A 230,686-nucleotide genomic window follows, 5' to 3' on the forward strand; every position below is an offset into this window, starting at 1 on the left:
TTCCGGCATATGTTGTGTTAAAAGTTCCATTACCCTACCAAAAGAAGATCGAGTAGCTTCGTTTGGCATTAGCTCACATATTTGTTTCTTCAGGTCAGCTAAAACACCAGCGATATTGTCTGGTAGATGTTTATCTAACCGTCTTTGAAGTTCTACATGATATCCTGTTACCCCAGCTCCACTTTTTGTCATCCCAGTGCTTGACACTGGGATCCATTCTTTTTCTTCTTTCCTGGTCACGCGCTGGAATGACATCGTGTAATTTTGTTTTGCTCTCTCAACAGTTTTCATCCAGGCGTTTTTCACATCTTCTGGTACATGAAATGGTTCATAATTCCAGTTTAATTTCTCTCTCATCTGTTTGATGTCTTCCTCCGAAAAAGCACCACTGTGAACAGAGGATGTGCCAGCACGGCTTGAAAATTTTCCGATAATAGTTTTGCAGCAGATCATTGTAGGTTTATCAGACTTTTTTGCTTGCTCTATTGCAAGGGATATGGCATCAAAATCATGGCCATCAATTTTGTCAACATTCCATCCATACGCTAAGAAGCGTTTCTCTACATCATCAGAGCAGGAAAGGCAAGTAGCGCCATCTATAGAAATATCATTATCATCAAAAAGAGCTATAAGCTTATTCAATTTAAGATGCCCAGCAAGTGATGCTGCTTCATGGCTTATTCCTTCCATAAGACAGCCATCCCCTAGCATCACGTAAGTGTAGTGATTGATTCTGAATTGCTTTTTAAGGATTGATTCAGCAAGTGCCATGCCAACAGCAGCGGCAAATCCCTGCCCTAAAGGGCCTGTCGTTGCCTCTACCCCGGAAGTCAAGCCGAATTCTGGATGACCTGGGGTCTTGGATCCCATTTGCCTGAAGTTTTTTAGCTCATCTATGCTAATATAACCTGTCAAATATAATATTGAGTATAGTAACATTGACCCATGACCGTTTGATAAAACAAAGCGATCTCTATTGAACCATTTAGAATCATCAGGATTATGATTCAGATATTTAGCAAACAAAACAGTTGCAACATCTGCCATGCCAAGTGGCATACCTGGGTGTCCAGAGTTTGCTTTTTGTACTGCATCAATTGATAAAAAACGGATGGCGTTTGCCATAGATTTTAAATGTGAATGATTCATGTGTTAATAGAAAAACTTAAAAATGAAGTATAAAAGATTATATCAGCAAAAACAAGTTGACACTGAGTGCTAAAATCCTTAATAATCTAGAGTTGAATCGTGAGAGTTTTTATATGACAACTGTTATCACTAGAAAGTATAGGATTAGCCGTAGACTTGGTGTAAATTTATGGGGTAGAGCTAAAGACCCAGTAAACAAAAGGAAATACCCTCCAGGTCAACATGGTATTCTTGGATTCAAGAAGTTATCCGACTTTGGTAAGCAGTTTGCTGCACATAAGAAATTTAAGTTTTACTACGCGATTTCAAGTAAGCAGCTCAGACGTACATTTTTAGATGCTTATAACAGAAAGGGTTATACGGCTGATAATTTTATCGGTATCTTAGAATCGAGATTAAGTTCTGTTTTATACCACTCTGGTCTTGTTCCAACAATTTACTCAGCAAAGCAGCTCATATCTCACAAGCACGTTACAGTTAATGATAAGGTGGTTAACATATCGAGTTATCGAGTGAAGCCAGGTGATATAATAAAAATAAGAGAAAGGGCAGCAAAAATCCCTGTAGTAGTAGAGGCTGAACAAAAACAAGAGCGCAAGGCTCCGGATTATTTAGAAGCAGATAGTAAAGAGCATTCAGTGAAGTATTTGAGGTCACCTCAATATTCTGAGGTTCCTTATTCAGCAGACATGGAAGTCAATTTAGTAGTAGAGTTTTACTCTAGATAGATAAAAAAAGCCCGTGTGGCGGAATCGGTAGACGCAGCGGACTTAAAATCCGTGGGTTTTGCGACCTTGGGAGTTCAAGTCTCCCCATGGGCACCAATTTAACTTAGCAGATAAATACAAAAAAGTATGAAATGGCTTGATATAGAAGATATTGTGGAAGCTCTGGAGGAAAAATTTCCAAATGAGAATATAATTAGTATCAGATTCACTGAGCTTAAAAAAAAGGTCTTGAGTTTAGAGGAATTTGATGATGATGAAAAACGCTGTAACGAAAAAATACTCGAAGCTATTCAAGCAGCTTGGATTGAGGAAAGATTAACCGCATAGCAATAAACCATACGCAAACGTGATTTCTATTACAATTTGCATATTGATTATGCTATTTTTTGGATCTAGCCTGGCAAGTTAATAATAATTTAACTAATTACAATTAAAACAGCTATAAGGTTAATTATGAGGCAAAGATGACAGCACAAAATTTGGTAAATGGAACGATCTTGGCAAGTGCTACGTTGAGATAAGTTTTGCATAAAAATACTGCTTTTACGGTGTGAGGCCAGAGGGTAGAGCCTTTGTAAAGCAGTTAGAAGGTTGTCATCTAAGTAGCGTGACCAGAGCTAGATTCCGCGAACACGCCGCGGAATGACGACTATGCAATATGCGTTGCGGAGTGACGATTATGGTCATACCGTCACGGTATCTCACAAACATGTAGCAGTAATGACAAAATCTCAAGTTATATGTATACTTTTATATTATCTACCTACTAAAAAAACAGAAAAATGCTCAAACGTAGCGGTCCAAAAAAATTAAAGTCTATAATAGAAAACTATGCATTAAAATGCATGAAAAATAAAATTAGCAAAAATGAAATACGTCTTATTTTAAACTGGCGAAATATAGTAGGGAAAGAAATAGCAGAGTGTACAAAACCGAAAAAGATCTCATATGCACAGAATATAAATTCGGGTGTGTTGCATCTGGTAGTAACAAATGGCAGCAAAGCATTGGAAATTCAGCATATGATTTCTCTTATAATAGAAAAAATTACGATATTTTTTGGCTACAAAGCAGTATATGGTATAAAAATTAAGCAAGAGAGTATTGACTATTTGACTATATAAGGTAATCTAAGTACATAGAATAATTTGGTATATTGAAGTGAGTAGAGTTTGTGAATTAACAAATAGAAAAAAATCTTTTGGTAATAAGGTATCACATTCGAATCGTAAAACAAAGCGTACCTTTCTTTTAAATTTACATAAGATTACGTTGACAAGTGATATATTGAATAAAAAGTTTAGATTTCGTGTGGCAACAAGAACTTTGAGAACTATAGATTACAAAGGTGATTTAGATGCTTTTTTGCTCAACACAAGAACGATTAAACTAAGTGAGAAAGCGCAGAAGATAAAAAGAAGGTTGAAAAAAGTTTTAGTAAAGCAAGAGGTAGAGTTAGCCGTTTCAGATGCATAACAAACCTCAATGGCTCAGAGCAAAAGCTCCGACCGGTGAAGTATTCAATGAGACCTTAAACATCGTTAAACTGCATAACTTGCATACAGTGTGCGAAGAGGCTGCATGTCCAAATATTGGCGAATGTTGGAATAAGCGTCACGCTACTGTAATGATTCTCGGTTCTGTTTGCACTCGTGCTTGTGCATTTTGCAACGTTGCAACTGGCATTCCTGATAAACTAGACCCTCATGAACCAGAAAATTTAGCAAAAGCGATAAAAAAGTTAAACTTAAAACATGTTGTCATTACTTCTGTTGATCGTGATGATTTACCAGATGGTGGCGCAAATCAGTTTATACAGTGCATAGAAGAAATTAGAAAGATAACTTCAGAAACAACAATAGAGATTTTAACTCCTGATTTTTTAAATAAGAAAGAAGCATTTGAAGCAATTGCTGTTGCATCACCTGATGTCTATAACCACAATATTGAAACAGTGCCGAGATTGTATGCAAAAATAAGACCACGAGCTCGCTATTTTCATTCACTATATTTACTGAAGATGGTAAAGCAGATTAATCCCAAAGTTTTCACAAAGTCAGGGCTTATGGTCGGTCTTGGAGAGACAAAAGAGGAAATATTTCAGGTTATGGACGATTTGCGCAGTGCTGAGGTTGATTTTATTACAATTGGTCAATATCTACAACCAACTCCAAAACATGCAAAACTTGATAGGTATGTTACCCCAGAAGAGTTTGAGCATTATAAATATATCGCTTACTCCAAAGGGTTCCTAGTGGTTGCATCAAGCCCACTAACTCGGTCATCATACCACGCTGAAGAAGATTTTAACAGGCTCAAGGCTTGTCGTTGACATTTGCGTTAATTCAAATTAATTTTTACTAATTATAAAGGAGTTTTTACGTAATGTCTACTATAAAAATCAAGAAGAAATCGCAATTAGTTAAAGAGGTATTCGATTCCGTGGCAAGTCGCTACGACACCATGAATGATATAATGAGCCTCGGAATGCACAGATTATGGAAAGATAGGATGGTAAATAGTGTGCATTTTACAAAAAACTCTAAGGTTTTAGATGTTGCTGGAGGAACTGGAGATATAGCAATAAGAATAGTAAGAAAAGAGCCAAGTGCTAAGGTTACAGTATGCGATATAAATCAAAACATGCTAAGCAGAGGACGTGATAAAGCTATAAATTCAAACCAAATTAATTTTGATTGGGTATGTGCGAATGCAGAAAGTTTACCATTTGAAGACTCCGAATTTGATTATTGCACAATAGCTTTTGGCATTCGAAACGTTTCTGACCGCAAGAAGGCTTTAAATGAGGCGCACAGGGTATTAAAACCACATGGAAAATTTATCTGCTTAGAATTTGCCCCTATGCACTATCAAAATGAGATATTTACCAAACTTTATGACTTATATTCATTTAAAGTAATTCCTAAAATTGGCAGCATAGTTGCTAAAGACAAGAGTTCTTATGAATATTTAGTGAAGAGCATCAGAGAATTTCCAACTCAGGCTGATTTTAAAATAGAAATTGAAGAGGTAGGCTTTAAGAATGTTGAGTTTCATAATATGAGCTATGGAATAGTGGCATTACACATTGGAACAAAATGAATATTAAACTCTGGTATAGAACGCTGGATTATTATCTCATCCTTCCAGTGTTTTTTTTGCTCACTATAAGCTTCATTCTTGTTTATTCAGCAAGCCCTGTAATTGCGCAGCGTCTTTTTCTACCACAGGATTATTTTATACGGCGCCATACAATTTATATAGTCCTGTCACTAATTACCTTGGTGACATTTTCTTTTCTCAACACAAGAACTATACTTAACCTCTCATTCGCAGGTTTCGCTTTATTTACTATTCTAGTAGCAACTGCGATAATACTTGGTATAGAGGTAAAAGGTGCGAAACGATGGTTACATATTGTCAAAATTTCAGTTCAACCATCTGAGTTCGTAAGGCCATTTTTTTCTGTTGTTATAGCTAGTATCTTGGCCAGCGAAATGAAGTTTAAAATACACATATCAATCATAATATTTCTGTTAGTTTTTGTGTTGTTACTTTTGCAACCTGATTTCAGTATGTCTATGCTTTTAACATATTCTTTTATTGGTCAAATGTTTATTGCATGTATACCACTTTTATACTTTCTATGCATAATAGGAATGGCCACAACTGGAACTACAATAGCTTACTTATGCCTCCCACATATAAAGCAAAGGATTTACAATTTTGTCTTTTTTACGCAGCGCGATAACTTTCAAGTCACAAAATCATTAGAAGCATTCAAAAGAGGTCAATTAACTGGGGTTGGACCTGGTGAAGGTAGCGTAAAAGCCTCTCTTCCTGATTGCCATACAGATTTTGTGTTTTCTGTTTTAGCAGAAGAATTTGGTTTGATTACGTGCTTAGCCACATTGATGTTATTTGGCATCATTTCCGCCCGCTTGCTTTACGTTGCATATAGGGAAAATGAATTATTTAATCTGTTAGTGATTCTCGGTATCTCAATGCAATTCATCACACAATTCATAATAAACATAGGGGTAACATTGAGTGTTTTTCCAACCACCGGCATAACCCTGCCGTTACTTAGCTATGGTGGTTCTTCTCTTTTATCTTCGAGCATTGCACTTGGCATAATGCTGTCTTTTAGTAGAAATCAAGCTATTGCATTAAAGTTTCGTGAGCGTGTTATGCTTGGAAGGTATATGGACTAAACTTGTACCGCTCACAACTATTATTGGTATCCCTCCAAAATGGGTATCTGTTCAGATGAGTGGCAAGAGATATTATGAAATCTGAAAGAGTTATGTGGAAATTTTTCAGAAAATATTCCACTGACATGCTGAACAACAAATACATCACTATGTCGTTTATCGCAAAAACTTATATTTTTCGTAACCATTCACACTTAATTCTGCAATTCTTTGATCTCACTCATAGAAAGACCAGTAGTTTGAGCTATAATATTAAAAGAAACACCTGCTTTAAGTAGATTCTTTGCGACTTCAATTTCCCTCTCTTTTCTACCTTCCTCTTTAGCAAGATCAAGTCTATATTCAAGAATGGCTTCTTCTTTGCGCAGATCCATTATTCTTTCTTCATAAGCTACTAGATCTTTTTCATTCCAGTGAAACTTATCTAATTCATCATATGCTAGCTTTATTATTGGTGATTTTTCCGCAATTTTTCTGAGATCTTCGTCCGTTGTTTCATCTGCATATTTGAAAAAAAATAGCCAACGGTCTACTACACTTTCTAGTTGTTCTTCTCTACTCTTAGGAAATTTTGGCAGCTCTATGAAGATAAATTGAAAATCTTTTAAGTCATGCTCATTGGTTTTTTCATCTCTTATGGTATGGCTAGATATATAGTCAAGCTTATCAGGGAATAAGGTACAATTTGAAATCGCGATAAAGAAAATCTTCTTTAAATCAACGTATTTACCAGATTTATCAGCTTGTCTTGAGTAAGCCTTAGCAGCATAAAGTTGTGCGCGTTTTTCAAAGCCTTTATCACGAGTGAGCTGGTTAGGTAAGGAAGTAGTATTGCTACTACTCCCTCCCTTAGAAACGCAGCATGCAGGTTTCCCCACACTACGCTTGAGCCCCTTATCTAAGTCCTTCTTTTCTCGAACCGGCTTGTCCTTCATGATTCCTCAGAAAACATCATTCTTAATGGTGACACCAACAGTAGAGAACCTTCTCTTGAGAAAGAGCTTGCTAACATTTTTGTTTGTTTCACTCTTTCATCAAAATACTTTTTCCATTTTAAGTCAAGTGGATTTGCATCCGCCCTGATTTTAACATGTCGTCTGATAGGTATATCAATCAACCTAAGCAGTCTTAAATACCTTATCTCTTTCGGTTTGTTCTTGCATATGGGTGCAGCAAAGACCCATTGGCGTTGTTTCATTACCTTGAAGTAACGATTCTTTATCCAACGTAATCCTTTACGAGGATGTCTTTTCTTTGCCCATTTCCATAGAGCACACATAATTTCATGGTCTATTTTGTTAAAAGCTCTTTTCGCACACACATGGCTGTAGTAATTTCCCCATCCCCTTAATAGGGAATTGAGCAACTTGATTAGTACGGCCTGAGTGTTCGCTATGTTTGCCTTTATCAATGTACGTGCTTTATTAAGAAGTTTCTTAATACTTTCTTTTGAAGGTTTTATAATTAACTTCTTATTATACCTGCGTACATTACAACCAAGAAAGTCAAACCCTGTTGTAATAGATGTAATTTTTGTTTTCTCTTCGGAAAGGATAAGACCTCTCTCCTGAAGAAAGGACGATACTAGAGGTTTTACTTCATTTTCCAGTACTTCACGTGTGATTCCTGAAATGATAAAGTCATCTGCGTACCTGATTACATTTACTCCACTTCTGATTTTGCTTCTTCTTTTACTGCCAAGTTTACCAAATTGACTTTCCAATGATTTTTCAAGTCCATTTAGGGCTAGATTTGCTAGTATTGGAGAGATGATACTACCTTGTGGGGTACCTGCAGTTGTGGAATACAGAGTTTTTGATTCTAGGAAGCCAGCTTTTAACCAGCTATGAAGAATTTTCTTCTCCATAGGAATATGCTTCATGAGCCATTCATGGTTAATGTTATCAAAACACCCTTTAATATCACCTTCGAGTATCCATTGTAGTTGGTTACGGCTTGCCAGTAACAAGTGACAAGCCACAGTAGCGTCTGCGCAGGATCTTTTTGGTCTAAAACCATAAGAGTGACGATCACTGATCGTTTCAGCTATCGGTTCCAAAGCAAACAAGTATAATGCTTGCATGGCTCTATTTTTTATCGTAGGGATTCCAAGAGGTCTTCTTTTGCCATTAGACTTACTGATGTATATCCGTTTTAGCGGAGAAGGTTTGTATCCTCTTTGTTTTAATAGCTTTATTCCTTGAAATTTTGTGTTGCAAGTTGACCATATTTGACGATCTACACCTGCTGTGTTTTTTCCTTGGTTTTCAGTTACTCTCTTAACCGCCAAAGCTTTGCCGCTAAAAGAGCGTGTGAGAAGGTGTTGTAAAGTTTTCACCTTACCCCATCTGCCTTGTTGGACAGCCTTAACAATACGCCTCTGTAGCCTCATAACAACTTTTTGGCATTTCTTCCAGGGTAACTGGTTCCATGCTTCGGAGTTATTGGTAGGTGCACTTACAGTTGTACTTGTAATCATCTGCTTTCCTACCTTAAGTGGTTAACAAAGTTTCTTGTCATGAGGGACCAAATGGAAGTCTGCTCGTTTTCACGCGAATTAATGTTACAAATTCTATCCATTTCGTTACAAAATGGCATTCGCTTTCTCCATTATCCTTTACCTGCACATCCATCAGCATTCCTTGCGGGTTGCCTGCCATATAGGCGAAAATACAGGCTTATCCTGTTCCTTTTGTCATACAATAGTGGGTTAGGTGGCTTCTCTATACCGGTGGAATTATTATTTGCGTACATCCAGAAATGAAAAATGTAACTCATCCACATTACCTTTTGGTCGGAGCTTATCAGCATCTTTAGCTCTTTAATCGTTACGATACTTATGAAGCTTCACTTACGTTCACCATACCACTAAGCCTAGCCCTCCAACCACATGATGCTTGTAGTTTATGCTTTCTCTCACGATTGAGCATCTTCTTTATCAAGAGGAGGTTCATTGTCCGCGTCGCTCGGCACCAACTGGTTACCCAATTCGCACTGATGCGTAGACTCAGATGGCAAAACATCTGGTTCAATAAGCTTTAGAATCCTTTCAGTTTCTTTCTGAATGAATTCCTCTCCTTTTAAACAATATGACCGAAGGCTTTCAGGTCGCACCATCTCAATTATATACCTGTTCCCACTAGAATCCCTGCAAAGAACATCAACAATGCTTTGTTTATCAGAAGCAATTTCAGGGTCCATAATGGTGCTTAAGAATTCTACTTCTTGTATAGTGTTGACTTCAGTACATCCTAAAATATCGTTTAAAAAATGGATAAGAATATTCTTATTTTTTTCAGTGCCAAAGATTTTCTTAAATGTTAAATCTAACTTTGGATCGAGAAATTTAGAAAGAGCCATAGTAAAAATACTGAGAAAAGATTAATAATTATACACTATTATTAACAACTATTCAACCATATTTTTAAGTATAGCTATACCGCCGCGGCGCTAACACGTAGCGGGATGACGAGGTTATCGTCATACCACCGCAAACCGTCATACCGCCGCGGCGCTAACAAGAGATCCCGCTAACACGTAGCGGGATGACGATTGTCGTTTAGCCATAAATACTTAAGAAATTTACCAAACGAAAAAAAAGGCAAAAGAAGCCCCGTGGTTGGCTAATTACTTACATTATACTTTCAAGTATGGCGTTTTTTTATTCTAAATGCTTAATAATCGCGATTCAGTTGCTTTTAAACCGCAACTAATCTAAATTAGAAACATTAAGAAATTTACTAAACAGAAAAAAAGGCAAAAGAAACCCTAGGGTAGCTAGTTATTCACTATCCATTTTTTAAGTTGGCGTTTTTTTATGTTTTAAACGCTTTATAAGCGCGTTTCAGCTTATGTAGGTAGAAGTTTGATAAAGACATAAGGTGCACATAGTGCAAAAAATTAAACATGAGACGCCAGATACGTGAGTTTTTTTGTCATTTAATCTGTACAGAGAAGATAAATAAATAGCTTCAATTTTATGATAAGAGGGCTGGCGGAGTTTGTCAAGCAAGTTTTTTGTTTCTGCGAGCTACTACCCTTTCTTGGTGGACTAAAATCACAACAGCTGCAGAACCTAAATTGCTTCATACTACACCTTTCCCCTTTCCCCTGAAACTAAAATCTATATACTTAACTTTAGAAACTTTAAAATAAGATGCGATCTAATATTAGGCAGTTATTTTACTATATAAAGCCTAATCTATCTTATTTCATCATAGCTTTTATTGCAGTTTTATTTTCAGCCTTAACGATCCTCCTCTTTGGCAGAGGCTTAAGCAATATAATTGATTCTGGCACAGAGCACGATTTTACTACCAAACTATTAGTTGCAATACTTATAGTTTTAGCCATTTCTCTCACTGCATTTACTCGGTTATATTTCATTGGCATTGGCAGCGAGAAAGTTATCGCAAGAATCAGATATGACTTATATAGCAGTATCACTAACTTGCAACCAAGTTTCTTTGAGAACACAGGCGTACAAGATGTTATCTCAGCGTTAGTTACTGATACATCTGTGTTGCAATCAATAATAAACAGCAGCTTACTAACCATATTACGAAATTTTGTGATTCTGATTGGCAGTGTTGCTATGTTATTATATACAAATATACAACTAACTGCGTATGCAGCCGCAATAATACCTATACTACTCATTATCATGACCTCACTTGGAAAAAAAGTGCGTAGCTATGCACGCTTTGCTCAGGATAAATTAAGTGAGCTTGCGTCATTTAGTGAGGAAAATTTTAGATCTATAGTGACTATCAAATCGTTTGTACTCGAGGAAAACGAAAAAATCCGTTTTAAGGAACATTTAAACTCAGTATCAAAATCATACGTAAAATTAGTACTCTTGCGTGCTATTTTAGTAACTCTAGTTATCACGTGTGTGATAGGTTCACTAGTTGTTTTGCTCTTTTTTGGTATTAAAGAAGTCTTAAGCAATAATATAACTATTGGAGAACTCTCCTCATTTGTGTTTTATTCAGCGCTTGCGGCAGGAGCTATAAATAATTTGAGCGATAATATCAGTGATTTACAACGAGGTCTTGGAATAGTAGAGCGTTTATTTGAATTTAAAAATATGAAAAGCTCTATAGTAGATGCCGATGATCCTATAAAAATTTATAGTGTTCAAAAAGGAATTTCGTTTAATGGTGTAACATTTTTTTATGAATCTCAGCTTGATAAGCCAGCGTTAAACAATGTATCGTTTTCTATAGAGGCAGGTCAAGCAGTATCAATTGTTGGACCATCTGGCAGTGGTAAAAGCACCATTTTAAAGCTTCTGCTCCGTTTTCATGATCCAAACAAAGGTAGCATTACTATCGATGGGCACAATATTAAGTCAATTGCGCTAAATGACCTCAGATCGTTGTTTGGCTTAGTGCCACAAGATCACATGATATTCTCTTGCTCAATAATGGAAAATATACTATATGGCAAACCAGGTGCCGAATATGAGGAAGTGAAGCAAGCAGCCATCAGCGCTTATGCGATGGAATTTATTGATAAGTTGCCTGATAAATTTGATACATTTGTAGGAAAAAGAGGATTAAAACTTTCTGAAGGACAAAAACAGCGTATTATAATAGCAAGAGCCATACTCAAAAACCCTCAGGTTTTAATACTGGATGAAGCAACCTCTGCCCTTGATTACAAAAGTGAGAACCTCGTGCAAAAAGCCTTGAGCAAGTTAATGCAAAACAGAACAACAATCGTAATTACACACAGGCTATCAACCGCACTCAAGACTGACAAGATTATAGTAATTAATCATGGGAAAGTAGAAGAAGTAGGAACTCATGACTCTCTAATAAGTAAAGACGGGCTGTATGCAAAACTGGCGAAGATACAGTGGAATTGAAAGAAAATTTAAATCATACCGTTAGTTGATATGCTAGATTTATAATTAAAATTATTAAATTTTTAATTTTATTATTTTATAATGGTTCCATAGTTATCCGGAAATTTCGTGATCTGTAGTTTCTTTCATTCACGTTATATTCATAGCTTGTTCTATCTTAATGTAATTCCAATTTTGACTGTATAGGAGGTCTCTATGTTAAAACATAACTATAGTGATAAAATCAATAATCGCTATTCATATACTAACAAATTTTCTTATAGTGATGAGGGTGTAGACGAGACGATCAAGGATAAAATCACAACTGAAGATCAGGTGGTAACTGAAGATCAGGTAGTAACTGATGATGTTGAAGAGCCTGATGCTGGTAATGATGGTTACAGTGAAGGTATGGCTTTCTCTTACCATGGTTACGGCAACGACTTAATATAAACTCTGATCCAGGAAGATAAAATAGTTAAGATAAACCTTCAACTAGCCCCACTTATTCACTATACTGCTATAGATTTTATAGCAATATAGTGAATGAACATTTTTAAGCAGATTTCCTCTCTAATCTTTAGTAAATTGAATGAGTTGAAACAAAGGGGTGTTATAAGCACAAGTGCAGCAAACTTTATCATAGAGCCTCCAAGCAATAGAGTCCATGGAGACATTTACACAAACGTTGCTATGGTGCTCGCAAAGCATGAAAAGAAGAATCCCATTGAAATTGCAGAGGTTTTAGCCAAAGAATTTGAACTTTTTGATGAAGTTGCAAAAGTGGAAATAGCGGGCCCTGGTTTCATCAACATACACTTAAAAATAAAAGTATGGCATGGGATTTTAAAACAAATAAATGAGCTAAAAACAGAGTTTGGCACCCTAGATATAGGGAACAATCAGGCCATCAATGTTGAATTTGTATCTGCAAATCCAACTGGTCCACTGCATATTGGTCATGCAAGAGGGGCAGTATTTGGTGACGTTCTGGCAAATTTATTGAAAAAAGTTGGTTATAAAGTTACTAAGGAATACTATATTAACGATGCTGGAGCGCAGATAGATACACTAATAAAGTCAGTATATCTGCGGTACAAAGAAGCTCTGGGAGAAAAAATCAGTATAGAAAAAGGTTTATACCCAGGTGAATATTTAAAACCGATAGGGGAGGAGCTGGCTAAAAAATATGGCAAGGAGCTTCTAAAAAAGCAAGATAATCAAATAATTAGGGAATATACTTTAAGTTTTATCTTAGAACTCATAAAGGAAGACATGAACTTGCTTGGAGTAAATCATGATGTTTTTACTTCAGAGTATGAGCTACAAAAAAGTGGCAAAATTGAAGAGAGTATAAAGATATTGTCTGACAAGGGTCTAGTGTATGAAGGGTACCTGGAGAAACCAAAAGGCAAAGAAAGCGAAAATTGGACTTCCAGAAAAGAGATGCTATTTCGCTCTACAAAATTTGGTGATGACGTTGACCGTGCATTGAAGAAAGAGGACGGCAGTTGGACTTATTTTGCCTCGGATATTGCTTACCATTTTGATAAGATATCACGTGGTTTTAACAATATGATCGTAGAGCTTGGTAGTGACCACGGCGGTTATGTCAAAAGACTCAAAGCAGTCGTCTCTGCGCTCAGTGATGATCAAGCAAAAATAGAGGTAAAACTGCATAATATTGTGAATTTTTTCGAGAACGGCAAACCTGTTAAGATGTCCAAAAGATCAGGAAACTTCCTCACAGCAAGAGATGTAGTGGAAGAAGTTGGCAGGGACATAACTCGTTTTATAATGCTAACACGCAAGAATGATATGGTCTTGGACTTTGATTTTGCTAAAGTTAAAGAACAGTCAAAAGACAACCCTATTTTTTACGTGCAATATGCGCATGCTCGTGCTCATTCGTTAATGCGTAATGCTCCAAAAGAGCTCCCAACAGCAGATCCTTCACTTTTAAGGACAGGTGGAGAGCTCTTCCTCATAAAAACCTTAGCAAAGTGGCCAGATGTGGTAGAAATTGCAGCAAGGCTTTGTGAGCCACACAGAATTACTTTCTACTTACTTGAAGTTGCAGAAGCGTTTCACGTTTTATGGGGGTATGGCAAGAGTGATTTAAACATGCGTTTCATACTGGAAGACAACTTAAACCTCACCGCTGCAAGAATGTTTCTCGTGCAGGCCTTAGCACACGTCATCGCTTCTGGACTTTCTATCTTTAATATAGAGCCGTTAGAAGAAATGAGTTGATTTTTTTTTGTTACAATATGTAATGATCAAAATATTATTCAAAGTAGGGTAAAGTTATGACAATCAGTTTTAGGGAGTATTCAACTGTATTCACTGAAGTTGCGGAACAGACAGATTTAAATGGAAATAACATAATTGAAAGAATAAAAGGGCATTAGCATAGATCCCGCTAACAAGCAGCGGGATGACGGTTGTCAGGGTGTCAGGCTAGTACCTTCTCTTGTCATCCCAGTGCCCAGACACTGGGATCCAGAAAAGTTTGCTTGTGAACAAGCAAACTAGCATGGAAAGTGGTTACAACATTTTCGATGAGATTATATGGAAAACTGTATTCCAGTGTCAAGCACTGGAATACATCACAGGGGCACTGGAATGACACCCTTTACGGGCTCTTAAATTGCAACTATAAATGTTTAAGAAATTTACCAAATGAAAAAAAAGGCAAAAGAAGCCCCATGGTGGTTGGCTATTTACTATGTACTAAAATATCGGCGTTTTTTTTATTCTAAAACGCTTGATTAAGAGCGATTTAGCTGCTTTTAACTTGCAACTAACCTACACCGCAAGTGTTTAAGAAATTTACTAAGCAGGAAAAAAGGCAAAGAAACCCCGTAGTAGCTAGCATTCAAATTCTCCCTTGTCAATTTGACGTTTTTTGCTGTCTTAAACGCTTTGTAAGCGCGTTTCGGCTTATATAGGTAAAAACCCAGAAATTTTTAAAGACATGCGATGCACGTAGTGCGAAAAATTAAACATGAGACGCCAAATACCCTAAGTTTTTTGTCATTAACCTGCACAGATTGCGAAGATAAATAAATAGCTTCAGTTTCATGATAAGGGGGTTGGCGAAGGGTGTCAAGTAATTCCGTTCCTTATGGGTAAAAAAAGAGAAACTCTAAGTTGCAGCCGCACAATGTTTCTCTTTTCTGCTGTTGATGATTATTTCGCCTATTGTAACTGCCGCTAGAATAAAGCAATAATATACCTGTGTTAATAAAGAAATAGGTGATACAGAGGCGATGCTACCTGCTAGCAATAGTTGGGAACCATAAGGTAAGATACCTTTTGTAGCACAAGCAAAAACATCTAATAAGTATGCGCTGCGATGTGGCGCAATACTGTGTTTTTGTGCAAGCCTTTTTGCAATGCCACCACTTAGTAAAATAGCAATGGTATTATTGGCAACTAAGGTAGTAAACATAGACGCAATTCCTGCTATCACAAATTCAGCTTTAGTTTTTGTGATATTGCTTTCATCGATGAGTTTATGCAACGCTTTTTGACCTTGCTTGTACATTATATGGCTCAATCCACCGATAAATAGAGCAAATATCACTATTTCGTTTACTTTTTTGAAACCGTCATACACGTCATGAGGAAATTGAATGATAGCATAGTCAAAAAAAGTTATTCCTAGCACACCAGCAATAATTATGTTTATAGTTATTGTTACTAAAGTGGCGACTTCAAACAGCCCCATGATTATTAAAGAAATGTAAGGAATAATTTTTATTATAGAATAATAATCTAAATTTGATATAGAAATAATTTTTGTACTATTTGAGGCAACTGCTAGGTAGATGAGTGTTATAATGCTGGCAATAAGTGCAACTTTAGAGTTCATTTTAAGTTTATCTTTTGCTGAAGCTTCCTGTGAAGAAACAGATGCAATGGTGGTATCAGATATCATCGAAAGGTTATCGCCAAACACGGCACCACCTACTACAGTTGCAGTTCCTATTTCGAGACCAAAAGCTCCACTTTTTGCCAGATTAACAGCTATAGGTACCATCAGCGCAACAACTCCCATAGATGTGCCAATTGCAGTTGAAATAAAAGCAGAAGCCAAAAATACTCCAGGCAGCAGTAATCTTGCTGGAAGGAAATTAAGAATTAAATTAGCAACAGTGTCTGCGCTACCGATTGATTGAGTCACCGCAGAAAATGCTCCAGAAAATAAAAAAATTAAACACATAGTAAGGGTGTTTTTGTCACCCATGCCCTTGATAACAGTATCGATGTTATGCTGAGTTTTATTTGTACCACGTGAGACAGCAAAAAATAGTGCTGGTAACAAGCATATTACTGGTGAAACCTGATGAAGTGGATTATCAGTTCCAATAAAAGAAAAATAAGCACCACTTCCAAGGTACAAGATTAAAAAAATAATCAAAGGGACAAAAGCTGTCATTTTACTGTACCTCAAACTTATAACTATAACTAATTAAGTGGTTTTAAGCAAGTTTGGTTTTCACTAGTTCTACAGGAAGTCAATAGCAGAGTTTTAAACTTCATATTTAATCTACTAAATAAATAGCACATGTAGCTTATTGCTTGACAATAGGATCTAATTGTTGTCTAGATTCCAGCATCACGCGCACAACTGTACGAACATTTGTTTGCGAAGAAATGTTATAGCTGGTTTTGCCTCAAACACAAAGATGTCATCCGAGTAGCTGACTACTTGGATCCAGAAAATTTTGCTGCGAGTAAGCAAATTTGTTTGGTGAGCATAGAAAGTGGAATGTGTAAGCGCAGCCTCAACAGGTTGTCATCCAAGTAGCTGACTACTTGGATCCAGCTGAGTTGGTGAGTATAAAAGTATAGCTAACGCGAGCTCTACGTCATACCGCCGCAGAATAATTAACCGTCATACCGCGATTCATTCGCAGTATCCCTTCGCGGTATCCCTTAGCCGCTAACAAGCAGCGGGATGACGAGCTTATCGTCATGCCACCGCGAACCGTCATACCGCGATTCATTCGCGGTATCTCATCCGCTAACAAGAGATCCCGCTAACAAGCAGCGGGATGACGGTTGTCGTTTAGCTATAAATATTTAAGAAATTTACTAAACAGAAAAAAAGGCAAAAGAAGCCCCGTAGTTGGCTAATTACTTACATTATACTTTCAAGTATGGCGTTTTTTTATTCTAAACGCTTAATAACCGCGACTCAGCTGCTTTTAAATGCAACTAACCTTAGCTATAAATGTTTAAGAAATTTACTAAACAGAAAAAAAGGCAAAAGAAACCCTAGGGTAGCTAGTTATTCACTATCCATTTTTTAAGTTGGCGTTTTTTTATGTTTTAAACGCTTTATAAGCGCGTTTCAGCTTATGTAGGTAGAAGTTTGATAAAGACATAAGGTGCACATAGTGCAAAAAATTAAACATGAGACGCCAGATACGTGAGTTTTTTTGTCATTTAATCTGTACAGAGAAGATAAATAAATAGCTTCAGTGTTTATGATAAGGGGGCTGGCGGAGTTTGTCAAGCAAGTTTTTTATTTCTAGCGGTTGTTGCCAAAAACTATACAAGAAGTCTATTGAAATTACGTATATCAATCGTTGTAAAATCACACAATTGCTCTGTAGAGCTATGCCCTGTAATAATTACTATACCATTTTGCTCAGAGCGTATTGAGATTAGGTTCAGCACTAATTCACACGTTGCACTATCAAGATTACAAAATGGTTCATCTATCAGCCAAACGTTTGCATTAGAAATCAAGAGGCGAGCAAGCGCAACTCTCCTTTTCCAGCCTGCAGAAAGTTCGCCATATCTAATATTAAGTACAGGTTGCAACTGCAAGCAACAAATAGCTGCCACAATCAATTCTCTAGTATTTCGTATTCCTGCCCAGAATTCTACGTTTTGAGCAACAGTTAAGCTATCTTTACAGGCATTCTTATGGCCTATATAGACCATAGAAGGTATATAGGATTTTGGATCATCATATATATCTTTTCCGCAGTGCCTTATATTGCCTGATACCGGCGGTAAAAGTCCAGATAAACTTCTAATTAAGCTGGTTTTACCACTACCATTTGGACCAGTGATTAGAATCTTTGATTTTAGCTCAGCTTTAAAACTGAGATTCTTAAATAGTACCTTATTATTACGAGCGCAGGATAAATTTTCACATTCAAGCATGGATTATCTGCCCTTCCCCTTATGTTTACCTTGAGTTGAAGCCTGAGCCTTAACAAACAGCTCCCAAAATCCTTTCTGTCCGCCTTCTCTATGTATCAATTGTGCAAAACGCTGCATTAAACCATTACCCATCATAACCATCTTTGTCCATTTACCTACCGGTTTTGCTATGTCAACTATTTCTGGATCTTCTTTATAAACTTGCACATCTTTTTGTTTCTCGCGTAGCGTTTCTTGTTGTTTCATCAACTCTTTTTGCTTATTTTTTTGATATAATTCATTGAATTTTCTGTCTTCTTCCCACTCTTCTTTAAAAACTTTTCTAGGAAATATGATTTTTCTAATGCGATTTTTGTATATTTTTCTCAAAAAGAGAAATACTGCAGCTACAGCAAGTAATGTTACGCTATATAATATGATCTGTGTAAGTGGCATTTCCTGTATCTAATTCATTAAAAATACCCTTACTATTATACCATAATTATAGAAATTGTGCAATTTTTTTTGCGGGTAAAGACAGTATAAAAGTAATACTGCTCTATTTCGTAAACTGGACAAATATCTGACGAATGGGCTTGTATGTAGTAAGGTTTATTTCTATACTTTTTAAAGAATTTAGAAGTGAAACAAATATGAACTGCTACAAGACTCACACGTGCAATGAATTAAGGAAGAATGATGTAGGAAAGGAAGTTACCCTCTCTGGATGGTTATACCGTAAGCGCGATCACGGTAACCTAATCTTTGTTGATTTAAGAGACTTCTATGGAATCACTCAACTAGTATTTAATAATGACAAAGACTTTTTTGATGAGATATCAAATTTAAAATTGGAGAGTGTAATTACTGTTACAGGAATAGTTGAAGCTAGAACTGAAGATACGGTAAACAGCTCTATTTCTACCGGAGAAATCGAGGTGATAGTCAACAATTTGCGCGTTGAGTCGGAAGTTGAGTTCCACTTTGATGAAGAAATAGCAAAAGAAGAAAGAAGTATATTGGCAAGCATTACCGGCGAGCAAGAATACCCAGAAAACATGAGATTTAAATATCGATTTCTTGACTTAAGACGTGAAAAAGTCCGCAACAATATTATTTTGCGCTCACAAATTATTGCAGAGCTCCGCAAGCTCATGATAGAGCGAGGATTTTTAGAGATTCAAACTCCAATACTCACTGCTTCCTCTCCTGAAGGAGCACGCGACTACCTAGTGCCAAGCAGGCTAAATCCTGGCAAGTTCTATGCATTGCCACAAGCTCCGCAGATTTTCAAACAGTTGCTCATGGTCTCAGGGTTTGATAAATATTTCCAAATTGCACCGTGTTTTCGTGATGAAGATGCAAGGGCTGACCGCTCTCCTGGGGAATTTTACCAGCTAGACCTTGAAATGTCTTTTGTGACTCAAGAGGACATATTTGACGTTATTGAATCTGCTTTATATAAAGTGTTCGCCAAATTTTCTCGCAAGTCTGTCGATAAAGATTTTCCACGCATTACATACAAAGAGGCAATGCTTAAGTATGGTTCTGACAAGCCAGATTTGCGTAATCCACTATTAATCAGCGATGTTACAGAAATTTTTCGTGATTCAGGGTTCAATATTTTCAAAAGCAATATTGAGCGTGGTATGGTAGTGAGAGCCATCCCTGCACCTAAAACAGCAGAGGAACCACGCAGCTTCTTTGATAAAAAGATAGAACATGCGCAAAAAGAATTCGGTGCTAAGGGTCTCGGATATATAACGTTTGATAAAGATGGAACTGCGAAAGGCCCAATTGCTAAATTTCTTGATGAAAATAGGCTAAACCACATAAGAGAAGCAACAAACATAGAGCCAGGAGATAGTGTATTTTTTGCTTCTGACAAAGAGAATGAGGCGGCAAACATTGCAGGAAAAGTACGCACTCTTTTAGGGTCAGAACTCAGTCTTATAGATGATAATATCTTCAAGTTTTGTTGGATCATTGATTTTCCATATTTTGTATATGACGATAAAAGTAAAAAAATCGATTTCTTTCATAACCCATTCTCCATGCCACACGGTGGTCTGAAAGATTTAGAGGACAAAAATCCACTGGATATCCTTGCTTACCAATATGATCTTGTTTGCAATGGAATAGAACTGTCAAGTGGGGCGATTCGTAATAACAAACTGGATATCATGTATAAAGCTTTTGCCATTGCAGGTTATAGCCGGGGAGAAGTTGATACAAGATTCGGTGCACTTGTACGTGCATTCAGATTTGGTGTTCCTCCTCATGGTGGAATAGCACCAGGAGTTGATAGAATAGTTATGCTGCTTGCTGATGAGCCAAATATTCGTGAAGTAATCTGTTTTCCTATGAACCAGCAAGGTGAAGATGTTCTAATGGGTGCTCCTTCCAAGGTGGAGGATAAGCATTTACGTGAATTATCCTTGAAGGTTATTAGACTTCTTTCAAAATTCATGTAGGGAGCTCAAAATTGTGAATTGCAGCAATCAAATTAAACCTTAAACCAAAACGTTTTCGTCGGTTTCTATACCTGTCCGAGATGATTTTAAACCTTTTCAATAAGCCAATTACGTTTTCAACAATTGCCCTTTGGCTCATAAGTGCTCTGTTCTCTTTTTTTTGTTCTTTGCTTAACGGATTCTTTTTCGTTTTCATGTGCGGTAATACAACATTTTTGTGTATCTTCTGCATTCCCCTGTAGCCGGCATCAGCTAAGATTTTAGTTTGCGGCAATACTGCTACCTTTGATTCTCTAAACATCCGAAAATCGTGTTTTCTACCATTCGAGAAAGATGTGCATATGACTTTTTTACTCTTCCTCTCTGTTACTATTTGTGTTTTTATAGTATGCCTTTTTTTCTTTCCAGAGTAGAAGGGCTTTTGCTTTTTTTTGGTCTCTCTACTGGCGTTTCAGTTCCATCTATTACTAAAACTTCATATTCTACATCACTCTTTAATAGCTCTTTTTTTCCTGGTAATGCAAAATCTGGATGTTTTATTAATATGTCTTCTACCCATCTTATTATTTTAAAACTGTTACTTTCACTCATGCCATAGCTTTGCCCAATATGAAAATATGTACGATATTCTCTTATATATTCCAGTGCCATAAGTAGCCTTTCTTCTATGCAAAGTTTACTTTTTCTTCCACTTCTAGCTTTTTTTCTTTTATCCTCCACTTCTAGAATTTCTACCATTTGCTCAAATGTTGCTTTTTTTACCCCTGTTAAACGTCGAAACTTTTCTCCTTCTAACTTTTCTATTTCCTTATATTTCATGCTTTCAAATACTTCATCTTACACTCCCTCTAACAATTTTGAAAGAAGTCTATTGAATGAAAAATTTTATAGCAAGGAGCACCGGTTAATGATATATTAGGTTATGTTAAATTGAAAGACCATGAATAATATCCAAAAAGCAATACTATCGGGCATGATCTGTAACATGATTGTGTGGTATGAACTCACTCTTTTTGGAGTATTAACAGATACAATCATCAACGTTTTTTTCCCATCAGAAGATCATTATTTGAGTACACTCAAATTCCTTGGTGTTTTTGCAATTGGTTTTGCGTTTAGACCAATTGGTGCAGTAATTTTTGGTTATATGGGAGATAAGTATGGCAGAAGAAAGACTTTACTTACTTCAGTAATATTAATTTCAATATCATCCACAATTATGGGAATTATACCTGGGTATAAAGAAATAGGGTTGCTTTCACCTGTATTGCTTGTGTTTTGTAGAATAGTGCAAGGAATAACTGCAGGAGGTGAAACAAGCATTAATACAGCATTTACGATAGAGCATTCAAAAGATAAAAAAAATCTAGGTTTCTTAGGAAGTATGAAGCCCTTTAGCGGAGCCCTTGGAACGCTCTTATGCATAACAATGATATTTATCTGCAAAAGAGTTACAGGTGAGAACTATGAAATATGGGGATGGAAGTTGCTTTTTTATTTTTGCTTTTTTTTGGGGACAATAGGTTTTTTAACTAGGTACATATTAAAAGAAAGCTTAGCATATAAAACTAATAAGTACGCTAATAATTTAGCACATTCACCATTGTTAGAACTAGTAAGAAACTATAAAAGACCGCTTATTATTTCAATCAATCTGGGAATTGCTCAGAATGCAATTGTCTACGCAGCAATAATGTTTTATAATATATCAATAAAAGAGCTAGTTATTTTATCTATTAGTGTTAAAGATTTAATGAGGATAGTAATACAGGTTGTATTTGCAGCATCTGCGGTACTTTTTGCAATTTTATCTGATAAAGTTGGAAGAAAACGCGTAATGATTCCTGTACTGATTATGCTATCTCTGATTGGTACATGTGTATTACCATTATTATCTTCCGTTAACCACTATGTCGTAATAATAACTTACTTATTGATTACTATACCAGTAGGTGCATCTTTTGGAATATATGGTTCTGTTATTTGTGAACTGTTTCCAACAAAAGTAAGATGCACTGGCGTAAGCTTAGCAAATAATATATCTGCAGGAATTTTTGGTGGCCTTTCTCCATACATATGCATGTGGCTTATAGAAAAAACCGAAACAAAACTTGCAGCAGGCATTTATCTTACTGCCTGCGCATTAATTAGCCTAATATCTGTGCTTCAAATTAAAGCCAAAGACAGAAAAGTTGATTGGTGAAATCGTTTCAGTCGAAAAATAGCGCTTCAATGGATTTTTCGATGTGTTTAGTGATAGGAGCGGTGATAGTGATTTCTTTATTGTTTGGCAGTTTTAAAGATAAAGAATGCGAATGAAGGTGAATTTTATTTGCTATCCCATCAATAAAAGCTTTTTTACCACCATATTTACCGTCACCAAGAATAGGGCAATTTATATGAGCTAAATGTGCACGTAACTGATGGGTTCTGCCGGTAATTGGTTGTAATTTTAAATAAGCAACATTGTGTTTGGATTTTGCTATAATTGAAAAATGCGTAGTGGCATTCTGAGGTGAATTTTCATCAACGACCACTTTTTCTTGACCTGAAACATATTTTTTCACCAATGGATAGTCTATTGTTCCACTATCCTTGCTCGGTATGCCAGAAGTTAATGCTAAATAAGTTTTTTTTACTCTTCGTCCTTTAAATTCTTCCATAAGGTATCTGGCAACATTAGCGTTGCGTGCGAATATTATCACTCCACTCGTATCTCTATCTAGCCTATGGACAATTTTAAATGTTTCTCCCTCTCTTATTTGGTCAAGCAAATCACTCATGCTAATCTTTACTTTTACGCCACCTTGAACGATGACCCCTGCGGGTTTGTTTATAGCTAGTATATATTCGTCTTCATATAATATGTTCTCTCTTAGTAGATTCACTAACTTTTCATTATATTTGCGATCAGAATTAGCGTTTTCAATATAATGCAAGTGCTTCAGCGTTATAGTTTGCCCAGAATTTACTCTATCACTGGACTTTGCTTTGCAATCATCAACTTTGATTAATCCTTTCCTTAAAGATTTTTCAATTACAGATTGCTTTAGATCAGGAAAGATTCTTCTGATGTACCTATCCAGCCTAACGTTATCGTCTTCTATTAATATGGTTTTTATACTTTGTAGCATTCCATTATTTATAATGAATATCTAGTGAAATGTCAATTATTGGTGTCATTCCAGTGTCAAGCACTGGAATGACACCGAAGGGGCTACTGCCGTCATAAAGGAACCAGTGTCAGCTACTCGGATGACAGGAGAAGGAGACTACTGAGATGACAGCTAGCCTGACAACCGTCATCCCGCTGCTTGTTAGCGGGATCTAGAGATACCGCGAATGAATCGCGGTATGACGGTTCGCGGCGGCATGACGTAGAGCTTGCGTTAGCTATACTTTTATACTCACCAACTCAGCTGGATCCAAGTAGTCAGAGCACTGGGATGACAAAAAAAGGAGGGCACTTGGATGACGGGAGAAGGAGCTATTTGGATGACATCGTTTACTATACAATGTTTGTACAGTTCTGGATAAAAAAATTAGCTAACAAATTTATAAACATCAGTATACAGCTCATCAACGCTTGGTTCTTTACTATTTTTGGCAAAATCTTCCGACTTTTTTACTAAATCACGTATTTCCTTATCAATTACTTTGCACTCTTCTTCTGAAGCCATTTTATTATCTGTCATGTATTTCTTTAAAGTGCTTATAGGGTCATGATTTTGCTTCATATCTTCAACTTCTTCTTTTAAGCGATAAGTAGCAGGATCTGACATTGAGTGACCGCGATATCGATATGTCTTCATTTCAAGCAGGATAGGCCCTTTTCCGCTGCGTGTGTGTTCCGCTGCTTCGCTTGTAGCCTCATAAACAGAGAAAAAATCCATTCCATCAACTTGTTTTCCAGGAATACCAAAACTTTCTCCTCTTTTATATAACTCTGTTACTAAAGTTGACCTTTGCACGGAGGTTCCCATTGCGTATTCATTATTTTCTATGATGTAAACCACAGGCAACTCCCACAAAGATGCCATATTAAACGATTCATATACTTGTCCTTGATTTGCAGCACCGTCGCCAAAATATGTAAATACCACATTATCTTTTTTCTTATATTTATTAGCAAATGCTATTCCTGTGCCAATTGGAACTTGTGCTCCCACTATTCCATGCCCGCCGAAGAATTTTTTTTCAACGTCAAATACGTGCATCGAACCACCTTTACCTTTCGAGCATCCTGTTTCTTTGCCGGTAAGCTCTGCCATTACAACATTTGGATCAGAATCACATGCGAGCATTAAGCCATGGTCTCTATAACTTGTGATAAAAGCGTCACCTAATTTTGATGCAGCTTGAGTTCCAACTGCAACTGCTTCTTGTCCTATTGATAGGTGACAGAACCCGCCTATTAATCCCATCCCATATAATTGTCCTGCTTTTTCCTCAAATCTGCGTATGAGTAGCATTTTCCTGTAGAATCCAATTATCTGTTCTTTAGTGAAATTTTCTGCTTTCATATCGATTTCTTTTTCATTAAACTAACACAATACCAGGAATTTTAAATTTTTGCTAATGAACTATTACCACTGGCTTGAGGCTTTTCACGTTATCTCTGTTATCATGTGGATGGCAGGTATGCTTTATTTACCCAGGCTTTATGTCTACCATGCAACTGTAAAACCGGGATCGGAAAATGATAGCTTGCTTCAAACAATGGAAAAGAGGCTACTTAGATATATCATAAACCCTGCAATGCTTTTCTCACTTGGTCTTGGAATTACACTAATGGTTATTAGGGAAGCATATCGTGAAGGATGGTTTCATGTAAAAGCATTTGCAATACTTTTGATGTTAATTATTCATATGCTACTTGCAAAATATAGGAAAAATTTTGCAATGGGTTCGAATAAGAAGTCACATATTTATTTTCGCGTTTTAAATGAAGCAGTTACAGTATTGATAATAGTTATAGTTATTATGGTTGTTGTAAAACCTTTTTGACTGACCTTACCCAAAAAAAGCAGAAAGCTCGTATCTGTTCAGATGCATGGCTAATGTACAATACTGAAATAAAAATTCCAGTGCTCCCTTTCTTGTCATCCCAGTGCTTGACACTGGGATCCAGCTTTCTTTACAAATTCACCAAAAGTGCTTCATTCTATAACGCAAAACCCATACTTACCAAACTCAATGCATTACTTGCAATTAAGTTTCCTGGATGCCAGTGTCAAGCTACTCGGATGACACCGTTCTTTTTCCTGGATCCCAGTGTTAGCTACTTGCATGACACCATTCTTTTTCCTGGATCCCAGTGGGCTTTGTTGCATCGCTAGCTATGATGGATAAAGATAAAAAAGGTAGAGAATATCAGTAGCTTATTATTCTGGTATTTATAACAAGAACGGTCAGTGAATACCTAAATTTGAGTAAAAGAAATTTCACTACCACTCACTAATCCGGCTAAAATTCAAGAATTTCAATGCTTTAGCTATTTTCAATAGAATTAAATTTATTAATATAAATAATAAATTACTATTCTTAAATTTGATCAGATTGATTGCAAAAAAACAAGATTTTCAATAGGTTGCTTATAATCCTAACTATAGTTAGCCTTTCATAAGTAGCGATGCAACAAAGCCATCCCAGTGTCAAGCACTGGGATGACAAGAAGAGGGCACTGCCCTCTTGGATGGAAGCCAGTGTTAGCTACTTTCATGACACCCTGACAACCGTCATCCCGCTACTTGTTAGCGGGATCTAGAGATACCGTGATGGTATGACGTAGGGGTTGCCGAGAACTTGTCATCCCAGTGCTTGACACTGGGATCCAGTTTTTCGTATAATTTTGTCAAAATCTATTGTGCTAGCAAGTTCACTAGCGTCACGCGCTGGTCTGTTAGACATTTACGTGTAGGGTGAAGAAATTTTGAAAAAGACATACCAAATATGAAAGGCCTATATATTAAAACTTACGGCTGTCAGATGAACGTTTATGACTCCGTTTTAATGGAAAATGTAATTAAACCTTTGGGGTTCAACGTTGTTAGTGATGCAGGGAAAGCCGATTTAGTGATACTGAATACTTGTCACATTAGAGAGAAGGCAGCAGAAAAACTTTACTCAGAGCTTGGGAAGATTCATTCGTTACGAAAAGAAATGACTATAGTGGTGGCTGGGTGTGTAGCGCAAGCAGAGGGAGAAGAAGTGTTCAGAAGGGCTCCTTTTGTTGATATTGTTGTTGGTCCGCAGAGTATCGCTACCTTACCGGAGCTGATAGTCAAAGCAAGCAGAAGTAAAGGTCATGTAATAAACACTGATTTTCCTGAAGTTGCAAAGTTTGATAAATTGCCAGATGAATGCTATGGCAATAGCCAGGGGTCTTCTGCGTTTCTTGCCATACAAGAGGGTTGTGATAAATTTTGTACGTTTTGTGTAGTGCCCTATACTCGTGGAGCTGAGTATTCACGGCCAGTGAATGAAATATTTCGTGAAGCATTGAAATTAGTTGCAAATGGGGCAAATGAGATCAATTTGCTTGGTCAGAACGTCAATGCTTACCATGGGGAGTGCGAAGGGGAAGTGTGGGATTTAGGAAAATTAATTAGTCATATTGCTAAAATTGAAAAGCTAGAGAGGATTCGTTATACAACTTCTCATCCAAGAGATATGCATGAATCTCTCTACTTGGCACATGCGGAAGAGCCAAAGCTCATGCCGTTTGTTCACCTGCCTGTGCAGTCTGGTTCGAATAAAATATTGCACGCGATGAACAGGAAACACACTGCAGAGGAGTATTTGGAAATAATAGACAGATTTCGCAAATTGAAACCTGAAATCGAATTTTCTTCTGATTTTATTGTTGGTTTTCCTGGAGAAACCGAAAAAGATTTTGAAGAAACTATGAAATTAGTAGAAAAAGTTAGATATGCTCAGGCTTATAGTTTTAAATACAGCCCAAGACCAGGCACACCGGGAGCGGAAAGAAAAGATCAAGTACCAGAAGAGGTTAAAACAGAGCGCCTTCTTCGTTTACAGAAATTAATTAGTAAGCAACAACTTGAGTTTAACCAGAGTATGGTAGGTAAAACTATACCTGTTCTATTTAGCGATAAAAAAGGTAAACACCAAAACCAAATTATTGGTAAAAGCCCATATATGCAATCAGTGTCCATTGATGATTCTGAAGATAAATACAGGGACAAAATAGTAAATGTGAAAGTGTTGGAAGCTCGGCAGAGTAGTTTGCTGGGGTGTGCATTTCACTGATTTTAAGCAGCGTTAAATATAAATCTTAAGCAAAGAGTATTGAAAAAATGCAATCATAATCTTTTTCAAAAGTTACAAAGTTTAATTGCTACCTCTGCTGAACGGGTACCTTAAACCTACAAATTTGAGCTTACCTATATCAATTTTTTGTACAAGATGAGTTAGAGGTTGTCCGGAAACTAGTAAATTCAAGCATATTCCCTCTTTAACATAACCCTACTCATAGCTAGGTATATGAAATTCTCAGTGGATGTTGTGAGTAAATCATACTCCTTCGATAGCCTTCTATTCCTATTAACCCAAGCAAAAGTCCTTTCTACAACCCATCTTCTTGGCTGTACTTTAAACCCTTGTTCTCTTGTTGGTAGTAGCTCAGGTGGCGTATCTTTGTGCACCCAAAATCTACATGGAGGCCTTTTAACAATTTCAATATCTATGTCATATTCTTCCTTTATGTGATTCTTTAAATTTCTTCCTTGGTATCCCATGTCAGCCCACATTTTTTTAACTTTAGTATATTTTGTTCTCATATTGTTTAATGCTATTTTAATACCATCTCTATCATTTTCGTTAGCAGCGCCTACGTAACAACCTAGTATAAAACCCTGAGTGTCTGTAATTATATGCCTTTTTCTACCCTTTACTTTTTTACTTCCATCATAGCCTTTGATCCCCCCTTTTCTGTAGTCTTTACAGATTGACTATCTACTATACAGGCACTCGGCTGCTCATTCCTTCCTATTTTTCTTCTACTATATTTTGTAATTTCATAATTCATTTTCTCAAAAATTCCCTGCTTCTTCCATTGCCTGAACTGCTCATACACAGTCTTCCATAGCGGAAAATCATTTGGTAAATACCGCCATTGACACCCTGTACGCAATACATAGAAAATTGCTTCTAATATTTCTCTTTTGCTATACTTTGGCGGCCTTCCTCCTTTCTTGTATGATACTCTGAAGTGTTTTTCTATTCTTGCCCATTCCCTTTCGCTTAGATCTGTTGGATACTTTTTTCTCATCTTTACCCCGTACTAAAATTTCAGATATTATAGCCTTTTACTAGTTTCCGGACAACCTCTTAGAGGTTGTCCGGAAACTAGTAAATTCAAGCATATTCCCTCTTTAACATAACCCTACTCATAGCTAGGTATATGAAATTCTCAGTGGATGTTGTGAGTAAATCATACTCCTTCGATAGCCTTCTATTCCTATTAACCCAAGCAAAAGTCCTTTCTACAACCCATCTTCTTGGCTGTACTTTAAACCCTTGTTCTCTTGTTGGTAGTAGCTCAGGTGGCGTATCTTTGTGCACCCAAAATCTACATGGAGGCCTTTTAACAATTTCAATATCTATGTCATATTCTTCCTTTATGTGATTCTTTAAATTTCTTCCTTGGTATCCCATGTCAGCCCACATTTTTTTAACTTTAGTATATTTTGTTCTCATATTGTTTAATGCTATTTTAATACCATCTCTATCATTTTCGTTAGCAGCGCCTACGTAACAACCTAGTATAAAACCCTGAGTGTCTGTAATTATATGCCTTTTTCTACCCTTTACTTTTTTACTTCCATCATAGCCTTTGATCCCCCCTTTTCTGTAGTCTTTACAGATTGACTATCTACTATACAGGCACTCGGCTGCTCATTCCTTCCTATTTTTCTTCTACTATATTTTGTAATTTCATAATTCATTTTCTCAAAAATTCCCTGCTTCTTCCATTGCCTGAACTGCTCATACACAGTCTTCCATAGCGGAAAATCATTTGGTAAATACCGCCATTGACACCCTGTACGCAATACATAGAAAATTGCTTCTAATATTTCTCTTTTGCTATACTTTGGCGGCCTTCCTCCTTTCTTGTATGATACTCTGAAGTGTTTTTCTATTCTTGCCCATTCCCTTTCGCTTAGATCTGTTGGATACTTTTTTCTCATCTTTACCCCGTACTAAAATTTCAGATATTATAGCCTTTTACTTGTTTCCGGACAACCTCTTATAGTACTTCCCAAAGTAAATGATAAAGGTATAATAAGCTATTTGAGTTATAATGGCGTATAGTGTGGATTTAAGGGAAAGGGCAGTATCGATGATAGAAAAAGGGAAGTCAAAGGTTGAGGTGGCAGAGCTTTTGGAGATAGGAATAGCAACTCTGTACCGCTGGTTAAGAAAGAAAGCCGCTGGTGAAAGCCTAAGGCCATCGAAAAACGGCAGCTTTATTCGAAAAATAGACCCAAAAATACTCGAAGAATATGTTAAAAAGAATCCAGATCATACGCTGGCAGAGATGAAACAAAATCTTGGATTTGGAATAAATTCAATTTGGTATAGGCTGAAACAGCTAAGAATTACTTTAAAAAAAAGTTACACTATATCAAGAGCGCAATCAAGAAGATAGGCAGCGATTTACCGATAAAATCTCAAAAATAGACCATTCCAGCATCTTATATATAGATGAAGCAGGAGTTGATAATAGGTTATACCGAGAGTATGGACGTGCTCCAATAGGAAAGAAAATTTATGCAGATATTCCAGGAAGAAAACGAGAGAGAATCAGTATAATAGGCGGGTGGATTGGAAAGAGATTTATTGCACCAATGACTTTCAAAGGTGGGTGTGACAAAGAGGTATTCAATACATGGTTAGAGAAGATGTTATTACCTAAATTGCCACATGGTACTACAATAGTTATGGACAATGCCACATTCCATAAAACTCCCAAAACAAAGGAGTTAATAGATAATGCTAGATGCCGTTTGCTCTATCTACCAACATATTCACCAGATTTGAACCCTATAGAGCATTGTTGGAATACCATCAAAAGCCGCCTCAGACCTTTAATGCATAAATATACAGACTTACAACTTTTGGTTGGTAATACCATAATGGAAATTTATCATTCATTTTAGAAAATACTATAGTAACAACTTTATGTATAAAATTGAAGAAGAATAAAAATACAATAACGAGCATTAAATTAAATATTCCCACCTTTAAAAAACCCTCTTTATATATTTCTAAAGATTCTAAATAATTTATTTTACCATTTACTGAAGGAACTGACATAAATTTTGATATTGCAACTCCGGCTAGGTTAGAAAACGCTAATGACAGCATTACTATACCCATCACTACTCCTCTAAGGTTTTTGGGGGCTAGTGTAGTTGCTTGTTCTTGGACTAATGGAGCAATGTTTGGTAGAAGTCATAGTTTTAAATCCTCCTGATTAAGTTTTATCGCTATGACTCCCCCACCAGAACCGTGCTTGCAGCTTTCCCGCACACGGCTCCACAATGTAGTATTCACAGCATTTCCTATTTTGTATATAATGAGTAGCATATTCTTGGTTTTGGTAATGGATTAACTTGTAGATAGTGTATAAATTGCTTTGAATTCATACTCTTCTTCTGACTACGTCGGTTTATCCATTTATACGCTAGCTTGATTACCCGCCAGAAGAATTTATTCAACCACCGGTAATTTCCGCTAACTCCGAAGTAGTTATAGTGTCCTGTTAGTTTTGCTTTAAGTATTGACCACCAATCTTTAAGGTGAACTTTATTTCGGATCTTTTTCACCCATTCTTTGATTTCTTTAAGTTTTCTAGATAGATTTTCTTTCGAGGTTTTATGACCTACCATTACTCTACCTTTACGACTCCTTGTACCATAATGGGTGAATCCTAGAAAGTTGAAACTTTCCGTTTTTCGTTTCTCCCTTATTCCTTGTTGCCACTCCTTTTTGCCAAACTTTACTATTCTTGTTTTGTCTTCAGATATTTCCAGTCCAAATTTTCCTAGCCTTTGTTTCAGTGACTCTAAGAGTTCTCTAGCATCTTTTTCTCTTTCGCAGCAAATCAGGTGATCATCTGCATACCTAACTAGCTCCATATAACCTTTAGATCTTAGCTTGAATTTCTTTTCAAACCACAAATCCAGCACATAATGCAAGTATATATTAGCTAGTATAGGACTTACTATTCCCTCCTGAGGTGTGCCTAGTTCAGTTGCTTCATAATGTCCTGCTTCGACTACTCCTGCCTTAAGAAATCGTTTTACTAACCACAGTATGTTTGGGTCTGTTATCCGTTCTCTCAAGCATCTCATTAGCCATTTGTGCTGGACATTATCAAAGAATTTCTTGATATCAACTTCTACTACATAGTTAGTTGGTCTGTACATAACTGCTTTATTTAGTGCATTTACCGCTTGATGACAGCTTCTACCAGGACGAAAACCATATGAGTTATCCAGAAAGTTAGCTTCATAAATATTTTCTAATATCTTCTTCAGCATTATCTGGACTAACTTATCTTCTGTAGACGGTACTCCAAGCCCGCGTTTCTCTTTGCTTCCAGCTTTTGGTATATATACTCTTTTCACTGGTTGCGGTTGATATCGCTTTCTTTTCATACTATCCACCAGAGTGTTGAGCTTCTCTTCAAGATTTTCTCCATAAGCTTCTACTGTCACCTGGTCTATACCGCATGCTTTGTTATGCTTTAGCTCTTTATAACATTCAGCAAGATTCTCTGCGTTTATCAGATGAATTAACGATGTAAATTTCAATCGTTTATCTTGCCTGGCTCTTACTGCTATCTGATTTAGTTTTCTTTGCACGTTATTCCAACCTCCGTTGTATTGGCATAGCAATTCCTAAACCAGTCACTATATTGCTGACCGCTTCCCCTTGTATGTGGCTTTCCCACACTCTGAGTACTATCAATCAGTCCGACTTCCTTTATATCTTCCGTCAGTACTCGCCTTTGTTGACTTGTTCCAACGTACCTTAATAGGAATACAAAGGATCTCCCAAGTTTACGTAAACTCCATCTCAACACGTGATACGGCCTCAGATCCCGATAGAGTGAGTGATAACTTGCCCTATTGTTACCCTTCTTGCTGTCTTCCACTATATGCAACGTGTCGACCTCTATGACATCGAGAATTTCGGGACTCAATACCTTCACTTTCGTTGTACCCTGTGTTGTCCATTCCACTAGCTTTACTACGCTCGTTACCTTACGCAGCATAGTGGTTTGTTCCAGCCTGCTGGCTAGGCTTTGCCTGGGTTGGATTTTCACCAACTGGACTTTACGCACTTTGCTTGGCGCACACATAATTCTCCCAGTTCCATAAAGGAGATAGCAATTATTAAATATAAGTATTCTACTTTACCTTCAATGTTAGAGTTTAAACATCCTATGTACAGTGTGAAAAAACACATAGCCATTGTCAGAAGGCCAAGGGTAAACATGGAAGTTGCATATTTTTGCTTAAACTTCATGTATGTTCCAAAAAGAAAGCCAAATATTATAATTGACAAAGGATTTATGGCTTGAGAAACTGAAGCTGGGATTGTTATACCTAATACATTGTTAATAACGTTTCTTTCGGTGAATAAGTTAACCAAAGAGCCAAGCTGCATTTCTAAAGCAAAAAAACACAAGAAAAATACCACAAGAATAGATAATGCCACTAATTTTCGTCTTTGTTCTGCTGATAATTTAGATATTATATAAATAAATATGCCCAGAGCTGTTATTCCAATAAATATGAGCATATTAGTAAAAAATTCACTATGTATAAGCATTTTAGCAATTATTGATGATGACAGAAAGCTTCCTATCAATACTATACCAAAAATTTTAATCCCTAATATGCGCTTATTCATAAGCTCTGGATAAGGAGAAAGGCCGCTATCTCCTAAAAGATTCTGAAATTTGAGAAAAAAGATTAGCCCTATAGACATCCCAATACCAGCTAAACCAAAGCCGTAGTGCCAGCCAAACAAGTGGGCTACATAACCACATGAAATAGAAGCCAATATTGCTCCAATATTCACACCTACGTAAAATAAAGTAAAGCCTCTGCTACGTTCAGGATCGTCTTTGCCATAGCATGAACTAAGTAAGTTAGTTACGTTCCCTTTAAACATACCAGTACCTATGGCTATTAGAGATAAACCTAAATATAATAAACCTGGTTCAAACTTAACCAATGACATGCAAGCATGACCTGCTATCATCACTATCCCTCCAAGCAACACCATGTTGCGGAATCCCATCAACTTATCAGCTAAAAAACCTCCAAGTATTGGTATAGCATAACCTGTTGCAGCAAATAATGAGTAAATAGTAAAGGCCCTCTCATCAGTGAAACCTAAGTGAGAAGTCAAAAATAGGACCAAAAGTGCCCTCATTCCATAGTAAGAGAAACGTTCCCACATTTCAACAAAGCACAACATTTTTAAAAATTGTGGAAACTTATCTGTCTTCTGATCCATAAAATACCCCTAAAGCTTGGGTTAATGTTAAGTAAAACAATAAAAACTGCAAGTAAAACTTAAAAAAAGGTATTGGAAGCTCGGCAGAATAGTTTGTTGGGGTGTGAGCTACGGAAATATTTTTGAATTTGTAATTTTTCAGAAAGCCCTATATTCTTTAGTTTTACATAGCGAACATGAAGTCAAAGCATTATCCTGATACAGTAAGTAGTCCTGATTTTTTATCGTTAGAAAAGGAAATCATAAAATTTTGGCAGGAAAACAAAGTTTTTGAGCGGTCAGTTGAAGAACGTTCCAAGGATAATTGTTTTGTCTTTTACGATGGGCCTCCGTTTGCAAATGGACTTCCGCATTATGGACATTTACTCACTGGTTTCATCAAAGACGCATTTGCAAGATATCAAACTATGCTTCAAAAAAGGGTTGAACGTAGATTTGGCTGGGATTGCCATGGATTGCCGGCTGAGATGGGTGCAGAAAAAGAACTTGGAATATCTGGTAGAACTGAGATAGAGAAGTTTGGTATAGATAAATTTAACGATCATTGCCGTACTTCTGTGATGAAATTTTCATCAGAGTGGGAGAAGTATGTAAATAGGCAAGCAAGGTGGGTAGACTTTCACAATGACTATAAGACTATGGATAAATCATTCATGGAGTCGGTCATGTGGGCATTCAAGCAGCTTTATGATAAGGGTCTGGTGTATGAATCAGTGCGCGTTGTACCATATAGCTGGGCATGCGAAACTCCATTATCTAATTTCGAAACAAGGCTTGATAACGCGTATAGAGAAAAAGTTAGCAAAGCTGTAACTGTTGCATTTGAGCTTTTAGAAAACCCACAGCAATTTAAAAGTGTTAAACGAAAGTGTAAATTACTTGCTTGGACTACAACTCCTTGGACGTTGCCGAGCAACTTGGCTTTAGCAATAGGAAAAGATATTAAGTATTGTGCAGTGTCAGTCCACCCTTTGATGTCATTCCAGCGCGTGACGCTGGAATCTATTTCTGGATCCCAGTGTCTGGGCACTGGGATGACAGGGAGTAGTGAAGGAAGTTCAATGGATGGTGAAATATACATTTTTGCTGAAAGCTACTTAGAGAAATTTATCAGCCACTCTGAACAAAACAATATTCCATATGAAAACTGCAATATAAAACTTAAAGCGAATGATCTTGCAGGTCTTTCTTACAAACCACTGTTTGACTATTTTAAAGACACAAAAAATGCATTTCGCGTTTTTATTGCTGATTATGTGACGGAAGAAGACGGTACTGGCGTTGTGCATACTGCTCCTGGATTTGGTGAGGAAGATTTTTACCTTTGCCAAAGCCATGATATTCCAGTTATTTGTCCAATTGATAACAGTGGAAAATTTACTGCTGAAATTTCAGATTTGGCAGGGGTTCATGTTTTTGATACCAATGATACAGTAATAAAAAAATTAAAAGAGCAAGGGAATTGGTTTAAAACTGAACAATATATTCACAATTATCCACACTGCTGGAGAACTGACACTCCTTTGATCTATCGCACTATGCCTTCTTGGTATGTTGCTGTTACAAAATTCAAAAGCAGAATGGTAGAGCTAAATAAGAGAGTTAATTGGATACCAAACCACATTAGAGATGGTCAATTTGGAAAATGGCTTGAAGGGGCACACGACTGGTCAATTTCACGCAATCGATTCTGGGGTACACCAATCCCTGTATGGAAATCAGACGATGCGAGATATCCAAGAGTAGATGTATATGGTTCAATAGAAGAACTGGAGAGAGATTTTAATGTTAAAATAGACGACTTGCACAGACCATTTATCGATACTTTAACAAGACCAAATCCTGATGACCCAATAGGAAAATCAGTTATGCGCCGTGTACCTGACGTGTTTGACTGCTGGTTTGAATCTGGCTCGATGCCATTTGCGCAAATCCACTATCCGTTTGAAAATAAGGAGTGGTTTGAATCTGCGGATTTTATTACCGAGTACATAGCACAAACCAGGGGGTGGTTTTATACGCTCTTTGTATTGTCTACTGCTTTGTTTGATAGGGAACCATTTAAGAACTGCATATGCCACGGTGTTGTTTTGGATGTAAAAGGGCAAAAATTGTCCAAACGTTTGAATAACTATGCAGATCCAATGGAGGTTTTTGATAGATACGGTTCTGATGCACTGCGTTTTCTTATGCTTTCTGGATCTATTGTTTGTGGTGGTAATTTGCTACTCGATAAAGAAGGAAACTCAATACGAGATGTTCTGAAAAACGTAATAAAACCTATTTGGAATAGCTATCACTTTTTTACCATGTATGCAAATGCAGATGGGATTAAAGCTGAAGTTTGTAAGGATTATCAAAGCACTATTGATCGTTACATGATTTCCAAGTGTTTTGAAGCTGTAGAAGGTATCCAAGCTTCTATGAACAACTATAACTCCCAAGAGGCTTGCAAAATTTTAATGAACTTTTTTGAAGTGCTAAATAATTGGTATATTCGTCGCAGTCGCGAGCGTTTTTGGAAAAGTGATTTGGATCAGGATAAAACTGATGCTTATAATGTTCTATATACGGTTTTTTATTACATACTAAGAGCTGCAGCTCCTTTGTTGCCACTTATAACAGAGAATATATGGCAAGGGCTTAAGTATGAAGAAACATCTGTTCATTTGGCTAATTTTCCACAATTAGAGAAGTTTGATAGTCAACTCATTGCCAAAATGGATCTAGTGAGAGAGATATGTAACTCTGCACTCTCTATTAGAAACACTTTTAACATACGTATCAGACAGCCGCTTGGCAGTATGATCATTTATCATCAGTCTTCCTGTAGTTTTCTTGAAGGTGAACCGCTTTCTGTCATCCCAGAGTTCTCTCCTGTTATCCCAGAGTTCTCTCCTGTCATCCGAGTAGCTGACACTGGGATCCAGAAAGAAAAAAGTGCTGGAATGACACCAAGCATGAATGAATATCAAGAGATGATAAAAGATGAGGTAAATGTAAAAAAACTGGAGTTAGTAAACAGACTTGAAGATATTGCATCACTAGAGTTAAAGCTAAGTTTTCCCCTGCTTGGAAAGAGAATACCAGATAAAATTAAGAAACTAGTTCAATATGTCAAAGAGGGAAAATGGAAGCAAGTTGAAAATGAGCAAGTTTTTTTAGGTAATGAGTCAGAAAATTACATCATAGAAAAAGGCGAATATGAACTATTGTTAAAAGCAAATAGTGGATATTCTGCTGTGTTTGATAACAACAAAGGAGTTGTCATTCTAAATACTGAACTAAATGATGAATTAATTCTAGAAGGGTTAGCGAGAGATGTCGTGAGGCTCATTCAAGAAACCAGAAAACAAGCTGATTTTCATATATCAGATAGAATCAGAGTAATAATCAAAACAGAAGATGAGAAAATTAAGGAAGCAATAAATACGTGGATTGAATATATAAAAGAGCAGACCCTTACCTTATCTTTGGACATTAATACAGAAATTGGAACTAACTTTTATTTTAAGGAGTACCAAAATTTGATAGTTGGTATTAGGTTAAATTATTAGTAGTTGAAAGTTGTCATTGTTTATGCTATACTTAGGTTACTTGAGGTAAGGTTATGGTATGTATGCTGTTGTAGATTGTAAGAAAGTTGTTGACTTAAATAACAATAGTGATGATTTAGGTAAAGTAGAATCTATTTCCAATGTTACTTTGGAAGAGGAAGAGTCTTTTGATGCTATGGAAGCTGTTTCTAATGTAGAAGAAGGGAATGATTTAGGTCTTGCTACTTCAGAAGAGGAAGAAGAATTTTTTGATGCTGTGGAAGAACAAGAGCCGTTAGCTAATTTTAACGTTCCACTCAGTATATTTCATTATAAAGATTATAACTCTGATTTTTTTACTTCCTGGTATAATATATCAAGCGAAATATTTAAGGAAATAAATAGAACTTGCCCAGAAAAGAAAATATTAAATTTAGCTCTGTCAGTTTTAATGCTTCCTTATATTGCTTTTACTGCACTGGGATTAGTCGTATGCAGTAGATTTCAAGCAAACAGCAAGACACAAGACAGTGTAGGGGAAGATAAGACAAAAAAGAGTGAAACTGGCGTGCCAAAAAGATTGGCATATGGTGTTCTTGCTGCAATAGCAATTTTTGTTAATATGGCTGTACTTGTAGCCTTAGTTGTTCCTGCAACAATTGCTTTGGCTACTTTTTATCTTTTAAATAGAGATTTATCTCACTCTTTAGTTACTGCTCTTAAAATAAGTATGGGGCGGTATTCTAATAAGCATCAAAATATTGAGGTGTCTTTTCATGAAAAGGAAGTTACTGGACCAAATATTGCGTGGGATATGGAAATAGAATTTCCACCGCAATTTAAACGATTGCTTAGAGATTTGTATGAAAATGAAAATAACAAGTGGTTTGATGTGACGCGGGATTCAGAGCATAGCATCGTACTGAAATTGTCAACTAACATCAATTTAAAAAATGGTCTTAAGCCCTTACGCAATGAAATCAAGGATGTGCTTGCAACTTCTATTCAGGAATTTGCGAAGACTATGGAAGAACTGATAAAGCTAGAAAAGAAAGAGATTACATATGATAAATTGAAGGAATTATTGAACGAATTCAAGTCGAAAGTGGTAGATAGTATAGGTCCTAATTTGACAAGTCACTTAATACAAAGTGCTTATCAAGTTGCCTTTATACAAGCAATTAAGTTTCAGCGAGATAGACGGGGAGAAGATTTTTCGCTGGAAGATGAGATAAAAAATTCTTTAGTGAGACAGGAATTAGAGAGCCAAGGTAAGGAATTACCAAGTAGAAAAGAGATTATAATAGAAGATTTGAAAAACGCAGGAATGGAAGTAGAAGACTCAAAAGATGATGAATTTTCTGTACATGAGGCGGAATGGAAAAAGCTTATAAAGGAAGGCGAAATAGTTAAAAGGACAGTAATTGATATTTATAAAAATAAGCATCTCCAAGCAACAGAGAAAGCCTTAGGTAATGCGAAAGAAGAAATTGAACGTTTAAGAGGAATAGGTCAAACAAGGTGTAACAATATATATAAGAAATTAAAAGAAATACATGAAAACAGTAGCTTAACAAATGACACCTTAAAAAGGGGGTTAGAAGACCTTTTTAAATTCGAATATGATGATCAAGAGATTGAGCGCAGGCTGATAAAATCAGTAATGAAAAAAGTTCAAGGTAAGTTAAGTCAATCAGATATACCGGATAAGGAGAAGCAAAGCCTAAGGAAGCAGCTTGAAGATTTAGAAAAAAAAGTAAAGGTTCCATCGGATAAGGAAGCTTCAGCTAAAATAAATGACTTTATAGAAAAGATGTATTTAGAAATAAAAAAATATAAAGTGCAAAGGTTACTTCGAGAACAAAAAAAGGGTGTTTTACGTTTATGCAAGAAATTAAGAAAATATGGTGAATCAGGTCTAGCAGAAATAATTGAAGCTTTTCGCGTGCAAGATGAAGGACATTTAGAAAAATCTACATTAGAACAAACACTCAAAGATCAAAATAAGCGTTTACAAGCTGAACAAAATAACAGGGAAAAAGGGCATCCGGGTACAAGATCAATAGAAGTGCTCTTAAAAAGGAATGAAGAAATTCTGAAAGCATTAAAACAGTTAGAATTAGGCAAAAAAGAATTATTGATAAATGAAGAAACAAAAAATGATTATAAAGAAGAACTAACGTCTCGTGAAAAAATAAAATTTGCAGTAATAGAAGATGATTTACTGAAGGTATTCAAGCTTGAAACTTTTGATGAAAAAGAAATCAAGAAGTTATTAGAAAGAGCAGAACTGGAGTACTGTTTAGCAGAAAAAAGCATCAAATATCCTGTAATTAAAACAAAAGATAATATCAAACATTTTAGTCAAAATTTATTGTCTCCTTTGATAGACAATTTGACAAAAAATATAATAAATAATATACCAGGAAATAGTGAAGGTTGTATACAGAAAGTTAAGAACTGGAGTAAAGTTATGTTTGGTGCAATAAAGATTGGAGCATCAAATGCTTATAAAGAGACTACAGAGAGAAAAGCGTTAAATGTGGCACATAATACTTATAAAGAAGGAGAGACATTTCTTCAATGTTTTCAGTCAAATTATGAAGGTATTGGAGCCTTTTTAGGTAATTTATTTTCTGATGATGGGGTAACATTTAAAAATGATGTGTGGCCTAAAATAGAAGAGCATTTGCATGGAATGTGGGATAGATTTTTCAAGGATATTGAATTCAATATTGGAAATAAATTGGATGAAGTAAGTGTGACACAGCAACGGCAGGAAACTATGATTGTGACTCAACGATAAGTTCTCAAAGTTCCTCCGGTATTTTCACATACTAAATTAACTATAGCACTTGATTCTTTTTGGATCTCTTTTTCAGTTAAAGTGTGGATTGGAGAGCAAAAAGTAACTGACAACGCTATAGACATCTTATTCGGTTCTATATTATTTCCATGGTATACATCGAATATCAAAACTTCTGTGATGAGCTCTGAGCTTTTTTTTATCACATTGATTATGTTACCTACTTCCACATCCTTATTTACTATAAATGCAAAATCACGTTTTACACTTTGGTATTTATAATCGATAAATTTCTTTCTACTTACAGGTAAATTTTCAATATTTTCTAGTATTACCTCAAAACCTACAACTTTTTGCTTGATATCAAAAAGATCTAATATATTAGGATGCAACTCTCCAAAATAACCTGCTACTTTATTCTTAAAAGAGAGAGTGCCTGACTTTCCTGGGTGGTAATGTTCTTTTTCTGCTTTCTCTATCGTTAAATTATCACAATTAACGTTAAAAAACTCCAAAGCTGCTATGCAATCAGCCTTTGCGTCAAAAACATCTACTTTCCTATCAGTATTATAATGGTTTCGCGGTAAATTATTTCCTGACCTAATTCCACTTAAAACATACTTAGACTGAGCTTCACCATCGTAAATCGGCCCGATTTCGAAGATTGCAAGATCAGATATTCCATGGGCAATATTATCAGCAGTAACTTGCAATAAATTTGGCATAATACTTGGTCTCATTATATTAAAGCTATTGTTAAACGGATTATCGATGATAAATAACTTATTCGAGTAACCAAATTTTTCAGCTGTTGATTCACTCATAAACGACCAGGTTAGCACTTCATGAAACCCTCTGTTTGTCATCAAAATACGCAAATTGTCGTATGTACTATCTACTTCTTCAACATTATTTGGTAGTGGTTCTTCTTTTATTTTGTCATAGCCGTATATCCTTGTTACTTCTTCGATTAGGTCAGCCGGTATTGTCACGTCCGGTCTCCAGCTTGGTACTTGTACATTCCAATTGCCTTCGGTTTTTTTATCAATACTAAACCCTAGTTTCGTTAAGATATCAAGCACCTCATCAGGCGATACAGACACACTTCCAAACTTGTTCACATCCTGATAATCAAAGCTCACCTTGGTGTCAGCACTATCTAAACTGCCAGCAGACACTACGCTTGAGGTTTCTCCACCACATAAGTCCAGAATCATTTTAGCTGCAAGGTTGAGTCCATCAAAAGTAAATTCAGGATCAACTGAACGTGCAAATCTGTAACTAGCGTCTGTGGAGATGCCGAGCTGCCTTGAAGATTTAGTAATAGAGATGGGATCGAACCAAGCAGACTCTAAAAAGATATCAGTAGTTTCAAGAGTACATTCACTGCACTTACCACCTATAATTCCAGCAATTCCATGAATATTTTTATCACCTGCAATAACGCTTATGTCTTTGTTTAATAAGTATTCTTTACCGTTCAAACCAGCAAATTTTTCTCCGTCGTTTGCTTTGCGTACTGTGAGCTCTCCTTCTATTTTTTTTGCATCATACGCGTGCATTGGGCGGCTGAAAGATATCATAATATAGTTCGTGATATCAACTATTGCAGAAATGGAGCGCATTCCTATCGATTCCAGCCTATCTTTTAACCATTTTGGGCTTTCTTGATTTTTTACATTGGCGATGTATATTCCACTAATAAAACTTTCCCCGTCAGTAACTTCAACATCGATTGGTGAATTTATGGAGCTGGTAAGTTGTGGAATGCTTAAAGTCTTTAATGTCCCAATTCCAGTTGCAGCAAGGTCGCGAGCTATTCCATAAATGCCTAAGCAATCTCCACGGTTTGGAGTAACATTTATATCAATTACAGGGTCACAATTGAAAAATTTATCCCCTACTTTATAATCATCGGAAAGCTCGATTATTCCTTCACTTTCCTCTTGAACCAGCGCAAGTTCAGAAGCAGAGCAGAGCATCCCTTCACTTAGCATTCCTCGTATTTTTGTGGACTTAATTGTGAGATCACTTTCTGGCAACGTGCTACCAAGAGATGCAAGTACAGTTTTCATACCTTCTCTAACATTGTTTGCTCCACAGACTATTTGTAGAATTTTACTTCCATCATTTACTTTACATAATTTTAATTTATCAGCATTTGGATGAGGTACGACTTCTAATACCTCTGCAACAATAAACCCAGTCAATCTGGAATTATCGATCACATCTTCTACTTCTAACCCTATGTGAGTTAATTTATCGGTAATTTCTTCTAAACTAGCATTGGTTTCTAAGTGTTCTAATAACCAAGATAATGTGAATTTCATGGACCTAAAAAGAAGTGAAAAAGTTATTGTAATATAAAATGTAGTGCTTTTAAAGCTTGTTGTAGTGGAATACTTCTACATCATTGTTTATGATGTAGAAGCTTTTGTAACTTTATATCTTCTTGCGAAGAGAAAGAATTTTTTCTATATCACCTTTTAAATCTATCTCCAGAAAGAATTTAAGACTTTCATAATCCCAGGCATCCTCATCAATGTTACCATCAAAAAAGAAGTGTATTATTGCATTGTTGAGTCCTATGTAATAATCGCGAGTATCTTCGTCAAGGAAACAATCTACTGATTCGATGTATCCGTTACCAAATTCCTGCTCCAAATTTAAAGGATGATTAGTGTTAATAAAATCTATTTCGTTCATTATATACCTCACTAAAAATTAAATTATAATCAAAATAAGATATTAAGTCAAGATATTGAATAATTTAACAAGATTAGTAAATTTTAAAATACAGAGCTGACTGTAATTAACATTCTAATTACATATTTTGTTAATATGTTAATGTTATAATAATACAGAGCCTTATCTTAATTCTTGACTTTGTCCTATAAAATTCATACTTTATTTACTGTTTATAATTCAGATTAAAATGGCATTAAATCCGCTGGAACAGTTTAAAGTATATACGGTAATAGAGTTACCTAGGTTATTTGGGTATGACGTAAGCTTTACCAATTCATCTCTTTTCACGATGATTTCGGTGATATTGGTGATACTCTTTTTGCTTTTTGGAATAAAGAAGGGGGCAGTAATACCAGGATATTTGCAAGCTGCAGTTGAGTATGTATATGATTTTGTTATTTCAATAATAGAAAATAACACTGGAAGCAAAGGCTTGCAGCACATTCCATTGATATTTACAGTGTTTATTTTCATTTTATCGTGTAATTTAGTTGGTGTTCTTCCTTATAGTTTCACGGTCACAAGTCATGTGATAGTCACCTTCGCTTTATCGATGGTGGTTTTTATTTATATAACGATTGTTGGATTTAAAGAAAGGGGAGTAGAATTTTTACGCATATTGCTACCAAAAGGAACTCCTTCGTGGCTTGCACCTATAATAATTATTATTAAGTTGTTTGCTTATTTAGTAAGGCCGGTTAGCCTATCAATAAGGCTTGCAGCAAATATGATTGCTGGTCATACAATCATCAAAGTGATAGCAGGGTTTATTGTAAATATGAACATATTTTTCACTCCTGCGCCGTTTTTGTTCATAATTGCATTGATAGGATTTGAAGTATTTGTTGCAATTTTACAAGCTTATATATTTACTATATTAACATGTGTATATTTGTCAGATGCAGTAAAGTAATTGACTTCCTTGTAGAATATTTTACAATTATATTATAAAGAAATAATTAAAGGTAATATATGGATTTAGTAGCTTTAAAATTTATAGCAATTGGTTTAGCTGTGTTTGGAATGCTCGGTGCTGGTTTAGGTATAGCTAATATCTTCTCTGCTATGTTAAATGGGATTGCGAGAAACCCTGAATCAGAAGGTAAAATGAAAAGTTATGTTTATATTGGTGCTGCCATGGTTGAAATCATGGGATTGCTTGCGTTTGTACTTGCAATGTTATTAATATTTGCTGCTTAACAGATGCCACAGCTTGATGTTTCAACCTTCTTTTCTCAAGTTTTTTGGTTTTTAATTTTTTTCTCTTCACTTTTTTTCGTAGTAAGTTGTTTATTTTTGCCAAAGTTAGATGAAATAATAAGCACTAGAAGTAAAGAAGTATTGGATTCTTTTAATAGTTCTGTTCATCTTTTAAGACTCACGGAAGATCAGGTTGCCAAGTATAATGCCGCTTTAAACCAAGCTAGAATACAGGCAAAAAAAATCATAGATGATGCACTTGCTCAGGTAGAAGAAATGAGAGCTAATGTTAAGAATATATTAGAAGAGGAAGATAAAAAAAAGAGCAAGCTTATTGAAAAAAAAGTGGCAGAATTTAAATCTGAATATACTGATCAGTTAAAACAAATGGCTACTAGTATTGCTTTAATTTATTATACTAAATTGACTAATTCTGAAATTGAAGAGGAATTTATTGCTGACTTGGTGTCCAAAGAATTTTAGGGGTTTTTATGTCTACATCACTGATTATCGGTCTTGCCTTCTTGGTAAGTTTTGTCCTTTCGTATAAATTGCTAAAGAAAGTGATAAAAAATGCGCTTAACAATAAGCGTAACAAAAGCAAATTTTCAAGTGAAGAAACTGAAAAATTCAGGAAAGATATGTTGGAGTATTACAAAAAATCTTCTAAAAAATACAAAGAATTAGATGCAGAAGTTAATAAAATGATGAATGAAGCACTTGATAAAGCTAATAGTATCATTAAGCACAATAGACAGCAGCTAGATCAGACATTAGATGACAATGCCCATTCTAACTTGAAGAAAGTCACTGACCAAGTTGAAAAAGCTCTTGGAGATTTACAGGCTAACACAGCGAATGTAGCTGCTGATGCTGTAAAAAAAATAATGCATGAACGTAAAGATGATAAGCGTAGTAGCGAGGTCATATCTTCATTTTCACGTGACTTAAATAAAAAATTGCATTAGGTTCAATGCAACAATTGCCTATACTTCAAGCTGATAATGTAGAAAAAATTAAGTTTGATTCTAGTTTGTGCAAAGAGCCAGAGAAACTTTTTTACTATAAATTTAATATAATTCCTTGGCAAAAATTAAATAATACTACTTTTTTTATGGTTGAAGACACAAGCCGAGATATCAACCGTTGGGTCGAAGCTCATTACGGTATTGACTATGTATTAATAAAAGTGGATAGCGAACAGATTTTAAATCTTCTTAACTCGCACTTTGGTATTTCAGAATTTGCAAGCAACTACTTATATTACAAGAATTCTAATTTTTCAGCTAAAAGCATTAAACTAAGCTCAATATTTTTTGCTTCTTTCTTTATTGTAACTTCAATTTTAACACTAACAGAGAAATATACATATTTTGCTTTGATGTTGATATTTATAATCGGATGTTCTAGTTATTTATTCAAGTTTATAGCTACAATTTTTAACTTATGTGAAACCTCCAACCAAAAAGTGGATTATAGTAAGCTGAATGAAGAAGATTTTCCTATATATACTATTTTATTGCCTGCTTTTAAAGAAAGTGCAGTGATAGAGCAATTGGTTGAAAGCATTGAAAGTTTGGATTATCCAAAATCAAAATTAGATGTGAAGCTTCAGGTAGAAAGTGATGACCAAGAAACGCTAGCAGCTATAGAAAAGTACACTTTACCGCAGTATTTTGAAGTAATAAAAGTGCCTTATTCTTTGCCTAGAACAAAAGCCAAGTCATGCAATTATGCTATGAGCTTTGCTAGAGGAAAGTATGCAGTAATATATGATGCGGACGATAAACCAGACCCATTGCAGTTAAAAAAAGCACTGATTGAATTTAATAAGGGCGACGATAAGTTAGCCTGTGTACAGGCGAAATTAAATTACTATAATTGTGATTGTAATTTTCTCACAAAATCCTTTTCTCTGGAGTATATGAACTGGTTTCAATACTTATTGCCTGGATTCCAAAAAATGAACATGCCAATGCCTTTGGGTGGTAGCAGTAATCATTTTTCAGTAAAAATTCTAAGAAAAATGTTTTTCTGGGATGCTTATAGTGTTACCGAAGATGCTGACCTCGGTTTGAGACTTGCGCAAATGGGATATAAAACCAGGATGATTGACTCAGAAACATTGGAAGAGTCACCAATTGCTGTATTTGCTTGGATTAAGCAAAGAGCGCGCTGGATCAAAGGCTATATGCAAACTTATATTGTTCATTTAAAAAATATAAAGTCTCTTTATAAACACACTGGATTTAAGGGAATTTTGCTATTGAATCTTTTTGTTGGCTCTGCAGCTTTTATATTTTTTACTACTCCATTTTTACTGCTTTCATTGATATTAACTAAAGTTTTAAATGGATTATTTTTGTACTACTTTGTAGTGGTATACGTTACTAACCTGATTCTTTTGGTAATAGCTGTCAAACAGCAAAAGATGCCTTTTTATTTTTATATAGTATCGATATTTTTTCCGGTCTATAGTCTGCTACATAGTGTTGCAGCTTTTCTTGCCTTATGGGAATTTATTCTTTACCCTGAGCGATGGAACAAAACTCAGCATGGTTTATGGAAGCAAAACCTGTAGCTATTTGGCTTTTTCTCTGCTCGGTCATGGTAATTCTCATGGTAGGGATTGGTGGATTTACCAGACTTTCAAAAGCAGGATTGTCAATCACGGAGTGGAAACCAATTACTGGAACATTACCACCACTGAGTGAACAAGACTGGCTACAAGAAAAATTAAAATACGAAGCTACACCTGAATATAAAGCACTTAACTATGGTATTAGTATGGAGGAGTTTCGCGCTATATACTTAATAGAATATGTACACAGATTGGTTGCAAGACTAACAGGTTTAGTTTTTGTCCTGCCATTTATATATTTCATATTAAGAAGAAAAATATCTAAAAAGGTAGTAATAAAGCTATGTGTGGCATTATTATTTGGAGCTTTACAAGCTTTTGCTGGTTGGTATATGGTTAAAAGTGGTTTAGTAACTGAACCTCATGTTAGCCACTATAGGCTTGCACTTCACTTATTATTAGCATTAATTATCTTTGCATTATTGTCATATCAATTTTTTGATTACCAAATATGGATCCCAGTGTTACGTACACAACTATACGAACATTGCAGTATAAGAGTAATTTTCACCAAGAAAGATGTCATCCCAGTGCCCAGACACTGGGATCCAGAAAACTTAACTTTAAATAAGTGGCTGCATAGTAAAAGCTGGATTCCAGTGTCAGCTACTTTCATGACACCATTTGCTGTGCAATTTATTTTCAAAAGTAAGCGTTCGTACAGTTGTGTGTCAGCTACTCGGATGACAGGATTTCAATCTACTAACAGTAGTATATATTACACAATACTTATTCTGATTCTAATTGTAATACAAATAATTTTCGGCGCATTTGTTGCGGGATTAAATGCTGGTTTGATTTACAATACCTTTCCACTAATGGACGGACAAGTCGTTCCAGAAGATTTATTTTTCTTACAGCCTATATGGCTGAATATCTTTGAGAACAGAGCGACAGTGCAATTTATACATCGAGCACTGGCATTGCTAATACTAACTTTGGTAGTAATACTCACAGTAAAAAATGCTAGCGTAAAACCGGTATATATTATGCTGCTCTCCATCATCATTCAGATAATTTTAGGAGTGGTTACTCTTTTGTTACACATACCAATAGCCATTGCCATAGCTCATCAAGTGTTTTCATTTATCTTATTTGGGTCAAGTTTGTACTTCTTGTGTTATTTAAGAAAGCAGACTACATCACCGATCTGCACATTTTTTCCTTCTTGAACGGGAATATTTTTTATCACCATTGCTGCTTCAGCACATATGATATTTTCCATTTTCATTGCCTCCACCACAAATAAAGGTTGTCCTATTTCCACCTGATCTCCTACATTTACGTGTAATTTAACTAATAAACCAGATATTGGGGATTTTACAGCATCTGCTGAAATCCCTTCTGTTTCATTATTTAGCATTAACTTACTTAATTCAGCTACATGAGGTTTTAATATACAACACTCAGCTTTCATACCTGCATGTCTTATGAAGTACTTGCTGCCTTGTCTTTCTATTTTAAGTGCTATATTGGTATCGTCATTAATTGTGATATATAGCAATCTATAACTTGATTTCCACTTGCCTATAACGGAGTATTTATTGTGATTATATACTGTTATTAATATATTATCTTGGTATTTTGCATTTACGGAGTACTCATTGTCATTTATATTCACTATGAATAAATCTCTTGCACGGTCACCTGCCATCCGAGTAGCTGATACTGGTGCCCCTTCTTTTTTACTAGATTCCAGTGTCACGCACTGGAATGACACCTGAGATGTTTCATTCACTGCTTTATGATGGTACCTTTCTTCATTTTCCAAATGAACATATAACGCAGTGAAAATAAATATTTTAATATACTCCTCTGTAACAAAATCGCCGTGAAACCCACTAGGGTAATGATCTGGAATGAATCTCGTATGGAGCTTTGCTGCGATAAAATTTGGGTGATGGAAGATGGATTCTAGAAATTCTATATTATTTGTTACTCCTTCTATATAGCATTCAGACAATGCTTTTTGCATTCTGCTGATCGCTTCTACTCTATCTTTTCCATATGTTATCACTTTGGCAATCATCGAATCATAGAACATGCTAATTTCTGAACCTGCAGCAACTCCATCATCTATTCTTACATAATCATTTTCACCCGGTTTATCGTAATATTTTATTCTTCCGCTGGAAGGGAAAAATTTCTTCGATGGGTCTTCAGCGCAAATTCTACTTTCTATTGCAGAACCAGTAAGTTTAATATCATCCTGACTGAACCTTAATTTTTCTCCACAGGAAGTTCTAATCATTTCTTCTACTATGTCTATTCCAGTTATAAATTCTGTTACTGGATGCTCAACTTGTAATCTCGTATTTACCTCAAGAAAATAGAAGTTTTGGTCTTTATCTACAACAAACTCAACAGTACCTGCTGAAAAATAGCCAACTTGCTTTGCTAAAGAAACACATTGGGCATACATTTTTTGTCTTACTTCTTCACTAATGAATGGACTTGGCGTTTCTTCTATTATTTTCTGATTATTCCTTTGTATCGAGCATTCTCTTTCTCCAAGACAAACTATATTGCCATATTTATCTGCTATGATTTGTATTTCAATATGTCTTGGCAACTCTATATATTTCTCTATAAAGATACTGCCATCCTTAAAACTTTTCTCTGCTTCATTTGTGGCTGATGTAAATGCTAGTTCAATTTCTTTTTTGGAGTTTACAATTCGCATTCCTTTGCCACCACCGCCTGATGCAGCTTTAAGCATAACCGGAAAGCCAATTTCTTCAGCAACTTGAGCTGCGTGGGCAGCGTTGCTAATCTTACCCATATATCCTGGCACTACATTCACTCCAGCTTTTTTTGCCGCTTCTTTTGCTGTTATTTTGTTGGCTGTAACTTCTATTGTTTCTGCACTGGGACCGATGAAGTCTATATTATGCTTCTGCAAAGCACGTGGAAAATCTGGATTTTCTGCTAAAAAACCATAGCCAGGATGAACCGCCTCAGCACCTGTTTCAACTGCTACTTCACATATTTTTTCAATGTTTAAATAACTGAGGCAAGAAGGCGAAGGGCCGATATATCTTAACTCATCTGCTTGCCTTGCATGCACAGAATTTATATCCGCATCCGAATATACGCATACACAAGATATACCCATCCTACGAGCAGTCCTGATAATCCTGCAGGCAATCTCTCCTCTGTTTGCTATTAAAATCTTACTGTACTTCTTTTCCGTCATCGTATGAGTATACTTTCTTAGCTTGAGAAAGTAAATTTCTATATCATTGCCTGCAATTTTTTGTTATATCCTTGCAAGATCCGCATTACTAAAAGTTTCTACTGGAGTGCTTACGTCATGCAAGTCATGTATCTCACTAAATACTTTGCCTGACAGATACGCAGCCCCACCAGAAATTATCCCAGCCATCGAAGCCAATGCAAGAGACTGAGAAACTAAAAATAAAAAGTATAAAGACAAACATAAAGCAGCAATACATGCTATCGCTCCTACTATATATAAGCATAGGCGAAACTTCTGGTTACATATAAAGCTGTCTTTTATGCCTGCGATTTCTTTTATTTCTTTTTTGACTGTCTTACTAACCCAGTCAAGAGGAGTCTTTTTAGATTGATCTAGCGCACATCTATTGCACAATGCCTCTTTAACATAATTCTTGACATTTTCTAATTTTTCCGGATCACAATTTGGGTTAGTTTTTTCAGACTCCAAATGCTTGAATATTCCTTTTACTACACTTGGTAATATCCCCACTTCTGCTGCTATATGAAATGGATTTTCATGATCTTTATTGTACTCTAACAAATGAACATTACTTTCAACACTTTTCTTGAAAATAGATAAAAACTTATCAACCTTTCCTGTTTTTGCAGCTAAATGCAGGAGATTATCTCCCCTAATTCTTTGTTTTGTTTTATCAAAAGGGCCGGTGTAACGCCAATTGATATTAGCTTCATTATCTGAAAGCAATTTTGCTATATCTACAAGTCCATCCATAACTCACCTCGCTATATTCAACCAATACTAAATTATACAACACAATTTATGAAAAATAAATAAAATTTTATCTCTCAGAACAAATAAATTCTAAATTGTTACAAACATAAATTTTAGCTATCATCATTTACATTACTGTAACAGACAAATATGCCAGGTATAGTCACGAGATTTGCTCCATCACCAACAGGATTTTTGCACATTGGAGGAGCTCGTACTGCTTTATTCAATTGGCTCTATGCAAAGCATCATGGTGGCAGGTTTTTGCTAAGAATTGAGGACACCGACAGAAAACGTTCAACGAAAGAAGCAATTGATGCAATTATAGAAGGGCTAAGATGGCTCGGTGTGAGCTATGATGGGGAAATAGTATATCAGTCAAAAAGAATAGAGCGGCATAAAGAAGTAGCAAACCTTTTAGTTGAGAAGGGTAGGGCGTATCACTGTTATTGCCCTGAGGATGAAGTTGCAGAAAAGAAAATAAAAGCAAGAGAAGAGGGCAAGATATACAAGCATAAATGTACTACAAAACCTCCTTCTTGTCATCCAAGTAGCCGACACTGGAAAAATATGTGGTCACGCGCTGGAATGACATCGGGTGTGAGGTCAGTTGTCCGCTTTAAAGTGCCAGATTCGCAAGAGATCGTTGTTGATGATAAAATATACGGCCAAATCAAAGTAAATAGCGACCAGCTTGATGATATAGTGATCTTACGCTCTGACAACACTCCAACATATATTTTTGCTGTCGTAATTGACGATCATGATGCTGGAATAACTGATATAATACGCGGTTCTGACCATCTCACTAATACCTTTAAACATCTGCTAATATACCAGGCTCTTGATTTTGACATTCCACGCTTTGCACATGTGCCGCTTATCCATGGGGAAGATGGGAATAAGCTATCCAAAAGGCATGGTGCCACAAGCGTTTGCGATTATGAAAAGATGGGAATATTGCCAAAAGCGATGCGTAATTACTTGCTGAGACTTGGCTGGAGTCACGGCAACGATGAGATTATTAGCGATGAGCAAGCAATAGAGTGGTTTAATTTAGAAAGTATTGGTCGTTCACCTGCACGGCTCGATTTCAAAAAACTGGAGCATTTGAATAACCACTATATTAGTAATATGAGCAATGAAGATATTCTGACTCTAATGCTTAGAGAAAATACTCTAACTGACAAAAAAAAGAACTATTTATTACAGGGGCTAACGGAACTAAAAAAAAGAGCAAATTACCTGGCTGAACTGCTGGATTTAGCAAAATTTTATATTCAAGATCCGCCACTTGATTTAAGTGAAGAGGCTGAGCAAATTGTCAAATCTAACCTCGATATAATCAAGTTACTCGCGTCATTTCTGTCAAAGATCGGTGATGAAAATTGGAATAAGGGTTTTTTATCTTCTCAGATCAAGGAATGTGCAAAATTGCACGATATGAAAATAAGCGATGTATACCACTCATTACGCGCCCCTATAACTGGAGTAATGGATGCACCTGGAATCATTGATATCATGGTGATTCTTGGTAAAGATGAGTGTATAAGAAGGTTACAAGCAATTTAAATGAAATAAGAAAATTTCTTGACAAGCTTTGCCAGCCCCTTTATCATGACAGTGAAGCTATTGTATTTGCTTTCGCCAATCTGCAGATTAAAAGGTAAGGATTACTTAATGTATCGGCGTCTTATGTTTAATTTTTTGCAGTATATAGATACTGTATGTCTTTACAAAACTTCATCTACATCTAGATTTTTATCTAAATAAGCTGAACGCGCTTACAAAGCGTTACAAGACATCAAAAAATGCCAATACTCGACAAAGATAGTAAAAGACTAGCTAACTCGGGGATTCTTTGTCTTTTTTTCTGCTTGGTAAATTTCTTAAACATTTGCAGCGTAGGTTAGTTGCAATTAAAAGCAGCTGAATTTCGCTTGTCAAGCGTTTAAAACATAAAAAACGCCAATATTTTAAAGCGGATAATAACCACGGGGCTTCTTTTGCCTTTTTTTTCGTTTGGTAAATTTCTTAATGTTTATAGCTAAACGACAATCGTCATCCCGCTGCTTGTTAGCGGGATCTAGAGATACCGCGAATGAATCGCGGTATGACGGTTCGTGGCGGTATGACGGTTCGCGGCGGCATGACAATAAGCTCGTCATCCCGCTACGTGTTAGTGGCTGAGATACTGCGGCGGTATGACGTAGGATTGCTGTCATCCCGCTACTTGTTAGCGCCGCGGCGGCATGACGTCTTAACTATAGAAAACTTGTATAGATTTTTTCTACTTCTGTGATATCATAAGCCTGTAATGATAAAATAAGTAAATATGGATAAGTCAGCGTATGAGATCATAGAACATGAGTATGACGTGGTAGTAGTAGGTGCAGGTGGAGCAGGGCTCAGAGCAACGCTTGGGATGGCTGCAACTAATTTTTCAGTTGCCTGCATTTCTAAAATTTTCCCTACACGAAGTCATACAGTTGCAGCACAAGGCGGAATTAGTGCAGCTTTAGGTAATATCGGTGAAGACGATTGGCGCTGGCATGCATATGACACAATAAAAGGTTCAGACTGGCTTGGTGATCAAGATGCAATAGAATATATGTGTAAAAACGCTGCTAAAGCTGTTATTGAACTTGAAAATTTTGGCGTACCTTTTTCTCGTACAGAAGATGGCAAAATATACCAGCGCTCTTTTGGTGGAATGACAACTCACTTTGGTAAAGGAAAATCAGCGCAGCGCACTTGTGCGGCAGCAGATAAAACTGGGCACGCAATCCTTCACACTCTATATCAGCAGTGTCTTAAATTCAACGCTGAATTTTTTGTTGAATACTTTGTGATTGATTTAATTATGGATAGCGAAACATGCTGCGGAGTTCTTGCTTGGTCGCTATGCGACGGCACATTACATAGATTTCGCGCGCATAGGGTGGTGCTAGCAACAGGTGGATATGGACGTGTTTATTTCTCTGCAACAAGTGCGCATACCTGCACAGGTGATGGTAACGGCATGGTAGTAAGGGCTGGATTACCACTTGAAGATATGGAATTTGTACAATTTCATCCAACAGGAATATATGGCTCAGGGTGCTTGATGACAGAAGGATGCCGTGGCGAAGGGGGATATCTCGTTAATTCTCAGGGCGAAAAGTTTATGGAACGTTACGCACCAAAAGCAAAAGATTTAGCTTCCCGTGATGTGGTAAGTCGTGCAATAACAATTGAAATTAGAGAGGGAAGGGGAGTTGGGCCGAAAAAAGATTACATGTATTTAACTATAGCGCATCTTGATCCGGAAGTAATAAAACTCAGATTGCCGGGCATTAGCGAAACCGCAAGAACTTTTGCTGGAGTTGATGTCACTAAAGATCCAATACCGGTCATTCCGACTGTTCACTATAACATGGGTGGCATTCCAACCAATTATTATGGAGAAGTGATCACGCTGAAGCAAGGTAAGGAAGAAGTGGTAGATGGACTATTTGCAATTGGAGAAGCTGCGTGTGTCTCTGTGCACGGTGCAAATCGACTTGGCTCTAACTCGCTTCTTGATCTTGTGGTTTTTGGTAGAGCTGCAGCGCTCAGAGCAAAAGAGAAGCTAAAATCCGGTACACCACATAAAAAATTGCATTCAGACTGCACAGACTGGATAGTAGATAGATTTAATAAAATGCGATTTGCCTCCGGTGGGCTAAAAGTAGCAAAAATACGCAGTGAAATGCAGAACACTATGCAAAAATACGCATCAGTTTTCCGTGTTGCTGAAGTTTTAGAAGAAGGCAAAAAAGCTATAAAAAAGGTAGCAAAAATGATGCCTGATATTTCACTTGAGGATCGCAGTATGATGTGGAATAGTGATTTAGTTGAAGCACTGGAGCTTGCTAACATGATCCCACAAGCGGTTATTACCATGGAATGCGCAGCTAATCGCGAGGAAAGCAGAGGTGCCCATGCTCGTGAAGACTTTCCTGAACGTGATGACAAAAACTGGATGAAGCACACTATAGCGTGGCTTGAAGAAAAGAAAGGGCAAATTAACGTAAAAATTGATTATAAAAAAGTGGCTGAAAAAACTCTGAGCGGTGAGATTGATTTCATAGCGCCAGAGAAGAGGGTTTACTAGTTACACTATCCCTACACAATTTTTCAACGAGTTTTATTGATATGGCACTCATTTTAGTGTCTGGAGGACTCTCAGTATGCTCTGATTGATTTGATGATTTTTGCACCTCTTGCTCTTCTAAATCGTTGGACTTATTTTCTATATCTTTAACAGAGTTATTGCATTGTGTATCATTTTTTGGTGCATTATCTTGAAGTGTAAGTTGCTTTTCTTCAGTAAACTTTCCTTTAATTTTTCCAAATCCTTCATAAATATTTTCTAAATTCAAGTAAATAAGATAACAAACTCCAATAACTGCTATAATAGATGAGGCAGTTGCAATTGTAATAATTCCTTGAGAAGCACTGAATATTGCTGCACAGGCTAAAGCAGCAAATACAAGCGTTGTCACTGCTTTACAAGCAACATTATTGATGTACTTCACAATATCGCGTGCTTTTAACTTCCTGCCAAAATTGCACTTCAGTTCAGTTCTCATATCATCTGGAATAAGCGCTCTACCCGTTGGTTTCTCTATTCCTTTTATAGTTTTATAATACTCTTTGCTCCATAATCTTTCGGGTAGTATTAACTGCTTTGGGTCAACACCATTTTGCAATAATTTTACACAGAACTTGATCGTGTTATCACGGCTCTTAGGATTGACCAAATTATGTTTATCTTTTGTCGTCTTAGTAATTAGCGCTACTTGTAGTGGTGTGCGTTCTTTTTCGTTAGCGGCGTTTGCAGCTTTACTAAATTTCTCTTTTTCCACCGAATTTAAAATCAACTCTAAACATGTAACTTTTTGTTCTCCTTTGAATGAAGCAATATAGTGCAGAGCATTTTTTTCATCTTTATCTTGCACAGTAATATCTGCACCATTTTGTAGAAATAACTCTAAGGTTTTATACCTGCCAGTATCCTTAAATTCTTTTTTTATTACATTCTTTATTTTATTTTTCAATGAAGGTTCTTTACTCTTTTCTTGTATGCGCTGGAGTACCTGATGGAGCGGTGTTTGCCCTTCCTTGTTAGTAGTATTTACAGCATCATCTTTATTTGAAATCAACTCTAAACATGTAACTTTTTGTTCTCCTTTTAGTAAAGCAATATAGTGCAGAGCATTTTTTCCATCTTTATCTTGCACAGTAATATCTGCACCGTTTTGTAAAAATAACTCTAAGGCTTTATATCTATTTGTTTTTTCAAATTTTCTATCTGTACATGATCGATCCTCATTCTTTTCTTTTATATGCTGAAGCAACTGATGAAGAGGTGTTTGCTCTTTCCCGTTAACAGCATTTATAGCCTTACTAAATTCATCCTTACCTAAAGTCAACTTCAAACATGCAACTTTTTGTTCTCCTTTGAATGAAGCAATATAGTGCAGAGCATTTTTTTCATCTTTATCTTGCACAGTAATATCTGCACCGTTTTGTAGAAATAACTCTAAGGTTTTATACCTGCCAGTATCCTTAAATTCTTTTTTTACTACATTTTTTATTTTATTTTTCAATGAAGGCTCTTTACTCTTTTCTTGTATGCGCTGGAGTAGTTGATAGAGCGGTGTTTGCCCTTCTTTGTTTTTATCATTTACAGCTTTTATAAATTGCTCTTTTTGACCTGCTTTTAGCAATATATTGAGAAGTTCAAGTTTTTGTTTTGTTTCAGGTTTAACAATCAAGTGTAAAGCATTATTACCATCTGTGTCTTTAAGGCTAATATCTGCCCCTTTTTGCAATAGTTCTTTAAAAAGTTTTTTATCACTATTTTTAATTACTGGATGTAATAGATAATTATCATTACTATCTGGAGTATTTATGGTATGTGGTATAATTTCTTTAATTTTTGCTTCTGTATTGATTCTTATTTCTGGCTTTAATTTAGATTGCTTTCCTTGCTCTGCTAATTTTTCTAAGAAATTACGATAGTATGTCTTTTGCTCTTCTTTTAAGTCTTGTAATTTTTTTGTAGATAATCCTAAATTATCAGAGCTGGCCCCATGCTCTAACAATTTTGTAAGAAACTTAAGTGTGTTATCGTTATCTTGGATTGTATGAGACTCATGTTTTTCTTTTGTTATCTTGTTAATTAGTGCCACCTGAAGAGGAGTTTTTTCGTCCTGATTTTCACTATCAACAAGTTGTGCTAAATCTTCCTTGGTGACCGTTTTTATTAGGGTACCCAGAAACTTGCATTTCTGTTTCTTTTCCAACGACGCAATGAGGTGTAAAATATTTTTCCCTTCTTCAGCTTTTATGCTGCTAATATCCGTACAATCTTTTAGATATTTTCTAAATTTCCTGTTATTTCCATTTTTGATCGCTTTTAGTAGTAGAGCATTGTTATTTGTTATTTCGTTGCTTATTTCTACTTCATGATCATCTTCAACATCACTGCCGTAGCCACTCTCTGTTTCGCTGTCCCTACGGTTGTGGGTAAAACAATATCTGCTATTATAAGTAATTTCTGAAATTGCTTGTCCTATTTCCTCTTTTTTTATAGGGTCTAGTTCTTTCGATATTTTTCTATTCAATACCGGAAGAAAGCATTGGACATAATACTTATAATATTTTTCTTGTTCTCTAAGTGATTCTTCTAATTTAGTTAGTACTTCAGAGCTAGCACCTTCCTCAAATAACCTTTTACACTTCTTGAGGGTTCCATCTTGACCTCTTGGTTTTTCACGCTTGTGTTCTTCTTTTTTTACCTTTCTCTCTATAATGCCATATAATTGTTCGTCTTTTCTATCCTGCTCTTGCTTTTTATTTTTATCTATGCATTCACCTAATTTATCTGCATTAGTAGTTAGTGCAGTTATATCTATACCCATACTAAAACCTCAATATTAAAAGCTATTTAAGTTGTCAGCACTAAACTAACAACCAAGAAGTTTGACTTTTAAATTGAGCTAAACGTTGTATATGTGATCAAAATATAGGTGGAAAGGCAGAAAATTAATTTCTGTGAGAAAATTTGCCGTCATAGTTAAACCTCACTTGAACAGTTGCTACTATTTTAACCATTTAATCTTAAAAAATAATAAATATAGCTAAACTGTGAAATGTGCTATTGGCTAAAATAGGATAAGAAACTATAGCTGCAAATATCCAAATTGATGTTTTTATCAGTCTTCCAGGCTTGGTTTTTCTTCTGATTTTTTAAGTCTTTCTTTATTTAGTATGGAGCTTATCTCTTCTACACTTTTATCAATATCATCATTGATTATTACATAATCATATTTATCACGTTTGCTTATCTCTTTTTGAGCTTCGGCTAATCTGCGCTCTATTTCGCTTGCATCATCACTATTACGCTTTTGCAAACGCAACCTAAGCTCTTCCATTGAAGGGGGAAGTATAAAAATACTTACAACTTTTTTTCTCATGAGCTTGAATAAGTGAAATGCTCCTTGCCAGTCTATGCTGAGTAAAACGCTTATTCCATTGCTTAAGTTTTGCTCTATAAAATTTCTTGGTATACCATAAAAATTCTCAAAAACTTTGGCGTATTCAAGCATTTGGCCAGCTTTGCATAACTCGTGAAATTTTTCTTCGGTAACGAAAAAATAGTCTTTTCCATTTATTTCGCCGGGGCGAGGCTTGCGTGTAGTCATAGAAACAGACCTAACTAAATTAGTTGATTGCTCAAGTAATTTTGCTGATATAGTAGTTTTTCCAGCTCCAGAAGGGGAGGATAGAACCAATAATACGCCCTCACTTTTTACGGTCATTTTTCTTTGCATTTTTTAACATGGTGCTTTTTGGATCAGAGTTTAAAAAGCTAGAACCTTCTAAATTAGAATTTGATAAGTTGGTGCCAATAAGAGAAGAATTATCAAAGACAGTATAGCGCAAATCGGTTTTTTCAAAATTTGCCTTATTCAAATTAACGTTTACAAACTTTGCTCTACTCAATGTTGAATTAGAAAAATCGGCATTTTCTAAATTCATATTCTTAAATTCAAAGTAAGAATAATTTACATTAAATTTTTCACCCTGTGATATTTTCTCTTGCAAATCTTTAATCGAAGTTATAGCATTTTCTGAACCTGCAAGTTTTTTCTGTCCTTTATTGTCAATCAAAATTGAATTATCAAATTTGCAACCTGTTAAGTGAGCATCAACAACTGAACTTTTATATATGCTTGAAGAGAGAAAAGACATATCACTAATTGTTGAATTACTCAAATTGCTAAGAAAAAAACTAGTTTTCCTAAAGGCATTAGCGTGAAGCAAAGAAGATCTGAAATCGCTTTCAATAAAATTTGAATTAGTTACTTTTAAATTGGACCAACTCGAATTATCAGCTAATAAATTAAAGAATGTTGAATTTTCTATTTCACTGGAATCAATATTATGGCGAGAAAGTGTACTGTTATAAACTTGAGAGTCTTGGATTTTTATCTTATACATTGAAGTTGTAGAAAGGTCTGAATCTTCTATCTTCGCAGAGGTGAATAGTGAATGGTCAAAAAATGAGCCATTCATGTTAGAATTTGCAACTTTAGTATTATGAAACTTTCCGTGACGAATGTCAGCATTAGAGACATTAACTTGATGCAGTTCACTAAAACTAAAATCAATATTGGATAAATCAGCATCATGAAGATTTGCTTCAGAAACATATGCATGTTTTATCTTGGAACCATTTAGTATAGATTGAACAAAACTTGAATTATCGTCATTCACATAGGAAATTTGTGTGTTGCTTAAATTAGCCTCGTCGAAGTTACTGTTAATTATGATAGAAGAATTAAGGCAGGCATCGGAAAGATTGCTACCTGTAAAGTCTGATTCTTTTAACTCTGCACCATATATGTTAGCATTTTTTAATGAAGAAAATTGTATCTTTAATTTATATGCATCCACTCCAAAGAAACTTGCATTATCAAGGTTGTTTTTCTGCATAACAGTATCGTTTATTTCACTATCACTAAAATTTACGTGGCTAACATTCGAGTTTGATAAGTTGGAGAAATTCATTTTCACATTCGAGAAATTAGTATGCAAACCAATTACGTTGTGCATACTTACTTTTTTGAGATCGGAACTGATAAAATCAGCATAACTAACATTAGACTGATCAAATACGATATCTGTTAAGTTTGCAGAAACAAATTTTGTAAAACTCAAATTTGTACCTTTTATTTTAATGCCATGTAAATTAGCATTGGAGAAATTAGCACCACGTAAATCAACATCAATGAAAGACACGTCGGATAAATCGGTGTTAGAAAAATCAGCACCAATCAGACTTACTCCATCAAAAACAGATTTACTTAGGTACAGTTGGTTAAAATTAGCTCCATTTAAGTTAGAACCAAAACCTTTCTTAAAATCTTCTGGCACGCCCTCTTTGTGGCACTGCACCAAAAATTCAGCAAAGTCTTTTTTACTGTAAGATACGTATTTTGCATCACGCAGAGCATTTAAAAAATCACTAATCTGATTTTTTTCATCATTTATTTCGTTTCCATAACATAAATGACCAACTAAAATTAATATCAAAAATCTAATCATCTTGCTTATCGCACTGTATTTCTTTCGTTTTCACAGCCCAATCGTACATTGCTGAGCTTTCTTTATTGTCTATTTTTCTATCCTCCAAAAGATGTGGCATCATTTCGGCAATCGCATTTATTATATTGATCTGCTTTTTTTCGATTGCTATATCAATTGGGGATTGAAAATTATTGTTAACTACTCTAAGATCAGCACCTTGTAATAAGAGAAAGCGCACTATGTCTACCTCACCTTGTTTAACTGAATAAATGAGAGGAGTATCACCCAATTTATTTCTAAACCTTAGTATCTCTTGAATTGTTAATCCAATTTTTTCTAGCTTACTTATTACTCCTCTTAAGCAAGTTAAGTTGTTCTTCTTAATGCAGTAAAAAAATTGCTTACTGTAATCATCAATAAACACAGTTGTAGGAAGATGCTCATTAAGGCTATCATATTGTCGTTTATATATTGACTTGCTTTGTATGTCTTTATGACCCCATTCTTTTATTGGTTCTCTGTTTAGCTTTGTCCATTTTTGTAAACTTTTCTTTTCACTTTGCTCTTCTTCATCTTTTTTAGTTATAGGTTTTACTCTATTGCGGTCCTTGGAATTACTGTTTGTTTCTTTCACTTTTTTTTCTTCAAACTGATTCTCTACTTTTTCTTTTTTTCCCTCTAATAATTGACTCGCATCACTTTTTGAAAGTTCATTATCTTTTATATCAATCTTCTGATCAGCTTGTAGATTTTTTTGCGGGTTAGCTGTATTCTCATTTAAATCAGCACTTAAAGGCAAAGGCTCTGGTTTCAAATCTTTATTCACTTCTTTATTGGCCACATTTGGTAAATTTTGAGCAAATTTGTCTGTGCTTCCTTCTAGCTGGTCATTTGGCAAATCTTTATCAATCCTTTCACCTTCACTTATAGTTTTTTCAACCACGAAAGCTTTGTTCTCGTTGTGTTGCAGTTTCTCTTTATCGGTAGTGCCGTCTAATCTTTTGCTCTCAGCCTCTTGTGTTTGTTTAGCATCGACGTTGCTTTTCAACTCATCTTTTTGATTTGTGCTATCTTGCTTCCTTACACCTACATTTTCGTTTTTATGAACTGATTCAATTTTCTTTTCTTCAAGCTGCTCTACGGCAAACAGGATGGGTGATCCGAATACGACAGCTAATAATATAAAATATAAAATATTCTTCATAAATATCCCAAGCATAAGCTTAATTAAAATGATACTATAATCAAATGATTAATCTACAGTAAAAAATGCCTTAGGATTTAATTTATAAAAAAACAATAGATTTTTTGTATCTGTTCAGGGGCATCGCAAATATTGAAGCAAAGTGGTCATGTACGAACATTGTGATTTGAATCCGCTAGGGAGGATGTCATCCCAGTGCCCTGACTACTTGGATCCAGGAATTTTGATTAGAGATTAAGTTGGTGAGTATAAAAGTAGCTAACCTTATGTTAAAACACAATATTTTTGGTGAGGGGTTGTATTAAAAGCTGGATTCCAGACTGGAATGACACCGTCATAAAGGAACCAGTGTCAGCTACTTGCATGACACCCTGACAACCGTCATCCCGCTACTTGTTAGCGGGATCTATGCTCAGAGATACCGCGAATGAATCGCGGTATGACGTAGGACTGCTCCCCAGAAAGCTACACATTAAACCTAAAGTGCATTATATCACCATCTTGCACGATGTAATCTCTGCCTTCAAAGCGAATTTTTCCTGCGTCTTTACAAGCCGGTTCACTTCCATACTTTATGTAGTCTGCAAAGCCTATCGTTTCTGCTTTTATAAAGCCTTTCTCAAAATCAGTGTGGATTACACCTGCTGCTTTATCGGCTGTTGACCCTATTTTTACTGGCCAAGCTCGTGCTTCTTTTGGCCCTACAGTAAAGAAAGTTATCATACTCAGCACTTCATACATAATACGCGCTACTCCATCAAGCCCTGATTCTTGTAAGCCAAATTCTGATAAAAAACTCTGTTTTTCCTCTTCACTATCAAGATTTGCAATATCTGCTTCGAGTTTTGCTGAAATGCAATAAAATTTGCTTTTATTTTCCTCTGCCATTCTCTCTACCTTTTTAGATAATTCATTGCCAGTTATAACATTTGTATCTTCAACATTGCAAACGTACATAACGGGCTTTGTTGTCAGCAATTGAAGCAACTTCATCTCATCTCCATCGATATTCTCCAAACTTCTTGCAGGTCTACCTGATTTTAAAGTAGCCAGTACCTCTTGCATTAATTCAAGTTGTCTCTTTAGCTCTTTATCACCTTGCTTTGCTTTCTTTTCCAATTGAGGAAGCCTTTTTTCTATGCTATCAATATCAGCTAGGATTAATTCCATTTCTACCACTTCAGCATCTGATATTGGATCTATTTTACTGTGTACATGGCTGATATCGTCATCCGTAAAGCACCTGAGCAGATGAACGATGGCATCAACTTCTCTGATATGGCTTAAAAATTTATTGCCGAGCCCTTCACCTTTACTCGCACCCTTTACCAGACCTGCAATATCTACAACTTCTAATTGGTTGTAGATTACCTTCTCTGAGCCTGCAATTGCTGCGATTTGTTTCAAACGTTGATCTTTTATCGAAATCTTGCCTATATTTGGCTCGATTGTGCAAAAAGGATAATTTGCAGCTTCGGCTGCACTTGACTCTGTAAGCGCATTAAATAAGGTTGATTTTCCTATGTTTGGTAACCCAACTATACCACAGTTAAAGCTCATATTTGCTATTTAAAGTTATAACTATTGCATAATTTAAAAATTTCTGCTATACTTAATTAGTTGCTTATTAATAATTTTGTTGGTATAGTAACATATAGCTTAAATTAAGGTAAAAACTATGACTACAGCTGAGGAACGGAAACTACCAAGTGATTTCCTTGATGTTGAGAGTGAAGTAACTTCTTTAAGTAGTAGTTCTTACCCTGATAATTTCCATGTAGGACAAGCAATTGGTAATGGAAGCTGCTTTTTTGACTCATTCAGACAAGGTCTAGAACAGCAGAAGGGGATAGAAGTTACTGTTGAGCAGTTACGAGAAGACTGTAAAGAATTTGCGCAAAAGAATCCACCAAAGTGGTTTACAAATGCAATTGTCAATAGTCATGATAACAATGGCCAGCACCGTAGTGAAACTGTAGATGATTATACAGCAGACATTATGCGTAACAGTAGGTGGGGTGATCCTGACGTTGAAGGCAGAATACTTTGTGAAAAGTATAAGGTAAAGCTACATGTTATAGAGAACCAGACTGTTGATAACCAAGATCTGTCTTTGCATGAATTAATAGACAATTCAGGTTCAAAAAGTGCAGGTGAATACAATAAAGTTGATTATGATGATAGTAGTATTGTGCATGTAATAAACAAAGGCGGATTGCATTTCGAACCATTGCTTGATAGAAATAAAAGTTTAGCAAAACAACTGCAAGAGGAAACCAAACTTAAACAAGAGCAAGAACAAGAAGATTTCCTATTAGCAAAAAAACTGCAGCTAGACGAGATCTTAGAATATTGTAACCTTTCAAAGGATATCTCTGAGAGAGCAGAGGTTGAAAAGGGATTTGATAAGTTATTGGCAGAAAATGCTGATGGAAAAATTGGTGATGTTGTAGAGCAGTGCGTTAGTGATATAAAGCAGCGCATAGAGCAGCAAAACCCTTCAAGTTTACTAAGATGTGGTAAGGAATCGATGGCAGAACCATTTCATCAACAACGAGCACCACAACTTGTAAAATCTTAATAGCCCTGTATATTTTTATATAGGGCTTTTGCAAGCATTTCATATAATATGAACTTGCAGTACGTACTAACCTAAATGCAAGTTGACCATGAGACTAGTTTAATTATTGATGCCATAGAGGAATTTGGTGGTGAGGCTAGGCTTGTCGGCGGGTGTGTGAGAGACTCAATTTTGCAGCGTGATGTCCACGACATCGATTTAGCTACTAATTTGCTTCCCAATCAAACGATTAAAGCGCTAAAACTCCGTAATATTAAAACTATTCCAACTGGCTTAAAACATGGAACTATCACTGCGGTTCTAAATCAAAGATCTTTTGAGATCACAACACTAAGGCATGATGTGAAATGTGATGGTAGGCATGCAAAAGTAGAATTTACCAATAATTGGCAAGCGGATGCTTCAAGGCGCGACTTTACATTTAATGCTCTGTATGCAGATAAGCATGGCCATATATATGACTACTTTGGTGGTATAGAGGACTTAAAAGCGCGAAGGTTAAACTTTATAGGCAACGCTGAAGATAGAATTAAAGAAGACTATCTACGTATTTTAAGAGCATTTCGTTTTCATGCAAAAATATGTGTCGGAGATTTGAGTGATGAAATACTAAACGTATGCAAAAAGCATTCGCATATGATTCAAAACCTCTCTGGAGAGAGAATAAGAGATGAAATACTTAAATTGCTGGAGTGCAATGATCCTTTTCCAACACTTAAGAGCATGCAAGAATCTGATGTTTTGCAAAAGATTATCCCAAAAGAAGTAAAATGCGAAATTCTGTCTTCGTCACTTCTTTTCGGCACTGATGCACTAGTAAAATTAGCGTTACTCCTTAGGACCACCAAAAATGACAGGCTAAGTCTTGGAGAATATGTAAGTAAGTTTCTACGTCTTTCAAACAAGCAAAAGAAAAAGCTGTTATTTTTATTATCCAACGATATCAAAACAGAACTCTCAGAAAAAGAGCAAAAAAAATACATATCTTTATTTGGTAGAGAATTATATTGTGATTTAATAAAAATTTGTGGTGTTGAGTCTGGAGAAAATATTGACAAATACATTTCATTTGCTGATACATTCAATATTCCAAAATTTCCTTTATCTGGCGATGATTTAATAAGTATAGGTCACCAGCCAGGAAAAAGTTTAGGTAGAAACTTGGAATTGCTAAAACAACATTGGGAAGATAGCTCCTACACTTTAACAAAAGAGGAGCTGGTGCTTTATGCTAAGAGCCTATTCTAACTGCTTTCTGACTGTTCAATGAATGTATGCTTGCAATATTAGGGGAACTCATAGAGGAATTAGGTATATGTTCTTTTTTAGCTTTTTCTGTTAATTGATATTCGTTTACTCCTCCTTGAGTTTGATTACACATTCCCTGATCTGGAGATAAAAATTTATCTCTTATGCTTAATGCCAGTTGTAACTCTTGAATCTTATTTGAAAAACATTTCATTTTAGCCTCTGTTAATTTTCCTGTAACAATTTCTTTAAGCAATTCTCCTGAGTCGTTATTATTATTATTCTTGCTATTAAAGCTGTGCAAGATAGAGTCTACAATCTTATTTACCCCTTCTTGTTTGTTAAATTCTAATTTTTTTACGCATTTTCTAACAGAAGGTGACAACTTGGCTTTTAACGTGTCATCTCGTAGTTCTTTACCCATATTTTTTCCAATGTTACAATGTTCGTTGACAACTTCTTTAACCTTAGCTTCTATGATCTCCCTTGCGGATTGTTTCAAATTACTTTCTAATAATTCAAGCAGCTTACTGCTTTCAAATTTGCCATCATCTTGATTTGATAGAGACTTTATAGTTTCATTAAGCACGTTATGGCAAAAGTGTTTCTTTTCAAATTCAGAAAAACTTTTTTTCAACTCTTTATTTTTATCAGATAAAAATTTATCGCAATTCTCATTCCCACGAAGCTTAGATAAACCCTTTGGAATTTTTGACTTCATAGAACCAGTAGTTGATTTTGCAGTAGATACTGTACTCACTGTATCTGGCGCTTTAGTTTTTGTTTGCCCTTGTGTATCTTTCTCTGTTAACTTCCCATTTTGTTGTTCATCTTTAGCTGGTGAACTTTCAATTTGTTGATTTTTTAATGTCAGATTTTCATCAAGTGTTTTTGTACGCTCTCCAATAGAAAATATTGCAACATTTCTTGCTCTTTCTAATTTTGCATTCAGATGTTCAACTTGCTCTTGTAACTCTTCTTTTTTTTTCTTCGATTTTTCTTTCCTGACTTCTTCCACCCTTTCAAAAAGCTCGTTTATTTTATTGGTAAATTCTGCTCTGAGTTCAGTTAATTCTCTTCCCTGGCACCCTATCATCTCAGATTTTGCCTTCAACTTTACTAAAAGCTCTTTCTCTTGTTTATCTGTAACTTCTACCAATTCTCTATAATTCTTTTTAAGTCTTATAATTATAGATTGCAATTCTCTATTTTCCTTTTTTAACGAGCTATTTTTTGATTGTAAGTCCGCTTTAAGCCTTATGATTATAGATCGCAATTCTTCAATTTTCACTTCCAATAAGCCATTTTTTGATTGTAAGTCTTCAACCTGCTGTGCTTGATCACTATTTTTATCCGTTGTTTCGACGTATTCGGTCTGCATTGCTATATCGTGAAATGTTACTTTATTAGTTTGAACCTCTCCATCCTTACTTATTACTCCACTTTGGCTCTCTCTTACTGCTACTTCAGGTTTTAAGTCAACTTGAACACTTCCATCTATTGTCTTAAAAGCATCAGTTTGAACTTCATTAGACTTCTTTCAAAATTGTTAGAGGGAGTGTAAGATGAAGTATTTGAAAGCATGAAATATAAGGAAATAGAAAAGTTAGAAGGAGAAAAGTTTCGACGTTTAACAGGGGTAAAAAAAGCAACATTTGAGCAAATGGTAGAAATTCTAGAAGTGGAGGATAAAAGAAAAAAAGCTAGAAGTGGAAGAAAAAGTAAACTTTGCATAGAAGAAAGGCTACTTATGGCACTGGAATATATAAGAGAATATCGTACATATTTTCATATTGGGCAAAGCTATGGCATGAGTGAAAGTAACAGTTTTAAAATAATAAGATGGGTAGAAGACATATTAATAAAACATCCAGATTTTGCATTACCAGGAAAAAAAGAGCTATTAAAGAGTGATGTAGAATATGAAGTTTTAGTAATAGATGGAACTGAAACGCCAGTAGAGAGACCAAAAAAAAGCAAAAGCCCTTCTACTCTGGAAAGAAAAAAAGGCATACTATAAAAACACAAATAGTAACAGAGAGGAAGAGTAAAAAAGTCATATGCACATCTTTCTCGAATGGTAGAAAACACGATTTTCGGATGTTTAGAGAATCAAAGGTAGCAGTATTGCCGCAAACTAAAATCTTAGCTGATGCCGGCTACAGGGGAATGCAGAAGATACACAAAAATGTTGTATTACCGCACATGAAAACGAAAAAGAATCCGTTAAGCAAAGAACAAAAAAAAGAGAACAGAGCACTTATGAGCCAAAGGGCAATTGTTGAAAACGTAATTGGCTTATTGAAAAGGTTTAAAATCATCTCGGACAGGTATAGAAACCGACGAAAACGTTTTGGTTTAAGGTTTAATTTGATTGCTGCAATTCACAATTTTGAGCTCCCTACATGAATTTTGAAAGAAGTCTATTGTTTGCAGTAGTTTTATCGTAGTACAAAATATTTTCTGCCCATCTATTCCATCTCTTGGGCAATATTCGTCCAATCGTTTTTAGAAACAACCAAGCAAATACAGTAGACCAACTGTATTTTTTTTCCTTTCGTTTAACATTAATTTCATAATTAGCCGTATTATTAATATTTGGCATAAAATTACCTTGTTTTTTAACTTTAATTTACAGAAAATTTTAACAGTGATAAAGTTATATATGTTAGTGTAAATGTTAAATAAATACTAACGCAGGTGTCAAATTATGGTAAAGTCTTTGCCCACCTAATACACTTTATAGCTAATCCAAGAAAAGTTTTCCTACGTCATACCGCCGCGGTATCTCTAGATCCCGCTAACAAGTAGCGGGATGACGAATTTTTGTTTTTCAAATTATCGGTAAACCAAGTCACTTTAGCTATAAGCAGAAATACACGTGTTTGTAAGTACAGCATTTGCTTTTTCTATCGCTCTTGCTAACATTTCCTGTTCATTGTTCTGATTTTTCACATTGATTACCTGAGCAGCCAAGTTTGCAGGAAAAGTGACCAAACTGACTTCCCATAATTCCACTTGTTTTAACACTCTAGCTCCACTTTTATGATCAACATCATACTCTATAGGTATATAGCCGATGGAAAGTCCGTTAATTGCCCCAGTTTTGAGCATCAAATACACTTCTTCTGCTTTCTGAATACCCAAAAGTAAATGTGCAATTATATATAGACCAACATCATTTTCGTAAATATCTATGATACTACCTATAGGTTCGTCAGGATTATGCTGCCAAAGGAGTTTTATTTTATTTCTATTTAAATTTTCCTTAAATGCTCCAGGCAATATCAGATCATTTTGTTTATCAACTATATTAAAAACGCTAGCATAACCAGAAAATACACCGTTTTCTCCTATGCTTTTTATTGACAATGGTGAATAGAGAAATTTCTTATTCATAAAGCCTCCTGTAGTATTGGGAATTTTGTTTCGCAATGCACTGCGATATAATTCTATTATATGCAGTGCTCTAAAAGGGGGAAGCACTTTTCTTAGTTACTAAAAACGCTAAATTGTAATATGGTACAATGTTACAACGATGTCATGAAAGTAGCTGAAACTGGTTCCTTTATGACGGCAGTACCTTCTCCTGTCATCCGAGTAGCCTCCTTTTTTTGTCATCCCAGTGCTTGACACTGGGATCCAGCCTTTCCATAATCATCAAAACATTGTATTGTAACGTAAAACGGCTACTTTTATGCTTACCAACTTAATAAAATTCCTGGATCCCAGTGTCTGGGCACTGGGATGACACCCTACTTAACCGTCATACCGCGATTCATTCGCGGTATCTCTTAACATAGATCCCTTACTTAACCGTCATACCTTAACATAGATCCTGCTAACAAGCAGCGGGATGACGAGGTTATCGTCACGCCGCCACGAACCGTCATACCGCGATTCATTCGCGGTATCTCTTAACATAGATCCCTTACTTAACCGTCATACCTTAACATAGATCCCGCTAACAAGCAGCGGGATGACGAGGTTATCGTCACGCCGCCACGAACCGTCATACCGCGATTCATTCGCGGTATCTCTTAACATAGATCCCTTACTTAACCGTCATACCTTAACATAGATCCCGCTAACAAGCAGCGGGATGACGAGGTTATCGTCACGCCGCCACGAACCGTCATACCGCGATTCATTCGCGGTATCTCTTAACATAGATCCCTTACTTAACCGTCATACCTTAACATAGATCCCGCTAACAAGCAGCGGGATGACGGTTGTCGTTTAGCCATAAACATTAAGAAATTTACCAAATGAAAAAAAAGGCAAAAGAAGCCCTGGGGTTATTATCTGCTTTAAAATATTGGCGTTTTTTATGTTTTAAACGTTTGACAAGCGAAATTCAGCTGCTTTTAATTGCAACTAACTTACGCTGCAAACGTTTAAGAAATTTACTAAGCAGAAAAAAAGACAAAGAATCCCCGAGTTAGCTAGTCTTTTACTATCTCTGTCGAGTATTGGCATTTTTTGATGTCTTGTAACGCTTTATAAGCGCGTTCAGCTTATTTAGATAAAAATCTAGATGTAGATGAAGTTTTGTAAAGACATACAGTATCTATATACTGCAAAAAATTGAACATAAGACGCCGATACATTAAGTAATCCTTACCTTTTAATCTGCAGATTGGCGAAAGCAAATACAATAGCTTCAGTTTCATGATAAGGGCGCTGGCGGAGTTTGTCAAGCAAGTTTTTAGCCCTGTCTCCTTGCTATAATGTTCATATCGATAGAAAAGCAAAAGAATAGAATGAAATATCAAGTGATATCCTCTATAATTAAATTTTTTGAATGAAGAGATGACGGTTCGCGTAGGAATTAATGGTCTGGGTAGAATAGGCAGAGGCGTATTGCGTGCTATTTTCGAAATAGAAGAATATAGCAAACAAATAGAAGTTGTAGCTGTCAATGGATCGCTCGGTGCTGAGCAGCATGCACATTTGATTAAATATGATTCTGTTCATGGCAAATTCAGTGGTGATATTGATTTTAATGAGTCTCAAAATTGGATTTCTATAAATGGCAAAAAGTTTTCTTTATATAGAGAACGGAATCCTGAAAATATTCCTTGGAATGTTGATGTAATACTTGAATGTACTGGTGCATTCAATAAACTTGAAGAAGCAATAAGGCACAATGCAGAGAAAGTAATTGTCTCTGCTCCAGTTCCGGATGCTGATGTCACTATAGTTTATGGTGTGAATGACGATATGCTCGAAAAAGAGCATAAAGTGATATCAGCAGGTTCTTGCACTACAAATTGCCTTGCTCCGATTGTGAAAGTCCTACACTCCAGTTTAGGTATAAAAAGCGGTTTTATGACTACTATACATGCCTACACGAATGATCAAAATGTTCTTGATGGTAATCATAAAGATTTGCGTAGAGCAAGGGCTTGCGGATTATCTATGGTGCCAACTACAACCGGGGCAGCAAAAACAATCGGTTCTGTAATTCCTGAATTAAAGGGAAAGCTAGATGGCACTGCCGTCAGAGTTCCGGTTAGCAATGTTTCTATGGTTGATTTTACATTTACGACTGATAAGAAAGCGACCGTTAAAGAAATCAATGAAATGTTTAAGGATGCAGCTCTCTCCTCTACGTCATTCCAGCGCGTGACGCTGGAATCTAATCCAGTGTCAGCTACTCGGATGACATCAGAGGGTACTAGGATGACAGAGGGTTATCCAATGTCAAATGTACTTTCTATATGCGAGGAACCTTTAGTCTCAATAGATTTTGTGCATAACCCTTATAGTGCAATTGTGGATTTAACTGGTACATATGTTACAGGTGATATATGCAGGGTTGCAGCGTGGTATGACAATGAGTGGGCTTTTTCGCTGAGAATGTTAGACATAGCATTATTGAGCTATAGTAAAGTATGAACTGGAACTCAAACAAATACGCCTCATTTTATGAGCACTTTGCGGAACTCAGAAAAAGAGTTATCTTTTGCTTTCTATTTTTTTGCGTTGCTTTTGGTTTTTGTTATTACTTTAAGGAAAATATATACCGTTTTTTACTCGCACCTTTAATAGAAGCAACAAAAGGTAGCGAAGGTTTTTCTTTAATTTACACAGACTTAACAGAGGCATTTTTTGTGTATCTCCAAGTTGCAATAATGAGCGCACTTTTGTTTTCTTTTCCTGTGTTTGCATGGCAATTTTATATGTTCTTAGCACCTGGGTTATATAAAAGTGAAAGGGCAGTGTTGTTGCCATACTTGATTGCAACACCGGTTTTATTTGTAACGGGAGCTACTGTAGTCTATTACTATATATTTCCTTTAGCCTGGAAGTTTTTCATCACTTTTGAACATAGTGGGAAATCTTTCGGTATACCAATAGAGTTTATGCCATCAGTTAGCGAATATTTAGACCTCGTTCTCCAATTTATGTTTGCTTTTGGCACTGCATTTCAAATTCCAGTAATACTCACATTAATGGTGAGAGTAGGGTTACTCACTACACAAAGTTTGTCAAATAAACGCAGAATCGCGATAGTGGTAATTTTTATTATCGCTGCAATCTTAACTCCACCTGATGTATTAAGCCAAGTAGGGCTTGCAATACCTATGCTGATTCTATATGAATTGTCCATTCTGATATGTAGGTATATTGAAAAAAAGAAGACAAAGATTTAAACAAAGGAATCCCTCTTATCTCCTTTATATCACATTTTTAACTTACAACATTCTTATTCAGGACTTAAATATGGAAATGTTTCATAAATTGATTGTAATACTTTGTTAAGTTCAGCCTTACTTTTGATGATCAATAATACTGTATCATCACCTGCTATAGTTCCTATAATTCCTATGTTGTTGCTACTATTTAGCACATACTTCTTATCTAAAAAGTAAGCTAGACTGCTAGCTTGTCCTGGTTGGGTATGTAGTACTATTAAACCAAAATCCGAAATTTGCATATTAAGTATCAATGGTAATTGATACTGGTTGATATCGATTACTTTATATACACCAGCAACTTTGGCAATTTTAAGTTTTTTTAATTTCCTTGATAAAGTAGCCTGAGGAATGTTGTGCCCTCTTTCTTTAAGCAAGGTCTGTAAATCGCTCTGCTCTAAAATTTCATGATTTTGAATAATATTTAAAATATGTTCACCTAGTGTGTTGTCATGCATTATGCATTTTCCTCATATTGAATATGTAATAAGTATATTTGAAATTATATTCATTATTTCTTGACTATTCAATTTTTAATGTCTATATTCATAAGATGAATAAAATATGAATATAAATTAGTAATATGAAAAAATATATTTTAAATGCTATTATAGTGATAAGTATTCTATTAACAGGATGCAAGGAAGATAAACACGATAATATCATTAGATTTGCAATTTCTGCAGATTATCCACCTTTTGAATATTATGAAAATGGTAAATTTACTGGCTTTGACATTGAGCTTGCTCAATTAGTAGCAAAAGAGTTAGGTAAAGAAGCAATGTTTAAAGATATGCAGTTTAGTGCTATATTTGCAGCATTACAAAGTAATTCTGTAGATGCTGCTATATCTACTATTGGTAGTACAGAAGAGCGTGAAAAAAATTTTGATTTTTCAAATAGTTATTATACAGGGGAATTTGGTATTCTATATCACAAAAATAAACCCATAGCCGGTATAAACAATTTAACTCACAAGAAGATAGCCGTTCAACTAGGAACTGTCATGGAAATTTGGCTAAAAGAGCATGTTCCTACAACAGCTCAAATTATTGCTATAGACAATAATAATCAAGCTGTAGAAGCATTGAAGTCTGGTCATGTTGATGGCGTCCTAATTGATGAATTCCAAGGTAAAGTATTTAGCAAAAAAAATCCTGGTCTATCATGGTCAGCCATCGCTAAGTCAGATAATGGTTATTCTATTGCTGTGAATAAAGGATCTGATTTAAAGGATAAAATAAACGAGGCGTTAAAAAGTTTAGAAAGTAAAGGTGTAATACAAAAGATAGCAGAAAAATGGCTAGGAGATAACTGATGCAAGAATTAATTTCTAATTTCTTGTTTGTTGGAACAGGCCTTGCCTTTACTTTAAAATTATTGATTGGAGGACTGCTTTTAGGTATGAGTCTAGGAGGGTTATTTTCAGTACTCAGATATAATAAGATCTGTATTCCATTAATTAATGGAATTATATCTGTAATACGTGGCACCCCCCTTATATTACAGTTAAGTGTTGTTTATTTTATGACTCCAACCATTGCAGGAATTAAATTAAACATATTTAGTGCTGGCATTATAGCATTTGGTCTAAATAGCTGTGCTTATATTGCTGAGATTTTACGAGCTGGTATTGAAACTATATCAAAAAACCAGTTTGAAGCAGCTAAAACTTTACAAATACCTAGTTTCTATATGTGGAGAGATATTATATTACCACAAGTTATTAAAAATATTCTTCCTGCAATGATAAATGAGATCATTGCACTCCTTAAAGAAACGGCATTAATCTCTACTATTGGTGGTGTTGATATTATGCGCTCTGCGCAAATGCTTGCAGCAGAACAATTTACTTATTTTATACCACTTTGTCTTGCTGGGGCTTATTATTACGCTCTTGTATTACTAATTGAATATATAGGCAAAAAGATTGAACAGAAAGGTATATATGATAAAAATGCATAATGTTTGTAAATTATTTAATAATGTTCCAGTACTTAATAATATTAACCTGATTATAGAACAATCTATAGTTGGTCTTGCTGGTCCTTCTGGTAGTGGTAAATCAACATTGTTACGTTGTATACAAAAACTCGAAGTTTTAGATTCTGGTAGCATTGAATGCAATGATAGTACTGGTTTTGTATTTCAGGATTTTCAACTTTTCCCACATATGACTGTCTGGGAAAATCTTACATATGCTCCCAAACTTAAAAACAAAACTCAGGATCAAAGTGATTCACTACTTGAGTCTTTGGGTATTGCCTCTAAAAAAAATGATTACCCTAGTAATCTATCCGGTGGGCAAAAACAGCGGGTTGCGCTTGCCAGAAGCTTAATGATGAATCCAAGGATTCTATTATGCGATGAGCCAACGTCTGGTTTAGATGTAGCAACAATAGTCGACGTTGTGGAACTATTACAATCAGTTAGAGATATGGGTATTACTATGATTATCGCTTCTCACAATTTGGATTTTTTAACAAAAATATCAGATCGGATTATTCTGTTAAAAAACGGAAAAATAATTGTAGATATCAATCCTAAAGAAATTGATGAACCAACAAACTATTTAAAAAATAATTATTAAAAGAGAATCACTCATATCATACTGAGAGCTATAACAGATTTTAGCATCGAAAATTACATAATATACATTATGGAAAACAAAATTACATAATGTAAGAAGCAATGCTAAAAATAAAATCACATAATATAGCAAACTATAGCTAACCCAAGAAAGGTTTTCCTACGTCATACCGCCGCGATATCTCAGCATAGATTCCGCTAACAAGTAGCGGAATGACGAATTTTTGTTTTTCAAACTGTCGGTAAATCTAAGTCAGTTTAGCTATATGTGTCAAGCACTGGGATGACACCCTCCTGATGGGCCAAAATCACAATGTTCGTACAGTTATGGAATGAATCGCGGTATGACGTGTTGCTTTGATCAGCTATAAAGATGATGCTGCGGAAGTTTTTAGTACTTGCTCGCAACTTTCAACAATTTAATAGCACTGGTGTTTACAACCTCTCCGCCGACACGCTTAGTGACAAAAAACCTCACATAAGGTTTATTCGTATAAGGGTCTCTTAATATTCTCATTCCTCTGTTATCTACAATCTTATAAGCTTGTTTAAAATCTGCCATCGCAATTACTGGTAGCTGATTGTTTGGCACTGGTGGCATATCGGCAGACTGGTATACTGGCACTCCCATTAAGGTATCTGGAGCTTCAAGCGACAAACTTGGTTGCCAAAGATATTGACCTGTTTGAGATTTTAGCAGCCTAATGTCCTTCAACGTACTCCTGTTCATCAAAAATGATGCATTTTTGGAATAATATTCATCCAGAGAGTAATACAACATCATTATTGAATCACTATCTAATTTTTCAGTTTTAACTTGCTCTATTTTATTATAACTGTTTCCATTTTCATAAGCTAAAATTCCTTTTGGTTGAAAAGTGCCCTCACCCTTAATGAAGGCTTCGCTTTCTTCCTTACTAAAAGTCTCGGCAATCTTTTCCACCAGCCAACTCTCAACATCGACAAACGCATCATCGAGTAACTTTTGTGATATTTGTGGTTGAGCATATAACTCGTAAGTTGTGACGGAAATCTTTTGGATTTTGGGCGTGTCCGTATCTTTTGCAAAATCATACTTAGACTTATTGCCACCATCCTCATCATCTACTGTTTCACTGCTCCAACCTGCACCGGCGCGGTCAAAATCTTCTATAATGTAATCCAATGTTTCAGTAGAGATTCTTTGACTGGAGCATATTTGTCGCATTGGGGACGAATCAGTTACGCGCTTGTTTATGCGTTTTACAATATGCGGAGTAACTAGATACCCCCCGATATCACTGTTATCTCCACTGAGGGTTTTGTGTGATAAACCGCTTTCCATTCCCTTGCGGATATAATCAGAAAAATATTTATCGCTTGTGCTAAAATCTGTATTTACTTCTGGACGTTGAGCTGCAGTTTCGATCAAGTCTAAACGCTCTTTGCAACTATCAATGGCATTATTTACCTTGCATAGCTGCTCAATTGTTGCAGAATCAGCACGCCCTTTGCTTTCAATTTCTTTTAGTTTGCGATCATTTATTAATTTAAATTGCTCCCATGATGAAGCGAGTTCATTGATACGGTGAGCGATATCGGTGAGTGACATAATAGCCTCCTTTGAAAATGAAATGAAAATGGAAATAAGGTAATAGGAATGGTACTCATAGATGTTTCCCTACATCTGTACGAACATTGCAGGTGGCAGATGCAAGTAGCTGCACTGGAATCCCAAAAAAAGGATGATGTCATCCCAGTGCTCCCTTTCTTGTCATCCCAGTCTGGGATCCAGATTGGGCACTAAGTTGGTAAACACGAAAGCGCTTTACAACGTTTTTGATGGAATTGTGCGAAAGCCAGTGTCAAGCACTGGAATGACATCATCTGTTGTCTTCAAAAATAAATGTTCGTACAGTTATGTGCCCAGGCACTGGCATGATATCATTTGTTTATCTGTTGAAAATGTAAACCGAAAAATAGCGTGGCACTTTGTGCCACGCTTAGTACTGTAAGCTTAATCCAGTAATTAAATTAAGCGAGGTAAAATAAAAGATAACAACACTATATAATGTTCGTTCTTTTATGTCAAGCACTTTTTTGAATTTTTTTGGTGATAATTTTTATCCAGTTATTTTATTATTGTAGTATAATTTCAATGCCAGATACTATCATTATGATCACTATCTAAATTTAAATCGTAATTATCATCAAATTTATATATCCCCTCCATCTCTTCTCTATGCAATTCATGTGAATCACCTAAAGCTTTTTGATTAGAAACGTCAACACAATACTGTAACAGTGCTCTTAATGCTCCAGCACTATCTTGATCTAAATTAAAATTGCTAAAATCAAATTTCTGCATATTCTCCACATGTCCTTCTCTACATAACCTACATATCTTAGCAAAAGCCCTTTCACTTTCTCGACTCCAAGCATTAAGAAAGTAAGGATCTACTACTTTGCTAAATTGTTTCTCTATCTCTTCAAGAGAGCTCTCTGGATTAAGTTCTAATATTACTTTGAAAATCCCACTGCCATGGAATCTATAAAATTTACTAGATAAGCTATCTTTTACAAAATTAACTGCATCATCTATTGTAACACCAGAGCGAGATTCAAATATCATCTCAAATGCTCCATAACAACTATCAATACCAAAATTAATTATTTTTTCCATAAAATCAATTACCTCTTCTAAGGAAATTTGTGGCTTATTCCTCAAGATAACTTCTAAACTCTTGACAAAATTATGCCCATGCTGACCCATAGCATGGGTTTTCCCATTTATTGTATAATGATATAGCTTCTTATTTTCTATTATATGCTTATTGCACTGGTAGATATGTAGCTTATTCAATTTGCCAGAATATTCCTCTATTTCCTTATCTGGTAATTTTGAGCGGAATTCCTTGATTACTTCGCGTATTATTCTATTGATATTACTCATGCTTATTCCTAATTAATATGTTAGTATTTTTATAAATTAAGTTATTATATTAAAATTCTTTCATGGATTTCAATATTAGCTCCGCACTACTTGTAGTTTTTGTAATGGGTCTGCCAATGACGATATAATCAGCTCCTGAATTTATTGCTTCTTTTGGTGTTGCTGTTCTTTTTTGGTCGTCATGACCTGGATCTATACGAATTCCTGGAGTAATAATTTTAAAGTCTTCACCGCACTCTCGGCGCACTTCTTGAGCTTCTAGTGCAGAACAGACTATTCCATGGAGTCCAATCTTTTTTGCAAGCTTTGCAAGCAAAATTACCTGTGATTTTGCCTCTCTTGCTACTCCAAGCTCGTTTAAATCCTCATTGCTCATACTAGTTAGCACTGTCACTCCAATCAGCTTTATTTTTGTGCCTTGCACTACACTTAGCGCTTCTTCAAGCATTTTTGTTCCACCGCTGATGTGCAGAGTTAACATTTCAATGTTCAGAACTTTTATTACTTCAACTGTTTTGGCTACAGTGTTTGGAATGTCATGCAATTTCAGATCTAAAAAAATTGGTACATTGCATTTTGCAACTTCTTGCACTCCAGAAAGACCTTGAGCAGCAAAAAATTCTAATCCCAGCTTTACCATGCCAACTTTACCACGCAGAGCATTAGCTAGAGAAATAGCCTTATTTAAGTCTTGTGTATCCAGTGCGCATATTATTGGGTTCATTATCTTGCATGATTTATCTTATAATAAGACTCATTGTTGTGTTTTGCAAATACTTTCACTCTGATTACGTTCATAAGATTCTGTCAATAGTGAATTTGGCAATTTGATCGGAGTGGATGAGCGACTTGCATATCCAAGATCCTCCAGTAAACAATCAAACGTTTCCTCTGATGGTGATTCACATCTAGAATCTTCACCTAGCGTGAATTGCATAATTTCCTTCAATATAAACTTTATTTTTTGAGTCTCCTGTAATATTATTTTTCTACTACGATCTCCGATCGCTTCATTATTGTTTACCAATTTTTCTACCTTGTCTACCACAGATTCTAACATTTCCGGTAAATAACCCTTTTTCTCTTCTGCATTTCTCAACAAATCTTCTTCAAGTTGTTCTATTTGACTGTCTCGCTCTAAAAGTAAATTTTTTAAACCTTTTACCTCATTGTTACAATCTTTTCTTATTCCGTCTAACTCAAAAGACTGATTTTCAATTAAACCATTTGCTTCATCTAACTCGTCAAATTTCTTTTCCAATTTTTTAGATAAATTTTCCTTTTCTTTATTGATTTTTCTGATTTCACATTTTAGGTCATCTAATTTTGTATGCAACTTTTTTTCTTCCTCATATAATATATCTCTTTCTTTATAAAATATGTCTTCTTTCTTACGTAATATATCTCTTTCTTTATAAAATTTGTCTTCTTTCTCGTATAACTCCCTTATTTCTTTACGTAATTTTTCTACTTCCTCATTCAATTTTTTATTTTCTAATTCTTTGCATTGATTATTGTCTATTTTCCCTTTCAATTCTGTTATACGTTCTTCTTTTTCTTGTAACTGTTCACGTAAACACGAGATTTTAAGATGTAATTCTTCTTCTCGTGCAACAAGCTTATCTATTTCCTCTTTTGTTTTGTCCAATTCATTGTCTATTTCAAACGTACGATTCTTTGCTGTTTCTAATTTTTTCTCTAAAGATTTTTTTTCTTCAAGAAGAGATTCTCTCTCAACTTCTGACTCATTTACTTTCTGATCCAATCTTTTTGCTCTCTTGTCTAAATTTTGCTTCTCTCTAGTTAATTCATGTAATTGATTCTTCACTTCTTTGTTTGCATCTTCTTCAGCTTCTTTTTCCAGAGTTATTTTATTTTCTAACTCTTGCTCTTTCTGAGCGAATTTATTTCTCTCAACCTCTATTTTTTTATTATTACTAATTATTTTATACGAAAGTGCAAGCACCAAAATAGATAATGTAGCTAAAGCAAGAATTAGAGGAAGAGGCACATTAGAAGTTACAATAAGCGCTAAAGATGTAAGTAACGTAAGAGTAGCTAAGGAACTAGCTACAAAATAAAATGCATTAGCCTCACTAAGCAAATTGCTCATTACTCCCCTCCCCCCCACGTTCAGCAGTCTTGTATATATTTATTAAAATTCTCTTATCTGTGGAGGAATTATAGTGCTGCACCTACAACAAACTTTCCTTTTTCAGTCTACTAGCTAAAAATGGCTAAGGTTTTATGTATCCAGTGTACAACTGTACTCAAAATGTCTAGTGGCTATTGATCGGGGTAGAACATCCACTGGTATATCCAGGATCTTCCACAAATGAAGGAACAGACGTTTCGCCTGGCAAATATTGTGCAGCTTCTTCTACTAACACAGACTTTGTTGCTTGAATCACTTGTAATATTACTTTTTTATCATCATCTCTGATCACTTCATTTTCCCTTACTAATTTTTCTACCTCATCTGTTACATATTCTATCATCCGTTGCAAAAAAAGCACTTCTTCTTTTTTCTTTTCCAATAAAGCTTTTTGAAGTTGTTCTATTTGAGAGGATTGCTTCAAAAGTGAACTGTTTAATTCTTTCACCTTATTATCGCGATCATCATTCACTGTTGTTAATGTGTTATCAGATTCTTTCTCTTCTTTTTGTAAAGATAATGACTCCTTTTCCAGCTCCTTAATTTTAGATAAGTACTCTTTCTCCTTTGTACACAATTTATCAACTTTACTTTCAAGATCAGTGCGCTTTTGACGTTCATCACTAACTTTACCTTCTAATTCTTTCTTTTCCTTTTCCGACTGGCATAACTTCTTCTCTAATTCTTCTATGTCGCTTTCTGAGCTCTCATGTTGTTCTTCCGATTCTAAAGTTTTTAATTGTTTTACTTCTTCTACTTCTACTTTTTTTCTTAACATAGTTAATTGAGTACGCAGAGAAGAAGCTTCCCTACTTTTATGTTCTAATTCCAAGTTTAATTCATCTTCATATTCCAATCTTAAGCGTAACTCATCTTCATATTCTGACTTTAAACATAACTTATTCTTTTCACTTTCTAATTTGCATTGACACAATTCCTCCATTAAAGAATCCACTCTTTCATTCAATCTTGTATTTTCATCACGTAACTCTTGGTGTTCAAGAGAAAGCATCTCCTCCTTATGTTCTAACTGACCTTTTACTTTTGCTTCCAATTCTACATTATTACTAATTATTTTACATGAAAGTGCAAGCACCAAAATAGATAATGTAGCTAAAGCAAGAATTAGAGGAAGAGGCACATTAGAAGTTACAATAAGCGCTAAAGATGTAAGTAACGTAAGAGTAGCTAAGGAACTAGCTACAAAATAAAATGCATTAGCCTCACTAAGCAAATTGCTCATTACTCCCCTCCCCCCCACGTTCAGCAGTCTTGTATATATTTATTAAAATTCTCTTATCTGTGGAGGAATTATAGTGCTGCACCTACAACAAACTTCCCATCTTCAGTCTGCTAGCTAAAAAATGACTTAGACCTTGTGTATCGAGTGTACCATTGTACTTATAATGTCTAGTTAGCTATTGATCAGGGTAGAACATATACTGGTATATCCAGAATCACATAAAGCGTCATTCAGCTTATGTGATGGTCTGGATGTGTATTGCTGTGATTCTCCTATAGAATTTTCAATTTTCCTGTTAGTCTGCTTATTCGACACCTTTTTAATATTATGAGTCCTCTTAAAACTTCGACAAATAGCCGCAGTCTTAGTCTTGTCACGTACTTTACTTGCACAACCTTCTATTTCCTTTAATAAACTAATCAGATTTGCTGGTGAAAAATCCTCACTAGTATTGTTTAAAATTGTATGAGCGATACTTTGCAAATTTTCCTTCTGACAATACTCGTTGATTATTTTTTTACGCGTATCTGTACCTAATGTAGGAATCTCAATGTGATTGCATAAACGACCTCCCCTAACAAGTGCCTTATCTAAAATACCTATATGATTAGTTGCAGCAATCACCGTCACACCTTTTACATGGTCAGAGCCATCAATTTTAGTTAAGAAATGTTTTAAATATCGTATATTATCATCAGAACTATACGCTTTGCCAAAGCCTTCAATTTCATCTATAAAAACTATACAAGGAGCGTTTTCTTCTGCTTTTTTAAAAAGATCATTTATATTTTTTATATTAAACAAACTAGAACCAGAAACACTTATAAATGCAGATGTATCTTTAGTTTCACTCGCAATTGCCTTAGCAATCATAGTCTTACCAGTTCCTGGTAGACCATGCAAAATGTATCCTTCTCCTTTTTTTAGAGCCGCATCTGATTCTTTTTGTGATTCATAAATCTCTTTCAGCTTTTGTTTCTTACCATTTGGAAGTATAACATCATCAAATGTTGTCTTATATCTTTTTTTACCTTTTTCATAAAACTTCATCTGCAGCTCTTCTTTTACTTCAACTTCCTTTATGAGACTACTAAGCCTTTCTTCCACTGCATCTTCTATTAACTTTTTCACTTCATCTTTTGCAGCACCATTAAGCCCTGCCATTAGCTCTTTCTTTAGCTTTTCCACTGCATCTTCTATTAACTTTTTCACTTCATCTTTTGTTGCAGCATTACCAATCTTTACCTCTAGCTCTTCCACTGCATCTTCTATTAACTTTTTCACTTCATCTTTTGCAGCACCATTAAGCCCTGCCTCTAGCTCTTTCTTTAGCTTTTCCACTGCATCTTCTATTAACTTTTTCACTTCATCTTTTGCAGCACCATTAAGCCCTGCCTTTAGCTCTTTCTTTAGCTCTTCCACTGCATCTTCTATTAACTTTTTCACTTCATCTTTTGCAGCACCATTAAGCCCTGCCTTTAGCTCTTCTTTTGTTGCAGCACTAGCAAACTCTCCTCTTAGCTGTTCAACTTCATCTTTTGTTGCAGCATTAGCAAACTCTCCTCTTAGCTGTTTAACTTCATCTTTTGTTGCAGTACCATTAAGCCCTGCCTTTAGCTCTTCTTTTGTTGCAGCGCTTGTCCCTAGCTCTTTCACTTCATTGTTAAGCTTATTTAGCTCCTCTTTTGTTGCAACACTAGCAATCTTTACCTTTAGCTCTTCCACTTCATCTTTTGTTGCAGCACCATTAGCTTGCCTTGAAATTTCATCTAATTTTGTTTCGAGATCACTAACTTTCTTATTTAGCCCTTCTTTTGTTGCAGCGCTTGTCCCTAGCTCTTTCACTTCATTACTAAGCTTATTTATCTCTTCTTGTGTTGCAGCACTAGCAATCTTTGCCTTTAGCTCTTCCACTTCATCTTTTGTTGCAGCACCATTAGCTTGCCTTGAAATTTCATCTAATTTTGTTTCGAGATCACTAACTTTCTTATTTAGCCCTTTGATTTGAGGTTCTAAGCTTTGTATTGTATTTTCTTGCTCTGCAGCTAATTCAGTTTTTTCATTAAGCTCCGCTCCTTGAGCAGCTAATTTTTTATTTCGACTAATCATCTTGCATGAAAGTGCGAGTATCAAAGTAGATAGTATAGATAAACTCAAGGCAACAGGAAGAGCTACATTAAAGGCTGCAATTGGAGATAAGAATGCAACATAAGGAGCAACAGCAAGTGTCCCAGACGCAAGCAATACCAAAGTAGCAAGAGCACCAGCTATAAGATATGGTGCATTGGTTTTACTATACAAATCCCTCATTATTCCCTCATACTAATAATGATTACAATAGCATGGATATTAAAGGAAGTAAAGCTATAAAAATCAGTATAAGTCTATATTCACTATGTATTTTCCGTCTTCAGTTTCAAGCTCAGACTGCATCCACTCTATCGTTTCCGCATTGCAAACTGCCTGCAAATCATCCTGTGCAGATTGATTCAATTTATCCTCTCGTAGATCTGCTTTTATCATCAACTTTTTTATCAGATGCTTAACTGATACATTATTATCTGCCTTTATCTTTCTGATAATGTTTAATATCTGAATAACATTATCTCCCATTTCCTCTGAATATTTATCGTAGATAAGTTCTTCTTTGCTCGGCCAATTGCTTTTATTGTGTACAGAATTATAACTATACAATTGGTGGTATATCTCTTCTGTAATGTAAGGCAAGAAAGGTGCAAATAACCGCAAAATAATATTCAGTACATACGCCAAGCTTTGTTTTGCACTTAAACTGCTTCCGTACGCACGTTTTTTTACTAACTCCAAGTAACTATCACAAAAATCCTTCCAAAAAAATTCCTCTATTACGCCCAAAGCTTCGCAGTATTCAAATTGTAATAGGTTGTTCGTTGCTCTTTCTATAACTTTGTATAACTTAGACAATATCCACTTATCCATTGTCTCGTGAGCAGAATTTATGCTCATCACTTGATGCTTTTCCATGAACATGGAAACGAACTTGCTAGCGTTCCAAAGTTTTGTAACGAGGCGCTTGCCAATTTTGAATGTATTTTCAGAGTAGACTGTATCAACTCCAAGCCTTGAGTTCGCTGCCCAATAGCGCACTACATCAGCTCCATAAGTTTCAAGTATTACATGAGGAGTAATGATGTTACCCTTTGATTTACTCATCTTTTTCTTATCATCTGCTAAACACCAACCGCTGATCATAATGTTTTTCCAAGGTAAAGAATTTGCATGATAATGTGCCTTTAAAATAGTATAAAAAGCCCAAGTTCTTATTATCTCATGGCTCTGGCTGCGCAGATCTGCAGGAAATATCGTATCATAGCGATGATTTGGTAAGCTAAACTCACTGTTTACTGCTAGTGCACTTAGTTGAGGAGTAATTGAACTTGTGGCCCAGGTATCCATTACATCTTGATCTGGGATAACCTCTTCTTTGCTATACCCTTTTGGCAAATCTTTCAATGGATCTATAGGCAGGTCCTTTACTTCAGCTAGAATAATTTTACCTTCTTCTCCCTTACGTTTGGAATACCATGCTGGAAATGGCACACCAAAATAGCGCTGCCTTGAGATGCACCAGTCCCAATTTAGCCCTTCTATCCACACTTCCATGCGTTTACGCATATTGCTTGGATACCAATTGCATTCTTTTACTTTATCTAATACTTGAGCTTTTTGCTCTAAGGTCTTGATAAACCATTGATAAGTAGGCAATATCTCAAGTGGTGCACCAGATCTTTCTGCACACTTAACAGAATGAGAAATGTTAGTGCTTTCTACCAAAAGTCCTTTTTCAGTTAGGATTTCGATTATCCGCTTTCTTGCTGCTGTAACTTTCAATCCATTTATTTCATTTAGTATATCGTCTGTCATCCGAGTAGCTGACACTGGGATCCATTCTTCTTTTTTCTGACCATACGCTGACATGATATCTTCCTCTGTCATCGCTGGCATTGGCTCTTTTTCCTGGATTCCAGTGTCAAGCACTGGAATGACATCATCTAGGTCCATCCTTCCATCCTGATCGATGATAATTTTCATCGGTAGATTATGCTTTTGCTGCCAATATATGTCGAGTTCATCACCGAATGTACAACACATAACAAGCCCAGTGCCTTTATCTATTTTAACCTTATCATCTGCTATGATTGGAACTTTTTCCTTTGTTATTGGCACTATGGCTGTTTTTCCGATCAGATGAGTGTAGCGCGCATCCTCTGGATGACAAAAAACTGCAACGCATGCTGGAAGTAGTTCAGGTCGCGTAGTCGCAATATTGATCTGCTCATTTTCTTGAGTAGAGAAAACTATCGTGTTTAAGGATGACTCAAAAACTTTATCTTCTATTTCTGCTTGCGCAATTGCTGTTTTATCAACCGGGTCCCAAAGGATGGGCTGCATTTTTCTATATGCATACCCTTTATTATATAGATCAATAAACGACATCTGTGAAAGCGTCACAGTTTCCTTGCTGATCGTGTGATATTCCAAATCCCAGTCATAACTAATGCCAACTGATTTAAATAATTCCTTGAATTCTTGCTTTGATTTCTCAATAACCTCATGGCACATCTCTATAAATTTTTCTCTGCCAACTTCTTTTGCACGGGTTTTATAGGTTTGTTCAACCAATCTTTCGGTGGGAAGCCCGTTATCATCAAACCCAATCGGATAGAAAACATCTTTTCCCAGCATGCGTTGAAACCTTGCAATAAAGTCCGTGTGGCAATAGCTAAATATATGGCCAATATGCAATTTACCCGATATTGTCGGTGGAGGTGTGTCTATAGTGAAAGTGTTATCCTTTTCACCATTCCATTTATAAACTTTACTGCCTTCCCATAATATGTTGCATTTGTCTTCAACTTCTTTAAAGCCGTATTTTTCTTTTAACATAAATATTTCTCAATTTTAAACCTTAAGCTAGCAACGTTATACCGCCGCGGTATCTCTAGATCCCGCTAACAAGCAGCGGAATGACGATGGTCGGTAAACCTAAATTACTTTAGCTATAGCACAATTACGGCAATTTTACGCCAAAATTTTTTGTTTACGAACATAAATTTTCTATGCTATGATAAAAATATTACTTGACCTTAGGTTCTAAGGGTATTATGTAACGTTTATAGTATATATTGAGGTTTAATATGTCAGTAGAGATTAATGGTGAAATAAAGTTAGTTGGTGAAGAAGGTGGTCAGAAAATACAGCTTATCATTCCAGAAAACGATCGTGAAAAATTTAAAGAGTATAAAAATATAGATCAGAATGGCAAAGTAATTGAAGGGCATTATGCAAGCTTTTGCTTAGAATTAGAAGATGATAAAGAAGTAACATGTGTTGCTACTAGTGGCAAAGATGGTAAGTTTTTCATAGATTAAGTTAAAAATGAGAGTGATAAACAATCTACAAGTGTAATAGAAGAAATGAAAGCTAAGCTTGGTTTTACTGACGGAAAAACAGAACTTGAAGAAGAAAGAATAGAGTTGCTTAAACATCCAAAAATAAATGAGTATCAAAATCATCTTGGAAACTTACAGAATGCAGTAGAAACATTAGAAGATATAATAAAAGGATTAGATCTTGAAGAGAATTTTAAGGGGAAAGCAAAATGCCTAAAGGAGCAAGTTCAGCCGCAAGAAATAAAAGTAGGTGATAATTTGCAAGAAGCAATAGCAGCAAAAATGAATCCATTGAAAGCATTACACAGTGATATTATTGATGGGCTAGAGAAGGGAATACAAGATAAAATGAGCACATTAGCTAATACAAGTAAGGCAGGATTAGAAGAGAAAATGGGCACACTAACTGATATTAAGAGTTTAAAATTTGAAGGTGATCAAGGTATTAATGAGCTCGAAGGAAAAATGGAAGAATTCTCTGCATCAGGTATAGTAATGTCGGGATTAAAACATAAAGTAAATGAAGCACTTATTGTGCAGCTAGAGAAGGAAAAACAAGACTTAGAAGCTGAAGTGGAAAAACTAAAGGCAATAGATTCTACAGCGTTACAGCAGCAGTTAGAAGAGAAAAATGCTAAAATAACAGAATTGGAAGCATTAGATGCTGTGGCGTTACAGCAAAAGTTAACAGAGAAAGAGAATGAAATAACAGCATTAAAAGCTCAACCAGATGCTGCTGTTACGAAGTTAGAGGGTGAAAAAACAACACTAACAAATAAAATAAAAGATTTAGAAGCACAGTTAAGCAACCGACCAGATGCTGCTCAGTTAAAAGATAAAGAGGATAAGATAAAAGAATTAGAAGCTAAAAACAAAACAACTGAGCAACCAAAACAAGGCAATGGAGCACGGTACACTGCTACTGTTGGTATGGGTCTTGCTGCTGGACTGATAGCATTTACTGCACTTGAACGTACAGTGAGATTAGATATTTGGGTAATGGTTGGTATAGCAGTAGTATCTACACTCGCAGTTGGTAGTATTACATATGCAGCATTACCTAGTACTCAAGTGAATGGAGCGGAAGTGCAAGGAGTAAGTGGGGGAAAAACAAGGCAGCTTGACACAATTTGTTGAGCTGAGACGTACGTGTCAAGTAAAACACTTGACGCGAACTTCAGTTTTTGTATTCCTTCATTAGCATAATATAATTTTGTGCTGATTGTGTAATATGTTTAATTTCTTCATTCGACATCTTTTTGAAGAACTTTGCTGGCCTACCAGCCCATATTTCTCCACTTTTTATCACTTTTCCGTGTGTTACCAGTGAGCCAGCAGCTACCATAGCTTCAGGCTCCACAACTGCATGGTCCATCACGGTAGAGCCCATACCAATAAACGCCTTATCATGCACCGTGCATGCGTGCAACACACAAAAATGTCCCACTGTTACCATGCTGCCAATAATTGTGTCACCACCTGGGTTTCTATCCACATGAATTACCGTTCCATCTTGAATATTTGTTCCATTACCTATTTTTATTGATCCAACGTCCCCTCTGACCACACAATTAAACCAGATGCTTGCATCTCTTCCTATTTCAACCTTGCCTATGATATGCGAACCACCTGCGATGAAAGCACTTTCGTCTATTTTTGGTTCATAATCTTTGTATTTTAAAATGTGATACATATTAAGCCCAAAGTCTTATGCATATGTTAATCAAAATAAGGTAGGCAGTAAATACATACTTAGATTTCAAACTACTTGGGTGACAGATGTTCTTGACTTACGTGCTTTGTACTGCTAAAATTTTTATTTTCAGCCCTATCTATAATGTCAGTAGCGGTATTAAGTATATTTCAAATAATATTGGTTGTTGTGTTAGTAATTTTAGTGCTCTTGCAGCCGCCTGGAAGTAGTTCGTTAAGTGGTTTTAGTAATACACAACAGGGGGTCAATTCGATGATTCCGGTGAAATCTTCTGAAAACCCGCTCAGCAGAATAACGGCTATTGTTGCTGGATTGTTTATTATAAACACATTGCTATTGTCAGGATTATGTTCAAAAGACGTACATAAAAAATCGATCGCAGAAAAAATTATATTAGAAAAAAAGCAAGAAAGTGAATCTACTTCTGTTCCATTTGAAAATTAATGAAGGAAGCTAAATTTATCTTTGTCACAGGTGGAGTTGTGTCATCGCTTGGTAAAGGCTTAGTTGCTTCGAGTGTTGGTGCGCTTCTTCAAGCTCACGGTTTTAAGATCCGTATCAGAAAACTTGACCCGTATCTCAACATTGATCCTGGGACAATGAACCCAACTCAGCACGGAGAGGTATTTGTTACCGAAGATGGTGCTGAAACTGATTTGGATCTTGGGCATTATGAGCGTTTTACTGGAATTAAAGCAACAAAAGATGACAATATAACAACTGGTAAGATATATCATGAGTTATTGAAGAAAGAGAGGCGTGGTGATTATCTGGGCAAAACTGTGCAAGTCATTCCTCATGTAACAGATTTGATCAAATCGTTCATTTTTAATGGTACGGAAGGTTTAGATTTTGTAATATGTGAAATAGGTGGAACTGTAGGTGACATTGAAAGCCAACCATTTTTGGAGGCTATACGCCAAGTTAACTACACATTAGGAAAACAAAGAGTTATCCTTATTCACTTAACTTTAATACCATATCTTACCGCAGCGCAAGAATTAAAGACAAAGCCAACGCAGCATTCAGTTCGAGAGTTAAATTCCGCGGGGTTACAACCAGATATTATATTATGCCGCAGTGAGAAAGAAATTTTCGATAATCAAAGAGAGAAAATAGCTAAGCTTTGCAATGTTTCTTTATCCAATGTGATACCTGCTCCTGATGTGAGTCATATATATGAGTTACCGGTGTTGTATAGCCAATGTGGGCTTGATACGCAAATTTTGGAGCACTTTCATTTAAGTAAGCCAAAACCAAGCTTGACTGAATGGGATCAAATAGTGCATTCCATAAGGCACCCAACACAGGAAGTTACTGTATCTATAGTGGGAAAATACACCGAATTCCCTGATGCGTATAAATCACTAGTTGAAGCATTAAATCATGGTGCGATTAGTAATAAAGTCAAAGTAAGGATAAATTGGGTTAACTCAAGAGAGAAGGAAGAAAAACCTATAAATGAAAAACTTATAGGAGAGAAATTACAGAATTCTCATGCAATCCTTGTTCCAGGGGGGTTTGGTGATGACGGAGTAGAGGGTAAAATATTAGCAATAAATTATGCCCGTACAAATAATATCCCATTTTTCGGAATTTGCCTTGGTATGCAGCTTGCAATTATTGAATTTGCTCGTAATGTTGTTAAGCTTGAAGATGTACACTCTGAAGAATTTCGTAACTGTAAACATCCAATCGTTAAGTTAGCTGGCGATCAAGATGACGATCTTGGTGGAACCATGAGACTTGGGGCATACAAATGTAATATAAATGCAAACTCTAAAATGATGGATGCATATAGTAACACTACTATTTCAGAAAGACACAGGCATAGATACATAATCAATTCAGATTATAAAGATGATTTGGAAAAAAATGGGCTGCTATGCAGTGGCATATCAGAAGATGGAACGTGCATAGAGGCAGTGGAGTTAGAGAGTCATCCGTGGTTTATTGGTGTGCAGTTTCATCCAGAATTTCAATCAAAGCCGTTTTCTCCTCATCCTCTTTTCGTGTCGTTCGTTAAAGCAGCAATTGATAAGAAATAAGTGCCTAGTGTTTAAGTATCAATATATGGAGCTTGCCATAGAGCAAGCCAAACTCGCTCAAAAAAATGATGAGGTGCCCATAGGTGCTGTAATAGTGAGTGGAGACAATATCATTTCTTCTGCACACAATATATCCAGCGATCCAACTGCACATGCAGAGATGTTAGCGATCAGACAAGCATTTTCAACTCCCACGCTTTGTGATGCTGATATGTACGTAACATTAGAACCATGTCCGATGTGTGCTCAAGCCATTTCCTTTGCCAGAATTAAACGATTGTACTTTGGAGCTTATAATCCAAAAGGTGGAGGAATTGAAAATGGTGCTAAGATATTTCAATTTTGCAGCCATATACCTGAAGTTTATGGTGGAATATTAGAAACAGAATGCTCTTTTTTGTTAAAGGATTTTTTTGAGAAACTAAGGAACATTTGATAAATCGTCATGCTACTTGTTTTCCGATACAAAATCGTCATCCCGCTACTTGTTAGCGGGATCTATGCTAGGAGATACCGTGACGGTATGGCGGTTAAGTAATTCGTCATTCCAGCGCGTGACGCACAACTATACAAACATTGTCCACCAGCAGGGTGTCATCCGAGTAGCTGACACTGCCCTCCTTTGTCATCCCAGTGCCCTGACTACTTGGATCCAGAAGACTTAATTTTAACCAAGTGGCTGCATAATAAAGGCTGGATTCCAGTGTCAAGCACTGGAATGACATTACAGGGACACTGGGATGACATCATCCTTTTCTCTTGATTCCAGACTGGAATGACAGCAGTCCTACGTCATACCGTCACGGTATCTCTAGATCCCGCTAACAAGCAGCGGGATGACGGTTGTCAGGGTGTCAGCTACTTAGATGAAACCCTTTCCCGGTCTATCAAATCACATAGGAGAAAACTAAGACCAATCAAATTTCTTATCTTGCGGTTTTATTTGCAATATTGCTACCAGGCTGACCAATAAGCAAAAGACTACATAAAGCCCAGCGGCAAAGTTTACTTGAGGAAATGTTATAGTAAACCAAGTGCATATCATAGGAGTAAATCCTCCATGTAACGCATAAGAGATGTTACGTGATAAACTCACTCCACTAAATCTAACATTGGTAGGAAAAAGTTCAGCAGCAACTATTCCTATAGGATTTATACCCCTTTCTATTATAGAAAGAGCCATTACACCAAGCATAATTATAAGATAACTTTTATAGTAGTATGCAGTAGATAACACAGGACAACACAGTACCATTGTGATCACTGTAAATAAGATTGTAGTGCGCTCTTTTCCTACTTTATCAGCTAACATTCCGAGCGCTATTGAAGATACCGGCATTAATATACTGGTTATAATGAGCACAATTTCATTGACATATGTTGTTACATACGTCTCAACCGACACTATTTCTTTTGCAATTGTTCGAAGAAATATGGTAAATCCAACAACAACATTAACAGGTACAGATATTAAAATAGCAAGTATCAGAGCTCTCTTGTAGCGTTTTATAAGCTCTATTATTGGCAAATCAGATAAATTCCTTTGTTTTCGATTTTCTTCATATGCTGGAGTTTCTCCTAATGTGTATACACTATATGCGCTGATTAACCCCAAAACAAATGAAAAAGTAAACGGCAACCTCCAACCCCAAGCGTTAAAATCAGTGTTTTTTTTGCAGATGATCACTACAATCACAGAGAGCAAGATACCAATGGAGCGACCAAAACTTATTATTCCAAAAAACATTCCTAGTTTTTTCTTATTAGGTAAATGCTCTATGAGATAAACAGAACTGCCTCCTTGTTCAGCGCCAAGCGCAATCCCTTGTGTCACATGGATTGCAAGAAGCAATATAGTAGAAGTTATACCTATTTTGCTATAACTTGGAATAAACGCAACGAGACTAGACGGAATCGATATTAGCAAGATAGCAATCGTTAATGCCATTCTCCTTCCATACCTGTCACCAATGTGACCAAATATGAATGCGCCAAGTGGCCTTACCATAGCACCCAGTCCTGCAATTCCAAACAATTGCAGTATTCTGTTGTAAACATCTTTTGCACAACAAAACTCTCTACTAATTATGTTAACCAGATCGATAAAGAGCATATGGTCATACCATATTGCGATTCTGCAGAGAATAGCTGATATCAACACCCTTGTTTGCACTAAATTTAATTTGTAAATGTTTGCTTATTTCATTGTGGCTGCTTTTTGGGATTTTGCAACCTAAGGTGTGGGTTGACTTTTTTATTATGGTGTGTGAAACTAAAATGTTATTAACATAGGGACAAAGTTATGGTGGGTGTAATTTATTTAGCGATGCTGGGCGTGGCAGCAATAATAGGAGCTATAATAGGCACTTTAATAGGTCTCTTACTAAGTTTCACTAGTCTTTCACCTCTGATAATAGGCGGAACTGTTGGAGCCATCTATGTAGTGCCATTAATTGCAGCTTTCATAACAATTCTTTTGTATCCAATTCCATATGAGCGTCATAGCGGGTTAACATTAAAAGAAACTGCGTGTCTAGCTGGCTTGTTTATTGGAAGTGTTGCAGCCGGAGTTGGCCTTGTTGCATGTGGCTTGACTCCAATAATTAAAGTAGATTCTTTATCGTCTTTATCAACTACAGTTAGTTCTTTGTTAGCTATGGGAGCTACAATACCAGTACTTCTGATTGCAACTGCAATTGGAGTAGCTATTGTAATCGAGCTCGCTAAGCAAGCTAAGGAGTACATATCAGGTAAAATAATGCAAGCAGAAAAAGAACCTGTGACTGATACACATGAAGAACCAGGCTCTAAAATGGAAGAAGCAAAAGAAGAAAAAACTGCTAGAAATAAGCAGGCAGTACGGGAATGTTCAAAAAACTCACCTCAACCTGGTTAAAATTTTCCTTAAAAGACAAATACAGAAAAACAAGAATATCAATAGCTTATTGTTTTAGCATTTACGATAAAGCAGTAAGCATTTTAAGACTAGTTACTAATTTAGTAAAATTCAAGACTTTCAATAATTTACCTAAAATCTAATCCAGAATTCGGGTTAATAATAAAATCTTGTTTTTTGAAAATGAATTTGGTAAACTTTAAAGATGTATGTGACAATATGGTGATATATTGTTTTTAGTATTTAATAAATTAAAGTACGTACTTGATAATTTTTCTGAACGCTCTAATCAAGCTAAAATAGGTAAGCTAGATAAAATTATTCTTAGTTTAAAATTGGTATAAGGTATTAAGATGAAAAAAATTGAAATTTCAGAATTACTAAAAAGAATTTCAATCTGTTTACTATGCGTGGCAACTATTGTCTCTATCGCTTTTTTGTTTGCCTATATGCATACAATGTTGCTTAGTAAAGGGTATGAGTTAGCTGCACATTATGTTAGTGAAGCTATGCCTTGTGTGTTACTTGTCGTTCTCCTTTTTATTGTTTGGTTTGTATATGATCAAGTATTCAGCAAACTAAAGGAAGTAGAGCTGCCTATATCGATAGAATTAGCTAATTCAGATGATAAAAGAATAACATTTGCTGATGCTATAATTGATGACTCCTTAAAACAACGGTTGCAGATGATTTGCTGTGACCAAATGACAGAAGAAATGCGCAAGCTGTTTGGAAATAAAAGTATTAATTCACTAAGAGGTTACATATTATATGGCCCTCCTGGAAATGGTAAAACACTTATCGCTCGTGCAATTGCAGGTGAATCAAATATGAATTTCATAAGCATCTCAGGTCCTGAACTTATTGGAGTATATATTGGTCATGGTGCACATGCTGTACGCGAGCTTTTTAAAATAGCAAAAAAATATTCTCCTTGTATAGTCTTTATAGATGAAATAGATGCAGTTGCTCAAAAAAGAAGTACCGCTAATAACTCAGCTTACCATTGTCGAGAGAGTTTAACACAGTTGTTAACTGAAATAGATGGATTTAAGAGCAGAAAAGATATAATAGTAATTGGTGCAACTAACCTTATCGGTGGTATAGATCCAGCACTTATTAGACCTGGACGTTTAGGTCAGAAGGTTTATGTCCCTAATCCAAACATAGAGGTGAGACAAAAGATATTGGCACTTTATATGCGAGGTACAAAAACTGATGAAAAGCTAAGCCTCCAAGACATTGCAGACAAGACTGAAGGCTATTCTGGAGCTGAATTAGAGCAATTAGTGAATGAAGCAAAAATTAGCGCTGGTGCGCAAAGACGGCTTATAGTGAGTGAGGAAGATTTCAGTTACGCGCTTCACAGGTTAAGTCCAGAACAAGAAAGAGATAGAATAAGGTTAGTTTCAAACGTGAAGACACAGACAGAAGTATCTTATTCTATTTAGAGTATAAAACTATCATAAATTTTTCTGTTATTTCCAAATAAATTGCTATTAATTTAACAACATACATTACTAAAAGCTTAAATAATCCAGCCATTTCCAGCAACAAAAAACAGCAAGCGTGAGAAGATTTTTTTTTGGAATGAGTTGGTCATGATGTTTGTAAAACTTAATTTGTACACTTTACTTACCCCCAGTAATTCTGATATAGTTACTTTAGTTAAAGTCTATAAAAGTTTATAAATGGCAACCTTAAGTGTAAGAGAAGCTTTATGCACAGCAATTAGAGAAGAAATGCAAAACGACTCTGATGTGCTTATCATGGGTGAAGAAGTTGCAGAGTATGATGGTGCTTATAAAGTAACGAAAGGATTACTGAAAGAGTTTGGAGAAAACAGAGTAGTTGATACACCTATTACCGAACATGGGTTTGCTGGCCTTGCTGTTGGAGCGGCATTTGCTGGATTAAAGCCAATAGTCGAGTTTATGACTTTTAATTTTTCTATGCAAGCTATTGACCAAATTGTGAATTCCGCAGCAAAAACAAATTATATGTCAGGCGGACAACTTGGATGCCCTATAGTATTTCGTGGACCAAATGGCGCTGCAGCAAGAGTTGCTGCACAACACTCTCAATGCTTTGCATCTTGGTATTCACATATACCGGGGTTAAAAGTAATAGCACCTTACTTTGCCTCCGATTGCAGAGGTCTGCTTAAAGCTGCAATTCGTGACCTGAGTCCGGTAATATTTCTAGAAAACGAAATAGCTTACGGACATGAACATGAAGTTTCTGATTCTGAGCTATCAAACAAAGATTATCTACTTGAGATAGGCAAAGCTGCTGTTATACGGGAAGGAAAGGATGTAACTATCACTGCTTTCTCACTGAAATTAATGGATGCCTTAAATGCAGCAGATTTACTTTCGAGTAAAGGTATAGAAGCTGAAGTTATTGACCTCAGAACCTTAAGACCACTTGACACTCAAACTGTTATTAACTCTATTCAGAAGACTAATAGGTTAGTTAGTGTAGAAGAAGGATGGCCATTTGCAGGAATAGGAGCAGAGCTGTCAGCCGTTGTCATGGAACAAGGATTTGACTACCTTGATGCTCCAGTTATGCGCGTAACTGGCAAGGACATCCCCTTACCTTATGCTACAAATCTAGAAAAAAAAGCATTACCACAAGTGGAAGATATAGTTGAAGCGGTGCATCAGGTCTGTTTTAGAAAAAAATAAGTTTTAATTTCCAATACGATAAAGAAAGCAACTTATTGACAAAAGGATCTATTTCTTTTTGTCCACTCCACATTGGTCCATCAAAGAAGTATTTCCAGTGCCGCCTATACCACCCATTACTTTTGTCACAATAGTTTTAGCACCGAAAAATACAGCACAAAATACACCGAGTGCAAAAAGAGCTGGCCATGGCATTCTACCAAATATCGCAAGCAAAGCTGCACCTATTATCACTACGGTCATAAGCGGTCCACCTATTCCCCAAACGTAGCCAATAATATTACATATTACTTGAGCAGTTGTATCAGTATTAGTGTCAGCGGCAGCACTCCCAACATGAGAAAAAGAAATAAATAATACTATAAGAAAAATATTGAAAATTCTCTTGATTGTAGGGTTCATCCCTATACCTTAGATTTAGATATTGCAATTATACCTAAAATACTATAATTTTTAGTAAAACTAGCATAAAGATTGAATAACAAACGGTGCCACAAAAGTAGTTGACACACAACTGCACGAACATTGTGCTACCAGGAGGGCAATGCTTCCTTCTCCTGTCATCCAAGTGCCCTCTTTTTGTCATGAAAGTAGCTGACACTGGTTTCCATCCAAGACGGTGTCATCCAACTCCCCTGTCATCCCAGTGCTTGACACTGGGATCCAGCCTTTCTGCAATCTCATCGAAAACGTTGTAACCACTTTCTATGCTAGTTTGCTTGTGAGCAACCTGGATCCCAGTGTCAGCTACTTGGATGACAAAAAAAGGAGCACTGGGATGACAAGAAGAGGGCACTTGGATGACATCTTTATATTTAGGGCAAAAGAGGTACTTTCCGCTCATTTTTAACATTTCCTTCTTTTGCTTCATCCACTTTAGAGTCTGGTTCTTTATGTGTATCAGTCACAGATTCTTTTTCTGCTTGCATTATTTTACCTGATATGTACTCCTTAGCTTGCTTAGCGAGATCGATTACAATAACTACTCCAATTGCAGTTGCAATCGTAAGTGCTAGTGCATGTATTCCTACTGCAGGTAAGGACTCTAGTGCTGCTGATAAAGATGATAAGGAATCTACTTTACATATTGGAAAAACACCACTTGCAGCGATAAAAGCTCCAGCTATGATGTTTCCAATAAACAGTAAAAGAGAAGTTAAGAACAAGTGCTGATAATTTTCAGGCTGTTGAGACAATCCTTTCGATGTTATTGAAAGCAAAATGTAAGCTACTATTAATGGTATTATGGAAATAGCACCAACGATACCACCTACTATACCTACTACCAGAGGTGACGGAGTAGTAAGGCTTAATATAATAAGTGGGAGAGATATAATTGATAGTATTATAGAAATTACACCTACTGTTTTCAGAAGAGATAGAAATCCTTTTGAATCTAAGAGTTCTTCAATTCCCTTAAATAATATAAAGAAAACGCTTATACACATTATAGCACAAAGTATTACTGCTGCTATTTTTATTATAGCTGCTGATATAAGTGCTGCTAAATAGGCTATATCCATTATCATTTTACCACTAAACTTAATAACACTGCAATTATCACATACCATAATAAAAAAGTCAACTCTATAGCTAACCCAAGAAAGGTTTCCCACGTCATACCGCGATTCATTTGCGGTATCTCTAGATCCCGCTGCGGGATGACGGTTGTCGTTTAGCCATAAACATTAAGAAATTTACCAAATGAAAAAAAAGGCAAAAGAAGCCCCGTGGTTGGCTAATTACTTACATTATACTTTCAAGTATGGCGTTTTTTTATTCTAAATGCTTAATAACCGCGATTCAGTTGCTTTTAAACCGCAACTAATCTAAATTAGAAACATTAAGAAATTTACTAAACAGAAAAAAAGGCAAAAGAAACCCTAGGGTAGCTAGTTATTCACTATCCATTTTTTAAGTTGGCGTTTTTTTATGTTTTAAACGCTTTATAAGCGCGTTTCAGCTTATGTAGGTAGAAGTTTGATAAAGACATAAGGTGCACATAGTGCAAAAAATTAAACATGAGACGCCAGATACGTGAGTTTTTTTGTCATTTAATCTGTACAGAGAAGATAAATAAATAGCTTCACTTTCATGATAAGGGGGCTGGCAGAGTTTGTCAAGTAAGTTTTTTCGTTTCTAACGGTTGTTGCCAAAAACTATACAAGAAGTCTTTTAAGATCAATCACTTATCTTCAAGGCTTGAATAAAAGCATTCTGTGGAATATTTACGTTCCCTATAGAATGTAACCTTTTTTTACCCTTCTTTTGCTTTTCAAGTAGTTTCATTCTTCGCGTTACATCTCCACCATAGAGTTTAGCTGTTACATCTTTTCTGTATGGGTTAATCGTTTCTCTGGCAATAATTTTTCCGCCCACTGCCGCTTGAATCGCGATTTTATATTGCTGACGTGGTATTAGATCCTTCAAGCGTGCGCATATTTCACGCCCCCTTTTTTCTGCCCTACTTTTGTGAACAATACAAGCCAGTGCATCTACGGGCTCTCCATTAATTAAAAAGCTTAATTTATCTATTTGGCTTACCAGATAGCTGGAAATTTCCCAATCCAAACTTGCATATCCTTTGGAAATTGATTTTAATCGATCATAAAAGTCAAAAACAACTTCAGACAGTGGTAATTTATATCTTAACAATGCTGTTGTTGTGTTACCAATGTAAGATAAATCCTCCTGTTCTCCCCTCCTTTCTTCACATAGAGATAGAATCTCTCCCAAGTATTGGTCAGGGACCATTATGGTTGCGATAATCCATGGTTCTTCCACAATTTCAATTTTCGTTGGATCTGGCATATCACTTGGGTTATGAATATTCAAAATTTCACCACTTCGTGTTGTAACCCTATATATAACACTCGGTGCAGTTGCTGTTAGGTCTAAATCAAATTCTCTCTCGAGCCTTTCTTGAATAACTTCAAGATGCAACATTCCCAAAAAACCACAACGAAATCCATAGCCTAGTGCATTTGAAGTTTCAGCTTCGAAGGTAAAACTTGCATCATTTAAATGTAACTTCTCTAGAGCTTCCCTTAGATATTTAAAATCATCCGTTTTGTGAGGGAAAATGCTACAAAATACCACAGGATGCACTTCTTTAAATCCAGGAAGTGCTTCACTACAAGGTCTCTTTTCCTCAGTGATAGTGTCTCCTACCTTGCAGTCTGCTACTTCCTTCATTGAAGCAGTTATAAAACCAACTTCACCCGCTGAAAGTTCACCCGTCATCACTTTTTTAGGGGTGAAAATACCGATATTATCTATCTGATATGTAGCATTATTAGACATCATAACAATTCTCATGCCTTTTTTTAGCACTCCATTTTTAACTCGCACTAAAATTACTACTCCTAAGTAAGTGTCATACCAACTATCAACCAAAATTGCTTGCAATGGAGCATTTACATCACCTTGAGGAGCTGGAAGTTTTGCTACTATTGCTTCCAGTACATCTTTTATTCCAAGTCCAGTTTTTGCTGATATTAAAACTGACTCACTTGCATCAATACCGATTATTTCCTCAACCTGGAGTTTTACCCCTTCTGGATCTGCAGCAGGAAGATCAACTTTATTGAGCACAACTATTATTTCATGGTTGTTGTCAATAGCTTTATATACATTTGCAAGGGTTTGTGCTTCAACGCCCTGGCTACTATCTACCACTAAAAGTGAACCTTCGCACGCTGCTAAGCTTCGACTTACCTCGTAAGAAAAGTCAACGTGACCTGGGGTGTCCATGAGATTTAGGCAATATTGATTACCGTCGTTTGCCGTATAATTGAGTTTTACCGTCTGTGCCTTAATTGTAATCCCACGTTCGCGTTCTATATCCATTGAATCGAGTATTTGATTGGTCATTTCTCTTGCTTCAAGGCCGTTACATTCCTCTATTAAACGGTCAGCAAGCGTTGACTTACCGTGGTCTATATGCGCTATTATTGCAAAATTTCTTATGTTGTTCATTTATGGCTATTTTACTTAAGTAGAACCATTTTACATTTTAAGTGTTGTGAGGGCAATCCTTTATTAAGAGACTATTTACTCCTTCAACATAGACGACACTTTTTTCGAGCAGGAAATCACTTTATTAACCATATAGTTTTCATGATTATTATCTATTTTAGGCAACTCATATAGATAATTTACCATCATCCCGGCTGACTGACTAATACCCTTTTCAGAAGTATCCGCCATCCAGTTTAATTGTTTTATTGATGCGCCATTGCTTAAATGAAAATGCGCCACCGGGTCATAAGTATTTCCATTACTATTATTCACTTTTAGTAAATAATATGCACATAGTTTAAGCATGTATTGTTTAGTTTCATTTGTACATTCAACATTAGTTTTTAATTGCTCTGCACTTTCTAAAATTTCTGCACTAGATTGTTTTATATTTAGTTTGCCCAATAAAGTGACATCTTGGTTTAGATTGTTTTTTAGCCATTTCGTAAAGCCAGGTATTGGAGAAAGAGTTGCATATGTTTTTATACTTTTAAACTCCTGTGATAGCTTTTCTACAACCCTTTTGATCAAAAAATTACCAAGGCTGATTCCAGATAACCCTGCTTGAGTGTTTGATATTGAATAGAATATAGCAGTGCTTGCATTACTCGGATCATTTGAAGGTACTGACTCATCTAAAAGGTGTTGAATGCTATCTGCAATCTTATCCACCAATGCAACCTCTACAAAAATTAGAGGTTCGTTTGGTATCTTGTAATGAAAAAAAGCAAAACAGAGACGATCAGAATCTAGTCTGTTTTTTAGGTCGCCCCAAGAGGAAATTTTATGCACAGCCTCATATTTTATAAGTTTTTCTAACAATGATGCAGGTGAATCCCAGGTGATTTGACGAAGATCAAGTAGATCAACATCAACCCAAGTATAGAGTATATTTTTTAATTCGCTTTCTAGTGGATTCAAGCTTCTATATTGGTTCTTTAGCTTAAGCACATCAGAACGCATATCAACAATAAACTTAAGGCCTTCTGGTAAAGAAATAAATTGCTTTAATATTTTAGAACGCGGTGATTCAAGAATTTTTATTAAATCCTGTTCAAATTTATAGTTTAACTCGGGATCTTGGTTTTTCTTATACTCTCTAATTTTCTCATCTATTTCCGCTTTATTCGGATTAAATTTTTCTGCCAGGGTTTGTAGAAATTTTATTTTACCTTTCTCTGATAAGCTTAAGTACAAGTTACCAAGAGATACAGCGTTTTTACGTGCTGAAACCTCCCCTCCCTTTGGATTTAAGCACTCGTTCATCTTCAAGACTAAACTATCGATATCGCGACTGTTGCTTAAATCAGGACTGATGTTACCAATCCACGATCTTACAGCATCTGCCACTCCACCTAGTATTTTAAAAAAGCTTCTTACCGCCTTTTTGTCTTCAACTTTCACTATATCAGTTTTTACCAATGATTCTTTTGTCATAGATTCCCTTTATTATACATAGCTAATGCAAGTCAGGGTCATACCGCCGCGGTATCCCGCTAACAAGCAGCGGGATGACGAATTTGTCGTTTGTCAAATCGTCGGTAAACCCAAGTTATTTTAGCTACATATAGCTTAAGTTAAAGGAAAATTTTAGCTACATAGCAGGCACTATTACTGAATTATTAATAATTCAGTAATACAATAGACTTCTTGCACTACCTCCCAAGCCACAACTGTCATTCAGTAGAAACGAAAAAACTTGCTTGACAAACTCCGCCAGCCCCCCTATCATGAAACTGAAGCTATTGTATTTGCTTTCGCCAATCTGCAGATTAAAAGGTAAGGATTACTTAATGTATCGGCGTCTTATGTTCAATTTTTTGCAGTATATAGATACTGTATGTCTTTACAAAACTTCATCTACATCTAGATTTTTATCTAAATAAGCTGAACGCGCTTATAAAGCGTTACAAGACATCAAAAAATGCCAATACTCGACAGAGATAGTAAAAGACTAGCTAACTCGGGGATTCTTTGTCTTTTTTTCTGCTTAGTAAATTTCTTAAACATTTGCAGCGTAGGTTAGTTGCAATTAAAAGTGGCTGAATCTCGCTTGTCAAGCGTTTAAAACATAAAAAACGCCAATATTTTAAAGCGGATAATAACCACGGGGCTTCTTTTGCCTTTTTTTTCATTTGGTAAATTTCTTAATGTTTATGGCTAAACGACAACCGTCATCCCGCTGCTTGTTAGCGGGATCTATGCTTTGAGATACCGCGAATAAATCGCGGTATGACGGTGTAATGATGGTTAAGTAATTCGTCATCCCGCTGCTTGTTAGCGGGATCTCTTGTTAGCGCCGCGGTGGTATGACGTAGGATTGTTGTCATTCCGCTACTTGTTAGCGGGATCTATGTTAAGGTATAGTAGGGGATCTATGTTAAGAGATACCGCGAATGAATCGCGGTATGACGGTGTAATGATGGTTAAGTAATTCGTCATCCCGCTGCTTGTTAGCGGGATCTAGAGATACCGCGAATGAATCGCGGTATGACGGTTCGCGGCGGCGTGACGATAAGCTCGTCATCCCGCTACGTGTTAGCGGGATCTCTTGTTAGCGCCGCGGCGGTATGACGGTTCGTGGCGGTATGACGGTTAAGCAATTTGTCATCCCACTACGTGTTAGCAGCTAAGAGATACCGCGAATGAATCGCGGTATGACGGTCTGCGGCGGTATGACGGTTCGTGGCGGTATGACGGTTAAGCAATTCGTCATCCCGCTGCTTGTTAGCGGGATCTCTTGTTAGCGGATGAGATACCGTGAATAAATCACGGCATGACGTAGGATTGCTGTCATCCCGCTACGTGTTAGCGGGATCTCTTGTTAGCGCCGCGGCAGAATGACGGTTCGTGGCGGTATGACGGTTAAGCAATTCGTCATCCCACTACGTGTTAGCAGCTAAGAGATACCGCGAATGAATCGCGGTATGACGGTTCGTGGCGGTATGACGGTTCGTGGCGGTATGACGGTTCGCGGCAGTATGACGAGGGAAACCTGACTTGCATTAGCTATATCAAGCTTAAAATGTTGATAATCTTAAATTTCTTTACTAAATTATAATAATAACATAGTTTGGCCTATCAACCAAAAAGAATTAAAAGTATACCTAAGCTAATTATTATCTAAACTAATCGTTGGTTGTGCATCTTGCTCAGAGATTAGGGCAACCAACAAATTATTTATCAATTGAACCTTTTGCTTGCCATCTAATTGTAAGCTTTTGTTTTTTTCAAAATGAGCTATTACTTCCTCGACAATTCCTATTGCATTTTGCACTATATGCCTTCTTGCCGAAGTGATAGCATGTGCTTGTTGACGCCTTAACATTGCTTGTGCAATCTCGGACGAATACGCCAAATGCGATATTCTTGCTTCTGTAATCTCAATTCCTGCAATATCTAATCTTTGTTGTAACATTGACCGCAATTCATCTGAAATTTTATCAGAATTTTTACGTAAAGATTCCTCATTGCTCTCGCTGTCATACGGATAGTTACTAGCTAATTCTCTTATTACTGAGTCACTTTGTACAAAAACAAATTCGTGATAGTTGTTAACATTATAATACGCCTTTGCAGGACTGCTCACTCTCCAAACAATTACTGCAGAAATCTCTATTGGACTTCCATTTGCATCATTCACTTTTATTTTTTCTGTGTTGATATTTTGAAATTTTAGAGAAATGACATGTTTGTTTGTAAATGGGATTGTGATAAACATTCCTGGTTTAAAATAAGTTCCAATATAATGACCAAAAAATTCTATCACTCTTGATTCATTAGGATGATTGATAAAAAACCCTGTAGGTAAAATTATGAATAGGATCACGAATAGGATCACAAATGGGATTATTAATACTAAAGCAGTACCATCCATTGAAACCAGGCTATTGTGTATTAAAGCCAGAGTATCATACATCGCAAGTAGTGATAACGGTATTGCCATTAGTATTACCGCTAGTATTAATGCAGGAAAAAACCGAATTTGACTCAAATTTCTATCGTTTATCGTATTCTTATCCATATTGTCTTTAAACTTCTTTTTCACTTGAACCCTCTCTGTTGATCGTTTTATTTATCTTATTTACAAATAGTTTAAACTCTCTTAATTCATGATCAGGCAATTTTACTTTAGTTTTATGTGCTATCGTAAGCGGATCGATGTGTTTGCCGTTATATATAACTTCGTAATGTAAATGGGGTCCTGTTGCAACACCAGTGCTACCAACATAAGCGATGATCTGCCCCTGCTTTACTTTAGAGCCTAACTTTATATCGCCACTAAATCTACTTATATGCGCGTAACAGGTTGAATATTCATTTTTGTGTCTTATTTTGATGTAATTTCCATAGCCACCATTCTTTCCTATATATTCTATCACACCCTCTGCAGCAGCGTATATGGGAGTGCCAAGTTTAGCTGCATAATCCACTCCTTTGTGAAAAGCAATTTTACCGCGAACAGGATGCTTTCTATTGCCAAATTTTGAGGATATGCGATAATCTCCATTTAAAGGATTTGCAAAAATTTCGCCATTTTTTAAGCTTATTCCTTCTTTATTAAAATATCTTTCTTTGCCGTCTTGCGATTTATAATGATATAAACTAATAGCTTTCTTGTTTATTGTCAGTGAAGCATATAAAATTTTTTCTTCAGTCTTCTGATTATTAGGCAATCTCTCAAAAAGAACCTCCAATTTACTCTTCGGCACAATGTCTTTTTTAAAATCAACACCGAAATCTTTATATATGTTGATCAATTTCACCACTGTATTTGGCGCCAACCCTTCCGTGGCAAAAAAGGAAGATTTTATGGTACTGGATATGAATAACAACTTTCTATCACTTTCTGTCGTCAAAGTAGCTTTTTTTTTTCTGATTCCATGCTGGAATGGCTGTGCAAGATCTGTTGATGTTTCAGTAGCATATGCTGGTAAAATACAAAGCAATACAAATATTACCAGCCTCATAGCTTATCAACAAAAGTAAAATTACCTTCCACATACTGTACATCGTCGTTATCTTCTAGCTCTTCAACCAATGCAGATAATTTATCAATCAACTCTTTATCGCTAATTTCAATCAGATCTTTTGGCTGCCATGAAAGACGAGCAAGTTCTGGTTCTCCGAATTTTGCATAAAAGGCATCGCGTACTTTACCAAAATCTTTTATTTCACAAGTTATAACGTGTAATCCTTCTTTGTCATTTTCCTCAACATTCAATACTTCTAATTCGATTCCATGACTGAATAAATCGTCAAAATTCATACCCTCTGCTTTATAGACGATTAAGCCTACATGATCGAAAAGGTAACTAACACTTCCTGTTTCTCCTAAATTTCCACCTTTACGAGAAAAGATATAACGTACCTCAGAAGCAGTACGGTTGCGGTTATTAGTCAAGGCATGGACAATGAGTGCAGTACCAGAAGGCCCATGACCTTCATATTGTATTTCCTCGTAATTTTCTCCAGCAACGTTACCAGTTGCATTTTTTATTGCTGTTTCTATTTTATCTTTTGGTAGATTTTCCTTGCGTGCAGCAAATATAGCAGAGCGAAGGCGCGGGTTGAGTTCGGGTAGCCCTTGCTTTGCAGCAACTGCTATTTCTCTAATCAGCTTCGTAAATTTTTGAGAGCGCTTTGCATCCTGAGCACCTTTCCGGTGTTTTATATTTGAAAATTGTGAATGACCAGCCATATTCAAATAGTTAAAAACCTAATTATATATCAAAGCATAGAAAAAGCTAAAGCAAATTTTCAAGCCTCTGGCTTGGCATCTTGCAGGTTTTCTGCTAATAACATACTTTCATACTGCTCAGCTTCTAAGTCAAGGCCAAGAGCTGAATGGGCTGCTACTAAATAGTTAATAGACTTAGAAAAATATTTAGAATCCTTATAGCTTGCCATATTCTGGAAACGCTTAATTGCTGCTAAATATTCACCACGCCTCAGGTAAAATTTACCGATAGAATACTCTTTTGTTGATATATGTTCTGTGATTAATTTTGCTCTTTCCTTTATCTCGTCTACATATTCGCTGCCTGGAAAGAGATTAATGTACTCAGTGGCTAGCTCTAAAGTTTTATATGCAGTTTGCTGTCCAAGTTGCACTTTATTAATTTGCATGTAATAAGATAATACTCTTAAGTAGTATACATATGGTAAATCTTCACCATTTGAATAAACATATATATAATCAGCCATATCACTTGCAGCACTGCTATAGTTACCCATATTATAGTGAGAGACCCCAGATAATAATTTTGCTTTCATTGCCCAATAAGAAAAAGGATACAAATCCTCTATCTTATGAAATGCCCTAATAGCTTGTTTATATTTTTTCTGGTCAAAAAGTTCAACTGCTTCTTCATATAGTTCAGTTTCAGTTTTTTCAAGATCATCCGCATACGATTGTGTAAAGGAGCAAATTAGGAAAATAAAGCACGTGATTAAAGTCTTATACATAAGATTTTTTTCGATCAAAATAAAGTATAGACCTAAATATTACTTAAACAAATAAATTTCTTAGGCAATAGCCGGTCCTTCTTCTTTATAACTACGGTCAGAACTACCTGCATTTCTTGATTCACCTCGTCCTTCCACTTTTGGATCTTTCAGCGTCTTACTGTAGGAATGTATAGTTAAGACCTGTACAGCCATAAAAATTGCAATACCTACCAAGCCTAAAGTAGGTCCAACAGCAGGATTTAAGGACGATGCTAATGCTATTAACATTATCCTTCTTATTAAAAATACAGAAGAACCAGCAAGCGCCAATCCGGCTACAGATATATTGCTAGTTTTCTTGCTAGATTTCTCATCAAGATCAGACTTTTCTGTTTCCTTTTTCTTATTTTTTTCATGCTTATCAATATAAGAAACAAGAGTTGCAAGAAAAGCAATTGCATTGGCAAGAAATAAAATTGCATCCTCTGCTGCTTCAAGTGAAGATGTTTCACCCATTATCATACCTACAATAACCAGTGCAGTTGTTATAGCCTCAATATAGATCAAACACTGACCTATATCAGAAATATTGTGCTCTTTTTCCTTTACTTCCTCTCCATTTTCAATAATCTCCAACTCTCGTTCTTTTTGTGCTATCTTCCTATTATTGTAAATTAAATATAGCGTACAAATAAGAGATAAGACTGTAAAAGGTAATATAGTGTGGCTTAGCGCGCCACTTATCACGCCAAGTAATACCTGATCGCTATATGTTTTTTCCAGTTCAATCGCCATCAGCAATGTAAATGGGACCATTGTTGCCAATGATGCACATTTTCTATATAGCTCTCTTTTTTTTAGTGCTAATAGTTCTTGTTCTAGCCTTTCTCTTTTGACTTCTTTATCAACTGTTGGCCAAAAATCCCAAAAAAACTCTTCTAATGGTTCAAAATCTCTTTTTTTCTTATTCTTTCCTGGAACCTTTTTAGTAGAAGAAAATTTGCAACTAGGTATTTTCATAATATTAACCTAATTAGTTGTAAGTTAATATAATTATACACCTTTTTGCTTTCTGAGTCAATATCACTAAGATATTAACTACTCTTGTCTATTAACTATTTCCTAGGAGATTTAACCAATCTGTTTGATGCCGGCTAGGATATAATTATAGCCTGACCACACAGTTACAATAGCTGCAACCCATAAACAAATCGCACCTGTATATTGAATCATATAATAATCGTTCATTATTAGCGCTACTACAGCAACCATCTGCAAAAATGTTTTAATTTTGCCAGCTTTGCTTACAGGTAGACTAACATTTGTAGCTATCAAAAACTCCCGCAAACCCGAGACTAATATCTCCCTACAGATGATGATAATCGATGGTACTATTGTAAAATCATTTATCTTCTGCTTATAAACTAGCATAATTATCGTTGAAACCACTATTAATTTATCAGCAATTGGATCAAATAGCTTGCCAAATTTTGATTGGACTTTCCACGCACGCGCCAAGTAACCATCAAAAAAATCCGTAATGCACGCAAATACAAAGATTGATATTGTTATCAGGCCTGCATATTTATTTTCTATATAAAAACTTAATATTATTGCTGGTACTGCAAGCGCACGAGAAATTGTAAGCAAATTAGGCACGTTTTTCTTAAGCATGTAATACCATTCTACGTAGTAGGTAAACTTATACAGAAGTACACCAGAGTTCACAAGCTAATAGTTTACAATTGAACATTTATAAAAACTCCATATACTTAAAAAATACAAGCTTAAAATATAAGGATGTAATGATGAACGATGATTTAGATAGTACCACAAAACAAGAGGCACTTAATTATCACAGTAGAGGTGGTAAACCTGGTAAAATTTCAATCATGCCAACAAAACCTTTATCTACCCAGTATGATTTGTCACTTGCTTATTCCCCTGGCGTTGCAGCTCCGTGCCTTGAAATAGCTAAAAATCCTGAGGTTGTTTATGATTATACGGCAAAAAGCAACTGTGTTGCTGTCATTTCAAATGGCACTGCAGTGCTTGGACTTGGTAATATCGGTCCTCTTGCTGCAAAACCTGTCATGGAAGGCAAAGCTGTTTTATTTAAGCGTTTTGCTGATATTGATGCAGTTGATATAGAAGTTGGTACAGAAAATATAGAAGATTTTATCAATGCAGTAAGGTACCTTGGGCCAAGTTGGGGGGGGATAAATTTAGAGGATATAAGATCTCCCGATTGTTTTATAATAGAGAAACGTCTGAATGAACTGATGGATATTCCAGTGTTCCATGATGACCAGCATGGAACTGCAGTGGTTGTTGCAGCTGGTATAGAAAATGCTCTTGATATTGTCGGAAAGAAATTAGAGGACGTTAAGATCATTATGAATGGTGCTGGAGCAGCCGGTATTGCATGTTTAGAAATACTAAAGTCCATGGGCGCTAAAAATATAGTGCTGTGTGATAAGCAAGGAGTAATATACAAAGGTAGAAACGAGGACATGAATGAGTGGAAGGAAAAATATGCAATTGATACTTCCGAACGTTCTCTACTTGATACAATAAAAGGCGCTGATGTATTCATCGGACTATCTGCAAAAGATGTGTTAAATGAAGAGATGTTAAAGAGTATGGGCAAAGACCCGATTATTTTTGCTCTTGCCAATCCCGATCCAGAAGTAAGGCCTGAGTTTGCAAAATCTGTGAGGCCAGATGCAATAATTGCAACTGGTAGGTCAGATTACAACAACCAAGTCAACAACGTAATGGGTTTTCCTTATATATTTAGAGGGGCACTTGATGTACATGCAACAACAATAAATGATGAAATGAAAATTGCAGCTGCAGATGCAATAGCAAAGCTTGCCCGTGAGCCAGTACCAGGTGAGATATCTGCAGTCTATGGCGGTCGTAAAATGGGCTATGGACGTGAATATATAATACCTACTCCATTTGACCCAAGATTAATTTCTATAGTAGCTCCTGCTGTTGCAAAAGCCGCAGTTGATTCAGGTGTTGCAAGAAAGGCAATACAAGATTGGAGTAAATATGAAAATCAATTAAAATCTCGTCTTTCTAATGTTCTCAGTACGCTGAATTTACTATCTTCACATATGTAATTTATTGGATAAAGTTAAAAGTGATAAACCAACCCAAACTCTAAGCCATATATGCCAAACCTATTGGTAATGGTTGCAGTTGTTGATTCAACACGTGCAGTTTCATCAACTTTACTTCCTCCACCGGCAGGAATATATCCTTCACCAGCTAGTATCTTTATTCCTGGTACAATATCTTTAAATTGGTTATCAAGGATACCAAAATAGCGTAAACCAGCAAATGCTTGAGTTTGTGCTGTAAGTTGGTGATTGATACCAAGTTTTGCTTGGTAAGCCAAGGCATATCTGGTTTTTCCTAGAAATTTAACCCTAGTTACACCTGCACCAATACCAACATATGGGGTGAATGGCATTTTTGCTATATTAAAATCACGATATACATTGACCATTCCAGCTAAGTTATTAAAACCTTCATTTTTCATCTTAAATGCAGCTCTGAACTCTGCTTCAACACTACAATTTTCTTGAATGTGAATATCAACCTTTCCACTTCTCCAAGGTGAATTGCATTCCGCTCCAGTAGACGCATCATTGTGACGACGAAGTTCAATATATCTTGCTTTTTTCTTATCTGAATAATCTTCATCATACAAGTTAGTCTGAGAATATAAGCCTTCAAACTCAACTCTCATATTTTTGAATAAATACCCTATTGCAGCACTACCGGCAAACCCTGGAACATATTTAGGACTGTATCCAGCTTCAATTCGCTCCTTCTTATTAAAACTAAAAACCCCCTCTGTTATATTGTCACCTGCATCTTCTTTTCCTTCTAGAGAACCTATTGCATTGAAGAATGCTCCAAAATAGTTAGCTTTGATGTAAACATTCTCTAAGTTATTTATTTTATCATCGTAAGATAAGCACCTAAATGAAAAAGTTAGCAAAACCAAAGATATGTGAATTTAAATCTTTCGCCCACCACAAAGCCTCCCTGCATAACTTGTCATTCCATTATTATAGTATGCTTCTATTTTTTATGATAGCAACTTTTTATTGCGCTCAATCGTTTTAGATTTATAATGAAAGTATTGTAATTTAAAGCAAATCAATGACTATTGCAATTCACGAATTAGAGAGGATCATCAAACAATCGTTCCCCGACGCTGATATAAAGATTCATGATCTTGCTGGAGATGATGACCATTATCATTTAAAAATAAACTCCAAGTGTTTTCTTGGAAAGACAAAAATAGAACAGCATAAAATGGTATATAAAGCTCTGGAAGGTCAGTCTATACACGCCTTGCAACTGGAAACTAATACTTTAAAATAAGGTGAATTTATGAGCAATTTTGAACAAATAAAAAAAGATATAACAGAAAATGATGTGGTATTGTATATGAAAGGCACTTCTGATTTTCCTCAATGCGGATTCTCTGGACTCGTCGTGTCAATCCTAAAAAAATTGAACGTGAAGTTTAAGTATATTAACGTGTTGGAGAATGATGAAATACGTGAATCTATAAAAAAGTTTTCTGATTGGCCAACAATTCCACAATTATATATAAAGGAAGAGTTTATTGGTGGTTGCGACATCACTCGCGAGATGTACAAAAAAGGCGAACTGCAAAGTTTATTGAAGGAAAAAAAAATTATTGCGGAATAAGTACCAAGAAACCAGTGCCCAGACGCTGGATAACGTAGTATTGCTATGAAAAAGGATCTTATGTCTTAAACCGTATCCGTTCAGGGGAGCGGCAAAATAAGGTAGACAAAGCAAGATAATAATGTTGATGTTAACACTATTGTCAAGTTTACTGGCCTTTCTATTAGTGAAATTGAAGAATTAAGTGTGAGCGGTTACAAATAATTTACCATTTCTTCTGGTTTCACTATCCTTTCAAACTCTTCCTCAGTGAGCAGTTGAAGTTTTGCTGCTGCTTCTTTTAGAGTGATATTTTCTTTATAAGCAAGCTTCGCTATTTTTGCTGCATTGTCGTACCCTATATGCGTATTTAATATAGTGACCAACATCAACGACTGATTCAGTAAATCTTTTATCCTCTCTTCATTTGCTTTAATACCAATTACACATTTTTCTGTAAAATTTAAACTTGCATCAGCTAAAAGTCTTATAGACTGCAAAACATTGTAAATTATCACTGGCTTAAACACATTCAATTCAAAATGACCGTTTGAACCACTAATGGTTACAGCAACATGATTTCCCATAACTTGAGTGCATACCATAGTCACCGCTTCACACTGAGTTGGATTCACTTTACCTGGCATAATTGAAGAACCAGGCTCATTTTCCGGTAACATTATTTCCCCAATTCCGCATCTTGGACCAGAACCAAGCAACCTTATATCATTTGCAATTTTCATTAAACTGACTGCTACTGTATTGAGTGTTCCACTGAGCTCAACTAAAGCATCATTTGCTGCTAGCGCTTCAAATTTATTGCCTGCTGAAGTAAATGGAAGGTTAGTAATTTCTGCAACTTGGCTTGAAAAATCTTCAGCAAAACCCTTTTTAGTATTGAGTCCCGTGCCAACTGCAGTGCCACCTTGTGCAAGCTCATATATATCACTTAAAGTTGATTTTACTCTTTCTATCCCCTTTTTAATCTGGACTGCATAGCCAGAGAACTCCTGTCCTAGTGTTAGGGGCGTTGCATCTTGCAGATGAGTACGTCCTACTTTTATTATATCTTTAAATTCCTGAACCTTATTATCCAGCACCTTATGCAATTTTTCAAGATTTGGAATAAGCAAGCGGTTTATCTGGTCTGCTGCTGCTATATGCATTGCTGTTGGAAAGGTGTCATTTGACGACTGACCATAATTCACATGATCATTTGGATGTATTGGAGATTTACTACCCAAATTACCACCTAAAATCTCTATTGCACGATTGCTGATCACTTCATTCATATTCATATTAGTCTGCGTTCCGGATCCGGTTTGCCAAACAACAAGCGGAAATTCATTATTAAATTTGCCATCTATTACTTCCTTTGCGGCTGCGCAGATTGCGTCCCCTACCTTATTATCTATGCTACCCTGCTTCATGTTAACATGTGCTGCTGCAAGTTTTACTATTGCTAATGCTTTAATCAGAGGCTCTGGCATTTTTTCTGTGCCAATCTTAAAATTTTCTAAAGAACGCTGAGTCTGCGCTCCCCAGTAATGTTCACTTGGTACTTTTACTTCCCCTAAGCTGTCTGATTCTATTCTCGTCTTTCTATCCATATTTTCCTCCTGGTGTTATGCAAACTGGTTCACTACATAATTTTTTCATGCCTACTTCTTGGTTAATTAAATCATACTAGATCCAAGTAGTCAAGTGTACGAACATTGCAATTTTCAGGTAACTTGCATGGTAGATGTACAACTGTACGAACATTGTCTAGCAGGAGGGTGTCATCCCAGCGCCCCTATGATGTCATCACAGTGCTTGACACTTGGATCCAGAAATTTTATTAAGTTGGTAAGCATAAAAGTAGCCGTTTTATGTTAAAATACAACGTTTTGATGATTATGAAAAGGCTGGATCCCAGTGTCTGGGCACTGGGATGACACCATCTGCCACGCAAATTGCCTGCAAATTGCAATGTTCGTACAGTTGTGTGGTAGATGCAAGTAGCTGACACTGGGATTTGTTGTGTTTAACAAAAACAAATGTTCGTACAAATATATTCTAGTTATATGATAAAATAAATGAAATTCACATCTTAAAAGGATCATATACATCGATTTCCTTAGAATTACTCTTTTTCAATTTTTCACTTAATAATCTTAAAATAGGCTGTAAATCACCATTAATTGATAAGCACAGCACTTCTTTATTGAGATAATTAGCTAGGTGATTCTTCTTTTCCAGAATTTCTGCTTCCCTCAATAAGTCGCATTTGTTTAATACTACAATCTCTTCTTTTTCAACAAGATCACTATTGTAAAGTTCCAATTCATTATGGATACAACTATAAGCCGAAACAACGTCATCGTGAGTTACATCGATTAAATGAAGTAAAATTTGACACCTTTCTATGTGCTTTAAAAATTTATGCCCGAGCCCAACTCCAAGGTGAGCATCAGTAATTATTCCAGGAATATCTGCTATTACAACTTCGCTATCATCCACTTTTACCATGCCTAAATGAGGTCTTACGGTGGTAAATGGATAATCGCCTACTTTTGTATCGGAATTTGAGCAGCGAGTCAAAAATTTTGATTTACCTGCGTTTGGCATGCCAATAATTCCAACATCTGATAAAACTTTTAGTTTTAATAATACATGTTTTTCTTCGCCAGGCTGACCGTAAGTAAAATGTCTTGGTGCCTTATTAGTAGAAGATTTAAAATTAGTATTTCCAAGTCCACCTTTTCCACCCTGTGCTACTTGAAATTCCATACCAGGCTTGTCAAGATCGACTATTATCTCTTCACTTTCTTCATCGATTATTTGTGCACCGACTGGAACTTTAAGTATAACGTCTTTCCCTGCTGTGCCAGATCTATCCCTGCCTGCACCATTTTTTCCACTATCTGCTTTAATGTGTCTTCTATAACGAAAATGAAGCAAAGTGTTGAGATTAGCGTCGCTGATGAAAACTATGTTTCCACCCTTTCCTCCATTACCACCATTTGGACCACCAAATTCAACGAACTTTTCTCGACGAAAACTTGCACAGCCATCACCACCGTCACCGGCTTTTAAACACAATTTTACTTCGTCTATAAAACCCATGCTAACCCACGATAATATTTAGCATCCTTTCCTAACGTGCTTTCTATTCTCATTAGCTCGTTATACTTCGCGAGTCTATCAGAACGCGATAGCGACCCGGTTTTTATTTGCCCACAATTTGATGCAACTGCTATGTGGGATATTGTTGTATCTTCTGTTTCACCTGAGCGGTGAGAAATAACAGCTTTATAGCCATTTGATTTTGCCATTTCAATTGCATTAAACGTTTCTGTTAACGTCCCTATTTGATTTGGCTTGATCAGTACAGCGTTTGCCATTTTTTCCTCTATTCCTTTGCATATCAGTTCACAATTTGTAACAAACAAATCATCCCCGACCAATTGAATTTTATTCCCTAGTTTTGCAGTAAGCAATTTCCAGCCTTCATAGTCGTCTTCACTCATTGCATCTTCTATAGAAATTATTGGATATTTTTCCACAAGGTCACAATAGTATTCAGTCAATTCTTTTGAAGTAAGCTCTTTATTTTCAAACTTGTAAATTTTGTTGTGACAAAAAGTAGATGAAGCAACATCAAGGCCCAGTGCAAAATCACTTTGCGCTGAATAACCTGCTGATTCTATAGCGTATATGATCAAATCAAGTGCTTCTTCAGTACTTTCAATATTTGGTGCAAAACCGCCTTCATCTCCTACGTTTGTGCTATAACCTTTTTTCTTAAGAATGCTACGTAAGTTGTGGAACACCTCCGCAGACATTCTGATTGCTTCACTGAAAGTCTCAGCCCCGACCGGAAGAATCATGAATTCTTGAAAATCGAGCTTATTGTCTGCATGTACTCCGCCATTAATTATGTTAATGAGTGGAACCGGCATAACACTCGTCTGCTCTCCCCCCAAATATCTGTAGAGCGGCACTTTAAAACTGTTTGCTGCTGCTTTTGCAACCGCAAGAGACACACCCAAAGTTGCATTTGCTCCAAGTTTAGATTTGTTTTTTGTTCCATCTAGTTCAATTAATGCTTCATCAATTGCATTTTGGTCCGCTGCATTCATTCCAATGATTTCATCTGCTATTATCCCATTTACAGCTTGAACAGCTTTCAGCACTCCTTTACCACAATACCTTTTCTCATCTTGGTCCCTGAGTTCCAAGGCTTCTAATTTACCAGTTGAAGCTCCAGAAGGTACAGATGCCCTGCCTATTGCTCCATCACAGAGCTCAATCTCTACCTCAACAGTGGGATAACCTCTGCTATCTAAAATTTCTCTTGCAAATACGTTGTTGATTATCTTATTCATCGCATTAAACCTTAACTTCTGCAATAAGTGCTGCAGTTTCTTTTGCCAATTTAGCTATATTACTACCAGCACCAATAAATAATACTATATCACCTGGACTTGTCGAATCACTAATAAAATGTGAAATGAGCAAAGCATCATTCATAATTTTTGTGTTATTAAATCCATTACTGATTAAAGCTTCTTGTATATCATTAATTCCACAACCAGGAATGGGCTTGTCTTCTGGGGGATGAACAGGGGTGAGGATGACATAATCAAACATCATGAAAATTCGTATGAATTCATCAAAAAAATTACGAATGCGAGCAAAACGAAGTGGTTCGATAATTCCTATTATCTTTCCTTTAGTAATCGAACGTGCTGCTGTTAAAGTTGCTTGTATTTCGTTTGGATGATGAGCATAATCCTCAATTAGCTTAACACCCTTAATATCGGCAATTAAAGAAAATCTTCTTGCTACTCCTTTGAATTCAAAAAGGCCTTTTTTAATGTCTGCATCGCTAATTCCGAGCTTTATCGCAACTGATATTGCAGCTAGTGCGTTACTGACTTTATGCATTCCTATTGTGTTTGATAGTACTACGTTTTTTATTCTGTGGTTATTGTCAATCAACACATCAAATTCCATGCTGTTATTATGTTGTTCGATGTTGCTGGCTCTTATGCTACCATTCTCAAACCCAAACGTTATAGAATTACTCGCATCATAATTAATGCCTACAGAATCAGGCAAAACTGCAAAATCTGCTTTGCTTATAAACTGAAAAAACGCATTTTTAATATTGTCGAATGTACCATAATGATCCATATGATCGTCGTTAATACTCGTTATAACAGCAATATTTGCAGGGATTTTTAGCATAGTTCCATCAGACTCATCAGCCTCGATCAGAAAAGTATCACTCTTTCCAAGTTTTGAATTACTCTGATACGAATTTAGTATTCCTCCTACAATTACAGTTGCATCAATATTAGAATGATCAAAAATGGAAGCAATCATAGCTGTTGTTGTTGTCTTTCCGCTTGAACCTGAAACCGCTATCACATATTTACCTTTCATAATTTCAGCAAGTATGTCTGATCTATGCAAAACGGTTTTATTGTTATTTTTTGCCGCAATTAACTCCACATTATCAGATTCTATTGCAGAAGAATGTACAACTATTTGAGCTTGGCTTATATTATTAGCATTGTGACCAATATAAACCTCTATACCTAGCTTTTGTAACTTATTTATATTGTCGTTTGATTGTGCATCACTGCCTTGAACTTTGCAATTGGAATTGTGAAGAATTTCAGCAATGGCACTCATTCCAATTCCACCTATACCAATAATATGTATTATTCCTTCTTGAGTTTTGTTAATATTTAGCAGTAGATGTTTACTCATTACTAAATTTATTATAGTATAATTTAAAATCCTCATAGTATCGAACCCTCTTACCGAATACAATGATAAAAAACCTAGCCTTCCTATGTCTAATATTCGTTTTGATGAGTAGTTGCAGTTTTAGCAACAGGTTTAATTGCACTGCAGGTCATTACAAAATTGGCAGCAGCTACACAATAAATGGTATAACTTATTATCCAAAAAACTGTAAACACTATGAAGAGATAGGGACAGCGTCGTGGTATGGAATAGAAGATCACGGCACGCTTACAGCAAATGGTGAAGTGTTTAACCGCCACTTGATCTCTGCAGCACATAAGACTTTGCCCCTACCCTGCTTTGTTCTTGTCACTAATTTAGAAAATGGAAGAAAGCTTGTTACAAGGGTTAACGATAGAGGGCCTTTTATTGAAGGCAGAATAATAGACTTATCAGAAAAAGCAGCTCAAGTCTTAGGATTTCATAAATCTGGGCTTGCAAAAGTAAAAGTTCAATACCTAAGAAAGATGTCAGAACAATTGATACAAAATACTCCTCATTACAGAAAGCAATATGAAAAAGAAATGCAGAAACGTCATCCGAAACAAGACAGTGCAGAAAGTAAGGGATATGTTGCATTTTTTAAAAGTGCTCAGGCTGCTAAATCAGCTGCATCAAAGCTTCGCAATCAAGGAATAAAAAATGTTAGATTGCTTTTTAAGAACGATCAATATTGCGTGAAAGTGAGTTATAGGTAGTGGTGAGTGCAGAATTTGAAAGATTTGGTTAATGTAAGGAACGCTGGCTAACTATTGTAAGTTAAAAATGTGATATAAAAAAGATATCAACAATTTATAGCTATACCACCGCGATATCTCTTAGCCGCTAACAAGTAGCGAAATGACAGCAATCCTACGTCATGCCGCCGCTAACCGTCATACCGCGATTCATTCGCGGTATCTCAGCCGCTAACAAGTAGCGGGATGACGAGCTTATCGTCATGCCACCGCGAACCGTCATGCCGCGATTCATTCGCGGTATCTCAGCCGCTAACAAGTAGCAGAATGACAGCAATCCTACGTCATACCGTCACGGTATCTCTAGATCCCGCTAACAAGTAGCGGGATACTTGACCTTTACAGGAATGACAGTTGTCGTTTAGCTATAAATGTTAAGAAATTTACCAAATAAAAAAAAAGGCAAAGAAACCCTAGGGTAGCTAGTATTCAAATTCTCCCTTGTCTATTTGACGTCTTTTACTGTCTTAAACACTTTATAAGCGCGTTTCGGCTTGTATAGGTAGAAACCTAAAAGTTTTATAAAGACATGAGGTGCACATAGTGCAAAAAATTAAGCATGATTTACGCCAAATACATTAAGTTTTTTGTCATTAATCCACTGCAGAGGTTGCGAAGATAAATAAATAGCTTCAGTTTCATGATAAGAGGGCTGGCGGAGTTTGTCAAGTAAGTTTTTCGTTTCATCCAATGCGCTGCCAAAAGTTTGTTATGCAAGAATGCACTAGCCATTTCTCACAGATTCATTTAAACTTAATCAAGTAGGAGTATTATTAACGCGAAAAGAGTTTAATTAGAGATTTAAGTGATATGGCGCGTGAGGAAGATATAAACCAATTAGTAGAAAATGGATTTGATATTAACTCAAAAGATGCAAGTGGAATCACTCTCTTGCATAAGTTCACAAAAGAAGGCGATTTAGTTGGAGTAAAGTCATTACTAGAGCACGAAGCTGATTTCAATGTCGTAGACAACGAAAATAGAAACCCTCTGCATTACGCCATTATGCATGGACACAAGAAAGTTGCTAAACTTTTTGTTAACCAACTGACAATTAATTCCAAGGATAAAAATGGATTCACTCCACTGCACCTTGCTGCACTACAAGATGACACGGAATTAATAGATTTTTTGATAACAAAAGGCGCAAAAATTAATGAAAAAGATGTCAAAGAGGGCTATACTCCTCTTCATATAGCTTCACTATACGGTTCTAAAAAAAGTGTTCAAATTTTAATTGATAGCGGAGCAAATCTCGAATGTGAAGATAACAATTTTCGTACTCCTTTGTTTTTAACCATTTATCAATGCACCGCACATTATGACAGCAGAGCAGAAATTATAGAATATCTGATAAAGAAAGGTGCAAATATAGAAGCCAAAGATGCAGAAAATAACACTACGCTTTTCCTAGCAGCGTATAACAACAAAATGCAAATAGTAAAACTTATTGCAAAAAAACAGCAAGCAAGTAACGATAAAATTAAACTTAAAGAGTTTTTTTGCACAAAAAACAACCATGGTTTTGATGCGTTAGATTGCGCTATTGAGCATAATAATAGAAAAATGGTAACATTTCTTGTTTCAAAGGGAATAGAAGCAAACGATCAAGATTTTAATGGTAACGCTAGGCTGCATAAAGCTAGCCATAATGGTAACACTAAAACAGTTAAGCTCTTATTGAAGCTTAAGGTAAACGTTAATGCTGTTACTAAATGTAACAGAACTCCCTTGCTACTCGCAGTTAAAAAAGGCCATACACAAATTGTGAAAATGTTATTGGAAGTTAGAGCCAATATGAACATTTGTGAGCAACAAGGTTTTGCACCTCTACATCTTGCTGTTCAAAAGGATTATTTTGATATAGCTCAGTTGTTAACAGAAAAAGGTGCAGACCTTAACATTAAGTGCAATAACGGTCATACCGCAATAGATATGTTCATTAGCAAGGCTCATAGCAAAAAAAACATCGAAGAAAATTACAAAAAATTTTGTAGATTTTTGATGCTTTACCTGAAAGAGCTACATAGTAAACACAAAGCCTGTTGTATACTTTCAACCCTAGCTCTAAGCTTAACAATTATAGGCTTACCATTTATTTTCAAGCCTATTATTAAATACAGAGAAAGAAGTAAAATATATAAAAAAATTAGGGCTATGCTGGTCTACATTTAAGTACAAGAAGAGTATACAAAAAATACATAGCCAAAGCTAATACACGACAATTATCTGCTCGATGAAAATGAGATTAAATACATTTTTAATATTTTTATAGAAATCTATTAGTATAGATTTTGTATGCTGTTCTAATGGCTATTTTTAAATGCTTAATACTCCTCTTCATTATTTCTTGCACACATCTACCTACCAAGCAATATCCTATTAACATAGACAATTATAAGCACGATTATCCGTTGCAACAATATAACACCTCTTTGGAGATTAATGAACCGGCAATACCAGAAATTATGCCTTTACCAATAGAGTTTCCCGATCTCACAATCAGTAATCAGCTTATTTCTATTAATGTTAGTGAAGAAGTATCAGTAAAGGATTTGCTGATTGAGATAGGAAAACTTTCTGACGTTAACTTGGATATGGACCCAAAAATATCAGGTAATATTATTTTAAAGCTAAAAGATAAGGATATAAACGAAGTAATTCAGAGTATAGCAAATAGCGCCAAACTGCGTTACTCAACAAGTAATGGTGTAATTAGAATTGAGCAGGACTTGCCATACGCACAAAATTATTACGTAGACTTCATCAATATTCAACATTCTGCTCAAAGCAGTTTCGTCATTAATAACAATATTACTAACAGTGATGGAAGTAACGTTGATAGGGACTATAACAATGTTATGAAGTCTCAATACAGTAGTGACTTATGGAATTCATTAGAAAAAGGCTTGAATGCAATAATGGATGTTAACGGGGTGGATGATGGCGAATTCCTTTCATCCAACAGAGAAGCTGGTGTTATTATTTTGAATGCTAGAAAAGATATCCACAAAGCTGTTGAAGAATATATTAATAAGGTTAAGAAGTTAGCGTCTTCTCAAGTAATGATAGAGGCAAAAATAGTTGAAGTTGTGCTAGATGACAAATACCTTTCTGGTATGAACTTAAATGACTTACAAGATGGAACTAAGTCTATAATAAATCAAGATAACTCCATTATTAACCTAGCAATGAACTTTGGTGCAAATGATCTAGGAGATTTAGTAAAAAATTTAGACAAATTTGGCACTTCAACTGTAATTTCAAGCCCCAGAGTACATGCTATAAATAATCAGCAAGCGATGATTTCATTTACTAAAAACCATATTTATTTTACCTCCGATATACAAAAAGATACTAGAAACTCTAATCAGACCTTAATTACCAAGATGAATAGCGTCCCAATAGGTGTTGTGCTAATAATCCACCCAAGCATTAACATTGATACTAGTGAAATATTCATGGATATACATCCAACTTTATCAAGAATTAACGGCTACACTAAAGATCCAGATATAGAGTACGTCGCACAGCAGAGTAAAATGAAATTAAATAGCGACATTCCAATTGTTGAAATCAGAGAAATGAACTCTATGTTAAAAATTAAGAGCGGTGAAATTATGGTAATCGGCGGGCTTATAGAACATAGAGAAGATAAGCAAAGCTTATTGCATCAGAAATCAAAAAGGCTAGCGAATAATATTAGAACAGTAGAAACTGTCATTTTTTTAAAAGCAACAATCGTACCAACATTTGGTTTGTTAGATAGAAAAGATAAGAATTTATATATATATTAAATTATCACTAAAAATTAAATATCAAACCAACTTCAATATTGTGAGTAGATATGTCATCTGCAACAGGTATCGGAACGCTAAAGTAACGATAGCCGAGAAAGGTTTTGATTTCTGGGATTATTGAATAATCAACACCAAGTTTTATTTGATAAGCAAACCAAGGAACATTCAGTGGCATTGAATTTTGGGGTGACCCATTAATCCTTTTTAATCTAAAAACTGTTGGTCCTATACCAAGACCGATGTACGGAGCAAATTGTGTATCCTGAACGCTGGGATTATAATAGAAGTTTAACAAAAACGCAAATATACTTGCTGATTTATCAAATACCGGAGGAGAATTACTATCTTCAATATTGGCTATAGAATACGCGGCTTCAAAATCAATTTTACCATTTTCTCCAGCATAGTAACCTAAAGACATGCTGCTAAACCACTGGAAATCAATTTTACCATCAAATTGCTGTATACTTTTAATTTCATCTGCCACTATATTTTTTATTATAAAACCATAATGACTTTCAACTAAAGTTAGGACTCTTTTTCCTATTTCTTGTATACCCTTTACAAATATTTCTGAATTATCATGGTATACCTTACCACCGTTAGCGCTAACATAAAAATCAAGTTTTTTTGATTTTTCTTTTGTAGGCTCAGCTTGATCTGCAATACGTGACCACATATTTTTCTGATCAGCTACTTGGAAAACAGAAGGTGGACTACTTTCAAGTTCTTGATATTTTATTGGTATTTCTTTTGCAGTAACCTCCTCAGAACGTATCACACTTTTATTATTGTCTGTTTCTAATTTTAAGGGTTGTACTTGCTCAATGTGTGTATCATTACTAATATAAATAATAAAAAAATAGACACATGAAATGAAAATCAAAAATAAAGTAATAGATATTCTAGTTATCATAAATGAATTCACAATTATCATTTACAGTATAATTACTATATCGTATATTTCTTCAATGTACAAAAATTAAGAAAAAATATTTCCAATTAGATAATTATTTTCCACTCCTTTAACATTAACTTTCACAATACTCTTGGCTTGAGCTTTTGATTCAAGCTTTATTAATGCAAAATTTTCTGCTCTACCGACATTATTTTGCTCAACCAGAACACTTTGCTTAGTGTTGATCAAGGATTGACAAAAACTGCTCATAATTTCTTTATTTACTTCTCTTAAATTTTTTACTCGTTCTTTACGCACATTCTCTGGTACTTGTGGCATTCGTGCAGCAGGTGTATTTTTCCGCTCTGAATATGGAAAAGCATGTAGGTAAACTATATTTGTTTTTTTCAGTAAATCAACTGTATCCTGAAACATTTCATCAGTTTCTGTTGGAAATCCAGCAATAATATCAGCGCCAAATGCTATATTAGGCCTCAAGCTCTTCATTTTATGACAAAATTCTATCACTTGTTCTCTGTTGTGACGACGCTTCATTCTCTTTAGTATTAAATTATTACCAGATTGTAGACTCAAATGTAAATGAGGCATAAGTCTTGACTCATTAGCTATTAAATCCATTAATTCGTCGTCAACTTCAGCAACATCGATAGAGGAAAGTCTTAGCCTCTTCAACTCTGGTATATCCTTTAAAACTCTCCTAATCATTGAACCAAGTGATGGCTTACCCAACAAATCTGTACCAAAGTCAGTAATATCAACCCCTGTAAACACTACTTCTTGATATCCATTTTCTACAAAGATCCTGATTTGCTCTATAATACTGTTTATTGGCACAGATCGATTATTCCCTCTTGCCTCAGTAATTGAACAAAATGTGCAGCTATGATTACAACCATTTTGAATTTCAATAAATGCCCTTGACTTATCTTCAAATCCATTAATTAGAACAGGTTCTACTTGGTTATCACTGACCAAGATTTTATCGTCATTTAGTAAGTAATTTTCAGCTTTTAGCTTATCTTGATTACCGAGCACTTTACTTACACCAGGAATGCTACTGTAAACTTCTGGATCCAACTGAACAGCACAACCAACTACGATAATTTCTTTATTTGGATCATTTTTGTAAATCTTACGTATCTTTTGCTTTACCTGACGTTCTGCTTCGTTTGTCACTGCACAGCTATGCACCACAACAACATTTTCTCTCTTTGCTTTTTTTAATGCTTCTTTGATTAACTCGCTCTCGTAAAAATTTAGACGACAACCAAATGTTATCACTTCATTCATGTTAGTATTTTTTGCTTTAATAGACCTAAATTATATCAAATATCCAAGCAAAGTCTCTTGCATGACTATTTTTTTGTAAATAAATGCTATGCAAGCAGCAGACACTGGGATCTCAACGATTTTCACTCAGACACAGTATCACTCCTTTGCTTATTATAGTCTTTTGACCTTTTTAAGATACAATCCGGATTGGATACTGAGTTGGTGAGTATAAAAGTATAGCTTCTACGTCATACCGCTGCGGTATCTCTTAGCCGCTAACAAGTAGCGGGATGACGATTGTCGGTGAATCTAAGTTACCTTAGCTACATTTCTAGCTGTAACTATAAATGTATGGATTTTTTATCGTGCCATGTTATAATTAACGTCTTGCTAAAAATTAAATATTGATGAATGAACTAAGAAAGTTAAGTATTACACAAATGCATGACGGGCTCAAAAAAAAGAGTTTTTCTGCCGTTGAACTCGTAGAGGCGCACATCAGTGCGGTTGAAAATGAGAAATTAAATGCATTTATAACAAAAACCCCAGAGATAGCAATGAAAGCTGCTAAAGCTGCAGATGAACATTTCTCTAGGCAAAAGGATGATTTAATCTCGCCGCTCATGGGTGTACCAGTTGGCATCAAAGATCTATTCTGTACAAAAGGAATAAAAACAACAGCATGCTCAAAAATGCTGGAAAATTTCGTTCCGACTTACGAATCTACGGTGTCTGACTTGCTTTTAAAAAGTGGAGCAGCCATGCTCGGTAAGCTTAATATGGATGAATTTGCTATGGGTTCTGCGAACACAAATAGCTATTTTGGCCCTGTTGAAAATGTGTGGATTAGAAAAAGCGATGGGGAAAAAGTTGTTCCTGGTGGATCATCTGGTGGATCTGCAGCATCGGTGGCTGGATTTTTATGCGCTGGAGCACTAGGGAGTGACACCGGTGGATCTGTGCGCCAACCAGCAGCTTATTGTGGAGTGGTTGGAATAAAGCCAACTTATGGAAGATGCTCGCGTTTTGGTATGATTGCATTTGCGAGTTCTCTAGATCAAGCAGGAGTCATTACTCGTTCTGTCTCTGATTCAGCATTAATGCTGGAAGCAATCTGTGGCTATGATACAAAAGATTCAATATCAAGCGAAAAGCCAGTGCCTAAATTTTCTAGCTTTATAAATGGTGATGTCAAGGGTAAGCGTATTGGTATACCAAAAGAATATAGGATGGATGGAATTTCAGAGGAAATAGTCCATAATTGGGAGAAAGTTGCTTCCTATTTAAAAGAAAATGGCGCTGAAGTTGTTGACGTTACTCTGCCACATACTAAATATGCAATACCAGTCTATTATTTAATTTGTTCTGCTGAAACTTCATCCAATCTTGCTCGTTATGACGGTGTGCGTTATGGGTTCAGGGTTGATGCTGATACCCTTGAAGAAATGTATTCACTAACAAGAGCAGAAGGTTTCGGTAAAGAGGTGAAAAGAAGAATTTTAATTGGCGCTTATGCGCTTTCCTCAGGTCATTACAATGAATATTACGAAAAAGCACAGTGTATCAGGGCATTAATCAGAAATGATTTTATAAAAGCGTTTGAAAAAATAGATTACATACTTGTGCCATCTGCTCCAACAGAAGCTTTTGGCTTAAATGAAAAGCCAGATCCGCTAATTATGTGCATCAATGATGTGTTTACTGTGCCGGCAAGTCTGGCAGGATTGCCTGCTATTTCTGTTCCTGTTGGGCTCTCCAATGAGGGTTTACCACTTGCCTTGCAAGTGATTGGAAATTATTATGATGAAGCTGGAATATTAAATGTGGCAAGTGTGATAGAGCAAAATTGCGGCAGAATAATTAGACCTCTTGCATAATCTATTTTTTGATAGTAATTTTTGCATTAAAATTTGCTTACGCTCCTCAACGTACTCTATGGTTCCATTTTTAGATGAATAGCAAAAACAGGGTATATTAATCTGTTTACAAAATTTTCGTGTAACAGTTCACACTTAATTAAACAGACTGAATTCTGTAATTTTGGGATGTTGAAAAATTTACCTCACGTTGTCATTCCAGCGCATAACGCTGAAATCCAGATTTATAGAAACGAAAAAACTTGCTTGACACATTTTGCCAACCCCCTTATTACGATGTGTAGTACAATGATACAAATTAAGAATTCCCCCATCCTGTGCTGGTTCTTCGATCTGAAATCCTACTTCTACCTGATCACAACCAATGTTAATTTGTCCTATTAATGCTTTAATAATGCCGCGCTTAGTTTGCCAATCTAGCTGTTCCAGGTTCGATTTTACACTAGAATAAAAATTCTTTATGCTATTTATAATAAGACTTATTCCTTTTTCTACTGCCTTCTGATCAACTACCTTTTTTTTCTCTTCTTCTATCCCTTGTAAGCGTTCTTTCATTTTTCTCATTGTCTGTTTAAATTCTTCCTCGCTTATATATCCTTTCTCTCCTGCATTTTCTTGACTATAATAATCTTCCATTAATTTTTCGATACCTTCTTTTATTTGATTTTCTCTTCTTGCAAACTTTTTCTCTGATGATTCATCATTTTTATTTTCTAATACTCTACGTTGGTATTCCTTTTTTATCATCTCTGGGTTTTTTAGTACATCTTTCACCTTTTCCCATACTGACCTTACCCAGAAAAAGTGGAGAGAAAGAAAAGAGTTTTTTTGGGTAAAATAAAATTTTGGAGGATTAGAAATGGTAAGAGAATATACAGCAGAATTCAAATTGGAAGCTGTTAAACTGGCAAATGAACAAAGAAAGGTAGGTCAACCAGTTGCAAAAGTAGCAAGAGATCTAGGAATAAGGGATAGTGTATTAGGAAAATGGATAAAGAAACACAACGAAAAAAAGTCGGCAGCAGATGCATTTCCAGGTAGAGGTAACATGGCTCCTTACGACAAAGAGAGGTTTGATTTACAAAGCAAGAGTAACAAGGGAAAGAGACATTTTAAAAAAAGCCCTGGCCAGTCAAAAAGAGTAAAATATTTTTTTATATAGTAACTGCTATAAAGTACAGGAATTATGTAGGATTTTCTGCTAGTGGCTACTATAAGTGGACCACAAGAAAAATAAGCAGTAGAGAATCAGCAAATAAAGAGTTATTAGCAGATATTCAAAAAATATATCAAGCTTCTAAATGTAGATATGGAGCTCCTAAAATTCATGCTGAATTGAAGGCTTTGGGTAAAAGTTGCAACTTAAAAACAGTGCAAAGTATTATGCAGAAAAATGGTATTCAGGCTATATTGAGAAGAAAATTTAAAATTAAGAAACAACAAACGGACAGTAGCTCCCAATATATTAGACCAAAACTTTATTGTCGATCAACCAAATAAAGTATGGGATTACTTATATAAAAACCAAAGAAGGATGGCTATATTTGGCAACAATAATCGATCTATATTCACGCATGGTAGTTAATGAGCAGTTCAATAAATAAACAATTGGTTATGGACTCTTTATTAATGGCCGTTAACAAGCGTAAACCTGCCAAAAATCTACTATTACATAGTGATCAAGGTTCACAATATACTTCGCAAGGTTATCAATATCTCTTATCCATAAAAAACATAGATGAGTCATAAAGGTTGTTGTTACGACAATTCTGTTGTGGAAAGCTTCTTTAGCTCATTGAAAAGAGAAATACTTATTGATACTTCACAACACTCTGCTCAACAAACTAGAACTGCAATATTTGAATACATAGAAATTTTTTATAACAAACAACGTCACTATTAACTATTGCATTCCTGAGCATTTTGATTCATCATTCTCTTTGTGAAAAACATTCCAAACTTTCTCTCCACTTTTTCTGGGTAAGGTCAGTTTCCATTTGGTTCAAACTCGGATACAATTTCTCCAGAGCTGGGTAATCTCATACCAGAACCATCTGCTGCAATAAGTCTATAGCCTCTCCAACTCAGGTTCATCCTGATAGGCTGTTTGGATGCTTAAATTCTTGAAAGCCTGTATGGCAAATCTTATACCTTGCTTTAGAAAAAGCTTGCTTTGAGGGTACATGTCAATGGCTCCATAAGTTCACATTCTATTCCCAAACTTTTTTTAACTATAGTACTTCCCAAAGTAAATGATAAAGGTATAATAAGCTATTTGAGTTATAATGGCGTATAGTGTGGATTTAAGGGAAAGGGCAGTATCGATGATAGAAAAAGGGAAGTCAAAGGTTGAGGTGGCAGAGCTTTTGGAGATAGGAATAGCAACTCTGTACCGCTGGTTAAGAAAGAAAGCCGCTGGTGAAAGCCTAAGGCCATCGAAAAACGGCAGCTTTATTCGAAAAATAGACCCAAAAATACTCGAAGAATATGTTAAAAAGAATCCAGATCATACGCTGGCAGAGATGAAACAAAATCTTGGATTTGGAATAAATTCAATTTGGTATAGGCTGAAACAGCTAAGAATTACTTTAAAAAAAAGTTACACTATATCAAGAGCGCAATCAAGAAGATAGGCAGCGATTTACCGATAAAATCTCAAAAATAGACCATTCCAGCATCTTATATATAGATGAAGCAGGAGTTGATAATAGGTTATACCGAGAGTATGGACGTGCTCCAATAGGAAAGAAAATTTATGCAGATATTCCAGGAAGAAAACGAGAGAGAATCAGTATAATAGGCGGGTGGATTGGAAAGAGATTTATTGCACCAATGACTTTCAAAGGTGGGTGTGACAAAGAGGTATTCAATACATGGTTAGAGAAGATGTTATTACCTAAATTGCCACATGGTACTACAATAGTTATGGACAATGCCACATTCCATAAAACTCCCAAAACAAAGGAGTTAATAGATAATGCTAGATGCCGTTTGCTCTATCTACCAACATATTCACCAGATTTGAACCCTATAGAGCATTGTTGGAATACCATCAAAAGCCGCCTCAGACCTTTAATGCATAAATATACAGACTTACAACTTTTGGTTGGTAATACCATAATGGAAATTTATCATTCATTTTAGAAAATACTATAAGAGGTTGTCCGGAAACTAGTAAATTCAAGCATATTCCCTCTTTAACATAACCCTACTCATAGCTAGGTATATGAAATTCTCAGTGGATGTTGTGAGTAAATCATACTCCTTCGATAGCCTTCTATTCCTATTAACCCAAGCAAAAGTCCTTTCTACAACCCATCTTCTTGGCTGTACTTTAAACCCTTGTTCTCTTGTTGGTAGTAGCTCAGGTGGCGTATCTTTGTGCACCCAAAATCTACATGGAGGCCTTTTAACAATTTCAATATCTATGTCATATTCTTCCTTTATGTGATTCTTTAAATTTCTTCCTTGGTATCCCATGTCAGCCCACATTTTTTTAACTTTAGTATATTTTGTTCTCATATTGTTTAATGCTATTTTAATACCATCTCTATCATTTTCGTTAGCAGCGCCTACGTAACAACCTAGTATAAAACCCTGAGTGTCTGTAATTATATGCCTTTTTCTACCCTTTACTTTTTTACTTCCATCATAGCCTTTGATCCCCCCTTTTCTGTAGTCTTTACAGATTGACTATCTACTATACAGGCACTCGGCTGCTCATTCCTTCCTATTTTTCTTCTACTATATTTTGTAATTTCATAATTCATTTTCTCAAAAATTCCCTGCTTCTTCCATTGCCTGAACTGCTCATACACAGTCTTCCATAGCGGAAAATCATTTGGTAAATACCGCCATTGACACCCTGTACGCAATACATAGAAAATTGCTTCTAATATTTCTCTTTTGCTATACTTTGGCGGCCTTCCTCCTTTCTTGTATGATACTCTGAAGTGTTTTTCTATTCTTGCCCATTCCCTTTCGCTTAGATCTGTTGGATACTTTTTTCTCATCTTTACCCCGTACTAAAATTTCAGATATTATAGCCTTTTACTTGTTTCCGGACAACCTCTAACTTTAAAATCATAGAAAATACTGTCGAAAAAGCTTGTTCGTGTAAAACTCAACACAATGGATTTTCTGAAAAGTTTTCGAGTATATTGCATTTTTAATTTGTAAGATAAGATCTTTTCCTTTTTGCATGCCTCACCTAAAAAAGACACATTTTAAACTTTTTTGTTGCAATAAAATAGAAACAAAAGTGCTGTCCCTTGCACTCTTTGGATAATTTAATGATAAAAAATTTGGAGAGAAATTTTATACACTATCGCTGATATTTTTCCTTAAGTTGACGCCATTGCCTGAACGGATACATGACAAATCTATCGTTTATCAAATCGTCGGTAAGCCTAAAGCTATAGCCATTAAGCACGATAAAGAAAATCATTCATAATCGCTATAGCAACTAGTGTAGACACTTGACGTTCCTTGTGATTTGATAAATAGAGGTTTTTATCTGACTTCACAACAAGGGCTTCTGGATGACTTTGAAAGTGAACATTACCATGCTTATCTTCAATAGCCTCTATTACCCCCTCACTGGAAAATGCTGCAACTTTATATCCAAGTGACTCCAATTTTCTTCTATTTTCTGGTGTATTACCTACTGCTCCTGAATGAGCATCTGGAAAATATGTTGAAAACCAGCCATTTTCATTAGGTATTAGGAATTTGGCTACTACTTCTGCTAAACGACTATTTGGAACGATCTTTATCTGCTGGAGAGGTACATCCTCTTTCTGTGGATTAGGTGCTGATTTTAAATGAGATCTTTGCTTCTCTTCATCACTCACAACACTCACTACTTCAATTCCCTTTGCATTCATTATGCCTTCACATATGCCAAGTAAATGAATTGCAGGGTTATCATCAACTATTTTTACAATTGCTTCAGTAACAAGCTGGCGATAAGGAGTGGGTGCTGAATGTAAATTATCCGGAATAAATATCCTATTTATTTTGTGCTCTTTAATGAATTGTGCAACTTCAACTTTTATTCGGTCTAATGTTAGCTTTTTTGCCAATGTTTTATCTTGTTTTGCGAGATTAAGTGACTCTGTCTGAATTTTTTTAAGGCTAATTATCTTATTATAATCAATCAGTACAGTCTTAACCACAAAGTTATTAAACATCTCATAGATATTTTGAGATAGCCCAAGTTCATGTGCTTCTTCCGTTTTCAACAAACCAACAACTACGTCATTATTTACTGTATTTTCTGCCGTCAAGACAGTTGACACTGGTTCTTCTTTTCTGGTTACATGTTGAGATGCCGGTTTTTCACTAACGCCAGCATAAGTAATATTGCTTAATAATAGAACTATAATTAATAAGATATTAAATATTCTGCTATAATATCTATACATATAGTTTACCCTCTCAACACTTATATCAATATCATAACATATTATAGAACGTTTTACAACAAAAAGGTAAATTTGGTAAGAAAGAGAAGGTGGCCTGAGCAGGAATCGAACCAGCGACACAAGGATTTTCAGTCCTTTGCTCTACCAACTGAGCTATCAGGCCAACTGTATACTTTTATTTTTAGATAAAAAATGTTATTATGTCTATCAAAAGTTTTTAAAGTAGTTTATAAAAATAAAGGATGAACATTAATGACAAAATAGGAATCTACCCTGGCACATTTGACCCTATAACTTTTGGGCATATTGACATAATCAAAAGAGCGTGTAAACTAGTCGATAAATTAATAATAGGAGTTGCAGAAAACGTTAATAAGCATACTGCCTTTGACACAAAGCTACGCACAAGCATGGCTGAAAATGAAATCAAAGGACTAGGAATTGATGCAGATGTTATATCTTTTAATGGGTTGCTAGTGAAGTTTGCCAAAGAGCAGAATGCTTCTGTTATTATTAGAGGATTAAGAGCAGTGTCGGATTTTGATTACGAGTTTCAAATGAGTTGGGTAAATTATAAACTTCTTCCTGAAATCGAAACCATATTTCTTCCTGCTTCTGAAGATACTCAATTTATCTCATCAAGCTTTGTAAAGGAAATAGCAAGATTAGGAGAAGATGTTAGCAAATTTGTATCAAAAGGTGTTCAAAACGAATTGATTAACCTGAATAGGATAAAAAATGGAGAATAGTGCTTGTTGTTTTTTATTTCTGAATGGGTATATTCAATATATAAAATGTTATAAGCTAAAGGAGCAGCATGTCAAAAGTGAGGGTTAATAATAGAAAAGTTTGTTGTCATGGTGATGAGAATGATGAGGGTTCTGGCCATCCATTAATATATTTAGATATGGGAGAAGAAGAGGAAATAGCCTGCCCTTATTGTGAAAAGACGTTTGTCCATGACTGTACTGTGGAAGCGGTTGGGGAGCTGACTAGGGATGAGCTCTAATGGCACTTCTGCAGACTTAGCTTATGTAAATAGCAATAAGAGGGGCAGTAAAAATGAAACTGTCCATACGGTCGAGCACTCCCCCATGGCCAGGTATCATATTTCCACTATCTTTAACACCGTAAGCTCTTTTAACAAGCGACTCAGTGAAATCGCCAAGTTGCGCTAGAATAGCAATTGCAAGGCCAATGATTGGAGAATAAAAAATTGAAAATAGACCAAAAAATATTGATCCAAAAATTGTACACACTACTCCAGCTAAAATCGCACCAAGAAGTCCTGTCCAAGTTTTTCCAGGGCTAAGAATTGGGCAAATTTTAGCTCCACCAAAATTCTTACCAAATAGGTAGGCAGTAACGTCAATTCCCCAAATGGTTAAGACGAACCATACTAATGCGTATTTTCCCTGTGGTAGATTATATAAATATATTAATGAGGCGCTTGGTAGTGCAATCAATAATAATGCAAAAACGTATAAAATTTTATTTCCTTGGGTTAGATTATACCATTCAAAAGAAGATAAAACTGCTATTGAAAAAATCAATAGGTAAAACGATAAATCACTAAAATATGTAGCAAAGGAAAATATGAATAATATTACTATTGAGGACAACATTCTAATTATAAAATTATTATCTACCATATTTTTTCTCTCTTTTTGTATAATCTTCTAATGCTTTACTCAAATCTTGACAAGAAAAATCAGGCCATAAAGTATCACAAAAATACAATTCAGCATAAGCTGCTTGCCATAATAAAAAGTTGCTTAACCTTTTTTCGCCGCCAGTGCGAATTAATAAATCCAATTTTGGCAAATCTTTAGTATACAGAAATTTTTCAAATTCCTCTTCTGATACATAAGCAATATTTTCTTTTATAATATTGCTTATAGCTTGTGTAATTTCTTGCTTTGCTCCGTAACTGACTGCCACAGTGAGTAATAAACCATCGTTCTTATGTGTCATTTCTTCTGCTTTTTTAATTTGATCCAATATTTTACTGGATAACAGACTTAAATTGCCAATAAAATTCAACTTAATGTTACAGTTGCAAATGAAATTGACTTTATCTTCATTAGTTAAAACGGAGTAAAATAAATCAAATAGACAGTCAGTTTCGTTTTTGGGTCTAAGCCAATTCTCCATAGAGAATGCATACAAAGTTAAGTAGGGTATGGTTAGGTCCGTACAATACTTGGCAATATCGTATGCAACTTCACTGCCCTTTTTATAACCATCAATTTTTACTCTTCCTTGATTGTTTGCCCATCTACCATTACCATCCATAATAATTGCTAAATGTTTCGGTAAAGATTCTTGATTCAACATTTAAATTTAACCTAATTTTGACTTGAGTGAAATTTTTTGGATTTCAATGGACACCTGGAAGGTGTCAGCTACTTGCATGACAGGAAGAGAGTTACTGTAGTGACACCAATAGTTGATACTTGAATGCAAAATTGGTGTCATCCCAGTGCTCCGACACTGGGATCCAGGAAATTTGATTTCAAACAAGTGCATCAGATAGTTGTATAGTAAAGACTGGATTCCAGTGTCAAGCACTGGAATGACATCATTTGCTATGTAAGCTTTCTCCATATCATTTAGTGATTCAGTATATCCTTTTCTTTGATGGACAATTCACCATCAATTTTTTTTATATTATTATCAGTAATATTTTGTATTTCCTTTTTAGCACCATGAAAATCATCTTCTGAGATTTCTTTATTTTCCTTCATTTTTTCTGTTTCTTCCATAATATCTCTACGTATATTTCTAATGGCAATCCGTGCATTTTCAGCAAACTGATGCAATAATTTCACTAATTTTTCACGGGTTTCTTGTGTCAAGTCCGGAAGAGCTATACGTATGGTGCTACCTTCGACAACAGGATTTAAATTCAGGTTAGCATTTAATATAGCGTTTTTCACTTCACCTACAACACTAATGTCCCAAACTTTAATTGATAGGGTTTTGTTATCTATAACCGAAACACCTGCAACCTGATTTAACTTTTGATGTCCACCATAGATATTTACAACTATACCATCAAGCAACGATGCGCTAGCTCTACCAGTGCGTACGCCTTTAATATCATCATGAAAGGACTGAATAGTTTTTAGCATTCTTTCTTTTGTTTTAGCTTTTATTTCATTTAACATAAATTACCTAATGTTTACAATCTGAAACTATAGTATAAGTACCTTGACCCTTAATAATATTGACTATTTTTTCTCCCTTCAAAGAAAAAACTATAATGGGAATAGAATTCTCACGAGCAAGTGAAATTGCTGATGCATCCATAACTTTTAAATCACGAGTCAACAAATCCGTGTAAGAAAGCTTATCATACATTACAGCATCCTCATTTTTTTTCGGATCAGCGGAGTATACACCACTTACTTGCGTACCCTTTAGAATAACATCACAATTCATTTCAACAGCACGTAAAGCCGCAGCTGTATCTGTAGTAAAAAATGGGTTGCCTGTGCCTGCTGCAAAAATTACCACTCTACCTTTTTCTAAATGACGAATAGCTTTCCTTCTTATGTAAGGCTCACATACAGTGGCCATGGGTATTGCAGATAATACCCTCGAAGCTACTAAATTTTTTTCTAAAAAGTTTTGTAAAATTAAAGCATTGATTATAGTTGCAAGCATTCCAATATAATCACTGCTTGCTCTTTCACAACCACTTAAAGACGCAGATGTGCCACGAAAGATATTACCACCACCAACAACAATACATACCTGAACTCCAAGATTACAAACTTCAACTATGCCTTTAGATAACTCACCTATAGTCTCCATATCGTGACCAAATTGCTTTGATCCCATCAAAGCCTCACCAGAGATTTTAAATAACACTCTGGAATATTTTATTTCGCTTTTTTCATTTGTTGAGGGAAACATTTTTTACCATTTAGTTTGCACCACCCAAAACAAGTAACTTGTAATTAGAGAGTTTAACAGCACTCAACTCGCTTGATTTTATAAAATCAGAAACTTTCATTTTATCATCCTTTATGAACTTTTGTTCTAGTAAAACAACTTCTTCATAGTACTTAGCCATTCGTCCATCTACTATTTTTTTTGCTACTTCTTCAGGTTTATTTAAGCCCCTCACTTGCTCTTCAATTATAGAACGTTCATTTTTCAACTTCATTTGATCTAAATCATCTATAGACAAAGCTTCAGGCTTCATAGCAACTACATGCATAGCTATTTGTTTCCCAATCTCTTGTAGCTTCGCCTTATCACCAGATGATTGCAATGCAATTAAAGCACCAATCTTACCTAAGCCACACACATCACCATGTACGTAGCCAGCAATAACTCCATCCTTAGCTTCTAAGTAACAAAGCTTGCTTAACTCTAGCTTCTCACCAAGAACTGACGTACCATTCATAATAGCTTCCTGCACTGTGCCAATGCTTTCATACTTGGCATTTTTTAACTCATCAACGCTAGTACAGCGTTCTTGATGAGCAATTGATGCTAAATTTGAAACTAACTCTATAAATTTCTCATTCCTTGCAACAAAATCTGTTTCGCAATTGAGTTCAACCAATGCACCATAATTTTCAGTCAAACACATAGCAACGAGTCCATCTGAAGCTATTCTATCAGATTTTTTGTCAGCTTTAGCAAGACCTATTGTACGTAACTTATCAACGGCTTTCTTGATGTCACCATCACATTCTTCCAATGCTTTTTTACAGTCACTTAAGCCAAGCCCTGTTCTATCACGTAATTCTCTTATATCATCTGGATTCATCTTCATTTGTTACTACCTCCCTTTCTTCTTCTTTGTAAACTTTACTACGTCTCCTTTTAGTTTGCACAATACCATCTTCTTTTTCTTGAATAAACTCATCACCCCTTATATCATCAATCTTAACTCCAGATTTTGCTAGAGTAGACTCTATTCCAGCTAATATAGAGTCGGTAGCTAATTTACAATAGAGCTCTATTGATTTTCTTGAGTCATCATTTCCAGGTATTAGATAAGTAATACCATCTGGATCAGAATTAGTATCAAGTATTGCAACTATTGGAATTCCTAACTTCTTAGCCTCCTTAACCGCTATATGCTCTTTATTAGTATCAATGATGAATAAGATATCAGGAATTGCTCCCATTTCTCTAATACCGCCAAGCGCCTTATCAAGCTTTTGCTTTTTCTTTTCAATGTTTCCCAATTCTTTCTTTGTTAAAATGCTATCCTCGTCATTTAATATTTTCTCATATTGCATCAAGGTTTTTATCGAAGAAGAAACAGTGCCCCAATTAGTAAGCATACCACCAAGCCAACGATGATTCACATAATATTGACCACAACGAATCGCTTCACTTGCAATAATATCAAAAGCTTGAAACTTTGTACCAACAAATAGAATGCGACCACCTTGAAATGCAACGTCATATAAAGCCTTCATGGCCACCTGTAGCAATGGTAGTGTTTTTCGCAAATCAATTATATGTATACGATTTTCTTGATGCACTCCATATATGTATGGAGCCATTTTTGCGTTCCAGCGACTAATTTTGTGACCAAAATGTACACCAGATTCAGCTAAATCACGCACAGTGACTTTAGGCAAATTTGTCATATATCATTCCTCCAAATAGTTTATCTTCCATGGCATAACCCTAATGGGACTACTTGTACAAGCCATGTGTGAAATTAAATTATTTACATAGTAATAGAAAAGACAGCAAAGCGCAAACAAAAAATATTGACAAAGGGCAACATGTTTATTAGCTTTAAAGTTGAAGCCCGAAAACGCTAAAAAGAAATTAGGGGGGTGTAGCTCAGTTGGTTAGAGCGCATGCCTGTCACGCATGAGGTCGTGAGTTCAAGTCTCATCACTCCCGCCATATTAGTTTTAGCATAACTTAGAATTCGCAGTATTATTGCCGGTATTGAGAAACGCCTTCACCAAACTTGACATGGCATGGTATTGTAATTAATACTTAAATAGGTTTGTTTTTATCATTAACAATTAGGATTAAATATGCTCATTTCTGAAGTTTTTGCAGCAGATGCAACTAGCAATACATCAAGTATCGGCGCATCTTTTGCTAGTTTTACTCCATTGATTTTAATATTTGTGGTATTTTATTTTCTCATTATTCGCCCGCAACAAAAAAAACTAAAAGAACATAGAAAGATGATAGATCAAATAAAACGTGGTGATACAGTCATTACTTCTGGTGGAATAATAGGTGAAGTTAACAAGGTTGATGGAGCAAATGCACAATTTATAATAGAAATAGCACCAAAAGTCGAGATAAAAGTCCTAAAGTCCGCTATATCTGAGGTTTTAAGCAAAGAAACTCAAAAAGTAGCAGCTAAACCAATTAAAAAGGTAAAATCGAAAGAATGATAAAAAGAATATAAATCAACCAGTAATAAAGGCAAAAATGCTTAACATGTTTAGAAAAAAGTTTGTTTGGTGATCCATTTGTGTGCGGAATATTTGGTGTAGTAAGTAGTGGTGATTCAGTAATACCAACCTTACTAACTGGGTTACAAAAATTGGAATATAGGGGATATGATTCCTCAGGTATAGCAATCATAAATAACGAAGGTAAGATAGAAGTCAAAAAATCAGAAGGTAAAGTCGAAAGGTTATGTGAAGTTGTTGATGACAGCAAGATGTCTCACAGTACAGTTGGTATAGCACATACTCGCTGGGCTACACATGGAGTCCCAGGCCTTAAAAATGCTCACCCCATTCGTACAAATAACGTTGTTGTTGCTCATAACGGCATAATTGAGAATTACAATCTGCTAAAAAAGGGCCTAGAAGAAAGGGGCATGTCATTCCATACTGACACTGACACAGAGATCATACCAAACATGCTAACCTTATATCTCGATGAAGGATTGTCGCCAGTTGATTCTCTATTTAAGTGTTTAAACAACCTACACGGCTCATTTGCCTTGGTCTTATTATTTGCAGAATATCCAGACGCCTTATTTGTTGCGAAGAGAAATTTGCCTTTAGCAATAGGCTATAACTGTAACACAGTGTTTGCTGCATCTGACTCTAATGCTTTAAGTGCATTTGTGGAAAGAATATCGCATTTGGAAGATGATGACATTGCAGTGATAAAATCTAGTGGAGTTAGTATATACAACAATGGTACACAAGTTAAACGCAGTATAGAAAATAGTAGTCCAAGTGATTTTCTAATTAGCAAAAATGGTTACCCTAGCTTCATGCTAAAGGAGATTTTTGAGCAACCGCGTGCATTAAACAAAACAATAAATCAATTTTACAAGCAATATAAAGAGGTAATATTTGCTAACAAAAAATTGTTTTCTGAGCTGAGTTACATTACTATAGTTGGATGCGGGTCATCTTATTTTGCTGGGCTAATAGCAAAGTATTGGCTGGAAAATGTCGCTCAAGTTCGAGTATATCTAGAAACCTCATCAGAATTTAGGTATAGCAACGTCAAGCTGGAAGAAGGCAGCATTGGGTTATTTATCTCTCAATCTGGCGAAACTGCAGATACCATAGAAGCGCTGCGTTATGCGAAATCACAGAAGCAAACAATCATAAGTATAACTAATACATTTAGCAGCAGCATTGAAAAGATCTCAGATATTGTGTTACATACTCTTGCTGGGCCAGAAATTGGTGTTGCTTCAACAAAAACCTTTTCTGCGCAACTTGCAACTTTAGCATGCTTTGCCGTGGAGCTTGGAAAAATAAAAGGTATACTGGGTGGAGAGAGAATAAAACAGCTAAGCAACGCTATTAACTCTATTCCCAAGTATGTTGAGCATGTTTTAAATGTGATGAAAATACAACATATATCAGGCAGCATATTAGAACACAATAACGTTATTTTAATTGGCAGAGGAAGTTCATACGGAGTTGCAATGGAAGGTGCATTGAAGATAAAAGAGCTTTCATACATCAATACAATTGGTATTGCAGCGGGAGAAATGAAGCACGGTTCTATTGCTTTAATAGACTCTACTGTGCTTGTTATAGCAATTATCCCTTATGATGATTTATTCTTTAAAACGCTATCTAATATACAAGAGATTATTGCAAGAAAAGGCAAAGTAATTGCCTTCAGTGATAAACAAGGAGCGCCATTCCTAAGGGGAGTTTGCGCAGATGTGGTGCAACTTCCAGACACTGATAATTTTATCTCTCCAATCATCTACAGTGTTGCTATGCAATTCCTTGCTTACTTTACTGCAGCAAAAAAAGGGTTAGATGCAGATTGTCCAAGAAATTTAGCTAAGTCTGTCACGGTTGAGTAGTCCATTTAAAGTTAAAGCTAAACTTCTAATAAGGTAACCAGACTGCATTCTGTGATTTTTAGCAAAACACGATACACAATCGTCATTCCGCTACTAATTAGCGGAATCTATGCCGAGATACCGCGGCGGTATGACGGTTCGCGGTGGTATGACGGTTAAGTAATTCGTCATCCCGCTGCTTGTTAGCGGGATCTAGAGATACCGCGGCGGTATGACGGTTCGCGGCGGCATAGCTATCTTCAAAAATATGGTTGAATAATTGTTAATAATAGTGTATAATTATTAATATTTTTAAGCACTTTGGCTATGGCTTTATCTAAGTTTCTCGACCCTAAGCTGGATTTAACCTTCAAAAAAATATTTGGCACTGAAAAAAATAAGAATATTCTCATACATTTTTTGAATGATATTTTAGGGTTTACTGAGATAAATACTATACAAGAAGTGGAATTCCTCAGTACTATAATGGATCCTGAAATTGCCTCTGATAAGCAAAGTATAGTTGATGTTCTTTGCAGGGACTCTAGTGGGGCTAGGTATGTGATTGAAATGCAGCTCACTCGCGATAAAGGCTTCGAAAAACGAGCTCAACTATATGCTGCTAAGGCTTACTCAAGGCAAGCTGATAAATCTGGTAAGTACATTGATTTAAAGAAGGTTTTCTTTATTGCTATCTCTAATTGTAATTTATTTCCTGATAAGCTTGATTATATATCCAGCCACACTATAAGAGATGAGAAAACCAATGAGCATGACTTAAAAGATTTTCAATTTGTATTTATTGAACTACCTAAATTTCCTAAGAATAAGGAAGAACAGCTAGAAAGCATAGTGGATCGTTGGTTATTTTTCTTCAAATATGCAGATGAAACTACGGAAGAAGACTTAAGGAAAATAGCAGAAAAAGCACCAATAATAAAGTTAGCCTACGATGAATTAGACAGGTTTAGCTGGAATGAAAAAGATTTAGTAGCTTATGAAGAAAGAATAATGGATCTACGGAAAGAAGAAGCCATTCTTGAATACAGACTTGACCTTGCTACTGAAAAAGGCATCCAAATTGGCGAAGAAAGAGGCATCAAAATCGGTAAAGAGGAAGGGAAAATTGAAGGAAAAATCGAAGGAAAAATCGAAGTCGCAAAAGCAATGCTGGCTAACAATGTTGATGTCAACACTATTGTCAAATTTACTGGCCTTTCTATTAGTGAGATTGAAGAATTAAGTGTGAACGGTTACTAATTAAGAACTTTAATTATCAATCATAAATCACTGAATTTCGCTAGTAAATTTGTTGCCATTGTCCATATTGCACAATTGTATATAAGATATAGTATAACAATAGTGTCCGTTCAGCTAATACCAATTCCCACTGCACAATAAACGGATAGATAACAATGGAAAAAAAGCCATACTATTGCCTTTCTTTCTCACTCCACAATTAAATAACTCTACAATATCGCTTATTTGATTCACTAATAATGAGAATTGGTATAACTTTGCTATTTTTCTCTCTAGATTCTTGCAAAGTTCTACAAGATTAACCACATTACCTCACGGTTTCTCTATGATTATTTTTTTAGATTACTTGTTTACCTTATTTGCCGTTCTCCTGAACGAATATACATAAGCTATAAAAACTATCTAATAGCTACCCAAAACCCTTATTTCCCACTCAAGTTCAACATTAAATTTATCCTTTACTGCATCTTTTACTTTGTTGCCAAGGTTTTCCAAGTCAGATGCAGTTGCATTATCGTAATTGAGCAAGAAGTTACAATGTTTCTGAGAGATTCTAGCTCCACCAATATTTAACCCTAGGCAGCCAGATTTATCAATTAACTCCCATGCTCGGTAGTTTTTTGGATTTTTGAATATGCACCCAGCAGTTTTTCCTCTTATTGGCTGGCTTTTATTTTTCCTCTCAATAACTTCCTTTAACCTTTGCAGTATAAGCTCATACTCTGAGTTTACTCCTTTAAACTCAGCTTCAACAAAAATCCAATTTCCTTTTAGGCTATGTCCACGGTAAAAATACCCCATTTCTTCGCTGGAGAACTCATATAGGTTTCCATCCTCTAGATTCACTGCTTTTATGGATTGTACAACACTTGCGATATCACTACCATATGCACCTGCATTCATTTCTATTCCGCCACCAACTGTTCCTGGAATTCCAACTAGAAACTCCAACCCACTAATCTGCTGATTTCCCGCAAAGTGAGCAAGGTTGCTGAGCAGCACAGCTCCCCCAGCTACAATAGAGTTGTTACCCTTACTTTTAATATATGCAAACTCCTTACCTAATTTTACTGTTATTCCTCGAATGCCACTATCTCGCACTATTATGTTGGATGTTGCACCAATAACGCTAACTGGCAGTTCAGTATTTTTAATCAAGTATGTTAAATCTTCAATATCACATGGTTTAAATAATACATCAGCTCGTCCACCAACATTTAACCACGTCGCTTTAGACATTAAGACATCATAACGATAGATTCCACGTACTTTAGGTAAGCTTATAAGCATTTTGATTTCAACTCTAATCCTGCATCCATACCCATTTTCTCCGCATCTTCTATAAATGAAGTGCGCTCAGTGAAGTATATATTTTTTCCACTTGCTAACATACAACGAAGGTGTAGCATATTTTCGCTCACATATTCAGCCAAAGCTGCAAGTGGTGTAAAACATGAACCATTCACTGTCTTCATAAAACTGCGCTCTGATTTCACTCCTATAAAAGACATATTATTATTAATTTTCTCTAAAAGATCGATAATTTTTACATCATTCCTTCTACATTGAATACAAACCGCCCCCTGCCCCACTGCACTTAACATAACTTTTGGTGGCAATACCTCTGTAATCAAGTGATGTTTTTCTAATCTTATGAGTCCTGCTTCAGCTAGAATTATTCCATCAAAACTTTGATTTTGCAATCTGGTTGTTACATTTCCACGTAGCGGTACTATATTTAAATCTGGTCTAACATTTAACAACTGAACTTTTCTTCTTATTGAAGAAGTGGCAATAGTAGCCTGCTGTGGCAAAGACTCAAGGCTATTGTGTTTATGAGAAATAAACGCATCGCATGAACTTAGCCTTTCTAAAACACAAGGAATTGTTAAACCCCCTGAGAAAAACGCAGGCATATCTTTTAGCGAATGAACTGCCATGTCTATATTATTTTCGAGCAATTCAGTCTCAATTTCTTTAATGAATAATCCTTTGCCTCCTATTTCAGCAAGATTTGCGTTTGCATACTTATCTCCAGAAGTTTTTATTTTAACAATTTCAATAGATAAGTTAGGAAAAGAATCCAGCAACTTTTGTTTTGCTTCCAAAGCCTGGGCAACTGCAAGCTTGCTTCCTCTGGTACCTATTTTGACTAGCATGTGTACGACTGTTTGAATACCAAACTTTAACCTAATTAATTACTTAAACACTTTGGTAGCGTGTATCGCATGAACCTCGGTTACCCTCTCTCTGATGTCATTCAAGTACTTGGATCCAGTTTAATTCATCATATGAGCCTTTGCATTTATTGTACTTTAACTTAAAACCAAAAGCAACTTTGACTTTACAAAATAATAACCTTTTATATGCATAAATAAGCTTACTGGATTCTAGTACTTGCATGACAAGGTATAAACCTTATCGTCATACCACCGCGAACCGTCATACCGTCACGGTATCTCTAGATCCCGCTAACACGTAGCGGGATGACGAATTATTTAACCGTCATACCGCGATTCATTCGCGGTATCTCTAGATCCCGCTAACAAGCAGCGGGATGACGGTTGTCGTTTAGCTATAAATATTAAAAAATTTACCAAGCGAAAAAAAAGGCAAAAGAAGCCCCGTGGTTGGCTAGTTACTTACATTATACTTTCAAGTATGGCGTTTTTTTATTCTAAACGTCTAATAACCACGACTCAGCTGCTTTTAAGCTGCAACTAATCTAAATTATAAACATTAAGAAATTTACTAAACAGAAAAAAAGGCAAAAGAAACCCTAGGGTAGCTAGTTATTCACTATCCATCTTTTAAGTTGGCGTTTTTTAATGTTTTAAATGCTTTATAAGCGTATTTCAGCTTGTGTAGGTAAAAACCTAGAAATTTGATAAAGACATAGAGTGCACATAGTGCAAAAAATTAAACATGAGACGCCAGATACGTTGAGTTTTTTTGTCATTTAATCTGTACAGAGAAGATAAATAAATAGCTTCGTTTTCATGATAAGGGAGCTGGCGAGGCTTGTCAAGGAATTTTTATGACTTAGTGTCACACGCTGGAATGACATTTGGGAGTTGTTGTCCACTTCTAAATGATAAGAGCCTCAATGAATTTATTAGTTTATTACATGTCTCTTTTCATGTATAAATCTATAGAAAGTTTTATACGGAAGTTGTTTTATGAGCAAAATTATAGAAATCAGAGCACCAAAAACTCTTGGTGGTGAGTCAGTTACGGAAGGTATAGTAAAAATAAAGAAGGGTATTGGAGAAGCAGTAAAAGTAGATGACTTGATCTTTGAAATTGAAACTGACAAAACAGCACTCGAATTAACTGCAGAAGCTTCGGGGCAAATAACTGAATTTCTTGTAAAGGAAGATGATGTAATAAGTCCTGATCAATTGTTAGCGAAGCTTTCCGTGGGAGAAGTAAAAGAGGAAGCGAGAAAAGAAGATAAAAGCGAAAGTGCTGCTAAAAAAGATGCTCCATCAGCTCGTAAAATTATGGAAGAAAATGCAATCAGTGCAGAAAGCGTCAAAGGAACTGGCATGGGAGGCAGAATAACAAAAGCAGATGTGATAGGCCATATGAACAAAGCAGAACAGCCTGCAATAAAACAATATGAATTGCCAAAAAGTATAGTAAGTGGAGAGCAAAGAGAGGAACGAGTAAAAATGAGCAAAATAAGGCAAGTAATTGCCGCTCGTTTGAAAGCGTCGCAAAATACTGCTGCGATACTGACCACGTTCAATGAAATTGACATGAAAAATGTCATGGATCTAAGAGCGAAATATAAGGACGCCTTTGAAAAAAAATATGGAATAAAACTTGGTTTTATGTCGTTTTTTATAAAGGCAGCGGTGCAAGCACTGAAAGAGATTCCTGAAATTAACGCTGAAATCTCAGGCGATGAAATCATATATAAACATTACTATGACATAGGTGTTGCTGTTGGCACTGACAAAGGCCTTGTTGTACCTGTTATTCGGAGTGCCGATCAGATGTCATTTGCAGAAATTGAGTTGACTTTAGTTGCTCTTGGCAAAAAAGCTCGCGAGGGTAAATTACAAGTATCAGAAATGGAAGGTGCAACATTTACCATCTCAAACGGCGGAGTATACGGTTCGCTTCTTTCCACTCCGATAATAAATCCTCCGCAATCTGGAATACTTGGAATGCATTCAATACAAAACAGGCCAGTTGCTGTGGGCAACTCAATTGAGATCAGACCTATGATGTACATTGCCCTCTCTTACGACCACAGAATAGTTGACGGCAAAGGAGCAGTAACTTTCCTCGTTAAAATAAAAAATTATATAGAAGATCCAAACAGGTTAGTTTTGGAAGTGTGATTATAAAATAAGTGATTATTAATCTAGTGTTGCTAAAAGCCTAAATATCATCTAGCTCTGCCAGCAGTTTAGCAACTTCCGGATGATCAGGGCCATAATGTTTCTTAAAGATGGATGAAGCCCGTGCAAACAACTCCTTTTGTTTCTTATGGTTACCTAGAGCACCATAGGCGTCGCTTAGGTTTATCAGTAGTGTAGCAACTTCCGGGTGATCAGGGCCATAATGTTTTTCAAGAATAGGCAAGGCCTGTTCAAACAGCTCCTTTTGTTTCTCGTGGTCACCTAAGTCCCCATGAGAGATGCCGAGGCTTATTAGTATAATAGCAATTTCTGGATGATCAGGGCCATAATGTTTCTTAAAAACAGGTAAAGCCCGTTTAAGCAACTCTTGATTTTTCTTATGTTTACCTAAAATGCCATAAGTAATGCCAAGGGTTACCAGTAGTTTAGCAACTTCCGGGTGATCAGGGCCATAGTGTTTTTCAAAAATAGGTAAAGCACGTTCAAGCAACTCTCTTGCTTTCTGAGAACTACCTAAAGCATTATGAGCAATACCAAGATTTACCAGCAGTATAGCAACTTCGAAATGGTCAGACCTGTAATGTTTCCTTTTGATTGCTAAAGCCCGTTCAAGTAACCTCTTTCTTTTCTTATGATAACCTAGACCCCCATAAATGACACCTAAGTTTGACAACAGTTTAGCAAATTCAAGATGGTCAGGACCGTAATGTTTCTCAAAAATAGGTAAAGCCCGTTCAGACAGCTCCTTTGCTTTCTGAAGATCACCCAAAGCATAACAAACAAGACCGAGGTTTGCCCGTAGTTTAGCAACTTCGAAATGATCAAGTCCATAATGTTTCTCTTGAATTGCTAAAGCTTGCTCAAACAACTTTTTTGCTCTCCGGGGATTATCTAAATTCTCATAAGCGTGGCCAAGGTTTGTCAGTATGACAGCAACTTTAGGATGATCAGAGCCATAATGTTTCTCAAAAATAGGTAAAGCCCATTCAAACAACTTTTTTGCTTTATGAGGATTACCCGAATCCTCATAAGCGTTACCAAGGTTTGTCAGTGCAACAGCAACTTTAGGACAATCAGAACCATAATATTTCTCAAGAATAGGTAAAGCCCATTCAAACAACTCTTTTGCGTTCCGAGGATTGTCTAAAGCATTATAAGCAATACCAAGACTTACCAGCAGTGTAGCAATTTCATAATCAGGGATAAAATGCCTCTGAAGAATAGGTAAAATCCATTCGATCAACTCCTTTTGTCTTTTAGGGTTACCTAAATCAGAGTATCCATCATTAATCCACATTAACAAATCTAAAAGATAATCCTTTTCTATTGTTTGCTTTTCTGAAGAATTTTTTTCTAGCAAATTATCCATGTGTGATAAAAATGCTTCTAAATGTGGTAATAATTGTCGTTTCTTAGCATAATCTTCTAGTTTATCACTGTGGTAAGGAAAACCCTTTTGTAATAGTTGAAAAACAGTCTTTATGTCTTCTTTAGTTTTTCCACTTTTCTCTGACTTTAGCCTTATAACTTCTTGAACCAAGCTGTGTATTAACATACTATGATCTTTTTTGGTAGTTAACATGGAGTAACTTATTAATATTCCAAACGCTTCATGGAAAGTTTCTAAGGAAGGATTATTTTCTTGATTATCAGCAAAGATTTCTAGTAAAGATTGAGGAATAGGACTACCATCTAAGTAAGCACAAGCAGTAAGCCAGTTAGCTGCCAATAAGGATTCTTTTTTTATTGCTTCTACTGTGATGTCCCATGTAACATACACTATTGCTGCAGTCTCTCTATTAGCGTCGGCTGGAAATGTTTCAAGCAATGTTTCATCAGATAATAAAGCTCGTTTTCTATCGTTATATAATTTCAAATAGTCTGAAATATTTATACCTGTTTTCTTTATATAAGCGCTTGCTTGGGCTAAAGGTAAATGACCTAATGTCTTTGCTAATGCATCCACTTGAATTATATCTAGCTTTGTTCCTTCCACTTCTAGTATCTTACAAATGTAGCTCCTTGATTCTCCAGGTTCAAAAACATCAACAGAAATAGTGTTCTGTGGTTGTGGCCAGCCAAATGTATAACGAGAAGTTAATAATATCTTTCCTCCTTCTATAGGAAGTAAATCTGCTATATCTTTGTAGTTAGGAGCGTTATCGCATATCAGTAGCCACCCAGCACGTTCAGGGTGTTCTAGCCAATACTTAACATGCTTGGCGTGATCTTCTTCACGAACGTTTTCTCTGTAACCATGAATAACGTTTAGTCCACGTCCTAACTTGATGTACTCGTTAATTAAAGTATTTCTATCTCGTGTATCAAGCCAAATTATCCATCTATATTTTTGGAGCTTACTCCAAATAAATTCTAATGCTAATTGTGTTTTACCTATTCCACCTATTCCATGACAAGCAACTAGTGTTGCTGTATCATTAGCTTTCAGGCATTCTTCTATTTTATCTAGCAGCGCTTCTCTGCCGACAAAGTTATAATTTCGAAGAGGGACTTGCCAAAATTCAGGTAGATCTTCCTTAAGTTTGAGACTATAAAGATGTTCTATGGCTTCCTTAAAATAATTGTCTTTTCTTGTTAGATAAGAAACTTCGCTACCCTGTTGTTCCCACCATTTTTCTACCTTCCCGCGTGCAAAGTCAAAAACCATGTCAATGTTTTTCTTGCCTGATATTTTGTATATACTCCCTATTTCTTTCTTAATAATATCATCTAATTTTGAATGATTAGGTTGATTAACTATAGTATTTTCTAAAATGAATGATAAATTTCCATTATGGTATTACCAACCAAAAGTTGTAAGTCTGTATATTTATGCATTAAAGGTCTGAGGCGGCTTTTGATGGTATTCCAACAATGCTCTATAGGGTTCAAATCTGGTGAATATGTTGGTAGATAGAGCAAACGGCATCTAGCATTATCTATTAACTCCTTTGTTTTGGGAGTTTTATGGAATGTGGCATTGTCCATAACTATTGTAGTACCATGTGGCAATTTAGGTAATAACATCTTCTCTAACCATGTATTGAATACCTCTTTGTCACACCCACCTTTGAAAGTCATTGGTGCAATAAATCTCTTTCCAATCCACCCGCCTATTATACTGATTCTCTCTCGTTTTCTTCCTGGAATATCTGCATAAATTTTCTTTCCTATTGGAGCACGTCCATACTCTCGGTATAACCTATTATCAACTCCTGCTTCATCTATATATAAGATGCTGGAATGGTCTATTTTTGAGATTTTATCGGTAAATCGCTGCCTATCTTCTTGATTGCGCTCTTGATATAGTGTAACTTTTTTTTAAAGTAATTCTTAGCTGTTTCAGCCTATACCAAATTGAATTTATTCCAAATCCAAGATTTTGTTTCATCTCTGCCAGCGTATGATCTGGATTCTTTTTAACATATTCTTCGAGTATTTTTGGGTCTATTTTTCGAATAAAGCTGCCGTTTTTCGATGGCCTTAGGCTTTCACCAGCGGCTTTCTTTCTTAACCAGCGGTACAGAGTTGCTATTCCTATCTCCAAAAGCTCTGCCACCTCAACCTTTGACTTCCCTTTTTCTATCATCGATACTGCCCTTTCCCTTAAATCCACACTATACGCCATTATAACTCAAATAGCTTATTATACCTTTATCATTTACTTTGGGAAGTACTATACAAACCTTATTCTAAGTAAAAAATCTTCTATTTCATCTTCACTGCCGCAACTGAAGTATTTTTTCAGTTCAATATGATTTTTTATTTTGTAGCACGTTCCTCTGTGACCTTCATAAATACTTAAAATGTTATCATCTGTTAACTTTGACTCTTCCAGATACTCCTCTAATGTTTCTACTTTGCCTTGCTTTTCTGTACCTTTTTTTAAGTTCACATTAACATTAGCATGAATGACAAGTGTAATATCACTGTTCTTATACTCAGGGTTTTGCTTAATCTCAGGATGAGATTCAAAATATTTGTTTAACCCGAAATCCTCTTTCTGTCGCTTTCTATTGTTTCCATCAATAAACAAATCTTCAAAAGTAATATTCGCTGATGAACTAGGGTCGTTACGGTGTTTAGCTTGAACCAAGATAATTCTCGATTTGTTCTTCTGATCTTTATACTCAAAAAAAATATCATCAAAGGCTCCAAAACCTTCTATGTTTGATGCTAACCAAAAGTCAATTTTACTACTTAACCCATAAAGTAGATACAGCATTAATAATTTTACTTCATACTTGCAACCATGATCACCTGTTGATGTGCCATCTCTCTTCTTAAATATACGATTACTAAGTATTTCAGACTGTTTATTTTCTACATTCATACCCTACTAAACCTACGAATAACTTCTTTCTATAAAAAATTAAAGTCACCAAGTGCCTAAGATAATGCAACAGATTCTTTAATATTTCAATAACAGTGCCTGCAAGAACAGGGTTGGAAGTGTTCCTTTGTTTATTACCTTAGTATATGAATAAGGATTCCCCGAATCTAATATGTAATTGCTGTAGGCTGCATTTAGTAATATAATCTCATATTAAATAAGACGTTACTTAAGTTTATGCTAGATTCTCCGCTAATTTTGACAGCCATTCTTATATTTTTCATTTTTACGTTGTCATTCTTTTTTATAAGAAAGATATTTGGTTCCACAAACAAGAAGATAATAAAATCCTTTAGGAAAATTGTTCAGCAAATAAATGCATTAGAAACAGAAATGCAGAGTTTATCTGATGAGGAGCTTGCTGGTAAAACTGAAGAATTCAAACAAGAATTGAAAAATGGGAAAACGTTAAATGATCTTCTCGTACCTGCATTTGCAGTTGTGCGTGAAGCCTCTCGAAGGTTTCTTAACATGAGGCACTTTGATGTTCAACTGATTGGTGGAATGGTGCTCCACAATGGTATGATATCAGAAATGAAAACAGGAGAGGGAAAGACACTCGTTGCAACTTTAGCAGCATATCTAAATTCCTTAGAAGGGAAAGGCGTACACGTCGTAACTGTTAATGACTACCTTGCAAAACGAGACACAGAGTGGATGAGCAAATTATATAATTCTCTTGGGGTTTCTGTTGCGTTTATTACGAATAACTTGACAGACGAAGAGAGGAAAGAGGCTTACAGTGCAGATATCGTGTATTCCACAAATAACGAGCTTGCCTTTGATTACCTGCGAGACAATATGAAATTTTCTCAAGAAGACATGGTTCAGAGAGGCTTTCACTACGGAATAGTTGATGAAGTGGACTCAATACTCATTGATGAAGCTCGCACTCCGCTTATTATTTCTGGCCCGGTTGAGGAAAACAATCAGATATATAAGCATATCAATAAAATAGTAACCAAATTAGTTGACTCTGATTATGAAGTAGATGAAAAAGGTAGAACGGTATTCTTGACTGAAGATGGTATTTCACGAGTGGAGGAACTACTAAGATCATACAATCTCATTCCTGAAAATTCCTCGCTCTATGATACTGACAGCATGATAATGACTCATTATATGGACCAAGCATTACGTGCACATAAGCTGTTCACTGCTGATAAAGATTATATAGTGAAAGATGGAAAGGTAGTGATTATTGATGAATTTACTGGGCGTATGATGGAGGGCAGGAGATATTCCGATGGTCTTCATCAGGCACTTGAAGCGAAGGAGAATCTTGAAATTCAGCATGAAAACCAAACTTTAGCATCGGTCACATTTCAGAATTACTTTCGTATGTACAATAAACTTTCCGGAATGACTGGAACAGCAGCAACAGAGGCAGAAGAGTTTCGTGATATATACAGATTAAATGTAGTAAAAATTCCAACCAATGTATCTGTAAAAAGAGTTGATATTGATGATGAAATTTACGGTACAGAAAAGGAAAAATTTAATGCTGTATTGAAGTTTATAGAAGAATGCCACAAACGCCTTCAACCGGTCCTTGTTGGCACGGTGAGCATCGAAAACTCTGAGAAGCTTTCTGCGCTTTTGCAAAGCCATTCTCTTAAGCATTCAGTATTGAATGCTCGTTATCATGAACAAGAGGCGTACATAATAGCGCAAGCTGGGGTGCCAGGTAGTGTCACTATAGCAACTAACATGGCAGGACGTGGAACTGATATTCAGCTTGGTGGAAATGCTGAAATGATCGCAAAGGTGGAGCTAAAGAAGATAAAAAATGCTGATGAAAGAGAAAAAAAATATCAAGAAATAGTTGAAAGAGTAAAAAAAGATAAGGAAATTGCTATAAAAGCTGGTGGTTTATGTGTGGTTGGAACCGAAAGACATGAAAGCAGGAGAATAGATGATCAATTACGTGGCCGTTCTGGCCGTCAGGGTGATCCTGGACTTTCTAAGTTCTTTTTATCGCTCGAAGATGACCTAATGAGAATATTTGGTTCTGATAGAATGAGAAGCTTTTTACAAAAAGTAGGGTTAAAGAATAACGAAGCTATTCATCATCCATGGATCAATAAGGCACTTGAGAAAGCGCAAAAGAAAGTTGAAGCTAGAAACTATGACGTGCGGAAATCTCTACTTAAGTTTGATGACGTAATCAATAACCAACGTAAAGTTATTTTTAAGCAGAGAAACAATATCTTAGGCAACGAAATTAATGATTTACTTGAAGTATATAGCGAAGTAAATGAGAGCGTAATAGAAGGTATAGTCCAAAGTGGCTATTATGAGGATTATATTGAAGATATAGTCAAAGAATTCCATACAAGGTATGGAATAACGCTTGATAAAGAAGATTTAGCAAAGTTTTTAAACAAACAAGAAGCTTTGGATTATATAAATGATAAGATACAAGAATTTTTTACTGAGAAAGAAAAATATTTCAACAGTCAGCACACTACAGATTTGTGGAATACGATCGTGAAGCAAATGATGATAATGACACTTGATCATTTATGGAGGGAACACCTTTCAGTTCTAGAGAGCCTAAGACAAAGCATAAGCCTACGTGCCATGGGGCAGAAAGATCCACTGAATGAATTTAAACGCGAAGCTTTCTTGATGTTTGAGTCAATGCTTGAAAAATGGAAGGAACTCACCATTCACCGCCTAGCGCACTTTAAGTTGGCAGATAACCAAGAGATAGGCAATAGGTTACATTCTGCTAGAAATAGCAGACTTCCCAAAGTCTCAAGAAACGACAAGTGCCCTTGTAATTCTGGAAAGAAGTACAAACACTGCCACGGCGCGGTTACTGTGGTGAATTAATAATTATGGTTGTACAGTTTGTTTATTTCCATCAACATTACTGCAGCTAACCTCACTTAGCTTACTGTTTAATGAATACTCTGATGACTTATATGTAACTCCATAGGTAATACTACCAACTATCAGTGCAGATGCTACAGTAATTCCAATTATTGCTAGTGCAGGTAATGCAGTGGCATAGGCAAGTACTAGTGGAACTACAACAGCAGATATAACACCAACAGTAATTCCTGCTGTTATAGCTTTAGGTCTATGAATAAATGATGGATCTGCACCATAATTTAGTAGAAGTTTTGCTACTTTTGGATGTTGATAATTTAGTCTTGGATATTCACCATGAGTGTAATAAACAGCATAATATAAAGGAGTCCTTCCGTCTTTATCTTGTACATCAACACCTGCCCCTCCTTTTAATAGAGCCTCTGCTATTTGTGTATACCCGTTCTCAGCAGTATAATGCAAAGGAGTTTTTCCATCTTTGCCTTGTAGATTAACATCTGCTCCTTTTTCTAGCAAAACTTCTACTACTTGTGTGTGCCCATGTCTGGCAGCATAATGCAAAGGAGTTCTTCCTTTTTTATCTTGCGCATTAACATCTGTCCTTCCTTCTTTTAGTAGGATTTCCACCATTTGTACATATCCACACTCAGCAGTATGATGCAAAGGAGTAAATCCACATCCATTTTGTACATTAGTAGCTCCTGCCCTTAACAGAAGCCTTACCATTTCTATCTTATTCCCAAGGTGAACAGCATAATCTAAGGGAGTGAATCCCTTTCGGTCCTGCATGCTAACGTCTGCTTTTTCTGCAAGTAAGATTTCCGCTACTTGTGTATGTCCGTGCTGAGCAGCACAATGCAAAGGAAAGCCGTCATTAATATCAAAACCATTTGCCACCAAATGCTCTGCTAATTTTGCACAATTAAATTTAGCTGCGAATTGTAGTAAATCACCACATGGAAATTTCTTTAGATCAAAATTATTTTTTTCCCACCGTTTAAGAAATTTTTCTATAGTTCCTAAATTTCTTTCATTGGACTTAGCCTCTATTTCAGCTTTTATTTTATCGGCTATATTATCCTTGTTCAGGTTTTGGCTACAATTGACTGCTATTAGTATTTGACCTAACCCCTGCATTTTTTTCTCCAAGATATAAAATTTTATTATGGCATATGAAGTGGATTATGTCAATGAAAACCTAAGAAACTGGTTCTTCTTTTTTTCTATAGCTTTAGGTTTACCTACAATTTGAAAAACAACAAATTCGTCATTCCGCTACTCGTTAGCGCCTCGGCGGTATGATGTAGGGAAACCTTTCTTGGGTTAGCTATAAAGTTAAAATTCGACCAGGGCAGCCGCAATAAGGTAGCAAACGCCATCATGTCTTTAGGAGAGTTTGCTAATGAAGGCTCTTAAGTTGACGCCATTGCCTGAACGGATACGCCAATTTTTATGTTCATTTGTAACCGTTTATTATTTTACACCCCAGTCTTTTTCAAATATTGCTAGCCCTTGGTCAGTAAGTGGGTGATTAATTAATTGTCTAAGTACTTTTGCTGGCACAGTAATTGAATCAGCACCAAGCCTTGCAGCTTCTATTACATGCGCTGGGCTTCTCACTGATGCAACAAGAACTTTAGTATCAAAACCGTAATTAGAATATATAGTACATATATCTTCTATTAGCGATAAGCCATCATAGCTTATATCATCAAGGCGACCAACAAAGGGGGAAATAAAACAAGCACCGACCTTAGCGGCAAGAAGTGCTTGTCCAGGAGAAAAACATAATGTGATGTTAACAGGTATTTTATGCTCTGTCCATAACTTTTTACAAGAAATTAATCCTTCATGTATAAGAGGTAATTTGATCACAACATTATCAGCAATTTTTGCTAAATTCAGACCTTCTGTGATCATCTCTTCATGGCTATCTGCAACAACTTCAACACTAACAGGCCCTTTTATAATAGAGCATATTTCACGCACTAAATCCTCGTATTTATCTTTACGCCCGGACTTTGCTATTAAAGAAGGATTAGTTGTTATGCCGTCAATGAACTCCTTTAGTTCTTTAATTTCATTTAAATCAACGCTATCAAGAAAAATTTCCATATTAATCTCCTATAAAAAAAATACCCTTGCAAAATCTTGTCATCCTACCGCTTGACTTACAACCGTATGAACTTCCTGCGTTGTAAACATCAAATGGCCGATAACACAACTGTACAAATATTGAGACATAAGAGTAATTTGTACCAAGAAAAAAGATGTCATCCCAGTGCCCAGACCCCTTAGACAATGTACCATCTTTTGATTTTGTCCATTCTGGGCGGGGTTTTCAAGTTCTTTGATCTTAAATACTACATCTACTTTATCAAGATCAATGTTGACTTCTTTTACTAATGTCCTAATAAGACTACGTTTGGCTTGCCAATCTAGGTCCGATTTAACACTAGAATAAAAGCCCTTTATGCTATTTGTAATAAGATTCATTTTCTGCCGTATTCCCTTTTACCTTTTTCTTCTCTCCTTTAATCTCTTTTAAACGTTACTTCATTTTTTTTATTGCCTGCTTAAAGTCTTCCTTACTTATAGTTAGTGCATACTTTGTTGCCGTAAAAACTTCTGGTACCCAAACAATTGTAATAAGTATACACAATCTTTGTCAACTATTTTCGGCACTGGTATATTGACCTTACCCAGAAAAAGTGGAGAGAAAGAAAGGAGTTTTTTCGGGTAAAATAAAATTTTGGAGGATTAGAAATGGTAAGAGAATATACGGCAGAATTCAAATTGGAAGCTGTTAAGCTGGCAAATGAACAAAGAAAGGTAGGTCAACCAGTTGCAAAAGTAGCAAGAGATCTAGGAATAAGGGATAGTGTATTAGGAAAATGGATGAAGAAATATAACGAAAAAAAGTCAGCGGCAAATGCATTTCCAGATGTAGCACCTTATGACAAAGAGAGGTTTGATTTACAAAGCAAGAGTAACAAGGGAAAGAGACATTTAAAAAAAAGCCCTGGCCAGTCAAAAAGAGTAAAATATTTTTTTATATAGTAACTGCTATAAAGTACAGGAATTATGTAGGATTTTCTGCTAGTGGCTACTATAAGTGGACCACAAGAAAAATAAGCAGTAGAGAATCAGCAAATAAAGAGCTACTCGAAGCTATTCAAAAAATATATCAAGTTTCTAAATGTAGATATGGAGCTCCTAAAATTCATGCTGAATTGAAGGCTTTGGGTAAAAGTTGCAATTTGAAAACGGTGCAAAGTATTATGCAGAAAAATGACATCAGGGCTATACTGAGAAGAAAGTTTAAAATTAAAAAACAACAAACAGATAATAGAGCTGTAGCTCCCAATATACTAGATCAAAACTTTATTGTTGATCAACCAAATAAAGTATGGGATTACTTACATCAAAACCAAGGAGGGATGGCTATATTTGGCAGCAATAATTCTCACGTATGGTAGTTAATGAGCAGTTCAATAAATAAACAATTGGTTATGGACTCTTTATTAATGGCCATTAATAGGCGTAAACCTGTTAAAAATCTACTGCTGCACAGTGACCAAGGTTCACAATATACTGCGCAAGGGTATCAATATCTCTTAGCTGTAAAGAATATAGATGAGTAATAAAGGCTGTTGTTACGACAATTCTGTTGTGGAAAGCTTCTTCAGTTCTCTAAAAAGGGAGTTACCAATAGACACCTCTCGGCACTCTAAACAGCATATCAAAACTGCTATATTTGAATATATAGAAATTTTTTATAACAAACAACGTCACTATTAACTATTGCATTCCTGAGCATTTTGATTCATCATTCTCTTTGTGAAAAACATTCCAAACTTTCTCTCCACTTTTTCTGGGTAAGGTCAGATACTATAAACTATAAAAAAATTTCTCCGATAGTTCATATAGCAAGTAAATTCACAAAATGAAGACTATTATTTTTATTACAGGTGTATCTACGGTTGGAAAATCAAGTTTGGCTCATATATTAGGTTCAAAGCTTTTTATGCCTAGAAACTTTGCAATTCCACTAACTATAGCTAACCCAAGAAAGGTTTCCCTACGTCATACCGCCGCGGTATCTCAGCATAGATTCCGCTAACGAGTAGCGGAATGACGAATTTGTTGTTTTTCAAATTGTAGGTAAACCTAAGCCACTTTAGCTATACTTGTAGAGAAAAAAGAATAGATGATGATCCTAAATATTTAATAAATTTGACTACTGAGGAATTTCAAAAATCTCAATTTTTTATTAATTGTGATATGGTACATTCTATCTTCATATAGCTTTCCTCTTCATACCTCAACTAATGAAATCAGAAGCATCAACTCCCTTTTGCAAGCAAGCAGCAATAACAGTGTTCATCATTAGAAATGCAATGGTCATTGGGCCAACGCCCCCGGGTACTGGGGTCATAGCTTTGGCTTTCCCTTTTATTCCCTCAAAGTCAACATCACCTACAAGCTTTCCTACGTTAACGCTATTTATGCCAACATCGATCACTATTGCACCTTTCTTTATCCAGTCTGCTTGAACAAAATTTGGCTTTCCGACTGCTGCAACTACTATATCCGCTTTAGAGCAATATTCAGCTAAATCCTTGCTTTGTGAATGCAAGATGGTGACAGTGCAGTTTTCTTGCAATAGCAGGTAAAACATTGGCTTGCCCACGATATTTGACCTACCAATTACCACTGCGTTTTTACCGGAAAGGTTCTCTTCAATTGACTTAATTAAATGCAAAGAACCTTTAGGAGTGCAAGGTATAAGGCAGTTTTTTTCACCTTTAACTAATTTGCCAACGTTTTCATCATGAAAGCCATCTACATCTTTTTCAACACTTACTGTGTTAATTACTCTGCTTGCACTAATATGATTTGGTAAAGGCAATTGCACTAAAATGCCATGCACAGATGGATCTTCATTTAATTCATTGATTTTTTCAATTAATTCATCTTCTGAAATATTATCAGGCAAAACAATGGTCTCAGAACTTATGCCTATTGATTCTGCTTTTTTCTGTTTGTTGCGAACATAAACCTGACTTGCTGGATTGCTGCCCACGAGAATTACTTTCAGGCAAGGAAAAATGTTATACTCTCTCTTTAAAATATCAATTTTTTGTGATAGCCTCTCACATAGGTCGTTTGCTATTTTTTTACCATCAATAATAATTGTCACTTCCTTGCCACTCCTTAAAGTCGGGTAATTTGATATCAAATAAATCCAATACTTTGCCAACAGAATGATTAATAATATCATCCAACGATTTCGGTTTAATATAAAAAGCAGGCACTGGTGGAGCAATAATTGCTCCCATCTCCGTTAATTTTAACATATTTTGTAAATGCCCAAGATGCAGTGGTGACTCTCGCACCATAAGAACTAACTTTCTTCTTTCTTTTAGCGTTACATCTGCAGTCCTTGTCAATAGATTGGAAGTAACACCTGATGCGATTTCAGACATTGTCTTCATAGAGCATGGTGCTACAATCATCCCTGAGGTTTTAAATGAGCCGCTTGCTATTTTTTCTCCAATCTTTTCTTCAGAATAGTAAAAATCTGCAAGCGATGTAATATCTTCAAGTTTTTCTTTAATCTCGTGAGCTAAAGTTATTTTCCCAGCACGACTTATCACTAAATGAGTTTCATAATCGACGTCTTTCAACGCTTCTAAAATACGCACACCGTAAATAGAACCAGATGCTCCACTTATTCCAATTACAATTCTGCTATTCACTTAACTCTTCTTCGTAGCTCATTCCCAATGCACGTTTATAGGTATCAAGCAATATTTCTTGTTCCTCTCTGTCATCATCATCCATCTTCCTCAGCCTAATAATTTGTTTCATCACTTTTATATCCCAACCTTCATCTGCGGCTTTTGCATATACATCACGAATGTGATCTTGCACATCCCTCTTTTCTTGTTCAAGTTTTTCGATTCTCTCTATGTAACCCTTCAACTCTTCAGCCGTTATTTTTACTGTATCTTCCATGAAACTCCACTAATTAATTGCTGCCACTAATATTACCAGTTTTTACTTGCACTTCAACAACAGTAATAATATTTTTATCTTTTTTTAAAATCTTAAAGCGAAAACCATACATGGAAAACTCCTCGCCTTCGTCAGGAATGCGCTCTATTTCATTCACAATCATACCTGCTAGAGTTGTAGCTTCTTCATCAGGGAGATTCCAGTATAACTGCCTGTTAATGTCCCTAATAGTAGATTTTCCTTCTATGTGATACATATTATCAGATATTTTCTTTATAAAATTCTCCGTAATCAAATCATGTTCATCCGAAATTTCTCCAACTATTTCTTCCAGTATATCCTCAAGAGTTACAATTCCCTGCAGTGCTCCATACTCATCAATAACAAATGCAAGGTGTTTCCTGTTCTTACGGAAGTTATGAAGTTGCACGCTGAGCGGTGTACTTTCTGGTATGAACCAAGGCCTTGACATAACTTGGGTAATGTCAACTTCTTCCGCTTTATTATTCTTTTCACGCAAAGCATTTATTAGAGCTTTCACGTGAATTACACCTACAATGTTATCTGGTTCCTTCTGCCATAAAGGTACTCTACTGTGACTGCTGGTTAAAATCTCTCTTATTAACTCTTCTTTATTCCGATCTATATCAAGAGAAAATAGGTTTCTTCTATGGGTCATAATTTGTGATATCTCTGTCTCAGCCAAATCAAGTATGCTGCTTAGCATATTTAAATCCTGTTGCAACATAGTTCCTTCACTGCGGTGAAGAGTAATCATATTACGCATTGCATCCGCTGCAGATATCACTTCCTTATCTTTATGCAGCCCACATAATTTTAGGATGAGGTTAACAATAAATTGAATACCTAGTGTCAATGGAGAAAAAATCTTTACAAAAAACAATACAAAATAAGCAGAAAATGATGCAAATTTTTCAGGATTTTGAATAGCATAAGTTTTTGGTAGAACTTCGCAGAACAATAAAATACAAAATGTCATTATAATTGTTGATAGGAGAATGCCCTCATTTCCAAAAAGATTGATAAATATTGCTGTAAATAAAGCAGAGCAAGTAATATTAATAATTGTATTGCCGAGCAATACCGTTCCTATTGTCAATTCTTTCCTATTTAATAAGCGATCTATTACCCTGGCTTTTTTGTTACCGTCTAGCTTTAGCTTATTAACTCGAGAACGGCTAATTGAGGTTAAGCCTATTTCTGCTCCTGAGAACAAAAACGATAAAACTAACAAAACAAAAATTGCTGATGATACTAAGACCAATAACCAATCCATTAAAGTACGATGTTATTGTGATAAAAAATAAAATTAATTTTACATGTTATGAGAGGCATTTGCAAGCCTGAATTTATATTGCCGAATTTTATATACCTTTAATCTTAAAAAACAAATCATAAAGCATATTACACGCTGCGTTCACATGCTCATCCTCAATGATAAGTGGTGGGGTTACCCTTACTACTTTGTTGTTTAAAACCCTAGTTATTATTAAACCTTTATCAAGAGATCGACTAATAATTTTATCAGCTACAAGAGTTGCTAGTTCTATTCCCATTAGTAACCCTTCTCCACGAACTTCTAAAATCATCTCAGGAAATTCTTTAGCTAAAAGCAACAGCTTTTCTTTTAAATATTTACTAATTCTTTTAACATGATCAAAAAAGTCTTCTTTTAGCATTATATCGAGCACTGCATTACCAACAGTCATGGCAAGTGGATTGCCACCATAGGTTGATCCATGAGTTCCTGGAGTAATTGCTTCTGCTATATAATCTTTCACTAAACATGCAGCTACAGGAAAACCGTTACCCATAGCCTTCGCACAGGTTAGCATATCAGGTTCAATGCCGACATTTTGATAATGAAATAAAGAACCGATGCGTCCATATCCGCACTGCACTTCATCAAAGCACAAAATTATTCCTTGAGCTTTTGTTATTTCCCTTACTTTTTGAAGATATTCTACGTCTAGTGGATATACTCCACCTTCGCTTTGTATGGGCTCTAAAAATACAGCAGCTATTTCATTGTTGATTTTTTCTTCTAATGCTTTAATGTCATTTCTTGGCACTTTATCAAAACCAGAAAGGAGCGGAGCAAAACCTTCGCGTGATTTTTCATTGCCTCCAGCAGAAATTGCAGCAATACTGCGGCCATGAAAGCCTCCTTCAATTGTAATAATACGATTACGTTTTGCTTGCCCTTTTGAATAAAAGTAACGACGAATAAACTTAATTGCAGCTTCTGTTGCTTCAAGCCCACTTGAGCAGAAAAAAACTTTATCTGCAAAAGTCAGGGTTGTTAAACGCTCGGCAAGCCTTTCTTGCTCGGGAATAGTGAAAATGTTAGAGCAGTGCCATAATGAGCTCGATTGCTCTTTCAGCTTATCTGTAATGTATGGATGACAATGCCCTAAAGAAGTTGTAGAAATACCTGCAGCAAAATCTAAATATTTTTTACCATCTTTATCAAAAAGATATGCCCCTTCTCCCCTGACTATAGGAGTGTCAAGTCTATTATACGCATTAACAACATGATCCATTTTATAAGTATTGTGGTATTATCTATACTATACCTGAAATGAATCCATTAACACAAAGCTTTTCCTTTAACCTCTTATGCTACTTCAACTAAAAATTTGGCTAATGCAAACCTTTTTTGTCATTCTATAGCTAAAGTGACTTGGTTTTACCAACACTTATTAGCCATTGTAAAAGTTTTTGTTTCTATTGAATGATAGTTGTAGCCTATGCAAGAAGTTTATTGACTTTGAGCGCACTTTAGCCTATACAATTTTAATATCTTAAACTACTGGACATGCCCGATCTAAAGACAATGATGTTAAATTTTGGACCTCAGCACCCAGCTGCACATGGAGTGTTGCGTCTTGTTTTAGAGATGGATGGTGAAGTGATCGAGAGGGCAGATCCCCATATTGGGCTTTTGCACCGCGGTACTGAAAAATTAATAGAACATAAAACGTATCTTCAAGCTTTGCCTTATTTTGATCGCCTTGATTACGTATCACCAATGTCACAAGAGCATGCATATTCACTTTGTGTGGAGAAATTGTTGCAATGTGAAGTGCCAATTAGGGCAAAGTATTTACGTGTCTTGTTTTGTGAACTGACGAGAATACTAAATCATTTACTGAACGTTTCTTCTCAAGCACTTGATGTTGGAGCAATGACCCCTCTTTTATGGCTCTTTGAAGAAAGAGAAAAAATACTGGAATTTTACGAAAGAGCTTCAGGTGCAAGGTTTCACGCAGCTTACATCAGGCCAGGTGGAATTGCAGCAGATGTTCCAGAAGATTTGATTGAGGATATTGCAAAGTTTATAGAGCAATTTCCAAAATATATAGACGATGTTGATGAACTTTTAACAGAAAATAGGATATGGAAGCAACGCACTGTAGGCATTAGTGAAATATCAATTAAACAGGCACTTGATTGGGGCTTTAGTGGCCCAATGTTGCGCGCTGCTGGGCTTGCTTGGGATTTGCGAAAAAGCCAGCCATATGAGATATATGATCAACTAGATTTTGATATACCGATCGGCCAAAATGGCGACTGTTATGACCGTTATCTAGTTAGAATGGCAGAGATTAGGCAATCTATCAGTTTGGTGAAGCAGTGCATAGAGAAAATGCCTGAAGGGCAAATAAAAACTGAAGATAGAAAAATTTCTCCACCGTCAAGAGCAGAGATGAAAAAATCTATGGAAGCTCTGATTCACCATTTTAAGCTCTATTCAGAAGGATATCACGTACCAGAAGGTGAGGCTTACGCAGTTGTTGAGGCACCAAAAGGTGAGTTTGGAGTGTATATAGTTTCAGATGGTACCAATAGACCTTATAGGTGCCGAATAAGAGCACCTGGCTTTGCGCATTTACAAGCCTTAGACTTTATGGCAAAAGGACACATGCTTGCTGACGTTGCAGCAATTATTGGCTCACTCGATATAGTTTTTGGTGAGATTGATAGGTAATCATTGGTACCCGTTCAGGCAATGGCGTCAACTTAAGGAAAAATATCAGCGATAGTGTATAAAATTTCTCTCTAAAACTTTTACCATTAAATTATCCAGAAGCCGCAGGAAACAGCACTTTTGTTTCTATTTTATTTCAACAAAGAAGTTTAAAATGTGTCCTTTTTAGGTGAAACATGCGTGCGCCAAGCAAAGTGCGTAAAGTCCAGTTGGTGAAAATCCAACCCAGGCAAAGCCTAGCCAGCAGGCTGGAACAAACCACTATGCTGCGTAAGGTAACGAGCGTAGTAAAGCTAGTGGAATGGACAACACAGGGTACAACGAAAGTGAAGGTATTGAGTCCCGAAATTCTCGATGTCATAGAGGTCGACACGTTGCATATAGTGGAAGACAGCAAGAAGGGTAACAATAGGGCAAGTTATCACTCACTCTATCGGGATCTGAGGCCGTATCACGTGTTGAGATGGAGTTTACGTAAACTTGGGAGATCCTTTGTATTCCTATTAAGGTACGTTGGAACAAGTCAACAAAGGCGAGTACTGACGGAAGATATAAAGGAAGTCGGACTGATTGATAGTACTCAGAGTGTGGGAAAGCCACATACAAGGGGAAGCGGTCAGCAATATAGTGACTGGTTTAGGAATTGCTATGCCAATACAACGGAGGTTGGAATAACGTGCAAAGAAAACTAAATCAGATAGCAGTAAGAGCCAGGCAAGATAAACGATTGAAATTTACATCGTTAATTCATCTGATAAACGCAGAGAATCTTGCTGAATGTTATAAAGAGCTAAAGCATAACAAAGCATGCGGTATAGACCAGGTGACAGTAGAAGCTTATGGAGAAAATCTTGAAGAGAAGCTCAACACTCTGGTGGATAGTATGAAAAGAAAGCGATATCAACCGCAACCAGTGAAAAGAGTATATATACCAAAAGCTGGAAGCAAAGAGAAACGCGGGCTTGGAGTACCGTCTACAGAAGATAAGTTAGTCCAGATAATGCTGAAGAAGATATTAGAAAATATTTATGAAGCTAACTTTCTGGATAACTCATATGGTTTTCGTCCTGGTAGAAGCTGTCATCAAGCGGTAAATGCACTAAATAAAGCAGTTATGTACAGACCAACTAACTATGTAGTAGAAGTTGATATCAAGAAATTCTTTGATAATGTCCAGCACAAATGGCTAATGAGATGCTTGAGAGAACGGATAACAGACCCAAACATACTGTGGTTAGTAAAACGATTTCTTAAGGCAGGAGTAGTCGAAGCAGGACATTATGAAGCAACTGAACTAGGCACACCTCAGGGGGGAATAGTAAGTCCTATACTATAGTACTTCCCAAAGTAAATGATAAAGGTATAATAAGCTATTTGAGTTATAATGGCGTATAGTGTGGATTTAAGGGAAAGGGCAGTATCGATGATAGAAAAAGGGAAGTCAAAGGTTGAGGTGGCAGAGCTTTTGGAGATAGGAATAGCAACTCTGTACCGCTGGTTAAGAAAGAAAGCCGCTGGTGAAAGCCTAAGGCCATCGAAAAACGGCAGCTTTATTCGAAAAATAGACCCAAAAATACTCGAAGAATATGTTAAAAAGAATCCAGATCATACGCTGGCAGAGATGAAACAAAATCTTGGATTTGGAATAAATTCAATTTGGTATAGGCTGAAACAGCTAAGAATTACTTTAAAAAAAAGTTACACTATATCAAGAGCGCAATCAAGAAGATAGGCAGCGATTTACCGATAAAATCTCAAAAATAGACCATTCCAGCATCTTATATATAGATGAAGCAGGAGTTGATAATAGGTTATACCGAGAGTATGGACGTGCTCCAATAGGAAAGAAAATTTATGCAGATATTCCAGGAAGAAAACGAGAGAGAATCAGTATAATAGGCGGGTGGATTGGAAAGAGATTTATTGCACCAATGACTTTCAAAGGTGGGTGTGACAAAGAGGTATTCAATACATGGTTAGAGAAGATGTTATTACCTAAATTGCCACATGGTACTACAATAGTTATGGACAATGCCACATTCCATAAAACTCCCAAAACAAAGGAGTTAATAGATAATGCTAGATGCCGTTTGCTCTATCTACCAACATATTCACCAGATTTGAACCCTATAGAGCATTGTTGGAATACCATCAAAAGCCGCCTCAGACCTTTAATGCATAAATATACAGACTTACAACTTTTGGTTGGTAATACCATAATGGAAATTTATCATTCATTTTAGAAAATACTATAGCTAATATATACTTGCATTATGTGCTGGATTTGTGGTTTGAAAAGAAATTCAAGCTAAGATCTAAAGGTTATATGGAGCTAGTTAGGTATGCAGATGATCACCTGATTTGCTGCGAAAGAGAAAAAGATGCTAGAGAACTCTTAGAGTCACTGAAACAAAGGCTAGGAAAATTTGGACTGGAAATATCTGAAGACAAAACAAGAATAGTAAAGTTTGGCAAAAAGGAGTGGCAACAAGGAATAAGGGAGAAACGAAAAACGGAAAGTTTCAACTTTCTAGGATTCACCCATTATGGTACAAGGAGTCGTAAAGGTAGAGTAATGGTAGGTCATAAAACCTCGAAAGAAAATCTATCTAGAAAACTTAAAGAAATCAAAGAATGGGTGAAAAAGATCCGAAATAAAGTTCACCTTAAAGATTGGTGGTCAATACTTAAAGCAAAACTAACAGGACACTATAACTATAGTACTTCCCAAAGTAAATGATAAAGGTATAATAAGCTATTTGAGTTATAATGGCGTATAGTGTGGATTTAAGGGAAAGGGCAGTATCGATGATAGAAAAAGGGAAGTCAAAGGTTGAGGTGGCAGAGCTTTTGGAGATAGGAATAGCAACTCTGTACCGCTGGTTAAGAAAGAAAGCCGCTGGTGAAAGCCTAAGGCCATCGAAAAACGGCAGCTTTATTCGAAAAATAGACCCAAAAATACTCGAAGAATATGTTAAAAAGAATCCAGATCATACGCTGGCAGAGATGAAACAAAATCTTGGATTTGGAATAAATTCAATTTGGTATAGGCTGAAACAGCTAAGAATTACTTTAAAAAAAAGTTACACTATATCAAGAGCGCAATCAAGAAGATAGGCAGCGATTTACCGATAAAATCTCAAAAATAGACCATTCCAGCATCTTATATATAGATGAAGCAGGAGTTGATAATAGGTTATACCGAGAGTATGGACGTGCTCCAATAGGAAAGAAAATTTATGCAGATATTCCAGGAAGAAAACGAGAGAGAATCAGTATAATAGGCGGGTGGATTGGAAAGAGATTTATTGCACCAATGACTTTCAAAGGTGGGTGTGACAAAGAGGTATTCAATACATGGTTAGAGAAGATGTTATTACCTAAATTGCCACATGGTACTACAATAGTTATGGACAATGCCACATTCCATAAAACTCCCAAAACAAAGGAGTTAATAGATAATGCTAGATGCCGTTTGCTCTATCTACCAACATATTCACCAGATTTGAACCCTATAGAGCATTGTTGGAATACCATCAAAAGCCGCCTCAGACCTTTAATGCATAAATATACAGACTTACAACTTTTGGTTGGTAATACCATAATGGAAATTTATCATTCATTTTAGAAAATACTATACTTCGGAGTTAGCGGAAATTACCGGTGGTTGAATAAATTCTTCTGGCGGGTAATCAAGCTAGCGTATAAATGGATAAACCGACGTAGTCAGAAGAAGAGTATGAATTCAAAGCAATTTATACACTATCTACAAGTTAATCCATTACCAAAACCAAGAATATGCTACTCATTATATACAAAATAGGAAATGCTGTGAATACTACATTGTGGAGCCGTGTGCGGGAAAGCTGCAAGCACGGTTCTGGTGGGGGAGTCATAGCGATAAAACTTAATCAGGAGGATTTAAAACTATGACTTCTACCAAACAAAAAGGAAAAAATTTTATTCTACAAATTAAAAATATAATATACTCGAAAGCTTTTCAGAGAATCCATTGTGTTGGAAAAAACAGTTTTACACGAACAAGAAAACTTCCTTTTTCGACAGTATTTTCTATGATTTTAAAGTTAGTTAAAAAAAGTTTGGGAATAGAATGTGAACTTATGGAGCCATTGACATGTAAAACTCCACCCTCAAAGCAAGCTTTTTCTAAAGCAAGGTATAAGATTTGCCATACAGGCTTTCAAGAATTATTAGAGCTAAGCATCCAAACAGCCTATCAGGATGAACCTGAGTATGGAACTTGGAGAGGCTATAGACTTATTGCAGCAGATGGTTCTGGTATGAGATTACCCAGCTCTGAGGAAATTGTATCCGAGTTTGGCCGCTTTAAACCAAATGGAACAACAGGCACAATGCCACCATTGGCAATTTGTTTGTTGATTTGTGTACTTCGCTGATTTGTAGTGCTCGTCTTGCGGCTTGGAATATAGGTGAACAAACGTTGGCGGAAGAGCAATTACCCGAAGTTATCACTCAAATGCGTTCATTAAATCAAAAGAAATTATTATTTATCTATGATCGTGGTTATCCTTCAGTAAAATTCATTCAGCAGCATTATGATTTGGAAGTAGATTTTATTTTTCGCTTGCAAAAAAGAAATTATAGCAAGCTATGGGAACGAATTGCATCTGGAGAATTAGATTTCGATTTTATATTAGAAAATGAAAAGCTAAAAAATAAAATGAAAGGACAGAAAGTAAGAGTTATAGTGCTGACATTAGCCAACGGAGAAACAGAGGTATTGATTACTTCACTTTTTGACCGAGTAAAATTTACTTTGGAAGATATCAGCAAAGCTTATGTGTTAAGGTGGCATATAGAGGAGTGCTATAAACGACTCAAAATAGGTGCAGAATTAGAGAATTTTTCTGGCGTAAATTTAGAGGCTGTATTACAAGAATTTTGGGCAAACTTAGTCATGTGTAATATATTGTCGCTTCATATGTGTGATGCACAAGGGCCTTGGAATCCAGATCAAATTGCTGAGTATCGTTTAAATTTTTCAGTTTTATTTGGTGTAATGAGGCAGAAACTCTATCAGGTACTTATTGCGCCAAAAAACTTTCAAGCCCTTTTTAAGTATACGCGCTAAAGTTAAAATCCGACCAGGACGATTGTATAGCCGCGATAAGGTAGATAAGCCCAAACGCCATCATGTCTTTAGGAGAGTTTGCTAATGGAGGCTCTTAAGTTGACGCCATTGACCGTTCACTGTTAGACTGCATTCTGTGATTTTTAGCAAAACATGATCTTTCATTTGAGCTTCCTTCAATTTAAAATAAATACAGAAAATTGCTGCCTATAGCTAAACTGACTTAGATTTACCAACAATCGTCATCCCGCTACTTGTTAGCGGCTAAGAGATACCGCGGCGGCATAGCTATCTTCAAAAATATGGTTGAATAATTGTGTGTATAATTATTAATATTTTTAAACACTTTGGCTATGGCTTTATCTAAGTTTCTCGACCCTAAGCTGGATTTAACCTTCAAAAAAATATGTAGGGTCAAGAACTGGCGCGCCTACTTTAGGGTTTGGTGGCTGATCCATTGTTTTCACAATAGGCCTCAATCCAAATTCCCATGTTAACGTTTCCAGCTCCCGCCTCGTCAAACGCAGCATCCGCACTACGCTTTCCTAGCAGATTCTTTACCAAAGTTTATAACATATTGTGCTGGTGATGCTTTCGGTTTGTAATACCTTATTCTGTAGTCTGAATATAGACCCAGCGTTTTGTATATCCATTCGCTACTCCACTTCTTCCAACCAAACCCTCTCTTCACTTTCAGCTAATAAGTGATTTTCTATTTCACCTTCCAAACTTGCCTCCAGCAGCTTTTTTATAAATGGTGTAAATGCTCCATCCCTTCCTGTTAATGGTCTGCCTTCCCTTATTGATGACAGTATATTTGCTTCCAGTTCTTTGTAATCTACCAAACCGGTAGTTCTGTTTACTACTTTCTGACTCATTGTCAAACCTCCATTTTTTTTATATCAATTTATTACTTTTTTTTTGGTTTGACACACTTTTTTGAACCATACGCGTCAAGTTAAGGAAAAGTGTAAGTAAAGTTGATAGAGTGAAGGAAAATAATAAGGTATAAATTCTCTTGGATATATGAATGAGAGAACTTACAATGGACAGAATAGCTTGCTTATCAAAAGACCTCAATGAATTCTTTAATGAAAAAGCAGACGAAATATCAATTGCAGTAGGTTTTATAAAAAGAAAGAGAAAACTTAATGGCTCATCATTCATAAAAGCTATGGTTTTTGGTAACATAGGAGTTGATGATTGCAGCATAGAAACAATGTGCCAATTGCTAAATGAAGACTCGATAGAAATTACAAAACAGGGTTTAGATTTTAGGTTTAGTGAAGAAGCAGTTGAGTTCATGAAAAAAATGTATAACGAAGCTTTGTGTTTATTTAAAAAAAGTCTACAGATTGATTGCAAAATTTTACAGCAATTTGGAAGCGTTAAATTATTGGATAGCAGCTACATTAGCCTGCCCAGTAGCATGGAAGATATGTACAAAGGATATGGCAGTAGCTATAGAGATTGTGAGAATAATACCAAATCAGGAATAAAGCTACAGTTAGTCTTTGATTACCTGAATCAAGCGCTAGATAAGTTAAATTTTATGGAAGGAATAAGGTCGGATCAAGGTTATAGGGATTATCTGAACGGTTTATCAGCCAATGATTTGCTAATATTTGACTTGGGCTACTTTGTGCCTAGTTCTTTTAAACAGATTGATGAAGCAGGTGCATATTTTGTTAGTCGTTATAAGTCTGATACCAATATATATGATATAGAAACAAATCAAAAAATAGAGCTATTGGAGTATTTAGAAGGTCAATTATCTTCAGAAAAAGAAGTATTATTAGGAAAGGAAGTAAAAATTAAGGTAAGAATTATATGTCAAAAGCTAACTGAAGAACAGTCTATGGCTAGAAGAAGAAAGGCTAATAAATTAGCAAAGTCACATGGATATACATCTTCTCAAAAGAATCAAAAGTTATTAGATTGGTCAATATTTATAACTAATGTTCCAGAGAGTAAAATTAATGCTGAACAAATATTGACGGTTTATAGAGTAAGATGGCAAATCGAATTACTATTTAAACTATATAAAAGTCATATCAATCTTGATAAACTAAAAGGAAAGACAAATCCATTTAGAGTATTGTGCGAGCTATACGCAAAATTATGTGCTATTCTCGTATTTCACGAAATGGTTGGCTGTGTAAAACTAAAAAAGAACACGGAGCTCAGTTTAACAAAGGCATTTATTGAATTGAAAAGGCGGGTTAGAGAGCTCTTTTTGATATTAAACAATATTGTCAATAATTTAAAAATTTTTCTAAAAAAGCTTACTATAATCTGGTCAAAGTTTTCTTTGAAAGACAGATATAGGAAGACCAGGGTATCTACTTTAAGCTCTCTACATTCCTTAACTTGACGCGTATGGTTTATTTAACACTCCCCCACTGGACATTAGGTTTGGGACAAAAGGCTGAATAATGGGAGCTGTGTGAGTCGAGAGGGTGCGCCGTGGTACGCATTAAGAAATACTTAGCGGAGCTAAGCGGGGTTCAGAATAAATGGCCTCGAGGTGAACAACTAACTTTAACCCGAAAGGGAAGGAGGACAAGAGCATGTATGTAAAGCGAGAGTTATCTGAAGATGTGTAAGGTAACGGCTTGCAACACCTGATCAATATGGTTAAAGCTAAACTGCTTGAATTCTAATCTTCAGGGGTGGGATTTCACATCCATGGGTATCACATTTAAAACCCCATGTCTACAGTAAGCACAAATTAAACTTTCGTTTGTGTGACATTCTGGCTGTAGAACGATAAGTAGTGAACTTATTTAAGAGCGTCGAACAAGAAAAAAATCTTGTTAAACCGGAAAGAAACTATTTCTTCACTTCCATAGCAATTTTTATATATAATTTATCAAGAAGTACTTCTGCAGTTATAACCGACTGATCAATGGTGCTTAAGTGCCCGTTTAGGAGCGTGGTTTTGGAGGAACGGTTAAACCACTGATGGAGTCTATTATGACTACCTCGATTAGAAGATTGTATAATCTAACCGTCCCAAGCTTAAGTGCTTCTCCATTATAAGTTATAGTAGGATAATTACCATGATAAAGGCAAAAAGTAAACTAGAAATAGTGAATCCTGATACAGCAGGAATTGATATCGGCTCAGCTGTACATTATGTATGTGTACCTGAAGGAAGAGATGAACAACGTGTCAAAAAATTTGGATGCTTTACAGTTGATCTTCATAACTTAGCAGGGTGGTTAAAGAAATGTAAAGTTAGAACAGTAGCTATGGAATCAACAGGAGTATATTGGATTCCTTTGTTTCAAATACTTGAGTCATATGGATTTGAGGTAAAATTGGTAAATGCACGATATATTAAGAACGTGCCTGGTAGAAAATCCGACGTTCAAGACTGTCAATGGTTACAACAATTACACAGCTATGGATTACTCCATGGGTCGTTTAGACCTGATGATCAAATGTGTGTGTTGCGTAATTACGTTAGGCAACGTAGCAACCTGATTGAAAGTGCATCCACACATATTCTACGTATGCAAAAAGCGTTAATTCAAATGAACGTTCAATTACACAAAGTCATAAGTGATATTACTGGAGTGACCGGTATGCAAATTATCAAAGCAATAATTGAAGGTGAAAGGAATCCTGAAAAATTATCAGAATTGAGAGATGTACGGATAAGAAATGATAGATCTACCATGGCAAAAGCGCTAAAAGGCGACTACAGAAAGGAACTCTTATTTGTGTTAAAGCAAGAATTTGAATTGTATAATATTTATCAGGAAAAAATAGCAGAATGCGACAAAAGCATCGAACAATATTACAAAACATTTGAAACAAAATCTGACGAGAATAAGCGATGCAGCAAAATAAAGAATAGGTTTTCAAAAAACAGACCAGACTTTCCTTTACACGAAGAACTGTATAGAGTAACCGGTATTGATTTTACTAAAGTTCCTGGGCTTGATGTGCTAACTATACAAACAATTATCTCAGAAGTTGGTTTGAACCACGATAAATGGCCATCAGAGAAGCACTTTACTTCTTGGTTGGGGCTAAGTCCTGCTAATAAAGTTACAGGGGAAAAAGTATTTGGGACTAGAACTCGCAAAGTTATTGCTCGTGCTGCAAATGCTTTTAGGATGGCTGCCCAGTGTGTGTCAAGAAGCAACAGTGGGATTGGTGCATATTGCAGAAGGTTAAAAAAACGACTAGGAGCACCGAAAGCGATTACCGCTACGGCTAGGAAATTGGCGTGCATTTTTTATAGTATGCTAAAGTATGGACAGGAATATGTAGAGAAGGGCATTGATTACTATGAAAAGTTATATAAGGAAAAAATAGTGAAGACTCTAAGCAAGAAAGCTAGTGAATTTGGTTATGTCTTGATTAAAAAAGAGCTACTAGCAGAAAGAGTTTCTTAGAAGGTTAGTCTCTCACACTGAAAATAAATATTTTTAAGCTCTTAATAGCTCATCAATTCATTTGCTGGGGTTTTAAGGCCTTTTATAAGGCAACTATAAAAAGATGATATCCCCTCTTTCATCTAAAGCCTTAAATGCAATTCTCAGATGATCTCTGACAGACGTTTTTTCATCAACACATTTAAAACAATAAAAAGATTGAACATTTCCTCACAATTGTGTATAATAATTAATGCTTTTTATCTTACTTTCTCATGGCTCTTTCGAAGTTTCTTGATGCACGCAATGATTATGCCTTTAAAAGAATATTTGGCACTGAGAAAAACAAAGATATTCTCATTCATTTCTTGAACGATATTTTAGGCTTTACTGGCTTAGCTGCTATTCACGATGTTGAATTCTTAGCTACCATTTTAGACCCTGAGATTGCCGCTAAAAAGCAAAGTATTGTCGATGTTCTTTGTAAAGACTCTCAAGGTTCAAGATACATTATAGAGATGCAGTTCACTAAGACCAAAGGCTTCGAAAAGCGTGCTCAGTATTATGCTGCTAAAGCCTACTCAAGTCAAGCAGATCAAGGTGATAATTATCATAATCTCAAGGAAATTATCTTCATAGCCGTTGCTGATTGTATTATTTTTCCAGATAAAGCTGAGTACAAATCTAATCATGTCATTTTAGATCGAAATAGCTTTGAACATGACTTAAAGGATTTTTACTTCGTATTCATAGAACTACCAAAATTTACAAAGACAAAAGAAGACCAACTAGAAAATATAGTAGAAAAATGGTGTTACTTTTTTCGCTATGCAGGAGAAACAAGGGAAGAGGATCTAGATAAGATAGTTGGTAGTGACGTAATAATAAAACGAGCTTATGAAGAGATGAATAAGTTTAATTGGTCAGAAGAAGAGTTACTAGCATATGAACAAATGAAAAAACGCATAATGGATGAGGTAGCTGCTTTAGCTCAAAAATTTGACGAGGGCCTTAGGGTTGGAGAAGAAAGAGGCATCCAAATCGGCCATGAAAAAGGTAAAGCGGAAGGTATTAAAATTGGTGCAGAAAAAGGTAAGGAAGAGGGCGAAAAACAAGCTAAAATAGCTGTGGCCAAAAACCTACTTAAGGCTGGCGTGTCTGTTGACTTAATAGCTGAATCTACAGGCCTTTCTCAAGCTGATATTTCACAGCTCAAGGAAAAAGCTTAAGTACTGTAGCTCCCTTAGAGCGCTTTTCAACTTATTATACTTCTTTATCCATTAGTCTAATATATTAAAGCCTACATCTAACTCTTCTGTTATTCTCGCTATGGCCTATTTGATTTTCTCACCAATTCTACGCATCAGTTAAGTGCAAAATAGATGATATTTAAATATAAAAAATGTTTTTCATAAAATTTTTCTTGTCCTTGATAATTTTAGTGTTGCTATTTGATTCTAACTTTTGCATAATGCAGCAAATATTTTTATATAGGAGGTACAATGCCAAGATGGACAGATCGCCATGCTACAATACTTAAGAAATTACAGGATATCATTAAATATTCAGATTCTAATATTGCTGCCGGAAGGCGTTTAGCTATCGAAAAATGGGTAAAAACCTATACTGGAGAAGTAGAATATCTTAAAGATGATGAACTACAATTCTTATACAACGTATTTCGTGATGAGAATTGTTGGTCAGGTACAAGGTTAAACACTGCTACTCTAGGAAGAATGTTAACTGAAGAAAAAATAGGTGAAATAAATAATCCACTTTGTAGATATAATATGGCATGCAGGTACTGCGTGACAGATAAGATTCCTCAGCTTTTTCAGGAACAACTTGAGTCTTACAAAAGTGGCTTCTCTTCTGAAGAAGTAGATGATGATGGCAGGCCTGCAACTAACAACCGCAAATATGTTAGAAATGAATTGTTAAATGCTATGAATAGTGAAGATCCTGTACTTAGCTTTTGGATTGATAAAAAATCTGGAGAATTTAAAAAGCATGATAATGCGGTAGAGGGTTTTAATAAAGCTGTGGAATTTAAATGGAGTGAAGGAGTAGAATACTTCCATCGTCGTATAAATCAGGAAAGAAAGGAAAAGATTGATAACCTGATGGTTAAAGCTGTTGCTAATTTATCTGCTATTCAAGCTAACCATAATGTTGCTACCGTTTTAGATTTTCTTCTGCATGAAATAATCACTGATCCAATAAAGCATAAATTACTACTTGAGTTACCAGATAAAGGCAAAGGAGCTATGTATCAGCCTCTTAGCACATTAATACAGTGTGGTTTCGTTGATACAGTTCAAGATGTAATAAAGCACTTATCTCAGGAAAAGGTTTTAGTGTCTGAGGAGAAGAAAATACTTTCACATTGTGGTTACGCGTTTCTCCTTTCCTCGCTTTCAAATTCGATGTTAGAGGATCCTGAGATAGATATTCAAATTAAGGCAAGAATGATTATTGTGAATCTTTGGAAATGCGATCTTTTTGATGAGCATAAAAAAGCTGTGGTTAAATTTTCCAAGAACATAGATCCGATAACAGATGTGCTTGCAGGGTTAATTGTTGATTGGCAACGTGATAATAGCAGTAATAAAATTGTAAAGAAGCATGAAGTGCTGGAAATTTTGCAATTTGTCAAAGATTTTTGTTCAGATAAGGATTTAAAATTATTTAAAGATGGTATCACTAATGATCTAAAAACGGTTTATGTGTCAGGTATGAAAGATGGTATCGACTATAGCAGGGTAGCAGAGGGATTATTTTCTCAGCTAGGGAGGTCTGCACATTTGTCTCCTGAAGGTAGTGGTTTCAGTGATCCACAGACCGTGTTAGAAAGTGCTGGTGTTAGTGGTGTGTCTAGTCGTAGTTATAATTAGGAGTGTTTATGCGTGCGCCAAGCAAAGTGCGTAAAGTCCAGTTGGTGAAAATCCAACCCAGGCAAAGCCTAGCCAGCAGGCTGGAACAAACCACTATGCTGCGTAAGGTAACGAGCGTAGTAAAGCTAGTGGAATGGACAACACAGGGTACAACGAAAGTGAAGGTATTGAGTCCCGAAATTCTCGATGTCATAGAGGTCGACACGTTGCATATAGTGGAAGACAGCAAGAAGGGTAACAATAGGGCAAGTTATCACTCACTCTATCGGGATCTGAGGCCGTATCACGTGTTGAGATGGAGTTTACGTAAACTTGGGAGATCCTTTGTATTCCTATTAAGGTACGTTGGAACAAGTCAACAAAGGCGAGTACTGACGGAAGATATAAAGGAAGTCGGACTGATTGATAGTACTCAGAGTGTGGGAAAGCCACATACAAGGGGAAGCGGTCAGCAATATAGTGACTGGTTTAGGAATTGCTATGCCAATACAACGGAGGTTGGAATAACGTGCAAAGAAAACTAAATCAGATAGCAGTAAGAGCCAGGCAAGATAAACGATTGAAATTTACATCGTTAATTCATCTGATAAACGCAGAGAATCTTGCTGAATGTTATAAAGAGCTAAAGCATAACAAAGCATGCGGTATAGACCAGGTGACAGTAGAAGCTTATGGAGAAAATCTTGAAGAGAAGCTCAACACTCTGGTGGATAGTATGAAAAGAAAGCGATATCAACCGCAACCAGTGAAAAGAGTATATATACCAAAAGCTGGAAGCAAAGAGAAACGCGGGCTTGGAGTACCGTCTACAGAAGATAAGTTAGTCCAGATAATGCTGAAGAAGATATTAGAAAATATTTATGAAGCTAACTTTCTGGATAACTCATATGGTTTTCGTCCTGGTAGAAGCTGTCATCAAGCGGTAAATGCACTAAATAAAGCAGTTATGTACAGACCAACTAACTATGTAGTAGAAGTTGATATCAAGAAATTCTTTGATAATGTCCAGCACAAATGGCTAATGAGATGCTTGAGAGAACGGATAACAGACCCAAACATACTGTGGTTAGTAAAACGATTTCTTAAGGCAGGAGTAGTCGAAGCAGGACATTATGAAGCAACTGAACTAGGCACACCTCAGGGGGGAATAGTAAGTCCTATACTAGCTAATATATACTTGCATTATGTGCTGGATTTGTGGTTTGAAAAGAAATTCAAGCTAAGATCTAAAGGTTATATGGAGCTAGTTAGGTATGCAGATGATCACCTGATTTGCTGCGAAAGAGAAAAAGATGCTAGAGAACTCTTAGAGTCACTGAAACAAAGGCTAGGAAAATTTGGACTGGAAATATCTGAAGACAAAACAAGAATAGTAAAGTTTGGCAAAAAGGAGTGGCAACAAGGAATAAGGGAGAAACGAAAAACGGAAAGTTTCAACTTTCTAGGATTCACCCATTATGGTACAAGGAGTCGTAAAGGTAGAGTAATGGTAGGTCATAAAACCTCGAAAGAAAATCTATCTAGAAAACTTAAAGAAATCAAAGAATGGGTGAAAAAGATCCGAAATAAAGTTCACCTTAAAGATTGGTGGTCAATACTTAAAGCAAAACTAACAGGACACTATAACTACTTCGGAGTTAGCGGAAATTACCGGTGGTTGAATAAATTCTTCTGGCGGGTAATCAAGCTAGCGTATAAATGGATAAACCGACGTAGTCAGAAGAAGAGTATGAATTCAAAGCAATTTATACACTATCTACAAGTTAATCCATTACCAAAACCAAGAATATGCTACTCATTATATACAAAATAGGAAATGCTGTGAATACTACATTGTGGAGCCGTGTGCGGGAAAGCTGCAAGCACGGTTCTGGTGGGGGAGTCATAGCGATAAAACTTAATCAGGAGGATTTAAAACTATGACTTCTACCAAACGGAATGATGATGAAGATACTGAATTAATTCAAGATTTGTTAAATGGAGATTGTGATGAGCTAAATAGAAAAGTTGGACTTTTTTTAGACCAGTGTCCATCTTTTTTACACTCGGTTGGTAGGAGTCGTTTTTTTCCTGCATTCTTTTTCGGCATGTTTGCTACTGCATTTGATTCTGGTATTATAGATTTTGACCCTGGTATTGCAAATGGTGAAAGAATTTACTTTCGTTTTGATAACTATAATAATGGGAAAGGAAATCTAAAAATTGCTGTTCTAACTAATGACGTAGATGAAGATGGCATAAGAATAGTAAGATGCTACACTATTGCTGATAATGAGAACAGTCCTGGATCAAGATTCAGTGAAGAAGAAAGGCTATGGGTAGAAGAGAATCAGTTACAGCACTTACAGGAGGATCTGGCTTGGGAAGAGTATAAAATATTTCAGCGGGGAGAAGAGTGTGTATTGTTTCCTCAAGGAAGGGATTTTGATGGAAATCATGCATCTCCCATCAATAATTTTAGAGAAATTGTTCCAATCATGCAGCAAGGCAACTTATTAGATTGAGTAAATGGGTTAGCAAATAATAACAGTCTAGAAGTAAGAAGAGACATTAGAAGAATTTTACAATACATCGTCAATGTCTACGATGAATATCGCCAAGAATTGAATTTTGATAACGAGTCTGACGATCATGGTTTTTTATCCGGATTTTTATTAAATTTTAGGTACCGCGCTATGGCTGATATCTACCTAGAATTACTTATAGGTAGAGGATATGCAGATATTACTTTGCTTGTGCGTGGTCAGGAAAAATTAAATAATTCAGTTCCCATTATAATTGAACTCAAAGCAGGTCAAGAACACGCTGGACAAGCATTGGAACAAGCTAGGGGTTATGTTAGAAACTGTCCTATTTCATCTGTATCTGTTCATACCTCGTCAAGAAATGCTGTTTGTGTAGGGCTAAACTTTAACCATAATGCTCAACGTCTGCAGCTTGGTACAGAACACTTTCTAGAGCAAGAACCTTCTTTGGTAAGAAGATTACTTAATCCTACTGAGGGAGAAGTTGCAAGAGATGTAGAAAATTATTTATTGTATCCAGCCTCTTGCACACGTGCAGTACCTGGTTCTAATCCATTTTCCTACACATCTAGGTTTGCGTTTGCAAATATTGCATTTGAAAAAGGTACTGCTCGGATAGGGGGAAATTTGGTAAGAGTAACAAAATACCTATTCAATTACCATAATGACGATAGAATGTTATATCCAGTAAGACAAGGGGCCTCAGGAGTAAATGTTCGAGAACGCGCTCTGACAATGGTTTTGTTTGCACTAAGTATTAACTCACTAGTTGTACTTAACATCCGTCGAATGTTGCGTCACCAGTTTCCAGTAATGGCCTTAGATTTATCACGTCCACATTGGCAAGGTGCTAGAGTGCGTGAAGTATTGTGTGAAATGGTTGATGATAATCCTCAAATAAACGTTATTTTAACACCATTTCAGTCACCTGATGATTATTCAAGAAATCGTGGGCATTTCCACGGTAATCTTTCACGAATAGGTGGTGTTGGACAGGTACACGCAGCTGCAAGTGTAATGATGAATACCGGCTGGCAAGATGTCAATAGGCATACGGAATTATTTCAGGAAATTTCTAATGTGTTGTTTCCATTGTTAGAGCAAAATGCTATACAACCATTAAGGCAAGGATTGGTAACAAGTGAAGCTGAATTTCAAGCTGTATTACATGGGTTATTTTATACTCTTGGCAATCCTGCTAGAGTAGTTATTGAGTTTCAATTAGAAAGAGGTGGAAGAATAGATCTAGTGTTGTCAAGATTTGTGGAAAGAGATGATACTCATCCAATTGGGATAGAGCTAAAATTTGCTGGAACTGCAGGGCAGGTACGGCAAAAAAGTGCAGAAGCGAATCGACAATTACAACGATATACACAATGTGGAGGATGCGAACGTATTACTGATGGAGATCAAATGGTTTTATCATATGCTGTATTCAATAACGGTGCACGAGGACCAGATACTCTAATATCAGTTAGGGATGTTCTTAACGTAAGAGATAACTTAGGACAGTTTTACAGATGATCTTTTATCAATGGAAGTGCTCAGGGTTTGGATGTACTTATAGTGAAATATACATATTAAGTCCAGTAGAGTGTAGGTAAGGTTGAAGGAAGAAAAATAAGATTCTTTGAAGAATAGGGTTTATTTTATGTCTTCTTAAGCTAAAGCCAGCCTTATCAGGTCAAATAAATTTACTGACAAGAGATTTGCCTAATTTAATACCTATTAGCAGCGTGGTAGAAAGTGGTCACGTAGGCAAAGTCGTAATGCTAAGATAGGTTAAATATATAATTTGTCTAGTTTTTAGTACTTTATGCAAAAAGCTGAAAATTTGAACAGCTATCTATTTTTACTATAGACTTACCTCAATTTTTCTTTCTCATATCAAATGAATTAATGTTAATTCAGTAATATATTTTACTAAAAATTTAAATAAAATAACTATTTCCAGTGGTTAAAATCAAGGAACGTGAGAAGTTTTTTCTTTGGAATGCGTTGGTCTACCACTTGTTCTGTGCGAACTTTTCTATATAATAATTCTACTATACCGTAAAACCAGCTATATTAGCCTATTTTGCCACATTTATATACGAACTAATTCGCTTAGCTTTGTTGTAATAATTTTACGTTTTTGTTTTTGAAACACCCCTTTTACGTAAAAAACTCTCACAAATATACGTACTTTTTTTGTGTTTTGTGAAGAAAGTAAATAATTGAATTGCTGTTAACGCTAGTTACTGTAATATTCCTCCCAGAAACGCTCCTGAACAAATATTGCTTGTACCGTTGAAGACGAAAAGATTTATGGTTAATCTTATTAAATTGATAACTTATTTGACTAAATAATTGCATAGTGGTATACTAAGTTAATTAAGCTTGTAGTAAGTAAGAAATATGCCAGGTGTTATTGATAATCAAAATTCTATTAGCGATGATTTTGTAAATATTAGCAATACTTTAATAAAAGAGGTCTTAATTGAAAAGCTCGGACCAATTAAGAGTGAATTAGAAGCTCGAGATGAACATGATCTCGACGCGCTTTTGAATCAAGACATTTCTAGTTTAATTAAAATATGGAAGAACATAGAGCGTTCTGAGAATAGTGAGTTAAATGATGCTTCTGACCTTGCCGATCTGATAACAGGACAAATTGCAGAATTTGATAAAGAAAAATTACTAGAAATGTGTACTCTCAGTAAAATTGCCTATGGTGATGGGGACAGGAAATTAAAGAAAGATGAATATGAAACTAAAAGGCAGTTTGAAGAAGCAGGTTATCAAATAATAAAATTTTATGACAATGAACTCATTCAAGATAAATATTGCTCAGATAGTGATTATAAATTAGAACAACACAATGTCGGCTATGCTTTGACGGGTAGCAATTCATACAATCGAGATGTTGGTTATGTTTTTATTAAAGACAAGGAAGTAACTATAGCTTATCATGGTACTCGCGATTTGAATGATTTGAAGGAAGATCTTCGTGCATCTTTGACTAAGTTATCATTTTTATCTGGAGATAATTATATCCACTCTGGTTTCTACTCTTTATTCAAACGCTCTTGGCCCAGCGTACACAAGATATTACAAGGGCATGCTAATGATAAAGGATTAGAAGGAATCAAAAGTTTAAAAATTAATGTTACAGGTCATAGCATGGGAGGTGCTCTTGCTACTATAGCTGCTTTATGTCTTGATAAAACAGAAGAAGCCAAAGACATTAATGTTGCAACTTTTGGCTCCCCAAGAGTTTTCTACAATGATGCTGCTGAAGTTTACAGTGAGTGTCTTGGAAAGAAGACTATTAGAGTAGCTTGTCAATCAGACCCAGTACCATGTCTGCCACACGGTAATGCTGGTGCGCATTATAAACATGTAGGTAAACCATTAAAACTAGAAACGGATAAAGTTCTAGATTATTTAGAGCCATACTATCATAAAATTGATACCTATTATAAACTTATTCGGGAAGTAAAGCAGGAAAATTTTAAATCAGACAGCAATGCATCTAGGTATTTTTATATTTCTTACGTGCTTAGTCCATTTTACCACTTAATAAATTGTCTACTTAACTTTACATGTATAGATGGCGAGAAATTCTTTGAAGAAGTCAGGGAAGAAAATAAGGATATTAAGCTTTCTGAAATACCGATTGAATATGCCCCAAAATTAGAAGAAAAATTGAAACAAGAAGAACAAGAGTGTGATGAGCTTAATGATAAAGTAGCTCAATTGACTCAAGACAAGAGTCAACTAAAAGAAACGCTAAAGAGTACACAACAAAGCTTGAATGAAAAAACTGAGGAACTTAACAGCAAGGATCAAGAGCTGAATGATGCGAACCAAAAGCTGGAAGAGTTTAAAAATACACAAGCTCAGTTTGCGCAGGAGAAGAAAAAGCTAAATCAAGGCTTGGATGCAAAAGCTAAAGAACTTAAGAGTACAGGAGCTCAGCTTGCAGAGAAGGAGGAAAAGATTAGCAAGCTAAATAATCAAGTAACTAAATTTACTGAAGAAAGCAGTAAGCTTAAAGAGCAATATAAGAACATAAAAGTTAACCTTGAAAACAGCAAGACAGGGCTGGATAATGCAAATGAAAATATTTTAAAATTAAAAGAAGATTTGGAACAAGCAAAACAAAAGATTGATGATGCAAATCAAAAGGTTTCACAATTATAAGCTCAGTTAGAACGAGAGCAAGAGAGTGCAAAGCAAGAATTGGCTAAAATAACTAGGGAATTTGAGAGCAAAGAAGCTAACCTTGAAAACAGCAAAAAAGAGCTGGATGATAAAAATAAAGCCTTGAATGCAGAAATTCAAACATTTAAGAGCACACAAACTCAGTTGGAACAGGAGCGGGATAGTGTAAAGCAAGAATTGGTTGGCAACACTAGTGAAGTAATTCAACTTGCTCAAGAACTTGAGGAAACAAAAAAACAACTCGTAGAGGGGAAGAAAGAGCTAGATGTTGCAAAGAAAAATATTTCACAATTAGAAAAAGATCTAAAGCAAGCAAAACAGCTAGAAGGGCACCTGAATAGTGCAAAGCGAGACTTAACTAACAAAACTGGTGAAGTAACTCAGCTCACTGAAGAAAACAACAAACTAAAGAATGAGCTAAAGCTGAAAAAGCCCAAAAATGAAAATAACGACCTGAAGACAAAGCTGCAGGAATCTGAAACCAAAAGTAAAGAACTAGAGAGTCAAGTTAAAAATCTACATGAACAACTTGAAAGCAAAAATAGGGTGGAAAGTCAAATCCAATGTTTGCAGGAACAACTTGAAGGTAAAAATAAAGAGCTGAATAGTACAAAGAAAAATGTTTCACAACTAAAGCATGAGACATTAAGTAAACAAGCAAGTATTGATTGTCTTACTAAAAAAGAAATTCAACTTTTATCAGAAAATAGTCGGCTCGCCAAAGAAAAAGATCTCAGCCTGGGTAATGAAAACAAAAAACTCTCAGCAGTAAATGCTCAAAGTAGAAAGCAAGTAATCTATGCTTCTGTTTCTTTTTTGTTATCTGTGGCATTTGCTGTTGGTGCAAGTTTAACAATGTTTCATTTAGCAATGTGTATTTCACTTGCTGTAGCTGCATTAACTTTTCTTGCAGTAGGATGTTACTGTTCGTATGAAGCAAATACAGCGCTTAGCAATGTTGAAATTGATCAAACAAACGGTATCGATCTTGCAGATGCTAAAAAATAGTTTTTAAGGTTTTAAATTATACTCGTCCCACCACTTGTACCGTTTGAACTTTCTTGTATAATAGTTTGACTATATCGCAAAACCAGCTATATTAGCCTACTTTTGCCACATTTAGGTACGAACTAATTTGCCCAACTTCGTTGCAACAATTTTACGCTTTTATTTTCACAACGCCGCTTTTATTTAAATTATTCTCACAAATATACTTACTTTTTTGCGTTTTTGGGGAAAGTCAATAATTAAAAATTTTGTGATGCTGAAGAAAGGCATGTTTCTATTGAATTGCACAAATATGCTCCTTCTACCGATCAAGCAGAGCAACTATAGTACTTCCCAAAGTAAATGATAAAGGTATAATAAGCTATTTGAGTTATAATGGCGTATAGTGTGGATTTAAGGGAAAGGGCAGTATCGATGATAGAAAAAGGGAAGTCAAAGGTTGAGGTGGCAGAGCTTTTGGAGATAGGAATAGCAACTCTGTACCGCTGGTTAAGAAAGAAAGCCGCTGGTGAAAGCCTAAGGCCATCGAAAAACGGCAGCTTTATTCGAAAAATAGACCCAAAAATACTCGAAGAATATGTTAAAAAGAATCCAGATCATACGCTGGCAGAGATGAAACAAAATCTTGGATTTGGAATAAATTCAATTTGGTATAGGCTGAAACAGCTAAGAATTACTTTAAAAAAAAGTTACACTATATCAAGAGCGCAATCAAGAAGATAGGCAGCGATTTACCGATAAAATCTCAAAAATAGACCATTCCAGCATCTTATATATAGATGAAGCAGGAGTTGATAATAGGTTATACCGAGAGTATGGACGTGCTCCAATAGGAAAGAAAATTTATGCAGATATTCCAGGAAGAAAACGAGAGAGAATCAGTATAATAGGCGGGTGGATTGGAAAGAGATTTATTGCACCAATGACTTTCAAAGGTGGGTGTGACAAAGAGGTATTCAATACATGGTTAGAGAAGATGTTATTACCTAAATTGCCACATGGTACTACAATAGTTATGGACAATGCCACATTCCATAAAACTCCCAAAACAAAGGAGTTAATAGATAATGCTAGATGCCGTTTGCTCTATCTACCAACATATTCACCAGATTTGAACCCTATAGAGCATTGTTGGAATACCATCAAAAGCCGCCTCAGACCTTTAATGCATAAATATACAGACTTACAACTTTTGGTTGGTAATACCATAATGGAAATTTATCATTCATTTTAGAAAATACTATAGTAAATAAAGTTAGCAATGCAAATAGCTTGTATAAATACTTTATCTTAGAGCTATCTTTAATTTAGCAGCATATTCTACTAAAATTTAATAAAATAACCATTCCCAGAGATCAAGGACTGTGAAAAGTATTTTTCTTGGGATTAGTTAATTTATTAAATATTGTACACAAACTTTTCTTTATATCAATCTATTTCTTGGTTTGACACACTTTTTTGAACATTACCTTAGATTATGGTCATTTTACCTCACTTTTACTTGCTCTATCTTTCTTTATATAAACATTTCTCCTCCTTCCCAGCAAGTCTAATGCTGAACGGAAAATTAGGCATTATGTCATCTACCGTAAAAACTCACATTTTACACAATCACAGCGAGGAACTTGAACAGATAATTTCGTTATACTTAATATGGAAACAAAGCAACCTAACCCTTTTCATAATCTTATATCTATCGTTTCTTAAACCACTCTCCTGAACGGACAATGGCATCAATTTAAGGAAAATATCAGTGATTGTATAGCTGCAATAAAGTTGATAAGCCTAAACGCCATCAGTCTTTAGGAGAGTTTGTTAATGAAGGCTCTTAAGTTGACGCTATTGCCTGAACGGATACCAAATGAATCTCCTACCTCCATATCATTCGCGTTATTTGTCATAACATTGTCATTAAAAGCGTCAGTACTAATAAAATTATATTTATCATAAAGAGAGGTAACTACACTGCTTTGAGTTAACCTAATATCCTCTTTTGCTCATTGATTTCCACGTCCACGACCTCTGGGAACATTACTAACTCCTGGAGATTCTAACTCACTTCTAGGGCTCATACCACGCCCACGACCCCTAGAAACACTACTAATTCCTGGAGATTCTAACTCACTTCTTCTCACACCACGCCCACGACCTCTGGGAACACTACTAATCCCTGTAGATTCTAAAGTCCGCCGATCTTCTCCTTGTTGTTCTACTGTATCAGGATGTATCATATGAATAGAACTGTGAACTACTAGAGCAGGAACAAACTCATCACTTGTTAATATTAAAGAATTTTTATCTTTAGCCCCTATATTAACAACTACACCCATGAAAAACATTTTATCACTATCTGTGATTGCTTTCAGTGCTGCCCCTTTAGCATATCTAATATTTTGTTCTTTTGTTAATTTATCAACTTCCTGTTTCAGCTGATCTTGATTTAAATTTTTATCTATAAGCTTAAATTCCAGCGCTATAGGAGTGTATTCTTTAGTACCCTGAGGTGAAGGACCAATACCTTGTATTACCATATCTACATGACCACCTGTTCCTACTTGAAATTCAGGTATAATTATAATTTTTGCAGAATCTTCTTGGTTTGTAGAAGTCTCTTTTAGCTTCAAATCACTATAACTACTAAGGAAGCCATTAAGCACAGCTTGTAATCTTGCTTCATTTGTAATCAAACCTTTAACAGGGTAAATCGCATCTGCTATCTCAGTAAGTAGACTTTTATAACCTAGCAATAAGTCTGTACCTTCAGAAGAAGTAGCATATTGAGAAGTAATTGCTTGATTAAATTTTGCCTTTAATTCATCAGAATTAGGCATCTTAAGAAAACCACCTGTAAACTGCTGATCGATACTACTTGGCTTATATTTACTTACCTGTTCTATTTCAAAAAGTTCTTCAAAAGATAACCCTGTTTCATATTTTTTAAGACTCATTTTAGTTTCTATGACATTTTTTACTTCTCCTATTCCAGGTATGTTTAGCACTGGAATTTTTTTATCAGCATAGAATGCTCTCGTATTGGACTCTCGTATATGAAAAATGAATGCTGTTTTTTCCTGCCCTTCATTACCTTGAACAAATATTAATGTTGTGACAGGGCTTTTAGATAAAGTGTATTCTGTTCCCTGAGGCCAGTTCAGCGGGTACTCACCATATGAGTATATATATTTTTTTACGTTATCCTGATCTTGACCAATCTCGTTAATTAAAATTGATTGACCTAATATATCTCTACTGAAATAGTAATGATCTTTTGTTTCTTTATTCGCTGGAAAAGTATGGTATTCGCTTGATAACAAATCTTTTACCTTTCGCTTAAAAACTTCCTCAGAAATTGATTGATTATCCCACTCGCCAACTAGTTCGATAAATTCCTCCATCAAAGGAGCTGGTGGTTGTTTAATAGGTTTTACTTCAGTTTTAAATGGTTCTTTGAGATCTAAATTTAACCCAACAGCAATAGCATTCTCCGCATTGGTTAAGATCCTCATCTTATTTGGTCTAAAACCTTCAATGTAACCTTTAGCTTGCTCCAGCGCATCACTTGGATCAACTTGTCCTTCAGTTCCAGCCTTGAGTTCAATAAGAATTGGAACTGAATCAATAGCACGATCAGGTCCACGAACAAGCAAAACAATATCAGCATAACCTCCTCCAGCAAATTGTTCCAGATAGAGTTTGGTATTATCACGATATCGAAAGTTATCAAACATTCCTGCTACAAAACCATGTTGACCAGCTTCACGAGCTTTAATGCCATAAACATTAGCTTGTAAATCTAAATTAGTATGAACTTTTTTAATATAATTCAGAATGGCTTTAAGATTTTCCTGAACTTGATCTATTTCTGCATCTGGATTAGCAAGCTTTTCAATATAACTTTCCAGATAGACAGATTTACCTAGCTTTTTTTTCACTTCCATAAATGGAAATTCTGTTGGAGGAGAGATAGGTATATCCTTGATCTTCTTTTTACTTTCTACCTGAATATTTATTTTTTCATCTTCTCCATCGCTCTTTAAGGTATATCCCTTTTCTGAAGTCATTCTAGATAACTCCTTCCTGGCATCATCACTAAGATCTTTACCTTGCTTACCTAGAAACTGCTTGACTTCATCGAAAACCTTGCCTTTTAATTGGTCACGACTAATCTCGATTGTTTTAACATTACCATATACATTCTTAGCTTTATACTCTAGCACACCATCCCTTTTCAGATATAAGTATAACTTCTTTGATTTAACATCTTTGTCTGATTTAGGTTTGCTTTTTACTAACTCATATTTGTCTTTTAGAATTTTTATCACATCAATTTGAAGCTTACGAGCATCCAATTCATTGTAATCTCTACCTATTACACTCTTGAACTCGCCCTTTGTGAATTCAAAGCTCCTAGTATGGGCATCTGAAGGCTTAGAGTGTTGAGCTTCTATATCTTCAGTAAAAATAAAAACATGTATTTTGGATTCCGTTTCTGCTACAACCTTTAAAGTTCTTGATCCCTCAAAACGAAAGTGTAACTTCTTTATACCTAGCTTGTCATTAAGTTTAGTATCTAATACACTGGAAAAAGAACCTAAAAACCTATGAGGAAAAAAGCCTGGCTTTTCACTAGAATGTAAATAGGATTGTATTTGATCAACCAATGACTGATATCTTGCTTCAAAAGATTTATCCAGTGAATCAGAAATTGAAGAATCTACCTTACTAAAAAGTAACTCCATTAGCTCGAAATCTTGTGGTTTTTCTTGCTGTTGATTGTTATCAACCATAACTAGCCCCCGATTTTAACCTTTTACAAATTTTATCCTCACTAAGCTCTTTTCATGCTTTCGTTTAAGTCTAAGCAACTGAATTCCCTAAACAGAAACACTATACTCTGCTTCTAATATCAGTAACTTCCTGTTTTACAGACTCTACATCTAATGATGAACTTGGCAACTGACTATCACCTGCCCCACGATCCAATTGCGTGTTTCTAACTCTCATAAACAGCTCATATTCTGATTTATCTTCTTCCATAATAGAGTACATTTGCTCTTGGCTAAGGGAGTTAACAATTTTAGATAATATTTCAATAGCTTTATTTGCCTTAATAAGAGAAGCAACCAAATCTCTAGTTGATGAGAGTTGTTCGCTTAGCTTATTTAAATAGTGTTGTCTATGAGCATCAAAGTCAGGACGATTCCACATAGAGGTAAGCATGTCACTACCAGACTTAATAAAACTGTCATCTGGTACAGAAAAAACCGAATCTAACGCTCCAAACATTGATGTACTATAAGCTTCAGGAGATAAATCTTCTGGCTTTAAATGTTCAAATAGCTTTCTGGCGTTCTCGAAAGAATGGTTTCTTCTTAATATACTTAAAGTATAATAACATCCATGTTGTTTAAAATCCCTTTTCAATAGCTCATGATACTTATCTTCAGGAAGGTAACGTAGACAGAAATCAACCATTCCAACATCGTCAGCAGAAAAACGTCCTTTATTATATGCCACTTCCATCAACAAATCTTCTTTCCTTTTCGAAGACACAGAATCAATTGATTGTAACTTATCCCAGAAGAATTCCAAAGCTTCAACATGCTTTTCTAGCATCGCAGATTTAAAAGCATAAACGTATGGATGCTCATTATTTAACTTCAACTGATGTTCCTGGTTATTTATAGCATGTGACCAGTAGATCATTAAAGCCCCGTTATTACATCCCTTAACTAAACTCTCTACTGTCTTATTACCTAACGTTAATTTAAATTCTTCAAAAATAGCTCTTATCTCGTCTTCAAAACAACACCAGCATGCAATCCTGTAGCGATCAAAGGGTCTAATAAGACTTCTTTGCCCATCTAAAGTTTTCAAGGCTAACAATTTTTCCCCGAAAGTATACCTATTGAGTCTAATTTGTCCTGAAGCATCTTCTATCTTCCAACAAGTTTCATCTTCTAAAACTTTCTTAAAAAGGGGTGGTATTATTGTGCTATCCCATTTATTCAGCAATGTCTGATATGCAATACACCATCTTTTAATCTCTAACTCTTTAAGCCCTTTATGAGGATCATCCTCTTTAATGGAAGTTAGTAATACCTTTTGTACATTTTCGTAACCCATACTTACTCCTCCTAACAAGATTTAATATATTTTAGACATGTTGCTCTACCTTTAAAACTTTGTCAATTACCATTATGTATAGAAAAATTTTCTAACCCAAAGTAGTTTTAGGCAAAAGACCCTTAATAGACTCAATACATGACATTTTATTTATTTTGAATTTTGTTTCGTCATGAGCTTGTCTTCATTATTCTTCCGCAAGTAAATCAATATTAATTTAGCAAAACATATTATTAAGATCTCAGGTAAGATAACCGTTTTCAGCACTCAAAACCAAGGGCGGTGAGAGCTTTTTGTTTTGGGATGGGTTGGTCTACCACGTGTACCGTTCGAACTTTTCTTTATAATAATTTTACCATATCACAAAACCAGCCATATTAGGCTACTTTTGTCTTATTTACATATGAATTAAGTTGCTTAGCTTTATTGCAACAATTTTGTGTTCTTATTTTCACAACCCTATTTTTACGCAACGTGTTCTCACAAATATACGTACTTTTTTACATTTTTGAAGAGAGTCAACAATTAAAACTTTTGTGACACTAATTGGTTTACGTTTCTGCTAAAAATATTTTTTCAAAAGTAGTTGTATTATAAATTCATTATGGTATGCTAACTCAATATTATTTTAGGGGGGTTCTTATGTTATTACCAATAGCAGCTGGAGGTGCACTAGTTGGTGGAGTTTATACTATATATAGACAAAGTACAATCATATCAAAACTAGAAGCTCAAAGTAAGCAAATATCAGAAAATCATGAAAATCAGTTAAAAGCAATTGAAGAAAAGTATTCTTCTTTACTTAAAGCAGCAGCCAAAGAGAAAGAAGAGTCAATGAAAAGATCCGAAGAAGAAAAAGAAGGGTTAGCGGTATTAGTAAAAAAGATGGATGAAGAAGGAAAAGAAACAGAGGAAAGATATCAGGAATTATTGAACAAAATGGAGCAAGAAAAAGAAGATTTAATCAAAAAAACAAACAAAGAGAAAGCATAGCTCAAAGAATTAATTGACGCAGTCGTTCAAGACAGAAAAGAATTAATAGAAAGGTCTGAGGAAGAAAAAGAAGATTTAAAAGAATTAATAAAAAGAATGGATGAGAATAATAAAAAAACAGAAGAGAAATATCAAGAATTAATTAATAAAATGGAGCAAGAAAGAGAGGAGTTAGTTAAGCAAATGCATAAAGAGAAGCAAGGCCTCAAGGAATTAATTGAGACAATTGCTAAAGAAAAAAATGAGTTAATTGAAAGAATTGATAAGGAAAGAAATGAGGATAAGCTAGTTAATCAAGAATTACTTGCAAAGATGAATACAATTCTTTGTCTTCCTGGTGTGAATGCTGTAATACAAAAATGGGAAGAAGCAGGAAATATGTATATATCGAACCATATTCAATCTAGTAATGAAGGTGAATCAAGTAAAACTGTTTCAAAATTACAAGATGATAATAGTTCAGAATGTGAATCTGACATAGAGATAATTGAAAATCCAAGTACTGATATAGATGAAGTAAAGCTAAGCAGTAGCTGCCAAGGAATGAGTAAATAGTTTAACCGAGAAAGTAATGCTGCCTTTTTTACTTATAAGCATATTGCTTTCTCTCTTCATTCTACTACTAATCTATTGTTATTTGAAATGGAAAAGAGGAAAAGTTATGTCTGAAAATTTTGAGATTGATATTGAAGTTGATCAACAGGAGCAAGGTTCAACAGCAGTAGATCATATTACGCTCGAGGATACACTAAAGCTACTGAAGTCTGATGGGTTATTATCTGATCTTGATAATGATCTACACAAAATTTGTACGGGAAAGAAAGCTATAACAGATCATAAGGAATATTTTAAAACGCAGGTTGATAGTAAGCTTAAAAAGCTCTGCACGATATATCATCCTGACTCAGTACGAAGGCGAAATGGATCTGAAGAAGAAGTGCTGAAAGCAACAGCAGTGCAGGCAAAAATAAATGCCGTGCGAGAGATACTAGGGCACTTTAATGAAAACTTTTCTCAATATGATGACTTTAAATATAGCTATTTTAGTAAAGTAGAGGTTAATTTGTTAGGTAATGAGGAAAAATTAAGACAAGTAAGCTATACTGTACTAAATAAACTAGGTGAGTTGTCTTATATCAAGCATGAGAAGTTAATACCTAATCTGAATCAATTTTTAAAATCAGGGCAAAGTAGCACGAAAGGATTTATCTCAGGTAGCTTTAATAAATTTCTTAAGGAAAGAAATAATGTTGAATTTTATTTTCGAGAATACTTATATGCTTACAAAGAATTATTCATTGATCTAAAGTCATTTTATGAGCTGTGTAAAGAAGATAATTATATGAAGCCCATTGCAGCTCAAATGTTAAATGAGTGTAGTACTCAGGGTAAAATATTGACTAAAATTGACGACTTTTTAGGTCAAAGTGAATTTCAACACAAGATGTTAATCAACGCAAACAACTTAATAAAATGTGGGTATCCTTATTGCATTAATAATCAAGAAGATTATCAAAAAGCAGATAAGTATTTTACTCTGCCATTTATAGAATATATAAGTATTTTAGCTATATGCCATAAGGTTTATTTAACTCAAGAGCCTAGAAGTATAAATTTACTAGCATCATGGGTGCTATCGTTTACAACAGTTTGTAGTACCTCTAAAAATAGTGAAGTTATATGCAAAGCTAATAATGAAGTTATTGAAAATTTAAACGATCTTTTATCATTACATAGACTTTCTCATCACCTTTTGGCTTATTATTGCTATGGTAATGAAGCAAGTAGGGAATCGGCAGCTAAGTCTTTACATATTGACTCATTGAATAAAGAATATGCACTGCAGTTACTCGTTCAAGTGATCGATGTATACTCAGGCTATCTGGAAAGGGAGTTTCCGCCTGAAAAGGATTTTTATGAAAGGATTTTAGAAGTGCAGATGAATTTTTTAGAGACGATGGATAGTCTATACAACGAATTTTACAAAAAAATGGATAAACATGGTGAGCAATTTCTTAAAGAAGATTTAGAATTTCATAGACAAATCGATGGACAAGATTCAGAGCGTCGTCAGTTAGTTTCAGGACTTCTAGTAAAACGTATGGAACGTAGAAAAGCAACTTTTGCAAAAATAGAAAAAATGACAAATGGAAAAATATCTGAAAGTACTAAAGAAGAACAACAAAACAAAACCAGTTGCAGCTCACCTAGCCAACAATGTCCTAAAAATCAAGCTGGTGACCAGCTAGGTCCAGGTAGCAAATTGAGTGAAGCACAGCCAATATTGCGTAGCCATTCGCTTAACTCTTTACATTCTGATAATAGTGATATTAAAATAGACAGCAGTTCACAATGTCGTTAATCTGGCAGGCATAGCAAGTCAAGAGGAAATGGCAGAAGTGTGAAAGGAGGTAATATTAGGTTAATGATTTAAGGACTTTTCTAAGGAAATTAGCTTCCCCCTCTTGAAGTTTATGGTTTTTCAAGCATACCACTATCTTCAAGATTGTGTAGGCCAGTTGCCTGATGTACTACATTAATAGGAACACCTACCTCAATTTGCCAACTCTTGAAATTCAGCTAACTTTAATAGACTTTAGCATAAAGAAGTTGAACATTTCTTCAGAATTGTGTATAATTATTGATGCTTTTTAGGTTAATTTCTTATGGCTTTGTCAAAATTTCTTGATCCAAAGAACAACTTTGCGTTTCGGCGCATCTTTGGTACTGAGAAAAATAAGGATATTCTGATTCATTTTCTCAATGATGTTCTAGGTCTAACTGGTGAAGCTGAAATAAAGGATGTACAATTTCTAAGTCCCATTCGAAACCCTGAAATTGCCACTAAAAAGGAGAGTATTGTCGATGTGCTCTGTAGAGATTCTAAAGGTATTCAAACGATTGTTGAGATGCAGGTCGCAAGAACTACTGGCTTTGAAAAACGCGCACAATACTATGCTGCTGGAGCTTATTTTAGTCAAGCTGGCGTGGGTGACCAATACCAAAACCTTAAAGAAGTTATCTTCATTGCCATCACTGATTTTGTTCTATTTCCTCATAAATCAGCCTACAAGTTCGATCATGTTACTCTTGATAAGATTACTCACGAACATGACCTGAAGGACTTTAGTTTTACTTTCATAGAACTACCGAAATTTCCAAAAACAAAAGAGGATCAATTAGAAAATATATTCGAAAAATGGTGTTACTTTTTTAAGTATGCAAGTGAAACTAGTGAAGAGGATCTAAAAAAAATAATAGGAAGTGATGTAATTATCGGTAAAGCTTATAATGAATTGGTTGGATACAATTGGACTGATGATGAACGGGCTATGTATGAATGGACTAAGAAAAACGAGGATGATAATGTATCTTGCATCAAACAAAGTAGAATCGAAGGAAAAATTGAAGGAAAAATTGAAGTAGCAAAAACAATGCTGGCTAATAATGTTGATATTGACACTATTGTCAAGTTTACTGGTCTTTCTGTAAGTGAGATAAAAGAATTGCAGAAAGTTTAATAACTTATAGATTCTTCCAAAGAAATTACTTTATTTGAAATTTACTTGACGTTTTTTGAGTATGTCCTTTTATGTTGGATTCAAAGAAGACTCAACAATTGGTTGTTCTATGTCCTCTACTTTTTCGATTTTCGTACTTGGTTTCAGCACATTATACAACACAAAGCTCAGATATACCAATCCAGCTATTCCCACAACCGCTGCTACTACAGGCATTTTCATATGCAACACAATTTGCCAATAATATTGCACCAACAACACCAGCCAGGATTGCTTGCCTTTGTTGCGTTAACGGTTTGTTTTTTTCGTCTACAGAATTGCCAAATCTACTATCAAAACATGGTTCGGAAGTTGGCTCTACAGTAGTTTCTATTTGCGCTTCTCCGCTGCTTTCACTTATAGGTTGAAGATCTTCACTATTTATATTACATAATTTTGTGTCAGTTTCTGTAGCTTTATCAATTATGTGAGTAGTATCTTTATTTGTTACACCATATTTACATACTTCACGCACTTCCTTACTATTTTCATCTTTAGCTGTAGTATAGTACTTCCCAAAGTAAATGATAAAGGTATAATAAGCTATTTGAGTTATAATGGCGTATAGTGTGGATTTAAGGGAAAGGGCAGTATCGATGATAGAAAAAGGGAAGTCAAAGGTTGAGGTGGCAGAGCTTTTGGAGATAGGAATAGCAACTCTGTACCGCTGGTTAAGAAAGAAAGCCGCTGGTGAAAGCCTAAGGCCATCGAAAAACGGCAGCTTTATTCGAAAAATAGACCCAAAAATACTCGAAGAATATGTTAAAAAGAATCCAGATCATACGCTGGCAGAGATGAAACAAAATCTTGGATTTGGAATAAATTCAATTTGGTATAGGCTGAAACAGCTAAGAATTACTTTAAAAAAAAGTTACACTATATCAAGAGCGCAATCAAGAAGATAGGCAGCGATTTACCGATAAAATCTCAAAAATAGACCATTCCAGCATCTTATATATAGATGAAGCAGGAGTTGATAATAGGTTATACCGAGAGTATGGACGTGCTCCAATAGGAAAGAAAATTTATGCAGATATTCCAGGAAGAAAACGAGAGAGAATCAGTATAATAGGCGGGTGGATTGGAAAGAGATTTATTGCACCAATGACTTTCAAAGGTGGGTGTGACAAAGAGGTATTCAATACATGGTTAGAGAAGATGTTATTACCTAAATTGCCACATGGTACTACAATAGTTATGGACAATGCCACATTCCATAAAACTCCCAAAACAAAGGAGTTAATAGATAATGCTAGATGCCGTTTGCTCTATCTACCAACATATTCACCAGATTTGAACCCTATAGAGCATTGTTGGAATACCATCAAAAGCCGCCTCAGACCTTTAATGCATAAATATACAGACTTACAACTTTTGGTTGGTAATACCATAATGGAAATTTATCATTCATTTTAGAAAATACTATACTTTCCAATGCAGAAGGCTCGCTCAAAAATAGCAAATAAGATCAAAGATATATTGGAGTCATAAGGATCTGCAGAAGAGCAATACGAATTCAAATAGTGACTACCACAGCAAAATATAGAAACTGAACATATTTCTTCTTTTATCAGTAATTTGCAATTATTTTATAACCAGTAAAAAATATGCTAAAAAAAATCCCAATTACAGTAATTATTACCATATTAATCCAAACCGTAGCATTGATATGGTGGTTATCCAAGCTAGACTCAAGGGTACAATTTCACGATAAACTTATTGAATATGGTTTAATGGAAAAAGTATTAGTACTTGAGGAAAGGGTAAAAAATCTTTCTGAGGAATTGGATGAGCTTAAAGCTGATTTTAAGTAATTATTCTTCTACTTTTGGTGTATAAGGATCAGATTGAGATTTACGATCCTTCCAGTTTTCGATGTATTGCTCAACTAGTGGAGGATCTCCTGTTATGATCAATAGGTTTTCAGCATTTCTTTGCTGAGCGGCATCTGAAAAGTTAAATGATCCGGTTATGATTTTTTGCTCATCAATAATCATAATTTTGCTGTGTGAAATTGCAGACGCCGTCTTGTCAGTCAACAAAAAAATTATAAAAATTGTCTCATTGCCTAGGCTGTATTGTAAAACTAAAAAATACTTCCAACTCACATCCTGTATAGCGGATACAGATTATAGTTATGTTGATAAGTAAATTTCTGCTGTCTTGTATATATAAAACTAATTTACTTATCAACATACCAATTACATTCAATGAATTTGTGTAAGATGCCATTTTACATAAGATAGAATGGAAGCATTTTTTGATTTTAAAGTACTAAACCTTCAGTTAACCTCCTGGCCCTGTAGTTTTTGATATGGTCAGGATCAAAAGCCTTTTTTGATCTTAAAATACCAAAAACAATATGAAGTAACTTACGCATTGCAGACCCAACTATGGCCATATTATGCTTACCCTTTTCCTTTAATCTCTGGCAAAAGCTCATAATAATAGGATTGTGATTCTTAGCTACTATGGCAGGAAAGAAAAGTGCCTTACGTAATGGTTGTGAACCGGATTTACTTAATCTGGGTTTGGCATATACAGATGAACCTGATGTTATATTTCTCGGTATAACTCCTGCATATGCTGCCAATTGTCTGGCATTTCTAAAAACTTCTATGTCAGGAACCTCAGCTAAAATAGCTACTGCTGATTCCTCTCCTATTCCTGGAATAGTCAGTAGAAGTTGAAAATTTTCCAACAACTCTTTGTGTTGCTTTAATAGTTCACGTACGGAGTTTTTTATTGTTTCTATTTTTTGAGCTATATTCATTGCAAGGTCTTCCCAAGCATTTGCAACTTCTTTGGGCAGTCTCTCTTTTTTTTCTAAGTGGTTATTTACTAATATCAATTCATCTTTTAACGCAACCGAGCAACGATAAAGATGTTTTAATTTTTTCAGTTCAGGAGAAGGTGGTGTCCAACGAGTAGGTTCCTGTCTTTGGCAACAATCAGCAATAATTTCTGCATCAGTCTGATCATTTTTTTGCCGTGTAAGCTTACTTCTTGCGTAGGATTTTATGCAATAAGGATTTACAACACTAACAAAATGTCCAGTATTGTGTAGAAATTCAGCCAAAGCTTCACTATAACAACCGGTAGCTTCCATGCAGGCTTTTACTTGTTCTACATTATGTTTTTGTAGAAAGCTCAGTAAACCTTGAAACCCATGATCATCGTTCTTAAAGCTCCTTTTCCTAGTTTCACGTTTTCCTTTTTTACTTATAAATGAGAGAAAAACATCAAAGCGATCTTTTGATACATCTATGCCAAGAAAGTTGTTGATCATATATAACCCCATACGTTACCATTAAAAATGAAAAGTAAGGCTAACCTTGTTAATACAGAATTAGAACCATTTAGGTCTTTCTAAGACGCCGTCCAGCCTATACTTTTGAGAGGGAGCTCTTATCTGCAAAACAGATTTTATATCTAAGGTTTATATCAGAGTTCCTCCCTTCTCCAACTAATGCTTAAGCTTAAAACATTAGATGCTTTTTTCAAGATACAAGGTTTATAGTCTATGTATATCGGTATTTTTTGCCTAAATAATTCATTGATGACGCTGTATTTTGAGCTGACCTGTGATTCATCTAGGATAACCCTAATATCAATACCACGTTTTTTTGCTCTAATTAAAGATTGTGCAATAGGCTTTGAAGTAAATTGATATGCCTGAATTAATATGGATTTTTGAGCTTGATCTATAGCATTGGTTATTTGTTCGGCACAATTTTCTCTAGGCGTGAAGCAAACTGTAGTTTTTGGACAAGAAACACACCCTGATAAAAGTGAGCAAGTTAATAGAACTAATAAATATCTAATCATGAAAAAATACATCCTTTCAGTTGACGGCGGAGGCATAAGGGGCATAATACCAGCCATTATTCTAGCAGAAATAGAAAAAAGAACAAGAAAGAGAGTAGCTGAAATCTTTGATCTTATGGCAGGAACCTCAACTGGTGGAATTGTTATAGCAGGATTATGTAAAAAAGATAAACCTCAATATTCTGCTAATGATTTAGTTGAGTTCTATCGGGAATATGGACCATATATTTTTAAATCTTCATTTTTGAGAAGATCAATATTTTCTTGGCTTAATTGCGCACAATACCCACATAAAAATATTGAATTTGTATTGGATAAATATTTTGGTGATGATACTTTACAAAGCACCTTAAGTAATGTACTGCTTACCAGTTATGATATTCATAACAATCGTCCTTTCTTTTTTAAGAATTGGAAAGAAGATAGAGATTTTGTCAAGTTAAAGGATGCACTCAGAGCTACAACTGCAGCACCCACTTATTTCATACCAAAATATCTAAAAATTGACCAGATAGAAAGAGTATTAGTGGATGGCGGAGTATTTGCAAATAATCCAGCGGCTTGTGCATATGCAAGTGGTAAGAGGTTATTTCCAAATGATGAGATTATACTGTTATCAATTGGTACTGGCAGGACAGATAGAAGCATAGCTAATTCAAGAAGATTAGGAAAAATAGGCTGGATAAAACCACTATTACATGTGATGTTTGCCTCAAGTTTAGATTCAGTAAATTACCAACTTGATCAAGTTATAGGTGATAAATATATACGCATACAATCGCAATTAAAAATAGCATCACCTGACATGGATAATATTACATCAAAAAATATCAAATTTCTTCAGCAAGAGGCAAAAGCAATGATAGAGGACAATCAGAAAGTGATAGAAAAATTCTGTAATATTATATCTTGATACGTCAAATTCTGCAGAGCTAAATAAGGATTTAGAATAGATAATATATTAACCATTTTTACTTATATCTTAAATACAATTCAATTTTTACACTCATCAGCAGTTAGGCCACTTGCTCGCACAATAATATCAATAGCAATACCTGCCTTAACTAGATCTTTTGTAATCTTGATTTTCTCTGCTTTTTTAACCTTTTCTTTACCAGTTTGCATTCCTTCAGATAAAGATCTAGCTACTGTATCCAGTAATTCTTGATCCTCACTTTTTTCGCATTTACCTACAAACCGCAAAACTGGCTCATTTTCATATTCTGTTAGTCCAAGAGCTTTAATGTTAACTGATAATGTCTTTGCTATCTTATATAATATTTCAATTGGAATGTCTGTATATCCTCGTTCATAGTCGTGTATTTCTTTAGGTGTTGAACCGATTTTATTTGCCAAGTCCTCCTGAGTGTATTCCCGTATTAATCTCTGCTCTTTTATCCTTTTCCCCACTTTGTAGAGTATAGAATCAGTACAAATTTCTTCCTCTATATCATCATATTCGTAAGTAGATAAGCGAGTCACTTGGGAAATAATATCAACTGAAACTCCTTCTTTCACTAGATTCCTTGCTACTTCTATTTTTGCTTCTTCTTGACTAATTTTCTCGCTAATATATACAAACCTTACTAATGGATACAGCTTCTTGCGTAATTCCTGATCCTTAATTTCTCTATGTATTTTTGTTAGATAGACTATTTCTTTATCCTCATCTTCATACCAACTGTTTTCTCTTAGTACTGTTGGTCCTGGAAGTAGATCTACAACATTGACTGACAATGCTCCTGCTATTATATACGATTCTTTGATTGCAATAGCCTTGCACCCTAGTTCAAAGTTATGTATTTCCTTATGTGTTAAACCAATTTTGCTTGCTAACTTTGCCTGAGTATACCCTTGTACTATCCTACAACCTTCTATTTTTTCCCCTAGCTCGTAGCTTACTGAGCCAACATGCTCTGAATTATCATAGATAAATCCTCTAAAAGCTGTTTTTCCTACAGAAGCAAACATATATTCTATCACAAAAAAATCCACTATTGGCTAAGTTTTTATGAAATCACAAAAATTTCTCAATCATATAATTTGATAAGCCTGTCGCTTGCAAGATAATATCAACAGAAATTCCTTCTTTCACTAAATTCCTTGCAACTTCAATCTTCTTTTCCTCTCTGACCTTTTCTCTACAAACATGTATACCTTCAAATAAAGACTTGATTAGCATATCGCGTAATTCCCGACTCTCAATCTTTTTGTATTCTTCTATCAAGTTTGATAGCTTTTCTTCCGCTTCACTATCCTCATCTGATTCGGGAAGTAGATCTATGATACTGATTGATAATACCTTTGCTATTTCATCTAACATTTCAAGTGAGACAGCAGCTCTCCCTTGTTCATACTCGTATATTCCTTGATTTGTTATGCCAACTTTATCCGCTAAATCTTTTTGTGTATATCCTCGTATCAATCTCCACTCTTTTATCCTTTGCCCTACTTTGTATGGAACCGGAATTTTGTTCTCCTCATACTCACCAATAGATAAGTTAGTTATTCGAGAGATAACATGAGCAGAAACTCCTACTTTCATCAAACCCCTTGCTACTTCTATTTTTACCGCTTTTCTGCTTCTTTCCTCGCTTAAACGAATAAATTTGGTTAATAAATAAAATACCTCGCTTAATTCTTCATCCTTATACCCCTTTACTAAATTTAATATTTCTTCATCTTCAAAATATCTTTTTTCATTTGGTAGTGTCTCTCCACAAACTAGACCTTTAACATTTACTGATAATGCTTCTGCTATGGCATATAACTTCTTAATTGGAATTTTACGGTTCCCTTTCTCATATTGCAGTATTACCCAGTACTTTACACCAATTTTCTCAGCTAAACCCTTCTGAGTATAACCTCGCTCTAACCTCCAACTTTTTACTTTTTGTCTTACTTCATAATCTAGACTTTTTTCCACGCAAAAAACCATATATATAATACTTTCTACTATAGCTCAAAGGCTCCAGTAAACTCTGGAACCTTAAAATAAATGAATTAAAGTTCCCTAAAGGTTTCTTTACTACCTCCACATACCCTATTTACCCATGAAGACAATACTTCATCATTGCTAATCTCTTTTATAGCATACTTTTCACTCCATATGCCACATCTAGTGAAATTACCTCTCTCTACTGCTTCTTTAAGTTTTACTCCACCGAAAAGGCAATTTTTTCCTATTTTTTCCCCCCTTTTTTGTAATTCAGCCCATAGTTCCTTATCCGCTACTTTTACTTGTACTTGATTGCAATTTTTTACATCCTGGTACAATATAATATTTAGCTCACCAATGCTTGTAGGAAATTCTAATACAACAGAACTTCCATCTGACATATCGGTATAGTTTCTTACACCTCCTTTCTCACTTTTAACCTCAACTGCATCATTGCCAATTTTTACAATATTACTTCCTAACTCTCTCAGTATTTTGGCTACCTCTACCTTGCTATCCCCAGAAAATTCTATATACGATGTTGTATTATCTATCTCAACATCTATTAATTCTCCTTCTTGCACAGCACTTTTGCCAGCTTTCTCTAGCTCTTCTAGTCTCTCATCTATCTGTGGCTGAACTTCTGGTTGTAGCTCATTATAGATTTCACCTATCAATTTATTCTCCAATAAAGTATCATGAAACTCTGCACCGTTTAGCATTAATTTACGTATTAGCTTTTTACGATCAGCCTTATCAAATTTATGAAAATGTGTGCCCAGTATCACATATTCCGCGAAGCTCCACTCTCCATCATTACATGCATTTAGCCTTGCTCCAGCAGCTAGTGCTTCGTCTACAACCTTGTGCAGTTCATTTGGACTTTTTGCTCTTACCACAGCACTCTTAAACCAGCTCAACTTTTCTGCACTTGGCTTTATTTTTTTCAAAGCTGAAGCAAATGGATTTTTATCTTCTTGATCACTTACAGGTTTTGTGCCATAAACATATTCAAATCCTTTCCCATAGTTGATTTTGTTTTCGCGAACTTCTCTACCAGGGAAAGGTGCTATTTCTTCAGGCTTTTTAGCCTTATTAATTTTGCTTACAAAGGTGGATTGCTCCTTAGTACGGCCAATTCCTACAATAGCATTTAACACCTCACCTTTTGATAATCTATCAAGATCAATGTTTAACTCGTAAGTACCTCCTTCTTGATCATCAAAAGGTACAATTATTTTATTACTCATATTAGCCTCCGCTATTAAATATATTTTACTAAGTCTATAACTGACTTTATTACTTTATAATTAATTTAATATATACTTTCTCATTAATTATAAGCAATGATTAATGTATTTGCAAATACTTTCTTCATTCAAGTAGTTAAACAACTCATGAAAATCTTCAAATATCTGCTTTATAACAGTCCTTGCTCTTTAAAACTAAAATATCCAACACTTGTAATGATAATGTGATCCAGTAACCTAATTCCTATAGTCTGACAAGCTTTAGCCAAGTCTTTAGTTACAGCTTCATCCTCATCAGATGGCTTTAACCTTCCTTCTGGGTGGTTATGCGATATTATTATTGACGTCGCTTTTCTTATTAATGCCTTTCTTGTTACTTCTCTTATGTAAAAAGGTACCTTATCCACTGTACCAGTAAACACTTCTTCCCCCTTTAAACGGCACTTTTGATCAAAATATATTATTTTCATCTTTTCCTCCTCTGAATAACCAATACTCACCCTCAAATATTTTACGATGGTTTCCAAGTTATCCATTACAGGTCCTTTCTTTAACTCTTCTCTTGGTACCCTCTTTGCAGCTTCCTTTAGGCATAAAATTACTGCTACTGTAGAGTCAGTTATCCCTTCTATAGTTTTCAAGTCATCTATTTCCTGGCCTAAAACTCCTCCTATTCCAAAATTATCTATTAGCTTTCTAGCAATAACTCGAGCTTCTTCCCTGTCATGCACTGCACTTAGAAACGTTTCTATTACTTCACGATCAAGTAGTGCTTTACCGTTGCTTTCTAATGCTCTGAATTCTATTTCTTCTCTACGATCTTTCTTATTATTCATAAAAATTACCCTTCACTAATAACAAAATGTTTTTATATATTTACTGCTGTTTTTTTGTCAGCATTGGCATAAGGCCATAGCTTTTGAGTGAAGTCAAATCAATTTTTCAATCTTTTTTACTTATTTTTTCATCAAAAAGTAAAGATATTAATAGATACTGATTTTTTATTTTAAATTTGTTGAATTTCGTCTAAAGAGATGCCCACTGTTTTTAAAATAATATTGATAGAAATTCCTTCCTTAACTAAATTCTTTGCAATTTTCATCTTTTCTACTTTCTTCACTTTCTTTTTGCAAATTTGTATGCTTTCAAACAGAGATTTTATTAGTACATTACGTAGTTCTTGGCTTTTAATCTTTTTGTATTCTTCTATTAACCTTGATAGTTCCACTTCACTATTCTCATTTTCTCTTGTTTCTGGAAGCAGATCTGTAATATTAATTAATAGTACCTTTGCTATTTCATCTAACATTTCAAGTGAAACACCAGCTCGTCCTTGTTCATATTCATATATTCTTTGATTTATTATACCCACTTTACTTGCTAAATCTTCTTGAGTGTATCCTCTTCTCAACCTCCATTCTTTTATTCTTTGACCTACTTTATACGGAATGGAAATTTTTTTCTCATCATTATCATATTCATCAATAGATAAACTGGTCGTTTGATAGATAACATGAGCAGAAACTCCTTCCTTAACTAAACCCTTTGCCACCTCTATTTTTACTGCCTTTCCACTTTCTTCCTCACTAATACGGATGAATTTAGTTAATAAATAAAACGTCTCACGTAATTCTTGATCCTTAATCTCTTTATGTCTTCTTACTAGATTTAATATCTCTTCTTCCTCATACCTTTCCTCATTTGATACTTCTTGTCCGCAAGCTAGATCTCTAGCAGTTGTTGATAATGCTTCTGCTAATTCATATAATTTCTTAATTGAAATTCTGCGTGTTCCTTTTTCATATTGCAGTATTACCTGATATGTTGTTCCGATTTTTTTTGCTAAATCTTTTTGAGTATACCCCTTTGCTATCCTACAACTTCTTACTTTCTGTCCTACTACTTTATAATATAAAAAATTAGAGTAATTATTCTCTTTTTTCACATTTTATACTCCATAACCAGAAGAGCTGTTACGTATGCTTAATTGAGAACCTTTTTGACAAACTGAACTCATCTCCTTTCAAACAATTTTTCTATATCACTTAGTTTCATTTCTATATACGTTGGTCTTCCGTGATCAGCATACGGTGTTTCCTCCATTTGTCTCATCAACTCATTCATCTCCTCCAACTTCATTTCCCTTCCAGCTCTATGGCACACAATGGTAGCTAGTATCTTGCTCACTTTTTCTTCTATAGGTAGCGTATCTCCTATCTCCATTAATCTATCAATTATATTCATCACCATCTCTCTCACATTTATTGTTCCTAAAATTGCAGGTATTTCTTTTACCCTTACTTTATCTTCTGATTCTATTTCAATAGCAAAACCCATTTCAAAAAGCTCATCTTTATAAGTTTCAATCATCTCCATTCCAGCTTGGTTTTTGATTTCAACTGTTTCAGGAAGAAGAAGTTTCTGTCTTTTTATGCTTGATTTTTGCTTTAAGCACTCGTATATCAATCTTTCATGAGCTGCGTGCTGATCTACTATAATTAATTTGCCTTTAGCCTCAGCAATAATGTAAGTACTGTGGACCTGACAGCGTGCATACCCTAGAGGATGATCCTCTATTAAATCAATTTGCTCCCTTTCTAAAACCATAGTCTCCGCTTGTAGTGGTAATCTCTGTATACCAGTATAGTCAAATGATTCTGACCGTTCTGATAAGCCTTTCTCTCCTGCATTTGGCAAGTTGAATTCTTTCATTAGCTGATTCTCAAAAGGACTTGGCCTTCTTTCGTAAAATTCTTTTCGACCCTTTACTTCTCTGCTTTTTCCATTATTAACACGCTCATTATTCCTTTGACTTTCACTAACATCAAAAGACGAACCACCCAGTTCTTCTCCAATACCTTGACACCTAGATCCATCAATATCACTCACTGAAGAGGTACCTATTCTCATTGACAACGCTTTTATTAGCCCTCTTCTCACTATTTCATATACTAGCCTCTTGTTCTGAAACCTTACCTCTGATTTATTTGGATGCACATTTACATCTACTTGATCGTATGGTATCTCTAAGTGCAGCACTGCAAAAGGATACCTCCCACTTGGAATAAAGTCCTGATACGCATATCGAATTGCACCAATAAGTAGATTGTCTTTTATTGGCCTTCCATTAACAAACGTATAGATCTGAGTTGAATTACCACGACTAATAGTTGGTTTACAGATGTGTCCCGTAAGTTTGATGCCGTCTTCTTCCTCTTTAACTTCCAGCGAATTGCTCTGAAATTCTTCTTCTGTTTCACATAATCTGTTAAATAATGAAGTTTGCTTAACATATTTTAAGAGCTTTTTATTACCGGAAGCGAGAGTAAACCCAATACTATAGTTAATCATTGCTAAGTTATTTACAATGTCAACAATGCTTTGTGTTTCTGCCCTCTCGGTTTTTAGAAATTTTAATCTATTTGGTGTGGCAAAAAATAAGTCACGAATTTCAATATATGTACCTTGCAACAAAGAACAAGGGGTAATCTCTCTTATTTTTTCTCCTCCCTCATATCTTATAGACCATGCTTCCTTTGCTCCACTTGCCTTGGATGATAATTTCATTCTGCTTACTGCTGCAATTGAAGGCAGAGCCTCTCCTCTAAAGCCAAGATGTCTGATCTCTATTAACTCACTATCACTTAATTTTGAAGTGGCATGCCTCATAAGTGCTAGTTCCAGATCGTTCTTTTCTATTCCATTTCCATCATCTATCACAGTTATAAGGTTACGTCCACCACTTTCTATTTTAATCTCTATTTCTGAACTTCCAGCATCTATTGCATTTTCTACTAATTCCTTTACTACACTCGCTGGCCTTTCTATTACCTCTCCTGCTGCTATACGGTTTATAGTTTTTGTGTCTAAAAGAATTATTGCCATAACACTCCCTCCAATCTATGAAACTTAGAGCTCCCTCTATTTTTTTGTGATTTCTTGATCTCACAATCTCTATATTTTAGCTTTTTAGATTCCTTTCTAGCAAGTCTATCTGCCTCTTCATTATAGGTATTACCACTGTGAGCTCTAACCCACTTCCAATTAACATCATGCTGTAAAGCAACTTCATCTAGCTCCTGCCATAATTCCCTGTTCTTTACTGGCTTTTTATCAGCTGTCTTCCAACCATTTGTTTTCCACTTGTTGATCCATCCTGTTATACCTTGTTTAATATACTGACTATCAGTGTGTACAATAACTCTGCAGGAAATTTTTAACATCTTTAGCCCATTAATTACAGCCTTTTTGTTATTTGTTGTGTTCTCTTCACCTCCAGAGATACGTTTTTTGATAAAGACACTTTTATTTTCATACATTACCACGGCTGCCCATCCACCAGGCCCTGGATTTCCAGAACATGCTCCATCTGTATATATTATAACCTTCTTTTTTTCGCCCATACTTACAGGATATAGATTCAACGTAAATTTGCTACCAAAATATGTTGATATTATTTTTTGAATATTTTAAAATATAAGGTGTGAGAGATTGACAAACCTGTCCTCACGATGTTAGGTAATTGAGCTTTTAGGCTCGTATTTTTATTAGGAGCGTCGAACAAGAAAAAAATCTTGTTAAACCGGAAAGAAACTATTTCTTCACTTCCATAGCAATTTTTATATATAATTTATCAAGAAGTACTTCTGCAGTTATAACCGACTGATCAATGGTGCTTAAGTGCCCGTTTAGGAGCGTGGTTTTGGAGGAACGGTTAAACCACTGATGGAGTCTATTATGACTACCTCGATTAGAAGATTGTATAATCTAACCGTCCCAAGCTTAAGTGCTTCTCCATTATAAGTTATAGTAGGATAATTACCATGATAAAGGCAAAAAGTAAACTAGAAATAGTGAATCCTGATACAGCAGGAATTGATATCGGCTCAGCTGTACATTATGTATGTGTACCTGAAGGAAGAGATGAACAACGTGTCAAAAAATTTGGATGCTTTACAGTTGATCTTCATAACTTAGCAGGGTGGTTAAAGAAATGTAAAGTTAGAACAGTAGCTATGGAATCAACAGGAGTATATTGGATTCCTTTGTTTCAAATACTTGAGTCATATGGATTTGAGGTAAAATTGGTAAATGCACGATATATTAAGAACGTGCCTGGTAGAAAATCCGACGTTCAAGACTGTCAATGGTTACAACAATTACACAGCTATGGATTACTCCATGGGTCGTTTAGACCTGATGATCAAATGTGTGTGTTGCGTAATTACGTTAGGCAACGTAGCAACCTGATTGAAAGTGCATCCACACATATTCTACGTATGCAAAAAGCGTTAATTCAAATGAACGTTCAATTACACAAAGTCATAAGTGATATTACTGGAGTGACCGGTATGCAAATTATCAAAGCAATAATTGAAGGTGAAAGGAATCCTGAAAAATTATCAGAATTGAGAGATGTACGGATAAGAAATGATAGATCTACCATGGCAAAAGCGCTAAAAGGCGACTACAGAAAGGAACTCTTATTTGTGTTAAAGCAAGAATTTGAATTGTATAATATTTATCAGGAAAAAATAGCAGAATGCGACAAAAGCATCGAACAATATTACAAAACATTTGAAACAAAATCTGACGAGAATAAGCGATGCAGCAAAATAAAGAATAGGTTTTCAAAAAACAGACCAGACTTTCCTTTACACGAAGAACTGTATAGAGTAACCGGTATTGATTTTACTAAAGTTCCTGGGCTTGATGTGCTAACTATACAAACAATTATCTCAGAAGTTGGTTTGAACCACGATAAATGGCCATCAGAGAAGCACTTTACTTCTTGGTTGGGGCTAAGTCCTGCTAATAAAGTTACAGGGGAAAAAGTATTTGGGACTAGAACTCGCAAAGTTATTGCTCGTGCTGCAAATGCTTTTAGGATGGCTGCCCAGTGTGTGTCAAGAAGCAACAGTGGGATTGGTGCATATTGCAGAAGGTTAAAAAAACGACTAGGAGCACCGAAAGCGATTACCGCTACGGCTAGGAAATTGGCGTGCATTTTTTATAGTATGCTAAAGTATGGACAGGAATATGTAGAGAAGGGCATTGATTACTATGAAAAGTTATATAAGGAAAAAATAGTGAAGACTCTAAGCAAGAAAGCTAGTGAATTTGGTTATGTCTTGATTAAAAAAGAGCTACTAGCAGAAAGAGTTTCTTAGAAGATTAGCCTCTCACACCCAAAATAGGTATTTTTGAAGTTTTTTATAGCTACTAAATTCATGAATTCATTTGCCGGGGTTTTTAGGCGCTTTATGATGGGGATATAAAAAGATGTACAAAAGGACGTCTAAGGTGCGTAGTAGCATTCTAGGATCATCTATGAAGGTAGTTTTTTGCCAACTCTTGAAATTCAGCTAAATTTACCACTTTAATAGACCTCAGCATAAAAGAGTTGAATATTTCTTCAGAATTGTGTATAATTATTAATGCTTTTTAGGTATTCTTGCTATGGCTCTTTCTAAGTTTCTCAATCCAAAATTAGACTTAACCTTCAAAAAGGTCTTTGGTACCGAAAGAAATAAAAACATTCTTATTCACTTCCTCAATGATATCTTAGGATTTACCGGGATAGATACTATACAAGAAGTTGAGTTTCTTAGCACCTATATGGATCCTGAAGTCGCCTCTGATAAACAAAGCATTGTTGACGTCCTTTGCAAGGATTCTAGTGGGTTCAGATACGTGATTGAGATGCAGCTCGCTCGTGATAGAGGCTTTGAGAAACGCGCTCAGCTATATGCTGCTAAAGCTTATTCAAGGCAGGTTGGAAAAGGTGGCGAGTACATCGATTTAAAAACAGTATTCTTTATTGCTATTTCCGATAATACGCTATTTCCTGAGGAGGTTGAGTATATTTCCACTCATAATATACGAGATATAAAAACCAACGGACATTACTTAAAAGATTTTCAGTTTGTCTTTATTGAGTTGCCTAAATTCGCAAAAAACAAAGTAGAGCAGCTAGAAAGTACAATAGAGCGCTGGTGCTTTTTTTTCAAGTATGCAGAAGATACTACAGATGAAGACCTAAAAGATATTGCAGAAAAATCGCCAATAATAAAGCTAGCATACGATGAGTTAGACAAGTTTCGCTGGAATGAGAAAGATCTGATAGCGTACGAAGAAAGGATAATGGATCTGCGGAAAGAAGAAGGCATCCTCGCTCAAAAACTTGATGATGCTAGAGAAGAAGGTAGAGAAGAAGGCATCCAAATCGGGCATGAAAAGGGCAGGGAGAAAGGGAAAGAGGAAGGCAGAAAAGAAGAAAAAATTGAAGTCGCAAAAAACCTACTTAAGGCTGGTGTTTCCATTGATATCACCTCCCAAATAACCGGCCTTCCTCAATATGCTCTTTTATGAAAAAATATTTTACTCTTTTTGACTGGCCAGGGCTTTTTTTAAAATGTCTCTTTCTCTTGTTACTTTTGCTAACTCTTTCTGTAAATCAAATCTCTCTTTGTCATAAGGTGCTACATCTGGAAATGCATTTGCCGCTGACTTTTTTTCGTTGTGTTTCTTTATCCATTTTCCTAATAAACCACCCTTTATTCCTAAATCCTTTGCTATTTTTGTAATTGTTTGACCTGCCTTTCTTTGTTCATTTGCCAGCTTAACAGCTTCCAATTTGAATTCTGCCGTATATTCTCTTGCCATTTCTAATCCTCCAAAATTTTATTTTACCCGAAAAAACTCCTTTCTTTCTCTCCACTTTTTCTGGGTAAGGTCAAGAAGCCTATTGTCTAATTATGTACCTAAATTTTATTACGGCACTTTCACTACTACTTTAACGAGTGAGCTACCTTTCTATAAAAGACCTATCGACTGTTGCAATTATAGGCGTAAACAAGAATGATAAAAGAGTACGAGATTGAGTAACTATGTACACTTCTGCTGGCATACCAGGGTATAGGTATACGTTTTTAAACTGAGCAAGCTCTGGTTTTGGTATCACTACACGTACTGAATAATAACGCCCTAGCCTTGGATCATCAAGGGCATCGGGAGAAATATTGCTTACTATACCATTAATTAAACTTAAACGACGTGCACTGTAAGCACTTAAACGAACTTTAACCTTTAGCCCTTCTAGCCCATCAATAGAGACTATGTTGCTATCTTTCTTTTGTGCTGACAGTATCTCTTCTATGTTTCTGGTCTGAATTTTAGCATCTATTATTAGGTCATCATCCGATGGCACTACGCTCATGATCGGAACTCCAGATTGTATAACACCACCTTCAGTATGGTATCTTATATCTGTGACTATCCCATCTTGAGGCGATTTAATTATTGTACGTGCTAATGAATCTTCAGCAACCATCAGTCTCTCTTTCAAGTCTGCAATAGACGTACTAACTTCCTTAAGTTCAGCGTTTGCTCTTTCTTGAGAATCATTTCTCACGTTTATAATTTCTAATTCGTTCTCTCCAATTTTTTGCTGCACTTGAGATATTGCAGAACGGTAATGTCCAACTCTGCCTTCAATTTCAGCAAACTGCTTTTCTAAAGCTAAAATGTGTGGTTTGCTTATATGGCCACTATCAAGTAATTGTCTTTTTGTTTCCAACTCCTCAGTTATCAAGTCATATTGCTTATGAGCTGCATTTAGTTGAAAGTTTAGCCCCGCTAATTCATCATTTAACTGCTTTATACGTTGTTGCAGTATGTCTGTTTTTCCCAATATGCTCTTTCTCTGAGAGTTGAACAACTTTACTTGATTCTTTATCGCTTTATTTACAAGTTCATCGTGAGATAATTTTTTAACCTCATCAGGAAACTCGAGCGTGTCCAAATCTACTCTGATTGCAAGAAGCCTTGCTTCTGTTGCTAAAAATGATAAGAGCTTCTCTTTGATGATACTTAAATTCGCCTTCTCGTTAACATCACTCAACAAAACTAGAGGCTCATCTTTTTTAACTGCTTGACCCTCTTTTACTAAAATTTTGCTTATTATTCCTCCGCCCAAGTGTTGAACTATTTTTCTATTTGAAGATACAATAACTTCTCCACTTGCATGCACCGCACCGTCAATTGGAGCTATAGCCGACCAAATACCACCTATCCCAAAAAAGATGAGTATTACTACCAGACCAAAAAATAGTGGTCCCCATGTTACTTTCAGGACTTCATTTACGTTATTACTTTCGCGTTTTAAAATAAAATTTATCACTGCATCAATCAATGCAAACGTCTTATCCAAAAATTTTGGGTACTTCTTCTTTTTATTTTTTGCTCCTTGCATATTTATATTATCACCATGGCCAATCAAGCCTGTCAAAGAAAATCCAGCGCTAAGCTTTTTTAACTTACTTATCATAATACTACTGTGAATTTGTGTTAACTCAAGATAACACACAAAAACAAAGAATCTATAATTTAAGCATTCCATTTAGACTGTAGAGCACCAGAATAAACTATTTAGTAACAATTCCTGCATCAACTATGTTTTTAAAATTTTTTGACGTTTAACTTTATTATAACTTTTTCTTTATTTTGTGAATATCTGAGTTACTTATATTATGTAAGAAATCTATTGCCAACTAGTCAATATTCTGTTAGGAATTAAGATAATATAAAGTTATTATGCTTAAATTGGAAAGCAGAAAGTTCCTGATTACTGGCGCATCAGGCGGAATAGGGCAAGCAATTGTAAAAATTATGCACAAAGCCGGAGCAACTTTATGTATTTCTGGCACAAAAAAAGAAGTGCTCGAAGAAGTTGCTAAACAATATGAAAAAAACATGCATGTACTCCCTTGTGATTTATCAAATGCTGAGGAAGTAAATCAACTAATAAATAGAGCAAGTGAGCTGATGGAAGGCTTTGACGGGCTCGTATGCAATGCGGGTATTACGCGAGACAGTTTATTATTGAGAATGACAGATGAAGCATGGCAAAAAGTAATTGATATTAACTTGAGCTCTACATTTAAGCTGAGTAGAGAAGCATGCAGAAAACTAATTAAGAATAATTGGGGAAGAATTATAAATATTTCCTCAATAATAGGGCTGACAGGAAACGCCGGGCAAGCAAATTATGCGGCGTCTAAAGCTGGAATAATAGCTATGAGCAAATCCATAGCAAAAGAAGTTGCAAGTCGTAATATAACAGTAAATTGTATTGCTCCTGGGTTTATAGATACTAAAATGACTGAAGTTTTAAATGAAGGACAAAAGGGAAAAATATTAGATAATATTCCAATGAAAAGAATGGGAACAGGGGAAGAAATAGCAGCAGGGGTCTTGTTTTTAGCAAGTGATGAAGCAAAATATATAACAGGGCATGTGCTCAATATTAATGGTGGGTTATTTATGTAGCAACACTTATGTATGGACAAATTATAATTTTTACTTTAAAATAAAAAATGTGTAGGTGTAGGTTTAGGTTAATTTATTACTTAGAGGCAAAAAAATGAGCTCTATAATGGAATTTTTTAGTGTTTTTTGCGTAGTATTGCTTTTCTCTTTCTCAGGTTATGCAGCTGACCCTGATATGGATGACACAACTAAAGTAATATGCAATATTATTGGTTATGTTTGGGGGATAGGCGGTCCACTTATGACGGTAGTAATAATTGGTGCAGCTTTGCTTGCAATATTTGGCAGGATGCCGTGGCCAGCCCTCTTTGCTCTTGGCATGTTCTGTGGTGTATTTTTTGGCGCTAAAACTATCATAACGAAAATTATGCCCAACGTAAGCGATGAAGCAAAAACTATGTTGGAAAAGTGTGGACAAAAATAATCCAAAAAGTGCAGAAATGCTTTTTTGTTATCCATTAAACCGCTTCATATCTTCAACTTGCAACAAATAAGGGCTATCTTTTGGTAAAGTTTTAACAGCTAGCTCAGCATATTTTGTAAATTGCTTTAAATCACCTTCAATACAAGCCTTTTTTGTCAAGGCAAAATAATGCATTGCCGTATCAGCTTCACATTTATATGCAATGCTTAAATACTTCCAGAAAAAAGCGTTATCTGGTTCTACATTCAAAATCTGCTCCAGGTAAAAAATCGCCTTTTTTGCATCACCGTGTAATAATAAAGTATGAGATAATGCAAGTTTCACTAAATAACTGTTTTTCTCAGATAAATACCTAAGCGATTCCTCATACATTTTTATTGCTTCACTTAAATTTCCGGCCTTGTATAGCATTTCTGCTTTTAATTCATATAGGTATGGGTCATTGCGTGACTCTTGAATCAATGAATTAACTTTAGCAATAGCCTCTTCTATCTTTCCTTGCCTATAGCAAACTATAGCATTTACATACTCAGAATTATTTTCATATTTATTAGATAACACATGAATAGGAGCAAAGAAAGAGTCTAGCTTGGCAACCACACGCTCAAACTTTAGTAACTTATCCGCAAAAATTGGTTTTACGTTGTTTTTAACCTTATAATTTTGTACAGCAAATATACGTTTCTCACTAAGTGGGTGAGTGCGGAAATATTCCTCGGTGTTCTCATGCTCAATACTTTTAAAATAATCAAAAATCTCTTTCATACCTGAATTATCATAGCCAGATTCATCAAGATACCTTAAAGCATAGCTATCTGCTACACTTTCTTGCTCTTGAGAATAGTTAAAAAATAGCCTTGAACTAAACGCTACACCACTAAGCAAAATTGCACCAGCAACCTGAGGGTTAATGATAATACTAGAAACTAATCCTACCATATAACTAATCATTGCTATCGATTGAAAATAACCCATAGCACTACTCATTTGCAATATATGACCAGCAGATATGTGAGCAATCTCATGTGCTAATATACCAAGCAGGACATAAGGTTTAGCCGAATATTGTAAAAGTCCTAAATGAATGAAAATACTGTTATTGTTAATTACAAAAGCATTAATCGAATTGTCATTAATTATAAAAACTTTTATTTGCTCATGATCAATATCCGCAGCAGAAAATAAAGGTTGCGCTAGCTCTTTCACTATTGCTTCCACTTCACTATCTCTAATAATGTTAATAGAGTAAGCATTATTACAATATGCAAAAAAGAACAATAAGGTCAAAAACTTAGCAACTCTAAACATGAAAATTCTGTGCTTGTATAATTTATAGAAATTCTATATTTTAACACTTAAATTATACAAATTTATAAACGCTAGTTTAAATTTTTAACGTAACTGATAAGTTTGTCGATGGTAGTTAACTTAATTTTATGTTGTTCAGCAAATTTAAGTAACTGAGGTAAGCGCATCATAGAGCCATCATCATTCACTAATTCACAAATAACTGCTGAATGATCAAACCCTACTAACTTCGCCATTTCAACACTCGCTTCAGTATGACCAGCACGTTGTGCCACCCCACCTTTATGTGCAATTACAGGAAAAACATGACCTGGAGTTATGATGTCATCCTGAGTACCATCCTTGTTGATAGCAGCATGTATAGTTTTCGTTCTATCCTCTGCTGAAACACCGGTTGTAATGCCATAACGTGCATCAATTGATGTAGTAAATGCGGTATGATTTTCACCAATATTTTTCTTTTCCATGAAATTAAGGCCCAACCTTTTCATGTGAAATTTAGTCATTGCTAAGCAAACAACCCCTGTACCGTACCTAACCATAAAAGCCATATGTTCCGGCTTTATTTTCTCAGCTAAGACAATCAAATCGCCTTCATTTTCTCTATTTTCATCATCAACTAAAATGAATAATTTACCGGAACGAGCATCCTCTAATACATCTTCCACAGAAGAAATACCTGGTAGACTCATTGAAGCATAAGTGGCCTGTACCATAATAATTTACTTAAATTCAATCTTAACTATTTTATACAATTTCTCTCCATTTGGCACTGTCACTTCCACATATTCACCGACTTTTTTGCCGATTAAGGCACTCCCAAGTGGTGAACTAGTAGATATTAACTGCTTTGAAACATCAGCTTCATATTCGCCTACAACCTTATAAACATATTCCACTTCACCGTTATTATCACTTAACATGCTTAATGTCACAGTTGCACCAAACATTACTGAATCACCAGACAAATTTTTTACTTCTATTACTTCCGCATGTGAGAGCTTACTTTCTATCTCCATTATACGGCCTTCAATAAAACCTAACCTTTCCCGTGCTGCATGATACTCTGCGTTTTCAGACAAATCACCTTGATCACGAGCATCAGAAATAGCCTGTATCACAGAAGGTTTTTCTTCCTTTAATTTTTCAAGTTCGGCTTGCATATTCTCAAAACCTTCCCTCGTCATAGGAAATTTATTAATAATGGATGAAGCCATAATCACCACCTAAACGCAATTAAATTGAGTAACGAAATTACTCACAATGTTAAAAATATCACCTTTTATATCATCACTCATGTCATTTGACAACTTTTTTAAAACCCCAGGGTGTACAGTATGAAAATAATTAATAAGATCATGTTCAAATTTATTAATGTAACTTATTTGTATTTTACTTAACTGATTATATAGGTTAGAAAAAATATACATCAGCACTACTTGCTCTTCTATTGACATAGGTAAATGTTGTTTTTGCTTTAATAACTCGACAAGATATTTACCCTTATTCAAGGATAATTGAACACTAGCATCAAGATCAGAACCAAATTTTGCAAAATCTTCTAATTCTCTATACTGAGCTAAGCTTAGCTTTATAGAACCAGCAACTTTCTTCACAGACTTTAGTTGTGCAGCAGAACCAACCCGTGAAACTGACAAACCTATATTTACTGCAGGTCGAAATCCTTTATAAAATAATTCAGACTCAAGAAAGATCTGCCCATCGGTAATTGAAATAACATTTGTTGGCACATATGCAGATACATCACCAGCTTGAGTTTCGACAATTGGCAAAGCAGTTAAAGAACCCTGCCCTTTTTTATCAGACATTTTAGCAGCTCTTTCAAGCAAGCGAGAATGTACATAGAATATATCTCCAGGGTAAGCTTCACGACCAGGAGGACGTCTGAGCAATAAAGACATCTGCCTATATGCCACAGCATGCTTAGATAAATCATCATATATAATCAAACAATGCATTCCATTGTCACGGAAAAATTCCCCAATAGTGCAACCAGCATAAGGTGCTAAAAATTGCATAGGCGCGCAGTCAGATGCACTAGCCACAACTACAGTTGTATACTCTAATGCTCCGCTTTCTTTCAGCTTATTTACCACTTTTGCTACTGTTGAAATTTTTTGCCCAATAGCAACATAAACACAGTAAACTTTTTGATTTTCGTTTACCTCATCGTTAATCTTCTTCTGATTGATAATAGTATCAAGCGCAATAGTAGTTTTACCAATTTGTCTATCACCAATAATTAATTCACGCTGCCCTCTACCTATTGGAATTAGCAAATCTATAATTTTAATTCCTGTTTGCAGTGGCTCATGCACAGACTTACGATCAATAATGCCTGGCGCTTTAGATTCTATATCCATTCTGTTTTTGGCTCTAATTTCCCCACCGTCGTCCATAGGATGGCCCAACGCATTTACAACTCTCCCTAACAATTCATGCCCTACAGGCACCTGCACAACATCACCACTACATTTTACAACGTCCCCTTCTTTCACATCACGGTCATTACCAAGCACAACTATTCCAGCCGTATCATGATCTAAATCGAGAACTATTCCTTCTACACCACTTGCAAAAAATACCTTTTCACCGAATTTTGCTTTTTCCAGCCCATAAACCAATGCGATACCATCTGTTACTGAAATTACTTCACCTATATTTTCCCGCTTTATAGGATTATCAAACGTCTCAACCTTTTCTCTTATTATACTTGCTATCTCAGAAACATTCATACTGTTCTTCATACAAAATTCCTTACTTTTAATATTTCCATTTTACTTAAGTCAACTAACCTATCCAAGTAACTTTTTAGCGAAGCATCGATCAAATTAAAACCATACCTAACTACGAAGCCACCTAGTATAGAAGGGTCAACCACATTGCTTACTTTTATTATTTTACCAAGAAAGCTCAAAGATTCAGTAATTATTTTTATATCAGATTCCTTTAAAGTTTCTGCTGACTTTATACTAATTTCGAATTCATTTTCATTTTCTCTTGCAAGACTTAAGAATTTTTCTAATATAAGGATCAATAAACTAGAGCGTTTATTTGCAAATATAACCATAATAAATTTTACTAAATTCTCACTCAAGTGCTCATTTATAGAAAGCATCACTTCTTTTTTGTGTGCAAAAGAAATCATAGGATGAGATAGGTACACAAAAACATCACGTTGATCCTTAAAAAAAGCCAACAAAAATTCTACTTCTTTCCTTATAATACCTAACCTGCTTCCTGAGACATGAAATAGCACTCTAGCGTAAGATGAAACTAAATTATTGTATTGGGTCTTTTTCATATTAAATCCAGTAAATCTAAATTAATTCAGCTACAAATCTTTCATTCTTCAATCCAAGCATTTTTTATATAAACAGGTCTTCTCTTTAAGGAAAGAAAATATAAATCATATCTGACTGAATAATCTAAAAAACTAAGGTTTTTACTTAAGAAATACTTAGAAGAATTTATAATAGACTGACATTGAAGATGAGATATCGGTATTTCTTTTCCAAGTAAACTTGTTTTAACTTCTATAAAAATCAGCTCCTTTTTTTTAGATACAATTAAGTCAATTTCACCGAACTTACAACGGTAACGGCGTTTTATAACATTATACCATTTCAGTTTTAAATATACTAAAACTAATAACTCGCCAAAGTAACCTACAAAGTAGCGTAACCTACTTACCACAAGAAGAACAATTATGATAACAATTAACTTTGTGTAACTACTTTGCCTCCTTCTTTATTTTTACTATAAACCTTACCTCTTGCTGCAATATCCCTATCAACCAGTTCTATCACTGCCATTGAAGCGCAATCACCCTTTCGAGTGCTAAATTTTATTATTCTAGAATACCCACCTTTACGATCTTGATAACGGCTGGCTAAGACGTTTAATAACTTATCAACTGCTAACTTACTATTATGAAGGCGTGAAAGCAAAAGTCTTCTACCATGTAAAGTATTCTTATTCTTAGCAATTGTAATAAACTTTTCGACATATGGACGAAGTTCCTTAGCTTTTGGTAAAGTAGTTACAATCTGCTCATGGTTAATTAATGAGATAGATAGATTCTTTAACGTCGATAATCTATGTTCAGTACAACGAGATAGTTTACGTTTTTTTATTCCATGTTTCATATATCACCTAATCTTCATCAGTATGTTGTTTAGCCAACTCATCTATATCCTTAGGTGGCCAGTTTAGCACATTCATACCCAAAGATAAGCCAAAATTAGTCAAAACTGCCTTAATCTCATTCAAAGACTTCCTGCCAAAATTAGCAGTTCTTAACATTTCACCTTCTGTCTTTTGCACAAGATCACCTATATAAGTGATGTTTTCGTTTTTCAGACAGTTATGAGACCTGACAGATAATTCCATTTCATCTACCTTACGCAATAAGACAGGGTCATAACCCAAATCTTTAGCACCACTAGACGAAGAAACCTGCGATTTTTTATAACTTACATCAGAACTAATAAAGGGCTGAAGTTGCTCCTGTAATATTCTTGCAGCAGAGTCAACAGCTTGACTCGGAGAAATTGTACCATCAGTTTCAATTGACAATATCAGCTTATCCTTATCAGTCACTTGGCCAACACGACTGTTCTCTACCCTGTACGAAACCCTGTTGACAGGGCTATACAAAGCATTAACTGGAATAAAACCAATTAAATCCTGTTCACTCATAAGCTTCAAAAGTTCGTTTTCTTTATACTTAATTACAGGAAGATAACCTTTTCCGCTAGCCACATATATGGTCATGTTAAGCTCTACATTTTGCCCCAGCGTACATATTAATAAATCCTTATTAACAATAGAGCATTGATCATCAGTTTCTATCATCCCAGCTAATACCTGGCAAGGCCCTTTAGCGTTTAAATTTAAGCATTTATTAGAAGCACCATTTAATTTACACCTCAACATGCCCATATTTAACACTATATCAGTTACATCTTCTCTCACCCCTTGAATTGAAGTAAACTCATGAGTTACACCTTCAATTTTTATTCCATAAACAGCACTACCTTTAAGAGAAGATAACATTACACGTCTTAATGCATTACCTAATGTTAAAGCAAAACCACTTTCCAACGGTTCTAGCACTATATCACTTTTTTCACTTGAATCATCTGATATTACCTTAACTGAACTAGGTTTAATCAATTTATCTAAATTGCTACAGAGAGACACATCATTATTATAATACATAAAACAACCTTTTCAAATATCCTATACTCTTCTTTTTTTTCTTAACCTGCACCCATTATGAGGAATTGCGGTTTTATCTGCAATTGAAGTCACAGTCAACCCACAGCTCTGAAGTGCTTTAACCGCAGCTTCAGTACCAAAGCCAGGACCACGAATTATTACAGAGACAACCTTCATACCAAATCTCTCTATTGCATTCTTCGCAGCAGCCTCCGCAGCCTTACCTGCAGCATAAGGTGTGGATTTTCTCGAACCTGAAAAACCACATGCACCCACAGAAGTTTGACATAGCGTATTACCATGAACATCAGTTACATTTACAAAAGTATTATTAAAAGTTGCACGAATATGGACAACACCAGTAATAAACTCCTTCTTACTCTTACTAACCGTTTTGACTTTTTTCATTAAAACTCACAATAATAATAAATTTTATTTTTTCCCAGCAATAGGCAACCGAGATCTACCTTTACGAGTCTTAGCATTAGTATGAGTCCTTTGCCCTCTCACAGGTAAACCTTTTCTATGTCTCACCCCTCTATAGCATCCCATTTCCACTAAAGATTTTATGTTCATAGCCACTTCTTTTCTGAGCTCACCTTCTATAACATAATTTTGTCTAATGAAACCGCTGATCTTTTCTATATCTTCATCTCGTAATTCTGAAACACGTTTGCGCTTATCAACTTCGCAAGCGTGACAAATTACATTCGCAGTAGCAATACCTATACCATATATATAAGTTAATGCAAAAGGAACACATTTCCTCACTGGAATATTTATGCCTGCAATACGTGCCACTGGTACCTCGATACTTTATTAATAACAACTCTTAATTTATACCATAAAACAACTCAGAGTCAAACCAAATTACAAGAAATTTTACTTTCAATCTCTTGCGTTACCTCATCAACACTCAAATTAGCGTCAATTGTTAATAATTTGCCTTTATAATACTCGCGTAAACCTTTCATTTGAAGGTGATATTCACTTATTCTCTTATTAATTGCAGACATATCAGCATCATCAATTCTTTTCTCTAACCTCGTACTTTTACATTTAGCACAAGTAGTACTCTTAAAAGAAGATACACTATATATGCTTTTACAGTCCAAACACGCGAGACGATTTTTTAACCTATCGATTGCAATATTATCGTCAAGCTGCAGCTCAACTACAATGTCAACATCCCTATTATATTTTTCTTGCAAAACTTGAGTCAAAAAATGAGCCTGGTTTAAATTTCTCGGAAAACCATCTAATAAGCAATTATCATCCACTAATGCAAGCTGGTCACGTAATAATCCACATATAATTTCATCTTGAATTAAATTACCAGATTCCACGGTACCCTTTATTTTTTTACCTAACTCACTACTGCTAGATATAATATTCCTTAATAAATCCCCTACTGAAATTAATTTTAAATTATATTTTGCTATTAACAAGCTTGACTGAGTACCTTTACCAGAACCTGGAGGACCAAAAATCGTAATGATCATCTTACTTTCCTCGTTTTAGACTCATATTTCTTTATCCAGTTGTCGTACCTATTTGAAAAAATATAAGATTGTATTTGCATAATAGTATCAGTAATAACGTTCACTATAATCAGTAAGCTCGTCCCACCAAAAATAAATGGTATATCATAATAATATCTCATAACTTCAGGTACAGTACATATGACTACCAAATACGCAGAGCCAATGAATGTCAACTTAAAAACTATATCTTGAAGGTAATCAGAAGTATGTTTCCCAGGCCTTCTACCAGGTATAAAACCACCATTTTTTTTAAGAAAATCTGCGTTTTCCTCTGGATTAAATATAAAATTGGTATAGAAAAAATTAAAAAATACTATCAGCACCAAATAGGCTACAATATATACTACTTTATTTGCCATAAAGTAATTCAAAATAAAATCAGAAAAAGCGTGCCCCTTATAGAAATTTGCAATTGAAATAGGTGTCAATAAAATTGCATTAGCAAAAATGGTTGGTACTACACCAGATAAATTAATCTTCAATGGAATATAAGTAAAATCGTCATTATGTAATCTTTTAAATTGCTTTTTAGGATGTTGAACAATAACCTTTCTATAAGAAGACTCTACAAAAATGACTAAGAGTAGCAGCAAAAAAAACAATACCAAAACAAAAAGGATAATAAATAACGATACGCTACCGTTTTTATTTAACGTTAACAAAGATGACAAAGCGCTGTGTAACTCTGATATTATACCCGTGAAAATGATTAATGAGATACCATTGCCTATACCGCTAGCGCTGATTCGTTCACCAAGCCATATTAAAAGCATAGTTCCACCTAAAAGGCTGAAAACACCTATTGTACGAAACATAACACCAGGTTCGATTACAACCAATACCCCTTCCCTATTCATCCCTTCCAATCCAACCAAAATTGGAATTGATTGAAATACACAAATTACTATGGTCAGATAGCGTATATAAGAATTCATCTTTCTACGGCCTGACTCTCCATCATTCTTAACTTCCTTCATTCCTTTAATCGCAGAAGAAAGTAACTGAATAATGATAGAAGCCATTATATATGGCATAACGTTCAATGCTAGAATTGTCATTCTAGCCAATGCACCACCAGAAAATAAATTAAATACTCCAAAAACGCCTGAGCCATCTTTGGGAAATATATCATTAATTACATCAAGATTAATTCCAGGAATAGGCACATAAGTACCCAAGCGATAGCAAATTAAAGCTATTAGCGTAAAAAATATACGCTTTAATAAATCGCCTTTATATAACAACGTAGGATCCAAGCTATTAAATGCTGATTTATTGCCCATGACTTACGATAGTATTTCCACACTACCACCAACTGAAGCTACAGATTTTTTTGCAGCTTCTGACGCAAAATCAACATGAAACACAAATTTTTCGCTCAACTTACCTTTATTAAGAAGTTTAATTTTATCCTTAATAGACTTTATAAAACCTAATTTATACAGCCTCTCCTTATCTATAACAGAGTCTTTCACTATTTTTTTAGCTTCCATTAAGCGCTGTATATCGCCAACATTAATTATAGAGTATATGCTCCTACGTATAGGCTTAAAACCTCTTTTAGGCAAACGAGTATATATAGACTGTTGTCCACCCTCAAAACCATTTATAGAAACTCCACTTCTAGCCTTCTGCCCTTTATGCCCTCTACCGGATGTTTTACCTTTACCACAACCGATACCTCTACCCAGCAACTTAGGCTTCTTTTTCTTAGATAATTTAGTAAATATAGAGTTTAATTTTACAGCATTATTCATACTTTACCTGTTTCCAACTATCTCGCTAATCTTTTTGCCTCTTTTGCTTGCTACCTGACGAGGAGATAACATACTATCAAAAGCCTTAAACACCGCACATATAACGTTATGAGGATTATTTGATCTAGTGGATTTAGCTACCACATCCTTTATACCTAACACCTCAAAAACTGATCTAATCGCTCCACCAGCAATAATACCTGTTCCGGCTCTTGCGGTTCTTAAAACTATCTCACCAGAACAAAATTTAGCTTTAATATCATGATGCAAAGTTCTACCTTCACGCAAGTACACTCTAATCATTGATTTCTTTGCAGCATTTACAGCTTTGACTCTTGCTTCAGCAACTTCTGCGTGCTTACCTATTCCACACCCTACCCTACCCTTCTCATCGCCAACAACAACCAAAATTGAAAATGAAAATCTTCTACCACCTTTGGTAACCGTTGTCACTCTTCGTACCGAAACTAAAAGCTCTGATAAATCATTATTATTTTGTAAATTCTTTATAGCCATATTCAAAACCTTCTAAAATTCAAATCCAGAACTTCTTAAAGCCTCAGCAAATTGAGAAACTAATCCTGTGTATTTATACGCTCCACGATCAAACGTAAGCTGCTGCTCTAATTTCATGCCAGACAGACGCTCAACCATTAAAGAAGAAACCTGTTTTATAGTTTCAGCGTTGACTTTCCCTTTACATACATCCTTAATTTTAGCATCCAAAGTAGAAGCTGAAGTGAGAGTTATTCCTTTTACATCATTAATTAACTGGACATAAAAATGCCTATTAGATTTAAATATGGATATACGTAAACGTTCAGCGCTCTTGTCAAGCTTCGCTCTATTACGTAACTTCCTTTTTTCAGAATTACTTAAAAAATTATACGATCTTTTCATTTTTATTACTTCTTTTTACTTACAACCTTACGCAGCATAAATTTGCCTTTTATTACAACACCCTTACCTTTATAAGGATCATATTTTCTAATTTTGCATATATCAGACGCCACCATATAGACCTTCTGCTTATCCATACCACTAACTACTAAGTGAGTTGGCTTTATGCACTTAATCTCAACATCTTTAGGCACTTTATATTTAACATTATGGCTATAACCAAGATATAAAGTCAAATACTTACCATCACACTCTGCCTTATATCCCACACCGTTAATCTCAAGATTAACAGAAAAACCATCAACCATGCCGTTAATGATATTATTAATATTACTCCTATAAGTGCCCCACATAGGCTTTATTTTATCATAATTATCTTTATCTTGATCAACAGAAAGCAATAGCTGATTATCAATAATCTGACACACAACATCCCTGATCAAGCTAACTTCCTTTTCAGCCTTAGCACTCTTTATTAACATACTACCATTATTATATTCAACTGAAACACCAGCAGGAATATTGATAGGAGCAGCACCTATACGAGACATGAATTTCTCCTATTATTTAAAACACACGACACAAAACTTCTCCACCAACCTTTAACTTATGTGCATTATAATCAGTCATCACTCCTTTGGGTGTCGATATAATAAAAATACCAAGACCATTATATGCTTTAGAAATGTCCTTATACTTAGAATAACGACGACAACCAGGCTTTGACACCCTAACTATGTCACTAATTACAGGTAACTTCTCATAATACTTCAATTTTACAATGAAAGAAGGTAAATTACCTACAACTTGCTTTTCATAATCAAGGATATACCCTTCCTCTTTTAAAATCTCCAATATAGAAGAATTCATCTTAGAAAATAGTACCCTTGTTGCCCTATGCATTGCCAATTGAGCATTACGTATCCTTGTTAAAAAATCACCAATACTATCAGATAACGCCACAATATACTCCTTATATTATATTTACCAACTAGACTTTGTAACTCCTGGAACTTGCCCAAAAGAACATAAATCACGCAAAACAATTCTACATAAACCAAATTTTCTATATACTCCTCTTGGTCTCCCAGTTAAAGCACACCTATTTCTAATTTTGGTTTTAGAAGAATTTCTAGGCAATTTTTTAATTAATTTATTTTGAGCTGTAAACCTTTCTACAATAGACAAATTCTTATTATTTATTATAGATTTCAATTTTTCTCTTTTTTCTTTATATTGATCGCACAACTTTATTCTGCGAAGATTTCTTTCTATCATAGATTTTTTTGCCATATATTTCTCCTCTCAATTAATCAAAAAAAGGAAATTTAAGAGCCAGTAATAATTCCTTTGCTTCCTTATCACTAACTGCACTTGTTATAATATTAATATCCATACCTCTAATTTTACTTATTTTATCATAGTCTATTTCTAAAAACGAGATATGTTCCTTTATACCAAAGGAAAAATTACCATTACCGTCAAATTGCTTCACACTAAATCCTCTAAAATCTTTTTCCCTTGGCAAAGCAATATATATCAATCTTTCTAAAAACTCATACATTTTATCTCTACGCAAAGTTACTTTGCAACCTACTGTAGCACCTTTTCTGATCTTGAAGCCAGAAATAGATTTTTTTGCAAAAGTTGATAAAGGCTTCTGCCCAGCAATCAAATATAGGCTATCAAGTGGTTCATTTATTGCTTTACTATCTGTAGCAGCATCTCCAACGCCCATATTGATACACACCTTGACAAGTTTAGGCACTTGCATTATATTGCCGTAATTAAACTTATCCTTCAAGGACTTTACTATGCTATCTTTATACAATTCTTTAAACATATCAACCTAATCTATCACTTCTCCAGAAACTTTTGCAAAACGCACTTTTCTACCGTCTATAACCTTAAACCCCACTCTAGTTGGAGTTTTATATTTAGGGTCCAATGTTGCAACGTTGGATATATCAATAGCTAACTCTTTATTTAATATACCACCACTACTACCAGCTTTTGGTTTAGTATGTCTCTTATGCACATTCACTCCAGAAACAATTACTTTCTTTTTAGCATCACGTGCTATAACTTTGATTACCTTACCAATTTTTCCCTTATCTTTACCAGTTAAAACTATAACGTCGTCACCACTTTTTATTTTAGCACTCATTATAAAACCTCAACAGCTAATGACATTATCTTCATAAAAGAACCAGATGATAACTTTTTTACCGGACCAAACACCCGAGTGCCAAGTGGTTCACCTTGATCGTTAATCAAAACTACAGCATTGCTAGAAAAACGAATTACAGAACCATCAGATTTTCTAATAGGGCTTTTCACCCTCACCACAACTGCTCTATATACTTTTCCCTTCTCAACTTTCCCTCTTGGAGTAATAGATTTAGTAGATACAATAACTGTGTCACCTATAGATGCAGACTTTCTACCACCCAATAAACCAATACAAAGCACTGCACGCGCGCCAGAATTATCAGCTACTTCCAACAATGTATTTTTTTGAATCATATAAATATCCTATTCAATGTGAGCTATTAACAATAACCCATTTTTTAGTAGTAGAAATAGGCTTGTGTTCTTGTATTAAAACCTTGTCCCCTTCTTTACAACTATTATTCTCATCATGTGCTGTATACTTCTTGTATTTTTTTATAACCTTTTTATACAGCTCATCCTTATACACTTGTAATACCGAAACCTTTACAGTCTTATCACACTTAGCCTTAGTTACAGTACCACAAAAAACCTTTTTAGGCATTCTTTTCCTCTCTTCTTCTTTTATTTAATGTAGTTAAAATACGAGCTATGCTCTTTCTTATTAAGCTAAAACGCGAAATATTGTTGCACTGGCCCAGCTTCTTTTGAAAAACCAAATTAACAAACTCTTTTCTCAAATTCACAAGAATTTCATGCAATTCTTGCGAGGACCTCGATTCAATGTCAGCTATATCCATTGCAACTCCATTTAATTATGATTAGATACAAATTTACACTTCATAGGAAGCTTAGCAGTTGCCTTTTCAAGCGCCAATCTTGCTAAATGCATGGGAACATCACTGCTAATTTCAAACAACATTCTACCGGGCTTAGCTTTAAATACCCAAAACTCAACACTACCTTTCCCTTTACCCATACGCACATCCGCCGGCTTTTTACTAACAGGGGTATCAGGAAAAATTCTTATCCACACTTTACCAGAGCGTTTTAATGTTCTAGATATTACACGCCTTGCAGTTTCAATATGCTTAGATTGAATCCTACCTGCTTCCATAGCCTTTAGACCATAATCTCCAAAAGATAATGTGCTACCACCTTTCGTGTTACCCTTAATTCGTCCTTTAAATACTTTTTTATATTTACTTTTTTTAGGAATAAACATTTCAATATACCTAATTAGTTACCAATATAAACCCAGACCTTAACTCCTATGATGCCATATATAGTTTTTGCTTCAGCAAAAGCATAATCTATATTAGCACGTAAAGTATGCAAAGGCAAACGGCCTTCTTTATACCACTCAGTACGAGCTATCTCAGCTCCGCCAAGGCGCCCAGAACAACTTACTTTAATACCTCTAGCACCCATCCTCAAACAACTTTGAATAGCTTTTTTCATCGCTCTTCTAAATGAAACCCTTTTTTCTAACTGCTGTGCAATGCTGTTTGATATTAAAACTGCATCTATTTCAGACCTTTTAACCCCTACTACATTCACTTCCACATTATTTTTTACTTTTTCAGCTATCTTTTGCTTTATCTTCTCAATATCCGAGCCTTTCTTACCTATTATCACTCCAGGTCTAGAAGAATGTATTATTACAGATACCAAATCGATCGTACGCTCTATAATTACTTTAGAAACACCAGCATGCTTAAAAGATTCATTTATATAACTGCGAATAGATAAATCTTGATGCAACCCTTGTTTATAACCCTTCTCAGCATACCAAATAGATGACCAAGTATTAATTATTTTTAACCTAAATCCTTTAGGATTAACGTTTCCCATATTTTTGCACTTTCCTTATTAATTTTCTATTTTTATGAATCATATAATTTCCCCCAATTTTACAGTTATATTACTATAACGTTTACTAACTCTATTAGCTCTACCCATAGCTTTTGGACATACCCTACGCAAAGTAAGAGACTTACCTATTAAAATTTCTTTTATATATAAATTATCGATATCCAATCCATAATTTTGAGCATTAGCAATCGCAGAATTTAATACCTTCCTTATAAGACCTGCAGCTTTCTTTTCACAAAATCTTAATTGCACAGTGGCAAAAGAAACTTTTTTATTACGTACTAAACCAGCAACCAAATTCAATTTACGAGGAGTTGATTTTAAAACCCTAGAACCAGCTTTAACTATTACATCTCTGTTTTTCATATCAATTACCTTCTTGTCGCCTTTTTATCACCACTATGCCCAGTAAATTTACGAGTGGGTGAAAACTCACCAAACTTATGACCTATCATATTCTGATCATTAACATTCACAGGAATGTAATCCTTACCATTATAAACAGCAAACTTTAAACCTAAACAATTAGGAAGAATTACAGAAGCCCTGGAATGAACTTTTATAGCCATGTTAACAAACCCCTTGTTTAAAGCATTATTCACCGACTTTAATATAGAAGGATGACAAAAAGGAGGCTTCCATGCAGATCTACTCATAAACTAACCTTTCAATTGTTTTATATACTTATCACTAGATTTATTTCTCCTTCGAGTTTTCTTTCCTTTTGTTGCAACACCCCAAGGAGTAACAGGATGACGACCACCAGAGGTTTTTCCTTCCCCGCCTCCATGAGGATGGTCAACCGGATTCATTGCAACTCCACGTACAGTAGGTCTAATCCCAAGCCACCTACTTCTCCCAGCTTTACCCAACTTTCTATTCTTATGGTCAGGGTTAGATACTACACCAATAGTAGCCTTGCAAGAAGATAAAATCAACCTAATTTGACCAGACCTGAGTCGTAATAAAATATATTGGCCATCACGACCAACGATTTGTGCATAACAACCAGCAGCTCTAGCAATCGCAGCACCATTACCTGGCTTCAGCTCAACATTATGAACGAAAGAACCAACAGGTATATGCTTGAGTAGTAAACAATTCCCTGGCAAAATATCAGCATCATTCCCAGCTGTAACAACATCACCTGGCTTCATACCTTGAGGAGCTAATATATAAGACTTAATATCATCTTCCTTATATGATATTAACGCCAAAAACCCACTTCTATTTGGGTCATACTCTATTTTTTCAACTATACCTTGACCACTTCTATTACGCTTAAAATCTATCACTCTATACTTCTTTTTGTGACCACCACCCCTATGACGAGTTGTAATTCTACCATGATTATTTCTTCCACCACTGGACTTTTTACCGGATGTAAGAGACTTTTCTGGCTCATCTTTTGATAAACCAACTTTACTTACTAACACAGTCCCACGAGAAGACGGAGTAACAGGATTAAAAAATTTCATACCCATACTAAACGCTCATTATATCTAATTTTTGACCATCCATCAAAGAAAAATAAACTTTCTTTTTCTGTTTTTCACAACCAATCACACCCCTAAAACGCCTATATTTAGGCTTAATTCTAACAACATTTATAGAAGAAATTTTAACATCAAATAGAGACTCTATTGCCAACTTTATTTGACGCTTATTTACATTTACAAAAACATACAAAGAATATTTATTAAACTTCTCCCTCAAAAAAGAGGCCTTTTCTGTAATTATAGGAGATTTTATTATATTATTATATTTGATCATAACAATCTACCTTCAAGATGCTTTAAAGTATCCTTTGTCAACATCACGCATTCGTGATTCAATATATCAAAAACATTTAACCCAATAGGTTTGATTAAGTCTACATAGTGCAAGTTTTTAGCCGCACGCAACAAATCATCTCCATAATCACCAACTATCAAAAAGGAAGAAAATTTAAAATTTTTAATACATTTACACATTTCAGACGTTTTCTTCACATCAATATTTAAATTATCCAGAATAATTACTTGATTATTTAAATACTTTAGAGATAAAGCAATTTTTAAACCAAATTTGCGTACCTTCTTATTAAGAGAATAAGTATGACTCCTCACAACAGGGCCGAAAATAATCCCACCACCTCTAAATTGAGGAGATCGCAAGCTCCCTTGTCTTGCCCTACCGGTACGTTTTTGACCATAAGGTTTAGCTGTTGTACCAGAGACATCACTAATACCTTTTGTTTTATGAGTACCAGCTCTTCTCTTCGCTAATTGCCATCTCACTATATCATGCAAAATACTCAATTTTTGCTTAGCAGAAAATATCAAAGGATTAAGCTGAGCAGTACCTACATTATCATTAGATAGATTAACTAAATTACATTCCATAACTAACTTACCAAATTACTAGCATCATCATTTACATCTAACAGTAAACCTACCGGAAAAGGAACATCTTTATGTAAAGATTTTTTAACTGCATCTCTTACAAAAACATAGGAATTTTTAAACCCAGGAACATTATTACCCTTCACAGCAATTATACTATTTTCATGATCAATGGATAATATCTTCATATTTTGTGCAGTTATCCTGCTGTTACCTAAATGACCAGCCATTTTCTTTCCTTTGAATACTCTACCAGGATCCTGACATTGGCCAGTGGAACCTTGTGATCTGTGAGCAATAGAAACACCATGAGATGCCCTAAGCCCACTGAAATTATGCCGCTTCATCACACCAGCAAATCCTTTACCTATAGAATAACCCGTAATATCAAGATATTGACCAACCACAAAATGATTGATTCCCACTTTTTTACCACATTCTATTCCCGACAGGTCATTTAATCTACTTTCGTATAACTTACATTTATTATTTATACCCTTTTTCTTTAAATATTCCAACTGAGGTTTTGCTATATTTTTAAAATCTCCTGTGCCTAAAATGACTGAATTATAGCCACATTTATCTTGTCCTTTTATATCAATAATATAAGTTTCGCTGAGATGCAATAAAGTTACAGCCATGCGACTATTGTCAGAATACATAGCAGTATGACCAATATTCATCATTAGTAAACCAATTCTCCTCAGCGAATTTATTCTCTTCATTTCCTTCTCCTAAACCTTAACTTCCTTGACTTTTAAATCCACTTCTACGCCAGCAGAAAAAGATAAACCTGTAAGCATCTGCATCATAGTAGGAGTAAGATCATGTAAAACAATCAAACGCCTAGAAGTTCTCATTTCAAACTGTTCACGAGATTTTTTATCAACGTGAGGAGATCTATTAACAATAAATTTAGAATCTTTCCTTGGCAACGCAATCGGACCAGATAATTTTGCACTGGACCGCTTTAATTCATCAACAAATTTTCGAACACACTCCTCCAATAAAGAACAATCGAAAGCCTTAATGTTAATATATATATCTTGCTTCATCTTAGTTACTACACTCACTCCAAAATTTCAGAAACAACACCAGAACCAACAGTTCTACCGCCTTCTCTTATCGCAAAACGCAATCCCTTATCCATTGCTATCGGTACTTGCAATTCTACTTCTACACTCACATTATCTCCTGGCATTACCATCTCCTTCCCATCTAGCAATTTTATGCTCCCAGTTACATCCGTTGTCCTTAAATAAAACTGTGGCTGGTAATTCGCAAAAAATGGTGTATGCCTTCCTCCTTCCTCTTTCTTTAATATATAAACCTCCGCCTTAAACTTTCTATGCGGTGTTATCGTCCCCGGTTTCGCTAATACTTGCCCTCTCTCCACTTCTTCTCTTTTTGTTCCTCTTAACAATATTCCTACATTGAGTCCTGCACTTCCCTTATCCAGCAACTTCTTAAACATCTCAACACCTGTGCATATCGTCTTTTGCGTCGCTTTCAGACCTATTATCTCTATCTCTTCTCCCGTCTTTATCTCTCCCTTCTCTATTCTTCCTGTTACCACTGTTCCTCGCCCCGATATCGAAAATACATCTTCGATTGGCAATAAAAA

At 35.5% G+C, this 230,686-nt stretch carries 232 protein-coding genes, 3 tRNA genes and 8 pseudogenes (2 of these 243 only partly in view); 109 read left to right on the forward strand and 134 right to left on the reverse strand.

The window, feature by feature from the left end; all coding sequences use genetic code 11:
- Nucleotides 1-1,149, reverse strand: the 5' portion of a protein-coding gene (tkt, locus tag ABWU72_RS06385; protein ID WP_155968553.1) for a transketolase. It extends 894 nt beyond the left edge of the window; the window shows 1,149 of its 2,043 coding nt (coding positions 1-1,149); the start codon lies at nucleotides 1,147-1,149; its stop codon lies beyond the left edge, outside the window.
- A gap of 113 nt (nucleotides 1,150-1,262) precedes the next feature.
- Between tkt and rpsD the strand changes: the two genes are divergently transcribed.
- From rpsD to ABWU72_RS06425, 8 genes are all read left to right on the forward strand, one after another.
- Nucleotides 1,263-1,877 (forward strand): 30S ribosomal protein S4, encoded by a 615-nt coding sequence (gene rpsD / locus ABWU72_RS06390; RefSeq protein ID WP_010962555.1) that lies wholly within the window; start codon nucleotides 1,263-1,265, stop codon nucleotides 1,875-1,877.
- A gap of 9 nt (nucleotides 1,878-1,886) precedes the next feature.
- Nucleotides 1,887-1,973: transfer RNA gene (locus ABWU72_RS06395), tRNA-Leu, on the forward strand.
- A gap of 30 nt (nucleotides 1,974-2,003) precedes the next feature.
- Complete coding sequence (gene iscX / locus ABWU72_RS06400; RefSeq protein WP_007552114.1) at nucleotides 2,004-2,204, forward strand: Fe-S cluster assembly protein IscX; 201 nt, start codon at nucleotides 2,004-2,006, stop codon at nucleotides 2,202-2,204.
- Between the two features lie 455 nt (nucleotides 2,205-2,659).
- Nucleotides 2,660-3,001, forward strand: a complete 342-nt coding sequence (locus tag ABWU72_RS06405) for a DUF721 domain-containing protein (RefSeq protein WP_010082513.1) — start codon at nucleotides 2,660-2,662, stop codon at nucleotides 2,999-3,001.
- Nucleotides 3,002-3,038: 37 nt separating this feature from the next.
- On the forward strand, nucleotides 3,039-3,353 hold the full coding sequence (rpmB, locus tag ABWU72_RS06410; protein ID WP_155968551.1) for a 50S ribosomal protein L28: 315 nt from the start codon (nucleotides 3,039-3,041) through the stop codon (nucleotides 3,351-3,353).
- Complete coding sequence (lipA, locus tag ABWU72_RS06415) at nucleotides 3,346-4,209, forward strand: lipoyl synthase (protein WP_155968549.1); 864 nt, start codon at nucleotides 3,346-3,348, stop codon at nucleotides 4,207-4,209. Before rpmB ends, lipA begins: the two co-directional genes overlap by 8 nt.
- Nucleotides 4,210-4,262: 53 nt before the next feature.
- Nucleotides 4,263-4,979 carry a bifunctional demethylmenaquinone methyltransferase/2-methoxy-6-polyprenyl-1,4-benzoquinol methylase UbiE gene (gene ubiE / locus ABWU72_RS06420; protein WP_353283985.1) on the forward strand — a complete coding sequence of 239 codons (717 nt, stop codon included), beginning with the start codon at nucleotides 4,263-4,265 and terminating at the stop codon, nucleotides 4,977-4,979.
- Nucleotides 4,976-6,091, forward strand: a complete 1,116-nt coding sequence (locus tag ABWU72_RS06425) for an FtsW/RodA/SpoVE family cell cycle protein (RefSeq protein ID WP_155968545.1) — start codon at nucleotides 4,976-4,978, stop codon at nucleotides 6,089-6,091. The genes ubiE and ABWU72_RS06425 overlap by 4 nt, the downstream gene beginning before the upstream one ends.
- A 194-nt stretch (nucleotides 6,092-6,285) precedes the next feature.
- On the opposite strand, the gene ABWU72_RS06430 is transcribed toward ABWU72_RS06425, so the two are convergent.
- The 4 genes and pseudogenes from ABWU72_RS06430 to ABWU72_RS06445 form a co-directional block, all read right to left on the reverse strand.
- Nucleotides 6,286-7,026, reverse strand: coding sequence for an Rpn family recombination-promoting nuclease/putative transposase (locus ABWU72_RS06430; RefSeq protein WP_353283986.1), 741 nt, complete (start codon nucleotides 7,024-7,026; stop codon nucleotides 6,286-6,288).
- The gene (ltrA, locus tag ABWU72_RS06435) at nucleotides 7,023-8,570 is read right to left on the reverse strand and encodes a group II intron reverse transcriptase/maturase (protein WP_353283840.1); all 1,548 of its coding nucleotides are present in this window, start codon (nucleotides 8,568-8,570) and stop codon (nucleotides 7,023-7,025) included. The genes ABWU72_RS06430 and ltrA (ABWU72_RS06435) overlap by 4 nt, the downstream gene beginning before the upstream one ends.
- 37 nt (nucleotides 8,571-8,607) lie before the next feature.
- A complete protein-coding gene (locus ABWU72_RS06440) occupies nucleotides 8,608-8,751 on the reverse strand; it encodes a hypothetical protein (RefSeq protein ID WP_173862902.1) in 144 nt (47 codons plus the stop codon).
- A gap of 454 nt (nucleotides 8,752-9,205) precedes the next feature.
- Nucleotides 9,206-9,451, reverse strand: a pseudogene (locus ABWU72_RS06445) (PD-(D/E)XK nuclease family transposase); the annotation flags it as partial.
- Nucleotides 9,452-10,247: 796 nt separating this feature from the next.
- On the opposite strand from ABWU72_RS06445, the gene ABWU72_RS06450 reads away from it, so the two are divergent.
- The 4 genes from ABWU72_RS06450 to ABWU72_RS06465 all read left to right on the forward strand — a co-directional run bounded on the left by ABWU72_RS06450 (nucleotide 10,248) and on the right by ABWU72_RS06465 (nucleotide 14,571).
- Nucleotides 10,248-11,963, forward strand: coding sequence for an ABC transporter ATP-binding protein (locus ABWU72_RS06450; RefSeq protein WP_155968537.1), 1,716 nt, complete (start codon nucleotides 10,248-10,250; stop codon nucleotides 11,961-11,963).
- A 195-nt stretch (nucleotides 11,964-12,158) separates the two neighbouring features.
- The gene (locus tag ABWU72_RS06455; RefSeq protein WP_155968535.1) at nucleotides 12,159-12,395 is read left to right on the forward strand and encodes a hypothetical protein; all 237 of its coding nucleotides are present in this window, start codon (nucleotides 12,159-12,161) and stop codon (nucleotides 12,393-12,395) included.
- A gap of 93 nt (nucleotides 12,396-12,488) precedes the next feature.
- Nucleotides 12,489-14,195, forward strand: coding sequence for an arginine--tRNA ligase (gene argS / locus ABWU72_RS06460; RefSeq protein WP_155968533.1), 1,707 nt, complete (start codon nucleotides 12,489-12,491; stop codon nucleotides 14,193-14,195).
- Between the two features lie 220 nt (nucleotides 14,196-14,415).
- Nucleotides 14,416-14,571, forward strand: a complete 156-nt coding sequence (locus ABWU72_RS06465) for a hypothetical protein (RefSeq protein ID WP_167513690.1) — start codon at nucleotides 14,416-14,418, stop codon at nucleotides 14,569-14,571.
- 519 nt (nucleotides 14,572-15,090) lie between these two features.
- On the opposite strand, the gene ABWU72_RS06470 is transcribed toward ABWU72_RS06465, so the two are convergent.
- Nucleotides 15,091-16,386, reverse strand: a complete 1,296-nt coding sequence (locus ABWU72_RS06470; protein WP_213863564.1) for a Na+/H+ antiporter NhaC family protein — start codon at nucleotides 16,384-16,386, stop codon at nucleotides 15,091-15,093.
- 204 nt (nucleotides 16,387-16,590) lie between these two features.
- On the opposite strand from ABWU72_RS06470, the gene ABWU72_RS06475 reads away from it, so the two are divergent.
- On the forward strand, nucleotides 16,591-16,758 hold the full coding sequence (locus tag ABWU72_RS06475; protein WP_155975180.1) for a hypothetical protein: 168 nt from the start codon (nucleotides 16,591-16,593) through the stop codon (nucleotides 16,756-16,758).
- Nucleotides 16,759-17,504: 746 nt separating this feature from the next.
- Here ABWU72_RS06475 and ccmA read toward each other — a convergent pair.
- Nucleotides 17,505-18,128 (reverse strand): heme ABC exporter ATP-binding protein CcmA, encoded by a 624-nt coding sequence (gene ccmA, locus ABWU72_RS06480; protein WP_155968378.1) that lies wholly within the window; start codon nucleotides 18,126-18,128, stop codon nucleotides 17,505-17,507.
- 3 nt (nucleotides 18,129-18,131) lie between these two features.
- Nucleotides 18,132-18,563, reverse strand: a complete 432-nt coding sequence (locus ABWU72_RS06485) for a hypothetical protein (protein WP_174515653.1) — start codon at nucleotides 18,561-18,563, stop codon at nucleotides 18,132-18,134.
- Nucleotides 18,564-18,760: 197 nt separating this feature from the next.
- Here ABWU72_RS06485 and aspS point away from each other — a divergent pair, with 197 nt between their 5' ends.
- The gene (gene aspS, locus ABWU72_RS06490) at nucleotides 18,761-20,581 is read left to right on the forward strand and encodes an aspartate--tRNA ligase (RefSeq protein WP_353284066.1); all 1,821 of its coding nucleotides are present in this window, start codon (nucleotides 18,761-18,763) and stop codon (nucleotides 20,579-20,581) included.
- Here aspS and ABWU72_RS06495 read toward each other — a convergent pair.
- A protein-coding gene (locus ABWU72_RS06495) for an IS5 family transposase (RefSeq protein WP_236515026.1) occupies nucleotides 20,574-21,400 on the reverse strand; the annotation gives its coding sequence in 2 pieces (ribosomal slippage) (nucleotides 20,574-21,013 and nucleotides 21,013-21,400; 828 coding nt in all). The two genes, aspS and ABWU72_RS06495, sit on opposite strands and share 8 nt — an antisense overlap.
- A 121-nt stretch (nucleotides 21,401-21,521) precedes the next feature.
- Between ABWU72_RS06495 and ABWU72_RS06500 the strand changes: the two genes are divergently transcribed.
- The gene (locus ABWU72_RS06500; protein WP_006280528.1) at nucleotides 21,522-22,784 is read left to right on the forward strand and encodes an MFS transporter; all 1,263 of its coding nucleotides are present in this window, start codon (nucleotides 21,522-21,524) and stop codon (nucleotides 22,782-22,784) included.
- Nucleotides 22,785-22,791: 7 nt separating this feature from the next.
- Here the strand turns inward: ABWU72_RS06500 and ABWU72_RS06505 are convergent, their stop codons facing one another.
- Together ABWU72_RS06505 and pdhA are read right to left on the reverse strand one after the other, a co-directional pair.
- A complete protein-coding gene (locus tag ABWU72_RS06505) occupies nucleotides 22,792-23,715 on the reverse strand; it encodes an RluA family pseudouridine synthase (protein WP_155968382.1) in 924 nt (307 codons plus the stop codon).
- 408 nt (nucleotides 23,716-24,123) lie between these two features.
- On the reverse strand, nucleotides 24,124-25,104 hold the full coding sequence (pdhA, locus tag ABWU72_RS06510; protein ID WP_006279887.1) for a pyruvate dehydrogenase (acetyl-transferring) E1 component subunit alpha: 981 nt from the start codon (nucleotides 25,102-25,104) through the stop codon (nucleotides 24,124-24,126).
- Between the two features lie 55 nt (nucleotides 25,105-25,159).
- On the opposite strand from pdhA, the gene hemJ reads away from it, so the two are divergent.
- From hemJ to miaB, 3 genes are all read left to right on the forward strand, one after another.
- Nucleotides 25,160-25,588, forward strand: coding sequence for a protoporphyrinogen oxidase HemJ (hemJ, locus tag ABWU72_RS06515; RefSeq protein ID WP_010082641.1), 429 nt, complete (start codon nucleotides 25,160-25,162; stop codon nucleotides 25,586-25,588).
- Nucleotides 25,585-25,920 (forward strand): hypothetical protein, encoded by a 336-nt coding sequence (locus tag ABWU72_RS06520; protein WP_174515655.1) that lies wholly within the window; start codon nucleotides 25,585-25,587, stop codon nucleotides 25,918-25,920. Before hemJ ends, ABWU72_RS06520 begins: the two co-directional genes overlap by 4 nt.
- Before the next feature lie 613 nt (nucleotides 25,921-26,533).
- Nucleotides 26,534-27,853 carry a tRNA (N6-isopentenyl adenosine(37)-C2)-methylthiotransferase MiaB gene (gene miaB, locus ABWU72_RS06530; RefSeq protein ID WP_353283987.1) on the forward strand — a complete coding sequence of 440 codons (1,320 nt, stop codon included), beginning with the start codon at nucleotides 26,534-26,536 and terminating at the stop codon, nucleotides 27,851-27,853.
- 188 nt (nucleotides 27,854-28,041) lie between these two features.
- On the opposite strand, the gene ABWU72_RS06535 is transcribed toward miaB, so the two are convergent.
- Together ABWU72_RS06535 and ABWU72_RS06540 are read right to left on the reverse strand one after the other, a co-directional pair.
- Nucleotides 28,042-28,874, reverse strand: a protein-coding gene (locus ABWU72_RS06535) for an IS5-like element ISWpi1 family transposase (RefSeq protein ID WP_094189578.1) whose coding sequence is annotated in 2 segments (ribosomal slippage) — nucleotides 28,042-28,505 and nucleotides 28,505-28,874 — 834 coding nt in all. Because the reading frame shifts where the segments join, the coding sequence is not laid out codon by codon here.
- A gap of 86 nt (nucleotides 28,875-28,960) precedes the next feature.
- Nucleotides 28,961-29,793 (reverse strand): IS5-like element ISWpi1 family transposase gene (locus ABWU72_RS06540; RefSeq protein WP_094189578.1). Its coding sequence is split into 2 segments (ribosomal slippage): nucleotides 28,961-29,424 and nucleotides 29,424-29,793, totalling 834 coding nucleotides; the frame shifts between segments, so codons are not numbered across the junction.
- A 113-nt stretch (nucleotides 29,794-29,906) separates the two neighbouring features.
- Between ABWU72_RS06540 and ABWU72_RS06545 the strand changes: the two genes are divergently transcribed.
- Together ABWU72_RS06545 and ABWU72_RS06550 are read left to right on the forward strand one after the other, a co-directional pair.
- On the forward strand, nucleotides 29,907-30,254 hold the full coding sequence (locus ABWU72_RS06545; protein WP_155968342.1) for an IS630 transposase-related protein: 348 nt from the start codon (nucleotides 29,907-29,909) through the stop codon (nucleotides 30,252-30,254).
- Between the two features lie 28 nt (nucleotides 30,255-30,282).
- Nucleotides 30,283-30,765, forward strand: coding sequence for an IS630 family transposase (locus tag ABWU72_RS06550; protein ID WP_231115908.1), 483 nt, complete (start codon nucleotides 30,283-30,285; stop codon nucleotides 30,763-30,765).
- Nucleotides 30,766-31,170: 405 nt separating this feature from the next.
- On the opposite strand, the gene ltrA (ABWU72_RS06555) is transcribed toward ABWU72_RS06550, so the two are convergent.
- Nucleotides 31,171-32,475, reverse strand: coding sequence for a group II intron reverse transcriptase/maturase (gene ltrA / locus ABWU72_RS06555; RefSeq protein WP_353283988.1), 1,305 nt, complete (start codon nucleotides 32,473-32,475; stop codon nucleotides 31,171-31,173).
- A 460-nt stretch (nucleotides 32,476-32,935) separates the two neighbouring features.
- Nucleotides 32,936-34,141: a peptide MFS transporter gene (locus tag ABWU72_RS06560; protein WP_353283989.1), complete on the reverse strand. Its 1,206-nt coding sequence runs from the start codon at nucleotides 34,139-34,141 to the stop codon at nucleotides 32,936-32,938.
- Between the two features lie 176 nt (nucleotides 34,142-34,317).
- Here ABWU72_RS06560 and ABWU72_RS06565 point away from each other — a divergent pair, with 176 nt between their 5' ends.
- Nucleotides 34,318-37,698 carry a class I tRNA ligase family protein gene (locus tag ABWU72_RS06565; RefSeq protein WP_353283990.1) on the forward strand — a complete coding sequence of 1,127 codons (3,381 nt, stop codon included), beginning with the start codon at nucleotides 34,318-34,320 and terminating at the stop codon, nucleotides 37,696-37,698.
- A gap of 175 nt (nucleotides 37,699-37,873) precedes the next feature.
- On the forward strand, nucleotides 37,874-40,483 hold the full coding sequence (locus ABWU72_RS06570; RefSeq protein WP_353284067.1) for a hypothetical protein: 2,610 nt from the start codon (nucleotides 37,874-37,876) through the stop codon (nucleotides 40,481-40,483).
- Here ABWU72_RS06570 and pheT read toward each other — a convergent pair.
- Nucleotides 40,474-42,813 carry a phenylalanine--tRNA ligase subunit beta gene (gene pheT, locus ABWU72_RS06575; protein WP_155968392.1) on the reverse strand — a complete coding sequence of 780 codons (2,340 nt, stop codon included), beginning with the start codon at nucleotides 42,811-42,813 and terminating at the stop codon, nucleotides 40,474-40,476. The genes ABWU72_RS06570 and pheT overlap by 10 nt on opposite strands.
- Before the next feature lie 112 nt (nucleotides 42,814-42,925).
- The gene (locus tag ABWU72_RS06580) at nucleotides 42,926-43,189 is read right to left on the reverse strand and encodes a hypothetical protein (protein WP_010962582.1); all 264 of its coding nucleotides are present in this window, start codon (nucleotides 43,187-43,189) and stop codon (nucleotides 42,926-42,928) included.
- A 229-nt stretch (nucleotides 43,190-43,418) separates the two neighbouring features.
- Here ABWU72_RS06580 and ABWU72_RS06585 point away from each other — a divergent pair, with 229 nt between their 5' ends.
- Genes ABWU72_RS06585 through ABWU72_RS06610 form a run of 6 tightly spaced genes read left to right on the forward strand, consistent with a single transcriptional unit; the run spans nucleotide 43,419 to nucleotide 48,244 of the window.
- Nucleotides 43,419-44,144, forward strand: a complete 726-nt coding sequence (locus tag ABWU72_RS06585; RefSeq protein WP_155968396.1) for a F0F1 ATP synthase subunit A — start codon at nucleotides 43,419-43,421, stop codon at nucleotides 44,142-44,144.
- Between the two features lie 59 nt (nucleotides 44,145-44,203).
- The gene (locus ABWU72_RS06590; RefSeq protein ID WP_006014985.1) at nucleotides 44,204-44,431 is read left to right on the forward strand and encodes a F0F1 ATP synthase subunit C; all 228 of its coding nucleotides are present in this window, start codon (nucleotides 44,204-44,206) and stop codon (nucleotides 44,429-44,431) included.
- A 3-nt stretch (nucleotides 44,432-44,434) separates the two neighbouring features.
- On the forward strand, nucleotides 44,435-44,914 hold the full coding sequence (locus tag ABWU72_RS06595) for a hypothetical protein (protein WP_065094794.1): 480 nt from the start codon (nucleotides 44,435-44,437) through the stop codon (nucleotides 44,912-44,914).
- 8 nt (nucleotides 44,915-44,922) lie between these two features.
- On the forward strand, nucleotides 44,923-45,399 hold the full coding sequence (locus ABWU72_RS06600; RefSeq protein WP_155968398.1) for a hypothetical protein: 477 nt from the start codon (nucleotides 44,923-44,925) through the stop codon (nucleotides 45,397-45,399).
- Between the two features lie 14 nt (nucleotides 45,400-45,413).
- A complete protein-coding gene (locus tag ABWU72_RS06605) occupies nucleotides 45,414-47,012 on the forward strand; it encodes a glycosyltransferase family 2 protein (protein WP_353284068.1) in 1,599 nt (532 codons plus the stop codon).
- Nucleotides 46,970-48,244 (forward strand): COX15/CtaA family protein, encoded by a 1,275-nt coding sequence (locus ABWU72_RS06610; protein WP_231115865.1) that lies wholly within the window; start codon nucleotides 46,970-46,972, stop codon nucleotides 48,242-48,244. Before ABWU72_RS06605 ends, ABWU72_RS06610 begins: the two co-directional genes overlap by 43 nt.
- Here the strand turns inward: ABWU72_RS06610 and ABWU72_RS06615 are convergent.
- Both ABWU72_RS06615 and ABWU72_RS06620 read right to left on the reverse strand, forming a co-directional pair.
- Nucleotides 48,193-50,268, reverse strand: coding sequence for an acetyl-CoA carboxylase biotin carboxylase subunit (locus tag ABWU72_RS06615; protein ID WP_353283991.1), 2,076 nt, complete (start codon nucleotides 50,266-50,268; stop codon nucleotides 48,193-48,195). The two genes, ABWU72_RS06610 and ABWU72_RS06615, sit on opposite strands and share 52 nt — an antisense overlap.
- A 63-nt stretch (nucleotides 50,269-50,331) precedes the next feature.
- On the reverse strand, nucleotides 50,332-51,045 hold the full coding sequence (locus ABWU72_RS06620; protein WP_174515662.1) for a hypothetical protein: 714 nt from the start codon (nucleotides 51,043-51,045) through the stop codon (nucleotides 50,332-50,334).
- 150 nt (nucleotides 51,046-51,195) lie between these two features.
- On the opposite strand from ABWU72_RS06620, the gene gltX reads away from it, so the two are divergent.
- Both gltX and sdhA read left to right on the forward strand, forming a co-directional pair.
- Complete coding sequence (gltX, locus tag ABWU72_RS06625; RefSeq protein WP_213863562.1) at nucleotides 51,196-52,617, forward strand: glutamate--tRNA ligase; 1,422 nt, start codon at nucleotides 51,196-51,198, stop codon at nucleotides 52,615-52,617.
- Nucleotides 52,618-53,380: 763 nt separating this feature from the next.
- The gene (gene sdhA / locus ABWU72_RS06630) at nucleotides 53,381-55,180 is read left to right on the forward strand and encodes a succinate dehydrogenase flavoprotein subunit (protein WP_044471210.1); all 1,800 of its coding nucleotides are present in this window, start codon (nucleotides 53,381-53,383) and stop codon (nucleotides 55,178-55,180) included.
- Here sdhA and ABWU72_RS06635 read toward each other — a convergent pair.
- The 5 genes from ABWU72_RS06635 to ychF all read right to left on the reverse strand — a co-directional run bounded on the left by ABWU72_RS06635 (nucleotide 55,152) and on the right by ychF (nucleotide 63,430).
- Nucleotides 55,152-57,995, reverse strand: a complete 2,844-nt coding sequence (locus ABWU72_RS06635) for an ankyrin repeat domain-containing protein (RefSeq protein ID WP_353283992.1) — start codon at nucleotides 57,993-57,995, stop codon at nucleotides 55,152-55,154. The genes sdhA and ABWU72_RS06635 overlap by 29 nt on opposite strands.
- A gap of 294 nt (nucleotides 57,996-58,289) precedes the next feature.
- Nucleotides 58,290-58,895, reverse strand: coding sequence for a guanylate kinase (gene gmk / locus ABWU72_RS06640; RefSeq protein WP_155968406.1), 606 nt, complete (start codon nucleotides 58,893-58,895; stop codon nucleotides 58,290-58,292).
- Nucleotides 58,879-60,684, reverse strand: coding sequence for a pentapeptide repeat-containing protein (locus ABWU72_RS06645; protein ID WP_155968408.1), 1,806 nt, complete (start codon nucleotides 60,682-60,684; stop codon nucleotides 58,879-58,881). The genes gmk and ABWU72_RS06645 overlap by 17 nt, the downstream gene beginning before the upstream one ends.
- Nucleotides 60,677-61,870 (reverse strand): ankyrin repeat domain-containing protein, encoded by a 1,194-nt coding sequence (locus ABWU72_RS06650; RefSeq protein WP_196770133.1) that lies wholly within the window; start codon nucleotides 61,868-61,870, stop codon nucleotides 60,677-60,679. The genes ABWU72_RS06645 and ABWU72_RS06650 overlap by 8 nt, the downstream gene beginning before the upstream one ends.
- Nucleotides 61,871-62,335: 465 nt before the next feature.
- Complete coding sequence (gene ychF, locus ABWU72_RS06655; RefSeq protein WP_155968412.1) at nucleotides 62,336-63,430, reverse strand: redox-regulated ATPase YchF; 1,095 nt, start codon at nucleotides 63,428-63,430, stop codon at nucleotides 62,336-62,338.
- 118 nt (nucleotides 63,431-63,548) lie between these two features.
- Here ychF and ABWU72_RS06660 point away from each other — a divergent pair, with 118 nt between their 5' ends.
- The gene (locus tag ABWU72_RS06660) at nucleotides 63,549-64,451 is read left to right on the forward strand and encodes a hypothetical protein (protein ID WP_155968414.1); all 903 of its coding nucleotides are present in this window, start codon (nucleotides 63,549-63,551) and stop codon (nucleotides 64,449-64,451) included.
- 75 nt (nucleotides 64,452-64,526) lie between these two features.
- Nucleotides 64,527-65,699 (forward strand): CCA tRNA nucleotidyltransferase, encoded by a 1,173-nt coding sequence (locus tag ABWU72_RS06665; RefSeq protein WP_155968416.1) that lies wholly within the window; start codon nucleotides 64,527-64,529, stop codon nucleotides 65,697-65,699.
- Here ABWU72_RS06665 and ABWU72_RS06670 read toward each other — a convergent pair.
- Complete coding sequence (locus ABWU72_RS06670; RefSeq protein WP_353283993.1) at nucleotides 65,683-67,080, reverse strand: hypothetical protein; 1,398 nt, start codon at nucleotides 67,078-67,080, stop codon at nucleotides 65,683-65,685. The two genes, ABWU72_RS06665 and ABWU72_RS06670, sit on opposite strands and share 17 nt — an antisense overlap.
- A gap of 201 nt (nucleotides 67,081-67,281) precedes the next feature.
- Here ABWU72_RS06670 and ABWU72_RS06675 point away from each other — a divergent pair.
- Nucleotides 67,282-68,108, forward strand: a protein-coding gene (locus ABWU72_RS06675; RefSeq protein ID WP_236515026.1) for an IS5 family transposase whose coding sequence is annotated in 2 segments (ribosomal slippage) — nucleotides 67,282-67,669 and nucleotides 67,669-68,108 — 828 coding nt in all. Because the reading frame shifts where the segments join, the coding sequence is not laid out codon by codon here.
- On the opposite strand, the gene ABWU72_RS06680 is transcribed toward ABWU72_RS06675, so the two are convergent.
- Entirely contained in the window at nucleotides 68,101-68,304 is a 204-nt protein-coding gene (locus tag ABWU72_RS06680) for a hypothetical protein (RefSeq protein ID WP_353283994.1), read from the reverse strand. The genes ABWU72_RS06675 and ABWU72_RS06680 overlap by 8 nt on opposite strands.
- A 254-nt stretch (nucleotides 68,305-68,558) precedes the next feature.
- Nucleotides 68,559-69,098, reverse strand: a complete 540-nt coding sequence (locus tag ABWU72_RS06685; RefSeq protein ID WP_213863521.1) for an HK97 family phage prohead protease — start codon at nucleotides 69,096-69,098, stop codon at nucleotides 68,559-68,561.
- Nucleotides 69,099-69,967: 869 nt separating this feature from the next.
- Here ABWU72_RS06685 and ABWU72_RS06690 point away from each other — a divergent pair.
- From ABWU72_RS06690 to tatC, 3 genes are all read left to right on the forward strand, one after another.
- Nucleotides 69,968-70,144, forward strand: a complete 177-nt coding sequence (locus tag ABWU72_RS06690) for a hypothetical protein (protein ID WP_155968420.1) — start codon at nucleotides 69,968-69,970, stop codon at nucleotides 70,142-70,144.
- A 367-nt stretch (nucleotides 70,145-70,511) separates the two neighbouring features.
- Nucleotides 70,512-71,600, forward strand: a complete 1,089-nt coding sequence (locus ABWU72_RS06695; RefSeq protein WP_353284069.1) for a type I glyceraldehyde-3-phosphate dehydrogenase — start codon at nucleotides 70,512-70,514, stop codon at nucleotides 71,598-71,600.
- On the forward strand, nucleotides 71,597-72,358 hold the full coding sequence (gene tatC, locus ABWU72_RS06700; protein WP_012673114.1) for a twin-arginine translocase subunit TatC: 762 nt from the start codon (nucleotides 71,597-71,599) through the stop codon (nucleotides 72,356-72,358). The genes ABWU72_RS06695 and tatC overlap by 4 nt, the downstream gene beginning before the upstream one ends.
- A 53-nt stretch (nucleotides 72,359-72,411) precedes the next feature.
- Here tatC and ABWU72_RS06705 read toward each other — a convergent pair whose 3' ends face one another.
- Entirely contained in the window at nucleotides 72,412-72,858 is a 447-nt protein-coding gene (locus ABWU72_RS06705) for an arginine repressor (RefSeq protein ID WP_155968422.1), read from the reverse strand.
- A gap of 125 nt (nucleotides 72,859-72,983) precedes the next feature.
- Here ABWU72_RS06705 and ABWU72_RS06710 point away from each other — a divergent pair, with 125 nt between their 5' ends.
- Genes ABWU72_RS06710 through ABWU72_RS06720 form a run of 3 tightly spaced genes read left to right on the forward strand, consistent with a single transcriptional unit; the run spans nucleotide 72,984 to nucleotide 74,990 of the window.
- On the forward strand, nucleotides 72,984-73,718 hold the full coding sequence (locus tag ABWU72_RS06710; RefSeq protein ID WP_155968424.1) for a substrate-binding periplasmic protein: 735 nt from the start codon (nucleotides 72,984-72,986) through the stop codon (nucleotides 73,716-73,718).
- Nucleotides 73,718-74,365 carry an amino acid ABC transporter permease gene (locus ABWU72_RS06715; protein WP_007548901.1) on the forward strand — a complete coding sequence of 216 codons (648 nt, stop codon included), beginning with the start codon at nucleotides 73,718-73,720 and terminating at the stop codon, nucleotides 74,363-74,365. Before ABWU72_RS06710 ends, ABWU72_RS06715 begins: the two co-directional genes overlap by 1 nt.
- Nucleotides 74,331-74,990 (forward strand): amino acid ABC transporter ATP-binding protein, encoded by a 660-nt coding sequence (locus ABWU72_RS06720; protein ID WP_353283995.1) that lies wholly within the window; start codon nucleotides 74,331-74,333, stop codon nucleotides 74,988-74,990. The genes ABWU72_RS06715 and ABWU72_RS06720 overlap by 35 nt, the downstream gene beginning before the upstream one ends.
- 390 nt (nucleotides 74,991-75,380) lie before the next feature.
- Here the strand turns inward: ABWU72_RS06720 and ABWU72_RS06725 are convergent, their stop codons facing one another.
- Nucleotides 75,381-76,580: a phage major capsid protein gene (locus tag ABWU72_RS06725; protein WP_265024347.1), complete on the reverse strand. Its 1,200-nt coding sequence runs from the start codon at nucleotides 76,578-76,580 to the stop codon at nucleotides 75,381-75,383.
- A gap of 48 nt (nucleotides 76,581-76,628) precedes the next feature.
- On the opposite strand from ABWU72_RS06725, the gene ABWU72_RS06730 reads away from it, so the two are divergent.
- Both ABWU72_RS06730 and ABWU72_RS06735 read left to right on the forward strand, forming a co-directional pair.
- Entirely contained in the window at nucleotides 76,629-76,775 is a 147-nt protein-coding gene (locus ABWU72_RS06730) for a hypothetical protein (protein WP_213863518.1), read from the forward strand.
- 1 nt (nucleotide 76,776) lies between these two features.
- A complete protein-coding gene (locus ABWU72_RS06735; RefSeq protein WP_213863517.1) occupies nucleotides 76,777-76,983 on the forward strand; it encodes a hypothetical protein in 207 nt (68 codons plus the stop codon).
- 140 nt (nucleotides 76,984-77,123) lie between these two features.
- Here the strand turns inward: ABWU72_RS06735 and ABWU72_RS06740 are convergent, their stop codons facing one another.
- The 6 genes from ABWU72_RS06740 to ABWU72_RS06765 all read right to left on the reverse strand — a co-directional run bounded on the left by ABWU72_RS06740 (nucleotide 77,124) and on the right by ABWU72_RS06765 (nucleotide 86,245).
- Nucleotides 77,124-77,921 (reverse strand): hypothetical protein, encoded by a 798-nt coding sequence (locus tag ABWU72_RS06740; protein ID WP_155968486.1) that lies wholly within the window; start codon nucleotides 77,919-77,921, stop codon nucleotides 77,124-77,126.
- Nucleotides 77,922-77,970: 49 nt separating this feature from the next.
- Complete coding sequence (gene pyrF, locus ABWU72_RS06745; RefSeq protein ID WP_213863516.1) at nucleotides 77,971-78,645, reverse strand: orotidine-5'-phosphate decarboxylase; 675 nt, start codon at nucleotides 78,643-78,645, stop codon at nucleotides 77,971-77,973.
- A 30-nt stretch (nucleotides 78,646-78,675) separates the two neighbouring features.
- A complete protein-coding gene (locus ABWU72_RS06750; protein WP_353283996.1) occupies nucleotides 78,676-80,034 on the reverse strand; it encodes a hypothetical protein in 1,359 nt (452 codons plus the stop codon).
- A 166-nt stretch (nucleotides 80,035-80,200) separates the two neighbouring features.
- On the reverse strand, nucleotides 80,201-81,319 hold the full coding sequence (locus ABWU72_RS06755; protein WP_341812684.1) for a hypothetical protein: 1,119 nt from the start codon (nucleotides 81,317-81,319) through the stop codon (nucleotides 80,201-80,203).
- Between the two features lie 171 nt (nucleotides 81,320-81,490).
- Nucleotides 81,491-83,629, reverse strand: a complete 2,139-nt coding sequence (locus ABWU72_RS06760) for an AAA family ATPase (RefSeq protein WP_353283997.1) — start codon at nucleotides 83,627-83,629, stop codon at nucleotides 81,491-81,493.
- Between the two features lie 63 nt (nucleotides 83,630-83,692).
- On the reverse strand, nucleotides 83,693-86,245 hold the full coding sequence (locus ABWU72_RS06765) for a valine--tRNA ligase (protein WP_155968495.1): 2,553 nt from the start codon (nucleotides 86,243-86,245) through the stop codon (nucleotides 83,693-83,695).
- Between the two features lie 251 nt (nucleotides 86,246-86,496).
- Here ABWU72_RS06765 and ABWU72_RS06770 point away from each other — a divergent pair, with 251 nt between their 5' ends.
- Together ABWU72_RS06770 and ABWU72_RS06775 are read left to right on the forward strand one after the other, a co-directional pair.
- Nucleotides 86,497-86,730: a hypothetical protein gene (locus ABWU72_RS06770; RefSeq protein WP_353283998.1), complete on the forward strand. Its 234-nt coding sequence runs from the start codon at nucleotides 86,497-86,499 to the stop codon at nucleotides 86,728-86,730.
- Nucleotides 86,731-86,775: 45 nt separating this feature from the next.
- Nucleotides 86,776-87,888, forward strand: coding sequence for a hypothetical protein (locus ABWU72_RS06775; RefSeq protein ID WP_353283999.1), 1,113 nt, complete (start codon nucleotides 86,776-86,778; stop codon nucleotides 87,886-87,888).
- A 40-nt stretch (nucleotides 87,889-87,928) separates the two neighbouring features.
- Here ABWU72_RS06775 and ABWU72_RS06780 read toward each other — a convergent pair whose 3' ends face one another.
- A complete protein-coding gene (locus ABWU72_RS06780) occupies nucleotides 87,929-88,444 on the reverse strand; it encodes a gamma carbonic anhydrase family protein (RefSeq protein ID WP_155968499.1) in 516 nt (171 codons plus the stop codon).
- Nucleotides 88,445-88,588: 144 nt separating this feature from the next.
- On the opposite strand from ABWU72_RS06780, the gene secG reads away from it, so the two are divergent.
- From secG to ABWU72_RS06800, 4 genes are all read left to right on the forward strand, one after another.
- On the forward strand, nucleotides 88,589-88,909 hold the full coding sequence (secG, locus tag ABWU72_RS06785) for a preprotein translocase subunit SecG (RefSeq protein WP_007548880.1): 321 nt from the start codon (nucleotides 88,589-88,591) through the stop codon (nucleotides 88,907-88,909).
- The gene (locus ABWU72_RS06790) at nucleotides 88,909-90,513 is read left to right on the forward strand and encodes a CTP synthase (protein ID WP_155968501.1); all 1,605 of its coding nucleotides are present in this window, start codon (nucleotides 88,909-88,911) and stop codon (nucleotides 90,511-90,513) included. Before secG ends, ABWU72_RS06790 begins: the two co-directional genes overlap by 1 nt.
- 25 nt (nucleotides 90,514-90,538) lie before the next feature.
- Nucleotides 90,539-90,949, forward strand: a complete 411-nt coding sequence (locus tag ABWU72_RS06795; RefSeq protein ID WP_015588966.1) for a nucleoside deaminase — start codon at nucleotides 90,539-90,541, stop codon at nucleotides 90,947-90,949.
- A 64-nt stretch (nucleotides 90,950-91,013) separates the two neighbouring features.
- Nucleotides 91,014-91,178: a hypothetical protein gene (locus ABWU72_RS06800; RefSeq protein ID WP_213863513.1), complete on the forward strand. Its 165-nt coding sequence runs from the start codon at nucleotides 91,014-91,016 to the stop codon at nucleotides 91,176-91,178.
- A 242-nt stretch (nucleotides 91,179-91,420) separates the two neighbouring features.
- Here the strand turns inward: ABWU72_RS06800 and ABWU72_RS06810 are convergent, their stop codons facing one another.
- Nucleotides 91,421-92,686 (reverse strand): MFS transporter, encoded by a 1,266-nt coding sequence (locus tag ABWU72_RS06810; protein WP_007548874.1) that lies wholly within the window; start codon nucleotides 92,684-92,686, stop codon nucleotides 91,421-91,423.
- Between the two features lie 129 nt (nucleotides 92,687-92,815).
- On the opposite strand from ABWU72_RS06810, the gene ABWU72_RS06815 reads away from it, so the two are divergent.
- From ABWU72_RS06815 to ABWU72_RS06825, 3 genes are all read left to right on the forward strand, one after another.
- On the forward strand, nucleotides 92,816-93,409 hold the full coding sequence (locus ABWU72_RS06815; RefSeq protein ID WP_155968505.1) for a hypothetical protein: 594 nt from the start codon (nucleotides 92,816-92,818) through the stop codon (nucleotides 93,407-93,409).
- 353 nt (nucleotides 93,410-93,762) lie between these two features.
- Nucleotides 93,763-94,860, forward strand: a complete 1,098-nt coding sequence (locus ABWU72_RS06820; RefSeq protein ID WP_353284000.1) for an ATP-binding protein — start codon at nucleotides 93,763-93,765, stop codon at nucleotides 94,858-94,860.
- Nucleotides 94,861-95,100: 240 nt separating this feature from the next.
- Nucleotides 95,101-96,099 (forward strand): pyruvate dehydrogenase complex E1 component subunit beta, encoded by a 999-nt coding sequence (locus ABWU72_RS06825; RefSeq protein WP_155968509.1) that lies wholly within the window; start codon nucleotides 95,101-95,103, stop codon nucleotides 96,097-96,099.
- A 48-nt stretch (nucleotides 96,100-96,147) separates the two neighbouring features.
- Here the strand turns inward: ABWU72_RS06825 and ABWU72_RS06830 are convergent, their stop codons facing one another.
- The 12 genes from ABWU72_RS06830 to pgsA all read right to left on the reverse strand — a co-directional run bounded on the left by ABWU72_RS06830 (nucleotide 96,148) and on the right by pgsA (nucleotide 108,243).
- On the reverse strand, nucleotides 96,148-96,501 hold the full coding sequence (locus tag ABWU72_RS06830; protein WP_155968511.1) for a TrbC/VirB2 family protein: 354 nt from the start codon (nucleotides 96,499-96,501) through the stop codon (nucleotides 96,148-96,150).
- Nucleotides 96,502-96,721: 220 nt separating this feature from the next.
- Nucleotides 96,722-96,943 (reverse strand): hypothetical protein, encoded by a 222-nt coding sequence (locus ABWU72_RS06835; RefSeq protein WP_353284001.1) that lies wholly within the window; start codon nucleotides 96,941-96,943, stop codon nucleotides 96,722-96,724.
- Nucleotides 96,915-97,670: a hypothetical protein gene (locus tag ABWU72_RS06840; RefSeq protein WP_155968513.1), complete on the reverse strand. Its 756-nt coding sequence runs from the start codon at nucleotides 97,668-97,670 to the stop codon at nucleotides 96,915-96,917. The genes ABWU72_RS06835 and ABWU72_RS06840 overlap by 29 nt, the downstream gene beginning before the upstream one ends.
- A gap of 610 nt (nucleotides 97,671-98,280) precedes the next feature.
- Entirely contained in the window at nucleotides 98,281-100,077 is a 1,797-nt protein-coding gene (gene lepA, locus ABWU72_RS06845) for a translation elongation factor 4 (RefSeq protein ID WP_353284002.1), read from the reverse strand.
- A gap of 75 nt (nucleotides 100,078-100,152) precedes the next feature.
- Nucleotides 100,153-101,556: a malonyl-CoA decarboxylase gene (locus ABWU72_RS06850; protein WP_015588958.1), complete on the reverse strand. Its 1,404-nt coding sequence runs from the start codon at nucleotides 101,554-101,556 to the stop codon at nucleotides 100,153-100,155.
- Between the two features lie 521 nt (nucleotides 101,557-102,077).
- Nucleotides 102,078-102,254 carry a hypothetical protein gene (locus ABWU72_RS06855; protein ID WP_155968519.1) on the reverse strand — a complete coding sequence of 59 codons (177 nt, stop codon included), beginning with the start codon at nucleotides 102,252-102,254 and terminating at the stop codon, nucleotides 102,078-102,080.
- A 977-nt stretch (nucleotides 102,255-103,231) separates the two neighbouring features.
- Entirely contained in the window at nucleotides 103,232-104,143 is a 912-nt protein-coding gene (locus ABWU72_RS06860; RefSeq protein ID WP_155969550.1) for an SPFH domain-containing protein, read from the reverse strand.
- 7 nt (nucleotides 104,144-104,150) lie between these two features.
- Nucleotides 104,151-105,089 (reverse strand): M23 family metallopeptidase, encoded by a 939-nt coding sequence (locus ABWU72_RS06865; protein ID WP_155968521.1) that lies wholly within the window; start codon nucleotides 105,087-105,089, stop codon nucleotides 104,151-104,153.
- Nucleotides 105,086-105,820 (reverse strand): YebC/PmpR family DNA-binding transcriptional regulator, encoded by a 735-nt coding sequence (locus ABWU72_RS06870; protein ID WP_155968523.1) that lies wholly within the window; start codon nucleotides 105,818-105,820, stop codon nucleotides 105,086-105,088. Before ABWU72_RS06870 ends, ABWU72_RS06865 begins: the two co-directional genes overlap by 4 nt.
- Before the next feature lie 59 nt (nucleotides 105,821-105,879).
- Nucleotides 105,880-106,587, reverse strand: a complete 708-nt coding sequence (locus ABWU72_RS06875) for an outer membrane protein assembly factor BamD (protein ID WP_155968525.1) — start codon at nucleotides 106,585-106,587, stop codon at nucleotides 105,880-105,882.
- Nucleotides 106,588-106,647: 60 nt separating this feature from the next.
- A complete protein-coding gene (locus tag ABWU72_RS06880; protein ID WP_155968527.1) occupies nucleotides 106,648-107,589 on the reverse strand; it encodes a hypothetical protein in 942 nt (313 codons plus the stop codon).
- Between the two features lie 111 nt (nucleotides 107,590-107,700).
- Entirely contained in the window at nucleotides 107,701-108,243 is a 543-nt protein-coding gene (gene pgsA, locus ABWU72_RS06885) for a CDP-diacylglycerol--glycerol-3-phosphate 3-phosphatidyltransferase (protein WP_155968529.1), read from the reverse strand.
- Between the two features lie 134 nt (nucleotides 108,244-108,377).
- On the opposite strand from pgsA, the gene ABWU72_RS06890 reads away from it, so the two are divergent.
- Nucleotides 108,378-109,700, forward strand: a complete 1,323-nt coding sequence (locus tag ABWU72_RS06890; protein ID WP_155969552.1) for a malic enzyme-like NAD(P)-binding protein — start codon at nucleotides 108,378-108,380, stop codon at nucleotides 109,698-109,700.
- Nucleotides 109,701-109,714: 14 nt separating this feature from the next.
- Here the strand turns inward: ABWU72_RS06890 and ABWU72_RS06895 are convergent, their stop codons facing one another.
- Complete coding sequence (locus tag ABWU72_RS06895) at nucleotides 109,715-110,587, reverse strand: P44/Msp2 family outer membrane protein (protein ID WP_080717615.1); 873 nt, start codon at nucleotides 110,585-110,587, stop codon at nucleotides 109,715-109,717.
- Between the two features lie 164 nt (nucleotides 110,588-110,751).
- On the opposite strand from ABWU72_RS06895, the gene ABWU72_RS06900 reads away from it, so the two are divergent.
- Both ABWU72_RS06900 and grxD read left to right on the forward strand, forming a co-directional pair.
- Nucleotides 110,752-110,976, forward strand: coding sequence for a BolA/IbaG family iron-sulfur metabolism protein (locus tag ABWU72_RS06900; RefSeq protein ID WP_015588949.1), 225 nt, complete (start codon nucleotides 110,752-110,754; stop codon nucleotides 110,974-110,976).
- Between the two features lie 9 nt (nucleotides 110,977-110,985).
- Complete coding sequence (gene grxD, locus ABWU72_RS06905; protein WP_353284003.1) at nucleotides 110,986-111,309, forward strand: Grx4 family monothiol glutaredoxin; 324 nt, start codon at nucleotides 110,986-110,988, stop codon at nucleotides 111,307-111,309.
- A gap of 194 nt (nucleotides 111,310-111,503) precedes the next feature.
- Here the strand turns inward: grxD and fumC are convergent, their stop codons facing one another.
- Nucleotides 111,504-112,898 carry a class II fumarate hydratase gene (gene fumC / locus ABWU72_RS06910; RefSeq protein ID WP_155968531.1) on the reverse strand — a complete coding sequence of 465 codons (1,395 nt, stop codon included), beginning with the start codon at nucleotides 112,896-112,898 and terminating at the stop codon, nucleotides 111,504-111,506.
- Nucleotides 112,899-113,025: 127 nt separating this feature from the next.
- Here fumC and ABWU72_RS06915 point away from each other — a divergent pair, with 127 nt between their 5' ends.
- On the forward strand, nucleotides 113,026-113,166 hold the full coding sequence (locus ABWU72_RS06915; protein ID WP_153296801.1) for a hypothetical protein: 141 nt from the start codon (nucleotides 113,026-113,028) through the stop codon (nucleotides 113,164-113,166).
- Here the strand turns inward: ABWU72_RS06915 and ABWU72_RS08220 are convergent.
- Genes ABWU72_RS08220 through murC form a run of 4 tightly spaced genes read right to left on the reverse strand, consistent with a single transcriptional unit; the run spans nucleotide 113,163 to nucleotide 117,087 of the window.
- Nucleotides 113,163-113,321, reverse strand: a complete 159-nt coding sequence (locus ABWU72_RS08220) for a hypothetical protein (protein WP_237357337.1) — start codon at nucleotides 113,319-113,321, stop codon at nucleotides 113,163-113,165. The two genes, ABWU72_RS06915 and ABWU72_RS08220, sit on opposite strands and share 4 nt — an antisense overlap.
- A gap of 52 nt (nucleotides 113,322-113,373) precedes the next feature.
- Nucleotides 113,374-114,396: an Obg family GTPase CgtA gene (gene cgtA / locus ABWU72_RS06925; protein WP_174515741.1), complete on the reverse strand. Its 1,023-nt coding sequence runs from the start codon at nucleotides 114,394-114,396 to the stop codon at nucleotides 113,374-113,376.
- Entirely contained in the window at nucleotides 114,384-115,658 is a 1,275-nt protein-coding gene (eno, locus tag ABWU72_RS06930) for a phosphopyruvate hydratase (RefSeq protein ID WP_155968474.1), read from the reverse strand. Before eno ends, cgtA begins: the two co-directional genes overlap by 13 nt.
- Before the next feature lie 4 nt (nucleotides 115,659-115,662).
- Complete coding sequence (gene murC / locus ABWU72_RS06935; protein ID WP_155968476.1) at nucleotides 115,663-117,087, reverse strand: UDP-N-acetylmuramate--L-alanine ligase; 1,425 nt, start codon at nucleotides 117,085-117,087, stop codon at nucleotides 115,663-115,665.
- 26 nt (nucleotides 117,088-117,113) lie between these two features.
- Here murC and ABWU72_RS06940 point away from each other — a divergent pair, with 26 nt between their 5' ends.
- The 3 genes from ABWU72_RS06940 to ABWU72_RS06950 all read left to right on the forward strand — a co-directional run bounded on the left by ABWU72_RS06940 (nucleotide 117,114) and on the right by ABWU72_RS06950 (nucleotide 121,624).
- A complete protein-coding gene (locus tag ABWU72_RS06940; protein WP_155968478.1) occupies nucleotides 117,114-117,788 on the forward strand; it encodes a septal ring lytic transglycosylase RlpA family protein in 675 nt (224 codons plus the stop codon).
- A gap of 849 nt (nucleotides 117,789-118,637) precedes the next feature.
- Nucleotides 118,638-120,002 (forward strand): ankyrin repeat domain-containing protein, encoded by a 1,365-nt coding sequence (locus tag ABWU72_RS06945; RefSeq protein WP_155968480.1) that lies wholly within the window; start codon nucleotides 118,638-118,640, stop codon nucleotides 120,000-120,002.
- Between the two features lie 134 nt (nucleotides 120,003-120,136).
- The gene (locus ABWU72_RS06950; protein WP_015588942.1) at nucleotides 120,137-121,624 is read left to right on the forward strand and encodes a type II secretion system protein GspD; all 1,488 of its coding nucleotides are present in this window, start codon (nucleotides 120,137-120,139) and stop codon (nucleotides 121,622-121,624) included.
- Between the two features lie 7 nt (nucleotides 121,625-121,631).
- On the opposite strand, the gene ABWU72_RS06955 is transcribed toward ABWU72_RS06950, so the two are convergent.
- Both ABWU72_RS06955 and mtaB read right to left on the reverse strand, forming a co-directional pair.
- Nucleotides 121,632-122,543, reverse strand: coding sequence for an outer membrane protein (locus ABWU72_RS06955; protein WP_353284071.1), 912 nt, complete (start codon nucleotides 122,541-122,543; stop codon nucleotides 121,632-121,634).
- Nucleotides 122,544-122,609: 66 nt separating this feature from the next.
- Nucleotides 122,610-123,836 carry a tRNA (N(6)-L-threonylcarbamoyladenosine(37)-C(2))-methylthiotransferase MtaB gene (mtaB, locus tag ABWU72_RS06960; RefSeq protein ID WP_010082135.1) on the reverse strand — a complete coding sequence of 409 codons (1,227 nt, stop codon included), beginning with the start codon at nucleotides 123,834-123,836 and terminating at the stop codon, nucleotides 122,610-122,612.
- 389 nt (nucleotides 123,837-124,225) lie between these two features.
- Between mtaB and gatA the strand changes: the two genes are divergently transcribed.
- Complete coding sequence (gene gatA, locus ABWU72_RS06965) at nucleotides 124,226-125,695, forward strand: Asp-tRNA(Asn)/Glu-tRNA(Gln) amidotransferase subunit GatA (protein ID WP_010962643.1); 1,470 nt, start codon at nucleotides 124,226-124,228, stop codon at nucleotides 125,693-125,695.
- Nucleotides 125,696-125,875: 180 nt separating this feature from the next.
- On the opposite strand, the gene ABWU72_RS06970 is transcribed toward gatA, so the two are convergent.
- A complete protein-coding gene (locus ABWU72_RS06970) occupies nucleotides 125,876-126,469 on the reverse strand; it encodes a hypothetical protein (protein WP_231115873.1) in 594 nt (197 codons plus the stop codon).
- 85 nt (nucleotides 126,470-126,554) lie between these two features.
- On the opposite strand from ABWU72_RS06970, the gene ABWU72_RS06975 reads away from it, so the two are divergent.
- The 4 genes from ABWU72_RS06975 to ABWU72_RS06990 all read left to right on the forward strand — a co-directional run bounded on the left by ABWU72_RS06975 (nucleotide 126,555) and on the right by ABWU72_RS06990 (nucleotide 127,598).
- Entirely contained in the window at nucleotides 126,555-126,857 is a 303-nt protein-coding gene (locus ABWU72_RS06975) for a transposase (RefSeq protein WP_353283978.1), read from the forward strand.
- A gap of 122 nt (nucleotides 126,858-126,979) precedes the next feature.
- Nucleotides 126,980-127,195, forward strand: a complete 216-nt coding sequence (locus ABWU72_RS06980) for an IS3 family transposase (RefSeq protein ID WP_245836010.1) — start codon at nucleotides 126,980-126,982, stop codon at nucleotides 127,193-127,195.
- Between the two features lie 84 nt (nucleotides 127,196-127,279).
- Nucleotides 127,280-127,444, forward strand: a complete 165-nt coding sequence (locus ABWU72_RS06985) for a DDE-type integrase/transposase/recombinase (protein ID WP_156768661.1) — start codon at nucleotides 127,280-127,282, stop codon at nucleotides 127,442-127,444.
- Nucleotides 127,434-127,598, forward strand: a complete 165-nt coding sequence (locus tag ABWU72_RS06990; RefSeq protein WP_080717614.1) for an IS3 family transposase — start codon at nucleotides 127,434-127,436, stop codon at nucleotides 127,596-127,598. The genes ABWU72_RS06985 and ABWU72_RS06990 overlap by 11 nt, the downstream gene beginning before the upstream one ends.
- 89 nt (nucleotides 127,599-127,687) lie before the next feature.
- Here ABWU72_RS06990 and ABWU72_RS06995 read toward each other — a convergent pair.
- A pseudogene (locus ABWU72_RS06995) lies at nucleotides 127,688-127,948 on the reverse strand (IS4 family transposase); the annotation flags it as partial.
- Between the two features lie 32 nt (nucleotides 127,949-127,980).
- Here ABWU72_RS06995 and ABWU72_RS07000 point away from each other — a divergent pair.
- Together ABWU72_RS07000 and ABWU72_RS07005 are read left to right on the forward strand one after the other, a co-directional pair.
- Nucleotides 127,981-128,328, forward strand: a complete 348-nt coding sequence (locus ABWU72_RS07000) for an IS630 transposase-related protein (protein ID WP_155968342.1) — start codon at nucleotides 127,981-127,983, stop codon at nucleotides 128,326-128,328.
- A 28-nt stretch (nucleotides 128,329-128,356) separates the two neighbouring features.
- Complete coding sequence (locus ABWU72_RS07005) at nucleotides 128,357-128,839, forward strand: IS630 family transposase (protein WP_231115908.1); 483 nt, start codon at nucleotides 128,357-128,359, stop codon at nucleotides 128,837-128,839.
- A gap of 36 nt (nucleotides 128,840-128,875) precedes the next feature.
- Here the strand turns inward: ABWU72_RS07005 and ABWU72_RS07010 are convergent.
- From ABWU72_RS07010 to ABWU72_RS07020, 4 genes and pseudogenes are all read right to left on the reverse strand, one after another.
- Nucleotides 128,876-129,708 (reverse strand): IS5-like element ISWpi1 family transposase gene (locus ABWU72_RS07010; RefSeq protein ID WP_094189578.1). Its coding sequence is split into 2 segments (ribosomal slippage): nucleotides 128,876-129,339 and nucleotides 129,339-129,708, totalling 834 coding nucleotides; the frame shifts between segments, so codons are not numbered across the junction.
- A 59-nt stretch (nucleotides 129,709-129,767) separates the two neighbouring features.
- A pseudogene (locus ABWU72_RS08225) lies at nucleotides 129,768-129,898 on the reverse strand (IS4 family transposase); the annotation flags it as partial.
- A 221-nt stretch (nucleotides 129,899-130,119) separates the two neighbouring features.
- On the reverse strand, nucleotides 130,120-131,121 hold the full coding sequence (locus ABWU72_RS07015; protein ID WP_174515982.1) for a gamma-glutamyl-gamma-aminobutyrate hydrolase family protein: 1,002 nt from the start codon (nucleotides 131,119-131,121) through the stop codon (nucleotides 130,120-130,122).
- Nucleotides 131,122-131,211: 90 nt separating this feature from the next.
- A tRNA-Phe gene (locus ABWU72_RS07020) sits at nucleotides 131,212-131,284 on the reverse strand.
- A 79-nt stretch (nucleotides 131,285-131,363) separates the two neighbouring features.
- On the opposite strand from ABWU72_RS07020, the gene coaD reads away from it, so the two are divergent.
- Entirely contained in the window at nucleotides 131,364-131,870 is a 507-nt protein-coding gene (coaD, locus tag ABWU72_RS07025; RefSeq protein ID WP_015589048.1) for a pantetheine-phosphate adenylyltransferase, read from the forward strand.
- Nucleotides 131,871-131,938: 68 nt separating this feature from the next.
- A complete protein-coding gene (locus ABWU72_RS07030) occupies nucleotides 131,939-132,130 on the forward strand; it encodes a zinc-finger domain-containing protein (RefSeq protein ID WP_006279326.1) in 192 nt (63 codons plus the stop codon).
- Nucleotides 132,131-132,146: 16 nt separating this feature from the next.
- On the opposite strand, the gene ABWU72_RS07035 is transcribed toward ABWU72_RS07030, so the two are convergent.
- From ABWU72_RS07035 to rpsB, 7 genes are read right to left on the reverse strand one after another with little or no spacing between them, the layout of a single operon-like run.
- Nucleotides 132,147-132,773 carry a phosphatidate cytidylyltransferase gene (locus ABWU72_RS07035; protein ID WP_015589049.1) on the reverse strand — a complete coding sequence of 209 codons (627 nt, stop codon included), beginning with the start codon at nucleotides 132,771-132,773 and terminating at the stop codon, nucleotides 132,147-132,149.
- Nucleotides 132,763-133,458 (reverse strand): polyprenyl diphosphate synthase, encoded by a 696-nt coding sequence (uppS, locus tag ABWU72_RS07040; protein ID WP_174515980.1) that lies wholly within the window; start codon nucleotides 133,456-133,458, stop codon nucleotides 132,763-132,765. The genes ABWU72_RS07035 and uppS overlap by 11 nt, the downstream gene beginning before the upstream one ends.
- Nucleotides 133,459-133,464: 6 nt before the next feature.
- Nucleotides 133,465-133,728, reverse strand: coding sequence for a hypothetical protein (locus ABWU72_RS08230; RefSeq protein WP_039964055.1), 264 nt, complete (start codon nucleotides 133,726-133,728; stop codon nucleotides 133,465-133,467).
- Nucleotides 133,729-133,733: 5 nt separating this feature from the next.
- On the reverse strand, nucleotides 133,734-134,291 hold the full coding sequence (frr, locus tag ABWU72_RS07050) for a ribosome recycling factor (protein ID WP_155968563.1): 558 nt from the start codon (nucleotides 134,289-134,291) through the stop codon (nucleotides 133,734-133,736).
- 7 nt (nucleotides 134,292-134,298) lie between these two features.
- A complete protein-coding gene (gene pyrH, locus ABWU72_RS07055; RefSeq protein ID WP_155968561.1) occupies nucleotides 134,299-135,042 on the reverse strand; it encodes a UMP kinase in 744 nt (247 codons plus the stop codon).
- A gap of 10 nt (nucleotides 135,043-135,052) precedes the next feature.
- Nucleotides 135,053-135,913: a translation elongation factor Ts gene (gene tsf / locus ABWU72_RS07060; RefSeq protein WP_155968559.1), complete on the reverse strand. Its 861-nt coding sequence runs from the start codon at nucleotides 135,911-135,913 to the stop codon at nucleotides 135,053-135,055.
- Entirely contained in the window at nucleotides 135,894-136,742 is an 849-nt protein-coding gene (gene rpsB, locus ABWU72_RS07065; RefSeq protein ID WP_353284004.1) for a 30S ribosomal protein S2, read from the reverse strand. The genes tsf and rpsB overlap by 20 nt, the downstream gene beginning before the upstream one ends.
- 191 nt (nucleotides 136,743-136,933) lie before the next feature.
- Between rpsB and ABWU72_RS07070 the strand changes: the two genes are divergently transcribed.
- The 4 genes from ABWU72_RS07070 (at nucleotide 136,934) to ABWU72_RS07085 (ending at nucleotide 140,659) form a co-directional block, all read left to right on the forward strand.
- Nucleotides 136,934-137,010: transfer RNA gene (locus ABWU72_RS07070), tRNA-Asp, on the forward strand.
- 137 nt (nucleotides 137,011-137,147) lie between these two features.
- Nucleotides 137,148-137,519: a preprotein translocase subunit YajC gene (yajC, locus tag ABWU72_RS07075; RefSeq protein WP_155968557.1), complete on the forward strand. Its 372-nt coding sequence runs from the start codon at nucleotides 137,148-137,150 to the stop codon at nucleotides 137,517-137,519.
- Between the two features lie 80 nt (nucleotides 137,520-137,599).
- Nucleotides 137,600-139,420 carry a glutamine--fructose-6-phosphate transaminase (isomerizing) gene (glmS, locus tag ABWU72_RS07080; RefSeq protein ID WP_155969556.1) on the forward strand — a complete coding sequence of 607 codons (1,821 nt, stop codon included), beginning with the start codon at nucleotides 137,600-137,602 and terminating at the stop codon, nucleotides 139,418-139,420.
- Nucleotides 139,421-139,726: 306 nt separating this feature from the next.
- Nucleotides 139,727-140,659 (forward strand): Rpn family recombination-promoting nuclease/putative transposase, encoded by a 933-nt coding sequence (locus tag ABWU72_RS07085; RefSeq protein ID WP_015589057.1) that lies wholly within the window; start codon nucleotides 139,727-139,729, stop codon nucleotides 140,657-140,659.
- A gap of 114 nt (nucleotides 140,660-140,773) precedes the next feature.
- Here the strand turns inward: ABWU72_RS07085 and ABWU72_RS07090 are convergent, their stop codons facing one another.
- The 3 genes from ABWU72_RS07090 to hemC all read right to left on the reverse strand — a co-directional run bounded on the left by ABWU72_RS07090 (nucleotide 140,774) and on the right by hemC (nucleotide 142,818).
- The gene (locus tag ABWU72_RS07090; protein WP_070356842.1) at nucleotides 140,774-140,965 is read right to left on the reverse strand and encodes a hypothetical protein; all 192 of its coding nucleotides are present in this window, start codon (nucleotides 140,963-140,965) and stop codon (nucleotides 140,774-140,776) included.
- 96 nt (nucleotides 140,966-141,061) lie between these two features.
- Nucleotides 141,062-141,949 (reverse strand): UDP-N-acetylmuramate dehydrogenase, encoded by an 888-nt coding sequence (gene murB, locus ABWU72_RS07095; RefSeq protein ID WP_174516061.1) that lies wholly within the window; start codon nucleotides 141,947-141,949, stop codon nucleotides 141,062-141,064.
- Nucleotides 141,940-142,818: a hydroxymethylbilane synthase gene (hemC, locus tag ABWU72_RS07100; protein WP_010962666.1), complete on the reverse strand. Its 879-nt coding sequence runs from the start codon at nucleotides 142,816-142,818 to the stop codon at nucleotides 141,940-141,942. Before hemC ends, murB begins: the two co-directional genes overlap by 10 nt.
- 1,020 nt (nucleotides 142,819-143,838) lie before the next feature.
- Between hemC and odhB the strand changes: the two genes are divergently transcribed.
- On the forward strand, nucleotides 143,839-145,011 hold the full coding sequence (odhB, locus tag ABWU72_RS07105; protein ID WP_155968569.1) for a 2-oxoglutarate dehydrogenase complex dihydrolipoyllysine-residue succinyltransferase: 1,173 nt from the start codon (nucleotides 143,839-143,841) through the stop codon (nucleotides 145,009-145,011).
- A 40-nt stretch (nucleotides 145,012-145,051) separates the two neighbouring features.
- On the opposite strand, the gene ABWU72_RS07110 is transcribed toward odhB, so the two are convergent.
- From ABWU72_RS07110 to ABWU72_RS07125, 4 genes are all read right to left on the reverse strand, one after another.
- Complete coding sequence (locus ABWU72_RS07110; protein ID WP_353284005.1) at nucleotides 145,052-147,700, reverse strand: tetratricopeptide repeat protein; 2,649 nt, start codon at nucleotides 147,698-147,700, stop codon at nucleotides 145,052-145,054.
- Between the two features lie 101 nt (nucleotides 147,701-147,801).
- Nucleotides 147,802-148,293, reverse strand: a complete 492-nt coding sequence (locus ABWU72_RS07115; RefSeq protein ID WP_155968340.1) for an IS630 family transposase — start codon at nucleotides 148,291-148,293, stop codon at nucleotides 147,802-147,804.
- Between the two features lie 19 nt (nucleotides 148,294-148,312).
- Nucleotides 148,313-148,660, reverse strand: coding sequence for an IS630 transposase-related protein (locus tag ABWU72_RS07120; protein WP_155968342.1), 348 nt, complete (start codon nucleotides 148,658-148,660; stop codon nucleotides 148,313-148,315).
- A gap of 48 nt (nucleotides 148,661-148,708) precedes the next feature.
- A complete protein-coding gene (locus ABWU72_RS07125; protein WP_353284006.1) occupies nucleotides 148,709-149,365 on the reverse strand; it encodes a hypothetical protein in 657 nt (218 codons plus the stop codon).
- A gap of 237 nt (nucleotides 149,366-149,602) precedes the next feature.
- Here ABWU72_RS07125 and secA point away from each other — a divergent pair, with 237 nt between their 5' ends.
- Nucleotides 149,603-152,263: a preprotein translocase subunit SecA gene (gene secA, locus ABWU72_RS07130; protein ID WP_155968456.1), complete on the forward strand. Its 2,661-nt coding sequence runs from the start codon at nucleotides 149,603-149,605 to the stop codon at nucleotides 152,261-152,263.
- A 3-nt stretch (nucleotides 152,264-152,266) separates the two neighbouring features.
- Here secA and ABWU72_RS07135 read toward each other — a convergent pair whose 3' ends face one another.
- From ABWU72_RS07135 to ABWU72_RS07145, 3 genes are all read right to left on the reverse strand, one after another.
- Complete coding sequence (locus tag ABWU72_RS07135) at nucleotides 152,267-153,400, reverse strand: ankyrin repeat domain-containing protein (RefSeq protein WP_155968458.1); 1,134 nt, start codon at nucleotides 153,398-153,400, stop codon at nucleotides 152,267-152,269.
- A gap of 336 nt (nucleotides 153,401-153,736) precedes the next feature.
- A complete protein-coding gene (gene fsa / locus ABWU72_RS07140; RefSeq protein WP_155968460.1) occupies nucleotides 153,737-154,378 on the reverse strand; it encodes a fructose-6-phosphate aldolase in 642 nt (213 codons plus the stop codon).
- Nucleotides 154,379-154,417: 39 nt separating this feature from the next.
- Nucleotides 154,418-154,759, reverse strand: a complete 342-nt coding sequence (locus ABWU72_RS07145) for a hypothetical protein (RefSeq protein ID WP_174516136.1) — start codon at nucleotides 154,757-154,759, stop codon at nucleotides 154,418-154,420.
- 270 nt (nucleotides 154,760-155,029) lie between these two features.
- Here ABWU72_RS07145 and ABWU72_RS07150 point away from each other — a divergent pair, with 270 nt between their 5' ends.
- From ABWU72_RS07150 to ABWU72_RS07165, 4 genes are all read left to right on the forward strand, one after another.
- Nucleotides 155,030-155,323 (forward strand): transposase, encoded by a 294-nt coding sequence (locus ABWU72_RS07150; protein WP_007548709.1) that lies wholly within the window; start codon nucleotides 155,030-155,032, stop codon nucleotides 155,321-155,323.
- A gap of 71 nt (nucleotides 155,324-155,394) precedes the next feature.
- Nucleotides 155,395-155,742 carry an IS3 family transposase gene (locus ABWU72_RS07155; RefSeq protein WP_082246251.1) on the forward strand — a complete coding sequence of 116 codons (348 nt, stop codon included), beginning with the start codon at nucleotides 155,395-155,397 and terminating at the stop codon, nucleotides 155,740-155,742.
- A 3-nt stretch (nucleotides 155,743-155,745) separates the two neighbouring features.
- Nucleotides 155,746-155,907 carry a DDE-type integrase/transposase/recombinase gene (locus ABWU72_RS07160; RefSeq protein WP_153296788.1) on the forward strand — a complete coding sequence of 54 codons (162 nt, stop codon included), beginning with the start codon at nucleotides 155,746-155,748 and terminating at the stop codon, nucleotides 155,905-155,907.
- Nucleotides 155,900-156,064: an IS3 family transposase gene (locus ABWU72_RS07165; protein WP_141456809.1), complete on the forward strand. Its 165-nt coding sequence runs from the start codon at nucleotides 155,900-155,902 to the stop codon at nucleotides 156,062-156,064. Before ABWU72_RS07160 ends, ABWU72_RS07165 begins: the two co-directional genes overlap by 8 nt.
- Before the next feature lie 523 nt (nucleotides 156,065-156,587).
- Here ABWU72_RS07165 and folD read toward each other — a convergent pair.
- From folD to ABWU72_RS07190, 5 genes are all read right to left on the reverse strand, one after another.
- Nucleotides 156,588-157,466, reverse strand: a complete 879-nt coding sequence (folD, locus tag ABWU72_RS07170) for a bifunctional methylenetetrahydrofolate dehydrogenase/methenyltetrahydrofolate cyclohydrolase FolD (RefSeq protein ID WP_155968464.1) — start codon at nucleotides 157,464-157,466, stop codon at nucleotides 156,588-156,590.
- Nucleotides 157,450-158,025: a UbiX family flavin prenyltransferase gene (locus ABWU72_RS07175; protein WP_038249916.1), complete on the reverse strand. Its 576-nt coding sequence runs from the start codon at nucleotides 158,023-158,025 to the stop codon at nucleotides 157,450-157,452. Before ABWU72_RS07175 ends, folD begins: the two co-directional genes overlap by 17 nt.
- Entirely contained in the window at nucleotides 158,018-158,284 is a 267-nt protein-coding gene (locus tag ABWU72_RS07180; RefSeq protein ID WP_010082293.1) for a DUF2312 domain-containing protein, read from the reverse strand. The genes ABWU72_RS07175 and ABWU72_RS07180 overlap by 8 nt, the downstream gene beginning before the upstream one ends.
- Before the next feature lie 13 nt (nucleotides 158,285-158,297).
- Nucleotides 158,298-159,581, reverse strand: coding sequence for an HlyC/CorC family transporter (locus ABWU72_RS07185; RefSeq protein WP_353284007.1), 1,284 nt, complete (start codon nucleotides 159,579-159,581; stop codon nucleotides 158,298-158,300).
- Between the two features lie 88 nt (nucleotides 159,582-159,669).
- Entirely contained in the window at nucleotides 159,670-160,848 is a 1,179-nt protein-coding gene (locus ABWU72_RS07190) for an aspartate aminotransferase family protein (RefSeq protein ID WP_155968466.1), read from the reverse strand.
- Nucleotides 160,849-161,123: 275 nt separating this feature from the next.
- Between ABWU72_RS07190 and ABWU72_RS07195 the strand changes: the two genes are divergently transcribed.
- From ABWU72_RS07195 to ABWU72_RS07235, 9 genes and pseudogenes are all read left to right on the forward strand, one after another.
- On the forward strand, nucleotides 161,124-162,296 hold the full coding sequence (locus tag ABWU72_RS07195) for an NADH-quinone oxidoreductase subunit D (protein WP_010962676.1): 1,173 nt from the start codon (nucleotides 161,124-161,126) through the stop codon (nucleotides 162,294-162,296).
- Nucleotides 162,297-162,972: 676 nt separating this feature from the next.
- Nucleotides 162,973-163,632 carry a reverse transcriptase domain-containing protein gene (locus tag ABWU72_RS07200; RefSeq protein WP_353284008.1) on the forward strand — a complete coding sequence of 220 codons (660 nt, stop codon included), beginning with the start codon at nucleotides 162,973-162,975 and terminating at the stop codon, nucleotides 163,630-163,632.
- 48 nt (nucleotides 163,633-163,680) lie between these two features.
- Nucleotides 163,681-164,028 carry an IS630 transposase-related protein gene (locus tag ABWU72_RS07205; protein WP_155968342.1) on the forward strand — a complete coding sequence of 116 codons (348 nt, stop codon included), beginning with the start codon at nucleotides 163,681-163,683 and terminating at the stop codon, nucleotides 164,026-164,028.
- A gap of 28 nt (nucleotides 164,029-164,056) precedes the next feature.
- Nucleotides 164,057-164,539, forward strand: coding sequence for an IS630 family transposase (locus ABWU72_RS07210; protein ID WP_231115908.1), 483 nt, complete (start codon nucleotides 164,057-164,059; stop codon nucleotides 164,537-164,539).
- Between the two features lie 8 nt (nucleotides 164,540-164,547).
- Nucleotides 164,548-165,036, forward strand: a complete 489-nt coding sequence (locus tag ABWU72_RS07215) for a reverse transcriptase domain-containing protein (RefSeq protein ID WP_353284072.1) — start codon at nucleotides 164,548-164,550, stop codon at nucleotides 165,034-165,036.
- Nucleotides 165,037-165,065: 29 nt separating this feature from the next.
- Nucleotides 165,066-165,413: an IS630 transposase-related protein gene (locus ABWU72_RS07220; RefSeq protein WP_155968342.1), complete on the forward strand. Its 348-nt coding sequence runs from the start codon at nucleotides 165,066-165,068 to the stop codon at nucleotides 165,411-165,413.
- A gap of 28 nt (nucleotides 165,414-165,441) precedes the next feature.
- Entirely contained in the window at nucleotides 165,442-165,924 is a 483-nt protein-coding gene (locus tag ABWU72_RS07225; RefSeq protein ID WP_231115908.1) for an IS630 family transposase, read from the forward strand.
- Nucleotides 165,925-165,963: 39 nt separating this feature from the next.
- Nucleotides 165,964-166,119, forward strand: a complete 156-nt coding sequence (locus ABWU72_RS07230) for a hypothetical protein (protein ID WP_353283930.1) — start codon at nucleotides 165,964-165,966, stop codon at nucleotides 166,117-166,119.
- 106 nt (nucleotides 166,120-166,225) lie between these two features.
- Nucleotides 166,226-167,494: pseudogene (locus ABWU72_RS07235) on the forward strand (IS4 family transposase).
- A 598-nt stretch (nucleotides 167,495-168,092) separates the two neighbouring features.
- Here the strand turns inward: ABWU72_RS07235 and ABWU72_RS07240 are convergent.
- Nucleotides 168,093-168,287, reverse strand: a pseudogene (locus ABWU72_RS07240) (IS256 family transposase); the annotation flags it as partial.
- A gap of 167 nt (nucleotides 168,288-168,454) precedes the next feature.
- Here ABWU72_RS07240 and ABWU72_RS07245 point away from each other — a divergent pair.
- The 12 genes and pseudogenes from ABWU72_RS07245 to ABWU72_RS07300 all read left to right on the forward strand — a co-directional run.
- A complete protein-coding gene (locus ABWU72_RS07245) occupies nucleotides 168,455-169,783 on the forward strand; it encodes an IS4-like element ISWosp9 family transposase (protein ID WP_155969615.1) in 1,329 nt (442 codons plus the stop codon).
- A 688-nt stretch (nucleotides 169,784-170,471) separates the two neighbouring features.
- Nucleotides 170,472-171,818, forward strand: coding sequence for an IS110 family transposase (locus ABWU72_RS07250; RefSeq protein ID WP_174515809.1), 1,347 nt, complete (start codon nucleotides 170,472-170,474; stop codon nucleotides 171,816-171,818).
- A 254-nt stretch (nucleotides 171,819-172,072) separates the two neighbouring features.
- Nucleotides 172,073-173,026: an Rpn family recombination-promoting nuclease/putative transposase gene (locus ABWU72_RS07255; protein ID WP_353284009.1), complete on the forward strand. Its 954-nt coding sequence runs from the start codon at nucleotides 172,073-172,075 to the stop codon at nucleotides 173,024-173,026.
- Nucleotides 173,027-173,299: 273 nt separating this feature from the next.
- A complete protein-coding gene (locus tag ABWU72_RS07260; RefSeq protein ID WP_265031848.1) occupies nucleotides 173,300-174,691 on the forward strand; it encodes a hypothetical protein in 1,392 nt (463 codons plus the stop codon).
- A 508-nt stretch (nucleotides 174,692-175,199) separates the two neighbouring features.
- A complete protein-coding gene (ltrA, locus tag ABWU72_RS07265; protein ID WP_017531706.1) occupies nucleotides 175,200-176,504 on the forward strand; it encodes a group II intron reverse transcriptase/maturase in 1,305 nt (434 codons plus the stop codon).
- 106 nt (nucleotides 176,505-176,610) lie between these two features.
- Nucleotides 176,611-177,195, forward strand: coding sequence for a hypothetical protein (locus ABWU72_RS07270; protein WP_353284010.1), 585 nt, complete (start codon nucleotides 176,611-176,613; stop codon nucleotides 177,193-177,195).
- Nucleotides 177,196-177,294: 99 nt separating this feature from the next.
- Complete coding sequence (locus ABWU72_RS07275) at nucleotides 177,295-178,740, forward strand: hypothetical protein (protein ID WP_353284011.1); 1,446 nt, start codon at nucleotides 177,295-177,297, stop codon at nucleotides 178,738-178,740.
- Between the two features lie 873 nt (nucleotides 178,741-179,613).
- Complete coding sequence (locus ABWU72_RS07280) at nucleotides 179,614-181,401, forward strand: lipase family protein (protein ID WP_353284012.1); 1,788 nt, start codon at nucleotides 179,614-179,616, stop codon at nucleotides 181,399-181,401.
- A 39-nt stretch (nucleotides 181,402-181,440) separates the two neighbouring features.
- The gene (locus tag ABWU72_RS07285) at nucleotides 181,441-182,430 is read left to right on the forward strand and encodes a hypothetical protein (protein WP_353284013.1); all 990 of its coding nucleotides are present in this window, start codon (nucleotides 181,441-181,443) and stop codon (nucleotides 182,428-182,430) included.
- Nucleotides 182,431-182,805: 375 nt separating this feature from the next.
- Entirely contained in the window at nucleotides 182,806-183,153 is a 348-nt protein-coding gene (locus ABWU72_RS07290; protein WP_155968342.1) for an IS630 transposase-related protein, read from the forward strand.
- A gap of 28 nt (nucleotides 183,154-183,181) precedes the next feature.
- On the forward strand, nucleotides 183,182-183,664 hold the full coding sequence (locus tag ABWU72_RS07295; RefSeq protein ID WP_231115908.1) for an IS630 family transposase: 483 nt from the start codon (nucleotides 183,182-183,184) through the stop codon (nucleotides 183,662-183,664).
- Nucleotides 183,665-183,972: 308 nt separating this feature from the next.
- A pseudogene (locus ABWU72_RS07300) lies at nucleotides 183,973-184,137 on the forward strand (IS66 family transposase); the annotation flags it as partial.
- 290 nt (nucleotides 184,138-184,427) lie between these two features.
- On the opposite strand, the gene ABWU72_RS07305 reads toward ABWU72_RS07300, so the two are convergent.
- A complete protein-coding gene (locus ABWU72_RS07305; RefSeq protein ID WP_353284014.1) occupies nucleotides 184,428-187,217 on the reverse strand; it encodes a hypothetical protein in 2,790 nt (929 codons plus the stop codon).
- Between the two features lie 100 nt (nucleotides 187,218-187,317).
- Nucleotides 187,318-188,556 carry a hypothetical protein gene (locus ABWU72_RS07310; protein ID WP_353284015.1) on the reverse strand — a complete coding sequence of 413 codons (1,239 nt, stop codon included), beginning with the start codon at nucleotides 188,554-188,556 and terminating at the stop codon, nucleotides 187,318-187,320.
- Between the two features lie 642 nt (nucleotides 188,557-189,198).
- On the opposite strand from ABWU72_RS07310, the gene ABWU72_RS07315 reads away from it, so the two are divergent.
- The 4 genes from ABWU72_RS07315 (at nucleotide 189,199) to ABWU72_RS07330 (ending at nucleotide 193,070) form a co-directional block, all read left to right on the forward strand.
- Nucleotides 189,199-189,549, forward strand: a complete 351-nt coding sequence (locus ABWU72_RS07315; protein ID WP_353284016.1) for a hypothetical protein — start codon at nucleotides 189,199-189,201, stop codon at nucleotides 189,547-189,549.
- Nucleotides 189,550-189,645: 96 nt separating this feature from the next.
- Nucleotides 189,646-190,104 carry a hypothetical protein gene (locus ABWU72_RS07320; RefSeq protein ID WP_353284017.1) on the forward strand — a complete coding sequence of 153 codons (459 nt, stop codon included), beginning with the start codon at nucleotides 189,646-189,648 and terminating at the stop codon, nucleotides 190,102-190,104.
- Between the two features lie 106 nt (nucleotides 190,105-190,210).
- Nucleotides 190,211-191,911: a hypothetical protein gene (locus tag ABWU72_RS07325; RefSeq protein ID WP_155968741.1), complete on the forward strand. Its 1,701-nt coding sequence runs from the start codon at nucleotides 190,211-190,213 to the stop codon at nucleotides 191,909-191,911.
- Nucleotides 191,912-192,215: 304 nt separating this feature from the next.
- On the forward strand, nucleotides 192,216-193,070 hold the full coding sequence (locus ABWU72_RS07330; RefSeq protein WP_353284018.1) for an Rpn family recombination-promoting nuclease/putative transposase: 855 nt from the start codon (nucleotides 192,216-192,218) through the stop codon (nucleotides 193,068-193,070).
- 151 nt (nucleotides 193,071-193,221) lie between these two features.
- On the opposite strand, the gene ABWU72_RS07335 is transcribed toward ABWU72_RS07330, so the two are convergent.
- Nucleotides 193,222-193,584: a hypothetical protein gene (locus ABWU72_RS07335; RefSeq protein ID WP_353284019.1), complete on the reverse strand. Its 363-nt coding sequence runs from the start codon at nucleotides 193,582-193,584 to the stop codon at nucleotides 193,222-193,224.
- 82 nt (nucleotides 193,585-193,666) lie between these two features.
- Here ABWU72_RS07335 and ABWU72_RS07340 point away from each other — a divergent pair, with 82 nt between their 5' ends.
- From ABWU72_RS07340 to ABWU72_RS07350, 3 genes are all read left to right on the forward strand, one after another.
- Nucleotides 193,667-194,014, forward strand: a complete 348-nt coding sequence (locus ABWU72_RS07340; RefSeq protein ID WP_155968342.1) for an IS630 transposase-related protein — start codon at nucleotides 193,667-193,669, stop codon at nucleotides 194,012-194,014.
- 28 nt (nucleotides 194,015-194,042) lie between these two features.
- Entirely contained in the window at nucleotides 194,043-194,525 is a 483-nt protein-coding gene (locus ABWU72_RS07345; RefSeq protein WP_231115908.1) for an IS630 family transposase, read from the forward strand.
- A 191-nt stretch (nucleotides 194,526-194,716) separates the two neighbouring features.
- Complete coding sequence (locus tag ABWU72_RS07350) at nucleotides 194,717-194,923, forward strand: hypothetical protein (RefSeq protein ID WP_353284020.1); 207 nt, start codon at nucleotides 194,717-194,719, stop codon at nucleotides 194,921-194,923.
- Here ABWU72_RS07350 and ABWU72_RS07355 read toward each other — a convergent pair whose 3' ends face one another.
- The 3 genes and pseudogenes from ABWU72_RS07355 to ABWU72_RS07365 form a co-directional block, all read right to left on the reverse strand.
- Nucleotides 194,924-195,151 (reverse strand): phospholipase D-like domain-containing protein, encoded by a 228-nt coding sequence (locus tag ABWU72_RS07355; RefSeq protein WP_353284021.1) that lies wholly within the window; start codon nucleotides 195,149-195,151, stop codon nucleotides 194,924-194,926.
- A gap of 224 nt (nucleotides 195,152-195,375) precedes the next feature.
- Nucleotides 195,376-196,398, reverse strand: coding sequence for an IS110 family transposase (locus ABWU72_RS07360; protein ID WP_114517465.1), 1,023 nt, complete (start codon nucleotides 196,396-196,398; stop codon nucleotides 195,376-195,378).
- A gap of 215 nt (nucleotides 196,399-196,613) precedes the next feature.
- Nucleotides 196,614-196,937: pseudogene (locus tag ABWU72_RS07365) on the reverse strand (phospholipase D-like domain-containing protein); the annotation flags it as partial.
- Here ABWU72_RS07365 and ABWU72_RS07370 point away from each other — a divergent pair.
- Nucleotides 196,936-197,850: a patatin-like phospholipase family protein gene (locus tag ABWU72_RS07370; protein ID WP_353284023.1), complete on the forward strand. Its 915-nt coding sequence runs from the start codon at nucleotides 196,936-196,938 to the stop codon at nucleotides 197,848-197,850. The pseudogene ABWU72_RS07365 and the gene ABWU72_RS07370 overlap by 2 nt on opposite strands.
- Before the next feature lie 80 nt (nucleotides 197,851-197,930).
- Here ABWU72_RS07370 and ABWU72_RS07375 read toward each other — a convergent pair whose 3' ends face one another.
- The 7 genes and pseudogenes from ABWU72_RS07375 to rnhA all read right to left on the reverse strand — a co-directional run.
- Nucleotides 197,931-198,908: a helix-turn-helix domain-containing protein gene (locus ABWU72_RS07375; RefSeq protein ID WP_353284024.1), complete on the reverse strand. Its 978-nt coding sequence runs from the start codon at nucleotides 198,906-198,908 to the stop codon at nucleotides 197,931-197,933.
- Between the two features lie 46 nt (nucleotides 198,909-198,954).
- Nucleotides 198,955-199,875: a helix-turn-helix domain-containing protein gene (locus tag ABWU72_RS07380; RefSeq protein WP_353284025.1), complete on the reverse strand. Its 921-nt coding sequence runs from the start codon at nucleotides 199,873-199,875 to the stop codon at nucleotides 198,955-198,957.
- 65 nt (nucleotides 199,876-199,940) lie between these two features.
- A complete protein-coding gene (locus ABWU72_RS07385) occupies nucleotides 199,941-201,125 on the reverse strand; it encodes a hypothetical protein (RefSeq protein WP_353284026.1) in 1,185 nt (394 codons plus the stop codon).
- 170 nt (nucleotides 201,126-201,295) lie between these two features.
- Nucleotides 201,296-201,961: a RadC family protein gene (locus tag ABWU72_RS07390; protein ID WP_264731837.1), complete on the reverse strand. Its 666-nt coding sequence runs from the start codon at nucleotides 201,959-201,961 to the stop codon at nucleotides 201,296-201,298.
- A gap of 170 nt (nucleotides 201,962-202,131) precedes the next feature.
- The gene (locus tag ABWU72_RS07395) at nucleotides 202,132-203,070 is read right to left on the reverse strand and encodes a helix-turn-helix domain-containing protein (RefSeq protein ID WP_353284027.1); all 939 of its coding nucleotides are present in this window, start codon (nucleotides 203,068-203,070) and stop codon (nucleotides 202,132-202,134) included.
- Nucleotides 203,071-203,138: 68 nt separating this feature from the next.
- Nucleotides 203,139-205,010, reverse strand: coding sequence for a DNA mismatch repair endonuclease MutL (gene mutL / locus ABWU72_RS07400; protein WP_353284028.1), 1,872 nt, complete (start codon nucleotides 205,008-205,010; stop codon nucleotides 203,139-203,141).
- 80 nt (nucleotides 205,011-205,090) lie between these two features.
- A pseudogene (gene rnhA / locus ABWU72_RS07405) lies at nucleotides 205,091-205,528 on the reverse strand (ribonuclease HI); the annotation flags it as partial.
- 420 nt (nucleotides 205,529-205,948) lie between these two features.
- Between rnhA and ABWU72_RS07410 the strand changes: the two are divergent.
- Together ABWU72_RS07410 and ABWU72_RS07415 are read left to right on the forward strand one after the other, a co-directional pair.
- Nucleotides 205,949-207,295, forward strand: coding sequence for an IS110 family transposase (locus tag ABWU72_RS07410; protein ID WP_174515809.1), 1,347 nt, complete (start codon nucleotides 205,949-205,951; stop codon nucleotides 207,293-207,295).
- Between the two features lie 289 nt (nucleotides 207,296-207,584).
- Nucleotides 207,585-208,496, forward strand: coding sequence for an Rpn family recombination-promoting nuclease/putative transposase (locus ABWU72_RS07415; protein WP_174515810.1), 912 nt, complete (start codon nucleotides 207,585-207,587; stop codon nucleotides 208,494-208,496).
- A gap of 9 nt (nucleotides 208,497-208,505) precedes the next feature.
- Here ABWU72_RS07415 and ABWU72_RS07420 read toward each other — a convergent pair whose 3' ends face one another.
- Nucleotides 208,506-208,790, reverse strand: coding sequence for a transposase (locus tag ABWU72_RS07420; protein ID WP_264724049.1), 285 nt, complete (start codon nucleotides 208,788-208,790; stop codon nucleotides 208,506-208,508).
- A gap of 142 nt (nucleotides 208,791-208,932) precedes the next feature.
- Entirely contained in the window at nucleotides 208,933-210,453 is a 1,521-nt protein-coding gene (locus tag ABWU72_RS07425) for an HlyD family type I secretion periplasmic adaptor subunit (protein ID WP_174516815.1), read from the reverse strand.
- 266 nt (nucleotides 210,454-210,719) lie between these two features.
- Here ABWU72_RS07425 and fabG point away from each other — a divergent pair, with 266 nt between their 5' ends.
- Together fabG and ABWU72_RS07435 are read left to right on the forward strand one after the other, a co-directional pair.
- Nucleotides 210,720-211,454, forward strand: a complete 735-nt coding sequence (gene fabG / locus ABWU72_RS07430) for a 3-oxoacyl-[acyl-carrier-protein] reductase (RefSeq protein ID WP_015589136.1) — start codon at nucleotides 210,720-210,722, stop codon at nucleotides 211,452-211,454.
- A 94-nt stretch (nucleotides 211,455-211,548) separates the two neighbouring features.
- Nucleotides 211,549-211,878: a TrbC/VirB2 family protein gene (locus ABWU72_RS07435; RefSeq protein WP_155968336.1), complete on the forward strand. Its 330-nt coding sequence runs from the start codon at nucleotides 211,549-211,551 to the stop codon at nucleotides 211,876-211,878.
- Nucleotides 211,879-211,905: 27 nt separating this feature from the next.
- On the opposite strand, the gene ABWU72_RS07440 is transcribed toward ABWU72_RS07435, so the two are convergent.
- The 33 genes from ABWU72_RS07440 to tuf form a co-directional block, all read right to left on the reverse strand.
- Nucleotides 211,906-213,186: a M48 family metalloprotease gene (locus tag ABWU72_RS07440; protein WP_155968334.1), complete on the reverse strand. Its 1,281-nt coding sequence runs from the start codon at nucleotides 213,184-213,186 to the stop codon at nucleotides 211,906-211,908.
- Between the two features lie 71 nt (nucleotides 213,187-213,257).
- Nucleotides 213,258-213,902, reverse strand: a complete 645-nt coding sequence (ribB, locus tag ABWU72_RS07445; RefSeq protein ID WP_007549343.1) for a 3,4-dihydroxy-2-butanone-4-phosphate synthase — start codon at nucleotides 213,900-213,902, stop codon at nucleotides 213,258-213,260.
- 6 nt (nucleotides 213,903-213,908) lie between these two features.
- Nucleotides 213,909-214,403, reverse strand: a complete 495-nt coding sequence (gene greA, locus ABWU72_RS07450) for a transcription elongation factor GreA (RefSeq protein WP_007549342.1) — start codon at nucleotides 214,401-214,403, stop codon at nucleotides 213,909-213,911.
- Nucleotides 214,404-214,412: 9 nt separating this feature from the next.
- The gene (gene atpA, locus ABWU72_RS07455; RefSeq protein ID WP_012673176.1) at nucleotides 214,413-215,954 is read right to left on the reverse strand and encodes a F0F1 ATP synthase subunit alpha; all 1,542 of its coding nucleotides are present in this window, start codon (nucleotides 215,952-215,954) and stop codon (nucleotides 214,413-214,415) included.
- Nucleotides 215,951-216,511, reverse strand: coding sequence for an ATP synthase F1 subunit delta (gene atpH / locus ABWU72_RS07460; protein ID WP_155968332.1), 561 nt, complete (start codon nucleotides 216,509-216,511; stop codon nucleotides 215,951-215,953). The genes atpA and atpH overlap by 4 nt, the downstream gene beginning before the upstream one ends.
- 41 nt (nucleotides 216,512-216,552) lie before the next feature.
- The gene (locus ABWU72_RS07465; protein WP_012673177.1) at nucleotides 216,553-216,903 is read right to left on the reverse strand and encodes a YraN family protein; all 351 of its coding nucleotides are present in this window, start codon (nucleotides 216,901-216,903) and stop codon (nucleotides 216,553-216,555) included.
- Between the two features lie 23 nt (nucleotides 216,904-216,926).
- Entirely contained in the window at nucleotides 216,927-217,355 is a 429-nt protein-coding gene (rplQ, locus tag ABWU72_RS07470; RefSeq protein WP_007550873.1) for a 50S ribosomal protein L17, read from the reverse strand.
- Nucleotides 217,356-217,362: 7 nt separating this feature from the next.
- Nucleotides 217,363-218,430: a DNA-directed RNA polymerase subunit alpha gene (locus tag ABWU72_RS07475; RefSeq protein WP_077188176.1), complete on the reverse strand. Its 1,068-nt coding sequence runs from the start codon at nucleotides 218,428-218,430 to the stop codon at nucleotides 217,363-217,365.
- A gap of 21 nt (nucleotides 218,431-218,451) precedes the next feature.
- A complete protein-coding gene (gene rpsK / locus ABWU72_RS07480) occupies nucleotides 218,452-218,838 on the reverse strand; it encodes a 30S ribosomal protein S11 (protein ID WP_213863584.1) in 387 nt (128 codons plus the stop codon).
- A gap of 24 nt (nucleotides 218,839-218,862) precedes the next feature.
- Nucleotides 218,863-219,231, reverse strand: a complete 369-nt coding sequence (gene rpsM, locus ABWU72_RS07485; protein WP_010962745.1) for a 30S ribosomal protein S13 — start codon at nucleotides 219,229-219,231, stop codon at nucleotides 218,863-218,865.
- Nucleotides 219,232-219,290: 59 nt separating this feature from the next.
- Nucleotides 219,291-219,932: an adenylate kinase family protein gene (locus tag ABWU72_RS07490; RefSeq protein ID WP_007550178.1), complete on the reverse strand. Its 642-nt coding sequence runs from the start codon at nucleotides 219,930-219,932 to the stop codon at nucleotides 219,291-219,293.
- Nucleotides 219,929-221,257: a preprotein translocase subunit SecY gene (secY, locus tag ABWU72_RS07495; protein WP_010962747.1), complete on the reverse strand. Its 1,329-nt coding sequence runs from the start codon at nucleotides 221,255-221,257 to the stop codon at nucleotides 219,929-219,931. Before secY ends, ABWU72_RS07490 begins: the two co-directional genes overlap by 4 nt.
- A gap of 3 nt (nucleotides 221,258-221,260) precedes the next feature.
- On the reverse strand, nucleotides 221,261-221,731 hold the full coding sequence (rplO, locus tag ABWU72_RS07500) for a 50S ribosomal protein L15 (RefSeq protein WP_006279863.1): 471 nt from the start codon (nucleotides 221,729-221,731) through the stop codon (nucleotides 221,261-221,263).
- Between the two features lie 3 nt (nucleotides 221,732-221,734).
- Nucleotides 221,735-222,247, reverse strand: coding sequence for a 30S ribosomal protein S5 (gene rpsE, locus ABWU72_RS07505; protein ID WP_010962748.1), 513 nt, complete (start codon nucleotides 222,245-222,247; stop codon nucleotides 221,735-221,737).
- A gap of 12 nt (nucleotides 222,248-222,259) precedes the next feature.
- Nucleotides 222,260-222,631 carry a 50S ribosomal protein L18 gene (gene rplR / locus ABWU72_RS07510; RefSeq protein WP_006279867.1) on the reverse strand — a complete coding sequence of 124 codons (372 nt, stop codon included), beginning with the start codon at nucleotides 222,629-222,631 and terminating at the stop codon, nucleotides 222,260-222,262.
- A gap of 5 nt (nucleotides 222,632-222,636) precedes the next feature.
- Nucleotides 222,637-223,182 carry a 50S ribosomal protein L6 gene (gene rplF / locus ABWU72_RS07515; RefSeq protein ID WP_007551152.1) on the reverse strand — a complete coding sequence of 182 codons (546 nt, stop codon included), beginning with the start codon at nucleotides 223,180-223,182 and terminating at the stop codon, nucleotides 222,637-222,639.
- Between the two features lie 16 nt (nucleotides 223,183-223,198).
- Nucleotides 223,199-223,594, reverse strand: a complete 396-nt coding sequence (gene rpsH, locus ABWU72_RS07520; RefSeq protein WP_155968326.1) for a 30S ribosomal protein S8 — start codon at nucleotides 223,592-223,594, stop codon at nucleotides 223,199-223,201.
- Nucleotides 223,595-223,615: 21 nt separating this feature from the next.
- On the reverse strand, nucleotides 223,616-223,924 hold the full coding sequence (gene rpsN / locus ABWU72_RS07525) for a 30S ribosomal protein S14 (protein ID WP_064124653.1): 309 nt from the start codon (nucleotides 223,922-223,924) through the stop codon (nucleotides 223,616-223,618).
- Nucleotides 223,925-223,940: 16 nt separating this feature from the next.
- Nucleotides 223,941-224,474, reverse strand: coding sequence for a 50S ribosomal protein L5 (gene rplE, locus ABWU72_RS07530; protein WP_010962750.1), 534 nt, complete (start codon nucleotides 224,472-224,474; stop codon nucleotides 223,941-223,943).
- 6 nt (nucleotides 224,475-224,480) lie between these two features.
- On the reverse strand, nucleotides 224,481-224,798 hold the full coding sequence (rplX, locus tag ABWU72_RS07535; RefSeq protein ID WP_006279347.1) for a 50S ribosomal protein L24: 318 nt from the start codon (nucleotides 224,796-224,798) through the stop codon (nucleotides 224,481-224,483).
- Nucleotides 224,798-225,157, reverse strand: a complete 360-nt coding sequence (gene rplN, locus ABWU72_RS07540) for a 50S ribosomal protein L14 (protein ID WP_006279348.1) — start codon at nucleotides 225,155-225,157, stop codon at nucleotides 224,798-224,800. The genes rplX and rplN overlap by 1 nt, the downstream gene beginning before the upstream one ends.
- A gap of 13 nt (nucleotides 225,158-225,170) precedes the next feature.
- Nucleotides 225,171-225,407, reverse strand: coding sequence for a 30S ribosomal protein S17 (gene rpsQ, locus ABWU72_RS07545; protein ID WP_007549925.1), 237 nt, complete (start codon nucleotides 225,405-225,407; stop codon nucleotides 225,171-225,173).
- A complete protein-coding gene (gene rpmC / locus ABWU72_RS07550) occupies nucleotides 225,400-225,603 on the reverse strand; it encodes a 50S ribosomal protein L29 (protein WP_006279350.1) in 204 nt (67 codons plus the stop codon). Before rpmC ends, rpsQ begins: the two co-directional genes overlap by 8 nt.
- Before the next feature lie 11 nt (nucleotides 225,604-225,614).
- Nucleotides 225,615-226,028 carry a 50S ribosomal protein L16 gene (gene rplP / locus ABWU72_RS07555; protein WP_010962752.1) on the reverse strand — a complete coding sequence of 138 codons (414 nt, stop codon included), beginning with the start codon at nucleotides 226,026-226,028 and terminating at the stop codon, nucleotides 225,615-225,617.
- Between the two features lie 14 nt (nucleotides 226,029-226,042).
- On the reverse strand, nucleotides 226,043-226,657 hold the full coding sequence (gene rpsC / locus ABWU72_RS07560) for a 30S ribosomal protein S3 (RefSeq protein ID WP_010962753.1): 615 nt from the start codon (nucleotides 226,655-226,657) through the stop codon (nucleotides 226,043-226,045).
- Nucleotides 226,658-226,696: 39 nt separating this feature from the next.
- Complete coding sequence (gene rplV, locus ABWU72_RS07565; protein ID WP_007549821.1) at nucleotides 226,697-227,044, reverse strand: 50S ribosomal protein L22; 348 nt, start codon at nucleotides 227,042-227,044, stop codon at nucleotides 226,697-226,699.
- Between the two features lie 5 nt (nucleotides 227,045-227,049).
- Entirely contained in the window at nucleotides 227,050-227,334 is a 285-nt protein-coding gene (gene rpsS / locus ABWU72_RS07570; RefSeq protein WP_006279181.1) for a 30S ribosomal protein S19, read from the reverse strand.
- A gap of 3 nt (nucleotides 227,335-227,337) precedes the next feature.
- Nucleotides 227,338-228,162 (reverse strand): 50S ribosomal protein L2, encoded by an 825-nt coding sequence (gene rplB / locus ABWU72_RS07575; RefSeq protein ID WP_155968324.1) that lies wholly within the window; start codon nucleotides 228,160-228,162, stop codon nucleotides 227,338-227,340.
- Between the two features lies 1 nt (nucleotide 228,163).
- Nucleotides 228,164-228,451, reverse strand: a complete 288-nt coding sequence (locus ABWU72_RS07580) for a 50S ribosomal protein L23 (RefSeq protein WP_015589144.1) — start codon at nucleotides 228,449-228,451, stop codon at nucleotides 228,164-228,166.
- Nucleotides 228,448-229,062: a 50S ribosomal protein L4 gene (gene rplD, locus ABWU72_RS07585; protein ID WP_012673183.1), complete on the reverse strand. Its 615-nt coding sequence runs from the start codon at nucleotides 229,060-229,062 to the stop codon at nucleotides 228,448-228,450. The genes ABWU72_RS07580 and rplD overlap by 4 nt, the downstream gene beginning before the upstream one ends.
- A gap of 2 nt (nucleotides 229,063-229,064) precedes the next feature.
- Nucleotides 229,065-229,787, reverse strand: a complete 723-nt coding sequence (gene rplC / locus ABWU72_RS07590) for a 50S ribosomal protein L3 (protein WP_006279218.1) — start codon at nucleotides 229,785-229,787, stop codon at nucleotides 229,065-229,067.
- A 9-nt stretch (nucleotides 229,788-229,796) separates the two neighbouring features.
- The gene (rpsJ, locus tag ABWU72_RS07595) at nucleotides 229,797-230,117 is read right to left on the reverse strand and encodes a 30S ribosomal protein S10 (protein WP_012673184.1); all 321 of its coding nucleotides are present in this window, start codon (nucleotides 230,115-230,117) and stop codon (nucleotides 229,797-229,799) included.
- 14 nt (nucleotides 230,118-230,131) lie between these two features.
- Nucleotides 230,132-230,686 carry the 3' end of an elongation factor Tu gene (gene tuf, locus ABWU72_RS07600; protein ID WP_010962759.1) on the reverse strand. The gene runs 618 nt beyond the window's last position, so the window shows 555 of its 1,173 coding nt (coding positions 619-1,173); the start codon falls outside the window, past its right edge; it ends in the stop codon at nucleotides 230,132-230,134.

Origin of the sequence: Wolbachia endosymbiont (group A) of Lypha dubia (genome assembly GCF_964028575.1) — a bacterium.
Lineage (GTDB): Bacteria > Pseudomonadota > Alphaproteobacteria > Rickettsiales > Anaplasmataceae > Wolbachia > Wolbachia pipientis.

Excerpts from the sequence above, each read along its gene's own strand:
- ABWU72_RS06665 (WP_155968416.1), top strand. The coding sequence starts at position 64,527 with ATGCAAGTTGACCATGAGACTAGTTTAATTATTGATGCCATAGAGGAA.
- tatC (WP_012673114.1), top strand. The coding sequence starts at position 71,597 with ATGAACTGGAACTCAAACAAATACGCCTCATTTTATGAGCACTTTGCG.
- ABWU72_RS07030 (WP_006279326.1), top strand. The coding sequence starts at position 131,939 with ATGTCAAAAGTGAGGGTTAATAATAGAAAAGTTTGTTGTCATGGTGAT.
- greA (WP_007549342.1), bottom strand. The coding sequence starts at position 214,403 with ATGGCTTCATCCATTATTAATAAATTTCCTATGACGAGGGAAGGTTTT.
- iscX (WP_007552114.1), top strand. The coding sequence starts at position 2,004 with ATGAAATGGCTTGATATAGAAGATATTGTGGAAGCTCTGGAGGAAAAA.
- rplF (WP_007551152.1), bottom strand. The coding sequence starts at position 223,182 with ATGTCTCGTATAGGTGCTGCTCCTATCAATATTCCTGCTGGTGTTTCA.
- ABWU72_RS06760 (WP_353283997.1), bottom strand. The coding sequence starts at position 83,629 with ATGAGGGATTTGTATAGTAAAACCAATGCACCATATCTTATAGCTGGT.
- ABWU72_RS07380 (WP_353284025.1), bottom strand. The coding sequence starts at position 199,875 with ATGGTTTTTTGCGTGGAAAAAAGTCTAGATTATGAAGTAAGACAAAAA.
- ABWU72_RS07330 (WP_353284018.1), top strand. The coding sequence starts at position 192,216 with ATGGCTTTGTCAAAATTTCTTGATCCAAAGAACAACTTTGCGTTTCGG.
- rplX (WP_006279347.1), bottom strand. The coding sequence starts at position 224,798 with ATGAGTGCTAAAATAAAAAGTGGTGACGACGTTATAGTTTTAACTGGT.
- ABWU72_RS06570 (WP_353284067.1), top strand. The coding sequence starts at position 37,874 with ATGGAAGCTGTTTCTAATGTAGAAGAAGGGAATGATTTAGGTCTTGCT.
- rplC (WP_006279218.1), bottom strand. The coding sequence starts at position 229,787 with ATGAAGAGAATAAATTCGCTGAGGAGAATTGGTTTACTAATGATGAAT.
- ubiE (WP_353283985.1), top strand. The coding sequence starts at position 4,263 with ATGTCTACTATAAAAATCAAGAAGAAATCGCAATTAGTTAAAGAGGTA.
- ABWU72_RS06645 (WP_155968408.1), bottom strand. The coding sequence starts at position 60,684 with ATGATTAGATTTTTGATATTAATTTTAGTTGGTCATTTATGTTATGGA.
- ABWU72_RS06855 (WP_155968519.1), bottom strand. The coding sequence starts at position 102,254 with ATGAAAAAAAAGGCAAAAGAAGCCCCGTGGTTATTATCCGCTTTAAAA.
- yajC (WP_155968557.1), top strand. The coding sequence starts at position 137,148 with ATGCTCATTTCTGAAGTTTTTGCAGCAGATGCAACTAGCAATACATCA.
- ABWU72_RS06545 (WP_155968342.1), top strand. The coding sequence starts at position 29,907 with ATGGCGTATAGTGTGGATTTAAGGGAAAGGGCAGTATCGATGATAGAA.
- ABWU72_RS06695 (WP_353284069.1), top strand. The coding sequence starts at position 70,512 with ATGACGGTTCGCGTAGGAATTAATGGTCTGGGTAGAATAGGCAGAGGC.
- gmk (WP_155968406.1), bottom strand. The coding sequence starts at position 58,895 with ATGACCGTAAAAAGTGAGGGCGTATTATTGGTTCTATCCTCCCCTTCT.
- secG (WP_007548880.1), top strand. The coding sequence starts at position 88,589 with ATGTCAGTAGCGGTATTAAGTATATTTCAAATAATATTGGTTGTTGTG.
- ABWU72_RS06580 (WP_010962582.1), bottom strand. The coding sequence starts at position 43,189 with ATGAACGAAATAGATTTTATTAACACTAATCATCCTTTAAATTTGGAG.
- ABWU72_RS07320 (WP_353284017.1), top strand. The coding sequence starts at position 189,646 with ATGGATGAGAATAATAAAAAAACAGAAGAGAAATATCAAGAATTAATT.
- rplQ (WP_007550873.1), bottom strand. The coding sequence starts at position 217,355 with ATGAAACATGGAATAAAAAAACGTAAACTATCTCGTTGTACTGAACAT.
- ABWU72_RS07415 (WP_174515810.1), top strand. The coding sequence starts at position 207,585 with ATGGCTCTTTCTAAGTTTCTCAATCCAAAATTAGACTTAACCTTCAAA.
- lipA (WP_155968549.1), top strand. The coding sequence starts at position 3,346 with ATGCATAACAAACCTCAATGGCTCAGAGCAAAAGCTCCGACCGGTGAA.
- ABWU72_RS06455 (WP_155968535.1), top strand. The coding sequence starts at position 12,159 with ATGTTAAAACATAACTATAGTGATAAAATCAATAATCGCTATTCATAT.
- ychF (WP_155968412.1), bottom strand. The coding sequence starts at position 63,430 with ATGAGCTTTAACTGTGGTATAGTTGGGTTACCAAACATAGGAAAATCA.
- ABWU72_RS07580 (WP_015589144.1), bottom strand. The coding sequence starts at position 228,451 with ATGATCAAATATAATAATATAATAAAATCTCCTATAATTACAGAAAAG.
- ABWU72_RS07205 (WP_155968342.1), top strand. The coding sequence starts at position 163,681 with ATGGCGTATAGTGTGGATTTAAGGGAAAGGGCAGTATCGATGATAGAA.
- rpsD (WP_010962555.1), top strand. The coding sequence starts at position 1,263 with ATGACAACTGTTATCACTAGAAAGTATAGGATTAGCCGTAGACTTGGT.
- ABWU72_RS07360 (WP_114517465.1), bottom strand. The coding sequence starts at position 196,398 with ATGATCAACAACTTTCTTGGCATAGATGTATCAAAAGATCGCTTTGAT.
- ABWU72_RS06660 (WP_155968414.1), top strand. The coding sequence starts at position 63,549 with ATGACTACAGCTGAGGAACGGAAACTACCAAGTGATTTCCTTGATGTT.
- ABWU72_RS06990 (WP_080717614.1), top strand. The coding sequence starts at position 127,434 with ATGAGTCATAAAGGTTGTTGTTACGACAATTCTGTTGTGGAAAGCTTC.
- ABWU72_RS07150 (WP_007548709.1), top strand. The coding sequence starts at position 155,030 with ATGGTAAGAGAATATACGGCAGAATTCAAATTGGAAGCTGTTAAGCTG.
- ABWU72_RS06600 (WP_155968398.1), top strand. The coding sequence starts at position 44,923 with ATGTCTACATCACTGATTATCGGTCTTGCCTTCTTGGTAAGTTTTGTC.
- lepA (WP_353284002.1), bottom strand. The coding sequence starts at position 100,077 with ATGAACAACATAAGAAATTTTGCAATAATAGCGCATATAGACCACGGT.
- ABWU72_RS06765 (WP_155968495.1), bottom strand. The coding sequence starts at position 86,245 with ATGTTAAAAGAAAAATACGGCTTTAAAGAAGTTGAAGACAAATGCAAC.
- ABWU72_RS07120 (WP_155968342.1), bottom strand. The coding sequence starts at position 148,660 with ATGGCGTATAGTGTGGATTTAAGGGAAAGGGCAGTATCGATGATAGAA.
- ABWU72_RS07290 (WP_155968342.1), top strand. The coding sequence starts at position 182,806 with ATGGCGTATAGTGTGGATTTAAGGGAAAGGGCAGTATCGATGATAGAA.
- pyrF (WP_213863516.1), bottom strand. The coding sequence starts at position 78,645 with ATGAACCCAATAATATGCGCACTGGATACACAAGACTTAAATAAGGCT.
- ABWU72_RS07385 (WP_353284026.1), bottom strand. The coding sequence starts at position 201,125 with ATGAGTAATAAAATAATTGTACCTTTTGATGATCAAGAAGGAGGTACT.
- ABWU72_RS07145 (WP_174516136.1), bottom strand. The coding sequence starts at position 154,759 with ATGAATCTTATTACAAATAGCATAAAGGGCTTTTATTCTAGTGTTAAA.
- rpsE (WP_010962748.1), bottom strand. The coding sequence starts at position 222,247 with ATGGCTATAAAGAATTTACAAAATAATAATGATTTATCAGAGCTTTTA.
- cgtA (WP_174515741.1), bottom strand. The coding sequence starts at position 114,396 with ATGGGTTTTATAGACGAAGTAAAATTGTGTTTAAAAGCCGGTGACGGT.
- pgsA (WP_155968529.1), bottom strand. The coding sequence starts at position 108,243 with ATGCTTAAGAAAAACGTGCCTAATTTGCTTACAATTTCTCGTGCGCTT.
- ABWU72_RS07375 (WP_353284024.1), bottom strand. The coding sequence starts at position 198,908 with ATGTTTGCTTCTGTAGGAAAAACAGCTTTTAGAGGATTTATCTATGAT.
- atpA (WP_012673176.1), bottom strand. The coding sequence starts at position 215,954 with ATGAAGAACAGTATGAATGTTTCTGAGATAGCAAGTATAATAAGAGAA.
- ABWU72_RS06590 (WP_006014985.1), top strand. The coding sequence starts at position 44,204 with ATGGATTTAGTAGCTTTAAAATTTATAGCAATTGGTTTAGCTGTGTTT.
- ABWU72_RS06795 (WP_015588966.1), top strand. The coding sequence starts at position 90,539 with ATGGAGCTTGCCATAGAGCAAGCCAAACTCGCTCAAAAAAATGATGAG.
- ABWU72_RS07260 (WP_265031848.1), top strand. The coding sequence starts at position 173,300 with ATGCCAAGATGGACAGATCGCCATGCTACAATACTTAAGAAATTACAG.
- rpsB (WP_353284004.1), bottom strand. The coding sequence starts at position 136,742 with ATGACAAATTTGCCTAAAGTCACTGTGCGTGATTTAGCTGAATCTGGT.
- ccmA (WP_155968378.1), bottom strand. The coding sequence starts at position 18,128 with ATGCTTGAATGTGAAAATTTATCCTGCGCTCGTAATAATAAGGTACTA.
- murB (WP_174516061.1), bottom strand. The coding sequence starts at position 141,949 with ATGCTTATAAGCTTACCTAAAGTACGTGGAATCTATCGTTATGATGTC.
- ABWU72_RS07305 (WP_353284014.1), bottom strand. The coding sequence starts at position 187,217 with ATGGTTGATAACAATCAACAGCAAGAAAAACCACAAGATTTCGAGCTA.
- rpsC (WP_010962753.1), bottom strand. The coding sequence starts at position 226,657 with ATGGGAAACGTTAATCCTAAAGGATTTAGGTTAAAAATAATTAATACT.
- ABWU72_RS07015 (WP_174515982.1), bottom strand. The coding sequence starts at position 131,121 with ATGTATAGATATTATAGCAGAATATTTAATATCTTATTAATTATAGTT.
- mutL (WP_353284028.1), bottom strand. The coding sequence starts at position 205,010 with ATGGCAATAATTCTTTTAGACACAAAAACTATAAACCGTATAGCAGCA.
- ABWU72_RS06710 (WP_155968424.1), top strand. The coding sequence starts at position 72,984 with ATGAAAAAATATATTTTAAATGCTATTATAGTGATAAGTATTCTATTA.
- ABWU72_RS06680 (WP_353283994.1), bottom strand. The coding sequence starts at position 68,304 with ATGCCAAATATTAATAATACGGCTAATTATGAAATTAATGTTAAACGA.
- ABWU72_RS06775 (WP_353283999.1), top strand. The coding sequence starts at position 86,776 with ATGAAAGCTAAGCTTGGTTTTACTGACGGAAAAACAGAACTTGAAGAA.
- ABWU72_RS06830 (WP_155968511.1), bottom strand. The coding sequence starts at position 96,501 with ATGAACCCTACAATCAAGAGAATTTTCAATATTTTTCTTATAGTATTA.
- ABWU72_RS07440 (WP_155968334.1), bottom strand. The coding sequence starts at position 213,186 with ATGTTTAGAGTTGCTAAGTTTTTGACCTTATTGTTCTTTTTTGCATAT.
- ABWU72_RS07085 (WP_015589057.1), top strand. The coding sequence starts at position 139,727 with ATGGCTTTATCTAAGTTTCTCGACCCTAAGCTGGATTTAACCTTCAAA.
- ABWU72_RS07190 (WP_155968466.1), bottom strand. The coding sequence starts at position 160,848 with ATGGATCATGTTGTTAATGCGTATAATAGACTTGACACTCCTATAGTC.
- ABWU72_RS07315 (WP_353284016.1), top strand. The coding sequence starts at position 189,199 with ATGTTATTACCAATAGCAGCTGGAGGTGCACTAGTTGGTGGAGTTTAT.
- ABWU72_RS07435 (WP_155968336.1), top strand. The coding sequence starts at position 211,549 with ATGAGCTCTATAATGGAATTTTTTAGTGTTTTTTGCGTAGTATTGCTT.
- fsa (WP_155968460.1), bottom strand. The coding sequence starts at position 154,378 with ATGGAAATTTTTCTTGATAGCGTTGATTTAAATGAAATTAAAGAACTA.
- atpH (WP_155968332.1), bottom strand. The coding sequence starts at position 216,511 with ATGAAAAAGACCCAATACAATAATTTAGTTTCATCTTACGCTAGAGTG.
- rpsQ (WP_007549925.1), bottom strand. The coding sequence starts at position 225,407 with ATGCCTAAAAAGGTTTTTTGTGGTACTGTAACTAAGGCTAAGTGTGAT.
- ABWU72_RS06870 (WP_155968523.1), bottom strand. The coding sequence starts at position 105,820 with ATGGCTGGTCATTCACAATTTTCAAATATAAAACACCGGAAAGGTGCT.
- ABWU72_RS06440 (WP_173862902.1), bottom strand. The coding sequence starts at position 8,751 with ATGGCAGGCAACCCGCAAGGAATGCTGATGGATGTGCAGGTAAAGGAT.
- ABWU72_RS06595 (WP_065094794.1), top strand. The coding sequence starts at position 44,435 with ATGCCACAGCTTGATGTTTCAACCTTCTTTTCTCAAGTTTTTTGGTTT.
- pheT (WP_155968392.1), bottom strand. The coding sequence starts at position 42,813 with ATGAAATTCACATTATCTTGGTTATTAGAACACTTAGAAACCAATGCT.
- rplR (WP_006279867.1), bottom strand. The coding sequence starts at position 222,631 with ATGAAAAGATCGTATAATTTTTTAAGTAATTCTGAAAAAAGGAAGTTA.
- ABWU72_RS06650 (WP_196770133.1), bottom strand. The coding sequence starts at position 61,870 with ATGAAGAATATTTTATATTTTATATTATTAGCTGTCGTATTCGGATCA.
- ABWU72_RS06900 (WP_015588949.1), top strand. The coding sequence starts at position 110,752 with ATGACTATTGCAATTCACGAATTAGAGAGGATCATCAAACAATCGTTC.
- ABWU72_RS06780 (WP_155968499.1), bottom strand. The coding sequence starts at position 88,444 with ATGTATCACATTTTAAAATACAAAGATTATGAACCAAAAATAGACGAA.
- ABWU72_RS07110 (WP_353284005.1), bottom strand. The coding sequence starts at position 147,700 with ATGGTTTTTGACTTTGCACGCGGGAAGGTAGAAAAATGGTGGGAACAA.
- ABWU72_RS06715 (WP_007548901.1), top strand. The coding sequence starts at position 73,718 with ATGCAAGAATTAATTTCTAATTTCTTGTTTGTTGGAACAGGCCTTGCC.
- odhB (WP_155968569.1), top strand. The coding sequence starts at position 143,839 with ATGAGCAAAATTATAGAAATCAGAGCACCAAAAACTCTTGGTGGTGAG.
- ABWU72_RS06725 (WP_265024347.1), bottom strand. The coding sequence starts at position 76,580 with ATGTCACTCACCGATATCGCTCACCGTATCAATGAACTCGCTTCATCA.
- pdhA (WP_006279887.1), bottom strand. The coding sequence starts at position 25,104 with ATGAAAGCAGAAAATTTCACTAAAGAACAGATAATTGGATTCTACAGG.
- eno (WP_155968474.1), bottom strand. The coding sequence starts at position 115,658 with ATGAATAAGATAATCAACAACGTATTTGCAAGAGAAATTTTAGATAGC.
- ABWU72_RS06950 (WP_015588942.1), top strand. The coding sequence starts at position 120,137 with ATGGCTATTTTTAAATGCTTAATACTCCTCTTCATTATTTCTTGCACA.
- rpsK (WP_213863584.1), bottom strand. The coding sequence starts at position 218,838 with ATGAAAAAAGTCAAAACGGTTAGTAAGAGTAAGAAGGAGTTTATTACT.
- ABWU72_RS06730 (WP_213863518.1), top strand. The coding sequence starts at position 76,629 with ATGGTACTCATAGATGTTTCCCTACATCTGTACGAACATTGCAGGTGG.
- ABWU72_RS06820 (WP_353284000.1), top strand. The coding sequence starts at position 93,763 with ATGAAAAAAATTGAAATTTCAGAATTACTAAAAAGAATTTCAATCTGT.
- grxD (WP_353284003.1), top strand. The coding sequence starts at position 110,986 with ATGAGCAATTTTGAACAAATAAAAAAAGATATAACAGAAAATGATGTG.
- ABWU72_RS08230 (WP_039964055.1), bottom strand. The coding sequence starts at position 133,728 with ATGGAGAAAGCTTACATAGCAAATGATGTCATTCCAGTGCTTGACACT.
- ABWU72_RS06690 (WP_155968420.1), top strand. The coding sequence starts at position 69,968 with ATGAAAAAAAAGGCAAAAGAAGCCCTGGGGTTATTATCTGCTTTAAAA.
- hemJ (WP_010082641.1), top strand. The coding sequence starts at position 25,160 with ATGAACTATTACCACTGGCTTGAGGCTTTTCACGTTATCTCTGTTATC.
- rplV (WP_007549821.1), bottom strand. The coding sequence starts at position 227,044 with ATGAAAAACAGAGATGTAATAGTTAAAGCTGGTTCTAGGGTTTTAAAA.
- ABWU72_RS07180 (WP_010082293.1), bottom strand. The coding sequence starts at position 158,284 with ATGGAAGATACAGTAAAAATAACGGCTGAAGAGTTGAAGGGTTACATA.
- ABWU72_RS07370 (WP_353284023.1), top strand. The coding sequence starts at position 196,936 with ATGAAAAAATACATCCTTTCAGTTGACGGCGGAGGCATAAGGGGCATA.
- ABWU72_RS06615 (WP_353283991.1), bottom strand. The coding sequence starts at position 50,268 with ATGACGGAAAAGAAGTACAGTAAGATTTTAATAGCAAACAGAGGAGAG.
- ABWU72_RS07350 (WP_353284020.1), top strand. The coding sequence starts at position 194,717 with ATGCTAAAAAAAATCCCAATTACAGTAATTATTACCATATTAATCCAA.
- ABWU72_RS07490 (WP_007550178.1), bottom strand. The coding sequence starts at position 219,932 with ATGATCATTACGATTTTTGGTCCTCCAGGTTCTGGTAAAGGTACTCAG.
- ABWU72_RS07325 (WP_155968741.1), top strand. The coding sequence starts at position 190,211 with ATGTCTGAAAATTTTGAGATTGATATTGAAGTTGATCAACAGGAGCAA.
- ABWU72_RS06485 (WP_174515653.1), bottom strand. The coding sequence starts at position 18,563 with ATGCCACTTACACAGATCATATTATATAGCGTAACATTACTTGCTGTA.
- ABWU72_RS06955 (WP_353284071.1), bottom strand. The coding sequence starts at position 122,543 with ATGATAACTAGAATATCTATTACTTTATTTTTGATTTTCATTTCATGT.
- ABWU72_RS06405 (WP_010082513.1), top strand. The coding sequence starts at position 2,660 with ATGCTCAAACGTAGCGGTCCAAAAAAATTAAAGTCTATAATAGAAAAC.
- ABWU72_RS06975 (WP_353283978.1), top strand. The coding sequence starts at position 126,555 with ATGGTAAGAGAATATACAGCAGAATTCAAATTGGAAGCTGTTAAACTG.
- ribB (WP_007549343.1), bottom strand. The coding sequence starts at position 213,902 with ATGGTACAGGCCACTTATGCTTCAATGAGTCTACCAGGTATTTCTTCT.
- ABWU72_RS06840 (WP_155968513.1), bottom strand. The coding sequence starts at position 97,670 with ATGGTATGTGATAATTGCAGTGTTATTAAGTTTAGTGGTAAAATGATA.
- ABWU72_RS06880 (WP_155968527.1), bottom strand. The coding sequence starts at position 107,589 with ATGAAAATACCTAGTTGCAAATTTTCTTCTACTAAAAAGGTTCCAGGA.
- secA (WP_155968456.1), top strand. The coding sequence starts at position 149,603 with ATGCTAGATTCTCCGCTAATTTTGACAGCCATTCTTATATTTTTCATT.
- ABWU72_RS06685 (WP_213863521.1), bottom strand. The coding sequence starts at position 69,098 with ATGAATAAGAAATTTCTCTATTCACCATTGTCAATAAAAAGCATAGGA.
- ltrA (WP_353283840.1), bottom strand. The coding sequence starts at position 8,570 with ATGATTACAAGTACAACTGTAAGTGCACCTACCAATAACTCCGAAGCA.
- ABWU72_RS06835 (WP_353284001.1), bottom strand. The coding sequence starts at position 96,943 with ATGAGCGGAAAGTACCTCTTTTGCCCTAAATATAAAGATGTCATCCAA.
- ABWU72_RS06620 (WP_174515662.1), bottom strand. The coding sequence starts at position 51,045 with ATGGATGGACTTGTAGATATAGCAAAATTGCTTTCAGATAATGAAGCT.
- ABWU72_RS07035 (WP_015589049.1), bottom strand. The coding sequence starts at position 132,773 with ATGGTAGATAATAATTTTATAATTAGAATGTTGTCCTCAATAGTAATA.
- rplN (WP_006279348.1), bottom strand. The coding sequence starts at position 225,157 with ATGATTCAAAAAAATACATTGTTGGAAGTAGCTGATAATTCTGGCGCG.
- ABWU72_RS06890 (WP_155969552.1), top strand. The coding sequence starts at position 108,378 with ATGAACGATGATTTAGATAGTACCACAAAACAAGAGGCACTTAATTAT.
- ABWU72_RS07270 (WP_353284010.1), top strand. The coding sequence starts at position 176,611 with ATGACTTCTACCAAACGGAATGATGATGAAGATACTGAATTAATTCAA.
- rpsS (WP_006279181.1), bottom strand. The coding sequence starts at position 227,334 with ATGAGTAGATCTGCATGGAAGCCTCCTTTTTGTCATCCTTCTATATTA.
- sdhA (WP_044471210.1), top strand. The coding sequence starts at position 53,381 with ATGGATAAGTCAGCGTATGAGATCATAGAACATGAGTATGACGTGGTA.
- ABWU72_RS06755 (WP_341812684.1), bottom strand. The coding sequence starts at position 81,319 with ATGAGCAATTTGCTTAGTGAGGCTAATGCATTTTATTTTGTAGCTAGT.
- mtaB (WP_010082135.1), bottom strand. The coding sequence starts at position 123,836 with ATGAATGAAGTGATAACATTTGGTTGTCGTCTAAATTTTTACGAGAGC.
- pyrH (WP_155968561.1), bottom strand. The coding sequence starts at position 135,042 with ATGTTTCCCTCAACAAATGAAAAAAGCGAAATAAAATATTCCAGAGTG.
- ABWU72_RS07195 (WP_010962676.1), top strand. The coding sequence starts at position 161,124 with ATGCCCGATCTAAAGACAATGATGTTAAATTTTGGACCTCAGCACCCA.
- ABWU72_RS07135 (WP_155968458.1), bottom strand. The coding sequence starts at position 153,400 with ATGCAGGGGTTAGGTCAAATACTAATAGCAGTCAATTGTAGCCAAAAC.
- ABWU72_RS06770 (WP_353283998.1), top strand. The coding sequence starts at position 86,497 with ATGTCAGTAGAGATTAATGGTGAAATAAAGTTAGTTGGTGAAGAAGGT.
- uppS (WP_174515980.1), bottom strand. The coding sequence starts at position 133,458 with ATGTTGAATCAAGAATCTTTACCGAAACATTTAGCAATTATTATGGAT.
- aspS (WP_353284066.1), top strand. The coding sequence starts at position 18,761 with ATGAACTGCTACAAGACTCACACGTGCAATGAATTAAGGAAGAATGAT.
- ABWU72_RS07410 (WP_174515809.1), top strand. The coding sequence starts at position 205,949 with ATGATAAAGGCAAAAAGTAAACTAGAAATAGTGAATCCTGATACAGCA.
- ABWU72_RS06850 (WP_015588958.1), bottom strand. The coding sequence starts at position 101,556 with ATGACAAAAGAATCATTGGTAAAAACTGATATAGTGAAAGTTGAAGAC.
- rplP (WP_010962752.1), bottom strand. The coding sequence starts at position 226,028 with ATGTTTATTCCTAAAAAAAGTAAATATAAAAAAGTATTTAAAGGACGA.
- ABWU72_RS06740 (WP_155968486.1), bottom strand. The coding sequence starts at position 77,921 with ATGAGTAATATCAATAGAATAATACGCGAAGTAATCAAGGAATTCCGC.
- ABWU72_RS07255 (WP_353284009.1), top strand. The coding sequence starts at position 172,073 with ATGGCTCTTTCGAAGTTTCTTGATGCACGCAATGATTATGCCTTTAAA.
- ABWU72_RS06875 (WP_155968525.1), bottom strand. The coding sequence starts at position 106,587 with ATGTATAAGACTTTAATCACGTGCTTTATTTTCCTAATTTGCTCCTTT.
- ABWU72_RS06750 (WP_353283996.1), bottom strand. The coding sequence starts at position 80,034 with ATGAGCAATTTGCTTAGTGAGGCTAATGCATTTTATTTTGTAGCTAGT.
- ABWU72_RS06790 (WP_155968501.1), top strand. The coding sequence starts at position 88,909 with ATGAAGGAAGCTAAATTTATCTTTGTCACAGGTGGAGTTGTGTCATCG.
- ABWU72_RS06470 (WP_213863564.1), bottom strand. The coding sequence starts at position 16,386 with ATGACAGCTTTTGTCCCTTTGATTATTTTTTTAATCTTGTACCTTGGA.
- fumC (WP_155968531.1), bottom strand. The coding sequence starts at position 112,898 with ATGGATAGAAAGACGAGAATAGAATCAGACAGCTTAGGGGAAGTAAAA.
- ABWU72_RS07125 (WP_353284006.1), bottom strand. The coding sequence starts at position 149,365 with ATGAATGTAGAAAATAAACAGTCTGAAATACTTAGTAATCGTATATTT.
- rpsN (WP_064124653.1), bottom strand. The coding sequence starts at position 223,924 with ATGGCAAAAAAATCTATGATAGAAAGAAATCTTCGCAGAATAAAGTTG.
- ABWU72_RS07165 (WP_141456809.1), top strand. The coding sequence starts at position 155,900 with ATGAGTAATAAAGGCTGTTGTTACGACAATTCTGTTGTGGAAAGCTTC.
- ABWU72_RS07250 (WP_174515809.1), top strand. The coding sequence starts at position 170,472 with ATGATAAAGGCAAAAAGTAAACTAGAAATAGTGAATCCTGATACAGCA.
- gatA (WP_010962643.1), top strand. The coding sequence starts at position 124,226 with ATGAATGAACTAAGAAAGTTAAGTATTACACAAATGCATGACGGGCTC.
- ABWU72_RS06865 (WP_155968521.1), bottom strand. The coding sequence starts at position 105,089 with ATGAGGCTGGTAATATTTGTATTGCTTTGTATTTTACCAGCATATGCT.
- rplB (WP_155968324.1), bottom strand. The coding sequence starts at position 228,162 with ATGGGTATGAAATTTTTTAATCCTGTTACTCCGTCTTCTCGTGGGACT.
- ABWU72_RS06430 (WP_353283986.1), bottom strand. The coding sequence starts at position 7,026 with ATGAAGGACAAGCCGGTTCGAGAAAAGAAGGACTTAGATAAGGGGCTC.
- ABWU72_RS07185 (WP_353284007.1), bottom strand. The coding sequence starts at position 159,581 with ATGGATTGGTTATTGGTCTTAGTATCATCAGCAATTTTTGTTTTGTTA.
- ABWU72_RS07340 (WP_155968342.1), top strand. The coding sequence starts at position 193,667 with ATGGCGTATAGTGTGGATTTAAGGGAAAGGGCAGTATCGATGATAGAA.
- ABWU72_RS06565 (WP_353283990.1), top strand. The coding sequence starts at position 34,318 with ATGAAGTCAAAGCATTATCCTGATACAGTAAGTAGTCCTGATTTTTTA.
- gltX (WP_213863562.1), top strand. The coding sequence starts at position 51,196 with ATGCCAGGTATAGTCACGAGATTTGCTCCATCACCAACAGGATTTTTG.
- ABWU72_RS06560 (WP_353283989.1), bottom strand. The coding sequence starts at position 34,141 with ATGGATCAGAAGACAGATAAGTTTCCACAATTTTTAAAAATGTTGTGC.
- ABWU72_RS07245 (WP_155969615.1), top strand. The coding sequence starts at position 168,455 with ATGGACAGAATAGCTTGCTTATCAAAAGACCTCAATGAATTCTTTAAT.
- ABWU72_RS06860 (WP_155969550.1), bottom strand. The coding sequence starts at position 104,143 with ATGGATAAGAATACGATAAACGATAGAAATTTGAGTCAAATTCGGTTT.
- ABWU72_RS06705 (WP_155968422.1), bottom strand. The coding sequence starts at position 72,858 with ATGCATGACAACACACTAGGTGAACATATTTTAAATATTATTCAAAAT.
- ABWU72_RS06635 (WP_353283992.1), bottom strand. The coding sequence starts at position 57,995 with ATGGGTATAGATATAACTGCACTAACTACTAATGCAGATAAATTAGGT.
- ABWU72_RS07000 (WP_155968342.1), top strand. The coding sequence starts at position 127,981 with ATGGCGTATAGTGTGGATTTAAGGGAAAGGGCAGTATCGATGATAGAA.
- ABWU72_RS07280 (WP_353284012.1), top strand. The coding sequence starts at position 179,614 with ATGCCAGGTGTTATTGATAATCAAAATTCTATTAGCGATGATTTTGTA.
- ABWU72_RS07220 (WP_155968342.1), top strand. The coding sequence starts at position 165,066 with ATGGCGTATAGTGTGGATTTAAGGGAAAGGGCAGTATCGATGATAGAA.
- ABWU72_RS06610 (WP_231115865.1), top strand. The coding sequence starts at position 46,970 with ATGGAACAAAACTCAGCATGGTTTATGGAAGCAAAACCTGTAGCTATT.
- ABWU72_RS06985 (WP_156768661.1), top strand. The coding sequence starts at position 127,280 with ATGAGCAGTTCAATAAATAAACAATTGGTTATGGACTCTTTATTAATG.
- ABWU72_RS06670 (WP_353283993.1), bottom strand. The coding sequence starts at position 67,080 with ATGCAGACCGAATACGTCGAAACAACGGATAAAAATAGTGATCAAGCA.
- fabG (WP_015589136.1), top strand. The coding sequence starts at position 210,720 with ATGCTTAAATTGGAAAGCAGAAAGTTCCTGATTACTGGCGCATCAGGC.
- tsf (WP_155968559.1), bottom strand. The coding sequence starts at position 135,913 with ATGAAGATGAATCCAGATGATATAAGAGAATTACGTGATAGAACAGGG.
- ABWU72_RS06940 (WP_155968478.1), top strand. The coding sequence starts at position 117,114 with ATGATAAAAAACCTAGCCTTCCTATGTCTAATATTCGTTTTGATGAGT.
- hemC (WP_010962666.1), bottom strand. The coding sequence starts at position 142,818 with ATGCTAGTCAAAATAGGTACCAGAGGAAGCAAGCTTGCAGTTGCCCAG.
- secY (WP_010962747.1), bottom strand. The coding sequence starts at position 221,257 with ATGGGCAATAAATCAGCATTTAATAGCTTGGATCCTACGTTGTTATAT.
- coaD (WP_015589048.1), top strand. The coding sequence starts at position 131,364 with ATGAACATTAATGACAAAATAGGAATCTACCCTGGCACATTTGACCCT.
- ABWU72_RS07420 (WP_264724049.1), bottom strand. The coding sequence starts at position 208,790 with ATGGCAAGAGAATATACGGCAGAATTCAAATTGGAAGCTGTTAAGCTG.
- ABWU72_RS06800 (WP_213863513.1), top strand. The coding sequence starts at position 91,014 with ATGCTAGGAGATACCGTGACGGTATGGCGGTTAAGTAATTCGTCATTC.
- ABWU72_RS06915 (WP_153296801.1), top strand. The coding sequence starts at position 113,026 with ATGGTAGATGTACAACTGTACGAACATTGTCTAGCAGGAGGGTGTCAT.
- ABWU72_RS07390 (WP_264731837.1), bottom strand. The coding sequence starts at position 201,961 with ATGAATAATAAGAAAGATCGTAGAGAAGAAATAGAATTCAGAGCATTA.
- ABWU72_RS07475 (WP_077188176.1), bottom strand. The coding sequence starts at position 218,430 with ATGTATTATAATAATGATGTGTCTCTCTGTAGCAATTTAGATAAATTG.
- ABWU72_RS07425 (WP_174516815.1), bottom strand. The coding sequence starts at position 210,453 with ATGATAAGTAAGTTAAAAAAGCTTAGCGCTGGATTTTCTTTGACAGGC.
- ABWU72_RS06425 (WP_155968545.1), top strand. The coding sequence starts at position 4,976 with ATGAATATTAAACTCTGGTATAGAACGCTGGATTATTATCTCATCCTT.
- rpmC (WP_006279350.1), bottom strand. The coding sequence starts at position 225,603 with ATGGATATAGCTGACATTGAATCGAGGTCCTCGCAAGAATTGCATGAA.
- frr (WP_155968563.1), bottom strand. The coding sequence starts at position 134,291 with ATGTTAAATGAAATAAAAGCTAAAACAAAAGAAAGAATGCTAAAAACT.
- miaB (WP_353283987.1), top strand. The coding sequence starts at position 26,534 with ATGAAAGGCCTATATATTAAAACTTACGGCTGTCAGATGAACGTTTAT.
- rplE (WP_010962750.1), bottom strand. The coding sequence starts at position 224,474 with ATGTTTAAAGAATTGTATAAAGATAGCATAGTAAAGTCCTTGAAGGAT.
- ABWU72_RS07160 (WP_153296788.1), top strand. The coding sequence starts at position 155,746 with ATGAGCAGTTCAATAAATAAACAATTGGTTATGGACTCTTTATTAATG.
- ABWU72_RS06945 (WP_155968480.1), top strand. The coding sequence starts at position 118,638 with ATGGCGCGTGAGGAAGATATAAACCAATTAGTAGAAAATGGATTTGAT.
- rplD (WP_012673183.1), bottom strand. The coding sequence starts at position 229,062 with ATGGAATGTAATTTAGTTAATCTATCTAATGATAATGTAGGTACTGCT.
- rpsJ (WP_012673184.1), bottom strand. The coding sequence starts at position 230,117 with ATGAAGCAAGATATATATATTAACATTAAGGCTTTCGATTGTTCTTTA.
- ABWU72_RS06815 (WP_155968505.1), top strand. The coding sequence starts at position 92,816 with ATGGTGGGTGTAATTTATTTAGCGATGCTGGGCGTGGCAGCAATAATA.
- ABWU72_RS06450 (WP_155968537.1), top strand. The coding sequence starts at position 10,248 with ATGCGATCTAATATTAGGCAGTTATTTTACTATATAAAGCCTAATCTA.
- ABWU72_RS06585 (WP_155968396.1), top strand. The coding sequence starts at position 43,419 with ATGGCATTAAATCCGCTGGAACAGTTTAAAGTATATACGGTAATAGAG.
- ABWU72_RS06825 (WP_155968509.1), top strand. The coding sequence starts at position 95,101 with ATGGCAACCTTAAGTGTAAGAGAAGCTTTATGCACAGCAATTAGAGAA.
- rplO (WP_006279863.1), bottom strand. The coding sequence starts at position 221,731 with ATGAATAATGCTGTAAAATTAAACTCTATATTTACTAAATTATCTAAG.
- ABWU72_RS06505 (WP_155968382.1), bottom strand. The coding sequence starts at position 23,715 with ATGCTACAAAGTATAAAAACCATATTAATAGAAGACGATAACGTTAGG.
- ABWU72_RS07310 (WP_353284015.1), bottom strand. The coding sequence starts at position 188,556 with ATGGGTTACGAAAATGTACAAAAGGTATTACTAACTTCCATTAAAGAG.
- argS (WP_155968533.1), top strand. The coding sequence starts at position 12,489 with ATGAACATTTTTAAGCAGATTTCCTCTCTAATCTTTAGTAAATTGAAT.
- ABWU72_RS06500 (WP_006280528.1), top strand. The coding sequence starts at position 21,522 with ATGAATAATATCCAAAAAGCAATACTATCGGGCATGATCTGTAACATG.
- murC (WP_155968476.1), bottom strand. The coding sequence starts at position 117,087 with ATGAGGATTTTAAATTATACTATAATAAATTTAGTAATGAGTAAACAT.